This window comes from Serratia liquefaciens (assembly GCF_027594825.1).
In the GTDB taxonomy this organism is placed as follows: domain Bacteria; phylum Pseudomonadota; class Gammaproteobacteria; order Enterobacterales; family Enterobacteriaceae; genus Serratia; species Serratia liquefaciens_A.
Genome location: NZ_CP088930.1, coordinates 1,037,593 through 1,268,278 on the forward strand (window position 1 = coordinate 1,037,593; position 230,686 = coordinate 1,268,278).

The following is a 230,686-nucleotide window of genomic DNA, read 5'->3' on the forward strand; positions in this document are numbered from 1 at the left end:
GAACGTCACCAAACAGTTTGCCGATTTCACCGCCTTGCCCGGGCTTTCACTCACCGTCGAGCCCGGCACACTGGTGACGCTGCTCGGGCCTTCCGGCTGCGGCAAGACCACCACCCTGCGTCTGCTGGCCGGCCTGGAACACCCGACCTCAGGCCGTATTCTGATTGGCGGCAAGGAAGTCACACACCTGCCCGCCAACGAACGCGACGTCGCGATGGTGTTTCAATCCTACGCGCTGTTCCCGCACATGAACTCTCTGGATAACGTGATGTACGGCCTGCTGGCCAGCGGCCTGTCGCGTAAGGAGGCGCAGGATCGGGCCCGTGAAGGGCTGAAACTGGTCGGTCTGGAAAGCATGGGCCAGCGCCTGCCCTCTGAGCTGTCCGGTGGCCAGCAACAGCGCATCGCCGTGGCGCGTGCCCTGGTGTTGGAACCGCAGGTGCTGCTGCTCGACGAACCCTTATCCAACCTCGACGAACGGCTGCGTCGCCGTGTCCGCACCGAGATCCGCGATTTGCAGCAGCGCCTCGGCTTTACCGCGGTGTACGTCACCCACGATCAGGAAGAAGCCCTGGCGGTCTCCGATAAGATTATCGTCATGAAAGAAGGGCATATTGCCCAGCAGGGTGCGCCGCAGGAGCTTTACCACTCGCCGGCGTCGGTGTTTATCGCCGACTTTATGGGCGAAGCCAATATCCTGCCCTGTGACATAGAACAAGTGGAAGGCGGGGAAGCGCTGATCACCCTCGGCAGCCGCCAGTACCGGGTACCGGGTGCCAAGGCGCGTCCCGGTGCAGCGCAACTGTCGGTGCGCCCACAGTTCATTACCCTGCTGCCGGAGCAAAGCGGCGCCTTAAACGGTGAAGTCACCCACAGCACCTGGCTTGGGGACCATATCGAATATGAAGTAAAAACCGATCTCGGCGCGCTGTTTATTGTCGATGTGCAGATGGAACGCCAACTGGCACCGACCACCCGCGTGGCCATTGACTTCAAAACTCAGGGTCTGGCACTGATTGCCCAGTGATCCTAACAACGTTAAGGAATGAAGATGAACGAACAGATTGCCCAGCGCCTGACGCTGGCGGAACAGGCGGCCCGCGAAGCCGGGGCCAAGGCGCTGGATTATTTTAATCGCCGCGAAAGCCTGGTGATTGAAACCAAACGCGATGCGCAAGACGTGGTTTCGATTGCCGATCGCGAGGTTGAACTGCTGATCCGCGAACACATCGCCCGCCAATTCCCGCAAGACGGTTTCCTGGGCGAGGAGTTTGGCCTGCAACCCGGCGATTCCGGTTACACCTGGGTAGTGGACCCGATCGACGGCACCAGCCCATTCGTTAACGGCATGCCGAACTGGTGCGTGTCGGTGGCCGTTATCCATCAGGGCGAGCCGGTGATCGGCGTGATCGTCGCCCCCTGTCAGCAAGAGTGTTTTAAGGCCGCTCGCGGCGCGGGTGCGACCCTCAATGGCAAAACGCTGCTGGTGGATCCAAAGCGCACCTTGCAAAACCACGTCACCGGTTTTGGCGCCAACAGCTATGTTAAACCGGAACGCGTCGGTGAAATTGCCGCCGCAATCACCGCCGTGGGCGGCAGTTTCTTCCGCAACGGCTCCGGCGCCATGATGTTGGCCTGGGTGGCGGCAGGACGGCTGGTGGGCTATTACGAACCCTACATGCACGCCTGGGACTGTCTGGCGGGTTACTGTCTGGTGAACGAAGCCGGTGGCTGGACCCACCCGTTCAATACCGAAGGGGAACATTTGCTGCGCGGCGGGCCGGTGCTGGCGGTGGCCCCTGGGGCCAAAGAAGAGTTAATGCGTATTGCACAGCTGTGAATTTACGCTGAATAGCCCCCTGGCGGGGGCTATTGACTGAGTGAATGGACGGACATATTCGACCGCAAGGCCTCTACAACCCGCGTTTTTCCATCAGCACCGCCAGGTCGACCAGGCGGTTAGAGAACCCCCACTCGTTGTCATACCAGGCAAGAACCTTGACCAACTTGCCGCCGATCACCAGCGTTGAAAGCCCATCGATAATCGACGAGCGCGGGTCGCCTTTATAATCGCTCGACACCAAAGGTTCATCGCTGTAGCCAAGGATCCCCTTGAGTGGCCCTGACTCCGCAGCCTGACGGAAAGCGGCGTTGATTTCTTCGCTGGTCACTTCGCGTTTCAGCGTGACCGTCAGGTCGACGATAGAGACTACCGGCACCGGTACCCGCAGCGAATAACCGGTCAGGCGGCCATCCAGGCTCGGGATCACCTTGCCGAGCGCTTTGGCCGCGCCGCTGGAGTAAGGCACAATCGACTCCGCGGCGGCACGGGCACCCCGTAAATCTTTTTCCGGCTGATCGTGCAGGGCCTGGCTGTTGGTGTAAGCATGGGTGGTGTTCATCAGGCCGTACTCAATGCCAAAGGCTTGATGCAGCACCTGCGCGGCGGGTGCCAAACCGTTGGTGGTACAACTGCCGTTGCTGACCACCCGATGCTTAGCCGGATCGTACTGATCCTGGTTAACGCCCATCACTATCGTAATGTCGTCGTCTTTAGCCGGCGCAGAGATGATCACTCGTTTGGCGCCGCCCCGGGTGATGTGGACTTCTGCCTTGGCTTTATCGGCAAAAAAACCGGTCGCTTCGATCACCACGTCAACGCCCACGCTTTTCCATGGAATGGCGCCCGGATCTCTTTCAGAGAAGACATGAATTGGCCTGCCGTCCAGCAGCAGCTGGTTTTCACCGGCCTCGACGCTGGCCGCCAGCCGGCCCGAGAGCGAATCGTATTTCAGCAGATGCGCCAGCGTTTTACTGTCGGTCAAATCATTGATCGCCACAACTTCAAAGTCGCTGCGACCTAACGCAGCACGCAAAACATTCCTGCCGATTCTGCCGAATCCATTAATGCCTACTTTGACCATGATCTACTCCTTCGTTATTGGCTCTGGTGTAAATTTAAGCCGCGGGGAGCATGTCGTAAATGACGTTTGTAGATCAATTTACGCCAAAGTGCGTGAATGGAAGCGATCGCGGTATTCGGTGGGGGTCAATTGCAAATGCCGTTCGAAAACGCGGCGCAGATTGAGAGCATTGCCGAAACCGCTGCTGGTGGCGATTTGTTCAATGCCTTGTGAGCTCTGTTCCAGGCGCTGGCGGGCGATGTACAAGCGCCCTTCTTCAACAAATTTGGCGGGTGAAATACCGGTTTCACGTGTGAACACGCGCGTAAAGTTACGCGGACTCATGGCAACCCGCTCGGCCAGTTTCTCAACGGAAAGATCCTCGGCCAGATTCTCCAGGATCCAGCTCTGCAGATCGCGGATAGGCCCCGGTGTTTTGGCCTGATTCAGTGGGTAACGGCTGAACTGCGCCTGCCCGCCGGGCCGGCGCAAAAACATCACCAGATCCTGCGCCACTTCGCGGGCCTGCACGAAACCATAATCGTCCTCCACCAGCGCCAGGGTGAGATCAAACCCGGAGCTGACGCCGCCAGAGGTCCAAACGGCACCATCCTGCACATAGATCGGCCCATTTTCGACCTTCACTTTGGGGAAGCGGGCCTGCAAGGTTTCCAGCAGCCGCCAATGGGTGGTCGCCCGGCGGCCGTCCAGCAAACCGGCCTCGGCCAACAGCATTGCGCCACCGCAAACGGACGCCACGCGCCGCGCCTTGGGGGCCGCACGGCGGAGCCAATCCACCACAAAGGCGCTTTCTTCCTCGGTCGCCCCTTTGCCGGTAACGATAATGGTATCGCGTTCCACCTCAGGGTCGAGATCCGCCAGGCGATGATCGGCCAACAGATTCAAACCAGACGAGCCATGCACCACCCGGTGGGTTTGCGTGGTGACTATCGCCATCTGGTAGAGCGGCGCGTCATCGGGCCGCAAGCGGTTGGCCTGCATCAGGATGTCGGCGATCCCCGCCGATTCGAACAGCATGCCCCCTTCGGGGACGATAATCAGAAATGTATGCATGTCCTTAAAATACAAAACCGACAAGATAAGTCAATAACGCTTCCCGGTTTGAGAAGCGTTTCCCTCATCAGCGCCAGCCCAGCGCCGGCGCGACATGAGTCAGGATCGACTCAATCACGTGGGCGTTGTAGTCGACGCCCAGCTGGTTGGGCACGGTCAGCAGCAAGGTATCGGCTTCGGCGATCGCTTCGTCCTGCGCCAGCTGCTTGATCAACAACTCCGGCTCGGCAGCATAGCTACGGCCGAATACCGCACGAGTCTGCTGATCGATATACCCCACCTGATCGCTGTCCTGACCGCTGTTGCCGAAATAGCTGCGATCCTGCTGGTTCATCAGCGCAAAGATGCTGCGGCTGACCGACACCCGTGGTTCACGCACATGGCCCGCGTCCTTCCAGGCGGCGCGATAGGCGCGGATCTGCTTGGCCTGCTGCACGTGGAAAGGTTCGCCGGTTTCATCGTTTTTCAGCGTCGAACTTTGCAGATTCATGCCCAGCTTCGCCGCCCAAACCGCCGTGGCGTCCGAGCTGGCGCCCCACCAGATGCGATCGCGCAGCCCGGCGGAGAAAGGCTCGACCCGCAGCAGGCCCGGTGGATTCGGGAACATCGGTTGCGGGTTAGGTTCGGCGAAGCCTTCACCACGCAGCGCTTCCAACAAAACGTCGGTATGACGGCGCGCCATATCGGCTTCGGTCTCGCCTTCGGCAGGCGTATAGCCAAAATAACGCCAGCCATCAATCACCTGTTCGGGAGAACCGCGACTGATGCCCAGTTGCAAGCGCCCGCCGGAAATCAGGTCGGCGGCGCAGGCATCTTCGACCATATAAAGCGGATTTTCATAACGCATGTCGATCACGCCGGTGCCGATCTCGATACGTCGGGTTTTGGCGCCGATGGCCGCCAACAGCGGGAATGGCGAGGCAAGCTGGCGGGCAAAGTGGTGCACGCGAAAATAAGCCCCATCCGCCCCCAGTTCTTCTGCCGCCACGGCAAGATCAATGGATTGCAGCAGCGCATCGGCCGCCGAACGGGTGCCCGACTGCGACGAAGGCGTCCAGTGGCCGAAAGAAAGGAATCCGATTTTCTTCATGGGGGTGATCCTTAGATTCATTAATGACCGGATTACAGTGACAAAAATGCCCCCCTCCAGGCCAGAAATATCGTGGCCGATCGCACTAAACGGATCCTTTTTCCCTGCGGCCAAGCATCGCCTGAGCATTGTAATCAAAAAGTAAATATCGTATAACAGGCTCCTCCGAGGGGTGTCCTGTTACGGGCTGAGATGGCGCAAGCCGAACCCTTTGAACCTGATCTGGGTCATGCCAGCGAAGGGACGGTCGGCAATCCCCTCACGGCGGTTGCCTGTTCATACCTCACCTCAGCGCGCCCGGATCTCCACTCACTTTTGGAGGTCCCATGTTTACTCCCTTATTCGAAAACGGTCTTTACGGAAAGCTGCGCCAACAGGCCGGCGGCCACTGGCAGGACTATGTGGCACATCCCTTTATCCAGCAACTGGCCGCCGGTACGCTGCCGGAACCCGCGTTTCGCCGCTACCTGACGCAGGATTATCTGTTCCTGATCCACTTTGCCCGAGCCTATGCCCTGCTGGTCAGCAAACTGCGCACCCTGCCGGAAATGCGCGCAGCCACCGCTTCGCTCAATGCCATTGTCGCCGAACTGCCCCTGCACCTGGCCTATTGTGCCGACTGGGGGCTGAGCGAACCGCAGATAGCCGCCGAACCCGAAGCGCCGGAAACCCTGAACTACACCCGCTACGTACTCGATATCGGCCACGCCGGGGACGCTCTGGATCTGCTGGTAGCCTTAATGCCCTGCGTCGCTGGCTATGCCGAAATCGGCCTGCGTCTGCTCAACGATCCCAACACGGTGATGGAAGGCAATCCCTATTCCTCGTGGATCCGCAACTATGGTGATCCCGCGTATCTGAGCGGCGTACAAGCCTCCCTCGACCTGCTGGAAAACGTTGGCCTCCAGCGGGGTGCCCCAAGCCGTCTGAACGAACTGTCGGCGATTTTCACCACCGCCACCCGCCTGGAATCCGCCTTCTGGCAGATGGGGTTGAATGCCCAATGAGCCTCGGCGACACGCAGCACGGCAACGCCCGGCCCGGTATTCAGGTACGGGATCTGACCCTGCGCTTTGGTCAGCAGGTGATTTTCGATGGTCTGAATTTCGATATCGCCGGCGGCAGCTTCGTTGCCCTGCTCGGCGCCAGCGGCGCGGGGAAAACCAGCCTGCTGAAGATCATCGCCGGACTGGCGAAACCCACTTCCGGTACGGTTATCGGCAGCGATGGCCTGCCGATCGCCGGGCGTATCGCCTATATGGGGCAAAAGGATCTGCTCTATCCCTGGCTGACAATTGACGAGAATATTAGCCTCGGCGCGCGGCTGCGCGGCGAAAAGGTCGACCGCACCTGGGCGGAGCATTTGCTGGAACGCGTGGGGCTGAGCGGCTATGGCCGCAGCTTGCCCGCCGCGCTGTCCGGCGGCATGCGTCAACGTGCCGCTATTGCCCGCACCCTGTATGAACGTCAGCCGATTGTGTTGATGGACGAACCCTTCTCGGCGCTGGATACCATTACCCGCGCCATGATCCAGCAGTTGGCCGCCGAACTGCTGGCGCAGCATACCGTGCTGCTGATCACTCACGACCCCATGGAGGCCTGCCGCCTCAGCCACCGCCTGCTGGTGCTGTCCCGTTATCCGGCGGGGCTGGACGACAGCCATGTTATCGAGGGCTTACCGCCACGAGCGCCGGACAATCCTCAGTTGTTGAAAAGCCAGAGCGAGTTGCTGCTGCAACTCGTGAGGGCCGCCGGATGAAAACCCTGCCTGAAAGCCGTCTGTCGCGGATGCGTCGCAGCCTGACGGTGTTCGTCGGCCTGTTGCTGCTCTGGGGGCTGGTCACGCTGGGCGATATCCCTGCCTTCCTGTTGCCCTCCCCCTCGGCGGTGGCACAGGCGCTGTGGGACAACCGTGCTTACCTCGCTTATCACACGCTGATCACCGCCTCGGAGATCGCCTGCGGTTTGCTGGCCGGGGTTTTGCTCGGTGCCTCGCTGGCGCTGTGCATGATCTTTTCGCCGCGCTTGCAGCGCTGGTTAATGCCCTTGGTGCTGACCAGCCAGGCGATACCGGTGTTTGCTCTGGCGCCGCTGTTGGTGCTGTGGTTCGGCTTCGGCATGAGCGCCAAAGTGGTGATGGCGGTGCTGGTGATTTTCTTCCCGGTCACGTCCGCCTTCTTCGATGGGCTGCGCCGGGTCAATAACGATTATCTCGATCTGGCCCGCACCCTGCGAGCTTCTCCCTGGGCCCAACTGCGCCACGTGCGGCTGATGGCTGCGCTACCGGCCTTCGGTTCCGGGCTGCGGATGGCCGCCGCCGTCGCCCCTATCGGCGCCATCATCGGCGAATGGGTTGGCTCGGCGGAAGGGCTGGGTTACGTAATGCTTAACGCCAACGCGCGCATGCAGACCGACATCTGCTTTGCCGCGCTGTTTATATTGGTGCTGATGACCGTCTTGCTGTGGGTGACGGTGGACGCGCTGCTGCTGCGCCTGATCGACTGGGCGCCGGAAAATGACTGATCGCCTTTCAACGACAAAGGGAATATCCATGCTTAAGAAAACCGTCGGCGGGCTGCTGCTTTGCGCCGCTTTGACCGGCCAGGCCGCCGCCGCTGAAAAACTGACGCTGGTGCTCGACTGGTACATCAACCCCGACCACGCGCCCATCATGGTGGCCGAGCAGATCGGGGCCTTCAAGGCCGAAGGGCTGGACGTCAAGATTGTGCCTCCTTCCGATCCGGCTCTGCCGCCGCGTCTGGTAGCAGCAAAACAGGCCGATTTGGCCATCACCTACCAGCCGCAGCTGCACTTTTTTGCCGATCAGGGCCTGCCGCTGGTACGCGTAGGCACCCTGATCAACTCGCCGCTCAATACCGTGATTACGCTGGATAAAAGCATCACCACGCCGGCAGGTCTGAAGGGCAAAAAAATCGGTTATTCCGTCAGCGGGATCGAACAGGCTACGCTGGCAACCATGCTTGAACATGAAAAGCTCACCCCCAGGGACACCCAACTGATCAACGTTAACTTTCAGCTGACCAGCGCCCTGCTGGCTGGCCAGGTCGATGCGGTGATCGGCGGATATCGCAATATTGAAGCGCTGGAGCTGAAACTGCAGGGCAAAGATCCGGTGGTGTTTAACGTGGAAGACTACGGCGTGCCAACCTACGACGAGCTGATTATCGTCGCCAACCGCGACGCGCTGGCCGAGCCGAAAATCAAAAAATTCCTCGTGGCGCTGAAAAAAGGCAGCGACTACCTGCACGCCCACCCACAGGAAAGCTGGCTGGCGTTCGCCAAAGCCCATCCGGAACTCAATACCGAGCTGAACAAACAAGCCTGGCAAGCCAGCCTGCCGCTGTTCGCAACCGATCCGGCCAGGCTGGACAAGGCCCGCTACCAGGCTTACGAACAGTTCCTGTTCGACAACAAGCTGATCAAGAAAATCACCCCGGTGGAACAGTACGCGGTGGAGCTGCATTAAACGTTGTTCGCTTTATCGGGGGCGCAGTATGCAGCGCCCCTGCCATTCCCCCCTCAGGCAGAAGGCGCGACGGTAACATCCCCCTGACCGCTGCGTTGCAAAGCCTGCAGCACCAGGCCACTTGCCTTGCACCGCTCCACAAAATCACGCACATAGGCCGCCCCCGACGCTTTCTGTCGCGGAACCGCCATCGCCTGCTGGATAGCGGTGAAATGCCCAGCCAGCACCCGATACCCCGGATTTTCCGCCGCGGCGGCCAGCAACGGCTGACGCACGCCCGCGGCCGCATCCAACCCCTGCTCGAGAAACAAAGCTATCGCGTCGGCGGAGGTATCGGCACGCACCAGTTGCGCATGCTTTAAGGTTCGCGACAGGTACAGATCGTAAGCCGCTCCCTGGCCTACGGCAATGCGCACCTCGGGCCGGTCGAGTTCGGCAACCTGCTGCCAGGGAGACGCCTCGGCCACCAGATAGGTCCCCTCAATGATCGCATAAGGCGCACTGAACGCAATTTGTGCCGCCCTCACCGGTTCGATGGCCATAAAGGCGATATTCCAGTCTCCGGTTTCCAACGCGGCAAAAACCTTGCCTGCGGCATCATAGGTCACCAACTCCAGCACCACGCCCAACTCGCGGGCCAATGCGCGGGCCAGCGTCACGGAAACCCCCTGAGGTTCGCCGTCTGGCCCCTTCTGCGCCAACACCGGGTTGCCCAGATTGATGGCCGCCCGCAGCATCCCCTGCGGGGCCAAATCATCGAGTACGGCGGCGGAAATGCTCTGCATGGTTTTCTCCTGAACAAAGGGTGAAGGTGTTTCGTTGACGCTCTCCATTAAGGCTAGAGCCAAACGTCGGATGAGCAACATTCAGCCGCTTTTCACCTCATCGGCGTGATTCATGTCACACTATTGTCACAAAAACGACCGATCGCACTCTGCCGCGCCTGGGCAACGCAAACACGCATTGACCCTGGCGCTTTCAATGCGCTATACCCTTCCTCTTTCGCGTCGTGCTGGGGTCGGCGGCGTTTGCCAGGGCAGTTAAGATTTCCTTTTTAAACAGACAGGGTACGGTGGATGGTTTCAGCATTAATCTCGTTTGCACTTTTTTTAGCCTCAATTTTAATCTACCGGACCCGGGCCGCCGCCAACCGCTGGTGGCTGGCCACCCTGCTGACGCTGCTGGGCAGCTATCTCATCCTCAACGTGGTGCTGATCGCCAGTAACTACTTTACCGGTGACGGCATTACCGATGCGGTGATCTACACCCTCACCAGCAGCCTGAAGGGCGCCGGCGTCGGCAAATACCTGCTGCCGTTTGTCGGCCTGCTGGCGGTGCTGGCGTTGATCTTCACCGTATTGACCTGGAGTCTGGTGCGGCGCAAAGCCAAAAGCAGCAGCGTGGTTTACAGCCTGGTCGCCGTGCTGCTGGCGCTGTTTTCCGTCGGCACCACCCCGGCCTTTCAGGACATTTCGCTGCTGGTTAAAAGCCAAATCAGCGGCGATACCGCCGACTTTGACACCTATTACAAAGCGCCGAAGAAAACCGTACAGGGCAAAGCGCCGAACCTGGTGTATATCTATGCCGAAAGCCTGGAGAGAACCTATTTCGATCAGCAGACCTTCCCCGGCCTGGCCGACGAACTGAACCAGCACCGCGAGAACAGCATCGACTTCAGCAATACCCAACAGCTGCCCGGCACCGGTTACACCATTGCCGGAATGGTGTCTTCGCAGTGCGGTATCCCGCTGTTTGCGCCCTTTGACGGCAACGCCTCCAGCGCCGTATCCACCTTTTACCCGGAAAACGTCTGCCTGGGTGACGTACTGAAATCCGCCGGTTACGACAACTACTTCTATCAGGGCGCCGAGCTGGCCTTCGCCGGCAAAGACACCTTCCTGAAATCGCACGGCTTTGACCATGCCTACGGTTTTAAGGAACTGCGCGACCAGGTCAGCGACCCCGGCTACAAAAATGACTGGGGCTGGTACGACGATACCGTGCTGGACGTGGTGTTCGACAAGTTTGTCGAGTTGTCGAAGCAGAACAAAAAGTTCTCGCTGTTTGCCTTGACCGTGGACACCCATCATCCGGACGGTTTTATCTCCGCCAGCTGCAGCAAAAAGTCGTTCCGTTGGCAGAATAAAGAAAACCGTTCGCTGAGCGCAGTGGCCTGCAGCCAACAGCATATCGCCGCGCTGATCGACAAAATCAAGGCGTCCGAGTACTTCAAAAATACCGTTATCGTGGTGTCTTCGGACCACCTGGCGATGAACAATACCGCCTATGACATCCTGACCAGGCAGAAACGCCGCAACCTGTTCTTTATTATCGACGGCACCCGCCCGCAGACCGCGCTGCATAATGAGAAGCGCAGCACCCTGGACAACGGTGCCACCGTGTTGGACGTGATGGGTGGCGATAACTACATTGGCCTCGGCCGCAGCAGCCTGTCCAGCCCAACGCTGGCGACTTTGTTTTTGAACATCGACGAAAAAATCAACGCCTGGAAGCCAGCGGTGGTGAAACAGTGGGGCTTCCCGAACAGCATCACAAACTACAGTCTCGACGATCGGGGCAACCGCTTTACCTTCTCCGGCATCACCTTTAAGGTGCCGTTTATTCTGAAGGTGACGGACAACAAAATTGAGCCGATGTTTAACGTCTACCTGTCCACGCCGCTTAAAAAACAGCTTGCCGGGCTGGGCGCAGGCGAGAAATTCGTCTGGGTCGACAAGTGTTATGAAATCGGTCGGGTGTGGTCGCCAGAACTGGCGTTAAGCACCGACACCTGCGTCGCGTCGGGCAGCCTGGCCGCCCCTCCGCACATCGTGCAGGCCAAAGGGGGCAGCTATCGCGGCAAAATAGACTTTGAGCGTCCGCCAAACGATAGCATTGCCGCTTACCAAAGCGCCGTCGACAAACTGAAAGTGGATGACGCCGCCGTTAAATATCGCGCGGACGCCATCGCCTTTATGCTGCCGGGCATGCCGGAACAGGTGAAGGCGATCACCGGCGTTTCCAGCGTCGAGGACTGGGGCCGTTGGTCTGACGCCAACCTGGCGCCGACGGTGAATATTGATTACGTCGATCCGCTGCCATCTGCATTCGATCTGGTTCTGCGCGCCCGTGCCTACGGTAAAAACGTCGGCGAACCTATCTCGGTGCGCGTAGGCAGTCAGGAACAGTTTGTGACGCTCAGCGAACAGGACACCACCGTGACGCTGCGCTTCGACAACCCTGCCGGCGCCAGAAACATCAGCATCACGCCTCCGGCCCCCACGGAGCCACAAGAAGCCGCCAGCGGCGGTTTTGTGCCGAAGAAACTGGGTATTGGCCTGGTCTCGCTGAAAGTGGAGCAGGCTGCCCCGGCCTCCTGATCATGGCGCTGCATGCGGCGTCCGCGTTATTCGGGGCGAATTTATTCGCCCCCTGCCGTTTCTCCAAAGCTTTTGCGCCCATCTTCGGCTAACCTGTTGCTGTGAATTGACATCGGCATCCGTATGCCTCCCCGCCGCATAGCCGGGAGAACCAAGGAGAGAGTATGAGCAGTCAGCAATCCGGCACCGGCCTCACCCCCGCTCAGGCAGTCGAACAACTGGAAGCGCTGTATGTCGCCTCGGTTGAGGCGCTACGCCAGGCGGTCGGTGACTTTATCAGCCACGGTGGTCTGCCCGACGCGCAGACCCGCGCGGCAGGGCTATTTGTTTACCCTGAGCTGCGCGTCAGTTGGGATGGAAAATCGCCCGGTCAAACAAAAACCCGCGCCTATGGCCGCTTCACCCACACCGGTTGCTACACCACCACCATCACCCGCCCGCACCTGTTCCGCCATTATCTGACCGAGCAGTTGACCATGCTGGCCGGGGAGTACGATGCGCATATTGAAGTGCGGCCGTCACAGCAGGAAATTCCTTTCCCTTACGTGATCGACGGTTCAAACCTGATGCTGGATCGGTCGATGAGCGCCAGCCTGGCGCAGCATTTCCCCACCACCGAGCTGGCGCAAATTGGCGACGAGACCGCCGATGGCCTGTTTCACGCCACCAGCACCTTCCCGCTTTCGCACTTCGACGCCCTGCGCGCCGACTTTTCGCTGGCGCGGTTGCGGCACTACACCGGCACCCCGGTGGAGCATTTTCAGCCCTTCGTGCTGTTCACCAATTACACCCGCTATGTGGATGAGTTTGTCCGCTGGGCCTGCGCCGAAATAGCCGACCCGGCCAGCCCTTATATTGCGCTGTCGAGCGCCGGCGGCATCTATATCACGCCGGAAACCACCGCACCGGATCAGGCGGTCTCCGACCTGGCCTGGAAAAATCACCAGATGCCGGCCTACCACCTGATCTCGCGCACCGGCCAGGGCATCACGCTGATCAATATCGGCGTCGGCCCCTCCAACGCCAAAACCATCTGCGACCATCTGGCGGTGCTGCGCCCCAACGCCTGGCTGATGATCGGCCACTGCGGCGGCCTGCGCGAAAGCCAGTCGATTGGCGACTACGTGCTGGCGCACGCCTACCTGCGTGACGATCACGTGCTGGACTCGGTACTGCCGCCGGATATCCCGATCCCCAGCATTGCCGAAGTACAGCGTGCGCTGTATGACGCCACCAAAATGGTCAGCGGCATGCCCGGCGAAGAGGTAAAACAACGCCTGCGCACCGGCACCGTGGTCACCACCGACGATCGCAACTGGGAGCTGCGCTATTCCGCTTCGGCGCTGCGATTCAACCTCAGCCGCGCCGTCGCGGTGGATATGGAAAGCGCCACCATCGCCGCTCAGGGGTACCGTTTCCGGGTGCCTTACGGCACGCTGCTGTGCGTGTCCGACAAACCGCTGCACGGTGAAATCAAGCTGCCCGGCCAGGCCAACCGCTTTTATGAAGGGGCGATTTCGGAACACTTGCAGATCGGTATCTGCGCTATCGACCTGCTGCGCGCCGAGGGCGATCGCCTGCATTCGCGCAAGTTGCGCACCTTTAACGAGCCGCCGTTCCGCTGATGGCGAAGGCTTTGGGCCCGCTTCGGCGGGCTTTTTAACTTTTCATACTCAGAACGTTGATGTACCGACCGCAAATCTGTTACAACAGCGGCTCTCATTCCCCAGTCATCAGCACACATATGATTGTCAGACCTCAGCAACACTGGTTCAGGCGGCTCTTCGTCTGGCACGGTTCGGTGCTATCCAAAATTCTGTTTCGCCTCAGCCTTAACGTGGCAATGTCCATCGTCGCCGTGCTGTGCTTCCAGTGGTACGAACATCTGGGTGTCAAACTGACCCTGGCGCCTTTCAGCCTGCTGGGGGTAGCGATCGCTATCTTCCTCGGTTTTCGCAACAGCGTCAGCTATGCGCGCTTCACCGAAGCCCGGTTGCTGTGGGGCAGCCTGCTGATCGTTCAGCGCTCGCTGCTGCGTCAGATAAAAAGCCTGCTGCCGCAGCAGGATCAGGCGGCGCGCGAGTTTGCCGCCCTGCTGATCGCGTTCAGCTACTGCCTGAAACACCAGCTGCGCGGCACCGACAGCCGCGCGGACCTGCAACGGCTGCTGCCCAACGTCGATTTGCGAGCGATAGAAAACAGCATGTCCCCCTGCAACCGGCTGCTGTTGATGATGGGCCAATGGCTGGGCGAAAAACGACAATCGGCACAGCTGTCGGACATGCTGTTTCACAGCATCGACCAAAATCTCAACCGGCTGTCGGAGATCCTCGGTGGCTGCGAACGCATCGCCAATACGCCGATCCCCTTTGCCTACAGCCTGATCGTTCATCGTACGGTCTACCTGTTCTGCACCCTGCTGCCTTTCGCGCTGGTGCCGGATCTGCATTACATGACGCCGCTGGTGTCGGTGTTTATCTCCTACACCTTCATCTCGCTGGACTCGCTGGCGGAAGAACTGGAAGATCCGTTCGGTACCGCCGCCAATGACCTGCCGCTCAATGCCATGTGCAACGCCATTGAGATCAACCTGCGCGAAATGAACGACGAAACGGATTTGCCGGCGGCCGCACAGCCGGACAGCCGTTACCAGCTCAGTTAACCCAGGCCCTTCAGGCGCGGTGAACCCCGCGCCTGTTGCCAAAACCGTTACTCCCGCCATCCTCCGCCCAACGCACGGTAAAGATCGACGAGATTGGTTAATCGTGCCAGGCGCGTATCCACCAACACCTGCTGCGCCGCGTACAGGGAACGCTGGGAATCCAGCACGTTCAGGTAGTTATCCACGCCCTGCTGAAAACGCTGCTGCGACAGGCTGTAAGCGCGTTGATTGGCCGCCACCAACTGCGTTTGCGCCCGGATTTGCTCATCCAGCGTGTCGCGACCGGCCAGCGCATCGGCGGTTTCGCGAAACCCTTGCTGTATCGCCTGCTCATAACGCGCCACCTCGATGCGTTTTTGCACCTCCGCCAAATCCAACCCCGCACGCAAAGAGCCGCCGGAGAAGATAGGCAGCGAGAGCTGCGGAGCAAAACTCCAGGCGCCGGAACCGGCAGAAAATAAACCGTCCAGGCCGGCGCTGGCCGTGCCGCCGAAACCGGTCAGGCTGAGGGTCGGAAAGAACGCCGCCCGCGCCGCGCCGATATTGGCATTGGCGGCGCGCAGCTGATGCTCTGCCGCTCGGATATCCGGCCGCCGGGTCAGCAAATCTGCCGGCAGCCCGGCCGGGATGGTTTCCGGCAACAGGTCGTCCGGCAAGGTGTTGGCCTGCGCCAGACGCGCGCTCGTCTCCGTATCCAACGGCTGCCCAACCAACAGCATCAGAGCATTGTTGTCCTGACGAACCTGACGCCGATACTGGGCCAAATCGCGCTGCGCCGTCCGTACCCCAACTTCCGCCTGACTGCGATCCAGTTCGGTCGCCACACCGAGCCGGAAGCTTTGTTCCACCAGCCCAAAGGCCGCCTGCTGTGAGCTCAGCGTTTCCTGCGCCAGCGCCAGAAGTTCGCTATCGGCACGCAGCGTAAGATAAGCGTTGGCGGTTTCGGCGATCAGCGCCAGTTGCGCGGCGGCCCGGGTTTCATCCTGTGCCAGATACAATTCCAGCGCCTGCTGGTTAAGGCTGCGAAGGCGCCCGAACAGATCCAGCTCCCACGACAGCGCCCCCCCGACCTGATAGCTGCGCCCCACCGCTGACTGCCCGCCGGTGGACAGACTGCCAGGCGTACGCTGTACCGAACCACTGCCCTGTGCCGCCAGGGTGGGCAGCGTATCCGCTCGTTGAATGCGGTAGCTGGCGCGAGCCGCCTCCACGTTCAACGCCGCAATGCGCAAGTCACGGTTATTCGCCAGCGCCTGCGTAATCAGCGTTTGCAGCTGCGGATCGCGGTAAAATTCACGCCAGCCGATAGCCGCTGTCACTCCGTCGACCTGCGCGACGCCATAATCCGGATACGCTGGTGCTACCGGCGCATCGGGGCGCTGATAGTCCGGCGTCAACGAACAGCCCGTCAGGGTGGCGGTGGTCAGCATGATAGCCAAAAGTTTTATCATGGCTCGGCTCCCGGTGCCGGAGCGCTTGGCTCCGCTTCATCCTCCACCCGGCGGCGTTCGCTGAGCCGCTTGACCCGAAACAGCCGCAGCATGATGACGAAGAACGCCGGTACGAAGAAAATGGCCAGGAAGGTGCTGGTCAGCATGCCGCCGATCACCCCGGTGCCGATGGCATTCTGACTGCCGGAGCCCGCCCCACTGGCAATGACCAGCGGCACCACGCCGAGAATAAACGCCAGCGAAGTCATCAGGATCGGCCGCAGCCGCTGTCTGGCGGCCTGCACCGCCGCCTCCACCGGACTGGCTCCGGCTTCGAAGTGCGCCTTGGCGAACTCCACGATCAGAATGGCGTTTTTGGCCGCCAGCCCGACGGTGGTCAGCAACCCCACCTGGAAATAAACGTCGTTGGCCAGCCCACGCAGCAACGTAGCCACCACCGCGCCAATCACCCCGAGCGGCACCACCAGCATCACCGCGCTGGGGACGCTCCAGCTTTCATACAGCGCCGCCAAGCACAGAAACACCACCAGCAGTGAAATTGCATAGAGTGCCGGTGCCTGGGCGCCGGACAACCGTTCTTCAAACGACAGTCCGGTCCAGTCGTAGCCCACGCCAGGCGGCATGGTGGCGGCAATGCGTTCCATTTCCGCCATCGCGTCGCCGGAGCTGAAACCCGCCGCCGGTTCGCCCTGCAGGTTAAACGAGGGTGCGCCGTTGTACCGATTGAGCTTTTGTGCGCCGTAGGTCCATTCAGCGGTGGCAAAGGCGGAGAACGGCACCATATCGCCGTTGTCGTTACGCACAAACCACTGATCAAGATCCTGCGGCAGCATGCGCGACGAGGCATCTCCCTGTACATAAACCCGCTTCACCCGACCGCGATCGATAAAGTCGTTCACATAACCCGAGCCCCATGCCAGCGACAGCGTGCGGTTAATTTCCGTGATCGGCACGCTGAGCGCCCGCGCCTTTTCGCGGTCGATCAACAGTTCATACTGGGGAGCATCCTCCAGACCGTTGGCACGCACGTTGTTCAACACCGGGCTCTGCCGGGCAGCGGCGAGGAACCTGTCGCGCGCCGCCAGCAGTTGCTGATGCCCAATGCCGCCGCGATCCATCAGTTGGAAGTTAAAGCCCGCCACGTTGCCCAACTCGCGCACCGCCGGGGGCGAAACCACAAAGATACGGGTATCGCGAAAGTCACGTGCGAACATGGCGTTGAGGCGAGCGGCGACCGCGTCAGCCTTTTGCGAGGCATCCGGTCTTTGGTCCCAGTCATGCAGGCGAATGAACAGGGTGCCGACGTTCTGCCCGCGTCCGCCGAAGTTAAACCCGGAGATGGCGAACACCGAACGCACGCTGTCCTTCTCCATTTTCAACAGGTACTCCGTGGCACCGCGCAAGGTGGCCTGCGTCCGTTCTGCGGTGGCTCCGGCCGGTGCCTGTACCTGCGCGAACAACATGCCCTGATCTTCCTGCGGCAGGAACGAGGTCGGAATGCGGGTAAACAGCCAGCCGGTAGCAATGGCAATCACCAGATAAATCAGCATCAGCCGACGCGGGCGGCCCAGACCGCGCATTACCGAAGCCGCGTAACTGCGGTTGGCCCACTCGACGCGGCGGTTAAACCAGCCAAAGAAACCTTTGCGTGCGGCATGCTCACCCGGCTTTACCGGCTTGAGCAGCGTAGCGCACAGCGCCGGGGTAAACACCACGGCTACCATCACCGACAGCACCATCGAAGAGACAATGGTGATGGAGAACTGCCGGTAGATCACACCGGTCGACCCGCCAAAAAACGCCATCGGCACAAATACCGCCGACAGCACCATGGCGATGCCTATCAAGGCGCCGGTGATTTGGTCCATCGATTTACGGGTCGCCTGCTTCGGCGACAGGCCCTCTTCGTGCATCAGCCGCTCGACGTTTTCCACCACCACGATGGCGTCATCCACCAGCAGGCCAATCGCCAGCACCATGCCAAACATGGTCAACGTATTGATTGAGTAACCGAAGGCCGCCAGCACGCCAAAGGTCCCCAGCAGCACCACCGGCACCGCCAGCGTCGGGATCAGCGTCGCCCGGAAGTTCTGCAAAAACAGGTACATCACCGCAAACACCAGCACAACCGCCTCCACCAGCGTACGCACCACGTTTTCAATCGACAGACTGATAAACGGAATGGTGTCATAGGCGTCCACGGCTTCCATTCCCGGCGGGAAGAAGGGTTTCAGCTCCGCCAGCGTGGCACGCACCGCCTGCGCGGTTTGCAACGCATTGGCACCGGTTGCCAGACGCACGCCCAGCCCCACCGCCGCATTGCCGTTGTAGTAGCTATCAATCGCGTAGTTCTGCGCGCCCAGCTCAATGCGCGCCACGTCGGCCAGGCGAACCCGCGAACCGTCAGGATCGGTTTTCAGCAGGATTTGGCCGAACTCCTCCGGGGTCTGCAAGCGTGAGGGGCCAATCACCGTGGCATTCAGTTCCTGGCCGGGCAACGCCGGTTGTCCCCCCAGCTGACCGGATGAAACCTCAACGTTCTGTTCCTGAATTGCATTGCTGACGTCAGTGGCAGTCAGGCTGTAGTTCACCAAAGCAGCAGGATCCAGCCAGATACGCATCGCATAAGGCGCACCGAACAATTGGAAGTCCCCAACGCCGTTGGTGCGGCTGATCGGATCCTGGACATAGGAGGCGACGTAATCCGCCAGATCTTGCCGGGTCATGCTGCCATTCGTCGAGACAAATGCCATCACCATCATAAAGTTGGCGGTGGACTTGGTGACGCGGATCCCCTGCTGTTGTACCTCCAGCGGCAACAGCGGCTGTGCCAGCGCCAGCTTGTTTTGTACCTGTACCTGAGCGGTGTCGGCATCGGTGCCCTGCGCAAAGGTCAACGCAATGCTCATGCTGCCGTCGGAATTACTTTCGGAAGAAATGTATTGCAGATTGTCGAGACCGTTCATCTGCTGTTCAATCACCTGCACCACCGTATCCTGCACCGTCTTCGCCGAGGCACCAGGATAGTTGACCTGAATGCTGACGGTGGGCGGTGCGATGCTTGGGTACTGCGCCACCGGCAGATTAGCAATCGACAACAGGCCACACAGCATCATGATGATGGCCAGCACCCAGGCAAACACCGGGCGCTCGATAAAGAATTTAGCCATGCGCCGGCTCCTTGCGAGTGCTGCTTAACAACGTGGTGGTGGCAGGAGCCCACTCCACCGCATTGACCTGTGCGCCGGGGCTGACCTGCTGCACGCCTTCGACAATCACCCGATCGCCCGCCGCCAGCCCGGTCGATACCAGCCAACTGTCCCCCATCGCCCGTTCGGTGGTCAGTTCGCGCAGCTCAACCTTGCCCGCCACGTTCACCACCAGGGCGGTAGCCTCACCGCGCGGATTGCGGGTAATGCCTCGCTGCGGCACCAGCAGCCCCCCTTGCGCCGCCATGCCCTCTAAAAACCGGGCTCGCACAAACATGCCCGGCAGCAGCTTGCGTTCCGGATTGGGGAATACCGCGCGCAACACTACCGAGCCGGTGGAACGATCCACCGTGATTTCTGAAAATTGCAATTTGCCGCCGTGGGTATAGCGTGAGCCGTCTTCCAGCGTCAGGGTAACCGCCGCAGACTGCGGGCCGTCGGCCTGCGCAACCGCGCCGCTTTCCAGCGCATTTCTCAACCGCAAAAGTTGGACGCTGGACTGGGTCACGTCCACATAAATCGGATCTATCTGCTGCACCGCCGCCACCGCCTCGGCCTGCTGCGCCGTCACCAGCGCCCCTTCGGTCACCAGCGAACGTCCGATAATGCCGTCTATGGGTGACAGCACCCGGGTATAAACCAGATTGATACGTGCCGTTTCCAACTGCGCCTCCGCGGACTGCACGTCGGCCACCGCCTGCTGATGGGCGGCTACGGCGTCGTCATACACCTGACGACTGATGGCCCGACTCTCTGCCAGCGGCCGGTAACGTTGAATCAACAACGCGGCGGTACGCAGCTGCGCCCGCGTTCGCGCCAAGGCCGCATTGCTGCGATCGTATTCCGCCTGAAACAGCCCAGAATCGATTTGGTAAAGCGGTTGCTGCGCCTTGACCTCTTCCCCTTCGGTAAACAGGCGTTTTTGCACTATGCCCCCGACCTGTGGCCGCACTTCCGCATTGCGAAAGGCGGCAACCCGTCCCGGCAGCTCACTGGTCAGTGGTATAGGTTCGCTTTTCAGCGTTACCACCCCGACCCGTGGCGGTGGCGGCGGTGCAGCAGGGGGCGTATCGCGAGCGGCCACCACCAGCCACAGGGAAAGCGAAGTAGCGACCACCACCACGCCGACAGCAAGAGAGGCGATTTTGAGGCTCATGAGTCCGTATCCTTTTAGGTGCTGGGTCAAGGGTTGCGCGGCGCGCCACAAAGCGGCCAAAGGTTACTGTACGAGCGGCAAACTGACCTCAACGTGACCCGCAGATAACATTCGTGTCAGTTAACGCGTTTTTTGTCCGGCGGCGGCGTTAGCTGACAAGAATGTCAGCCAGCCGTCAGCTTCACGACCGCATGGCTGTCATAAACTCATCACTGAACATGATGTCTTGTGGCAAGGTGGCGGGTTTCATGATTAATTAATCATCAGGTGATAATGACGGGAGTGGCCATGCGATTACTGTTGGTTGAGGACGAAGAGAAAACCTCGTCCTACGTTAACCGCGCACTGAGCGAACTGGGCTACACCGTAGACGTCGCCGGCGATGGCATTGAGGGCTTGCACCTGGCGGTGCAACAGGACTATGACGCAGTGATCCTGGATGTGATGCTGCCAGGCAAAGACGGCTATGCGGTATTGGAAGGCCTGCGCGCCAGCAAACAAACGCCGGTGTTGATGCTGTCTGCCCGTGGTTCGGTTGATGAACGCGTCAAGGGCCTGCGCCACGGTGCGGATGATTATCTGCCCAAGCCGTTCTCGCTGATTGAACTGGTTGCCCGCATCCAGGCGTTACTGCGCCGCCGTACCAGCGACGGCATTGACGTTACCCAACTGCAAATCGACGATCTGCACGTGGATCTGCTGGCACGGCGAGTGACCCGTGGCGGGGAGCGTATCGATCTGACCGCCAAAGAATTTGCCCTGCTCAGCCTGTTGGCGCGTCATCAGGGGGAAATACTGTCCAAAATGATGATCGCCGAGCAGGTTTGGGACATGAACTTCGACAGCGACGCCAACGTGGTGGAAGTGGCGATTAAGCGACTGCGCGCCAAAATCGACTCCCCCTACCCGCAAAAGCTGCTGCACACGGTGCGTGGCATGGGCTACGTGCTGGAAAATCGTCCGCAGCATCGCGATGCGCCACGGATAACCGCCTGATGAAAATTTCCATTTCCAGCCGTATGGCATTGATGTTCGCGCTGACCATGGCGCTGATCATGCTGGTACTGGCGCTGTTTCTGCGCAGTTCACTGCTGACCTCGTTGCAAAACCAGATGCACAACGAGCTGCACTTTCGCCATTCGCTGATCTCCCCCTATATCGAAGCCAAAGGGACCGCGCGCGACTGGCCAATGGTGCAACAAAAACTCAATACCCTGTCCAACAGCGAAGGCAACCAGGTGAAATATTGGGTGATCAGCGAGGATCCGCGCTACCGCTTCGGCGGTGCTCCCCCGCCGGGTACCCGCTGGTCAAAATTGCCGGACGGTTTCGCCACTGCCGCCAATCCTGACGGCGATTGCCCGTTGTATATGCTGATCGCAACGCTGCCGCCGCTGGGCGCTCGTCCAGAGGTGCGCTATGTGGTGGCAATTGATTCTGCACCCTATATGGGCACGCTGAGAGAGTTCACCCAGGCGCTGGTGGTGATTTCGCTGCTGGGGATTGGGCTGGCGGCCCTGCTGGGCTACGCCATATCGCGCTTCGGTATGCGGCCGGTGCTCAATCTCAGTGAACAGGCGCACCGTCTGGTGCCCGGCACTACCGGCCAGCGGCTGGACAGCGCCACCTTGCCGGCCGAACTGCGCAACCTGGCGGAGTCTTTCAATGGCGTACTGGCGCGCCAGGAAGTGGCCTGGCGGCAGTTGGAGAGCTTTAACGCCGACGTGGCGCATGAGTTGCGCACCCCGCTCACCAATCTGATTGGTCAAACCCAGTTGGCGTTGGCTCGCGAACGCAGCGTTCAGGAACTGGAAGAACTGCTGCAGTCGAACCTGGAAGAGCTGGAACGCATGACCTCCATCGTCAACGACATGCTGTTCCTGTCCCACGCTCAGGCCGGGCAATACGCCACCCAACTGAGCGAAGTGTCGCTGCGGGAAGAATCTCTGAAAACGGCGGAATACGTCGAACCTTCGTTTATGGAAAACGATTTGACCATTGAGATTTCCGGAGAGGTGCGGGCGCAGGTTGACCGGCGGCTGTTCCATCGTGCGTTGGCTAACCTGCTTGAAAACAGTGCGCGCCACGCCGTCGCGGGCAGCGCCGTTTCGGTACTGCTGCAGGAGCAGCGGGGATTTGCCGTCGTCGCCGTCGCCAACCAGGGCGAAACCATCGCCCCCGAGCACCTGAGCCGACTTTTTGAACGCTTCTATCGCGTCGACTCTTCGCGCGTTCGCAGCGACATGCACCACGGGCTGGGGTTGTCTATCGTCCGCGCCATCGCGCTCATGCACCAGGGGGAAGCCTTCGTCCACAGTCTCGATGGCATCAACACCTTCGGTTTCTCACTGGCGCTGTCGCAGCCAGAGGAAAACCCAACGCCACCGGCGTCAAAACCGCTAGCGGCGGCCCCCGCCATCGCCGAGATCAAGCGGGAAAGCCTGTCGTGATTTATTGTACCAACGCCAACACGCGTTTTTCCTGACTGCGGCTGGCGGCGATCGACAGCAGGATATCTTTCACGGCCAACGCCGGCGCCGACAGGGAGTGCTCGGCGGAGATGCACAGCGACAGCGGTACGCTAAGCGACGGAACATTGATTCGAGCCATCCAGGCCTTGGCAGGCCCTATCATCGCCCGCGCCACCGACTCGGGTAAAATGGTGGCCCCCAGGCCGCTGGCGATGGCCGCGCTCAAGGTGCCGGAGGACTCGATTTCGCCAATCACATTGGCGGCCAGCTTGCGCACCGCCATGGCTTCATCCACCTGAGTTCGTACCACATCACCTTCGCGCGGCAGGAACAGATTCAGGCGCGCAACGTCCAGCAGATCAACGCTGTTGCCGGGATTCGGCACCGCACGCGTCGCCACCAGATAGAGATCTTCTCGCATCAGCGAGGTGGCCTGAAGGCCCGCAGGCATTTTGGCACCGTAGATCACCGCCATATCCAGGCTTTGGCCGGCAACCTGTCCTGCGAGCGTAGAGCCGATGTTCTCATTCAGACTGAGTAAGATACCCGGATGCTGATCGCGCACCGCCTGCAGCAGCGGCAGCGCCAACTGCGACGCCAGGCTGCCCGGCGCCAGCCCGACGGACACCTGACCGCTCATCGCCTGCCCGGCGCTGTTGACCGCGCTCTGTGCCTGTTCGCACTGGCGCAAAATGGTCTGGGCATGGGCATACAGGATGTTTCCGGCCTCGGTCGGCATCACGCCGCGCTTGGTGCGGATCAGCAGTTGCTGTTTCAGCTCCCCTTCCAGGGTGGCCAACTGCTGACTGAGTGCCGGCTGGGCGATATGCAGCACCTCTGCCGCCTGGGTCAGGCTGCCGATATCGACGATTTTCACGAAATACTTCAGACGTCTGAAATTCATATTGCCTCCGTCATGCCGCTGAACTGCGTTGACAGAACGGCAGCAAGATCCGGGCCAGGCCGACGAAATAAGAGAAACCGTTAACTAATTGCCGGAAAAATAAGAAAAAATGATGCTAATGATTGCTAAGACCTCAGCGTTGGAAGACCCAGAACGGAGAAGGTTTGCACCAGCGTGAAGCACGCGGAGCTCAGCCCGTGGCCGCCCCTGATCCATTGCGCAGCAGAGCATCAATAAAAGCCATAAAAAGCAGCAGGTTGAATAATCTTGCAGCAAACGAAACGGCAAGGCGTTTTCAGGCTTTACAAGCCCGCACCACCCCGCTATTATTCGCCCCGTTCACACGATTCCTCTGTAGTTCAGTCGGTAGAACGGCGGACTGTTAATCCGTATGTCACTGGTTCGAGTCCAGTCAGAGGAGCCATATTAAAGACGCCCGCTTAAGGAGACTTAAGCGGGCGTTTTGCTTTTCTGAATTAACATCGTTTGAAGCAGACAAGAGCATCATTTTATTTTTTGAATCTAAAGAAAAATATCAACTACGGTATCTGAAATAAATTGCGGCAGATATTTTCTGCAGGGGTTAACTTTGAAACTCAAAAGAGGCAAACTCAAGGTCAAAAATTGACACGCTGAGTTTGCCTTAATAACTAACTCAATCTGTAATCGTTTCTTTATTTTCAATAATCAAAGAGTCTTCTCTGACAACAGTTCTTTTAGTGATGAGTTGCTCGATCACATCCGAGATTGTTTTACGCAAGGCTCCACTTGTCGCCTTGAATCCAAGAGATCTTGAGATCGATATAATTATTTCATCATCTGTTGCGCCAAGGTTATCTTTTACTACCTTAACAATACCGACAGCTATCTCCTGAGGAGGTAACATTTCCGGTTTCCGTAATCCAGAGGACTGAACATTCTGTCGGTTTCGTAAGCTAATTGTTGACTTGTCATGAACTAAGAACTGACCATCTTGAATGACATCCCCCCTATTACAGACCAAGTTAATAGCCCTGCTCACAACAGCCTCTATCCTTGCCCCTGAGCGTTGCAGCCCCCAGGCAGTTCGTAGCCTTGTGATAACTTCGCTTGTATGAATAGGGGATTCAACTTCCACTACTTGTTCAACCATTTCGCTCAAGATACCCAGAGGGGTTTCATGAAGCTCATAACCAAGATTAGCTGTAAGGTTTGCCTCAAGATAAGCGATCTCAGACTCAGCTGAAGTCTCTGAATCAACAAGACCAATCTCAACTATAGGGCCTCTGTCAACAGTAACTATTTCAACAGGTACTGCACGTGTCCTCTGGCGCGATTGCTCACTCCGTTCTGACAGCTCTTTTTTGGCTGACTCTATAGCTTTAAGCGTACGATCTAGCTGCTCTTCAGGACGATGGAACCAATCGGTGCTCCAGATACGATGGATAATCCACCCATGATCTTCAAGTACAGCTTGACGCAAGCGATCTCGTTCACGTGCAGAGCGTGAAGAATGGTAAGCCCGACCATCACATTCAATACCGATCAAGTATCTTCCTGGCATGTCCGGATCCGCGATAGCCAAATCGATAAAGAACCCAGCAATACCCACTTGGGGATGAACTTGATAACCAGCTTTCTGAAGTGCATCAGCAACCTGCTCTTCAAATACACTGTCCATTTCTCGTTCAGAACGCTGAGCCAAGGATATCCGCCCGGTACGGGCGTACTGCAGGAAGAGTTTAAAAGCAAATACACCTTTGCCTTTTGCTCGTTCCAAATCTATATCCTCATCTGTTATTGAGGCGAACACTTCACAACGTCGTTTGGCTCGGCTAATTAACACATTCAATCTTCGCTCCCCGCCTTCAGAACCCAGGGGACCGAAACGCATCGCCATATATCCTTGCGGATTTTTCGCATAGCCGACTGATATCATAATCACATCACGCTCATCACCCTGTACGTTCTCAAGGTTTTTAACGAAGAATGGCTCACTCGGATGCCCATTAAAGAATTCCTCTAAGTCAGGGTTCAAGCGACGTAACAACTCAAGTTCATCCTGAATAGCCTTACGCTGAGAAACAGAAAATGTCGCAACACCGAGCGACTGTTCAGGATATTTACGGGCATGCTCCATGATTGCTTTAGCAACTGCTTTCGCTTCTACCGTATTGGTTCCTTTGCCCCCTGACTCGAAAACACCATCAGGAATGTAGTGAAATTGTAGACCCATACCAGCTTCCTGAGTGTACGGGCTAGGTACAATGTAAAGTTTATTTTCATAGAACTGAGTATTGGAGACAGCAATCAATGATTGATGACGGCTTCGATAGTGCCATCTCAACATACGTTGAGGTAATCCTCTCGCAACAAATAATCCAAGAATACTTTCTATATCGGAAACCTGAGAAACGTCATCATCATCATCATTAGGAGCAGATTCAGTCATTTTAGCGAAGAATCGCGTAGGTGGCAGTTGGCGCTCGTCTCCCACAACAACAACCTGCTTACATCGAGCAATTGCACCAATAGCATCAACCGGTTGTATCTGACTCGCTTCATCCATGACCAAAAGATCGAATTTTTGCTTGCCTGGAATAAGAAATTGGGCCACAGATAATGGACTCATCATCATTACTGGTTTCAAGGCCTGTACAGCAACACCAGCTTTCAACATTAGCTGGCGTATAGGCAAATGCCCTCTTTTCTTCACCATTTCCGAGCGCAGAATACCTACAGGCCCGACCCCACCGCTTTTAGATGGAATCTGTCTGTGGTGGGCGCGCACAACCTCAAAACTGGCAGCTTTAATACGTTTAAGGTCAAGTTCTGCAAACCCTAAAACTTGGCGAGAGTGAAGTTCGCCATCAAAACGCACCAGCTCAGGCTCTTCGAAAGCCATTATTTTAAGCAACGACTCAAAATAGGTCCGTTCTACAGCAGATACCGAAGAGTCAACAGAGAGGTCTCCAAATGCCAATCTTTCTACAACTTCATATAATCCATATTCTCGAGCCTGTGCCACACGATGTTGGTACGCAACCCATTTAGATAATTGCTCCGAGTTCATAACCCATGCATTAAGTTTTTCGCAAGCAACCGATATCTTTAACTGATCAGCTGTCGATCCGAAAAGAGTTGGAATAGACCCTTTTAAATCCTTCGCGATTTCTTCCAGTTTACTGACTATTTTTTGGCTAAATAGGTCAGTTTCTCGTGCATTTTTGGCCGTTTCGACCTTGTTTGTAAGTTTTGCAGCCACGAAACGTAGAGCGCTATTTTCCTCTAACCAATGATGAGCTTGACTCAGGAATTCCCAGTCAGATGATAATTCTTGCCATTGTTTGTCAAAAGCCCTCTCAGCAAGCGGGGCCTTTGCTCGTAGTTCCGCAATAAGTTTCTGCAACTCAGCAAGTCGAGTGACTAAATTGCAACGTTCGTTTATATCCGCAGGAGGTTTTACCATCAAACGAGCACATTGTTTATCGAGTTCTATAAGTTCTTGAACTTTTTGCTCAATGAATATAAATGACACGCGTGTGATAGAGATCTGGTTACTAAAATACTCTTCAGGTGATGTACCGAAAGCATCCCAGAGAATGTCCAACTGAACGCGAACTTGCTGCAGCAACTGGTTAAGTTGTTGTGCTCGGAGTTTCACCCCCTCGCGGTCAACTAGACGGCTGGCTAATATTCGCGCTTCAGACCCTACACCACGGAGTGTTCTCATCCATTCAACCAATGCCATCAAAGAGGAACTATCACTCTTTTCGCCACGCCAATCGCTACCAAAGGCAGAGTGACCAAAGTCATTGCCTTCTTGGATTCTTTTCCTCTCACCTTGCGCTTTAATTAAATCGTCAAGTAACAACACCTGCTGGTCAATAGGTAAAGAACGGTCTCTTAGTAAAGAACCGACCAATGCTTTCGCTTTTCTCCAATTTCCGTTCAGATGACGGAAAATACCAGTATGAGTTGCAAGAAGGTTTCTGGCCTCAAGAACATCCGTAACCCAAGCAGCGTCGTTTATTTTGGGCTCAAGAAATTCGCTAACGGTTCTGAAAGAAGCGATCGACTCAACTAACTCAGCAGCTTTCTCAACACCATGATCCCAGACAGAAGCGATAAAGGCATCTGGGCTGGCATTAGGCGCTGCAGCAATTCTTTCGCCCAGCGCAATTAAACGCTCTACTTCTTGAACTGTATAATATCCGTCCTGAGTTCCTAATTCCTCATGCAAGCGATTAGCATCAAGGCGCAACTTAGCTAGCAGTTTTGACAGAGAGTGAGCCGCTGTAAAACCGTTAACATCAAATTCCCGAGGAAGCGTTGTCAATGCATCTTCCAGTTCAGTAACTGGAGTTTCTATTTCTTCGGCTATTATATCTGACTCAAGATTTAAGCGGGTTTCATGGTATTCTTTGCCCGACATTATGAGTTGTTTAATCGCCGGAATATTATTATTCCACTCTTCGGATGTAAGCGCTTTCGCTGATAAGTCTGGCGCTTTAGATATGCGTTCAGAAACCTCAACTAATATCCCAACAGAAGAGAACATCTCCGGTACAGGAGTCACAGAAAGCTCATCCGACAATTTTTCAACATCGTTTATAACACGTAAAGCTTCTTCTCTAATTTCTTGCAGACGTGGAATTAACTTTTCTACATCCATTGGTAAAATTTGCTCGAGACCCACCCCATTCCACGGATGTTTATCAGGTAACCCAATATCTAGAATACGTTCACCAATCTCTTTTACGAGATTAAGACGTTTCTCAAGATCATTCGCATTCCAATGTTCAAAATTTTCCAGATTAAAATCAGTAGGGGCTTGGCCTAACTGACGTAATCGGACAAGGTGCCCCATGACTTGATAGGGGGAAAAAGCGGAGGGATAATATATTTTGTGTAATCTGGCAGGATGTTCGTTAAGTTTATCCCTAGCATCCGTTAAATTTTCTACCAACGTGTCTGGAAATTCCCCCCTCGGAGATCCTAGCTCCCAAACCCTCTTTAATTCCTCTAGAAAAACTCTTTTGTTCGTCTTATTACTATGCAACTCTAGACACGCATCACCGACACCTGCATGATCGAGACGACGTTTCACCACTTCTAACGCAGCCATTTTTTCTGCGACAAACAAAACCGTTTTTCCATCAGCGACTGCAGCAGCAATTATGTTCGCAATCGTCTGAGATTTACCAGTACCAGGAGGTCCCTGAATAATAAGATTTTTACCTTCGCGTACATTATGTATCGCCAGAGTTTGGGAAGTGTCACTATCCATGATGTGGAGCATGTCCCTAGGAGATATGAAGGGATCTATTGGCACATCATCTGAAAGTTCTTCATCTGTATCGTCAAAACCATCAACCATAATTGAACGAATAAGAGCTTGCTCCGTGATACTTTCGTTCTCAGGCCAGTTTTCTGGATCTAAATCCCTATACATAAGAAATTTTGCAAACGAAAAGAATCCCAGAGTAATATCATCTTCTTGAACACTCCAATCAGGCTTTATCTGCACAGACTGAGCGACCTCATCGATATATTTAGAAAGGTCTAATTCTTCTTCTGATTGTATCTTAGGCAATATAATTTCATGCGTTCGCTGGAGATAAGCCTCTAAAGAGAGATTTTCAATAATCTCATCCTGTCTAGAGCGCAGTTTAAACCTCTCACCGGCAGTTCCGCGCTCTAAAGAGACAGGAATCAAGATCAAAGGAGCATACCTGATATTTTCTTTATTGTTTGGGTCAATCCACTTTAAGGTTCCGAGAGTCAGATAAAGTATATTTACACCTTGCTCCTCTTCTAACGTTTTATAATCATGGTAAAGATCTAATAATCGCTTCTGCAAACCCTGTGGGGACAATCTTGTTTGCAACTTCGTGTCCTGATGCTCAGAACGAATAGCATTTGGATCAATATCGTCATCAAAAACAAGCATTCGGCTATCTACAGTAGCTTCATTCGATTCAATATCATCTTCTTTAACATCGATTAACTCACCTTTCTTTCCAGCTCGCCCTGGCAGAAAAGTAAACACCTTTCCTTCTTTTACTAGCAATCGATGTATCTCAGCAGACTTTTCATCGATTATTTCTAGTAGCTTCGCTGTTTTAGAACGAGGAATGTTAAGAAGCTTATTACGAGCAGACAAGTCAAGAAGCTCAGTACGAGCTCGCTCTAATTTTTGTTCAAGAGAAAGGTTATTACTTTTAAATATTGAATCTTCGTTATCATTCATAGCACGAATTCCGTATTTTCGGTAAAATCATCATTGCACGCCAAGTATGTGCTACTGCATATAACGAAGGCATTCAACGACTGAATACTAACATTTTAGCCATTTTTTTAGGAAAATTCTAATAGAACTCACTGGTCCCCCCGCTTGTTCATGTTCAGTTTTCGCGCACGCATTTTCCAACTTAGCATCTGATCTCTATGATTTTCGCGCCTTTATGTTAATAACCTCTCATTCCAACTAATTTTAAAATCCAATAAAAAACAAAAAATCAAAACTTAAGCAAAGTTAAATTTAATTTAACAAAATAAAACACTAAAAAAATCAAAATCATTGCACCTGCATCCCTGCTAAAAGGGATCTAGTAACTCCTGTGCACAACTACGCTTGCTAGCGGTTGTGACAAAACTAGGGTTTCTTTCGATCGTTTATTCATCAATTGAAAACGAAAAATGCTTTTAGCTTTTCGAAACCTCGGTGAAAAACCTGCCGCTGGCATCACTGGCATCCGTTTGCATGAAAAAACGGCATGTGGGTGAATAGCTGCAATATGAATGAAGCTCAAGTCACGCCCTTGTGGGCAATCAGCACCCCCACCTCTCTTTATCCCCTTCCCCAAGGCCTGTTCAGTGAGCCGTATATGCCCGCAGGATGCCACTGCGGATCTGTGGGCCCGGCGTTTGGCACCCTGTCAGCACCCGCCGCGCTCAGATCATGAAGATGACTCATGTGGTAATGAAATTTAGTCGCTTTCACTCGTCCCATGGCTCTGGCATAAAATATGCAACGTTAACTTATTGACAACATGAAGACTGATGAGCGAACAAACCAGTAACTTCTACGAAATCAAGAAGCCAATTCAGTTTTCATCTCAGAACTTAGGGTGCAACATCGCGATGAGCAGAGACTTTACATTTACGATTAAGCGCAGCCTTTTCGATGAGGATTATAACCCCTCTGAAAATACGCGTATTACCACCAATTTTGCTAATTTGGCCCGAGGAAAAAATCGCCAGGAGAATCTGCGCAACACATTGACAATGATTGATAATCGTTTCAATACTTTAGCTCATTGGGACAACCCAAAAAGCGATCGTTACTCTGTCGAGCTTGAAATCATTTCTGTCGAGATGAGCATTGAAGGCAATGGCAATACCTTCCCAGTGATTGAGATATTAAAAACCAACATTATTGATAAAAAAACTCACCAGCGGATTGAAGGCATTGTCGGGAATAACTTCTCTTCTTATGTGCGAGATTATGACTTCAGCGTATTGCTGCTGGAGCACAACAAAAACAAACCTGGATTTAGCATTCCAGATGATTTTGGCGACCTGCACGGCAACATATTCAAGTATTTCGTCAACTCAGCTGAGTACAAAGAGAATTTTAAAAAGTCACCGGTAATCTGCTTAAGCGTCTCAAGTAAGGACACTTATCAGCGGACGGGTAACCAGCACCCTGTATTGGGCATAGAGTATCAGCAAAACGACTCCTCTTTGACTGAGAAATATTTCGAAAAAATGGGGTTACAGGTTCGCTACTTTATGCCGAAAAATAGCGTTGCGCCTTTGGCCTTTTATTTCTCCGGCGATTTGCTGAGTGATTACACTGATATTGAGCTTATCAGTACCATCAGCACGATGGAGACTTTCCAGAAAATTTATCGGCCTGAGATTTACAATGCGAACTCTGCCGCAGGGCAATATTATCAGCCGAGCCTGAATCAGCAGGATCATTCGTTGACAAAAATTGTTTATGACCGAGAAGAACGCAGCCAGTTGGCTATTGAGCAGGGGAAATTTACTGAAGAGCATTTCATCAAACCCTACAAGAACATTCTTGAGCAATGGTCTGCTCACTACGCTCTTTGATTAACCGAAAATAAAAGGTCATTGATTATGAAAATTTTGCTCCCAACTTCGACTGCCGGCAGTTTGCCGAAACCTTCCTGGCTTGCACAACCTGAGACACTTTGGTCACCGTGGAAACTGCAAAATGAGGAATTAATTGAGGGAAAACAAGATGCCCTTCGCTTGTCCCTGGAAGATCAACTGCGGGCAGGCATCGACATTGTCAGCGATGGTGAGCAAACGCGCCAACACTTTGTCACTACGTTTATCGAGCACCTGAGCGGCGTTGATTTCGAGAAGCGTGAGGTGGTTAAAATCCGTAATCGCTACGATGCGAGCGTACCGACCGTGGTTGGCGCTGTGGCGCGTCAAAAACCCGTTTTTGTGGAAGATGCCAAGTTTTTACGTCAGCTGACCAAGCAACCCATCAAATGGGCCCTGCCAGGTCCGATGACGATGATCGATACGCTTTATGATAACCACTATAAGAGCCGCGAAAAACTGGCCTGGGAATTTGCCAAGATCCTCAATCAGGAAGCCAAAGAATTAGAAGCTGCGGGCGTCGATATTATCCAGTTTGATGAACCCGCCTTTAACGTTTTTTTTGATGAGGTGAATGATTGGGGGATCGCCGCCCTGGAAAGAGCCATTGAAGGGCTTAAATGTGAAACGGCGGTACATATCTGCTATGGCTATGGCATCAAGGCCAATACGGATTGGAAGAAGACGCTGGGGTCAGAGTGGAGACAATATGAAGAAGCGTTCCCCAAACTGCAAACCTCGAATATCGATATCATCTCGCTGGAATGCCATAACTCGCATGTTCCTATGGATCTGCTTGAACTGATCCGCGGTAAAAAAGTGATGGTCGGGGCCATTGACGTGGCGACCAACACCATAGAAACCTCGGAGGAAGTGGCCAATACATTGCGGAAGGCCCTTCAGTTTGTCGATGCCGACAAACTCTACCCTTCGACCAACTGCGGCATGGCACCTTTATCGCGTCGGGTAGCCACAGGCAAACTCAATGCCTTAAGCGCAGGTGCAGAGATCATCCGCAGAGAACTCTCCGCAAAGTAACTTCGCCCCATATCCTGCTTCCGGCGGATAAATGTGCGAAGTGGTAAAACCCTATTTGAGCCCGCTCAGGGAAACCTGAGCAGGCTTCTCGCATTTTTATCCGCCATCGTTGGTACGTGTTGCATCAGTTTGCGCAGCGCTCCGCCTTTTCGTCTTTTCTCCCCGCGACACACGTTCATCACTTAGCTTCCCCCTCGCTATCGCCGGTAGAGTGAGTGCTACGAAATTGTTCAGACACCTTGCATGTACGTAAAATATCGTACAATATACGGAGATAAGATGGGATTCAGGGACGTAAAAAAGCTCGCTATACGCTGTCTTCAGCAAGGCGCGTATGACCATGAGGTACGTGGCAACATCGATGTCAAGAATCTGTTTGCCACTGGTCAGGTTGATAAAAACGGGGTAATCGAACTTATCAGGAAAACTTCCGGAGATGCATATCAGTGCCGTCCACATCATCAGGATGCCGCTACTGACGTTCACATTCTTCAACCCTGGCAGTCCGGTTGCTACTGGTACGTAAAATTTTATTTTATGGAACCCGACGTCATCTTTATCAGCGTGCACCAATAAATCGACAAGGAGTTCAAAGTGAAAATTGTTAAAGAAGGCGATACGCGCGCCGTTCTGTGTCACCACTGCGGGAAATCTATCGCGACTTATCGTTTACGCGACGTGGACTTCAGCGATCGACGTGGCACGGTGAAGAATATTCTGGCCGCGGTTTGTAACCAGTGCGACAGCGTGGTCAGTGTCCCTGCTCAATCCACGCCGCAAATTAAAAACGAGTTTGAACAGAGCAAGTCGGCGCTGGAAGTCCGGGTTCCGGCGCACTATCTCGATATTCTTAGCGTCGCCACGCAGAAAATAGATGCTTCACTGGGCGAAGATTTTCATAAGACGCTGATCCTGTATTACCTTCATGCGCTGACCACCGGTTACTACCATCAGGAAGGGCTGAAAGCGCTGTTAGGCAGCGAGCTGGCAAATGCCAAAGCGTCGAAGCGGCTGTCGATGAAAGTCACTAAAAAGCAGCTGGCGGAAGTAACTAGCCTAATGGAACAACAGAACCTGATGCGAAGCTCCGATGTGGTCAAAGCGGTGATCCTGAAAGTTTGCCAGGATATCGTGCAGGAGAAAAATTTGGGCGTGTTGCCGGAATTGCGCAACCTCGCCGCCGCCATTTCCTGAGCCTTTTTCCGCCGCTGACTGCCTGGCAAGCCTCAGGCGCGCTCCGTCATGCTGCCATCTGGCCCCAGATTGTCAGTCAGGATCTTCAATAATGCGCGAACTTTCGGCAGCGCCTGCCGACTCTTGAGCCAGGCCAGATTAATCGGTAATCCATCGGTTGCCAGATGAGGCAATACCTCTACCAGCGAACCCTCTGCAAGCTGCCGTTTCACCAACCAGGTGGGCAACTGCGCAATGCCGTGCCCGGCCAAAACGGCGGTAAGCTGCCCTTCTGCATCGCCGATAGCCACCCGCGCCGGTAACACCCTTTTCTCGCTGTTATTCGCCTGCGCGCCGGCAAAATACCAGGGGGTAAGCATGCCGTTACCTTCGCCGTAAACCACGCAGCTGTGATTATCCAAATCCTGTTCGTTGTTCGGCACGCCGCGCTTTTTCACATAGGCCGGTGAAGCGCAGAAAATATGCCGCTGCGCCCCCAGATAACAGTGCCCTAAAGCATTCGGCCAAATATCCGCGCCGCCGATACGCACAATAATATCGATACCCTCTATCACAGGATCGACAAAGCGGTCGGAAAACGAAATATGCGGCATTAACAGCGGGTGATCCTCAATCAGCTTGAGGATCACCGGTAAAGCATGCAGACGACCATAAGCTGCGGGAAGTTCGATGCGCACCCTTCCCCGTGGCTCGGCATTTTCGGCCTGCATGGCAAGCTCCGCTTCTTCCAGCTCGCCCAATACGCTGGTGCAGGTGCGGTAAAAGGTTTGCCCCGCGTCGGTCAGCGACAGACGCCGCGTGGTCCGGTTAAACAGGCGAACCTGCAGCCGACCCTCCAGACGGGCAATGCCTTTGCTGATGGCGGAACCGGTTAAATTCAGGCGTTCTGCGGCGGCCGTAAAGCTGCCCAGATCGGCTACGCAGACAAACAGATCGATACCTTTGAGTCGTTCGGAAGAAAACATAGCCCGCCACCATTAATGAATTTAATTCCATAAACTTGGTAATTTATAGCCTAAATAGGAAATTTATTCCCCGTAAACTCGATCTGGTAACACATCCTCAGGGCCAGGCCCGATTCAACCACCGACCATGACAAGGGTTTATTGATGAGCATAAACAAACCAAGGGTGCTGATTACTGGCGCCACCGGCCAGATAGGCGGCGATACTTTGCGTAACCTGCAGGCGGACACCACCATTACCCTGGTGGCGGCGGTACGCTCCCCGAAAAAAGCCGAGCCTTTTATCGCTCAGGGCATCAGCACCGTCATTATGGATTTTGATCAAGAAGAAACGCTGGCGCCGGCGCTGCAGGGCATTGATCGCGTCTTTCTGGCAACCGGCTATACCGTCGACATGCTGCGCCAGAGCAAGGTGTTTCTCGATAAGGCGAAACGGGCCGGGGTGCAGCATATTGTGCACCTCGGTGCCTGTGGGCGCGACGACACCACCATTGCTCACTGGGCCTGGCATCAGTTGATCGAACGTTATATTGAGGCACTGGGTTTCAGTTTTACGCATTTGCGGCCGGAGTGCTTTATGCAAAATCTGATCGGTTACGGTGGCATTCCCGCGGTGGTCAACGGCGTCATTCAGCAATACACCGGTGATGCTCCCTTCAGTTGGGTTGACGGCGAAGACGTCGCGCTGGCGGCTGCCTGTTCACTGCTGCACCCTGAACAACATGCGGGCAAAACCTATCGGCTGGGCTATGACGCCAAATCCTATGGCGAGATTGCGGAAATGTTGACGGAAATACTGGGACAGCCATTTCGCTATGAAGCGCTCGATTACCGGATTTTCCTGGAGAACATGCGGCAATCCGGCGCCGAAATGGCTTATATGAACTGCGTTGGCGACAATCTGCGCCGCATTGCCGAACGCGATATTCCCGGCGTTGAAGAAACTTTTGACAACTTCCCGACAATTGCCGGCAAAGAGCCGGTTAGTTGGCCAGAGTTTATCCGCAAACATCGGGCCGCTTTCGCCTATTAATCCCTTTTTTATCTGGCCCGTTTGGGGAAAACCAGGCGGGCTTTAGCTTTACATCTGCCCTGCGCCACTGAGGCTCACCATCAGAAAATTTCTTTAAAACATAAATTTATCAATCAGATAAAAACACACCCCGCCTGAAACGACATTGTGGAGATATTGTGAATTTGCACTTCCTTTACAATAAATGAGAATAGTTATCGTTATCATAATTATTCAATAATATTTGCACACACTTTCAGGGATAAGATGCATGATTTACACACACGCTTTCAAATTGAAACCAGGCGCGATATTGCTGGCGGGGTTAATTAGCGGGAGCGGCTATGCCGCCGATGACCTCGTGGGTGAAAGTGAGGAGATGGTGGTTTTGGCGCCGGCAGAAGAACAATTAAAACAGCAGCCGGGTGTCTCGATTATTACCGCTGAAGATATCGCCAAGGATCCGCCGGTCAACGATTTATCCGACATCATCCGTAAGATGCCGGGCGTGAACCTGACCGGCAACAGCGCCAGCGGCAGCCGTGGCAATAACCGCCAGATTGATATACGCGGCATGGGGCCGGAAAACACGCTGATTTTAATCGACGGCGTGCCCACCACGTCGCGCAATTCTGTTCGCTACAGCTGGCGCGGCGAAAGAGACACCCGCGGCGATACCAACTGGGTGCCGGCGGAAATGGTTGAGCGCATCGAAGTGCTGCGCGGGCCAGCGGCGGCGCGTTACGGTTCCGGTGCCGCCGGCGGCGTGATTAATATCATCACCAAACGCCCCACCAATGACTGGCATGGCAGCCTGTCGCTGTTTACCAACCAGCCTGAAAACGACAAGGAAGGCGCAACGAAACGCACCAACTTTAGCCTCAGCGGCCCGTTGGCCGGCGACGCGCTCACCATGCGCCTGTACGGTAACTTTAACAAGACCGACGCCGATGCGGCGGATATCAACACCGCACAAAACGGATCCTATGCTGCCGGCAACGAAGGCGTGCGTAACAAAGACGTCAATGCCCTGTTCTCCTGGAAAATGACCCCGACGCAGATCGTTGATTTTGAACTGGGCTACAGCCGTCAGGGCAATATCTACGCCGGCGATACCCAGTACAGCAACGGTAATCTCAGCCCGAACGATCTGGTCTCGTCACTGTACGGACAAGAAACCAACCGCCTATATCGCCAGACTTACGGCATCACCCATAACGGCATCTGGGATTGGGGCCAGTCACGCGTCGGCGTTTACTACGAAAAAACCAACAATACCCGCCTTCAGGAAGGTTCAACCGGGCGCGTAGAGGGGATGATCAACAGCGATCAATTCAACACCAGCCGGCTGAAAAATGTCAGAACCACCGGTGAATTGACGCTGCCGCTCAACCTGTGGCTCGAACAAACCATGACCCTGGGGGCCGAGTGGAACCGTGAGCAGCTCGACGATCCGGCTTCCATGCAGGTCACCGACGCCAGCGGCGTCACCATCGGCGATATTTCCGGCGATCCTTCCGGGCGCAGCGCCAAAAACAGCGCCGAACTCAGCGCCCTGTACTTCGAAGATAATATCGAAGTGGTGCCCGGCACCCTGCTGATCCCCGGTATGCGTTTTGATTATCACAGCAAATTCGGCAGCAACTGGAGCCCAAGCCTGAATGCCTCGCAGGAACTTGGCGACCATTTCAAACTGAAAGCCGGGATCGCCCGCGTCTTCAAAGCCCCCAACCTGTACCAGTCCAGTGAAGGCTACCTGCTTGCCACCCGCGGCAACGGCTGCCCGAACAACATTGCGACAGGGAGCTGCTACCTGATGGGCAATGCCGATTTGGATCCGGAAGTCAGCATCAACAAAGAGGTCGGCCTGGAGTTCACCTATGAAGGGTTCAACGCCGGCATCACCTATTTCCGCAACGATTATAAAAACAAAATCGTTTCCGGGACCGATCTGGTGGGCTACGCCTCTAACGGCTACAACATTCTGCGTTGGGAAAACGGCGGCAAGGCGGTGGTGGAAGGGCTTGAAGGCAACCTGGTGATCCCGGTAGTGAAAGACCGGCTGAATTGGCGTACCAACGCGACCTATATGATCACGTCGGAGAACAAGGATACCGGGAATCCGCTTTCCGTGATCCCGAAATACACCGTTAACACCATGCTGGATTATCAGGTGACCGACAAACTCTCGACCAACCTCACCTGGACATTCTATGGGCGTCAAAAGCCACGTGAATATGCCGAAAGCCGTAATGAAGTCGGTTCGCTGGCGACCAATGAGGTGGGAGCTTACACCGTGGCCGCGGTTGGCGTGAATTACGATCTGACCAAGGATCTGCGCCTGAATGCCGGTATCAGCAACCTGTTCGACAAACAGCTATACCGCGAGAACCAAGGGGCATCGACTTACAACGAACCTGGGCGCGCGTATTACGCCGGTATGACCCTGTCATTCTGATCGAATAAAAAACAGGCCCGTTCGGGGGAAAGCCCGACGGGCTCTTTAGGCTTTAAAAACTTCTTCTGGCCACCAGAAAAGCGCCAATCACCAGCAACACGGCCCCCAGCAGCGCGGGCAAATTTTCACGCATTGCCGCCGGCCCGGCCTTATAAATATCGGCCATCAATCCCGCCACCAACTGGCTGGCCACCAGCACGGCAATGGTGGTTGCCGCCCCCAGCTTTTGGAAACCCAAAATGCCGGAAAAGACAAAAAAAGATCCCAATAAGCCAGGCAACAACATCCACAGCCGCAGGGAACCCGTGACTTCGGCCAGGGCAGCTACGCCGTTTTTGGCAAACAGCAGCCCCATCAATAGCACCAGACCGACGCTGGAGTTGATCACCAGCGTAATCAGCACCGTCGACACGCTTTCGGTGATACGCACCATCAACAGGTTCTGAATGACCAGGCTGATCCCGGCGGCCACCAGCAGCAATAGCATGATATTCATAGCGATCTCGGTTTTAGCAGTGCCATTAACGCTTCGGCGGTGCGCTGGCGTCGTCGAGTTTCAGCTGCAGGAAGGTCAAATCCAGCCATTTGCCGAACTTGGCACCCACTTCGCTCATACGGCCGACCATCTCGAAGCCCAGATTAATGTGTAACTGCACAGACGCGTGGTTGCCGGACTCAATGCCCGCCACCATCACGTGTTTGCCGATCGCCCGCGCCTGCTCAATCAGCGCAATCAGCAGCGTTTTACCTACCCCGCCGCCGCGGCTGTCTCGCCGAACATACACCGAATGCTCGACGGTGTGTCGATAGCCGTCCCACGCCCGCCAATCACCAAATGAGGCATAGCCCATCACCTCACCCGCAGCGTCAATCGCCACCAGCACCGGATAGCCCATCCCCTGCCGTTCTGTTATCCACGCGGCGCGGTTTGCCTCGTCGACGCTAAGTTCATTCCAGATTGCCGTGGTGTTCAGCACGGCGTCGTTATAGATAGCGGCGATGCCTGCGCTATCGGTTATAGTCGCGTTACGGATAAGCATGTTGACCTCTTGGTTGACCGTCTACTATCATACTACGATATGGATAATAAATTAGACAACCTAAATCAGCGCATCGGCGCGAGGATCCGCATCGAACGTGAGGCCCGCCATTGGTCGCTGTCCGATCTGGCGGAACGGGCCGGTGTTTCGCGCGCGATGGTGCACAAAATTGAACGTGGCGACAGTAGCCCAACGGCGATGTTGCTGGGGCGGCTTTCCGGCGCGTTCGGCCTTAGCATGTCCAAACTGATCGCCCGGGCAGAAACGCAGGAAGGTCGGCTGATGCGTAAGCAGGACCAGCCGCTGTGGGTCGATCCCGACAGCGGCTATGTCCGTCGCCATGTGTCGCCGCAGTCGGATATGCCGCTCGATCTGGTACGCATTGAACTGCCCGCCGGGGCGGCGATCCCCATGCCGGCTTCGGCCTATGCCTTTATGCGGCAATTGATCTGGGTTTTGTCCGGCTCGCTGGTGTTTCAGGAAGGCGAAACCCGCCACGAAATGGGCCAGGGCGATTGCCTGGAGCTTGGCCCCCCGACCGACTGCGTGTTCAAGAATGAGAGCGCCGAACTCTGCATCTATTTGGTGGTGGTGATGAACAAGGCCTGAACCACGCAGGTCGCTGCATGACGGCGGTTAACTTTGCCATTCCCGGTTGTAGCCTGCGCAGAAAAATTTTTCGGCCAGGCGGTTGCTGCCACCAGAGAAAAACTCGCTCATCATCTCGCCGTTAAGATCGTAGGCCCGGCAGAGCAGCCCGGCCTCGAACGCGGCCTGATTTTCATCACCCAGGCTTTCCGCCAGATGATGGGCATACCCCAATACGAAACCCCGCTTGTAGTCACAGCAGAAACGGGACAGTTGCGCAGCCGGTTTGGCGTCCTGCGCGGCTAACCCCGCCATCAGCCCCTTACCGAAGTGATTATCCATATGCTTTTCCCCATCGTTCAAAAATCGCTATATAAAATATTATATAGCGAACGTCCTGCTGATGGACATACTCACAAAGTTTTATCCCCTCTTCGCGGGCATAAAAAAACCCGCAAAGGAGAAACCTTGCGGGCTGATTGATCTGACGGGGCGATTACAGGGTAAAGTTCAGCCCTTCCACCACCGTTTGCTCCAGCGGCAAGCGCCCTGAAGGGATCTCTTTTTGCTGCAGGAATTCAGGCAGCAGGGATTTGTCGCCCGCCTTGCCGATCGCCACCATGCCGTGCACCTGATAGTTATCCGGAAGGTTCAGCGCAGCCTTGATTCTATCGTGGTGCACGCCGCCCATGCAGTGGGTCAGCCAGCCTTTCAGATGTGCCTGCAGCGCCAGATTGGCCCAGGCGGCACCGGTATCAAAGGAATGGCTTGGGTTGTCCACTTCCTTCTCGCCGTTCAGGCTGGTCGTTTTCGAAATGATCACCACCAGCGCCGAAGCGTTCTGCGCCCAGCCGCGGTTGAATTCAATCAGGAAATCCAGGTAGCTGTCCCAACTGGCCGAGCCGTGCTTGCTGTAAGCAAAACGCCACGGCTGAATGTTGTAAGCCGAAGGCGACCAGCGTGCCGCTTCGAAGAAGCTCAACAGGGTCGTATCGTCGATAGGATCATTCGCCAGCGCACGCGGCGACCAACGTTCAATAAACTGCGCATCAATCGGGTGATCGGAAACTCTTGGCTGGCTCATGGACATCTCTCTCATGGGAATGGAATATCAAATTTATCCAATATTCCCATGCTGCACGCCAGAAAAACTTTTATTTTGTGCTCTTCATCAGCCGCCAAGCTCCTGCTGTAGCCAGTCGAGAAATGCGCGCACCGGCGGGTGCCGTTCACGCCCAGGGACGCACAGTGCGGTGTAAGCCGCCCCCGGCACGCGAATTTCCGGCCGGTAAGGCACCAACAGGCCATTGCGCACCTGATCGGACACCATGACCGAGCTGGCCAGCACCAGCCCTTGCCCGGCCACCGCCGCCTGCAACGCGTAATGCTCTTCGTCATAAGCCCGCAGCGTCGTGTGCCGCTGCCACCAGTCAACTCCGGCGGCCCGACACCAGTCGCGCCAGCCGGTTTCATACAGGGTGGAATCACGCCAGCGAACGGTGATCAGCGCTGGTGTGGGTTGCTCTGCCGCGCAGAGTCCTGGAGCGCCATAAACGCCAAAACTCTCTTCCAGCCGAGCCGCCTGATGCAACTGCGGGTAATTTGCGCGGCTGTAGCGGATGGCGATGTCCACGCTGGCGTCCTGCTGCAGGTCAATCACCTCAGCGCAGGCTTCCAGACGAACCAAATAGTGCGGATAGGCCTGATAAAAACGCCCCAGGCGCGGCACCAACCACAGCGCCGCGAAGGAATGGGTGACGGAAACGCACAGCGACCCCGCGCTCGGTGTCGGTCGCAGGGCATCCAGCACCGTTGCCACATCGAGCAAGGCGCCGTGTACTCCGGCGAACAAACGCTCGCCCTTTGGCGTCAGCTGTACCCCCCGCGGTATTCGGTCAAATAATGCAAAGCCCAGCTGCTGCTCAAGCGCTTTAATCTGATGCGACACCGCCGTCGGCGTCACCGCCAACTCCAAAGCCGCCTGTTTAAAACTACGCAGTCGGGCGGCGGATTCGAAAGTGCGCAATGCGGTAACCGGTAGCGTGGCGAACATGGTGTACGGCCTCGTTAAGATGAATTTAACTCACCCTGACAGAATAGCCGTCATTTGTCTCTCGCGCTGCAAGCACCGTAAATTGACTCTCGTATTCCACGATCAAGTAATGGAGAGTGACATGAATTCATCTCATCAGCCGAAGCGACTTATCGTCCTGGTTGGCAGCCCGCGCCGCGACGGCAACAGTGCCGCCCTGGCCCAGGCCATTATGGCGGGTGCCGCCGAGGCCGGCACCGACGCCAGCCTGTTTTTCTTAGACGATTACATCAGCGGTTTTTTGGTGGACGAGCGCCACGCCGCTCCGCCTGCCGACCGCTATGGCGAACTGTTCCTGGAACATTTTCTGCCGGCGGACGCGGCGGTGTTCTGCACCCCGCTTTACTGGTATGGCATGTCGGCGCAAACCAAGGCCTTTTTCGACCGCTCTTTCAGTTACTACTCCAGCGCCTACCCCGATGCGGAACAGGTGCATCAGCGTATGAGCGGCAAACGCATCGGGCTGGCGGTGGCCTCGGAGGAAACCTATCCCGGTGCCGCGATGGGGATTGTGCATCAAATTCAGGAGTTCAGCCGCTATTCGCATTCCGAATTCGTCGGGCTGGTTCAGGGGGCGGGCAACAGCCGGGGCGAAATCAGCCGCGATCCGCGTAACCCGTTGCAGGCCGCCCGCGAGTTGGGACGCGAGATCTTCACTCGTCCCTATTCAGATTACCGAATGGATACGCCGCGCAGCCCGCAGGTTTGGCAAAACTGACGCCGCCAAGGGGCAGCCTGCTGCCCCTTTATCAAGGTTGCGCAAGCATATGTAGCAAGATATTGCCGCCCATTGGCCCACCCGGACAAACGTCATATGATGCCAAAGTTCAAATCGGCATGCCCATTAACCCAAAGCGGAACAAGATGTCAAAACAGTGGAAAATAGCGGCGGCCAACCTTGGCCTGCGGATGTATACCCGGCTGGGTGGCAACTTTAAGGATAAGGCCCATTTTCAGCCTGAGCAGGTTTTTGAACGCATCGTGATTTTTTCCACCAGCGCCCTCGGCGATCTGATGTTTAACACGCCGGCGATCCGAGCGGTGCGTGAACGCTACCCGGCGGCAAACATCACCCTGATTTCCAGCCACAAGAACAAACAGTTGGTCGCGACCAGCCGTTGCTTTAATCAGGTCATTTATTGGGATCATAAAGCGAAAGACATGCTCGGCATTATTCGCCAACTGCGCCAACACCGGCCTCAGTTGGCGATTATCCTGCACTCCAAATCCCCTTACGATGTGATGGTCGCCATTACTGCCGGTTGCCAATATGTCTTCAAAGACGCTTACGGTAATAAAGCCACCGGCATGGAGCCCTGGCTGTGTGGCGTGAGCCGCAGCACCGGCGGCCATCTGATTCAACGCAAGCTGGATCTGGTGGCTCAGTTAGGCTGCCAAAGCGACAACACCGAGATGTTTATTCCCATCGATTTTCCGCCAGTGGCTAAAACCGCAGGAAAAATTTCGATCGGCTTGCAAATGGGCGCTTCTGAAACGCTGCGTTGCTGGCCGGTCGCGCAGTTTATTCGCCTGGCGAAACTGCTGCTGGCGTCTTCGCCGCACCACCAGATTGAATTAATCGGCAGTCCGAAAGAACTGTCTATTGAACAGGCGTTTATGGCGGGGCTGACGGCGACCGAGCAGTTGCGCGTGGTCAGCCATATTGGCAAAACCACCCTGCCGCAACTGCTGGCGGTGATGTCGAATATGCAGGTGCTGGTCACCGGCGACACCGGCCCACTGCACCTGGCCATCGCCCTGAAAACACCGACCGTCAGCCTGTTTGTTACCGCCAATCCGCAGCACACCGGCCCCTATCAAAACGGCGAATTGCATCAGGTGATGTACGTCCCGGTGGATGAACAAAAGCTCAATGCCGCGCAACGCCAACAGCCGCTCAGTATCATCACTGAAAATGAGGTGTTTGAAAAAGTGACCAACGCGCTGAAACTTAGCGCCCCCGAGGGTTGACCAACGGAGGCTGGGCAAAGACCATCGCCAGCGGGAACCAAAACAGGTACCAAAACTCGGCCGGGTTCGCGATAACAAACATGCCCTGTGAGCAGTAGAAAATCAGCATAAACAGGTATAAAGCCGCTTCCAGACGGCGACCGGCCCGGAGATGGCGCACGGCCAGCTGCGCGCCAAACGCCAATAACGCGGCGAACAGGCAAAACCCAACCAACCCGCCTTTGAGCAACGCCCCCAAATACAGGCTATGGGTGGTATGAATAAACTCACCGGTGTAATTGGTAAAGGTCAGTTGCTTATCAAAGCCATAGCCAAAGAACGGCGCCTGTTCGACCAACAACAGGCTGTGCCGCCAGATGCTCATCCGCACAAAGCTCTGTTGATACAGCGCTGCAAAACGCGTAATCAACATTTCACCGATCGGTGAAAACAGCACTGCGCCCACGGCAAATAACACCGCAGCCGCAATGGCCAGCAGCGATTTTTTGTTCAACGCCAGATAGGAAGTGGTTAACGCCAACGCGGCCAATAAGGCCATCAGGGGCCCGCGACTTTGGGTGAACACCATAAAGACGAACAACAGCGGGATCGCAGACAGCGCCCTTTTCCTCCCGGTATCACGGAACACCATCAGGCTTAGAATGATGCCCAACGCCGCATAGCCGGCCAGGTCGATCACGTTGCGCGGGCCAGGGTTAGCCCCGGAGGTTTCTCTGAGAGTATAAATTTCCCGGAAATCAACGCACGCCAGATACAAGCACAACAGCGTGATGCCGGCAATCACGGCGCAGAGCAGCAGATTGCGATCGGGGCTGTCCAACACGGTGACCAGCAAGGCCAGATAGAGCAGGATATACACGCTGTGCGTCAGGGTAGATGCCGTATCATCCGGCGTACCGCCCCAGAGATTGCTGACGGCATAATAGGCGAGAAAGCAGGCCGCCAGCGCCATTCCCGCGATTGCGGCACGCCGGTTAAGCCAGGCCGAGCGAAACTCGGGGCGTGAGGCCAGCGTCAGCAGGAAAAAGAGCGCCGCGATGTGGAATAAATTATTGACCCGGGTAAAACCGCAAAAAATGGCGCTAAAAAAAGAAAAGGCCAGCATGGCATAAAAAGAGATCCGACCGGTGAGCTCAACCGTTTTTGAAAAAATCATTACTATCAACCTTTTCAAAAATACCGGTATCTATTGCACTGCTTAATGAAAAGTTTCTAATCACCATTTTTCTCATTTTCATTCTTTCTCCGGCATGGCTAAAGGCCGGAATAATCAGGTCGTCGACCTTCTCCGGCAAAAATGTCGGCAGTTTATTTTCGGGAGTTTCATAAAAGCGCGGCAAATGGAAATTATTCATATCCAGACCGGCAATAAAGAGCTGTTTAAATCCCAGAAAGGCAATGATCTGAAAAGCCCAATACACTACCGTGCCGGCATCAAAAACCCCGTGCCGAATATCGTGGCTGAAAGCGATGGTTTTATTGCCAGGCGAGAAAAAAACGCTGCGATCTTTGTGATAATGATCCCACAATGCCGAGAGAGGAATTTGGGGACTGTAAATTTTGCAGGTTGCGTCCTCGACCACTGAAAACCGGCATTTCACGCCCGCCAGAGTGAAGTAATCGATGATTTTCGCCACGCCGTGAACCGTAGTGAAAAGGATTAAATCCGGTGCCTGAATAATGCTTTCTATAATATCCGGCCGCCGATCGATAAACCCCATATCGACAATCACATAAAACCGAAAGTTGACCTTCTGGCTCAGGCTAAAAGCCCCATTGACCCCTATCGCCGGCATCTCAGGCAGTTCACTAAAGCGAACGGAGTTCACCGACGGTCCCGTCGCGGTCAACAATATCGGCCCCTTGCAGCTGTCTTTAAGCGCTGACAACGTCACTATAGGAACAGTCTGCTTTTTATAATGTAATTCGGCAATCTCACCGCTGTCTGCACGTTCGATTTTTACGTAAGGCCAGAGATTTTCATTGTGTCGATAAGGCCGTGAATGAGAATAGCGATACACCTGCTTAAGAAAACTGCCCATCGTATCCCTGCCCTGTAAAAATGTATTTGCGCCGAACAGAACTGTCCTGACCGCATTAGATTTATTGTAGGGCTGAGTATCTGAGCATTAATGAACATGGGCAATTATTGCATTTTGAATTCTTCGTAATGTTAACGAAAAGAGGTGTGTGGATTTGTTAACCGAGTTAAAAACCTGTAGGGAACGGTAATAATTATTTTAAAGTATGATTAAAGTTCGCCTTGCGACTTGCTTCAAGACTTTGTAACGATCGCCATGAGCAGGCCCTGAGATATGAGTTGGTAAAGAGCGTTTATTGAGGAATATAGAGGTCGTCAACGTCGCAATGAACTTTAACATCCCTAAAATATGACTGTAGTTGAGATACCGACATAGCGCTCCTTGACTCAAAAAGCGCCTTTTCTGCGGCATCGTTGCTTATTCTTTTGAGTACACCTCTCATCACGTGTTCTATCCTGCAAGGTGCTGAAGGATGGGTATTCTGTTTGCTCACGCCATTTCTTTGAAGACGCTCCGCCCAGTCGAACCGGAAAAAAACGGTAATAATAGTAATATCAACGTTGTGATTAGATTTCTCAACAAGGTTGATGGCGTACTCATCAGCATCATATTCATCCTTACGGGACTCCTCCGCTGTTTTCTCATTATACCTTCGGTGCCCAAGAACGATATGCCCTATTTCGTGAGCAAGCGGAAACGCCATAGCATCTAGCATGATTTTATCAAGAGTATTTCGGTAGTTCACTTCATCCTCCTTATTTTTACAGCAAGGAGGTGTTAATTTTGCCCAGAACCAAAACTCCTCTATCGGAATTTCCTTTTTCATTTCAAGTGATTTCTTTGTTCTTGATTCTAAATATTGCAAGTAGTTCTGGTACAGAGTCATATCAATCTTTTCATCATAAACCTGCATTAATGCCTTAGCCTGCAGCATTATTTCAAAAATAAATGCCAACGGAAATAATATCTTCTTATTTTTGACATCGGAAAGGACGTTAAAATCAGCATATGCCGCCACTTTAACCGCTCTGTCCTGGTACAATTCAGGTTCTAAGTTAAATACTTCACTATGATAATCATTCATTAATCTCTGTAATGTTCTCTGCCCTGCATCTTGAGTTTCTTGCAAAAGTTCATCCTGTGATTTTTGTTGTTCCATTGCAGCTGACGTGCTTATCACATTCAGGATAAATATAATAAAAAATAAAGAAAAATTTAATGTTTTCATTTATTTTTCAATCCATTCTCATGAGTAAAAATCAACTCGCGTTGAAAATCCACATCAGAAACACCTTGTTGCTCCGCTTTAATAAAATCGTTGAATTGTTTATCCGTTCCGAAAGTTAAAAAATCCTCTATAGCTTTATTATACTGTTTCGGCTCGGGAGGTGCGGGAATAGGGTCAATGCCGACAAAAGCCTGATCGCCAGCGAACCTCACAGCTTTACGATAAGCTATTGCCACAACAGAACAGACCTTATTGTGATTTGTAGATATTATCTTGTTCTGAAGATCAATATCACACTGTTCTCTTCTTATATTTGCAGCATTCATTAACTTTAGGAATTTAACGTTATCACACTCAGACTTCCCATAGAGATCACCGCCCTCTCTACATCGACGATATTCGCAATTACCTTCCAAACTTTTTTCACATTTCCCATAACAACCATCATGCTCGTTGCATGCTTGGGTAAAGTCGCACACAGCAAAAATTTTATCGGGAACAAAAGGAGCATTCCAACCAGAACCGCATCCATTAGGCTCGCTTCCTCCGACAGAAGAGGCTGCTTTCAAATCCGTATTGAATATGCATAAAAAAACAACAATCATAAGCCGAATAAGCATTATCATCGCCTCAGAAATGTTTACGCTCTCTGATAATATAGAACAACAATCAGGCATAACCACAATCATGTAAACGATGGAATAAAAAACTTAAGGTGACAGGAAAACAATTAGCAGGAGAATGAAATAAATATACAATAAAAATCATAGTAGTAATAGTAGCAGGCCTAACCAACAGCCTGCCACTAAAAAATAGTAACGATAAAAAACCGTGTGTATTATTTATAAAAAACGTTTCTTCTAAATAAACTTACATTTTCAACACGAAATATATTCAATCGTCGAAAGGCTCGCCAAGCGTCAGCATCAGCCGATTGGCCCAGGCAAAGAACGCGGTCGATTGCACCAGATCCAGCAGCGCCAGTTCATCCAACCCTTGCTCGCGCAACGCCACCAGATGCCCGGCATTGACCTGCGGCGGCGTGGCGGACAGCGCAGCGGCAAAGTCTATCTGCGTCCGCCACGGCTCCCCTTGCCCCTCGCTCAAAATGCCACCCGGTGCCACATCCAGCAGGCGCTGTACTTCATCCGTGTTCTTGGACAACTGCGCCGCCTTGCGGGCATGTACCGAAGCGCAATAGATGCAGCCATTCACCTTACTGGCCACCGTTGCCGCCAGTTCCCGATCCTTACGCTCCAGCCCGCCGGGCGTATAGAAAATGGCCCGATCCGCCAACGTTCTCTGCTCCAGCAACGGATGGTTACGCGCCAGCAGGCGGAAGTAATCCGAGTCGCTGTGCCCGAAGCGCGTCAAAAGCGCCTGGCCTTGCTCATCAAACTCCGCTAACGGTTTGGCGGCAATCCAGGGCTCCCAACCCAGTTCCTGGCGGGTAAACACCGGCGGTGCGTGACGACCGCCGAGGCTCAAGGATTCGGTACGCCAACGGCCCGCCCTGACCGGTGCCCCACCCGCGCTTTCGAGGGGGATTCCTTCAAGCAAGCGGTATCCCGTCAGCAGACGGCTCTGAAAACTGACGAAGGCGATTAACTGCGACAGGGTGACGATAGCGTCCAGCGACCAGCCGGCCTGTTGCAACGCCTGCAGATGCTGCGCGTCGGCGCTGGCGGGTTTGAACGCCAACCGTTCGGCATGATCGAACGCTGCCTGCAAATGCGGGCCATGCTCAACGTCGCCCTCCTGCTGCAGCAGGGTGCCATAGTGCGCAGAAAGCAGCTTGTCCGCATGCCATTCGCTGATGCGCTGCGCGATCTGCAGCCGTTGCGCCACGGGGAAATCTCCGGTATCAGCGGGGGAAAACAGCGCCAGATAGCTGGCCTGGATCGCGTCTGTTGCCGCTTGCCGCGTGGTTCTGGCCTTAGCCAATGCAGAACCGGGGGCGATCTCTGCCAGCTCAGCCAGCAAATCTTTAGGGTGCAATGTTGCAGTCATACCTTTTCCTCAGCGTGATGTTCGTAGGAGACGGATGCGGGATTGCGGCGTTGCCAGCCCAGCTCCGGGGCAACGTGGCGAGCGATCAGTTCAATAGAACGCAAAATGGTGGCGTGCGGTGGATCGATGGAGTGAACCTGGAACGCCAGATCGGTCACTCGCGCCAGCGCGCTGTCTTTTTGCAGTGAGGCGATCACCTGATCCGGAGTACCCAGATGCACGTCGAAGGCGCGGATCAGCCCATCAAGGGATTCGTCGGACGGCCGGTGACCGCTGGCACGCAGGCGCTCAAGCCCGCGGCTCAAGCCTTTGGCGGCAAAGTCCCGTGCCTGCTGGCCGTGGTCGGTCACCAGCGCGGTGCGCGACCCCATAATGCGTGGCGCAATGCCGGGCGGCAGCGCCGCCAGATAGGCGTCGATAATCGGGTTTTGCAATTCGTCCAGCGGCAAATCCGGCGCATCTGCCGGGCGCGGCTGAGTACGCGACAGCATCAGGCCGTCCCCGGCCCGCCCGGCGCGCTCACCGCCTTCCACCGAGAAGGTCGCCTGCCAGACCCGCTCGGCCAACTGCGGTGCCGCCGGATACAGGCGGTTATCTTCGCCACCCAGGGCCTCACCGCGCCAGGCTCGCAGCAGGGTACTGAAATTGTCGGCAAACACCGCGTGACGCTGTGCGGCGTCGAAACCGAAAGCGCTGAACGAAGAAGGCGTGCCGCCGGCAGCGATGCCGACTTCCAGCCTGCCGTCGGACAGCAGATCCAGCACCGCAGTGTCTTCGGCCACCCGAATCGCGGACTCCATCGGCAGCGTGATCACCCCGGTGCCGAGCCGGATATGGCGGGTTCGCGCCGCCACCTGCGCCAGAAACACCAGCGGCGAAGGCAGGCCGCCCTCATCCTCATGAAAATGGTGCTGCGCCACCCAGGCGCTGTCAAAGCCGGCCCGTTCGGCATGCACGATCTGTTCGGTCGCCAGCCGATAACGCTGCTGCGCGCTGCCCTGATCCAGCAGCCGGGTGAAAAAACCGAGTCTTTTACTGCTCATAGAATGCATCCTCAATCTGGGGCTGTTCGGCATAAAACTGACGGCCAGGAATGGCTTCGATCAACTGGCGTGTGTAATCGCTGCCCGGCATGGCGAACAGCTCAGCGGTCGGCCCGCTGTCCACCTGCACGCCACGGTGCAACACCGATACGCTGTGGGAGATCTGCCTTACCGTGGCCAGGTCGTGTGAAATAAACAAATAGGTCAGCCCCAACTCCTGCTGCAAATCCTGCAGCAACCGCAGGATCTGCGCCTGCACCGTGACATCCAATGCCGAAGTGGCTTCATCCAGCACCAGCACCCGTGGCTGCAACACCAGCGCCCGGGCGATCGCCACCCGCTGTCGCTGGCCGCCGGAAAGCTCGCGCGGTTTACGGCTCAGCAATTCACTCGGCAGCGCCACGCGTTCAAATAAATCTCGCACCCGACGATAGCGCTCAGCCTGGGCCAGCGGCTCGAAATTCAGCAGCGGTTCTTCAATCACCTGGTACAGCGTCTGGGATGGATCGAGCGAGCCGTACGGATTCTGATACACCAACTGAATGCGGCGACGGAATTGGCGCAGCGCCTCGCCCTTCAAGCGGGTGAAGTCGACGCCGTCGATAATGATTTGCCCGGCATTCGGCCTTTGGAAACCGAGCAGGCAGCGTGCCAGCGTGGTCTTGCCGGATCCGGACTCCCCCACCAGCGCATGGGTCGTACCGCCAGGCACGCTGAACGACACCTGATCCAGTGCCCGATAATTTTTCCCGCCACTGCCCGCCAGGGGAAAGTCTTTCACCAGCCCCTTGACCTGGATTGCCAGTTCTTGCGTGCTGTGGCGGGGCTGCGGTACCACCGCCCGGGTCAACGACGGCACGTCGGCAAACAGTCGGCGGGTATAATCGCTGGCTGGCGCGCGCAGCACTTCGGTAGTCACTCCCTGCTCCTGTACCCGGCCATGGCGAAACACCAGCAGCCGATCGGCGCGTTCCGCCGCCACCGCCAGATCGTGGGTCACCAGCAGCACCGCGGTGCCAAACTCCTGCCGCAGCTCGTCGATCAGATCGAGAATACGTTTTTGCACCGTGACATCCAGTGCACTGGTCGGCTCATCGGCGATAATCAACGCCGGTTGCAGCGCCATCGCGATGGCGATCAATACCCGCTGTTTCATGCCGCCGGAAAGTTCGTGCGGATACTGACGCGCCCGCAGCTCCGGATGCGTCAAACCGACGCGGGTAAGCAACGCCACCACCCGCTGCTGCAGCTGCTTGCGCGGTAGCCGACGGTGAATGTTGATGATCTCCGCCACCTGATCGCCAATGGTCTTCACCGGATTGAGTGAGCTGGAGGGATCTTGTGGGATCAAACTGATTTGCGCCCCGCGCACCGCATCCAGACGCTTTGATGACCAGTGGCTGATGTCGGTGCCGTTCAGCCGTATCGCCCCCTGCTCCAGGCGACCGTTTTCCGTCAGCAAACCAATGATTGCCTGCGCAATGGTGGTTTTGCCGGAACCGGACTCGCCGACCAGCGCCACCACTTCCCCCGGCTGAATGGAAAACGACACCTGATGCACCACCCGCTGATTGCCGGCCGCGCCCTGATAAGCGATCGAAACCTGTTCCAGCTCCAGTACCGGTGGCGTGGCGCTCGCCCGTTGTAATGCGCTCTGAATGCTCATGCTGGCGTTCTCCCCAATGCGCGGCTGATACGGTTGGCCGCCAGAACCACCGCCACGACCGCCAGCCCCGGGAAGGTCGTTAGCCACCAGGCGGTGGAAATGTAGTTGCGCCCTTCGGCGATCAAAAGCCCCCACTCGGGCGTCGGCGGTGGTGTGCCGTACCCCAGAAAGCTCAGGGTGGCAATCGCCAGAATTGCGCTGCCGAACTGCAACGCCGAGAAGGCAATCACCGAGGTTAGCGAGTTCGGCAAAATATGCCGCCACAGCACCGCCCAGAAGGTACCGCCACTGCCATAGGCCGCCTCGACGTAATCGCTGTGGCGCACCCGCACCACCTCTGCGCGCGCCAGGCGGGCAAAGTTCGCCACCGAGGTGATCCCCACGGCGATGGCGGCATTTACCGTGCCGAAGCCCAGCAAAATAATGATGCTCAACGACAGCAGCAGACCGGGAATCGACAGCAAAACGTCGACAAGGCGCATCACCGCGTCATCCGCGATGCCGCCCACCGCACCGGCAATCAGCCCCAGCGCGGTGCCCAACAGCAGGCCTAAAGCGACCGCCACCAGCGCGGCGGACAGCGTCTGCGAAGCGCCATAAACAATGCGCGCATACAAATCGCGCCCCAGTTGATCGGTGCCCAGCCAATGTTCGCCCCCCGGTGCCAGACGCTGCGCCCCGGCAATGCCTTCGGTGCCGCTGTAGGCCGTGAACAGCTGCGGCGCCAGCGCCCACAGCACCGCGATGGTAATCACCGTCCAGGCCAGCAACAGCGTCAGCGGCACACGACGGCGGCGCGGACGGTGCGTTGGCAAGGTGCCTTCGCTTTCCACACCGCCCAGATCGCGCTCCGGCGCGCTGGATTTCTCAAAGGAGATACTGCTCATACGGCGGCTCCTGTAGCGGTTTTCAATCGTGGATCCAACAGTGGGAACAGCAGATCCACCAGCAGATTGAGGGTGACGAAAGCGGCGGCGGAGATCACCACGATCGCTTGCAGCACCGCGACGTCCTGATTCAGCACCGCCTGCAAGGTAAGCTGCCCCAGCCCGCTGCGGCCGAACACGGTTTCGGTAATCAACGCACCGGCGATCAGTTCGCCGAGCAAAATACCGGCGATGGTCAGCACCGGCAGCATGGCGTTACGGGCCACGTGCCGCCACAGCACCCGGCTGCGGCTGGCCCCCTTGGCGCGGGCCACGGCAACGAAAGGTTGAGTCTGTACCTGATCGATACTGCGGATCAGGATCTGCGCCAGCGGGGCGGAAATCGGTATTGCCAGCGTCACAATCGGCAATATCAACCCTTCCCACTCCCCCGGATTGATCACCGGGATCAGCTTGAGCTGAAATGAAAACAGCTGGATCAGCACGATGCCCAACCAGAAGGTCGGCACCGAGACAAACAGCGAGGGCAGCGACTGCAGTAACGACCTCAGCCAGCCAAAGCGGGTCAAATTGGAGATAAAGGCCAACGCCAACGCCAGGATCAGCGCCAGCGAAAACCCCAATAGCGCCAGTTGCAACGTGGCGGGCAAGTTGGTGGCCAACAGCTCCGTCACCGGCACGCCGGCCTGAATGGAATAGCCGAGGTCCCCGCGCAGCACGTTGCCCAGCGCATGCAAATACTGCTGCCACAGCGACACATCGGCACCATAGGCCGCGCGCATATCGGCGATCTGCGCCGGGCTGAGGCCCATGTCCGGGTTCTGAAACTTAATCAGAATGGCATCGCCGGGCAGCACCTGCAGCAAGATAAACGACAGGCTAAAGGTCGCCCACAGCACCAGCAGCGCCTGCCCGATACGCCGTGCCAGATATCGGCTCATCATGCTCTCCTCAGCGTTTTTCCAACCAGGCGCCGTAGAAACTCGGGCGGCCGACCGCTTCAAAACTTACGCCCTTGAGATAAGGCGCCCCGGCAAACACCTGCGGCTCTTCGAAGAACGGGATCACGTAGGCCTGATCGAGCAGGTAGTTTTGCGCCTCGCCGGCAATCTGCAGGCGTTTTTGCGCGTCCACCTCTGAGGCGATACCCAGCAGCAGCGCGTTCAGCTTGTCGTCTTTAAATGCGCTGTTTTTGCCCGTCCCGCCCTGTTGCAACAGCGCATCGCGGTTGGTCGGGTAGAACTGGCTTTTAATCACATCCGGATCGGCTCGCCCCACTTCCACCACTGCCGCCGGGGTTTTCTGCGGATCCAGGTTATCCGCCACCTTGCTGCCGGCGTCGCCCGCCAGAATGTTCAAGCGCGCGCCAACTTTGCCCCACTGCTGCGAAACCAGCTGCAGCACCGCCTTGTTCTGGGGCTGCGGCAGCGACTCATAGACGTTCAGCAACAGTTTTTTGCCGTCTTTTTCACGCAGGCCGTCGCCGCCCTTTTTCCAGCCCGCCTCATCCAGCAGACGGTTGGCCAGCTCCGGGTCGAATTTCAGTTTGGCGGAGAGGTCGACAAAACCGGCGGCGGAAGAAGCAATCACCGATTTGGCCTGCGGATAGTTAACGGAGAACAGCGTCTCGACGATCTGCTTGCTGTCGGTGGCGTGCAGCAATGCCTGACGCACGCGCAGGTCGCTCACCAACGGGTTGTCCGGCCGGAAGGCCACGCTATCATTGACGCCGCGCGTTGGGGCGGCGTAGATAGTGAAACCCTGATCCTGGGTTTGTTTCTCGTCGTAGGCCTGGATTTGGCGAATAAAGTCCGCCTGCCCGGCCTGCAATGCGCCAATACGTACGCTGTCTTCGCCGGTCACGATCACCTTGATACCGTCCAGATTGGCGCGCCCCTGCTGCGTCAGTTTGGCCGGGCCCCAGCGGTAATCTTTGCGCACGCTGAGATCCACTTCGCGCCCCAGCGTTTCGGCACTGACCACAAATGGGCCGGAGCCGATGATATGGCGCGCGTCACCCAATTCGTCATAATTACGGTTTAAGGTGCTGAGAGAAACCAGCCCTGACCCTATGGTGGCCGTGCCCTGCAGGAAACCCGGCGAAGAGCGCTTGAAGTAGAACTTCACGGTCAAGGGATCGATCACTTCACTGCGGTCGTAGTTATTGATCACCTCGGAGACCGGCAGACGCTTCTCTTTGTTGCCCAGGCCATAGGTATCGAAGTTCTTCGCCACCGCGTTGGCGTCCAGCGGCGTCCCGTCCGAGAAGGTCACCCCCGGCCGGAGCTTGAAGGTGTATTCGGTTTTGTCGGCGTTACTGCTCCAGGATTCGGCGATCCACGGTTCAATCTCCAGCGTTTTAGGGTTCTGGTAGGTCAGCTTGTCGGTGATCTGGTTGAGAATGCCGCCGTTGGGGTAGAAGCCGCCGGAAGGCGGATAAAGGTTGGTGTGCGCCTGCTGTTCCAGATAGATCAGCGTTCCCCCCTGCACCGACGCCAGCGCCGGGGTAGCCGCCACCGTCAAGCCTAATGCCACTGTTATTCCGCTGGTTAATCTATTGAAAGAGAACTTAAACATAGTGAGCCACGCCTTCTTTATTTCGGAATGTTATGGATTAGATAACAAACCAAATCGGCGGGGAGTTGAACGAACTAATTTCGCTAACCTATGGCGGAAAATGCACAAGGCAGCGACGGTTGGCAGAACGGGGGTTTTGTTATAACGTATCAGAAATCACATCAGGGAGACGAAAATGAAGATTCAGCTTTCGCTGCTGTTCCTTGGCCTGTTGGCCGGGCGGGCCGCTGCGTTTCAATCCAAAGTGCCCGAGCCACAGCCTGAGCAGGCGCGTGCAGCGGAAAACAGCCTGGAGAATATGTTTTACGGTTTTCATGCGATGGACGCGCAGGCGGTCAATATCGGTACCTGCGCCGCGCTGCCGCAGGCGGGATGCCAGTGCGCGTTCTGCACCATGTTGCGGCAGGCCGGGCCGGCGAAATAGCCGCCCGGACGACGTTTTAATCCAGCGCGTACTGAACAATCAGCTGGCCTTTTTTCACTTTGAGCGCCGTGATATTTACCGCCCCCAGCTCCGCCAGCGAGGACACATGGGTCCCGCCGCAGCCATAGGCCGGCAGTTCGCCAAACCCCACCTGCCGCAGGCCGTCGACCGCCACTTGTCTGCGAGGGAAATCGGCTGCAATCAGCCGCGCCAGCTCCGCCTGTAGAAAATCCTGATCCAGCGTTTGTGGCTCCGCGCCCGGTGCGAAAGTGATCCGCCCTTCGCCCGGCCAATGGTGCGCCTTCACCGGTTGCCAGCCGCGGGTTTCCCCCAGCCAGCCGATCAGATGTCCGGCGGAGTGCCAACGGGTATGTAAACGGCGCTGTTCGCCATCAACCTGCACGCTCACCGGCCCGGCGGCCAACGGCTCGGCGGTGAAATGCAGCACCTTGTCGCCCTGCTGCGCCACCCGTAGCACCGCAATGCCACCCAGTTTACCGCCGTCTGCCGGTTGCCCGCCTCCCTGAGGGTGGAACAGCGTGGCGTCCAGCTCTACTGCGTATCCTCCCTCTTCCATCGGGGTGCAGGCCAGCACCTGCGCTTCGCCCTGTAAGTCGTCGCTGTAATAATAAAGGCGTTCGGTCATGGTTATTCTCCTGATTAGAGAGCCCATTATATTCATGCCATAATCAAAGGATAATCCACCAACAAGACAATGGACCTTTGCGCCGTGAGCACAAATCTTTCTCATTCGCTGCTGGCCGAGATGGCGGTGTTTGTTCAGGTGGTGGAGAGCGGCAGCTTTTCCGCCGCCGCCCGTCGACTGGGCACTTCCCCTTCTGCCGCCAGCCGCAGCGTCGCCAGGCTCGAACAGGCTTTGGCGCTGCAACTGCTGCATCGCACCACGCGAAAACTGCGTCTAAGTGAACAAGGTGAAGAGGTGTTTCAGCGCTGCCGCAGCATGTTGGACGCCGCGCACTCGGTGATGGAGTTCAGCGGTCGCGGTGCCGTAGAGCCTGAAGGGTTGGTCAGCGTCAGCGTGCCCAAGGCGGTAGGGCGATATGTGCTGCACCCGCACATACCGGCATTTTTACGCCGCTACCCCAAGGTTGACGTTCGCCTGCGGTTGGAAGACCGCTATATGGATTTGATTGATGATCGGGTCGATCTGGCGCTGCGCATTACCGAACGCCCCTCCCCTGGGCTAATTGGCCGCCAACTGATGACCATCGAGCACCTGCTGTGCGCCACGCCGGCTTATCTGGCGCAGCATGGCGCGCCGCAGCATCCGCAGGATTTGGCGCAGCACAGCTGCATTTATCTGGGTGAAACGCCGAACGACGCCCGCTGGAAATTCCGCCAGGCCGGGAAAACGGTGACGGTCAACGTGCGCGGACGCTACGCCGCCAACCATACCGGCGTGCGGCTGGATGCAGTGAAACAGCACATTGGCATTGGCAGCCTGCCGTACTTTACCGCCCGCCAGGCGCTGGACGACGGCGAAGTGGTGCAGGTGCTGCCGCAGTGGGACTTCCTCAGCAGTTACCACGGCGGGCTGTGGTTGCTGTATGCCCCCAATCAGTACCTGCCGCCCAAGCTGCGGGTGTTTATCGACTATCTGGTGGCCTGCCTGGCGAAAGAGCCGCAGCTAAAGCGCCTTGCGTAAGGTGATATTGATACGGTGCGGCCCGACCAGCGAATGGTAGCCTTCTTTGATCGGCATAATGCCGTGAAAACACAGCCGCGACGGGCCGCCCCACACCACCACGTCGCCGTGCGCCAAGGGAATGCGCTGGGCCCGATCGCTGCGCTGCATGCCGCCGAACTGGAATACCGCCGGCAGACCGAGGGAAACGGAAACGATCGGCGAGCCGAAGTCATGCTCGTCTTTATCCTGATGCAATGACAGCTTGCTGCCCGGATCGTAGCGGTTCATCAGGCAGGAGTCCGGCACGAAAGGGGCAAAACCCGCCTGCTGTGCCGCTTCATCCGCCAGTGCCATCAGGATATCCGGGATCGGCGGCCACCGTTTGCCGCTGCGCGAATCGCGCTCCGAATAGCGGTAACCGCGGCTGTCGCTGCTCCAGCCGTTGCCGCACCAGCTCATCGCCACCGACATTACATGGCCGCCCGGCGTGGTCATGTGCCGCCAGGGCACCTGGGCAATCACCCCATGCACCGCCGCCAGCAGCTCCGGGCCGTGATCGCGCACAAAACCGTGCATCACCACCGCGCCTGGGGCAATCTGTTCCCGCCACGGCGGCGGCACGGAGTCTTCAAAAAGATCGAGGGTCATGACAAAACACCTGTATTAATACACAGTATTTATTTTAACTTGCCGTTGTCGATTGTCCAGCCTGATGCGCCGCATTGTTGTTAGCGCTAAACTTCTCTAGAGTACCGGCAATAAAATCAATAACTTTTCAGGATCGCATGTGATTAAAGGGATCGTTCTTTCCGTCATCGCCTCGGTGTTGTTTGGCGTGATGTATTACTACACCTCTACCCTGTCCCCGCTTGACGGTGAGCAAGTCTTTGGCTGGCGTACCCTGCTGACGGTGCCGTTTTTGAGCTTGTTTATGGTGCTTTCCGCCGACTGGCGCAAGGTCAGCGAGACCTTGAGTTGGATAAAACAGCGACCGCGCCGCCTGCTGTTTTTGCCGCTGAGTTCGGCGCTGTTGGGGGTTCAGCTCTGGCTGTTTCTCTGGGCACCGCTGCACGGCAAGGCGTTGGAGGTGTCGCTCGGCTATTTCCTGCTGCCGCTGACCATGGTGCTGGCAGGACGCCTGATATTCCGCGACCGCCTTTCGCTGCTGCAAAAACTGGCGGTCAGCTGCGCGATTATCGGCGTCGGCAACGAGTTGTATCAGGTCGGCGGCGTGTCCTGGACTACCCTGCTGGTGGCGCTGGGTTACCCGGTGTACTTTATTCTGCGCCGCCGTTTCGGCACTGATAACCTGGGTGGCTTGTGGTGTGAGCTGACGCTGATGCTGCCGGTCGCCGCCTGGTTCGCCTTCGGGGGCAACGGGCCGCTGGCGGCGCTGAACATCAGCCCGGCACTTTATTGGCAAATCCCTCTGTTGGGGGTGATCAGCGCCGCGGCGCTGGTGTGCTATATCCTGGCCAGCCGCCTGCTGCCGTTCAGCCTGTTCGGCCTGCTGAGCTATGTGGAGCCGGTGCTGTTGGTGGTGGTGGCCCTGCTGCTTGGTGAGAGCATCGGTCGGGATGAATGGCTGACTTATATTCCTATCTGGCTGGCGGTGCTGCTGCTGGTGTCGGAAGGGGCCCGCCACCTGCTGCGTCGCAGGCGAATTCACAGGTAAAAGTGACGGTGCAACGCTGGATTTTTTAGGTTATTTATCTGATTTATAAACAAATAAAAGTTGTGACATCGTCACCTTCCTGCCAGTAACGTCCGCTGAAGCGGCGACCGGCATGGCACTGCGGCGTGAGGGTTTTAAGCAGTTCCAGTTCGAACGTCTGTCGTTGCGTATCCAGCGTAACCAGACGTGCGTCGAGAAAGTCAAAATAGCAGCGCACCTGCGGATATAGCGCTTTGAACAGGCTCTCTTTGGCGGAGAACGCCAAGGTCAGCAGGTGGTTAAATGGCTGTGGATGAGTGTGCAGTTGGGCAGACTCCGCCTCGCTGACGATAGCACGCTGCAGCTCCTGCGCACGCGCGGCGGGAATGAGCGTTTCAACGTCCAGCCCCACGCCGCCCAACCCGGTTTCCGGATGCACCGCGCAAAGCGCAGTATCTGCATTGTGGCTGAGCGCACCGGCGATACCCGGCGGCCACTGCGGTGCCCGGTCTTCGCCAGGCAGTAACGTGAAATCCGCAAACCCCAGCGGCGCCAGCAAGGCTCGCGCCAGGTAGCGTCCGGCCAGATACTCCGCCCGCCGCTTTGGCACCGCACGCGCCAGATGATCGGGGAAAGCCATGCCCATGGCAGCGAAACAGTCATCCTGATAGTGCGCCAAAGAAAAGCGGCAACGGGCAACCTGCCCCGGGTAATCGTCCAGGTTCAACCGTTCAAAGGTGGGGATAAAAGAAGAGAACACGGTTTGTCCATATTGGGTGTGCAGAACGCTGATTTTAGACGCCGAGCTCCTGAGCAACAATGATTATTCCTCTCCCCCGTTATCGAGGGAGAGGCTCGTCAGGATTACAGAATACCTTTCATGGTTTTTTCGAAGTCGCTCCAGGCGCAGTAGCCCTGCTTATCGATTGGGCAGCCTTTTAACGCCATCGTCACGCGCTGTGGCGGGGTTTTCAGCGTCAACGGGGTGGCATTGCGCAACTGGTCGGTGGATTGATACACGTACTCGATTTTCAGCAAATCACGATCGTTTTTCTTATCGTGCCAGCGCTGGAACACCAGCTTGCCGCCAATCGGCGTTTTCTCATACTGATGCGGCAGTTGGTACGGCTTGAACTCCATTGCCGACAGCAGCGAGGCAATGTTGGAGTCGTGACCCACCAGCACCGTCACCTTCGGTGAATCCGGCTTGCGTTCGCCAATCAATGCACCGTTGATGTAAGTCAGCAGCGGCTTGGCCACGTTTTGCGCCACCACCGGCGAGGTGAACAACGAATCCTGATAGCCGTCCTTCAGCTGCGCCAACTGTTTCCACTGCTGTGGCGTGGTGATTTTGCCCCAGGCCACGTCCTTCATCGGGAAGCCTTCGTAATATTGCAGCATAAAGGCGTCCACCAGCGAGTTCCCTACCCGCAGCGGCCCAGCGACACCCGGCTCTTTGCCCGGCACTGCGCTCATTTTGCTGGCTTCTTTGGTCAAATCGCAGTGCTTGTCGGTTTTACAGGCGCTGGAATCTTTGTAATCGATGATTTTTTCTAATTGCTTGTAGGAGGCGTCCAGCTTCAACGAGGCCAGTTCGGCGTTCATTGCCCCCAGAGCCTGCTGATTGAAAGCTTCGCTGTTGTCAGTGATGATCGGGTTGAAGGTGGGATCCATTTCCCCCATTTTGTCCTGATGATGCACGCTGACGTCGCAACCGGGGAAAGCGCCGTTGGTGAAGAACTGCGCGGTCGCCACCGTGCGTTGCAAACTGTTGGCATAGACGTAAACGCTGCCGGCGGTCGGGCAGCCTTCCTGCGGCAGTACTCCGGTTTGCTTGAGCCACGCATTGAAGTAGTGGCCCATATACACTTCCAGCACCCCGCCCTTGGTGGTCAGCAGGCCCCCCGGCGTGTCCCAGGCCGGCCAGGCTTTAGGCGTGGACTGCGCCAATACGCTGCCGTTGTTGGCCAGCGGCGCACGCAGGTTATGGCGGCTCATCACCAGCACCTGATCCAATTGATAGTCGTTGGTTTCCGCCAAGGCAGTCCCGGTCATAAATAACGGCAAGCACAGCAATAAAGTTTTTCTTTTCATCCGCAGAGGGCTCCAGGATTGTGATTATTTTTAATGTGTTAGCTATTGCTTGGCTATCATGGAGAGGTTAACGCCGAAAGTGTGTGATGAGCATCACAGGGAAAGGTCTGCTCAGCGGCCCTTCGTCGAGGGCCGCTGATAATTTAGAAACTCACATCCACAAACGCATGATCGGCCAGCCGATCAACAACAGCGCGGCGATGTACACCACGCCCAGAATACCGCCCATCCGCCAATAGTCTTTCGACTTCACGTAGCCGCAGCCGTAGATGATAACCCCAGGACCGGTGGCGTACGGCGTCAGCACGCCCATGATGCCGATCGACAGCACCAGCAGCATCGACAGCTGCTCCATAGGCACGCCCGGCAAGCCTTTACCGACGGCAAGGATCACCGGCAGCAGGGTTGCGGTGTGCGCCGACAGGCTGGCAAACAGGTAGTGAGCGAAGTAGAACACCAGGACCAGCGCCACGACCGTCATATCCGGCGAAAATCCGTCCAGATGGGTGCTCATGGTCAATGCGAACCAGTCGATAAAGCCAGACCGCGTCAGGCCGTTGGCCATCACCACCAGCGTCGCCAGGTTCACCAGCGTGTTCCAGGCGCTGGAATATTTGGTGATGTCCTTCCACGACACCACGTGCAAGGCCAGCATCAGCGACACCGCCAACAAACAGACCGTGGTGGCATCCAATATCTTGCCGCCAAACACCCACAGACACAGGCTGAGCAGCACCAGGCCAATCAGCGTGTACTCCTTGCGCGTCAGCTTGCCCATTTCTCCCAGCGCGCTATTGGCCCAGGAAGCGACTTCGCTGCTGTGCGTGACGCCCGGTTTGTACAGGTAATAGGAAATCAACGGCGCAATCACCAGCAGCAGCAGGCCGACCGGCAGGAAGGCCAGGAACCACTGCATCCAGCTGATATGCACGCCGGCGATTTTGCTGACGAACTCGATGCCCAGCACGTTAGGCGCGGCGCCGGTGACGAACATCGAGGAGCTGATGCTGGTCCCGACCACCATCATCCACATCAGGTAACCGCCGATGCGCCGTGAGGAGGGATCGTTGGGGAAGGAGTCAAACAGCGGCGGCAGGTTTTTCACCACCGGGAACACGGTGCCACCGGTACGGGCGGTGTTGGACGGAGTAAAAGGCGCCAGCAGGATATCGATGATCACCACCGCATAACCGAGCGTCAGGGTACGCTTGCCCATAAACTTCACCAAAAACAGCGCAATGCGTCGCCCCAGCCCGGTGGCTTCGTAGCCGAGCGCAAAGATAAATGCGCCGAACACCAGCCAGACGGTGGTGCTGGAGAATCCGGCCAGCCCCCATTTCAGCGCCTCTTTACCGGCCTTGAAGCCCGGCTCCGCTAATTCCTGCGCCCCGAACAGCACCCAGTTGGCGCTCAGCACGCTGAGGGTCACGGCGATAAAGCTGATCGCCGTCGCCGGGATCGGCTCCAGGATCATGCCGACAATCATCGCCACAAAAATGGCGAAGTAGCGCCAGGCCTGCGGCGGCATGCCGTCGGGCGTGGGTATCCAGAGCAGGATCGCCAGCACCAACAGCGGCGCCAGCGCTTTCCAGATTTTTTCCTTGGTTTCGGACATAAGTTTCTCCTGAAGACGGGTTATTTTTTTGGCTATGCCCTAGGGATTCCAAGTTGCGGCTTGAAAGGCGGCGGGCTTAGTGGAATTCGGTCATTGCGCCAGCAGCCAGGTGACGATCAACAGATCGGCACTGCCGCCTGGGCTGAGATTGCGGTGAATGCACTCGGCGTCGAACTGCCGCAGGCGCGCTATGCCTTGCTCGCCCAGGGCTCCGCCCCGCGCCAGCAGTTCACTTGCGCGATGCTGCAACCAGCGCAGGCCTTCGAGACCGCCGCGTGAGGCCACGTTGGTGTCATCGTTGTTGGCCATTAGCCACAGCAGGCTGTCCATCAGCGCCGTTTGCTCATCGCACCCGGCGTTCAGCCGTTGCAGGTACAGCGGCAGCGCACCGTTAATCACCCGCTCGAAGCCGGACTCTGCCTCGCCGCGCGCGCCGCTCAGGCCGTGTTGGGCAAACAACCTTTGGCCGGCGGTCTGCAACGCATTGCGCTGTTGCAGCTCGCGCGCCACCAGCCCGCGACACATCGACGCCACTTCGGCGCACAGCGTGGCTGCGTCGACAGGCTGCGGCTTCTGGGACAAACGGCCGAAAGCGGTGCACAGCAGGCCGAGGGAAAATACGCTGCCTTTATGGGTGTTGACGCCGCCAGTGGCCTGGAACATGTGGTTTTCGCAGGCCAGCCCCAGTGGGCGCAGCCTGACCAACTGCTCGGCTGCCGGGCAACGGGCGTCTTCCTGCCCCTGGCGGACAAAGCGCGGCAGCCAGATGCCGATGGCGCGGGCGCTGCGGTAAAAATGGCCGATGTTCATGTCCCGGTGGGCGCCGTTGTTGTGGCGATCCACCAGCCCCGGTTTGGGCGTCAGGTTCACTTCGACCAACAGGGCACGGTAGGCGGCATGGGCAAAACCACTGGCCGGCGCCGCTGGGCTACACCGGGCGAGTTCAACGGGGTGAGAGCGCATCATTGAGCATCCTTTCCATTTCCTGCAGCAGCTGTTCGCTGCTGTGTCGCCGCTGACGGGCGCAGATTTTGGCCGGCTGGCTGCACAGCAGGCAGTGGCGTTCCGCCAGCCCCAGATCGCGACGCGATAAAATACGTCCCTCGAGATCCAGCACGTCGATATCCCACAGCCGGCCTATCGGCTGCTGAACTTCCAACTGCATGGCGCAGTCTTTCACCCGTTGGGCATCGGCCTGCAGCGCCATAAACCCTTCGCAACCGGTGGAAAGCGCCAGCGTTTCCGCCTGCAGGCAGTGCCAGTTTTGCTCGCGCCCCATTTGCTGCAGCGCCTGCCAGCCAAGGTTGAAGATATTGCGGGTCAGGGCGCTGTCTTTTACCGCACCCGGCACCACCAGCGTCAGCACCAGCAACGTGGAAGCGTGCTGAGCCTGCCACGCCTGCTGCCGCGCCTGGCGGCATTCGCGGCTGGTCAGCAGTTCCGGCAGGCTGACGGCGCGGTTGGCAGCCAGTTCAGAAGGGACGCAGGTCATCACGTTAGTCCGCCACCTGATGCACCACGTCGATCACCGAACCGTCGCGATAACGCACGACCGCCACCACTTTGTCGGTGAAGGCGATCGGCTGCGGTTCGCCGGTCAGCAACAGCGCACGCTGACGCAGCCAGTCGATGCCAACCACCGGCAGCCCGGCCTCTTGCAGCCGCTGCGCCAACTCCGGCCGCGCCGGGTTAACGGCAATACCGTGATCGGTAACCAGAATGTCGATGCTGGAGCCCGGCGTGACGCAGGTGGTCACCTGCTCGACCAGCGTTGGAATGCGCCCGCGCACCAGCGGTGCGACGATGATCGCCAACCGTGCCGCCGCCGCGGTGTCGCAGTGGCCGCCAGAAGCCCCGCGCAACACACCGTCGGAACCGGTCAGCACGTTGACGTTGAAACCGGTATCAATTTCCAGCGCGCTCAGCACCACCACGTCAAGCCGGTCGACCGACGCGGCCTTCGAACTGAAGTTGGCATACTGATTGGCGCTGATCTCAATGTGGTTGGGATTTCGCGCCAACGACATCGCCGCCGCGCGGTCGAAGCTCTGCACGTCCAGCAGGCGAGCAATCAGCCCTTTTTCATGCAGATCCACCATGGTCGAGGTAATGCCGCCGAGGGCGAACCCGGCGCGAACGCCACGCGCGCGCATTTTGTCTTCCAGAAAACGCGTCACCGCCAACGACGCCCCACCGGTGCCGGTTTGCAGCGAAAAACCTTCGGTAAAGAAACCGGAACCGGCAATCACTTCGGCGGCGCGGCGGGCAATCAGCAATTCACGCGGGTTGGAGGTCATGCGGGTGGCGTCGGCACCGATCTTGTCGGCGTCCCCCACCCGCTCGAGTTGAACGATCAGATCGACCCGATCCTGCGCCAGGCTGGCCGGATGATGCGGATAAGGCAGGATCGCTTCGGTCAGCAACACCACGGTGCCTGCGGTATCGGCATCCACTTTGGCGTAGCCCAGTGAACCGCAGCAGGCTTCGCCGCTGTAGCCGTTGGCATTGCCGAATTCGTCGCAGGCCGGAACCCCGAGGAAGGCGACGTCTATCGCCAGTTCACCGGACTCGATCAGGTTGACGCGGCCACCGTGGGAGTGAATTTGTACCGGTTCGGCCAGCAGGCCGCGTGAGATGGCATCCGCCAGCGGACCGCGCAGGCCGGAGGTGTAAATGCGGCTCACCACCCCGTTGCGGATATGGCCGACCAGCGGCGCATGGCATTCGCTCAGCGAGCTGGAGGCCAGCGTCAGGTTGCGGAACCCCATCGCCGCCAGCGTTTCCATCACCTGATTCAGCGCCAGATCGCCGCCGCGAAACGCATGGTGGAAAGAGATGGTCATTCCGTCCTGCAAACCGCTGCGGCGTACCGCCTGTTCCAGCGTGTCGCAGCGTTTGATATCGCGCGGCTTGCGCGCCTGCAGGTTGGCCTTGGAGGCATCCTGATAGCAGCGCAGGTCCGCCAGGTTGTTCAGGGTCATCAGTCGTTGTTGGCGTTTCATTATGCTTCCTCTCCGTGCTGAACCGACGCTTCGCGGATGCCGGAAAGCGCTGCGCGTTGCAATACCAGCCTTGCGCGTTCAATCACCGGGCTGTCGACCATCTTGCCGTTGAGCGACACTACCCCGCGCCCTTCCTGCTCCGCCGCCGCCGCGGCATCCACCACCCGCTGGGCGTGAGCCACTTCTTTGGCGGTTGGCGCATACAGGTTGTGCAGCAGTTCAATTTGCCGTGGGTTAATCAGGGATTTGCCGTCGAAGCCAAGCTGTTTGATCAGCGCCGCTTCCTGCAGGAAGCCGGTTTCGTTATTGGCATCGGAATACACGGTGTCGAACGCTTGAATGCCCGCGGCCCGCGCCGCCTGCAATATCGAACAACGCGCAAACAGCAGCTCAATGCCCTCCGGCGAACGTTCGGTACGCAGGTTGCGCACGTAGTCTTCCGCGCCGAGCGCGATGCCGATCAAACGCGGTGAGGCATGGGCGATGGCGACCGCCTGGGTGATCCCCGCCGCCGACTCAATCGCCGCCAACAGACCGGTGCTGCCCACCGGGCGCCCGCAGTCGGCTTCAATGGCGGCAATTTCGCGATCCATATCCACAACGTCCTGCGCGCTGTCGGTTTTCGGTAGGCGCACGATGTCCGCCCCGCCGCGCACTACCGCCTGCAGATCCGCCAGCCCGTAGGCGGAATCCAGTGCGTTGACGCGCACAATGGTTTCCACTTCCTGATACAGCGGGTGTTGCAACGCGTGATACACCAGTCGCCGCGCGGCGTCTTTTTCGCGCAGGATCACCGAGTCTTCCAGATCGAACATCAGCGCATCGGCCTGATAGATAAAGGCGTTGCTCACCATGGCCGCATTGGCACCGGGCACGAACAGCATGCTGCGGCGCAGACGGTGTTTATTCAGCGTTTTCATGACGCGTCCCCCATGGTAGTAGGCCATTGTCGCTGGCGCGCATCAGCGCGGTTTCCAGCCGGGCCCGCAGCACGCAGTCGAGCGCGCCTTTGTCGTCCACCATCACCTGCACCGGCTCCACCTGATAACGTTGCAATACCTCCAGCAACGTTTGGCGGATGGCTTCGCCGAACTGTTTCTCTACGCTGCTGGCGATCAGCAGATCGTGTTCCGGCCCCTCGGCGGGGGCGATGCGCACCATGACATCGCTGGATTCCAGCGTGCCGGCCATTGCTTCTCGGATAATTTTCATCTTTCACCTGATTGTGCGGATTCAAAGGGGTGTGCCGCCGGCTTGGCCCGGCGCTGCGTTTGCAAATCTTGCAGGTAATACAGGGTGTCCGGCGGCACCAGCGGCGCGGCGGCGTGAAAGTCACCGGCGGCCAGCAGCTTGCGCACCCAGGAGGCGGAGATCGCCGTGCCCTGATATTGCAAACGCTCGATTTCCACCAGCGCTATCGGCGGGCTGGGCAGTGCCGGGGTTTCCAGCCAATAACGCATGTCACGGTTGTACTTGGCGGTGACCGCGCAGAAAGGCTCGTTGCCGACGAAGCGGTGGGTAATGCCCAACGCGGGCGCCAGATACTGACGGAAGATCTTCAGATCGATCTCGGTGTAGCAGTCGTCGGCAATGCCTTGATCTTTAATGAAGTAACAGGGGAAGGTGGCGCGTGAAATGACGTATTGCGACCCTTCATGCACCGTCAGGTTAGGGATGTCTGCGGTGCCCGCCAGCACCAGCCGCCGCCGGTCTTCGTAGCTGAAGCGCGAGGTATTTTCCTTGACCAAAAACAGGTGCAGCCAGTCGCATTGCGCAGCGGCCTGGCGCACCAGGTATTGGTGGCCGCGGGTAAAGGGGTTGGCGTTCATGACGATGCTGCCTATGGTGTTACCCTGCCGGCGCTGCCCCGCTAACTGTGCGGCATAGCGTTTCAGCCGGCACGGGCTGTTTTCCATCAGCACCACGATGCCCGGCACCCGGGCGATGGGGTAGAAACCGCATTGCTGGAACAGCGGCTCATTTTGGATTTTGGTGTAGATAAACAGCTGGGTGTGGTGACGTTCATAAGCCAGATTCACCAGCTCCGTTGCCAACGTCAGCCCCAAACCTTCGCCGCGCATTTGCGGGCTAATGGCGACGCATTTGATAATATTGTCGGCAATGCCGCCGCAGGCGACCAACTTATCGTTTTGCGTCACGGTAATAAATATTTCAACCGTGGTGTCAATATTCAGATCGTTACTGCGCAGGAAAGCATTAATCTGCGCGATACTTTTATGATCCGACCTTTTGACTCGATTAAATAGGGTGTCGCCCAACATAACACGCTCTCTGGGTTAACTATTGAATAACAAAATAAATACAAAAAAGAGTGTCGATTAACATTTATCACCGGAATTAAAACCTTAAAAACCATGGAGATAAATCCACCAAGGACATCTAATGAAACAATGGTAAACAGAAAAAAATAGCGAATTATTGACCTATTTCACAAACCCCTTTCGGTTAATAAGTTATTTAATGTTCTTTATTTACTTAATTATTTTTATGGTGTTTATTATTGAGATAATCTTTATTTTACGCGGCAATTAACTTACATTTCCGTAGCATATTGATTGCAATCTGCAAGACGACGGGGAGACGGGATTCACTATGGAATGGCTGAATATACTGATCGTCGAAGACGAAACGCCGCTGGCAGAGATGCACGCGGAATTTATCCGGCAAAACGGCGGCTGCCGGCAAATCTGGTTGGCGGGTACCCTGGCGCAGGCCCGTACCATGGTCGAGCGCTTCAAGCCGGATCTGATCCTGCTGGACAACTTCCTGCCCGACGGCCAGGGCATTGAGCTGCTGCGCGAACTGACGCTGAGCGGTTATGCCGGCGGTATCGTCTTTATCACCGCCGCCAGCGACATGGACACCGTGGCCGAAGCCCTGCGTTACGGGGTGTTCGATTACCTGATCAAACCGCTGGCCTATGATCGGCTGGCCCACACGCTATTGCGCTTCAGCCAGCGGCACCAGGCGCTGAAGGATAAGGCACGCCTTAACCAGCGCCGCATTGACCAGATGTTCAATACCTACGCCCGCGGCGAACCTATGGCGACATTGCCGGCAGGCATCGATGAGCTGACGCTGGTTAAAATACGCGGCCTGTTCGAACAGCCCTCGGCCAGCCACACCGCTGAAAGCGTTGCGCAGGAGATGGGGTTAAGCCGCACCACGGCACGCCGTTATCTGGAGTTTTGTACCGCTGCCCAGCAGCTGCGCGCCGAAATCATTTACGGCAAGGTAGGCCGTCCACAGCGGATTTACCGGTCTGCTCAGCCAGAATAAGCGGTTATTTGATCGCCCCTGCAAGCTTGAATGTAACCGCTTTACTTTTTGGGTTCTCGTCAGCATCTTATTCGGCATGATGCCCCTCTACTCTGCCGACAGGACGATCGCCGATGAGTGCACTGCCCTCTCCTTCCCTGAAAGACCTTATTGCCCGCCAGGACTGGCAAAATCCGGCCTGCACCCATTATCAGCGGCTGGCTGCGCATCCGCCTTTTGCGAGCTGGCGCGATCTGAACGCGGCGCGTGACGACAGCCCCAGCAGCAGCCAGAAAACGTTAAACGGCGACTGGCAGTTCAGCTATTACCGCAGCCCGCAGGCGGTGCCCGAAGCCTGGCTGCGGCAAGACCTGCCCGATGCCGACCGGCTGGCGGTGCCGTCCAACTGGCAACTTGCCGGTTATGACGCGCCGATCTACACCAACGTCCGCTACCCGATCCCGGTCAACCCGCCACGGGTGCCGGAAGAAAACCCGACCGGTTGCTATTCCCGCCAGTTCACCGTCGATCCCGCCTGGCTGGCCGAGGGGCAGACGCGCATTATCTTTGACGGCGTCAACTCGGCGTTTTACCTGTGGTGCAACGGCCATTGGGTTGGCTATTCGCAAGACAGCCGTCTGCCCGCCGAATTTGACCTCAGCCCCTGGCTGCAGGCCGGTGAAAACCGACTGGCGGTGATGGTGCTGCGCTGGTGCGATGGCAGCTATCTGGAAGATCAGGATATGTGGCGCATGAGCGGGATTTTCCGTGACGTCAGCCTGCTGCATAAACCCGCCACCCACCTGAGCGATGTCCGCATCACAACCCCGCTTTACGACAGCTTCCGCCGTGGCGAACTGGTGGTGGAAGCGCACGTCAATCGACCGACGCAGCACCGGGTGCAACTGCAGCTGTGGCGCGATGGCCAATTGATTGGCGAAAAAACCCAGGCGCTCGGCAGCGAAATTATCGACGAGCGCGGCGCCTATGATGACCGCACAACGCTGCGCCTGCCGGTGGAACAGCCTGCATTGTGGAGTGCTGAAACCCCAACGCTGTACCGGGCCACGCTGGCACTGTTGGCACCAGACGGACAAATCATCGAGGTGGAAGCCTATGACGTTGGCTTCCGCCAGGTCGACATCAGCAACGGGTTGCTGAAGCTGAACGGCCAGCCGCTGCTGATCCGCGGCACCAACCGGCATGAACATCATCCGCAGCACGGTCAGGTGATGGATGAAGCCACAATGCGCCACGACATTCTGTTGATGAAACAGCACAACTTCAATGCGGTGCGCTGCTCGCACTACCCGAATCACCCGCTGTGGTACCGGCTGTGCGACCGCTACGGGCTGTACGTGGTCGACGAAGCCAATATTGAAACCCACGGCATGCAGCCGATGAACCGGCTTTCCGACGATCCGCTGTGGCTACCGGCGATGAGCGAGCGCGTGACGCGCATGGTGCAGCGGGATCGCAACCATCCCTGCATTATTATCTGGTCGCTGGGCAACGAATCCGGCCACGGCTGCAACCACGACGCGCTTTATCGCTGGGTGAAAAGCCAGGACCCTACCCGCCCGGTGCAGTATGAAGGCGGCGGCGCCAACAGCGCCGCGACCGACATTATCTGCCCAATGTACGCCCGGGTGGATCAGGATCAGCCGTTCCCGGCCGTGCCCAAGTGGTCGATCAAGAAGTGGATCGGCCTGCCGGATGAACAGCGACCGCTGATCCTGTGCGAATATGCTCACGCGATGGGCAACAGCTTCGGCGGTTTTGACCGCTATTGGCAGGCCTTCCGCCAGTATCCGCGCCTGCAAGGTGGCTTCGTCTGGGACTGGGTCGATCAGGCACTCACCCGCCGCGATGATAACGGAGATGAATACTGGGCCTACGGCGGCGACTTCGGCGACACGCCTAACGATCGGCAATTCTGCCTTAACGGTCTGGTATTCCCCGATCGTACGCCACACCCGGCGCTGTTCGAGGCGCAACGCGCCCAGCAATTTTTCCAGTTTGCCTTTGATGCCAAGACGCTGACGTTGACCGTCAGCAGCGAGTACCTGTTCCGTCATAGCGATAACGAACGGCTGGACTGGCGGCTGGAACTGGACGGAGTAGAACGCGCCAGCGGCAGTTTTGACCTCGCGCTACCGCCGCAGGGCAGCGCCAGCTTCCACCTGCTCGACCGCTTGCCGATACTTCATCAGCCCGGCGAGCTGTGGCTGAATGTCGCGGTAGTGCAACCCCAGGCCACCGACTGGTCCGAAGCCAACCATCGCTGCGCCTGGGATCAATGGCCGGTACCGCGTACGCTGCATTTGGCGTCGCCGGCACCGAAAGGCCTTGCCCCACAGCTGAGCCAGAATGACCGGACGATTGAGATCGGCCACGGCGAGCAACGCTGGCAGTTTACCCGCGAAAATGGCCTCCTGAGCCAGTGGTGGCAAGATGGCGAAGCGCTGCTGCTGACGCCGCTGCAAGATAACTTTATCCGTGCGCCGTTGGATAACGACATCGGCATCAGCGAAGTGGAACGCATCGATCCCAATGCCTGGGTCGAACGCTGGAAGCTGGCCGGCATGTACCAGCTGGAAGAGCACTGCACGCTGCTGCAGGCCGATCTGCTGAGCGACGGCGTGCGGGTGGTGAGCGAGCACCGGTTCGGGGTAGATGGAGAAACGCTGTTGTGCAGCCGCAAACAGTGGTTGTTCGACAGCCAGGGCGCGGTCAGCGTCAGCGTTGACGTCGCGATCGCCGCCAGCCTGCCGCCACCGGCACGTATCGGCCTGAGCTGCCAATTGGCGGACACCCATCCGCAGGCACAATGGCTGGGCCTGGGGCCGCATGAGAATTACCCGGACCGTCGCCTTGCCGCGCAATTCGGGCGCTGGCAACGACCGCTGGAAGAGCTGCACACGCCGTATATCTTCCCCGGCGAAAACGGCCTGCGCTGCGACACTCGCCAGCTGCAGTACGGCGACTGGCACATCGACGGGCAGTTCCACTTTTCGCTCAGCCGCTACGGCCTGCGTCAGCTGATGGACTGTAGCCACCAGCATCTGTTGCAACCGGAAGCCGGTACCTGGCTCAATCTGGACGGCTTCCATATGGGGGTCGGCGGCGACGATTCCTGGAGCCCGAGCGTCAATGCGGATTACCTGCTCAGCCGCAGCCATTACCACTATCAGTTGCGGTTAAAACGCGCGGAACTGGGCTAAATCTGCCAAAACCTCAACGGGTTGCGCATTCTGTAAGCAAACAGTCACAGAATGCGTAATCCGCCTTTGACATGCTGCCAACACCCCGTTATGATTCCGGCCGTTCACACGATTCCTCTGTAGTTCAGTCGGTAGAACGGCGGACTGTTAATCCGTATGTCACTGGTTCGAGTCCAGTCAGAGGAGCCATATTAGAGAAGCCCGCTCAGGGAAACCTGAGCGGGCTTTTTGCTTTTACTTTTTCTGATCGGCGGCTATGAGCGAGGATCGGACATTCTGAATACATAGTTTATCTCCTGAAAGTCCAGGAAATCGTCCGCCCCCTTCAGAGTAACATTTTCAATATGGATAGATAATAACGGCAGGCGTTAAGCCCACCGTAACTCACCGGAAAAAGTCATCCACCGAATCGCTCCACTCATGGCCGGACACAGACCATACCTTGTTTATCGGGGGAGGAAATCCACTTCTGCAGTACCCATTTTTCCCCACGAAATCGAACGCTCCATGCGGATATCCGTTGATAAGGAGCACGCACTTCTGACTGTCTTCTGACCAGCCGATTTTAACGTCAGAAGGAATGTGGCCGTCTGAAATATCCTCGACATTGTAGATATACACTGCATCCTGAATCGGGTTTCCTTCAACGGACTCATCGAGCGCGTAGAAATACCCAGTATGGCCATCGTCTTCAAATACGGCAGCCAGCATACCCTCAGGAGCCAGGCTTTTTATCACCTGCGCTTCTCCAACAATGAGCTGAGCCTGTATCGTCACTAAAATCGTCATCCCGATTACTCTCCTTTCCCTGGTTGTTTGGTTAGACTGCACTCAAACCGACAAGCAATTTACCATAACATCCCTGCGATGAAATAAGCCCGTGACCTGCGCCCACTTTGTTGACACACAATTGCTTTCGAAAGGTCTGCTTCTGGCACGCAGCGGACGAGCTAACGGTCCGCTGTGAGCGAACAGCGGAAGTTCGCAGGTGTTTCACATCTGATGAAGGCATTACTTAAAGGATGATGTGGCAGTCAACGGGGAGCAGGTCAACACGGCCTGGAAGGGAGTATGAGCCGTCGCGGTAACTGTCACGATAACGCGGTTGCAGAAAGCTTTTTCCAGTTACTGAAACGCGAGCGGATAAAGAAAACATCTACGGAACGCGGGAAGAAGCCCGCAGCGATATTTTTGATTACATCGAAATGTTTTATAACAGTAAGCGTCGGCATGGTTCTAGCGATCAGATGTCACCGGCTGAATATGAAAACCAGTATTATCATGGACTGCCCCCATGCCGGTAGACAGATTCTGTCCTCACGACGAGGCCTGCGTCTGATCTTATCTTTCCAACTCCATCGCTGCTAGCAGAGGAGGACAATCATAACCACTGCTATAAATGATCTTCGAAAGTAACTTCCCCGACTGCTGAGTAGGGACCATTCGGCTGGATTAGGAGTAGTTTAAGAAGCCAAGATCAGAGAAGCCCCCTTAACTGTGGATAAACGCTGCTTCCATACTCTCTGCAAATTAAGCGTCAGTTGTGGAGCTCGAATCGAATTACAGCGGGTTACCCATGAAGGTGACATTGAGGTTTTGATTTTCATTGTGTGCAGGAGATTATTACGAAGGAGTCGCTTCAGTCGTAACAGCGCTATATCCCGTTTCTCTTTACTTTCAAAGATCCATACAAACTCCTTGAGCGAATTGAAAAAATCATTGGTAAGACCTTTATTACCGGCAAAGCCACGGGAACTGATTTTCATGTTAATGAAGCGAACGACATTGCCGAAGTCCTCCAGAACATCGGACTCGCTCAGGCCACGGGTCGCGAATAACAAGGAGTAGTAACGTTTTTTCATTCTGATTCATCTCCATTAATGTATGACAGTAGAGTTTCGCTGCTCAGCTTGCGGAACTTCGAGGCTGACTCATGACGGATCAGACTGTAGCTGGTGTGACTGATCTGAAACATACACCAGCCGAGGTCATTTAATTCCGATGTAAGCGAGGCCAAATAGTGCTGGTCAACGAAGTCACGTTGAGCGAGCACCCCAAATCCTTTCAATGACAACTGAAAGCGAGTGATCGATTTTTCATCGTTGAGTTTTTCCATTGCGATGCGAATAAGCTCTGCAACCTCAGAAGGTGTTCTCATTCTTAGCTCCTGCTTTATGTTGATGTCATTACCTTAGCAGTTGGCCTACTAACACTCAATACATAAATACACTTATTATACGCACCCAGTACCCAATTAACTGTATATAGTGGATGACATGTCTTGAATTGTGATTGTAATGACCTCATCCCGGGCACATCTTCTTCTCGTGTTGAGCTTTCACCACTTCAAGTAACACTGGGGTTTTGTAACGTATACGATACTGAATTGTCAGTATTATCCTATTTTGTAACGTATACAATGCAAGAGCTCGACATCCACAGACTTAATATCCATACGAAACCTAATCTTCTTTGCTTCAACAAACCTTCATGAGCCTTACGGATCCGATTACTGGGGTGTCTGAACATCTAAAGTCAGCCGTAAAGGCTGGACAAACCCCAGATAACAAGACGTGCAATGTATTCATTACAAAATCGCGTAATTTTGCATATAATGGAACATATAAGTTGCGGAGTGATGCATGTGAAAATATCAATAACTATGTCAGATACGGCCATTGCAAAAGAGCTGTTCGAACGCCTGGAGGCTTACCGCAAGTCTCGAGGTATTTCCCAGGAAACCCTGGTTGAAAATCTCGGCATTAGTCGGCCAACCTACGCACGGTTGCAGAATGGAGCCTGCAGTCTGGCAACATTCATTGCTGTTCTGCGCGAAATGAGGCTGCTTGAAGGGCTTGATATACTGGTACCAACTCTTGAAGTACGCCCTTCTGATGTATTCAGGGCGCAGAAAAGGCACAGCAGGCGTGTTTCAGGCATCTCGGCCTCAAAAGAAAATCCCGTTATGAACAGAGTGGGCGCAATGCTGGCTCTCAGGAGAAAGGAAAAATAATGATCGCTGATTCATGTGAAGTCCTGTTCGATGGGATTACTGCCGGATATTTGGCGTATACAAGTGACAGCAAAATTGCCACCTTTGAGTACACAGAAGACTGGCGGACTGCTGGTTTCAGCCTATCGCCGCTGTATCTGCCTCTTGAGAAGGGTATATTTACTTTCCCTGCACTACCCTGGGAAACATATCGCGGTTTGCCAGCGGTTTTTGCGGACTCTCTCCCTGATGATTTTGGTAACACCCTGATTGATGCCTGGCTGGCACGAGAAGGTCGTGACAAGTCCCAATTTCTTGCAATAGACCGTTTGCTGTATACCGGGAGCCGGGGTATGGGAGCCCTGGAGTACCTGCCCACCAATAACCCTGATACACCCCATAGCGAGCCTCTGTTAATTGCTGAGTTGGTAAGCATGGCTCAAAAGGTTCTGGATACGCGAAACGGTCTTCAACTGAACGATCATGAAGAATCTTCTCTTTCCAAGTTGCTGCAGATTGGTACTTCAGCTGGTGGTGCAAGGGCTAAGGTGGTAATCGCAGTTAATCAGGAGCGAACGGAAATTCGGTCCGGCCAGGTTGAGGCACCAACAGGATTTGAGCATTTTCTCCTTAAGTTTGATGGCGTAGAAGAACACAAAACTGAACGTCAAACCTTTGGTGACCCGAAGGGGTATGGCCTGATGGAATATGTCTATCATCTGATGGCTAAGCAGGTGGGGATCAACATGTCGCACTGTGAATTGCTCCGTGAAGAAGGGTCCCAGCGGGCACACTTTATGACGAAGCGATTCGACCGGGAAAACAACCAGAAATTTCATGTTCTGAGCTTATGCGGGTTGGCTCATGCAAACTTCAGAAAGGCTGGTGAGTACAGCTATGAAGAGATGCTCGGAATTGCTCGCGAGATAGGTCTAACAAATTATGAACAGGAACAGATTTATCGCAGGATGGTTTTCAATGTGATCGCCAGAAACCATGATGACCACACAAAAAACTGGTCATTTATGGTCGATAACGATTTTCGTTGGACGCTTGCACCGGCCTTCGATATTGCCTGGAGTTTTAGAGAAGATTCGGAATGGGTGGCGTCTCATCAGCTTACCCTCGCAGGTAAGCGAGACAAATTCACAATAGATGATTTACTGAGCGTGGCAAATCTCATCACCAGTCTACGTCCAAGTAAGGCCAAGAAAATTATCAAGGAAACTATTAAAACGGTTTCCAGCTGGCGTGAGCTGGCGGAAAGAGAGGGTGTTCCGGCATCACTTAGAGATGAAATCTGGAAGACTCTTCGGCTAAAATGGTAACGTAAACAATACTAAACCCTCATTTAAGATTCCTTTTGCAACGTTTTCGATACCAAAATAATATTCAGCCCGCGATTAATCTGGCCCGGTAATGTAACCTCCGGGCTTTCAATCACCTGCAATAAACAACCATCAGAAAGGGTATGCTTGCTAATTCAGGACGGGATAGCGCCTTGCTGCACTGTACTGTGAGGGTCAACTCCCGACCGGCTGTTTGGGGTCAGTTTGGATATCGAAAATTATTGTACGTTAAGGTGATTTTTTATACCCCTGGTCTGCGGTAAGGGGACTTGACCAGGTTGACAGGCAGCTATGAGCGAGGAGCGGAAGTTGGTACATGTTTCGCAACTCATGGATTTTAACTGATAACGCAGAGTACCAACAAATGGGGAGTTGGTCGCTTAGCAGCGACACTGACATGAACATATTGCATGCGTATACTCAAAAAAACTGCATTTTCGGTAGCCATTTTGTTAAACTGTGATGAAATTAATAAAAATCTTATTATTCCCATGAAAATTAAAAACAAAGCAGCAGCAGGCTATTCTCTGATAATTTTATTATTTGCAGCAGTCTACTATTTTACTTGGTTAGTTAATCCAGATTCATTCATAAAAAATAACGCTCTGAATTCCACCCCTGTCCAGAACGCTATAAAGTTAGCGTTTTCGTATAACGATGTAGCGCATGAAGATTATGATAATATTTCAATCGAAGATTTTTCCGAAGAAACATTAAAAGCCAAAAAGGAATTTGACAGAATAATCAGTCACAACATTAACCTTGAAAGTGTACTATCCCAGCAAGAGTCAAACCTAAAATCAATAAGAGAAAAACTGTCCAAGGCATGGGCTATGAATACACAGGCGTATGTGGATGAAACGTCTCTAAAACATTACAACGAGCTGACTGTTAAAGAAAGTGAGCGTAAGGCTATATTTTCACAGAAGAATAAAATTCATGAAAGCCAGTTTGATATTATGTTGGCTGATAAAAATATCGAAATATCGGAAGTTAAACTCAGGATAGCAACTGCAGAACGCGATGCTTTAGAATATGTATTGTCACACGTTGGCGACTTCAATGTTCCAAAGCTCGTTTCTGAACTAAATATCACCAATAAAATAATAGATGACACAAGATAAAAATTAATAATAAACAACAAGGAAATGGTTAAAATAAGAAATAATGTGCAAGATTTGTTGAGTAAACGTCAAAAGGAAGACCTCAACTTTTGGGATTTCTTTTTTTACAGCATAGGAATATCAACAACGACTACATTTGGTGATTTAGTAGCTAACTCAAGATTAATAAGAATGTTTGTTTGCATACAACTGCTGTCATCCATTTTTGTTTTAGCCTACGTAACTCAAAGTTTCTTGTCAAAAAATAAAAGCTCATGATGTTCCATAGGACCTAACTGTTGTTAGATGTGCGACGTCCGCTCCTGGCACAAAGCAGAACCATCATCTTACCAACCACTACCTCATCGCCATAGTTTGACTAGAAACTCCTCTACCAGCATACCAACAATTAATTAGCTTATTATTAATGTAATATTGGATAAGTTATTTCCTCTCAGAGATACCATTTTATAACCTCCCACCAAAGAAGCATTAATCAAGAAATCCCCTTTATTAACGCAACGCCCCGCGTCCCTCCGCTTAGCACCCCTATCAATAAAACAAAATTCAATAGCCAAAAACTATCACAACAGTCAACTATTCCTATTTTATCTATCTGCATCTACTGACTACGCTTAATGCTGAGTGTCGGTAGGCTCCGCCCTGTGGGCCTGTCGATGAGTGCTCATATTTTATTTTTGTAAATCAGTTGATTAGATAAACCCTTAGCGCAACACCCGATGTGGGCTTTCGCCCGCGATAGCAAGCTAACGGCTCCCTCAGGCATCAGATTTTTCGGGCCTGGCGAGCAACCTACGAAGCAGAGAGCGCAACATGACAACTGAAAGCAAATGCCCTTTTTCGGGCGGCGGTAAACTGAATGCACCGCGCCGCGGCCCTTCGAATCAAGACTGGTGGCCCAACCAACTTAGCCTGAAGCCGCTGCACCAACACTCCCCCCTCTCCAACCCGATGGACCCGGACTTCGACTACGCCAAAGCCTTCAACAGCCTTGATCTGGCGGCGGTGAAACAAGACCTGCACGCCCTGATGACCGACTCGCAGGAGTGGTGGCCGGCGGACTTTGGCCACTATGGCGGCCTGTTCATCCGCATGGCCTGGCACAGCGCCGGGACCTACCGCATCGGCGACGGTCGCGGCGGCGCGGGTGAAGGCCAGCAGCGTTTTGCACCGCTCAACAGTTGGCCCGACAACGTGAGTCTTGATAAGGCCCGTCGCCTGCTGTGGCCGATTAAGCAAAAATACGGCCGTAAAATTTCCTGGGCCGATCTGATTATCCTGACCGGCAACGTGGCGCTCGAATCCATGGGCTTTAAAACCTTTGGCTACGCGGGCGGCCGCGCCGACACCTGGGAACCGGATGATGTTTACTGGGGCTCGGAAAAGATCTGGCTGGAACTGAGCGGCGGTCAGAACAGCCGCTACTCGGGCGATCGCGACCTTGAAGACCCATTGGCCGCAGTGCAAATGGGCCTGATCTACGTGAACCCGGAAGGCCCGGACGGTAACCCTGATCCGGTCGCTGCGGCGCGCGACATCCGCGAAACCTTCGCCCGCATGGCGATGAACGACGAAGAAACCGTGGCGCTGATTGCCGGCGGCCACACCTTCGGCAAGACCCACGGCGCGGGCCCGGCGTCGCACGTCGGTGACGATCCTGAAAGTGCAGGCCTTGAGCTGCAGGGCCTCGGCTGGCATAGCAGCTTCGGTACCGGCAAGGGCAAAGACGCCATCACCAGCGGTTTGGAGGTCACCTGGACCACCACCCCGACCCAGTGGAACCACGACTTCTTCCGGCACCTGTTCGAATACGAGTGGGAGCTGATGCAAAGCCCGGCCGGTGCGCACCAGTGGGTAGCCAAAGACGTCGGCGAAACCATTCCCGACGCCTTCGATCCCAACAAAAAGCAGCGTCCGACCATGCTGACGACTGACCTGTCGCTGCGTTTCGATCCGGCCTATGAAAAGATCTCACGTCGTTTCTATGAACATCCCGATCAGCTTGCCGATGCCTTCGCCCGTGCCTGGTACAAACTGACCCACCGCGATATGGGGCCACGCGCTCGCTATCTCGGCCCGGAAGTGCCGGCCGAAGAACTGATTTGGCAGGATCCGATCCCGGTGGTCGATCATGAGTTGATTAACGAGCAGGATATCGCCGATCTCAAAACCCGTATCCTGGCCTCCGGCCTGCCGGTGTCGGTGCTGGTTTCCACCGCCTGGGCATCCGCCTCCAGCTTCCGCGGCTCCGACAAACGCGGCGGGGCCAACGGGGCGCGCATTCGTCTGGCTCCACAAAAAGATTGGGCGGTGAACGAGCCTGCTCAGCTGGCACAAACCCTGGCCACGCTGGAAGGTATTCAGCAGGCCTTTAACCAGGCGCAGTCAGGTAACAAACACGTCTCACTGGCGGACGTGATCGTGCTGGCCGGTGCGGCAGGCATTGAGAAGGCAGCGATCAGCGCCGGGCACCCGGTGAGCGTTCCCTTCACGCCGGGCCGCATGGACGCAACGCAGGAGCAGACCGACGTCGAATCCTTCGAAGCGATGGAACCGGTGGCCGATGGCTTCCGCAACTACCTGAAGCAGCAATTCAGCGTGCCGGCCGAGACGCTGTTGGTTGATAAAGCCCAGCTGTTGACGCTGACCGCGCCGGAAATGGCGGTATTGGTGGGCGGGTTGCGGGTGCTGAACGCCAACGTCGGTCAAAGCCAGCATGGCGTGTTGACCCAACGCCCGCAGGCGCTGACCAACGACTTCTTCGTCAATTTGCTGGATATGGGCACCACCTGGAAAGCGGCAAGCGAGGACGGCGTGTTTGAAGGGCGCGACAGCCAAACCGGCGCGCTCAAGTGGACGGCAACGCGTGCCGATCTGATTTTCGGTTCGCACTCTCAGCTGCGGGCTTTGTCGGAAGTCTACGGCAGCTCAGACGCCCAGGGCAGCTTCGTGCGCGACTTTGTCGCCGCCTGGACTAAGGTGATGAACCTCGATCGTTTTGATCTTGCTTAAGAGATATAACGGGCGCGGCATGCCGCGCCCGTACGCCAAATACCAGTGAAGGTTTTGTCAGTAGCCTGAAAGCCCGCTTAAGCTAACCTAAGCGGGCTTTTTCTTTCATTGGAGACAGCCTGTTTTATTCGCCCTTCGGCTGCCGTCCCAGGTGCCGTAAATCGAGCGCCAGGAAGTGATGCACCAGCGGTTTTTCCGGGCCAATATGAAACTTAAGCGCTTCTTGCTGTAGATCGGCATCGGCATGCGAAACCCGCTGATGCTGGCGCAAATGCTCGGCCCACGACTCCACCATAAACCACTCCATCACGCATTGCGGATCGGCGGTATGTTCAGTCAGCCCCCAGGCATAGGCACCATCGCGGCGACGTACCCGCGAAAGCTGTTGCAGCATGTGCAAAAACTGCGGACGATCTTCCAACCGCACGCGATACTCCACCTGGATCATAACCGGCCCACGGTCGTTCTCCACCGGGGTATTGAGCAAAGGCTCAGGCCAATGGTTGGAAGGCTGCAGATCGGCCTCGCCTTCCGGCAGGCGAATGCGGTGGAATATCAGCGAGATGATCAACAGCCCGATAGCGCCCGTCAGCAGCGTCGCGGCCACGCCAATTTCCTGCGCAATCAGCCCCCACAGCAGGCTGCCTGCGGCCATCGCGCCATTGAACACCATCAAATAAATCGCCAGGCCGCGTCCGCGCACCCAGTTTGGCAAAACGCCCTGTGCCGCGCCGTTCAGCGAGGTCAGTGCGATAATCCAGCCCGCCCCCAGCGCCAGCAGCAACACCACGGCCAACCACTGCGGCGGGGCCAACGACAGCAGCCCCATCACCAGCGCAGTGATCACCGCCGCCAACAGCACCAGGCCATCAGAGTTCAGGCGTTGACGCAGCCGTGGCAGCAGGATCGCACCGCCTATCGCGCCTGCGCCGACCGCCCCCAGCAAGATGCCATAGAAACCGGCGGTGCCCCCCAGCATCTGCCGTGCCACCAGCGGCAGCAGCGCCCATACCGAGCTGGAAAACACAAAGAATACCGCCGCGCGCAGCAGCACCACGTGCAGCTCATGGCTGGCGCGGGCATAGCGAATGCCGGCGCGAAAAGCGCCAAAGAAATGCTCGGAAAGACCGCTGTCCTCTGTCTTTGGCCTGCGCCACCACAGCAACGCAGCAACCACGAACACGTAGCTCAGGATATCGGCACCGTAGGCTGCACCGGCGCCAAAACTCGCCAACAACAGGCCCCCCGCCGCCGGCCCGATGGCTCGAGCGATGTTGATCCCCAACGAGTTCAACGCCACCGCATTTCTGAGATCGGCACGTGGCACCAGCTCCGGGACGATGGATTGCCAGGTCGGCCCCATCAGCGCCCCGCCAATACCGCCGATAAAGGTCAGCGCCAGTAAGTACTCTACGGTTAATGCCCCGCTTTGCGACAGCAACAGCAAGGTGCCGCTGACGCAGGCAAGCAAAATTTGCACAAAAATAAGGAAGCGGCGACGGTCGAGAATATCCGACAGCACCCCGGCCGGGATCGCCAACAGGAATACCGGCAGCGTGGCAGCGGTCTGCATCAGTGCCACCGCCGAGGGGTTCGAGGAGAGATCCGTCACCAGCCAGGAACTGGCGACGTCACGCATAAAGCTGCCGACGTTGCCCAACACCGTGGCCCCCCACAGCACCGCGAATACCGGGATCTTCAACGGTGCGAAACCGCCGGGTGCTGCCTTGCTCTCAGCCGGTTCGGCCATCTTTGTGCTCCTTTAGATCGTATAGCGCCACCAGCAGCAACGCGCCTGCCAGCCCAATATGTTCAAAAAAACCGTTCATGCCGGTAAAGCGCTCCGGCGGGCTCAATTCCCAGAAGCGGTTGGCCATCAGCGTGGCGGCCAGGGTAAACCAGGCCAGCGCCAACGCCCCCAACCAGCGGTAGAAACCGGTCAGGATCAGCAGCGAGGCCCCCAATTCCAGCAGGATCACCAGGCCGGCGAACAACGCCGCCGGCTGCAGGCCAAAGTGGGTCATTTCCGCCACGGCACCATCAAAGTTCAGCGCCTTGACCAGGCCCCCCTGAATATAGGCGGCACAAATCGCCGGCAGCATCAGCCAGCGGCTAAAGGGCGTATCAACGGCATGTCTTATCTGAGAGAGAAAAGCGCTTGCGCTCATGGTCTTCTCCGGTTCACAGGCTTTATCTCCCCTGCGGGGTGAATTCAAGACTGAATAAACGCCAGCAAATCGGCATTAAACTGTTCGGAATCGTTCTGCGCCAGGCCGTGGGACCCACCCGGATAGACCTTCAATTCAGCCTGCCTGATAAGCTTAGCGGCTTTCATTGCGGATGCAGCGATCGGCACAATCTGGTCGTCATCGCCGTGCACAATCAGCGTCGGCTTGTCGATAGCCAGCAGATCGGCGGTATAGTCGACCTCCGAAAACTCGCGAACGCAGTCATATAACCCTTTGATTCCGCCCTGCATGCCCATCAGCCAAAAGCTGTCCTTTAGCCCGGCGTTGGCCTTGACCCCCTTGCGGTTGAAACCGTAAAAAGGCAGCGCCAAATCCTTGAAGAACTGCGAACGATTTTCCGCCGTTCCGCTGCGAATGCCGTCGAATGCCGACATCGGCAGGCCCTGCGGGTTGGCCGCGCTTTGCAGCATCAGCGGCGGCACCGCCCCCACCAGCACCACTTTCGCCACTCGCGCGCTGCCGTGGCGGCCGATGTAGTGCGCCACTTCCCCGCCGCCGGTGGAATGCCCCACCAGGATCAGATCGCGCAGATCCAGCGCTTCGATCAGTTCCGCCAGATCGTCCGCATAGCGATCCATGGTATTGCCGTTCCAGGTTTGATCCGAACGGCCGTGGCTGCGACGATCGTGCGCGATAACGCGATAACCGCATTGGCCGAAGAACAGCATTGAGTTGTCCCAGGCATCGGCGGTTAACGGCCAGCCGTGAGAAAACAGTATCGGTTGCCCGCGGCCCCAGTCTTTATAAAAGATACCGGTGCCGTCTTGGGTGGTCAGGATGCTCATGAGGTTTCTCCCGGAGGTGATGTGGTACATCTTCCGGCTTAACATTAAGGCAGGAGGGAAAGCGGTGATAACGGAATTATTTTCGGATGATCGCAAGTTTTTTTGCTGAAGATCCCGGCGCTGCGCGGAGAGGCGACGCCGGAATTGGCCTCAGATATTTTCCAGATCGATTCCGCGCGTTTTCGGGCCAAACACGCCAATGACCACCATCACAATCAGCATGCTGGCCACGATAAAGGCGATGACCCCCACCGAGCCGCCGTATTGCAGAATGATGCCGATAATCAGGCTGCTGAATACCGTCGACAGCCGGCTGAACGAATAGCAGAAGCCGACGGCGCGGGCGCGTATGTAGGTCGGGAACACTTCAGATTGATAAGAATGGTAGCTGTAGGTCAGCCAGGCATTGGACCAGGTGATGAAGAACCCACAAAGGATCAGCCAGACGGGGTTGTTTTGCAGGGCAAACAGCGAGCCGAAGATCACCGTCACCAGGCAAGAAAGTACAATCTGCCACTTGTTTTCCATCTTGTCGGCATAGCGACTGCACAGCAGCGATCCCAGCGGGTAAGCCAGGGTAATAAAGAAGGCATACAGCAGGCTGTGGGTGATGGAGGCCCCCTTTCCGGCCAGCAGAGCGGGCAGCCAGTTGCCAAAGCCAAAAAATCCGATGGCCTGGAAGAAATTCATCACCACCAGCATCAGGGTGCAACTGCGATAACGCGGCGACCAGATATCCTTAAAGCTCCCCTGCGCCGGCATTTCGCTCTGCGCTAGCGCGTCATGCGCGGGGAAATCCGCCGTATGGGTGACGCCGCAGCGCCGTTCCATCGCCTGCATCACCTGCCGGACCTCCGGGTAGCGCCGCTGCTGCGCCAGCCAGCGCGGCGATTCCGGCAGGCCTTTACGCACCAGCCAGATCACCAGCGAAGCCACCGCACCGGCGATCACCACGTAACGCCAGCCGCTCAGGCCCAGAATGGTTTGCGGCACCAGCCACCACGACATTAACGCCACCGTCGGCACGGAAAGAAACTGGATGAAGAAAGAGAAGGCAAACGCCCGGGTGCGCAGATGTGCCGGCACCCATTCGGTCAGGTAAGTATCGATCGTCACCAGCTCGATGCCCAAGCCGACGCCGACCAAAAAGCGCAGGAAGATCACCCATTCGGCCTGATGTTGAAAAGCCAGACACAGCGAAAAGATGCCATACCAGGCCAGTGCAAACATAAAGGTGGTGCGGCGGCCAAAGCGGTCGGCATAGGGGCTGAGCAGGCTGGCGCCGATAAACAGGCCGAGGAATGTGGCGGAGGCGAATGCCGCCTGGTCGGAGAGGCCGAACACGCCCTGCGCACCGGTGTGGAAGATGCCTTCGGCGATTAAGCCGGTGCTGATGTACCCGGTCTGGAACAGATCGTAGAGTTCAAAAAAACCGCCCAACGCCAGCAAGGCAATGAACCGCCAAAGACCGGCGGAGGTGGGCAATGCATCAATTCTTGCCGACAGATCCCGTTCATGGATCGGCGACTGGGCCGCCCCCACGCTTCCTGCAACCAAAGACTCACTCACCATTAACCTCGCCATAACATAATCGATAGTTTTCTATGCTATCGGCTCGGCGTCGGAGTTAAATATTTAATTAGCAGACTATGAAAAAAATATAAGCATAAAAATCTGCAGCAATCTGTTTTGCTGAGAGAAAATTTAACCGGGGTGGCAATGCCCGACAGCGAGTCGCTGGCCCGCTGTCGGTGTGCAGGATTTAGCGGATGTGGTGGTGTTGCAGGCGTTCGCTGCGGTAAAAGTTCAGCACACACCAGCCGAGGGCGATCAGCGCCAGCGGCGCAGCGACAAAGCCGATGTTGCCCATGCCCAGATGCCGGCTGACCTGGTTACCCAGCAGCGCGCCGCCGCCGATACCGAAGTTGTACAACCCGGAGTAGATCGACATCGCCACGTCGGTGGCGTCCGGCGCCAGGTTCAACACCTTGGCCTGCATCGACAGGCCAATCGCCATGATGGCCATACCCCACACCGCAAACAGCAGCGTCAGGTGATTTTCATTGCCGGAGGCCGGCAACAGCAGCAGCAGGCTCAGCATCAACAGCGCGATGGCGCCGATGAAAAAGCCCGACGGAAAACGTTCGCTGAAGCGGCTAAACAGCAGGCTGCCAATGATACCGGCGGCACCGAACAGCAACAGCATCAGCGTGGTGAAGTTTTCCGACAGCCCGGCCACGGTCTGAATAAAGGGTTCGATATAGCTGTAGGCGGTGAAATTCGCCGTCACCACGATGATGGTCAGCATATACAGGCTGACCAGCGCCGGACGCTTAAACAGCATCGGCACGCTGGACAGCGAGCCGGAATGCTCGCTTTTCAGCACCGGCAGCAGACGCCACAGCAGCACCAGCGCCAGGGTGGCGCAAACCGCGATGCCGATAAAGGTCATGCGCCAGCCGAGGATCTGACCAATCACGCGGCCCAGCGGCAGGCCGAGCACCATCGCCAGCGCGGTACCGCCTGCCAGCAGGCTTAGCGCCTGCGCCTTTTTGCCCGCCGGGGCGACGCGGATCGCCAGCGAGGCGGTGATCGACCAGAAGACAGCGTGGGCCAGCGCCACGCCGGCACGGGAAATCACCAGCGTGGTGAAGTTCCAGGCCACGGCGGTCAGTACATGGCTGGCGATAAACAGGATGAACACCCCGATCAGCAGCTTGCGCCGTTCAATCTTGCTGGTAAGCAGCATGCACACCAGGGAGGCGGAGGCGACAATCCAGGCGTAAATGGTGATGATCAGACCCACTTGCTCGGTCTGCATTGAGAAACTTTTGGCGATGTCGCTCAGCAACCCCACCGGAATAAACTCGGTGGTATTGAAGATAAAGGCCGAGACGGCAAGGATGACCACGCGCAACCAGGCGGTTGAGCGAGATACCTGGGTTTGTTCCATGTTAAACGGGATCCGGACAGGTGCGGGAAGTAGCGATATTTTAACCAATCGCCGGGGTAAATGCGATATAGGTCACACTTTTATTCGCCTGTTTTTTTCGACAGGCCTTTGCCGCGCAAAGGCCTGCAAAGCAGCAGGCCATTAGCGAAAATAAGCAGGCTTTATTGGCTGATGCAGCGTTGTAACGCCTCAACCGAGGTATTAATACCGGCATCGACCGACATGGTCAGATCTTCCATCTCCAGCGAGACCCAGTCGTTGTAACCCATCATGCGCACCACCGAGAAGAACTCCTTCCACCACTGTAAATCCTGCCCGCACCCGACGGCCACATAGTTCCAGGCCCGCTGCGCCACCTGTTCCACCGGCCGGGTTTCCAGCAGCCCGTTGACCGCCACTATCCCCCTTTCCAGCCGAACATCTTTGCCGTGTACGTGGTGGATCGCGTCCCCCAGGCGCCGTGCGACGGCGATAGGATCGGCCCCCATCCAGATCAGGTGGCTCGGATCGAGGTTCAAACCCACCATAGGCCCCACCGCGTCGCGCAGCCTGAACAGGGTGTCCGGGTTCCACACCAGCATCGAGCTGAAATTTTCCAGCGCGAACTTCTCGATGCCGAACGCCTGGGCTTTATCCACCAACTTCTGCCAATAGGGGATCGCCACCTCGTTCCACTGGTAGTCCAGGCAGTTTTTCAGCGTCGGTGGCCAGCTGACGGTATAGGTGATCCAGTTGGGGATACTGTCGCCGGGAGCCGCAGGTGGCAATCCGCTCATCATGACGATTTTTTTCACCCCAAGGCTGGCGGCCAGCGCCAGCGTGTTGTCGGTCTCATGGCGGTGTTTTTCGCCCAGAACGCCCGGTTCCAGCGGATTGCCGGAAACGTTCAGCGCCGCAATTTTCATACCGCGGCTTTCCAGCGCCGCCATCAGCCGCCGCCGCTTGCCCGCGTCCTGCAACAGCGCCACGGTGTCCAGATGCGGTGCCGAAGACCAGCCGCCGGTAGTCATTTCCACGCCAAACACCCCCAGTTCGCCCAGGCGATCCAGCATGGCTTCAAACGGCAGGTGGCCCAGGCTATCGGTACAGAAAGAAAGTTTCATGCTCTTGCTCCGGGTTGAATAGTTTATTCAAAGGTCACCCAACGGGCGCCCTCGTTGGCGGAACGTACGCAGTTTTCAATCCAGCGCACGCCCTCGATCCCGGCGTTGATATCCGGATACACCAGTTGCGCCAGCGCCTGCCGATCGCCGCGGCGGGTGGCGTCGATGGCCAGGGCAAATTTCAGGTAAATGTTGGCCCAGGATTCGGTCAGGCCTTCGGTATGCAAAGCCCCCAGCCGTTCCCAGGCGTTGCAGGCATCGTCCAGATACGACATGCCGCGATACAGCGTCTGGTTCGGCTGCCCCTGCACCTCGTAGCGCAGCTCACTGGGGTTGATGTCGCTCCACTCCAGGCTGGCCTTCGACCCCACGATGCGAATGCGCTGGCTGCTCATGGCACCGGCATTCACCGAGGAGGCCCACATCCGCCCTACCGCGCCGCTTTCGTAGCGCATCATCACCAGCGCGTTGTCTTCCAGCGGTGCACGCGAGGGAATAAAACTTTGCCGATCGCAAAGCAGTTCGCGGATCTGCATCTGCGGCATCACCAATTGGGAGAGGTAATAGGTGTGGGTGGAAATATCTCCCAGCACAAAGCTCGGGCCGGAGATCTTGGGGTCAATACGCCATTTCTGCGCTTCGCTGAGGCGATCCACTTCGTCCGTGGCATTAAAACCGTGGGTATATTGCAGATCCACCATCCGAACTTCGCCGATCTGGCCGTTGGCGATCATTGCGCGCATCTGCAGCAGCAGCGGGTGGCCGGAGAAACCGTAAGTCACGCCGACGATCAGGTTTTTTTCCGCCGCCAGCGCTTTAATCTCATAGGCTTCCTGGCTGGTGAAAAACAGCGGTTTCTCGCAGATCACGTGCAACCCGGCCTGCAGCGCCGCGCGGGTAATTTCATAATGCGTGCCGTTCGGCGTCGCCACCGACACCACTTCAATACCGTCCTCCCGCCGTGCCTCTTGGGCGAACAACGTGCGGTAATCCTCATAGCAGCGTTCGGCCGCTACCCCCAGATTCACGCCGAACTCACGGCCGCGTTCCGGCACGATATCAAACGCGCCGGCCACCAGCTCAAAAGCGGTATTATCCCGTAACGCCCCGCAGCGATGCTTGTATCCCACCTGCCCTAACCGCCCGCCGCCGACCATTGCCCAGCGCAGAGGGCGCGCCGTTTTTCTTTCGCCATTTAACATAGTTGCTCCCGAAGCTTTAGATTTGACCGTTTTCGTCGCCGTGCACCCGGGTGCAAATTTTAAATGCACCCGGGTGCAAAATAAGGTGGCAACTTGACCGCAAAACAAATGCCCCCTGCGATGGACTATTGGAGAGGGTCAAAAATAAGTCAAATGCGCCACGACAAATCTGCCGATCAGGATCACAAATTACCGCTAAAAAGATCCGCCGCGTTGTGCCGATGGTTTGCAGGATCTTCGCTCCGACGTTGGCAACTCCCGCATTCGATAACGCTGTGCTAATCTGTTGAACCCATACCGTTTTTTCATCACGAGCGAAAGATGATGACGAAGAAACCCGGCTCTACCCCGGCGCCCGCAGCACGCAAGGCGACGGCCAGCGATGTGGCCGCCCGTGCCGGCGTGTCTAAATGGACGGTATCGCGTGCCTTTACCGACGGCGCTTCGATTTCACCGCAGGCGCTGCTGCGCGTACAGACCGCAGCGCGTGAATTGGGTTACCGCCCTAACCTGCTGGCGCGCAGCCTGTCGAAAAAGAGCACCCGCATCATCGGGCTGGTGGCGGACGAGTTGAAAAATCCGCATATCTTTACGCTGCTCGATGAAGTGACCCGGCAGTTGCAAAGCCGTGGTTATATGGCTTTGCTGCTCAATATCACCTCTGAACGTGATTATGAATCGGTGCTGACGCTGGCGGACCAAATGCAGGTGGACGGCCTGCTGTTCCTCGGCACGCTGCTTAATGACCGGCTGATTGCGCTGGCGCAGGACATTCACCGTATTCCGCTGGTGGTGCTGTACCGCTACAGCGAAAGCCCTTACATCCAGGTGCTGGCGACCCACGGTCATCAGGCCGGGCGCGAAATCGGCGAGCTGCTGCTCGCGCAAGACTATCAACGTATGGGATATCTGGCTGGGCCGATAAGCGAGTCCACTCAATTGCGCCGCCTTGACGGTTTCCGCGCCGCGCTGGCAGAACGGCAGCGTGACGTCAGCGTGGTGCTACAAGCCCCGCACTATCAGCGCCTTTGCGGTATGGAAGCTTTTTCGGCCTATCTGGCCGCCACCCCGGCGGCACAGCGGATAGAAGCTATTTTTTGCGAGAACGACATTCTGGCGGTCGGCGTCATCGATGCCATACGCGCCACGCCGGATTGTACGCCGATTGCCGTGGTGGGCTTTGACGACATCGAGCTGGCGGCCTCGCCCAGCTACCAGTTGACCACCTATCGCCAGCCGATGCAGCAGCTGATCGCCGATGGCATTCACTGCCTGACACAGGCCTTCGAACCCGGTGGACAAAAGCTGTATACCGGCGAATTGATCGTCCGGCAATCACACATAAAAAAAGCCTGATACTACCTAAAGACGGCGAGAAATCGGGTCACTGCTATGAGGTCACTATGTCAGCTATCTACGATTGGTCCGTACTGGCACTTCGCCGTATTTACGATCGCCGCATCAGCGGCGCGCCGGTCCTCGACAGCACCCGGCTGTTTCCCGATGCTCAACGTTTTACCGCTCACTGGCGGCAGATACGCGAGGAGGCGCTGACCGTCGGGCAAGATCTGCGTAATATTCCACGATTTCACGAGATCATGAGCGAACAGGCGTCGATCTCCGCCAATGACGCTCGCGACTGGCGCATGTTTATCATGCAGGCCTACGGCCAACCGATAGCGCGTAATCTCGCCCGCTGCCCGCAGCTTGCGGAGCTGATCGCCTCTTCCCCGGATGTGCTTTCAGCCTCATTGTCGTTCCTGGCGCCCGGCAAACAGGTGCCCGCGCACCGTGGTCCGTTCCGTGGCATTCTGCGCGGCTATCTGGTGCTGTCGATGCCCAAACGTGCCGACGGCGCGCCTGCCGCCGTGTTGAAGGTAGACGGGCAGGAATACCGGCTGAACGACGGGGAATTTATGCTGTGGGACGACACCTTCGAACACGAAGTGTGGAACGACAGCGACCAGGTGCGCACCGTGCTGTTGCTGGACATCCGCCGCCGCGATTTACCCCGCGGCCTGCGGATCTTGTCCAGCGGCATTATCGCCCTGGTACGGCTGAACGTGCGCCTGATCCAGCGCCAGTTCTAGGCGCCGCCCAGATAAGCCTTCCTCACCTCCTGATTGCTTAGCAGCTCCGCGCCGCTACCGGTCAGGCGAATTTGGCCGTTGACCATCACATAGCCGCGGTCGGACAGCTTGAGCGCGTGGTTGGCGTTCTGCTCCACCAGGAACAGCGTCATGCCGTCCTGGGTCAATTCGCGCAGAATGCTGAAGATCTGTTTGACGATAATCGGCGCCAGCCCCAGGCTCGGCTCATCCAGCAGCAACAGCTTCGGCCGGCTCATCAAGGCCCGGGCAATCGCCAACATCTGCTGTTCGCCGCCGGACATGGTCATCGCCCGCTGGTTGCGCCGCTCCTTCAGGCGTGGAAACAGTTCGAACATGCGCAGCAAATCCTCATCCACATAGCGATTACCGACGGTGATGGTGCCCATCAGCAGGTTTTCCTCCACGCTCATGTCCGGAAAGATCCGCCGTCCTTCCGGTGCCTGAGCTATGCCGCTGCTGGCAACGTAATGGGTAGAACGCTGGCTGATGTCCTCTCCGCGAAACAAAATCTGCCCGCCGCTGATGCGCGGTTGGCCGAAGATCGACATCAGCAGCGTGGACTTGCCCGCGCCGTTGGCGCCAATCAGCGCCACCGTTTCCCCTTCATTCACCTGCAACGAAACCTGCTGCAACGCCTGGATCGGGCCGTAAAACACGTCCACATTGCGAAATTCCAACATCACATTGCTCATCCCGCCAGCTCCTCTTCATCCGCGCCAAGGTAAGCGGCGATCACCGTGTCGTTATGCTGTATTTCTTTCGGCGTGCCTTCGGCGATCACATCGCCATGGTCGAGCACAATCACCCGATCGGAAATCTCCATCACCATGCCCATATCGTGCTCGATCAGCAGCACCGTGATACCGTGGTGCTGACGCAGGAAGCGGATGATGCGGCTCAATGTCGCCGTCTCTACCGGGTTCAGCCCGGCGGCGGGTTCGTCGAGGCAGATCATCTCCGGCGTGGTGCACATTGCCCGGGCGATCTCCAGCCGCCGCTGCTGGCCATACGACATCTCCCCCGCCAGCCGGTTGGCGCAGTCCACCAGCTCCACCACTTCCAGCCAGTAAAAAGCGCGATCCAGCGCCTGGCTTTCCGCCCGGCGATAGCCCGGCGTGTTGAGCACCCCGGCGACCAGATTACGGTTGCTGAGCATGTGCTGCGCCACCAGCAGATTCTCCACCACCGACATTTCGCGGAACAAACGGATATTCTGGAAGGTGCGTGCCAGCCCGGCGCGATTGACCAGATGGGTCCCGCCGAACATTTTGTAGTACAGGCGCGATCCCAACCGCTTCGGGTTTACCCAGTCGCCGGCGCGAAACTTCTGCCCCAGCACCTGGATCACGTCGGTTGGCCGTTTGTGGGTGTTAAGCAAGATGGCGCCGCCGGTGGCGCGGTAAAAGCCGGTCAGGCAGTTGAACACCGTGGTTTTGCCGGCGCCGTTGGGGCCGATCAACGCGGTGATCGAGCCGCGTTCGACCGCCAGATTCACGTCGTTGAGCGCCTTGATGCCGCCAAAATGCATCATCAGATGCTCAACCTGCAAAATTGCGTCGCTCATGGCGCCACCCCCTTGCGCGGCGCAAAGCTGGTTCGGCTGATCCGCACCAGCCCACGCGGTCGCCAAATCATCATCGCCACCATCAGCACGCCAAACAACAGCACGCGGTACTCGGCGAAGCTGCGCAACAGTTCCGGTGCCACCGTGAGCACGAACGCCGCCAGCACCACGCCAATGGTCGATCCCATCCCGCCCAGCACCACGATCGCCAGGATCAACGCCGATTCGAAGAAGGTAAACGAGGTGGGGTTGACGAACCCCTGATAGGTGGCGAAAAACACCCCGGCCAGCCCGGCGGTGGACGCGCCCATCATAAAGGCCGACAGCTTGACCAACACGTGGTTTAAGCCGAGCGAACGACAGGCGATTTCATCCTCACGCAGGGCCTCCCAGGCGCGGCCGATCGGCATGCGCGTCAACCGGTGCTTGATGTACAGCACCAGCAGCACCACCAGGAACAGCACCGCATAGATAAAGATAAATTTCAGGTTAGGGTTGTAAGTGATGCCGAGGAACTCGTGGATTGGCACGCCGCCGTCCTTCGCTCGTCGGCCAAACTCCAGGCCAAAGATCGTCGGTGCCGGTACCGAGACGCCGTTCGGCCCGCCGGTCAGCGACATCCAGTTGTTGAGCACCAGCCGGATGATCTCGCCAAACCCCAGCGTGACGATCGCCAGATAGTCACCGTGCATACGCAACACCGGGAACCCCAGCAGCGCGCCGGCCAGTGCCGCCATCAGCGCCCCCAAGGGCAGCATCGCCCAGAAGCCGAGGCCGAGATACTGGTAGCCCAGCGCCAATCCATAGGCACCAATGGCGTAGAACGCCACATAGCCCAGATCGAGCAGCCCGGCCAGCCCGACAACGATGTTCAAACCCAGCCCGAGCAGCACGTAAATCAGCCCCAGTATCGCCACCGTCAGCAGGTATTTGGTGGCGACAAACGGAAACAGCAGTGCGATAACCGCCATTAACGGAATAATCCACCGCAGGCTGGTCTTGGCGCCGATCGGCCGGACATACACCCCGTCGTTACCGCCGTCAAAGCGCGTCAGCAATTTACGGCCCGGTGCGGTTTGCAGAAACAGACTCAGTAACAGCCGCCCGGCCATCACCACCGCGATAATCCACACCAGCCGGTGCGGCTCGAAGTTAAAACTGTAGCCGTTCAGAACGATGCCGACGATCGGCCCGAACACGATCAGGGCAATCAGCCCGGCCAATACGGCGTCCAGCAGGCTGCGCTTAATGTTCAGCCCCGGGTGAACCTCAGAGTGCGACATAAGTTTTCCCCTCAAACCTTAGCGACCATTGGCCGTCCGAGCAGGCCCTGAGGGCGGAAAATCAGGATCACCACCAGTAAACCGAAGGAGAATACGTCCTTGTAATCCGAGTTCACCATGCCGGCGAACTGCGCCTCCGCCACGCCCAGCAGCAACCCGCCCAGCATCGCGCCGGGCAACGACCCTATCCCGCCCAATACCGCGGCGGTGAAGGCTTTGATGCCGATAATAAACCCGACGTAGAAATCGAAGGTGCCGTAGTTCATGGTGATCAACACCCCCGCCAGCCCGGCCATGGCAGCACCGATCACGAACACCAGGGAAATGACCCTATCGGTGTTGATGCCAAGAATTGACGCCATTTTGCGGTCTTGCTGAGTGGCGCGACAAATGCGCCCCAGCCGGGTGTGTTGAATGATGTAAGTGAGGATCGCCATGCCCAGCAGCGACGCGAACAGGATAAACACCTTGGTGTAGGTGATTTGAATCACCCCGCCGTCGAAGTTGAGGCGGAACACGCCATCCAGCAGCGTTGGGATCCCTTGCTGACGCGGCCCTTGGCTGATTTGCGCGTAGTTTTGCAAGATCAGTGACATGCCGATTGCGGAGATCAGCGGGGCCAGGCGGGTCGAGTTACGCAAGGGTTTGTAGGCGATACGTTCGATCACCCAGCCATACACGCCGGTGATAACGATGGTAAACACCAGCGTACCGAGGATCAGCAACGGGAACGACTGCAGGCCGAAGAACGACAGCAGCGCCAGCCCGATGGCGCACAGGTAGGCGGAGATCATATACACCTCGCCGTGGGCGAAGTTGATCATGCCGATAATGCCGTAAACCATGGTGTAGCCGATGGCGATCAGACCATAAACCGCGCCGAGCGTCAGGCCGTTGATCAATTGTTGCAGAAAGAAAACGTCCATAATGAGCAGTCTCGCCTGGTGGGACCGCAAGCAAAAGCAGGCGCGGCCCAAGGGAAGAATCGGCGCGGATCCGCAGCACACGCGGATCCGCTTATCAGTCACGCCTATCCACCCCCATACGGGAGGGATAAACCTGAGCCGTGGGGCTGATTAGAGTTGGTGATATTTGCCTTTGTCGTCCCACTGATAAACCACGTAATCCGATACCTTCAGGTCGCCTTTCTTATCCCAGGCCTTTTTGCCCATTACGGTATCCACATCATGAGATTTCAGCCATTCGCTGGCCTTGGCGCTGTCTTTGCCGCCGGTGGCGCTGAAGGCCGCGGCGATCGCCTGAATAGAGGCGTAGGAGTAGAGGGTGTAACCTTCCGGCTCGAAACCGCTGGCGCGGAATTTGGCGATCACCGCCTTGCCTTCCGGGATTTGGCGCGGATCGTTACCGAAGGTCATCAGCACACCGTTGGTGTACTGCGGCCCACCGGCAGCGGTCACCAGCTCTTCGGTCACGATGCAGTCACCGGAGAAGAACTTGGCGGTGACGCCCTGCTCGCGCATCTGACGCACCAATGGCCCGGCCTCCGGATGGCAGCCGCCAAAATAGACCACGTCGGGTTTGACCGAGGCAATTTTGGTCACCAGCGCGTTAAAGTCTTTCTCACCGCGCGACAGCCCTTCATACAGCACCTCTTTCACGCCGCGCTTGTTCATTTCTGCCTTGGCAGCATCCGCCAACCCCTGGCCGTAGGTGTCTTTGTCGTGGATCACCGCGATGCGCTTGGCTTTCAGGGTATCCAGCATGTAGTTGGTGGCGATCACCCCTTGCTGATCGTCACGGCCGCACATGCGGAACATGTTGGTCATGCCGCGCTCGGTGATCTGCGGGTTGGTGGAGCCGGGGGTGATGGCGATTATGCCGGCTTCGTCATACACCTCGGAGGCCGGCATGGTGGAGGACGAGCAGAAGTGCCCCACCACCGCTGAGACCTTGTCCTGATCGACCAGACGGTTGGCGACCGAGACCGCCTGTTTGGGTTCGCAGGCGTCATCCCCCTGCACCAGCTTGATTTTTTCCCCTTTAATCCCGCCGGCGGCGTTAATATCCGCCGCCGCCTGCGAGGCACCACGCCAGTACTGATCGCCATAGGTCGCATTCGGCCCGGAGAACGGCCCGGCGACGCCGATAACGATATCGGCCTGAGCATAAAAAGCACAACCTAAACAACCGATAAGCAGAGCAGCGAGCGGACTTTTATTCAATTTCGATGACATTGTTGTATTCCTCAGCACTGTTTTAGCGAAACGCCCAGAGGCGTGGAGCAGTCACTTTATGTGTAGACGGGGAAAATAATTTGCGCGAGAGCGCAGTCGCATTACCCGAATTTAAGCAAGCAAAAATCCAGCCATTGTGACGGCCAATACATATTTTCTGTTTATTCATCCTACATATCAGAGGGAAAATGCGTGGGGATCACTGCGCTCAGGTGGCTCTGTGGGGGGCTCTGGCGGCAATTGTGTGAAAAAATTTCTCGGCGATGTTGGCCACATGCAAATTACCCGCGAGATCCTTCGCACCGTAAATGTGCAAAGGCCGGTGCAACATCACTACAGGGGTTTTACGCTGATAAACCGAGCTGCCAGGGAGGATAAATGCCGAAAAACAACGCAACATGTTCATTCCGACAGCAAACACGCTTTTTTCGCAGTTTAGTGCTTTGACAAAGCCGCACCACCCCGCTATTATTCGCCCCGTTCACACGATTCCTCTGTAGTTCAGTCGGTAGAACGGCGGACTGTTAATCCGTATGTCACTGGTTCGAGTCCAGTCAGAGGAGCCAAATTCTTGTTTTCATGCCTCTTTGCGAATCTTTATGTGATTTAAATTCAATAAGTTAGCGTGAAAAATCTTCCCGATGTATTTTTAGTTTTCCCTCCGCATCAGGAGAATTTGGTGGTCAGATTTGGGGTCATATTGGTTCGATGACGGAGTGACCCCCAAATGTCTCTTAACGACACAAAAATCCGCAGCTTAAAACCATCCGCTAAACCCTTCAAAGTTTCCGATTCTCATGGCCTGTACCTTTTGATCAATCCCGGCGGTTCACGTCTTTGGTATCTCAAATATCGTATCAACAGAAAAGAATCACGCCTCGGCTTAGGTGCCTACCCTGATGTGTCTTTGGCTGATGCCCGTCTACAACGTGACGGCATCCGTAAATTGCTGGCGCAGAATATTAATCCAGCACTACAGCGTTGTGCTGAAAGAGCCACTTCCTCGCCAGAAAAAACCTTCAAGTATGTGGGACTAGACTGGCATAAAAGCAACAGAACGTGGTCAGAGAACCATGCTGCCCGTCTGCTTGCCAGTATGAACAATCATATATTCCCCGTGATTGGACACCTGCCGATAAGTGAACTTAAACCTCGTCACTTTATCGATCTTCTGAAAGGCATTGAGCAAAAAGGTTTGCTGGAAGTAGCGGCTCGTACTCGACAGCATATGTGCAACATCATGCGTCATGCCATACATCAGGAGTTGATAGAGAACAATCCGGCAGCAAATCTGGACGGTATAATCGCAGCCCCCGTCAAACATCACTACCCAGCCCTTCCGCTGGAGCGATTGCCGGAACTTTGGACTCGAATTGAGAACTACCAACAAGGACGAGAATTAACCCGCCTGGCAGTATCACTTACTTTGCACCTGTTCATCCGTTCCAGCGAGCTGCGTTTCGCCCGTTGGTCTGAGATCGATTTCAGAAACAAAATCTGGACCATCCCAGCCACTCGCTAGGCTATCCCCGGTGTCCGCTATTCCGGACGTGGCTCGAAAATGCGGAAACCACATATCGTTCCTCTTTCCAGTCAGTCCATTATTATTCTGAAACAGATACGGGAAATATCCGAGCATCAGGAGCTGATTTTTCCCGGTGATCATAATCCGTATAAACCGATGTGCGAAAACACCGTCAACAAGGCGTTGCGCCTGATGGGATATGACACAAAAAATGAAATCTGCGGCCACGGATTTCGGGCAATGGCCTGTAGTGCCCTCATGGAGTCGGGCCTGTGGTCACAGGATGCCGTTGAGCGTCAAATGAGCCACCAGGAACGCAATAGCGTTCGAGCTGCCTACATCTATAAGGCGGAATATCTGGAGGCCCGTAAAGCGATGATGCAGTGGTGGTCGGATTATCTGAATACTTGCAGGGAATCGTATATACCCCCGTAATTGGTATAAGCGCTGGTGGCCTGAAACTGATCACTTCCCCAGGCTTTATAACACCAGAGCCGACTGGCGTGCAGAAAGTTATCCTTATCGCCATAATTTACATCCACACCGCGAAACAGAATTGGAGTAATGCGCCAGTCATAATCAGAGACAAACGGCATATCAATCCGTTGATCGCCTGCGGTAATACTTAATGCATTATAACGCCAGCGCAGCCAGGCTTCGCCAATATTGGTTTGATTATCCCCAATAGAAGAAATAGTATGCGCGTTATCCGGATGGTCGATACCGCGGACAAAAATACCGCTAACTCCGGCGCTAACACCATAATAATCGCCGGTTTCATACTTAATTTAGCCACCATAACTTACCGTATCCTGATTACGTGCGGTAACAAAATTCGCATTATGCGTAGAATAGTAGAGCGTGCGAACACTTCCACTAATCTGGCCACAGACTAACGCAGAAAATAATGTATTCCCTTGCTGTTGTTGATAACGACACATGTCGGCAAACGATAATTCAGACGCAAAGGTACCTGCAGTGAATAGCATCGCTATTCCCGATATTATTTTTTCCTGGCATTTCATTTTATCCCCGCCGTAGGGAAATTAATTAAATCGTCAACCCGGTTGACGAAACCATCTTGGACCATTCTTTATTTTTATAATAGTGGCTAACATTACCTGACCTCCCTGAAATAAGGCTTTCAGGGAGACCAACACTCTTTTATTATTTAACGCTGAAGAGAAGCAATTACAGCTGAGCGCGCACGCGCGGTAACACCTCTTCGCCGACTCGTATAGCCTCTTCGAGATGTGGATTGGCGGCAAGAATAAAATTAGAGAAACCAACACGCGCATAATCCGCCAGGCGATCAGCCACCTGCTGATAACTACCGACGATACCGATCGTCGGACCGGGGCGTACGAGTCCAAGGCCGGACCATAAATTCGGCCCGATAACGTAATCAGCGAAGTTTTCTCCTTTATCCTGACGCAGCGCCGCCTGACGCTGCGCGCCCACCGAATCGCCGCCGCCGACGCTGGTCATGGGGTTGGCCTTACGCGGCGCGCTGAAATCGTGGTTATCCCACAGCCGCCGTGCTTCATCCCACGCTTCTTCTTCGGTCTCGCGAGCGAAAATATCTACCCGCAGACCGTATTTCAGCTGGCGCCCCTGCTCATCCGCCATCCGGTTCAGACGTTGTATCATCGCCTGCATTTGCGCCAGTGGTTCCAGCCACATAAGATAGAAATCGGCATGGCGCGCGGCCACTGCTAAAGCCGGCTCGGAGGAACCGGAGAAGTAAACTCCCGGCTTACGGGTATGCAACAGCGGTGCGGCTAACCCTCCCCCCTCCACCTGATAGCGTTCGCCATGATGATCGAACGGTTGCCCTTGCCATAAACCTTCGATGACCTCCAGCCACTCCCCCGTCCGCCCGTAGCGCTCGTCATGCGGTAAAAAATCGCCGTAGGCGCACTGTGCCGGGGCGCTACCGCCGGTTATCACGTTCCATTCCAGCCGGTTGCCGCTGATGCGTTGCAGCGTCGCGCTCATCTTCGCCGCATAGGCTGGAGTGATAAAACCGGGCTGAAACGCGGTCATAAAACGTAAGGTGCGCGTTTCCCTCGCCAGCGCCGCGGCAATCATGAGAGGTTCGTCGCTGGGCAGGGAGGTCGGCACCAGCGCGCCGTCAAAACCGGCGACCTCGCAGGCTTTCGCCACCATTGCCATATAGTCGATATAGCCCCAGGCGCTGGTGGAGGCCCCACCGCCGCCCGGGGCGATGGAGTGGGACGTTGTGGGCTTCCAGTCGCCGCGGTTCCAGGCTTTTGACGACACGGAGCGGCCATCGCCGTGCGTGGGAATACGCCAGAAAAATTCAATCGGCTGCCCCATCAGTTATACCTCCACCGCATCAAGCTGAAAGGGTAAACGCGTCGCGTTGATATCGATTTTGTTGGCGATCAGACCGTGGCGGAACAGTAAATCCCCTTCCGCCTGCTGTTCGGCAAAGAGCTGCTCATCCGGCGCGGTAACCCCCCATTCGCGCCCCTGCAGCCCGCGCGTCCACTCTTCCGGCGTCAGTCCGTTGGCGATCACCCGCGAAAACAGCTCTCCCGCCGAGGTTAAATTTTCGCCAATCCACGTATCGGTCGCCACCAGCGTGTCGAACAGCGCCCGCACTTTGTCCTCGCCGGCGGCCACCACATCTGGCAGGACCCAAAAAACGGAACGATTGGTGATCACATCCCCGCAATCCTGAATTTTTCGCAAGCCGCCGCCCGCCAGCGCCGCGCTGAGGTAAGGATCCATGGCGATCCACGCATCTACCTCATCCGCCTGTAAGGCGGCGAGCGATGCGCCGGGCAATAAATTCACCGATACGATATCGGTGTACTTCAGCCCAACCTGTTCCAGGGTCGCCAGCAGGAAGTAGGTCTGAAAAGAGCCTTCGATAAAGCCGATACGCTTACCGGCTAAATCCTCCGCGCGGACGATCGGCGAGTGTTCCGTCACCAGGATCGATGACCAGCTACGGCGCGGATGCGACGCACCAATATACGCCAGCCGGACATGGTCTGCCTGCGCCACCACCGCACGCGTGGTGCCGGTGCCAATCACATTCACTTTGCCGCCGAGCGCCAGCTCATGCATCATTTTTCCTTCGGGATACCATAAGAATTCAGGCGCAAAACCGACGTCCAACAGCGGCTGCTGCAGGGGCGGATAGTGGGTCAGCGCGGTTAACGTCAGGTTGGAGGGATGGGCGCCGATACGAATCTTCATCACGTTGTTCCTTATTTTTTATGCTTGCGACGTACGGTCATACGCCGTGGGTTTATGCCAGAGCCTCACCGCTCGCCTGCGCGAGGTCAGCCCAGATTGCAGCGCACAGCCGGGAGAACTCCGGGTTGCCGCGCAGCGCACGCGGCTCTCTCGGGCGGGGCAAATCAATACGGTAATCCTGCACGATACGCCCCGGACGCGGGCTCATCACGATCACCCGATCGGCCAGCGCTACCGCCTCTTCGATATCATGGGTAACAAACACGATACTACGCCTGCGGCTTTCCCAAATTCGCAGCAGCTCGCGCCCCATAACGATTTTGGTCTGGTAATCCAGCGCGCCAAACGGCTCATCCATCAGGTAAAGCTGCGGTTCATAGGCCAGCAGCCGCGCAAGGGAGACGCGCTGGCGCATGCCGCCGGAAAGCGCGCTGGGGTAATGCCCCTCAAAGCCATGCAATTTGACCAGTTCGATTAGTTCGGCCACCCGCCGTGGATAATCGGCAGGCGCCATGGCGGAGAGTTCGCAGCCCACTTTGATGTTTTCCGCCACCGTCGCCCAGGGTAACAACGTGTCGCGCTGAAACATAAAGCCAACGCCCGGCGGCGGCTCGCTGACCGGTACGCCATTTATCCGGACCTCGCCGCCGCTGGCGGCTACCAGCCCGGCAATCACGCGCAGTAGCGTCGATTTACCGCAGCCGGATGGCCCCACAATGGCGACAAACTCACCGGGTGCCACGCGCAGAGAAAGGTGCTCAATCGCAGTCATCGTTGCGTTATTACCGGTAAACTGTACCGATAACTGTCTGATATCTATGCTGGCGGTCATTGGCGCCACTCCGTCATACGCCGGAAGATCCGGGCGATTAGTGAATTGGCGATCATGGCCAGCACCAGCAGAATCATGATGCCGGTAAACACACCGGTAGAATCGAGCTGGCCCGCGGCATTTTCGATATACCAGCCAACCCCCTCGCTGGAGCCAATCAGTTCGCCAACCACCGCGCCAATGAGCGCCAGACCCACGGCGATACGCATCGCCGCCGCGATCCACGGCAGGATTGCCGGCAGCATGACCCGGCGCAGGATATAGCGTGGGGTGGCGCGCATGGTACGCATCAGATCGATGTGATCGCGATCCAGCGATCGCACGCCTTCCAGTACGTTTAACATGAAGACGAACAGCACCATCGAGAAGGACATCATCACCTTCGCCGACAGGCCAATGCCAAACCACAGCACGAACAGCGGCGCCAGCGCCACCCGCGGCAGGCTATACAGCCCCATCAATAACGGCTCCACCACACTTGCGACACGCCGGAAACGTGCCAGTGCCAGCCCGAGCGCAATGCCGACCAGCGCGCCCAATATCAGGCCGATGCCCGCTTCGCTCAGGGTAGCGGCAGTGTGGCGCCACAGATCGCCATTTAACGCCAGCTGCCACAGCCGCTGCGCGATATCACCCGGTCGGCTCACCCAGAATGGGTCGATAAACCAGCTTCCCGCTGCCTGCCATATCAACAGTAGCGCGAAGATAAACAGAATCTGCTGGCTTAATATCCGCCGCGACGTCGGGGCGCTTTTTTGCGCCGCGCCATCCGCCTGCCGCTTTGGCTGCAGTGAAGAAGAGGTAAATAAGTTACTCACGCCTTCTCCTTATCCTTTACTCAGCAGATCGAGATCGGGCACGGTAATGGCGCTGTAGTCAGGCTGACTCAGTGTCGGATCGGACGCTTTGAGCATTTTCACCATCAGTTGATAGCCTTCCGGCGCCATTTTTCCGTCAGGCGACAGCAATTTCGGTGCCTCTTCCACCAGCACCTGCCGTAACGCCGGAGACAAACGCGGGTACATTTCATCCACGCCCGCCTGTACCGCAGCCGGGTCAGTCTGGATCACCTGCTCCGCCTTGATCACCGCGCGCGCCAGGCGCTGCGCCTCATCACGGTGTTTTGCCAACCAACGGCCAACCACCACCAGGTCCAGCGCCGGATACTGTAAGGTGCGGAAATCCTGAATCAGTTTAAAACGCTTGTCCGCCAGCGCCGCCTGCACATCCGGGGTTGTAAGCATGCCGGCCTGCACCGCCCCGCTCTCTATGGCCGCGCGCATTGGACCGCCGGTTCCAATCCCCACCAGACGAAAATCACGTTCGGCATTCAGCCCCTGCTGGCCGATGTAGTAGCGCAGGGTATTATCGGTGAGGCTTCCGGGAGAGGTTATCCCGACCGTTTTTCCGCGCAGATCGCTCAGCCGGGCGGCGGGAGTGTCTGCCCGCGCCACCAGCCCATAACCATGATGTTCGGTCAACGCCACCAGCACTCGCCCGCCGAGATGGCGATTTTGTAAACGCACCGCATGATCGGCGGCGCAGATGCAGGCCGCGATGCTCCCTCCCGCCAGCGCCTGTACCGCCGGCGCGCCGCCTTTGAACGACACGGTGTTCACCTGCAGGTCTTCATCGGCAAAGAAACCTTTTTGCTCAGCCACGATCAAAGGTAGCGATCCCAATGAGTTTTGCGCCGCGCCGAGCGTAAGGGTGGTCTTCGCCTGCAGGGAAAATGCGCTTAATCCCAATAGTAATACGGCAATCATGCCGCGTCTGCGCATAGCTACTGTTTGCATATCGTTAATCACCTTTAATATTTTATAAAATATATTTTGTATTAACATAAAGAAAACAAACGTGAAAACAATCGTTACGTAACGAACTTTTCCGCATAACCATAGGTGATAATGTGATAATCCCACCCTTTTCAGTCTTCGATTCCGCGCGCCATCAGGCAGCGCGAATAAAACACGGTGAAATCAGCGCAGTTGGGCTGGTCGAGGCGCATTTAGACCAGATCGCGCGTTTTAATCCGCGTATTAATGCGGTGGTTGTTTTGCTGGCTGAACAGGCGCTGGAACAGGCCCGGGAGGCGGATCACGCGCGGGAAGCAGGCCGGACGATCGGACCTTTGCACGGCGTGCCGATCACGGTCAAAGAGTCCTGGGACGTCGCCGGGTTGCCCTCGACGTTTGGCTTACCCCATCTGCGCAATAATATCGCAGGGGAAGACGCGCTGGCGGTCTCGCGCTTAAAGCAGGCGGGCGCTATCGTGCTGGGAAAAACCAACGTTCCCCCGAACCTCGCCGACTGGCAAACCCGGCACCCGGATTATGGCGCTACGCTTAACCCGTGGGATGCGCAAAGAACCCCCGGCGGATCGTCCGGCGGTTCGGCGGCGGCGCTGGCCTGCGGCTTTTCCGCCCTTGAGCTCGGTAGCGATATCGGCGGCTCGATAAGAATGCCCGCCCATTACTGTGGCGTCTGGGGACACAAACCCAGCCATGGCGCGATCCCCGGACGCGGGCATGCCCAACCGGGAAATATCGCGCCGGCGGATATTGCCGCGTTTGGTCCGCTCAGCCGCAGCGCTGGCGATTTACGGCTGGCGCTGGAGCTGTTAGCCCATCCCGACCCGTACAGCTGGCCGCGGATGCAGCCCGTCCTTGACGACGCGCGGCCGCGCCACGGCGCGCATTTCCGGGTGGCGATATGGCGCGACGATCCTCATTTTGCAGTGAGCGAGGAAGTTAGTCTGGCGCTTGATGGGGCCGCCGAATCGCTGCGCCACGCCGGCGTGAAGGTGGTCGAAACATTGCGGCCGTCCTTCGACAGCCGGGAAAGTTATGAGGTGTACGTTCAGCTGCTACGCGCAGCCACCAGCGGGCGGCAAAGCGACGAAGCCTTTATCGATCATCAGCATCTCTGCCAACAGTTAGCCGACGACGACGGCAGCTACCGCGCTCTGCTGCTGCGAGGCAATGTGCTCAGCCATCGTGAATGGCTGGGGCTCAATCAGCGGCGTTATCGGTTAATGGTGGCCTGGCAACACTTTTTTAGCGAGATGGACTTTTTACTCTGCCCGGTAGCCAGCACCACAGCCTTTCCGCTGTTTACGGATGTGCCGAAAGAGGATCGCTACTTGATGGTAGACGGACGCGCCTTACCCTCGGCTAATGACTATTTTTGGCTGGGGTTGGCTTCCGCGACTGGATTACCCGCGACCACCGTACCGTTGATGCGCACTGCGGCGGGTCTGCCGGTTGGCGCGCAAATCATTGGCCGTTCAGGGGCGGATCGCGCCTGTATTGCTCTGGCGGAAATACTGGAGCAGTATCACTATCGTTTCACGCCGCCGCCCCTCGCCCATTCTCAGTCCGATTTATCTTCCGACTCGGGCGCCTGAAGACTGGCAAGATAAGCACGCCCACGATCGGCGGCGTGCCCGACATGGCCGGACATTAGCGCACGCGCGTCATCGGGTTTACCTTCGCTGATCGCAGTTAAAATATCGGCGTGCGATTTAAGGATCGAAACGGTATCGCCATTCAGGGTCATACCCTGAACCGGCAACGCTTTCCATAGACTGGTGATAAATTCGGCCAATAGCGTAGAACCGCTGGCCTCGGCTATTTTTAGATGAAACAGCTCATTGAGCCGGCTGAGTTCACGCGCGTTTTGGTTCTTGACCGCCTCGAGCGAAGCTTCATAAGCGGCGGCGATCTCATCAATCTGCACTTTATTAGCATGCATGGCAGCAAGGCGCGCGGTTTCAGGTTCAAGAATAGCGCGCAATAAAGACACCTCATCTGTACGGCTGAGTTTTTTCTCGGCAATCACCGCCGCATAATGCGGTTTGCGGATAATAAACCCCTGTTCGGCCAACAGCGTAAAAGCATCACGTACTGGCGTCAGGCTCATTCCCAACCGGTCGGCCAGTTCATTGAGCGTTACCTTTTGCCCCGCTTTCAGTTCTCCGCTCTGGATTGCGCTAAGTAGCGTTTGATAAGCCAGCTCACTTTTCGTCAGAAAAGTACGAACCTGATCAATCATGTTTCATTCCTGCTGCCTGTACCGTCAAAGTCCAATATCAAGAGTCGATATATTACGGTATCGGATTGATCCCCGCCAGCTTTCGCCGGTGCCGAATGGCAGCGACTCACCCTCCCTGGCAAATGTCGATTTATTGCCAGATTAGCGGTTCGCCGTTGACAATAAGCTCAACCACTCCCCCGCGCGATACCGTGCCAAATACCGGGCAATGGCGAGTAAATTTTCGCACCAGCTCAGCCGCCTGCTGCTGTGTAATTCCTGCCGTATCGACCGTCAGAACGATTTTTTCATAACGCGTTTCATCGCTGGCGTGACGTTGTGAAATGCCTTCTGCACTGACATCGGCCAGTTGCCAATTGCTTTCACGCGCGAAAGCGGTCACGCTGCTTACCGCACAGGTTGCCAGCGATGCCAACAATAGTTCGCCAGCCAGCCAGGCTTTTGCCTCGCCGCCGCGCGCGGCGGTCGAGTCGGTGACTAAAAAAATGTTCACGCGCCTGCATAATGAAGCGCCCCTGGGTAGGGGTTAACTTACCGGTAAGTTTAAGTAGCCCGGACATACTATCTCCTGTTGGTGATTATTGTTCCGACACGGCCTGCAAATCGGGTAAGACATGCTCCGCAACGGCATATGCCCCCTCCAGTAGGGGCAATGAATCAAGAATAAAAATATCAATGCCCGCCTTTCGGTATTCACACAACCGGGCGGCGATAGAGCGGTAGCTGCCAACCAGCGCCATCGGCGGCCCTTGTTGTAATAAAGCAATACCTGGCCACAGATGTTCATCCACACTCAATTCGCGCGCATCGGGGATGCGCCCGGCGGCGATAGTTTCAAGCACACGCGCCGGCAAATGGGCAAAAATACGTGACTGAGTTACCGAGGTCCCACCCGCATTGCCGCCGCGCGCGATCAACCCAAGTTTGCGCTCCAGCGTCGCGCGGCTGGTTAATTCCAGCAGGCGCTGCGCTTTCTGCCATGCCAGGGCGTCGGTTTCCGCTAAAATCAGCGAAGCGCGTAACCCCAGACGCGGTCTCCGCCCATATCCCCTCGCCTGTGTCGCTAGCTCATCCAGCTTCTCCCGCAGTTGCGGCAGCGGTTCGGCAAAGGTCAGATATGCATCCGCAAAACGCGCTGCTACCTCCAGCGCCTGCCGGGAAGAGCCGGAAAACCATAACGGCACCGCCGCGCCCGGTGGCAGCCACGGGTTAGCAACCGCCTGTTCGATATGAAGATGCTTACCTTTCCAGGTAACTTTTTCACCAGTTGCTGAAACACATCCCAATATTCGGCATGAAGTTCGAAGCGCTGTTCATTCTCCAGCCAGATACCGTTCTGCCGCCAAATAGGTGTTTCCGAATTGATGACGTTAATCAGCAGCCGATTATCAAACAAGTTGTTAAAGCTCACCACCATATTCGCCAGCTCAGTGACCGAAATAAATTGCGGCCGGATCGCCAGCAACGGTTTAAAGTTACGGGTAATGGCTGCCGCTGCTGCACCGAGAACCCACACGTTATGACCGGTGGTAGCAAGCAATGCGCCTTCATACGGCAAGCGATCGATAGCTGCCGCCAACGCTTTCACATCATCAAAGGCGATTTGTCGTCGGCCTTCCACCTCCCAGGGCGCCGGGCCGTCATGGGTCACGAAATACCAGAATACCTCTGGCGCAGAACGTGGGTTGGGGGGATCCAAAATAGACTCCTGTAGCCGTGTTAAGAAGTTATCTTTAATCCGGTAGCCCTTTGCCACGGGTTTCCGGTAAATAGAACAAGCCGATAAATCCCACCAGATAAAACAGCGCAAACCAGATGGCAACCTTATCAAATCCACCTAATAGCGCCGCCAGTGAACCCGCCATTACCGCACCGACCATCGCCAGGTAGCGTGAGCCAGAAAAAATAATACTAATCGCCGTCGCACGTACGGCGGTGGGGAATAGCTCCGGGGTATGAATGCTGTACCAGCTATACAACCCGCCGGTCAGGTAACCCGCCAGTAGTTGGATCCAGGTCACGGTCGTGACGGAGGAGAGTCCGAGGAAAATAAGCGGAATAATCAGTAACGACCCCAGTAAATAGATCGAGGTTGTCAGGCGACGTCCCCAGTTTTCCGCGAGGACCCCCATCGCGATACACCCAATGATTTCGCCGACGTTGTAAAGCGCACCGGCCCAGCCGGCGTAAAATGCCGCATCACGTGGTTCGCGCACCAGCCCGCTGACAAAGCTTGGTAAAAAGGAAGAAATCGCCCACCAACCGCCGGTAATGGCGACAGACACCGTCAGCGCGCCAAACAGATGGCGGCGCAGTAATGGAGAGTGAAAAAGGGCCTGGCACAATGACGTACTCCGGTTGCGTGCCCAGCGCGTGGATTCGGGGATATAGCGGTAAACAGCTAACATAATCAGCAAGGGTAAGATGCCAAACAGATACATCCAGCGCCAGGAGAGGCCCCACGTCGAACCGACGACAATCCACAGGCCGGAGACCAACAAACCGCCTACCGAAAAGCCCGCTTGTAACAGACCCGCGCCTTTGGTGCGCCATTTCTCTGGCCAAACCTCCTGCAACAGCGACGTGCCGACGCCCCACTCTGCGCCGATACCAATGCCAGTGATAAAGCGCCAGAAGGCAAAAAGCACGATCGATGAAGAGGTCGCGGTCATCGGCGTTGCCAGGCTGTATAGCACCACTCTGAGTAGCATGGTTTTACGCCGACCTATGCGATCACCTAATATGCCGCCAAGGATGCCACCCGTCGCCCAGCCGGCCAAAGTGATAGCCACCATGTAGCCAAGGTAGCGAACAAAAGCGGCTTGTTCGGTCGCGGGTAGCAGTTCTCCGAGCGTAGAACGCGCGGTAACCAGTAGGACAAACGTGTCATAGCCATCGGCTATCCAGAACAGGGTAATAATTGCAAGGATAATCCAGGCACGTCGGTTCAGATGGGAAATAGCCGGAACGCTCATGGTATTTGCTCCTGCGTAGACGTAAGCGGCATATGCAATCCCGCTTGTTCCAGTAGCGGAATAACGCTGTTGCTAAAGAAAGCCAATTCCGGCTCGTAGTCATAGAAGGTGATTTGCACTCCATCAATGCCTGCATGGTGAAGCTGCGCCAGCCGATCCGCGACAATATGTAAATGCCCGCCCACCGCACGGCCACGTGCGCTGTGTTGCGGCCATGACTGGCTATCGCCAGCCGAGTGACGCGCTGCAAAGTTCTCTATTGCCGCCAGATCGGCATGATCGATAATCGCCTGGTAATAGCGCCACGTCTCTTCACTCGTAGGGCGTACAATAATCGTCGGATTGATGATCACCCGTATCCGTCGCCGCTGTCGCTCTGCCGCGTTTTTCACCGCGCGTATATGGTCTGTCAATGCGGCGATCGCGTTGGCGAATTGCTCTCCTGCCGGGCTGGAAATAAAGACAATATCGGAATGGCGAGCCGCATACTCAAAACCCGCTGCTGAGCCGGATGCCGAGGCGAGAATCGGGCGACCAAAGCGCGGACGCGGCGAAACGTAGGCCTGCTCCAGCGAATAGAACTCCCCCTGCCAGTTGAGATTGTCCTCGCCGTGCCATAACGCGTTGCAGATACGAATAAATTCATCAGCTTGCTGGTAACGTCGATTATGATCGGCTCGGGTCATGCCAAATATTTTTGGTTCATTTTCTGCGTAACCAGTGACAATATTCGCGCCAAAGCGCCCGCCGGAAAGATGATCGGCGGTAGCAAGAAAACGCGCCAGGTGAAGCGGATGCCAGGGACCATATAAAATATGGATAGTCCCCAGCAGCAATATCCGCTTCGTTAGCGCCGCCAATCCCACGGCAGAAATAAAGGGATCGAGGAAATTTTCCCGATAGCCCGTTTCTCCGCCGAATCCTCCTTTTGGTAACCATTGCGACAGGCCGAAAACGACATCGAACCCGAGTGCTTCCGCCTGTTGAGTTAAGCGGGCATTGTAGTCAAATGACCAGTCGGTATCGCGAGGGAGAGTGGATTGCGACCATCCTCCGGTTTGTAGAGGTAAAAACAACCCCAACATCAGCGGCTGAGCAAATGCTTGCGACGCAAGAGCAGGCTTTGTTTTTCATAAAGCGTTCTGCTGGCTCAACAGGGGCAAACTGAAGCCGAAGTTTATGAATTAATTCATGGAATTCAGGGATGATTTTAATTTGTCAATAAAAGTGCTGACCCGGAGGGGAAGGTAACGCGTTGTCGGTAGAACAGCCCAGACTGATAAAGCCTGAGGCCTGGCATCAAGTAAATCAATCTCAACAAGCGTACCTTCCCGGGTCTCTTTTAAGACATCCCAGCGAGTAAGTTGTGCAATTCCCAGTCCCTCAGCACACAGGTCTCTTACCCCTTCCACGTTATCTGAGCTAAAACGCCCATCAACGCTGGTCCTGATAACTTCACCATCACGCTCGAAAATCCATTGAGGTACGCTACTGAGTCTCAGGCAATGATGTTGCATTAAATCCTCGACGAACTGAGGTTTACCATTCGCTTTCAGATAATCGGGTGAAGCGCAGATTACACGAGGATTATCAGCAATTTTACGGGCTATAAGTGTTGAGTCCTTTAATGGCGCGATACGTATTGCCACATCAATCCCTCTCCCGACGATATCAACCACATCTTCGCTTAACTGAAGGTCGATACTCAGCTTTGGATTGTCTGCTAACAGTCCAGAAACGAGAGGCAAGATATTACGCCGTCCGAATCCTGATGGTGCAGTGATTCTCAATAATCCTACGGCCCCCTGCGTTGATGAAGAAAATAGCGCCCGAGCCCCCGTCTCCGCTTCAATGAGTGCCCTGGCATAAGGCAGGAATTCCATGCCTTCCTGAGTTAATGAAACAGATCGGGTCGTTCTCTGTAAAAGGCGCGTTCCGAGCTCGTGTTCAAGTGATGCGAGGCGTCTTGAAACAGACATGGCGGAAATACCCAGTCGTTTCGCTGCCTGAGTGAGGCTGTGAGTTTCGGTTATGACGAGGAAGAGTGATACGTCCTGCAGATTCATGTCGACCCCAATATATCAAGCATTGCAAAGTCATTTATTAAGCAAAATGGAAAACACAAATTATAACGATAATCGTTATACAACCTTATCATTTTGGCCTGTTTATCCCTAATTCAGCAATAATTATAGTGCAATCATGATTTAATTTATCTGGAAAAACTCATGACGACATTATCCCTTTTCACCCCCGCCAGTATCGGGAAGCTAGCCTTGAAAAACCGCCTAGTGGTCGCACCAATGACCCGTGTCACCGCCTCCGAGGAGGGTGTAGCCAGCGATCGTATGAAGACATACTACGAAGATTTTGCACGCGGTGGATTTGGTCTGGTTATATCGGAAGGCATTTATATTGATAAAGAATGGTCACAGACTTATGCCTTTCAGGCTGGCTTGACCAGTACGGAACAGGTTGCAGGATGGCACAACATCACTGACGCCGTTCACCAACAACAGGGGCGTATTTTTGCCCAAATCCAGCACTCTGGTGCGTTGTCACAGGGCAACTATTTTCGGGATGGGACTGTTGCACCAAGTGCCGTTCGTCCGGTAGGCAAGCAGATGACGTTTTATCGTGGCGAAGGTAAATACCCTGTTCCTCGTGAACTCAGCGAAGACGAAATACAGGACATTATCAATAGCTTTGCCGATGCCGCGGCGCATGCTGTTTTCGGGGCTGGCTTTGATGGCGTGGAAATCCATGGTGCAAATGGATATCTTCTCGATCAGTTCTTCACGGATCACACTAACCTGCGTACTGACCGCTGGGGCGGTGACATCGCAGGCCGCCTGCAATTTAGCCTTGAAGTGATTCACTCTGTCAGACAACGTGTAGGTCAGGATATTCCAGTGGGTATCCGAATATCTCAGGGGAAAGTAAATGACTTTTTCCATAAATGGGCTAACGGCGAAGATGATGCTCGGGTGGTGTTTAGGTTGCTTGCTGGTTCCGGTATCGATTATCTGCACCTGACTGAATATGAAGCGTGGCAGCCAGCATTCCCTGATAACCCACTATCACTGATTGAGCTGGGACGTAAATATGCTCCACAGCTAACCATTATGGCTAATGGTAGCCTGCATGATAAATCCCGGGCAATACAGGTCATGGAAATGGGCGCCGATCTCATTGCATTAGGCCGAGGCGCCTTGGCAAATCATGACTTGCCTGAACGAATGGCCAGCGGCGTAGCCTTACGCGAATTTGACAGCGCGATTCTTGGACCCATTGCCAATATTAAAGATTCTGAACTTTCTGTCTGACTCCTCTGCCCCGGTAACTTTCCGGGGTTTACTGCCATGTAAATTAAAGACGCCTGCTTAAGGAAACTTAAGCGGGCTTTTTGCTTTCGGATATGGGGTGAACGGCGGCTAAGGTGACAGCAGCCCTTATATTTTGAGCCACATTCGAGCAGGTCTAGCGCAACAGCACTTTGCCAATCAGATAGGTTGTTGCCTGTCCGCCGATGTAAACGCGATCGCCCACCAGCTGGCAGCGTAAATCCCCGCCACGCTCTAATCCCTGGTGCGCCAACATCTGCGTTTTATTCAGTTTTTCAGCCCAGTAAGGAATGAGCATGCTATGCGCCGAACCTGTCACAGGATCTTCCGCTACGGCTTCACCTGGGCAGAAGAAACGGCTAACAAAATCGTACTCACTGTCACCAGGGGCTGTTATACAAACCATTTTTCCCAGGGGAAGCATGTCATTGATGTTCGGGCGTACAGTTTCGACCTGCTGCCGATTCTCCATTACTACCAGGTAATCACGCGCCACGCGCACTTCTTTGCATTCTGTGATGCCCAACGTTTCCAGCAATAATGCCGGTGGCGTGACAGGCTTGGTTTCCCACGCAGGAAAATCGAGCGTCAGCCATTTACCGTTGCGTACCACCGTCAGTGGGCCAACAAAACGGGTATCAAAATGAATAGTCGTGCCTTGGTAATCAAGATGTTCAAAGATAACGTGCGCAGCTGCCATTGTGGCATGTCCACACAGATTTATTTCAGCCAGGGAGGTAAACCATCGCAACTCAAAGCCAGTATCATTTGCGACAAAGAATGCTGTTTCTGACTGGTTATGCTGCTGGGACATTTTCAATAATGTCTCATCAGGCAACCATTCTGTTAACGGACATACTGCTGCGGCATTACCGCCAAAAATCGTGTTGCTAAAGGCATCTATCATGTAAAAATCAATTTGTTGCATAGCGTAAATCTCTAATCGATCTTCGGGCAGCTCACACTCTACCACGCCACGACAACATGCAATTTCGTATTTTTCATGCGTTCACCTTCCCCTGAAAAAATGAATATAGTGACTAACGAAAACTGAATGCGGTATAGCATTTTCTTGCGATATGAAGACGTCTGTTTCTGGCACAAAGCAGGCATTGTGAACGTGGCACGGCCCGCTTTGAGCAAGGAGCGGACCTTCAATAGCGATTCTCATACAATGTGTAAATGGACGGTTGTGAGCTCATTAATTAATATTTAGTTATGGGAAATAGAACCATGCGGTTGAAATGAGGTCGTTTTTAATTTCAAAAACAGCAACACTCTCCAAAGGCTGATCAGACAACCCATGTATCAATTCGTGATCGAAAACTTTATTGCCCATTACTATTCTGGAAATAAGCTCTGCTTTAAGTTTCTGATTATTAAATCTATTATTCACGTAAAATTCACGTAAGGATTCTTTCCCTATTGTAGAAGGACTCTCAGCAGGCATCCGATAACCTTTGAAGTCCTCTGAAAAGCAAGAGATGAACGCTTCAATATCATGGGCATTATACGCTTCGAACTGAGCCTTCACTGGTGAATCTACCGACATAAAAACCCCCATCAATGAATTTATATGCAACTTATTACCATATAAAATCACATTTATTACATAAGAACAAATCAAAACTTAAGCTGAATTCGATGCTCATCTGGTCCGCTTCTGGCACATAGCAAACCCGCAGGTTAGCCGCGAATCCCCCGCAACAACCCCGTACTTCGCCTTATCCACCTAAATCAACAGCCGGACCCGATCATAAATCACTCGGTCCTCCTGTCGTGCGGAACGGGCGTGCTGGCGCAGGGCACGCACCAAATGATCAATCAGCGCATGGGCGGCGGTGCTGAGAATGCTGTTGCGACGAGTCACGATATTCAATCGTGCCAAATCGCAACTTTCCCGCAGCGCCAACGGCTGCAAACGCCCGGCAAACTGCGGCAGGCCGACCAGCGGCGCCGGACACCAGGTACACATGTCCGCCGACTCCACCATCACCTGCAACATGCCCAGGGAATGCGCATGAATAATACGATTCGGATCAAGGTGAGCACCGTGTCGGCTGAACAGTTGATGAATTAAATCGTCATGATTCTCCGGTGTGTAATTCAGCACCCAATCCTGCTCCAGCAACTGGTGAATCGAGGTGCTTTGGCTCAACGGATGCCCCTGCCGCACCATCACCGCCGTTTCATAATCGAGCAAGGGTTCGCAATGAAACTCCTGCGGTGCCATCGAAACCGGAAGCGGCGTGATGGCAAAATCCATCGTGCCCTCACGCAGTTGTGATTGCGCGTTGGCCATCAGGCTTTCAAACAGCTCCAGTTTGACCTTGGGCATCTTTTTGCGAAAGGCCAACACCGCCGTCGGCAACACCGTCAACATCAGCCACGGCGTAATGGCGGCTTTCACCTGCTCTTGCGCTAATCCGCGTAACCCTGCCATTTCATTATCAGCCTGTTCCAGCTGATTCAGCACCAACCGGGCATGTGCCAACAGCGTTTTCCCGTAAGGCGTAAACCCCAGACCGCTCGGAGAGCGGAGCAGCAACGGCAGTTCCTGTTGCTGCTCCAGCTCACGTAAAGCCCGCGTAACCGCTGCCTGTGAAAGCCCCAATTGCCGCGCGGCGGCGCGGATACTCCCGCCGTCGGCGCTGGCGACCAATGCCTGTAACTGATGCAGTTTCATGATGCCCCTATGACAACCTATTGTTGTCAGCATAACCGAACGGCGGCTCCCCGACCAACGGGTTGTTTGCTAGTGTCTGGAGTATCTTGTTTTCCGGTTATTGAGCGTCGGAAATCGACTATTCAATCAGGATACCGCGATGAATAAACCACTTATTTTATCTGAAATAGCGGCATTTAAGCATGAAATGGTCGCTATCCGCCGCCATATTCATGCTCACCCCGAATTGGGATTCAACGAGTTCGCCACCGGTGAGTTGGTAGCAAAACTGCTGTCCGAGTGGGGTTATCAGGTCACGCGGCACCTGGGGCAAACAGGCGTTGTCGCCACCTTGCAACGAGGCACGGGAAAATCACTGGGCTTACGTGCCGATATGGATGCATTACCGATGGAAGAAACCAGCGGGTTAACCTACGCCAGCACCCACCGTGGCGTGATGCATGCCTGCGGTCATGATGGCCACACCACTATGCTGCTGGCCGCTGCGCGTTATCTGGCGCAACACTCTGACTTTACCGGGACTCTGCATCTGATTTTTCAGCCAGCGGAAGAAGGTGGCGGCGGCGCCAGAGTGATGATTGAAGACGGATTGTTCGAGCGGTTCCCCTGTGATGCGGTGTTCGCCATGCACAACGTACCTGGCTTTCCGGTCGGCCAGTTGGGCTTTGCCAGCGGGGCTTTCATGTGCTCGGCCGATACGGTCAATATTACCCTGCACGGCCACGGCGGCCACGGCGCGGTGCCGCAGCACACGGTCGATCCGGTGGTGGTTTGCGCCGCCATTGTGATGAGTCTGCAAACCATCGTCTCCAGAAATATCGATCCGCAGGAAACGGCGATCGTGACGGTTGGCGCGATCCAGGCAGGCCGTGCCGCCAACGTGATCCCTGACACCGCAACCATGACGCTTAGCGTACGCGCATTGGATGCGGGAGTTCGTCAACGTCTGGAAAACCGCATTACGGCGCTGGTAGAAGCACAAGCCGTCAGTTTTGGTGCTCGGGCAGAAATTGATTACCAACAGGGTTATCCGGTTTTGGTCAATCACGTGGCGGAAACTGAACTGGCACGCAAGGTCGCATTGGACTGGGCGGGTGAACAGCAGTTGATCCCGTCTCTACGTCCCTTTACCGCCAGCGAAGACTTCGCATTTATGTTGGAGAAATGCCCCGGTAGCTATATTTCGATCGGCAATGGGGAAAGTACGCCCGGCAATTCACTGCATAACGCCGGTTACGATTTTAACGACGAGTGCCTGCCGATTGGCGCCACTTACTGGGTCAAGCTGGTTGAGCGCTTTTTGGCTTAATCCCTTTTGCACACCACTACGCTGAGGAACATAAAATGAAAACAAAAATTGGCCTGGTTCTCCTGTTGCCACTGGCCTTCAGTTTCGCCGTTTCTGCTGGGGAATTCAGCGGAAAAGTGATTAAACTCGGCGTGGATCCGACCTATCCACCGCTGGAATTTAAAACGCCTCAGGGGGCGTTGACCGGATTTGGTGTCGATATTGCGCAGGCGATGTGCGATCAAATGCAGGCCAAATGCGTTTGGGTTGAGAGCAGTTGGGACGGGATGATCCCGGGGTTGCTGGCGAAAAAATTTGATGCCATCGCCTCGTCGATGACCATTACGCCGCAGCGTCAGGCGCAGATCGCCTTCTCGGACAAAGTATCCAATGCGCCGGCACGATTAGTGGCCCGTAAAGGCAGCAACCTGCAACCCACGGCGGCTTCGCTGCAAGGCAAATCCATTGGCGTGCAGCAGGGATCCAGCCAGGAAACCTATGCCAACGCCCTGTGGCGGCCGGCTGGCGTTAACGTGGTGTCCTACCAAAGCCAGCAGGAAGCCAATGAGGATTTGATCAACGGGCGACTGGACGCTTCGTTGTTGGCCAGCGTCAGCGCCAGTGAGTTTTTCCACACCCCAGCAGGAAAAGACTTTGCCTTTATCGGAGCCGAACTCAGTGACAGCAAATATTTCGGCATCGGTGACGGCATTGGGCTGCGTAAAGAGGATACCGCCCTGCGTAACGCGTTCAATGCTGCGCTTCAGGCGATCATCGCCAACGGCACCTACAAGAAGGTGAACGATAAATATTTCGATTTTGACGTGTATGGCGCAGGCCACTAAAGGGGCCGAAATGGGGATGCAGGGAAAACGGTAAAAGGGCCAGGCGAATGCCTGGCCCGATAAAAACGGTTACTTCACTTCGCCCATAGCCTTCAGCTTTTTGGACAGTTCGCGGCGTTCTTTGGACAAATCGGCATTTTTGATGATGTAATCATCAACGCGATCTTCATAGTCGCTGCGCATATTGGCAATGATGCCCTGAACGTCTTCGATGCTCATGCCCGGCTTGATGTACTCACTCAGGTTATCGAGCAGCAGCACGCGTTTTTGGTTATCGCGAACTTTCTTCTCGTTGTCGACAATTTCACGCTGCAGCTTATTTTTACGTCGGAACATACGCACAAACTCCAGAACGTCCTGGAAACTCGGCTTATTTGCATTATCCATCTTCATACCCTTGCTTTAGTAATACACAGATTCATTTGCTTACGGCCACAATGATACCAAGATACAGGTTTGTGGCGGTCAGGCACAACACTCATCGCCCTATCTTACTCACTTTGGCGTCCTGACAAAAACCTGAAGCACCCGCTTCATGATCTGACCCCCTATTCACGCCCGCTGGCGGTACACACCTTGAGCAGATCGCCCAGTTCTTCCAACTGCTGCGTCAGTTCCATGCTCAACCATACGTAGCCATAAATTGGCGCTTCGCCGTGCTGACTGACGCTGGCCTCCTGCATCAGGGTTTTCAATTCGGCGGCAATTTCGCTCAGTTGCCCTGCTTCTGCCGACGGCTGCGCCTGCGGACCGTCACGCAGGATCTCCGCCAGCGACTGCAGAGAGCTCAGTGTTAGCAGTTGCGCACTGCGCAGCGTTTTGGCATTCAGCATAATGAAATGGGTTTCACGCGAGGCCCAATAAGCGTCGGCCAAGAGTTCCAGCGTACAGACCAGGTTGCGACTCAGCGTCTGCACCGCTTCGAACACCGCTTTGGGGATATGGGTCTCTTTGCTGCTGGGGACAATCAGGCCGCGCAATTTAACGATCTTATTGAGCAGGTCTTTCAGCTGCGGCTCCAGTCTCGGCCGTTCTATCATATTCGGCGACAGGTAAGCGCCGTAGATTTTGCTCGCGCTTTGCAAGCAGTCGGCCATCTCCATACGCCACAGGATATAGGCGCGCTGCGGATAAATGCTGGTGAACAACAGCGCCAGCAGAGAGCCAAAAATTACGTCGCCGCTGCGCCACAGCGCGGTATGCATATCACCGGCTCCCGCACCGCAAACCACCGCCAGCGTGATCCCCACCAGCAGCGCCATATAGGGACGTTTGCCGAGCGTCAGATAGCCACAGAAAAACATCACCACCCCGCACCACACCAGCATCAGCGGCAACGAATAAAGCTCGAGGTACAGGGCAATCAGCCCCGAGGCGGCGCCAAACACCGTACCGGCGATTCGCTGCAGCGCACGTTGCAACACGTTGCCCCAAAAAGAGATCGGCCCCATCACCACCACCAGCGTAATCAGTGGCCAGGTGCCTTCCGGCACTTCGAGCAGGCGGATCAGCATAAAGGTCAGGATAAACGCCAGCCCAATGCGCACGCCGTGCACAATGCGGTAATGGCGATAAGTCAGACGTTCAAACGAGGATATTTTTCTGTCGAGGCGCACGATGCATCCCGTAATCAGTGGCGAGAAAGAGCATCAGTTTAGCGGAGTAAAGGGTTGGGAGAAAAGGCGGATAAGGCGTCCCTCATCCGCACTCAGGCCTTAAGCGGCATATTTATCCACCAGCGCACGCAAAATGGCGGCGGTTTCGGCATCCATCACACCGTCATACTGCCGTTGACGGAAATGCAGCTGGAAGGCACGAACCAGCTGGCGGTAACCTTCTGCATTGGTCGCCGCCGAGGTGTCGTAACCGTATTTGGCGAATAACGCCAGCAAATCCGGCTGTGCGGGCACACCCTGGCATTGGTACTCATGCTGATAACGCTGCTTCACCGCGTCGTCATACCAGGCACCGACACCGGCCAGATACAGCTGATGCCACGGGAATTGCGGGCCGGGATCGCTTTTGCGGCCCGGGGCAATATCGGAATGTGCCACGACGTTAACCGGCGTGATATCCGGATAGCGCTGCAGAATGTTTTGCGTCAATTGAGTCACCGCCGCGATCTGTTGAGGGTTAAACGGTGGGAAGGTGATGTCTTCGCCATCCCCGCTCGCCAGATTGACGATCTCAATGCCAATCGCCGTATCGTTGAGATTCGAACGATTGCCCCACTGGCTGGTGCCGGCGTGCCAGGCCCGCTCGACTTCATCGACCAGATTGAAAATCCTTACGCCGCTAAAGCCCGCCGCCTTATAGGTTGGATCTTCGGGATCCGGCACCAGATAATGAGCGCTGACCGACTTGCCGGTCAGTGACTGCACCGAATCAGCAAAATTCTGTGCGGTATAGTGCAGCACCAAAAAGCGCACGCGCTGACCGAAGCTGGCTACCGAACGGTAGCTGTTGTAATCCATACTGAACATCGTAGATTCCTTGTGGGTTAAACCTGTGTAATCCAACCACTGTAGAGGGCGAGTATATTCGCCCCGGCTCATACTGGCGCGACTTGCAGCACCCTACAATTCCTTCATGGACCTTGTCCACCCGTCAATATTTAGCTAATTGCTAAATTTAAAGCAAGCTAAATTTAGCAAAAACGATATTTACCTTTTTGCTAAAGAATGCGATCATCCGGCAATGGAAACCAAAGAAATAAGACGCAATAATTTGCGCGAGCTGATGGCTAGCTACGCCCGACAGGGTATCAACCAGAACGATTTTGCGGTGCTGGTTGAGTCCTCTTCGCCCACGCTAAGCCAAATCAGCGGTGAAAAGTCCTCCCGTAACCTGGGCGATAATCTCGCCAGGCGCATCGAGGCCAAACTGAACCTGCCTAAGGGCTGGTTCGACGTGTTCCATGAAAAAGAGTTGGTGCGCCCGTTCGATAACGTGGCGGCGGAGTCGGATTTTCAACCCGCCCGCCTGAAGCCGGTGGTCTGGGAGGATACCGAACAGGACAAGGAAGAGTTTGTGGAAATTCCCCTGCTGGATATCAATTTTTCTGCCGGCGATGGCTGTTATGAAATCGTCGATCGTGAAGAGTTTTCGCTGATTTTCCGTCGCTACTACCTGCACAAGATGGGGGTGGCGGTGAATGCCGCGCGGATCATCCGCATTTCAGGATCCAGCATGGAGCCCCGGCTGCAAGACGGTGACGTGGTGGGGATCAATACCGATGACACTCGTATCCGAGAAGGGAAAACCTACGCAATTCGCCACGGTAATTTGCTACGGGTAAAAGTGCTGATCGAACAGCCCGACGGTGGCGTCACCATTCGCTCGTTGAACAGAGAAGAATACCAGGACGAACACCTGAGCTACCCTCAACGCAAAGACCAACTGGTGGTTCTGGGGCGCGTTTTCTGGTCGTCTTCGTCCTGGTAATGCGAGGATGCAGCAGGCGCCGCTGACCGGCGCCGTGCTGTTATTTGAAATCCACCACCATCTGCTGCTGAATGGACAGGCCCCGGGTAGACTGCACGCAACAGGCGATATAGTCAGTAAAACGCGGCGGTTTCGGCATGCCCAGCTTAAGGATTTTGTCATTGCTGAAGCGCACGTTGAGCATGGCGAAAGATCCATACAGGCGCATCGCTTTCAGCATCAGGCGTTCATTGCACGGCCCGAAAATATCTTTGAGCTGCTTGCGCATTTTCAACAGGGCTTCGTAACTGACCTGCGCATAATGATCGCCAAGCGGAGGTTTCTCCAGTGCGGCGGCAATGGCACGATCGATGTCCGCGAAGCTGACGCTGCTCTCTTCACCGGCGGAGATATGGTAAACGTCATTATCCAGCGTCTCGCTGTTCAACAACATCACCATCGCATCGGCACAGTAATCAACCGGGATCACATCGATATTGTCCTGCAGCGAGCACATAAACTTGCGCAGCATCAGCGCCATGCTGAATACCCAGAAAATGCTGCTGGAAGGCTGGCAGCCCAGGCGAGTGTGCCCCACCACAATGGAAGGACGGGCAATCACCAGCGGCAATTGCGGGCACTGCTGACGCATTAACTGCTCGATGGTGGATTTGGAACGGGTATATTCCACCAAATGCTCGGCTGTTTCTTCAAACTCACCGCTCTCCGCGACCAGTGAACCCGGCTCCGGCGTGCAGGACATTGCCGTCCCCACATGCAGGAAGCGTTTTAATCCAGACACCTGCGCCATTCTTTTCGCGAAGGCCAACGTGCCCTCCACGTTTACCTTCCAAATAAGCGGGTTATTGCCAAATGACGCGACGGCGGCACAATTGATAACGTGCGTTACATTGTTAATGCGTGTGTCCGATAAAAAACCAGCCGGCTCACCTAAATCGCCCAACAATATATTTTCCATCGTAATTTTAGAGAATAAACTGGCATCAACATTAAACTTCTCCATATTCATCCGAATACGGTCAAGTCCCTGCTGTGCATTATCAGCCCGCACTAACAGAAGATAGTTAATGACCTGATTTTCTTTCAGTAATTTTTCAAGCACTGCACCACCGAGAAAGCCGGTAGCGCCGGTTAACAGCAGAGTTTTCATAATACGTACCCACATTGGTATTGAATGCTGCTGATTGTATGTGGGGATAATTAAACGGATATTAAATAAAACTCAGTGGCACAAACTTATCTTTTCTTAATACTATCTTAAGGAATGTTTTGAAACATGGCTGCGGCATTTGGTAACACATTAATAAGAAAGCAACCCTAATAAACGCCGCCGTTGACAGAGCATTGATATAAACTCTGATTTAATTCTCTGGTAAATGTTATTCCCTTTTATCATCCGGAGTTTTTTATGAGCTATAACCAAAAAGTCTGGTTGGGCGTCCTGGTCCTGTGCAGCCTCTTCTGGCTGACGGTAATTGGCGGTGTATTATCGGCCCATAAAGTGTTTGAGCGCGCCCAGACACAGAATCAGCAGGAATTCACGGCCAAATACTCTCAGCATTATCAGGGGACTGCGACATCAGGCCACACCTTGCAGGCAAGGTCACCCACTTCTTGAGACTCCCCCCTGAATGGGGTAGGGACAAGTCAGGTTAACGATCCTATGATGCCCTTACAATCACAGGGAGAATCATATGGGGCGAAAGCTGGATAGCTTACCGCAAGCAGAACGTGAAAAAATTGAAACCGACTTACTCGCACTCAGCGTGATTTATAACGAGCGTTATGGTATTTCCGCCGACAGCGGCACCCACGCCGAAGAACAGGTGCCCGATCACTTACGCCCCTACTTTCATCTGCGCCTGAACTACTACCGCAGTGCGTAATCCCACGCATTTCGGCGATTAACGCTAACGACTGCTTGGCATCACACATCTCGCCGTTACAATAGAGGGATATTCCCTACGCCACGTGAGAGATGCGAATTTGAGCAGCAAGGCACCGGCCACATTTTATATTCACGACTACGAGACCTTCGGTAAAAGTCCCTCCCTGGATCGCCCGGCGCAGTTTGCCGGCGTGCGTACCGATATGGATTTCAACATTATCGAAGAGCCGTTGGTCATCTACTGCACCCCGGCCGATGACTACTTGCCCGATCCTGAAGCGGTGATGATTACCGGTATCACACCGCAGCTGGCGTTAGCCAAAGGCGTCAACGAGGCCGAATTTGCGCGCCAGATCCATCAGGCGTTCAGCGTGCCCGGCACCTGCATTCTTGGTTACAACAACATCCGCTTCGATGACGAAGTCAGCCGTAATATTTTCTACCGCAGCTTCTACGATCCCTACGCCTACAGTTGGCAAAACGGTAACTCGCGTTGGGATCTGCTTGATGTGATGCGCGCCTGTTATGCGCTGCGCCCGGACGGCATCGTCTGGCCAGAAAACGAAGAGGGTTTCCCCAGCTTCCGTCTGGAACACCTGACTCGCGCCAACGGCGTCGAGCATGAACACGCCCATGACGCCATGTCGGACGTTTACGCCACTATCGCCATGGCCAAACTGGTCAAGCAGGCACAACCGCGACTGTTCGATTTCCTGCTGCAACACCGCAACAAACATAAGCTGAACGCCCTGATCGACATCGCAGAGATGACGCCATTGGTGCACGTTTCCGGCATGTTCGGTGCCGCGCGCGGCAACACCAGTTGGGTATCGCCACTGGCCTGGCATCCGGACAACAAGAACGCCGTCATCATGTGCGATTTGGCCGGTGATATGACTCCCCTGCTGACGCTGAGCGCCGACGAGTTGCGTGAGCGGCTGTATACCCGCCGGGACGATCTGGCGCCCGAACAATCGCCGGTACCGATCAAACTGGTGCATATCAACAAGTGTCCGGTACTGGCGCCGGCCAAGACCCTGTTGCCGGAAAACGCCGAGCGACTGGGGATCGACCGCCAGGCCTGCCTGCAAAACTTGCAGTTGCTGCGCCAGCATCCGGAGGTACGTGAAAAAGTGGTGGCGTTGTTCGCCGAAGCCGAACCTTTCAAAGGCTCTGACGACGTCGACGCCCGGCTGTATGACGGTTTCTTCAGCGATGCCGACAAGGCTGCGATGAAAATCATCCAGCAAACCAAGCCGCAGAATCTGCCGGCGCTGGATCTGACTTTCAGCGACGGGCGCATGAAAGAACTGTTGTTCCGTTTTCGTGCCCGCAACTACCCCAATACGCTGGACGATGCCGAACAACGCCGCTGGTTACAGCACCGCCAGGAAGCCTTAAGCGCCGAGCGGGTACAAAGCTACGTGCTGCAACTGGAATCGTTGTACAACCTGCATGAAGGCGACAAAGAAAAGACTGCGCTGCTGAAGGCGCTGTTTGAATACGGCAAACAATTGGTGGGTTAACAAAAACGACAAAGGGCGCCAAGGCGCCCTTTTTAATGCTTAGCGATAAAGGCTTACGCCACGTCTTCGCTAGCCTGCGGAACCGGCAGACGGAAGCTGCGCGTCACGAAGGCCAGATAAATCAGACCAATCGCCGCCCATACCAGACCCAGCGTCATTGAGCTGGCTTCCAGATTGATCCACAGTGCGCCAACGGTTAGCGCCCCTAATATCGGCAGGATCAGGTAGTTGAAGGTATCTTTAACGGTACGGTTCAGCTTGTCGCGGATATAGAACTGCGAGATCACCGACAGGTTCACGAAGGTGAACGCCACCAGCGCACCGAAGTTAATCAACGCCGTCGCCGTCACCAGATCAAACGACACCGCAGACAGCGCAATCACGCCGACCAACAGCACGTTCAGCGCTGGAGTGCGCCATTTCGGATGCACATACCCGAAGAAGCGCTCCGGGAATACGCCGTCACGGCCCATCACGTACATCAGGCGTGAAACACCGGCGTGCGACGCCATGCCTGAAGCCAGGACTGTTACGCAGGAGAACACCAGGATCACCGACTGGAAGAACTTGCCGGCCACGTACAGCATGATTTCCGGCTGGGACGCATCAGGATCTTTGAAGCGTGAGATGTCCGGGAAGTACAACTGCACGAAGTAAGACACCACGATAAAGATGATGCCGCCGATCAATGCCGTCAGGAAGATGGCTTTCGGGATCACATTCTCTGCATCTTTGGTTTCTTCGGACAGCGAACTGATGCCGTCAAAACCAAGGAACGAGAAGCACAAAATGGTCGCACCGGTAATCATCGGCACCACGTGCGCGTTCTCAGACCAGAACGGGCGGCTGCTGACCAGCGTACCGGCACCTTCGCCATGGGAAAGACCGTTCACCACCAGGAACAGGAACACGATCATGATCGCCACCTGCACTACCACGATAATGGAGTTCAGGTTCGCCACCAGTTTGATGCCACGCAGGTTGAAAATCGTCATCAGCGCGACCAGCGCCGCCACGAAGATCCACGAAGGCACGCCCGGGAAAATGGCTTCCAGGTAAATTTTTGCCAACAGAATGTTGATCATCGGCATGAACAGGTAGTCCAGCAGTGACGACCAACCCACCATAAAGCCGACGTGCGGGCTGATGGCCTTCTGGGCATAAGTGTAGGCGGAACCGGCGGACGGGAATTTCCGTACCAGTTTGCCGTAGCTCAATGCGGTAAACAGAACCGCCAGCAGAGCAAAGGCGTACGCCGTCGCGACGTGACCATCGGTCAGGCCGGAAACGATGCCAAAGGTATCGAAGATGGTCATTGGCTGCAGGTAAGCCAGGCCCATCATCACTACCGGAACTAAAGTCAGGGTTTTACGCAGCTGTGCGCGTTGAGCCGGTGCGGCGCTGATGATGTTATCGGACATTGCGCAGCCCCCCCTTACCTTCTGCCTTGCGGAATATAGACACGCCAAGACTTAAGGTTGCGGGGAAACTTCGCAACTTGCGACTGAATTCAAAAAGAAGGGGATTGGAAGCTGGATAACGAGTCAAGGCGGCCTTGGCTGCTCCATAATCGCTGCGACCGCAGCGGAAACCGGCGGGCACCGGTGCTAAAGTGAAAAATTGCCCCATCTTTCTTATCCTCATGAGTCACGACCATAAAGTTTTGTTTGATCGCGCACGAAACTATTTATCTATCCGGATCGGTGTCCGGCCTCGCTTGGTGTATGAAACGCACAGTTTGTAGAACATAAAATGCAAAAAAAATAACCGACGCGTTAAAACGTCGGCTATCTGCATTAGGGATATTTTGCACCAAAAACCCTCCTGATGACAAGATCAGGAAGGCCTCTGAAACAAATTCTTTTCGCGATCGTTCGGAAAACAACCCTTACAGGTGAATTAATCCGCTATCTTTCTATCGCATATCAAGTTATTGACGCACATTTTACGCCCCTTCAGGCATTTTTCAACATCCAATCAATCTCGGTTTCGGTCACCAGCCGCTCAAATTGCATCAGTTCATCCATCTTGCAGGCATGGTAAACGTGGGCAAAACGTTCGCCCAGATACTGCGTCAAAGCTTGCTGATGCTCAAACTCGTACAGCGCGTCGCTTTGGCGGATCGGGAACGGCAGCCCTTCTTGTTCAAGCCCGTTACCGGTCACCGGCTCAGGCAACGGTAATTCGTTGTCCAGCCCATAAATAATGCCTGACAGGATCGCCGCCACCACCAGATAAGGATTGGCATCGGCTCCCGCCACGCGGTATTCCACCCGATGATTCTCCGGCTCACCGCAGGGAATGCGCAGCGCCACGGTGCGATTGTTATGCCCCCAGGACGCCTGAGTGGGCACATACATGCCCGGCTGGAAGCGGCGAAAGGCATTCACATTGGGAGCCAGTAGCGCCATCGAGGCCGGCATCAAGGTGATCATCCCTGCCAGCGCACGGTGCAACAGCGCTGAGTCTTCGCCGTCGGGCTGTGCGAACAAATTATTGCCGTTGCCGTCCAGCATGCTGATATGCACATGCATGCCGCTGCCGGCGTATTCCTCATAGGGCTTTGCCATAAAGGTGGCGTGCAGGTGATGATTTTCCGCCACCAGCCGTACCAGGCGTTTCAACGACAGCGCGTGATCGCAGGCCAGCAGTACGTTATCGGTATGCTGCAGATTTACCTCGAACTGGCCGGGTGACGCTTCCGCCACCGCACCGTCCGCCGGTAAGCCCTGCATCTGCGCCAGGGTGTCGATGTCGTTGAGTACCTCGGCAAAATGATTCAGATTGTCCAGCGAATAAACCTGGCTCTGCATGTTGCGCTCCTGGGTGCCGGGCGCACAGGGCGGTTGCAAGTACCCCTCAGAGTCTCGCTGTCGATCAATGAGATAGAACTCCAACTCTACCGCTACCACCGGGAACATGCCGCGCTGGCGCAATGCCTGCCAAACTCGATTCAGGACATTACGGGGTTCAACGTCAAAGGGAGTACCATCTTCATCCAGCATGGTCAGCAACACCTGACCGATATTGTCCGGATCCGCCGCGGACGGCGTCAACGTGCCGGCCACCGGCATGCACACGCGGTCCGGTTCGCCCAGTTCCTGGCCCAGGCCCGCCTCTTCCACCACGTTGCCCAAGATATCCATAGCGAATACCGAGGCGGGGAAGTAACAGCCTTTTTCCAATTTTTTCAGTCCGGAGACGGGAATACGTTTACCGCGGAAGGAACCATTCAGGTCAGTGAGAAGGATATCGATATACTGCGTGGAGGGATGGCGTTCCAAATAGTGAGCTACTTCACGTTGGAACGCGCTACTTCGCCTCTCTTCATTATGCTGTGCAAAATTTTCAACTGCTGCGATATTGGTTTGCATACATCACCCGCCATTATGCTCTGAGAGCGCCACTGCGCCCGCCTGCCGATAGGTTCAACACATGGTCTGATTTCTCTGTAGACTGCGCCACCAGGGGCGCTCAAAATAACATCCATAATATGAAACATAGCCTTAACACAAATGGTTTGCAAATGTTACAATCCTGTTTGATTATTCGCCACCGACTGCTAAATTGATAAAATATTGACCGAAAAGGCGTTAACACTCTTTTTACGTGCAGAATTTCGTCCGCCAGAACGGGGGGAGTTATGGGCAATATATTTTCCAATTCCGTTACAACTACCGATATCATGCTGTGCCGATATCACTCAGGCAGGCACCTGATACCGATCTTCACTTTTGCCTGTCGTCCCTACCAGAAGGAAGTACCGCTATGAGCGAAGTCAGCTTGGCGCCGGGTAAGCGCCTGTCACAGATCCGTCTGCAATTGGGTTTGTCGCAGCGCCGGGTCGCCGAACTGTCCGGGTTAACCCACAGCGCAATCAGCACCATTGAACAGGACAAAGTCAGTCCGGCTATCAGTACGCTGCAAAAGCTGCTGAAAGTTTATGGGCTATCGCTGTCTGCCTTCTTTGCCGAACCTGAAGCCGCCAATGAGCCCAAAGTGGTCATAGAAGCCGAGGATCTGATCGAGATTGGCAGCCAGGGGGTGTCGATGAAGCTGGTGCATAACGGCAGCCCAACGCGCAATCTGGCGATGATGCTGGAAACCTATCAGCCCGGCACCACCACCGGCGAAAAAATCAAGCACCAGGGCGAAGAAATCGGCACCCTGCTCGAAGGCGAGATCATGCTGACGATCAACGGCCAGACCCATTGCCTGACCGCCGGCCAAAGCTATGCCATCAACACCGGCATTCCGCACAGCTTCAGTAATACCTCGGCGCGCGTCTGCCGTATCGTCAGCGCACATACCCCGACTACCTTCTGACCTTTTCAGGCGGAGGCCCCATGACGGAACACGTTGCCAGTTATTATGCCGCTACCGCCAACCGGTTCGCGCCCTACCCAAGGCTGAACGAGAATATCCGCTGTGACGTCTGCATTATTGGTGGGGGGTTCACCGGCCTGTCGTCGGCGTTGCATCTGGTCGAAGCCGGTTTTGACGTGGTGCTGCTGGAGGCCGCGCGTATCGGCTGGGGTGCCAGCGGCCGTAACGGCGGGCAGGTAGTCAACTCTTACAGCCGCGATATCGATGTGATTGAAGCGCGTTATGGCGCTGACACCGCCGCCATGCTCGGCAGCATGATGTTCGAAGGCGCAGAGATTATTCGCAAGCGCATCGATCAATACGCCATCGCCTGTGACTACCGCCACGGCGGTATCTTCGCCGCCTTGAACCCTAAACAAAGCCATGCGCTGCAGCGGCAACAGGCCCGCTGGCGGCGCTATGGCAATGACCAATTGGAATGGCTGGATCAGCAGGCTATCCGCCGCGAGATCGCCAGTGACCGTTACGTCGGTGGGCTGTTGGACCGCAACGGCGGCCACCTGCACCCGCTCAATCTGGCGCTGGGCGAAGCCGACGCGGTGCGCCGTCACGGTGGGCGGCTGTTCGAACAGTCAGCCGCCACGCGCATCGATTACGCGCAACCGGCAAAGGTGCACACCGCCCAAGGTTCGGTCAGCGCCAACTTTGTGATCGTTGCCGGCAACGCCTACCTTGGCGATCGGCTTGAACCTCGGCTCAGCCGGTTGAGCATGCCCTGCGGCTCGCAAATTCTCGCCACTGAACCGTTATCCAAAGATATGGCATTGTCGCTACTGCCCAATAATTTCTGCGTCGAAGACTGCAATTACCTGCTGGACTACTTTCGCCTGACCGCCGACAACCGGTTGCTGTATGGCGGCGGCGTAGTATACGGCGCCCGCGATCCCGCCGATATCGATCCGTTGATCCTGCCTAAAATGCTGAAAACCTTCCCACAGCTGAAACAGCTACGGATTGATTACCGCTGGAGCGGCAACTTCCTGCTGACGTTATCGCGCATGCCGCAGTTCGGTCGCCTGGAAAACAATGTCTATTATATGCAGGGTGACAGCGGCCACGGCGTCACCTGCACCCATCTGGCCGGCAAGCTGATCGCCGAAGTGCTGCGCGGTGATGCCGAACGCTTTGACGCCTTCGCCCGATTACCGCACCTGCCCTTTTTCGGCGGCCGCCAGTTCCGCGTGCCTTTCACCGCCCTGGGAGCGGCCTATTATGCGTTGCGCGACCGCCTGGGGTTCTAGCGTCACCCGCCAGGAATTTTTTCATCTCAGTTATACCATTTCGGCTGTTGCGAAAATCGCAATCTGTGTTACAAAAGATCTACTTTAGCCATCTAAACACCCAAACGGCTTTAAACTACACTATGCCAACCCTTACGCCCTCACGCCTCGAGATGCGCAATATCTCGATCGCCTTTGCCGGATTCAACGCGCTGCAAAACGTCGACTTCACCTTGCTGGGCGGCTCAACACACGCGCTAGTCGGCGCTAACGGCGCAGGAAAATCTACGTTGATGGCGATCCTTTCCGGCGCGCACGACCATTATCGCGGCGAGATCTTTATCGACGGCCAGCAAGTGGATATTCACTCTCCGCTGCAAGCCCGGCAACACGGCATCCACGTGGTGCAGCAGGAAGTGGATGTAGCGTTGATCCCCACGCTGTCCGTGGCGGAAAACATCATGCTCGATTGGCTGAATGAGCCGGGCCATCTGCTTAACTGGGGGCAGTTGTACCGCCAGGCGGCACAGCTACTGAAACAGCTGGATTTGACCATTAACCTGCGCCAGCGTTTGGCGGAGTGCACCCTGGCGGAAAAACAGCAGGTGCTGTTGGCGCGCGCGCTCTCCCACCGCTGCCGTTTTCTGGTGCTTGATGAGCCCACCGCCCCCCTCGACCGTGCCGAAAGCGAACGCCTGTTTCGCGTGGTGCGCCGCCTGCGGTCCGAAGGGATCGGCGTGGTGTTTATTTCCCACCGAATCCATGAATTGAGTGAAATTTGCGACCGCCTGACGGTGCTGCGCGATGGTCGCCACGTCAGCGAGGATGCCATGCAGGGTCTGAACGGCGAGCAGATCGTCGAGAAAATGCTCGGCCATCGGCTGGACGATATTTTCCCGCCCCCGCGCCCGCCGCACGGCTCTCGTCCCCTGTTGCGGGTCGAAGGCCTGCACGATCGCCATAAGCTGCGCAACGTCAGCCTGCAACTGCATCAGGGGGAAATCCTCGGCATCGCCGGGCTGGCCGGCGCGGGAAAAACCGAGCTGTGCAAGGCGCTGTTTGGCGCTTCGCCGGCGCGAATTGAACGGGGTCAACTGCTGGGGAAACCCTGGGCTCCTCGTGCTCCGCACCTTAGCGTCGAACAAGGGCTGGCGCTGGTGCCGGAAGAGCGGCGCAAAGAAGGCATTTTTATCGACGAAGCTATTCCAATGAACCTGAGCGTCAGCGCCGACGACAGCTTTTCCCGCTGGAGCCTGTTCAGCCGCCGCCAGGAACTGCGCTGGGCGCGAGACATCATGCAGCGCCTCAATATTCGCGCCTCCGGCCCGCAGCAGAAGCTGGCGCGGCTTTCCGGTGGCAACCAGCAAAAGGTGGCGATTGGCAAGTGGCTGCGCGGCGACGCTAACGTACTGATTTTCGATGAACCAACCAAAGGGGTAGACATCAAGGCCAAACAAGAGCTGTTCACCCTGATCGACGGCCTGGCCCGCGACGGCAAAGGCATTATCTATGCTTCCGGCGAGTTTTCGGAGCTGGTCGGCCTGTGCGATCGCATCTGCGTGCTGTGGGATGGCCGGGTCGTCGCGGAACTGAATGCCGCCGACATTGATGAAGAAACCCTATTACTGTATTCCACCGGAGGAACCCCAGCGTGAGTAAAGAATTATCCCTGCAGACTGCGCAACCCTGGCGCCATCAGCTGTTTGAGTTTCTCTACAAGTGGGGGATGTTACTCACCGTTGTCGCGCTGATTACCCTGTTCGGAATAGCGTCGGACAACTTCCTCGATCCGAACAATATCATCAACATTCTGCGCTCGATTGCCATCGTCACGGTGATCGCCATCGGGGTCTCGATATCGCTGTCGGTGGGCGGTTTCGATCTCTCCGTCGGTTCCACTGCTTCACTGGCCAACGCTCTGGTGGTTTCACTGTTCGTCTGGTACGGCTTCGGCACCACCGGTGCGATTGTGCTGACGTTGCTGATTTGTACGCTGGTCGGCCTGTTCAATGCATTTCTGATCGTGGTGTTGAAAATCCCCGATATGCTGGCGACGCTGGCCAGCCTGTTTGTGATCCAGGGCGTGGCGATGACCTACAGCTACGGCGGATCAATCACCCAGAATATGCTGCTGCCAAACGGCGATATGGCGGAAGGCCTGATCCCGGAGGTCTTTTCCTCACTCGGGCAGGTGCCGGTGATCGTGTTGATCATGCTCGCGGTCACCGTAGTGGTACAGCTTTTCCTGTCGCTGACCAAGCACGGTCGCCGCATGTACGCCATTGGCGGTAATCCGCAAGCCGCGCGCCTGTCGGGCATTCGCACGGTACGTTACAGGGTTGCCGCCTATGTCATTTCTGCCCTGCTGGCCTCGCTTGGCGGCATATTGCTGGCGTCACGTATCGGCTCTTCGCAGGTGAACGCCGGCGGCGGTTATCTGATGGATGCGGTCGCTGCCGCTTACATTGGCTTCTCGCTGGCCGGCTCCGGCAAACCCAACGCACTCGGCACGCTGGTGGGCGCAGTGATCCTTGGCGTGTTGCAAAACGGCCTGGTGATGCTCTCCGTCCCTTACTATGCCATGGACATTATCAAAGGCCTGGTGCTGGCATTGGCGCTGGCTATCACCTACATCCAGAAACGCTAACCCCCTTCCCTCGGCGCAGATTTCGCTGCGCCCTTTTTCCCTTATATTCATGCGGTTAATGATTCCCTTCGCCCAAACACATACAAATGATACGAATTATCATTTGCGTTTACATTTTGTCGAAAATCCTTACAATGGCCTGACGAAATACTGACGGAACGACGATCTCCGCAACGACGGGGCCCGTTTCTACTTATTATTCAAACCGTTAAAACGACACTTTGTCGATTTACATCAGACCAGGAAAGGTTTGCCTCATGGAAAAGCCACGTTATAACAAATTAACCGCATTGATCATTGCTACATTGACCAGCGCCGGCGCCGTCGCTGCGCAACCAGACGCTCAGGACACCATGGTGGTAACCGCTTCCGGTTTCCAGCAGAAAATCCAGGACTCCCCGGCGTCCATTTCGGTCATCCCACGTCAGCAAATTGAAGACAAAGCCTACCGCGACATTACCGATGCGTTGAAAGACGTGCCGGGCGTCGTCGTGACCGGCGGTGGCAGCAGCAGCGATATCAGCATCCGCGGCATGTCCTCCAAATACACCTTGATCCTGGTCGACGGCAAACGCGTAGACACCCGCGGCACGCGCCCGAACAGTGACAACTCCGGTATTGAACAAGGCTGGTTGCCGCCGTTGGAAGCGATTGAACGCATCGAAGTGGTACGTGGCCCGATGTCTTCTCTGTACGGTTCCGACGCCATGGGCGGCGTGATCAACGTCATCACCCGCAAAACCTCCACCACTCAGGCATGGAAAGGCTCACTGCACGGCGACGCCACCTTCCAGGAAAACAGCAATTCCGGCGATATTTTCCAGACCAACGCCTACGCTTCCGGTCCGCTGATTGAAGGCCTGCTGGGCCTGCGGGTCAACGGCCTGCTGTCGCGCCGCGCCGAAGACCAAATCCTCAACGGCTTCAACGAACAGCGCATGCGCAGCGGCACCGCGGTATTCAGCCTGACGCCAAACGAACAAAACGACTTCGATTTCGAAATTGGCCGCTCTTTGCAGGATCGTAACAGTACGCCGGGCAAATCCATGGCGACCGAAAACTGCCGCAATAAAAAGTGTACGCCGAACAGTGCCAGCGACAGCCTCTACACCCGTACCAACTACGCGGTAACCCACAACGGTTATTACGATTTCGGTAATACCACCAGTTATATTCAGCGCGAAGAGACCAATAACCCGGGCCGCAACATGAAGATGTATAACACCATCTTCAACACCCAGAATCAGTTCGAATTAGGCGCTCACATGCTGAACCTGGGCGGCCAGTACCGTTACGAAAAATTGAGTGACGGGGGCAATCAGTTAGCCGCAGCCGATAAGCTGAACCAGCTGACACGCTGGAGCTGGGCGCTGTTTGCCGAAGACGAATGGGCGATGACCAACGACTTCAGCCTGACCAGCGGCATTCGTATGGATCAGGATCAGAACTACGGCAACCACTGGACGCCGCGCATGTACGGCGTCTGGCACCTGACTGAACAATTTACGCTGAAAGGCGGTGTCTCCGCCGGCTACCGTTCACCGGATCTGCGTCAATCCTCCGCCGGTTGGGGGCAAATCACCGGCGGTGGTCGTACTTCAATCATTATCGGTAACCCGGATCTGAAGCCAGAGAAGAGCCTGAGCGAAGAGATCGGCGTGATGTGGGACAACCAAAAAGGGCTGAACGCCGGTGTCACTCTGTTTAACACCGACTTCAAAGATAAAATCACCGAAGTGCGCCGCTGTGACAGCGGTGACGGCGACGCGCAATGCATGCTCGGCAACACACCTTATTACTTTATCAGCGACCGCACCAACGTCGATAAAGCCAATATGCGCGGCGTAGAAGCGACTTTCGGTTGGGAAATCACCAAAGACTGGCAGTTGACCACCAACTATACCTACACCTCTTCCGAACAGAAAAGCGGGAATTTCCAGGGCAAGCCGCTGAACCAAATGCCGAAGCATATGGTTAACAGCGTATTGGACTGGCAGGCTACGCACGATGTCAGCCTGTGGTCGCGCGTTAACTTCCGCAGCAAGACTTCAGACTACATGGGCCGTGCAGCCATGGCCAAGAGCACGCCGTCTTACACCTTTGTCGATGCCGGACTGAGCTACCAGGCGAATAAAAACCTGATGGTAACCGGCGGAGTCTACAACATCCTCGACAAGACCGTCGATTACGATAACTACAATACCGTGCTCGATGGCCGCCGTTACACCGTCGGCATGACCTACAACTTCTGATGCCATTCTGGGCGCGCGCTGCGCGCCCTTAGTATGATGACAAACACCCGAAAAATGGGATTTTCGGGTGTTTGGGGTAATTCAGAAGACATAATCCTTTGTTTTCATTACCCGCCAGTTCAAGACTTTGAACTACAAAGGACTTTGTCAGCCATCTGTGGGCGCGCGCTGCGCGCCCTTTTTATCTCCCCCACCCGAGGAAGCCTCAATGACATTACGCCGCTCCCCTATGGTTCTCGCCCTGCTGGCCTGTATGGCACTGGCCGGCTGTAACGGCAAGGTTCGCACACCGGCCGCGGATGCTCCTGCGACCGTAAGTTTTCAACATCTTAACGGTACCACCGAAGTGAAAAAGCACCCACAGCGCGTGGTGGTGCTGGACTATGCTTCGCTGGAAACATTGCAGTTGCTGGGCGTAGAGCCGTTGGCACTGCCGGGCAATCGCACCCTGCTGCCGGACAGCCTGAAGCAGCACCAGAATGGCAAATACCTTAATGCCGGTACCCTGTTTGAACCGGATATGGCCACGCTACGCGCCGCCAAACCGGATCTGATCCTGATCGCCGGTCGTTCCTCCAAGGCCTATACCGAACTCAGCGGCATTGCGCCGACGTTGAATATGGCAATCGATCCGCAGGATCAACTGGGCAGCCTGAAACAACGCACTCTGCAACTGGGTGAATTGTTCGACAAACAGCAGCAGGCTCAGGCGGCCGTAGACAAGCTGGATGCCGAAATTGCGGCGATCAAACCGCAGGTGGCCAAAGCCGGGCGCGGCCTGGTGGTGCTGTTCTCCGGGGGTAAAATCAGCGCTTACGCGCCCAAGAGCCGCTTCAGCTTTACCTATGACGCTCTCGGCTTCTCGTCGGCACTGCAAAGCGAGAACCCTGATGTGCGCGGCAATAAGCTGTCGCCAGAGCAGGTGGCTCAGTTGAACCCGGATTGGCTGTTTATCATCGATCGCGATGCGGCTACCGGTCGTCCGAACGCGGTAGCTCCGCAGAAGATCCTCACCACCACGGCGTTGAAAAACACCGTAGCGGTCAAGAAAGGTCAGGTGGTTTATCTGCCGGCGGCTGAGGTCTATCTTTCTGGCGGCATCATCACCAGCCAGCATATCGTCGAACGCGTCGCCGAGGCGCTGAACAAGAAGTAATAAAAAAACCCGGCGCTGTGAAGTGCCGGGCCTTTAGGTATCCACCGGGATCAAATCGACGGTTGGTTCACCAATCCATCAATCAACACCTGCGGTGTGCCCTGCGAGCAGCGCTCAATACGCCCACGAACGCCATACACCCGCGCCAGACTCTGCGGCGTGATCACCTCTTCCGGAGCACCGTCGGCAATCAATTCGCCATCCTGCAGCATCAGCACGTGATCGCCATGACGCAAAGCTATATTAATGTCATGCACCACCACCACCGTGATGATATTGCGTTTGCGCGTCTCTTTGCGTACCAAATCCATCACGTGGAACTGATAGTTAAGATCGAGCGCGCTCAGGGGTTCGTCCAGCAGCAGCAACGAAGGCTGGCGGATCAGCGATTGCGCCAACCCCACCAACTGTTTCTGCCCGCCGGAAAGCTGATCGAGATAGCTCAGCGCCAGGTGGGCAATGCCAAGCTGTTCCAGCAGCGCCATCACCTCCGCTTCGCTGCCGGCGTTGCTGCGGCCACCCGAAGCGCGTTGCGCCACGATGATCGACTCCAGCACGTGCAAATGTACCCCGGCAGGCAACGACTGCGGCAGATACACCACCTTTTCCGCGCGACGGGCAAATGGCATCTGCATCAAATCAATGTCGTCCAGCCACAGTTGCCCCTGCGCCGGGTTTAAGCCCGCCAAAGAGCGCAGCAGCGTCGACTTGCCGCTGCCGTTCGGCCCCAGCAGCACGGTGATTTGTCCGCGCGGCAGCATCGGGACCGCCAGATTACTGATCACCTGGCGCTTGGGATAACCGGCGGAGAAACCTTCAATACGCAATCCCTGATTCATACATTCCCCCGATGACGCAGAATAATGCTCAGGAAGAACGGCACGCCCACCAGCGAGGTGACGATGCCCACCGGAATGATAATGCCCGGGATCAGGTTTTTCGACGCCACGGAGGCCATCGACAGTACCAACGCACCAATCAAGGCGCTGGCCGGCAGATAAAATCGGTGATCTTCACCGAAGATCATTCGGGCGATGTGCGGCGCTACCAGGCCGATAAAACCGATAGGCCCGACAAAGGCCACCGCCAGCGCGGAAAGAATGCTGATGCGCAACAGGGTCGTCAGGCGCAAACGGCGCACGTCGATACCGAAGCTGACAGCGCGATCCTCCCCCAGACGCAGCGCGGTCAACTTCCACGAGCTCATCATCGACAGCGGCAGCAGCACGGCGAATACGCCGAGCAAGATACCCAGTTTGTCCCACGAGGCGCGCGCCAGGCTGCCCATGGTCCAGAACACCAGCCCCTGCAGCGTGTCTTCGCTGGCAATAAACTGCATCATGGAAACCAGTGCGTTAAAGGTGAACACCAGCGCGATGCCAAACAGCACCACGCCAGAGGTGGCAACCCGAGTCCAACGCGTAATGCCGTCCAGCATCAATGCGGCAAAAAGGGCGAATATGAAGGCGTTAGCGGAAATAAACCATTGATCGGGAATGCCCGGAACGCCAATCCCCAACACGATAGCCAGCGCCGCACCAAAAGCCGCGGCAGAAGAGACGCCGAGGGTAAAGGGGCTGGCCAGCGGGTTGTTCAGGATGGTCTGCATTTCTGCGCCGGCCAGGCCAAGCGCAAAGCCCACCACCACCGCCATCAAGGCGTAAGGCAGGCGGATATCCCAGACGATAACCCGCGTGCCGGCGTCGGCCGCCGCAGGATCAATCAGGGTTTGCCACAGGGAAGACAAAGAAAGCCCGGATGGGCCCATGGTAAAATCCAGCAGCAGCGAACCCATAATCGCCAGTGCCAACACCCCCATCATCAATAAACGGTGGCGGAGAATATGGTGATAACGCCCCATGACGTTGACGTCGGGTTTCCCCTTGGCGTCAGGCATAGGATCGGTGGATACGCTCATTATTTCGGATACCTGTTACGACAATGACCACAGCGGCGCGGAAACGGCCGCCTGAACGGAATAAGCAGCCGCTAACAATAAAGCAAACGATAATACTTATCAATCATATCAATAGCTATTACCTGCCATATAAAGATGTAACACTTTATTTTATAACGTTATTAACCAAACTCTTGCCATACCCTCACCGCAGTGCCCAGGGTTAACAATTCCGAAAATATCGCCCCTTCCCGCTCTGCTGTGACAAATTGCAATAAAACCACATAGAATCCAAATCCTGACTGGTCACTGCGCCCTGCGCCGGACCGGATATTTGGAGCCTGCAAGCGGGGCCCTTATCAAAGAGGCTGCAATGAGAAGTCGAATACCTGCGTTAACGCCTAAAAAACCCGCCCTGCTGCACTGGCTGGTACAAAGCCCACGGCTGGCGGATGACGCCCAATTACAACGCCAGATGCGGCTTACGTTGGTGCCTTCTCCCACCACCCCTTGGTGGAATGCCGCCGGCGTGGCACTGCTGCTGCTGGCCTATATCTGGCTGAGCCATCAGGCGATCGGCGTGGGTCTGTTGCTGCTGCTGCTGTTGCTGACCGGCGGGCGTTGGTGGCTGGCGAGACCCAATCCCCCCCGCTGGCCCAACGCAATGCTGGTGACGGTACTGCTGTGGTGCGCACTGGTGGGCGCGGTCGCCCTGATGGCCATGCTTTCTGGCCGCATGGTGCTCATCGTGTTCGCCGGCTTGTTGATTACCGGGTTGGCGTTCTGGCTGATGCAACGGCACGCCGCAGCACCGCGTTTTGCCCTGCTGGAAATCATGGTGCTGACGCTGCCCTATTTGCTGGCCGCGCCGCTGTCACGCGTGCAAAACCTGTTTTTACTGGCGGATATCATCCCGCTGTGGCTGGTGTTGGCCCATGGATTGACCACGTCTTATCATCGCCAACTGGCTGAGCGCGTTACCCTGAGCGCAGAAAAACAGAAAGCCGCCCATCAGGATCATTTGACCGGTTTCCTCAACCGCGCAGGGGGTGAGGCCGTGATGCAGGATATTTGTCGTCCTTCGGCGACGGCACATCCGCTTTCCCATCTGTTTATTTTCGAATTTACCCCACTGGCGGCGTTGTATCAGAGCCACGGTGTACAGATCGGTGATGACGTGCTGCGCACCATTGGCGAACGCCTGAAAATGCTGGTCCGGCCCAGTGATTTTGTCTGCCGCTATACCGGCGGTCAGTTTCTGATCCTGGTTCACGATCTGCCTTACGGCTCCGAAGGTGAATTTTTGGCACGCTTCATTCCGGCGCTGGAAGCCCCCTACAGTTTTGGCGCATTCGGTGAGGTGTCGCTGCAGCTCAATACCGGTGTATTAGCTTTAACGCAGGATTATCAATCGGTTGACAGTTTGATGAGCGCGGCGCAGCAGGCGCTGACGGCAAAAGGGAAGGAACAGGAAGTCAGGGGATAAGAATAACGCGGCGGGCTCCCGCCGCGTTTCATAATAGGACGTTAATTCACGTCCATTTTCGGGAATTCCATTTCGCTGTACTTCACGACACGGGTGCCGCGCGTCAGCTTGTAACCGAACCAAATGATCAGGAACAGCGGAATGCCGATATAGGTCGCGGTCACGCCGTACCAGTCGATCCGGTCTTGCAGGAACGCCTGATAGTTCTGACCCAGGGTGATGATCAGGCACAGCACAAAGGCAAAGATCGGGCCCAGCGGGAAGAAGCCGGAACGATAAGGTAAATCGTTCAGATCACGACCCTGGATCATATAACCGCGACGGAAGCGGTAATGGCTGATGGCTATCCCCAACCAGGCGATGAAGCCGGTCATGCCCGAGGTGTTCAGCAGCCACAGGTAAACCGACTGATTGCCGAACATCGAGCTCAGGAAGCACAGGCCCGCAACCACGGTCGTCGCATACAACGCGTTACGTGGCACCCCGCCCTTCGACAGCTTGGCGAAGATACGCGGCGCTTTGCCTTCCGACGCCAGAGTAAACAGCATACGGGTTGAGGCGTACATCCCGGAGTTACCGGCAGACAATACCGCCGTCAGGATCACCGCGTTCATCACCGCCGCCGCCGACAGCAAACCGGCATGCTGGAACACCAAGGTGAACGGGCTGACGCTGATGTCTTTCACGTCATTGCGCAGCAGGCTCGGATCGGTATAGGGAATGATCAGGCTGATAATCAGGATCGCGAAGATATAGAACAACAGGATACGCCAGAACACCTGACGCACCGCGCGCGGGATATTTTTGCCCGGATTTTCAGATTCGCCGGCCGCGATACCGATAAGCTCGGTCCCCTGGAACGAGAAGCCGACGATCATCGCCACGCCTATCATGGCCGAGAATCCTCCGGCAAACGGCGCGTCGCCGATGGTCCAGTTCTGCCACCCCGCGTGCTCGCCCCCTTTGAGGATGCCGAAAATCATCAGCACGCCGATAGCGATAAAGATGATGACGGTGGTCACCTTGATCAGTGAGAACCAGTATTCCGCTTCACCGAAGCCTTTAACCGAAATGTAGTTCAACAGGAACATCAGGCACAGGAACAGCGCACTCCAGATCCAACCGGGAGTATCCGGGAACCAGTACGTCATCACCAGCTGCGAGGCCACCAGGTCAACGGCGATGGTCACCGCCCAGTTGTACCAGTAGTTCCAGCCCAGCGCGAAGCCAAAACCTTCTTCTACATATTTGGCGCCGTAGGTGGAGAAAGAACCGGACACCGGCATAAAGGCCGCCAGTTCACCCAGGCTGGTCATCAAGAAGTACACCATCAGCCCAATCAACGCATAAGACAGCAACGCCCCGCCTGGGCCTGCCTGCGAAACGGTCGCGCCAGAGGCGACAAACAGACCGGTGCCGATAGAACCACCAATAGCAATCATGGTTAAGTGCCGCGCCTTCAGCTCGCGCCGCAATCCGGGTGCTGGTTGCCCCGATGTTTTTATATCCTGCTGAGCCATTCTTACCCTATCTGCTGGTCAAAAAAATAAGGGGCGGATTGTAACAAATACCCGCCGACGAACTAGTAACATTGCACTGATATAAGATAGCTTCATAATTCAGGGCTAATTATTAGCAACGGTCCTCGAGGCCTTACTTACTGTCATTAATGTGACAGGGAGCAGATTTTTATGCTTCATTTCTGCTTACGGAGGCATTTTTAGGACGCAAGCGTGCAGTAGCCAAGAAAACGCTGCAGCGCGTTGGAGATATGCTTTTGCCGGTGATGGATCAGGTAAAGCGTTCGCATCAAGGGCGGCAACGGCAACTGCAGCTCCACCAGCACGCCGCTGGCCAACTGTTCGCCGATCACCCGCCGCGACAGGCAACTGATGCCAATGCCGTGGCGCACCGCATGCTTGATCGCTTCCGAGTTCCCCAGTTCCATCACCAGCTGAAAGTGCGGCAGATGCGCCAGCAGCAGATGATCCAGCACTTCACGCGTGCCCGAGCCGCGTTCCCGCAGGATCCACGGCGCATTGGCCAACATCGCCAACGTCAAAGGCTGACCCGCCAGCGGATTGTCCGGCGCAGCGAACACCACCAGCTCATCCTCCAGCCAGGGCTGGGTGACCAGCTCCGGCATATGGCAAGGGCCCTCGATCAGGCCTAAATCGACCCGAAAATCCGCAACCGCCCCGATCACGTCCTGACTGTTTCCCACATTGAGCTCCAGCGGCGTGGCGGGAAAATCTTGCCGATAACGGGCGATCATCTCCGGCAACATATAGTTGCCGATGGTGCTGCTGGCCGCGATGCGCAGCGCGCCGCCGTCATGGCGGAACAGTTGCTCAATCTCCCCCGCCTGCTCGAGCAACGCCAGCGCCTTCGGATACAACAACCTCCCATGCTCATTGATAACCAAACGCTTGCCGACACGATCGAACAACTGCACGCCCAATTGCCCTTCCAGATCGGCCAGCGCCGCGCTGACCGCCGATTGCGATAACGCCAGAACGACCGAGGCCTGCGTGGTCGAACCGCTTTTCAGCACTTCGGTAAAAACTTCCAATTGACGTAAGGTGATATGCATAAACTTCTCGGTATATAAAAGTGGCCTGTCAGTAAAGCCACTGAAACTAATGCTAAATCTGCGCCACTGGCCGGCAGCAACGCACAGGGTGAATAACACTAAGGTTATCACGTTTGCAGAAATCGACATGGGGGCCACTCATGCTTCAGGCCGCAGACTAACCACTTATTCAGATAGGTTATAAATATATAATCAATTTCTCTTTTATGCCGCCAGCACGTAGTCTTTGGCTCAAGGATTTGATGACAAGGGCTGACTTATGGCGACCAATACCACACACGATTTTCCAACGCGGCAATTTCCTCTATTCGGCCTACCTCGGCTGGTGCCGGGGCTGCTGCTGACCGGCGCCATCACTGCGCTGGCGGTCTGGGTTGGTGATATTCCCTGGGTAGCCGGGCTGGGACTGGGCGCGCTGACGCTGGCCATTTTGCTGGGTATTTTGGTGGGCAATACGGTTTACCCCTGGCTGCAACCGAGCTGCCATGGCGGTGTTCAACTCGCCAAACAGCGTTTACTGCGCCTCGGGATTATCCTTTACGGTTTTCGCCTGACGTTTCAGCAAATTGCTGATGTGGGCACCACCGGCATCATCATTGATGCATTAACCCTGAGCACCACATTCCTGCTCGCCTGCTGGCTGGGTAAAAAAGTGTTCGGTATCGACAGCCAGACCGCGATGCTGATTGGCGCCGGCAGCAGCATTTGCGGCGCGGCGGCCGTGATGGCGACCGAGCCGGTGCTGAAAGCCGACTCCAACAAGGTAGCGGTGGCGGTAAGCACCGTGGTAGTGTTCGGTACGCTGGCGATCTTCGCTTATCCGTGGCTGTACCAGTTGAACGAACATTTCCAGTGGCTACCGTTTAATCAGGAAAGTTTCGGCATCTTTACCGGTTCAACCATTCATGAAGTGGCGCAAGTGGTCGCGGCCGGGCACGCTATCGGGCCGGATGCTGAAAACGCCGCGGTCATCGCCAAAATGATCCGCGTCATGATGCTGGCCCCTTTCCTGCTGCTGCTCTCAGGCTACATCAGCCGCAGCCGTAGCGCAGGAAGCACCGGCAGCCAGGCGGAAAAATCCGCCATCACCATTCCGTGGTTTGCGGTGTTGTTTATTGCCGTTGCCGGACTGAACTCGTTCAACCTGCTGCCGGCGACGCTGGTGAAACACCTGATTACCGCCGATACCTGGATGTTGGCGATGGCCATGGCGGCGCTGGGGTTGACCACCCACATCAGCGCGGTGCGCCAGGCCGGGGTTAAACCGATTCTGCTCGCCACGCTGCTGTTCGTTTGGCTGATTGTTGGCGGCGGCGCCATTAACCTGCTGGTACAACATTTTATCTGATTTGCTTCCCCACAGGCTCGCAATCGCGGGCCTGCGCTTTTCCCGCCATTCAATCCTTCCGCTATCAATGCCATAATGACGCCGATTACACAGGAGAATGAAAATGAAGTTTGTCGGTGCACATGTCAGCGCGTCAGGCGGCGTGGATCAGGCGGTTATCCGCGCGCACGAATTAGAGGCGACCGCATTCGCCCTGTTCACCAAAAATCAGCGTCAATGGAAGGCTGCCCCGCTGCCTGCCGACGTGATCGATAAGTTTAAAAGCGCCTGTGCGCAGTACGGCTACGGCCCAGGGCAGATCCTGCCGCACGACAGCTATCTGATTAACCTTGGCCACCCGGTGACCGAAGCGTTGGAAAAATCCCGCGAAGCCTTCCTTGATGAAATGCAGCGCTGCGAACAGCTGGGGCTGACTCTGCTGAACTTCCACCCCGGCAGCCACCTGCTGCAGATTGAGGAAGACAAATGCCTGGCACGCATCGCCGAATCCATCAACATGGTGCTGGACAAGACTGAAGGCGTGACGGCCGTGATCGAAAACACCGCCGGTCAGGGCAGCAATCTGGGCTTCAAATTTGAACATTTGGCGGCGATTATCGATGGCGTGGAAGACAAAAGCCGCGTCGGCGTTTGCATCGATACCTGTCACGCCTTTGCCGCCGGTTACGATCTGCGTACCGAAGAAACCTGCGAGCAGACGTTTAAAGCGCTCGGCGACATCGTGGGCTTCAAGTACCTGCGTGGCATGCACCTGAACGATGCCAAGAGTGAGTTTGGCAGCCGCGTCGACCGCCACCATAGCCTGGGTGAAGGCAATATCGGTAAAACGGTGTTCAGCTATATCATGCGCGACGATCGTTTCGACAATATTCCGCTGATCCTGGAAACCGTGAACCCGGATATCTGGGCGGAAGAGATTGCCTGGCTGAAGGCACAGCAGTAATAACCAGATAAAAAAACCGGAGCCTGAGCTCCGGTTTTTTTATTGCCTGCGCCGGCGTTAGGCTACCGTAGCCGCAGGGACTTCAGCACGTTTCAGCAGCGCGTAAGACACCCCCGCCAGCAGCGTACCGGCGATAATCGCCACCAGATACAACAGCACCGGGGTGATAGCGCCAGGGATCAGCAGGACGAACAGCCCACCGTGCGGTGCCATCAGCTTGGCGCCAAACGCCATCGACAGTGCACCGGTCAACGCGCCACCGGCGATGCAGCATGGCAACACGCGCATCGGGTCACGGGCGGCGAACGGAATGGCGCCTTCAGAGATAAAGCACAGACCCAACACCAGCGCCGCTTTACCGCCTTCCTGTTCGGATTTCTCGAACTTGCGACGCGCCAGCAAAGTCGCCAACCCCATCGCCAGCGGAGGTACCATACCGGCCGCCATAATGGCCGCCATTGGGGCATACACCGAGGAGCTCAGCAGCGCCACACCGAAGGCGTAGGCCGCCTTGTTAACCGGCCCGCCCATATCGGTACACATCATGGCACCGAGGATCGCACCCAGCAGCACCGCATTGGCGGTACCCAGTGATTGCAGCCAATGAGTCAGGCCTTCCATGATTTTCGCGACCGGCGTACCGACGACGAAAATCATGATCAGACCGACGAACAGGCTGGCGACCAACGGAATGATCAGGATCGGCTTCAGCGCTTCCATACTCTGCGGCAGTCGCAGTTTGGTGCTGATAAATTTGGCCGTATAGCCCGCCAGGAAACCGGCAATGATACCGCCGAGGAAACCGGCGCCGGTGCTCACGGCCAGCATGCCGCCAATCAACCCCGGCGTCAGGCCCGGACGGTCAGCAATTGAGAAGGCAATAAAACCGGCCAATACCGGGACCATCAGCGCAAAGGCCGAGCCCCCGCCGATCTGCATCAGCGCTGCTGCCAGCGTGCCCTTGACTTCAAATGCCTTGATCCCGAACACGAACGACAGTGCGATACACAAACCGCCCGCCACCACCATCGGCAGCATGTAAGACACGCCGGTCAACAGGTGACGATAAGGACCGGCGCTCTCTTTCTTCTTACCGGCGGTGGCCAGCGCACCGCTTTTTTGCGGTTGGAAAATCTCGGCTTCAGCCTGCGCCTTGTCCAGCTCCTGCGCCGTTTTTTTCAGCGCCAGGCCGGTAGAGGTACGGTACATCGGCTTGCCGGCGAACTTGTCCAGATCCACTTCAATGTCCGCCGCCACGATCACCAGATCGGCCGCCGCCACTTCTTCTGGCGTGATGGCATTGCCGGCACCGACGGAGCCGCGGGTTTCTACTTTCACCCACCAGCCACGCTTTTTGGCTTCGCTCTCAATGGCTTCGGCCGCCATAAAGGTATGGGCCACGCCGGTCGGGCAAGCGGTGATCGCCACAATGCGTTTTTGCCCGGCGGCTTTTGCCGGTTCGACGGCGGCAACGGTCGGGGCCTGGTAGGCTTTCGCTTCGGCCATCGCCTGCGCCAGGAAGGCTTCCGGCTCACGCACCGCATGCGCCACGTCACCCACATAGACCCGTTTGCCGTTCAGCGCGGCGTCAGCAGGCACAGTTTGGCCAGCCACCACCACCAGTTCGGCCTCGGCCGCCGACTCAACCAACGTCAGGCCGGTTTTCACCGCAGCAGCGCCAAGCATGCGTTTCGCCAGGTGACTACGAGCCTGCCCCAGCGAACTGTCTATCATCAGCAGTGTTTTCATTCTGCCTCCTGCTATTGATTAAAAGGTTTCAGATCGACACGCGCCATCATCGCGGCCAACTGTGGACGATCGGTCACGCCAACGTTGCTCTGGCTTACCGCCAGCGCAGCCACGGCGGTGGCCAAACGCAAAGTGTGTTCACTGGATTCACGCATCAGCAGGCCGTAAATCAGGCCGCCGACCATCGAGTCGCCGGCACCCACGGTGCTGACCACTTCGCAGGCCGGCGGCTTGGCAATCCAGGCGCCGGACGCGTTGACCCACAGCGCGCCTTCGGCACCGAGGGAGATCACCACGTGGGCAATGCCCTGATCGCGCAGCGCATGCGCCGCCTCGACCACGTCAGCCAGCTGCGGCAGCGGACGCCCGGCCCAAATTTCCAGCTCGCGGCGATTCGGTTTCACCAACCACGGCGCCGCTTTCAAACCGGCAACCAAAGCTTCACGGCTGCTGTCGAAAATGATGCACGGGCACTGCGCGCGTAAACGGATCATCCAGTCGGTGAAGGCGTCGGGATCGACACCCGCCGGCAGGCTGCCGCTGACGGCGACCATGTCGAACTGACCCAGCCAGCTCAGGGAATCGGTCACGAAACGTTCCCAGTCCTGCCCGTTCACTTCAAATCCGGAGAAATTGAAATCGGTGACTTCGCCGTCTTTCTCCGTCAGTTTGACGTTAATACGGGTACGGCCCGGCACCACCTGAAAGCGGTTGGCAATGCCCAGATCGCTGAACAGCAGTTGGAAACCGTCCTGGTTGTCTTTTCCCAGGAAGCCGCCCACCGTCACATCAATACCCAGATCCTTCAGCACCTTGGCGACGTTTATGCCTTTCCCGGCGGCGTGCAGACCGGCAGTTTTGACCAGGTTCACTTCACCGCGCTCGATCTCAGGGCAAAAGCCCACCAGATCGTAAGCCGGATTCAAGGTAATTGTTGCTACTCTTCTGCTCATGCTGCGCCCTCGCCCAGTCCTTCGTTAATCGCTTCACCGATCGCCTTCAGCGCCGTTTCAGCATCTTCACCTTTGGCGGTAAAACGCAGGTGATGTCCTTTCTTCACGCCCAATGCCACAACCTTCATCAGGCTGCGTCCGTTGGCCGGTTTGCCACTGCCATCCAGGTTAGTGACGGTAATTTCACTGCTGAATTGCTTGATCACATTGACCAACGCCGTGCCCGGACGGGCATGCAGGCCGTGTTCATTGCGGATCACGTACTCGGCGCTCAGCGTGGTGTCTTCTTCCTCCACCTCACTGGTCAGCAATGCCAACAGGGTGACGGCATCCGCGTTCAGCAAGCGTTCAGCTTTATTCGCCAACAGCAGGTCGCCAAGGTAGTTCAGCACTGCCAGCGGCTGCGAGTCAGCCACCGACAGCGTCAGCAACAGCGCAACCTGCTCGCCCTCTTCGTCAAACGGCTGCGCCGGACGGCTCACGGTAGCCGCGCTGGCCAAATTGCCTTCGGTGCTGTCGCTCAGCCAAATGCCCTGCCCCAGATTCAGCGGTTTGCGGGTGATGACATCGCTGACGAACTGGGCGTTGACCGCACCGATTTTCTGCAGGCGGCCCGCATTCAGCGCCTGCAGCGTCATCAGGCTATCGGCGGCCACGTCGAGCGCAATCAGGGAAGCGTCAAACTTGAATTCCGCCGTCAGCTTTTCGCCCATCAGCAGGCTGCGCAGCTCTTCTGCAGAGGTGGTTTTCGCCAGCTGTTCGGCTACGCTGTCGTCGCTCAGAACGTGGGTCAACTGACGCAGCAGCGCCAGGTGTTCATCGGAACGTGCGGCAATGCCGATCACCACATAAGCGGTTTGGCCTTCGCCCCACTCGATCCCCTGAGGGAACTGAAACACCTGTACGCCGGTGTTCAGCACCAGATCGCGGGTATCGGTGGTGCCATGCGGGATGGCGATACCGTTCCCCAGGTAAGTGGAAGTTTGCAGCTCACGCTGCAACATGCCGTCCACGTAGGCCGCGCTGACGCAACCGGCCTCGGTCAGTGCGGCAGCCACCTGACGGATAGCTTCCTGTTTGTTACTCGCGGTAGCACCCAGGTGAATATCTTGCTGTGACAACTGGAACATGATTCTCCTCTCCTGCTGAATTGAATCGTTTCAGCTTCGTTGGGAAAAAGGAGCGTTACCGGTACGAACATCATCGCGCCCATAACGCTGAAACGTTTCAAGGAGTGTGTAAGGCCCCATGGGCGAAAGCAAGTTTTCTCAATTTTGACGTGATAGATTTTTGACCTTACGCACACTTTTCCCTTAGGGTTACCCGTCGCAGCGCGAAAATGACATACTGTGCTGAAATTTTGCTGACGGAGGGAAACATGACTGTAGTCGCGGGCGTAGGGGTTATTATCGTCAATGAGCGAGGGGAAATATTGCTGGGCAAACGCTGCGGCAAGCACGCCCCCTTCTGGTCCATTCCCGGCGGGCATCTGGATGCCGGCGAAACCTTTGAACAGTGCGCCCAGCGCGAGATCGCCGAAGAAACCGGGTTAAACATCGCCACGCCGAGTTTTATCGGCATCAGCAACAACCTGCAAACCTGGCGCGCGGAGGGAAAACATACGGTTTCCATCTGTTTGCTGGCGCCCCATCCTGGCGGCGAAGCCGAGCTGAAAGAGCCGGAAAAATGTGCCGAATGGCGCTGGTGCCTGCCGGAGGCATTACCTGAACCGCATTTTGAAGCCAGCCGCAATGCCATCCATCTCTGGCTCACAGGCCAAACTTACCTGCCGGCAAAATAGCTGTTTTCAATCATGAAATACCCACTCTGTCCGTGATCTCGCTCATGGTCTGATAAACCCATATGAAAAATGCGTTATATACACTAGAATATAACGCTGCAAAAACCCCCGAACGGCCATTTTTCCTCTAAAAATACCCCTATAGTATTAGATGACTTTGCTAATAGTACCTATACTTCCTCAGGTATGTCGGCGCTCGGCCGGCACTTTTTTTGGCAAGGTTTTCCTTGGTATTTCATAATTATAAGCGGATTCAATATGACCAATAAACTCACTGGCTTGATAAAAAAGCACCGCTGGGGATGGCTGTGGATTTTGCTGCTCGGGATTATCCTCGGGGCAGCATTATTGGCGGGTACCGCCACCGTATTCCATAAAACCAGCGACACCGCCTTCTGCGTTTCCTGTCACACCATGCAACAGCCCCTGGCCGAATATCAGGGCAGCGTCCACTTCCAAAACACCAAAGGGATCCGCGCTGAATGTGCCGACTGTCACGTCCCGCATGAGCCACTCGACTACCTGTGGACTAAAATCCGCGCGGTAAAAGACATTTATGGCGAGATGGTGGGCACTATCGATACGCCTGAGAAATACGAGGCGCACAAGCTGGCCATGGCGCAGTCGGTCTGGAAAACGCTCAAAGAAAGCGACTCCGCCACCTGCCGTTCATGCCACAGCTTCGACGCCATGGACATTACCGCCCAGCGGCCTGAAGCTCGTATTCAGCATCCGGTGGCCATCAAACAGGGCGAAACCTGTATCGACTGCCATAAAGGGGTCGCGCATATCCTGCCGGACATGAGCGGTGCGGCCCAGGCCGGAGCCGCCGAACTGGCGAAAGCCGCGGCGGAAACTTCGCCGACTGCCACCACGCTGTATACCATTGCCACGGAACCTTTCTTCCTCAAACCGGACGACAGCCACAATGCCGGCAACCTGATGCCCTCCACCGAAGTGCAGGTGGTGAAGCAGGAAGGCGACAAGGTGTTGGCCAGCGTCACCGGTTGGCAGCAGGACGGCGTCAGTGAAGTGTTCTACGCCGCCCAGGGCAAACGCATCCTCAGCGTGCTGCTGGGTGAAGACGCCCGCAAACTGCTGAAAACCGGCACCACCATGACCGATGCTGAAACCGGGCTGGTATGGCACCAGGTTTCTCTGCAGGTCTGGCTGCCGCGCAAACAACTGATCGACGATCAGCAAAAAATCTGGCGCTACACGGCGGATATGATGTCGGCCAACTGCACCGGTTGCCACGGCCTGACCGCCCTCGATCGCTTCAACGCCAACCAGTGGATCGGCGTAATTAAAGGTATGGCTCCTCGCACCTCGCTGACGCAGGAACAGCTGCGCGTTCTGACACAGTACGTGCAGAAACACGCCAGTGACATGCAGCCAGCCGCACCAGCCAAGCTTTAAGGGAGAAGCGAAATGAGCAAATATCAACAACAAGCGTTAAAAATGAGTCGCCGCCGCTTCCTGACCGGCGCTACCGCGCTGGCAGCCGCCCCTCTGCTGGCTGGCCTGTGGCCCAAGTCGGCGCTGGCGCAGGCCATCAGTCAGGCGCTGCCGCAGTTTGTGGTGTTGCGCCAGGCGCAAAAAGGCATTTTGACCGGCGCACACTGGGGCGCCTTCGAGGTCATCGTTCAGGACGGTAAAATGGTCGGCGTGCAGCCGGTCAAAGACGATCCTTACCCGAACGAACTGATCACCATGGCGCCCTACCAGGTGCACGCCGAAAACCGCATCAAATACCCGATGGTGCGCAAAAGCTGGCTGGAAGGCGGCCCCGGCAGCCGTACCGAACTGCGCGGACGCGACGAGTGGGTACGCGTAAGCTGGGACAAGGCGATTGAGCTGGTGTGCGGCGAAATTACCCGTTTGCAAAAAGATCACGGCCCGCAGTCGATCTATGCCGGCTCCTATGGCTGGAAAAGCGTCGGCATGCTGCACAACAGCCGTACGCTGCTGCAACGCCTGATGAACCTGACCGGCGGCTTCCTCGGTTACGCCGGGGACTACTCGACCGGCGCCGCGCAGGTGATCATGTCACACGTGGTGGGCTCCATGGAGGTTTACGAACAGCAGACCGCCTGGCCGAACGTGATTGAAAACAGCCAGCTGGTGGTGCTGTGGGGCTGTAACCCGATGATCACGCTGAAAAACAGCTGGAACGTCCCGGACCACTACGGCCAGAAGGGCTTTGAGGCGCTGAAGAAGAAAGGCACCCGGGTGATCAGCATCGATCCGGTGCACAACGACAGCGCCAAATTCGTCGACGCTCAGTGGATCGCCCCGCGTCCTTATACCGACGGCGCCATGCTGATCGGCATCGCACATACACTTCTGACCGAGAAACTGCATAATCCGGACTTCCTGAAAACCTACACCGCCGGTTTCGACAAGTTCCAGGCCTATCTGTTGGGTGAAACCGACGGCACGCCGAAAACGGCCGAATGGGCGGCCGATGTGTGCGGCGTCGATGCTGACGTGCTGCGTCAGTTGGCGCGCGACATGGCGAAAAATCGCACCATGATCATGGGCGGTTGGGGCATCCAACGCCAGCATCATGGCGAACAGCAGCACTGGCTGTTGGTGACCGTGGCGGCGATGCTCGGCCAGATTGGCCTGCCGGGCGGCGGCTTCGGTTTCAGCTATCACTACTCTTCCGGCGGCAGCCCGACGGCAAAAGGCGGTATCATTTCTGGCATTTCCGCCGGCAACGCACCGAAGAACTCACCGGCGCCGATCCCGGTGGCACGCATCGCCGAATGTCTGTCCAACCCGGGCAAGACGATTAACTTCAACGGTGCGCAGGTCACCTACCCAGAGGTGAAAATGGTCTATGTGGCGGGTGGCAACACCTTCCACCAGCATCAGGACACCAACAATCTGGTCAAGGCCTGGCAGAAACCGGACACCATCGTGGTGAACGAACCTTACTGGACGGCCACCGCCAAGCATGCCGATATCGTTCTGCCGGCCACCACCAGCTACGAACGCAACGATCTCGAAATGGGCGGCGACTACTCGCAACTGTATGTGTTCCCGATGCACCAGTGCGTAGCGCCGCAGCATGAGTCACGCAGCGATTTCGATATCTTCGCAGCCATGGCGGCCAAGCTGGGGGTGCAGGATGCCTTTACCGAAGGCAAGGACGAAACCCAATGGCTGAAAGGCATGTACGACGACATGAAAACTCAGGCGCGTGCCGCCCGGGTGGCCCTGCCGCCGTTCGACATGTTCTGGGAATCCAACAACTATGTGCGCTTCCCGGTGCCGGAGGCCAATACCCAATGGGTGCGTTTTGCCGACTATCGCGAAAACCCGCTGCTCAACCCGCTGGGGACGCCATCCGGTAAAATCGAGATCTACTCCGACGCCATTGCCAAAATGAAGTATCAGGATTGTCCGGGCATTCCGACCTGGATGCCGCCGCATGAATGGTATCGTGGACCGGAAGCGGTGAAATATCCGCTGTCGCTGAACACCGCGCACCCGATCAACCGCCTGCATTCGCAGCTCGACAACACGCCACTGCGCAAAAAATACGCGGTAGCCGATCGAGAAGCGATTGTTATCCACCCACAGGATGCCCAGTCACGCGGTATTGCCAATGGCGATCTGGTGCGAGCCTTTAACGATCGCGGCCAGATCCTGGTGGGTGCGGTAGTGAGCGAAGACGTGCGTCCAGGCGTAGTGCGTATCAGCGAAGGTGCCTGGTTCGATCCGGCCGATCCGTCTCAGCCGGGTTCACTGTGCAAGAACGGCAACGTCAACTGTCTGACCTTCGACGTCGGCTCCTCCAGCCTGGCTCAGGGGAACTGCGGGCAAATGGCACAGCTGCAGATCGAGAAGTATCAGGGCGAGGTGCTGAAAAACACCGCGCACGACGTGCCGGCCGGCGCGTAACGGCGCCTGCCGCAACAACAGGGGCGATAATGCTATCGCCCCTTCTTTTCCTTTATGCCGGAAAAGACTTTTTACTATTCAGCCCAATAAAACCGGTTTTTGTTTATGGTTTTTTGGGCGTATCATGCGCGCGACTCCCCCATTTACGGCTATTTGCTGACCTCTATGCCTACTTCAACTGCGGTAACGCGACGCTCCCCCGACCTGACTTCGCTGGCCTTTTTAGTGGTGGCCTTCCTTACCGGAATTGCCGGTGCGTTACAAACCCCCACGCTGAGCCTGTTCCTGGCAACCGAGGTGAAGGTTCGTCCCTCCATGGTTGGGCTATTCTTCACCGGCAGCGCGGTGATCGGCATCCTGGTCAGCCAGTTTCTCGCGCGCCGCTCAGATCAAAAAGGGGATCGCAAGACGCTGATCTTCCTCTGCTGCATGCTGGGTGCACTGGGCTGCGTGCTGTTCGCCTGGAACCGTAATTATTATCTGTTGCTGGCGGTCGGCGTAATGCTGACCAGCTTCGGCTCCACCGCCAACCCGCAAATGTTTGCCCTGGCACGCGAACACGCCGATCGCACCGGTCGCGAGGCGGTAATGTTCAGTTCTATCCTGCGGGCGCAGGTTTCTCTCGCCTGGGTGATAGGCCCGCCGATTGCCTTTGCGCTGGCGTTGGGATTCGGTTTTAAGGTGATGTACCTGGCCGCCGCAGCAGCGTTTATTCTGTGCGGCGCGCTGGTGTGGAAAATGCTGCCGTCGATGCGCAAAACGCCGCTGGTGGCCAGCACCACGCTGGAGGCTCCGCGACAGAACCGGCGTGATACGCTGCTGCTGTTTTTGGCCTGTACCTTTATGTGGACCGCCAACAGCATGTACCTGATCAATATGCCGCTGTATATGGTGCATGAGCTGCAACTGCCGGAAAAACTGGCCGGGATATTGATGGGGACGGCGGCGGGGTTGGAAATACCGACCATGCTGTTGGCCGGCATGGTGGCGAAGCGCTTCGGCAAACGTTTTTTGATGCGTTGCGCGGTGGCGGCAGGCCTGCTGTTTTACTTCGGGTTATTGTTTATCACCGGTACCTGGCAACTGATTGCCCTGCAATTACTCAACGCGGCGTTTATTGGCGTGCTGGCAGGCATTGGTATGCTCTATTTTCAAGATTTGATGCCCGGTCAGGCCGGGGCCGCAACCACTTTGTTTACCAACACCACGCGCGTGGGCTGGATTTTCGCCGGTTCAATTGCCGGCGTGGTGGCGGAGGTCTGGAACTATCACGCGGTGTTTTATTCCGCGTTGGCGATGGTGGTCGGCGCGGTGCTGTGCCTGTGGAAGCTGAAAGACGCTTAAAACCGATTAAGGCGCCGTATCCGCTTCCAGCTTGATCAGATAGACCAACGCCTGGTCGCGGTGGTCATGGCACATTTCGCGGCTGGCCTGCAGGCTGCCGCAGACTTTTGGCCGCAGCGGCGAATGAAACAGGCCGCAACGCAGCTGCTCACTCAGATGAATACAGCGGGTGTTGGCGGGCTTGCCGTTAGGCATGCCGGGGATCGGGCTGGATATTGAAGGCGCAATACAACAGGCGCCACAGTCGGTACGACAGTCCATCAGCGAGTCTCCCGGTGGGCTGGCGGAATTGAAGCGCGACAATATCAGTCGCGCTCATCCGCCGCCAGCATAATCCGTGTTGGTGCGTGAATCTTTACATCGCGCGGTTTGAGTCATGAATCGCCCGCTTTCATACCTGCGCGCAAATTGCCATAAACGCCCCTTCGGTCGCCAATTAATGCATGAAACAAGCGTATTCGCGGCTTTACATGCGCCAATCACACATGTACCATTGAGCTAGTACAAAAGAACTCAAGGCCGATGAGGCCAATCAGGAGCAAAAATGTCCGCGGACACCATCCAGAAGCTTTCCCGCCCTTCCGTCCTTGGCGGCGCGATGATCATTGCAGGCACCGCCGTCGGCGCCGGCATGTTCTCCATTCCCATAGTCACTTCTGGCGTGTGGTTCAGCGGCTCCGTCGCGCTGCTGGTTTATACCTGGGCCTGCATGCTGATTTCCGGCCTGATGATCCTGGAAGCCGCCCTGCACTACCCAAGCGGCGCCAGCTTCCACACCATCGTCAAAGATCTGCTCGGTAAAGGCTGGAATGCCGTTAACGGCATTTCCATCGCCTTTGTGCTGTATATCCTCACCTACGCCTATATTTCCGCCGGGGGGTCGATCATCGCCCACACGCTGGAAGGCATCGTCGGCGTCGGGCAGTCCACCGCCGGTTTGGTGTTTGCCGTGGTGGTGGCGTTTATCGTTTGGCTCTCCACCCGCGCCGTTGACCGCCTGAGTACTATCCTGATCGGCGGTATGGTGATCACCTTTGTGATGTCGGTGGGCGACATGTTCACGCATGTGCAACCGGCAGTGCTGTTCAACCGCGGCGACGACCAGGCCAGCTACCTGCCTTACGCCCTGGCGGCGCTGCCCTATCTGCTGACGTCCTTCGGTTACCACGGCAACGTGCCGGGGCTGGTGAAGTACTACCACAAAGACAGCGGCGCAGTCGTGCGCAGCCTGGTGTACGGCACCCTGCTGGCGTTGGCGATTTATATCCTGTGGCAGTATGTGATCCAGGGCAACATCGCGCGCGATGCCTTCAAGCAGGTGATTGCCGAAGGTGGCAACATCGGCAGCCTGCTCAAGCAGATGGGCAACGTTTCCAGCAGCCAGACCGTCGGCCAACTCCTGAACGCCTTCTCTTATATGGCGTTGGCGAGTTCGTTCCTTGGGGTGTCGCTGGGGCTGTTCGATTACCTGGCAGATTTCTTCAAATTCAGCGATGACACCGTCGGACGCAGCAAAACCGCGCTGGTGACCTTCGCACCGCCAACCATTGCCGCCCTGCTGTTCCCGAACGGCTTCCTTTACGCCATCGGTTTCGCCGGCCTGGCCGCCACCGTTTGGGCGGTGATCGTGCCCGCCATGATGGCGCGCGCCAGCCGCCGCCGCTTTTCCGAGGCGCAATACCGCGCTCCCGGTGGCTACGGCATGATCCTGTTCATCATTCTGTTCGGGGTGATCAACGCCGTGGCACACGTATTGGCTTTGCTGGGTCTGTTGCCGGTGTTCCAGTAATCCCGCAGGGGATGGCGCTCGCCATCCCTTCTTTCTGTCACTGTTTTTGCTCGATCTGCTTGCCTGAAATCAGCGGCGCGAGTAACTTGTCGCAACTTCCCAAAAACTCTTCATTGCAGGTTATTTTAGATGGCAAAAGCTAACGAAATTAAGCGCGGCATGGCGATCAACTACAACGGCAAACTGCTGCTGGTGAAAGATATTGATGTACAAAGCCCAAGCGCACGCGGCGCCAGTACCTTATACAAAATGCGTTTCTCCGACGTCCGGACCGGGCTGAAGGTGGAAGAGCGTTTCAAGGGCGACGATATTCTGGACACCATTAGCCTGTCCCGCCGCAAGGTGAACTTCTCTTATATCGACGGCGAAGAATACGTGTTTATGGATGACGAGGATTACACCCCGTATATCTTTAAGAAAGACCAGATCGAAGATGAATTACTGTTTATTCCTGAAGCCGGTCTGCCGGGCATGCAGGTACTGACCCTGGATGGCCAGGTGCTGGCGCTGGAACTGCCGCAGACCGTGGACATGGAAATTGTCGACACCGCGCCGGGCATCAAAGGTGCCTCTGCCAGTGCCCGCAACAAGCCGGCTACCATGGCGACCGGCCTGACCATTCAGGTACCGGAATACCTCAGCGCCGGTGACAAAATCCGCATTCATATTGCCGAGCGCCGCTACATGAGCCGCGCCGACTAGTCGATATTCTGGGGCCTGCGTGGCCCCTTTTTAATGGCTTAGGGTAAATCAGGGAAGAAGCGGCGTTTAAGCGCCAGCTCCACCCCGCGCAGTTCCGCCAACCCCTTCAAACGACCAATCGCCGAGTAGCCTGGGTTGGTTTTTTTCTTCAAATCGTCCAGCATTTGGTGCCCATGGTCGGGACGCATCGGGATCGGCCGGCGATCGCCTGCCTGATGGCGCCGTTGCTCCTCAGTGAGGATCGCCTCGATCACCGCTACCATGTCCACGTCGCCCTGCAGATGCGCGCCCTCGTGGAAACTTTTCGGGTTTTCTTCGCGACAGGTGGCACGTAAATGGGTGAAATGGATGCGGTCGCCGAAGGTTTCGATCATCCGCACCAGATCGTTATCCGCCCGTACGCCGTAAGAGCCGGTGCACATGGTGAAGCCGTTATACCGGCTGTCGACCGTTTGCTTGAACCACTGCATATCCTCAATGGTAGAGACGATGCGCGGTAACCCCAAAATCGGCCGTGGCGGATCGTCCGGATGCACCGCCAAACGTACGCCAACCTCCTCGGCCACCGGCACAATTGCACGCAGGAACACCGCCATATTCTCTCGCAGCTGTGCCTTGTCGATCCCATCGTACTCCGCCAGGCGCGCGCGGAATTGATCGAGGGTATAGCCCTCTTCGGCACCCGGTAATCCGGCGATAATATTGCCGGTCAGCTTGGCAACCTCCGCCTCGTTCATCGCGGAAAAATAGGCTGCAGCCTGCTCTTGTTCTAGCGGCGTGTAATCCTGCTCTGCGCCAGCGCGCTGCAGGATATGCAGATCAAAAGCCGCGAAGGCGGTCTGATCGAAACGCAACGCTTTCGACCCGTCCGGCAGTAAATACTCCAGATCGGTGCGCGTCCAGTCCAGGATCGGCATAAAGTTGTAGCACACGGTGTCAATGCCACAGGCCGCGAGGTTCCGCAGCGATTGCTGATAGTTAGCGATATGCTGCCGGTAATCGCCGCTGTGGGTTTTGATCTCTTCATGTACCGGGATACTTTCCACTACCGACCACACCAAGCCTTTCTCCGCCAACAGGGCCTGACGGGCCTTGATCTCTTCGACCGGCCACACCTCGCCATTCGGGATATGGTGCAAGGCGGTGACGACGCCAGTGGCGCCGGCCTGGCGCACATCGTCAAGAGAGACAGGATCGTTCGGCCCATACCAACGCCATGTTTGTTCCATTGTTTATCCTTGTAAAAAATCGCCCAGTATTACGGAAGTGAGAAAGACCGCACGGCCTCGCCAATCTTGTTATACCAAATTAAAATAGATATCGGTTATCTTTCACCTTACTCTTTCACCTATCCCTGTCAAAAGTGAAACTGCGATTGGTTGATCCACTTCACGAATCTGGCTTATTTTGCACGAGGCAATGTTATTGATGCGCTTACAGCCTTACACTGGCGACAGAAAATTCGTGCAGGCCCAGGCAAAAACAGCGCCGCATTCTGCACAAAAAACTGGTCTGATAACTTTTTAAGTTAACCGCCAACACCTCTACTCAGCCTTGGAGCTTTGCATGAAGACTATCGCCAACACGCCGCTTCCGGATGCCGTCCAGCAGCCAGGTTACGATCGCAGCGCATTACAGAGTCGCATGGTGCATATTGGATTTGGTGCCTTTCACCGTGCCCATCAGGCGCTGCTGACCGATCGGGTGTTGAATCGTCAGGGCGGTGACTGGGGAATTTGCGAAATCAGCCTGTTCGGCGGTGATAATTTGTTCCGGACGCTACGCCAGCAGGATCATCTTTACAGCGTGCTGGAAAAAGGCGCGGCGGGTAATCAGGCTATCGTGATCGGTGCGGTACATGAGAGCGTACACCGCAAGCTGGAAGGGATTGGCGCCGTATTGGAAAAGCTGGCGGAGCCGCAGGTGGCAATTGTCTCCATGACCATTACCGAAAAAGGCTACTGCATTGAACCCGGCAGCGGAAACCTGGATCTTCAACATCAGGGGATACGCGCCGATCTGGCGGATCCCGGCGAGCCTTCCACCGTACCGGGGATCCTGGTGGAAGCGCTGCGCCTGCGCCTGGAACGCGGCCTGCCCGCCTTTACCCTGCTCTCTTGCGATAACATCCCGGAAAACGGCCACGTGCTGCGTAACGCGATCGTCGGTTTAGCGCAAGCGCGCGACGGCGCGCTGGCCGACTGGATTGCCCGCGAGGTAAGCTTCCCCAGCACCATGGTAGACCGTATCGTTCCCGCCGCAACGCCAGAGACGCTGGATGAAGTGGCCGAGGCGCTCGGCGGCGTTCGTGATGAATGCGCCATCGCCTGCGAACCCTTTATCCAATGGGTCGTTGAAGACAACTTTGTCGCCGGCCGCCCGGCCTGGGAACGGGCCGGCGCGCAGTTGGTCAATGACGTGCTGCCTTTTGAGCAGATGAAACTGCGCATGCTGAACGGCAGCCACTCTTTCCTGGCCTATCTCGGGTATCTTGGAGGCTATCAGTACATCAACGATTGCATGGGCGATGAATCTTATCGCCGCGCCGCACTCCACCTGATGCTGGCCGAACAGGCGCCGACGCTGAACGTTAGCGGTATCGATTTGCCCGCCTATGCAGCACAGCTGATTGAGCGCTACAGCAACCCGGCGTTGCAACACCGTACCTGGCAAATCGCCATGGACGGCACGCAAAAATTACCGCAGCGTATGCTGGACTCGGTGCGTTGGCATCTGCAGCATGGCGGCAGCTTTGCCGGTCTGGCTCTGGGCGTGGCGGCCTGGGTGCGCTATGTCGGCGGCGTGGATGACGCCGGACAGCCAATCGACATTCGCGATCCCTTGTTGGCTACGCTGCAACAGACAGTGGCGGCAACGCCGGATGATGAACAACGGGTGAAAGGCCTGTTGGCTCTTACGGCTATTTTTGGTGAGCAGTTGGCGGCTAACGAGGAATTTGTCACGGCGGTCACCCGCGCCTACTTGTCATTGCGCGATCGCGGTGCGCGTCAAACGGTGAAAAACTGGGTTTCGACTCAGCTGGCTTAGCCATTGAAACAGGCGTAAAGAGGGGAAAATGACGATGCCGGATATCATCCGGCATCGCCGAACGACTTAACGATAAACTACCGTCATCACTGCAAGTTTTTTCTGTTGATCCACCCACTTCATTTCGGTCGAACCTAAATTCAGTGGCAGTTCTTTGCGTGTAGCATCAAATTTCGACAGGGCCTGTTGATCTTGATAGTGCTGCCCATTTCGGTAACATTGCGTATTGGCCGTTGAAGCGGTAACTTTCACCGTACAGGGGCTTTCCACAATAGATCCGACAAAACGAATAACTCCGCCAGTGGTTCCTGCATGACTTGCTGCCGTCCATGAAAACAACATTCCTGCGATCAAAAATAACCGAAAGACATTCATGGCAACCTCATTTTTTGTTAAGCCAATTTAAACATAGAGGATCTTCTTAGGAATAATCGCAAGGTAAGGGCATTTATTTGGCGGGTAATCGGGCAATTAACAAAGTTAAAACAAGCTACTAACAATCATTTCCCTTAGGTAATATCAGGTTTTTGCTAGGATTTTTCCTAACAATGACCGCGATTTTGTTGCTTTAAAATGACGCATCTCAATCTGTCGGATTTGTGACTTAACGCAGGGAAAGCAGCGTCATCCGGCCAGGTGAAGTAGAATGGCCGAAGTATTGCCCCTTAAATTCATTAACATCAGGAATAATTAATGACGAAAACTAACCTGATCACCGGTTTTCTCGGCAGCGGCAAAACCACCACCATCCGTCATTTGCTGGCTAACAAGCCGGAACATGAACGCTGGGCGGTGCTGGTGAATGAGTTCGGTGAAATTGGCATCGACGGCGCGTTGCTGGCTGACAGCGGCGCAGTGTTGAAGGAGATCCCTGGCGGCTGCATGTGTTGCGTGAACGGGCTGCCGATGCAGGTCGGGCTGAACATGCTGCTGCAACAAAACAAACCCGATCGCTTGCTGATTGAACCCACCGGGCTAGGGCATCCGAAACAGATCCTGTCATTGCTGACGCAAGACAGCTACGCCGGTTGGATCGATCTGCAGGCCACGCTGTGCCTGTTGGATGCGCGCCAACTCAGCGAACCGCGCTACCGCGAGAACGAAAACTTCCGCGATCAACTGGCGGCCGCCGACATTATTCTGGCCAGCAAAAGCGACACCTATAAGCCGCAAGATCTGCTGGCCCTGCAGCAATGGATAGAACAGGATGGTCACCAGCGTCCGCTTTATCACATTGAACGCGGTCAGGCCGATGTCGCCTGGCTCGACCAGCCTCGCACTAATCGTACAGAATTACCCGATGCACAACATCATCATAGTCATGCCAAAACGCAGGGCCTGGCCGCATTGCGGCTGCCGGAAACCTCCCGCTGGCGTCGAGCGCTCAACCAGGGCCAGGGTTTTAACAGCTGTGGTTGGATTTTTGACGCCGACACGGTGTTCGACACCGTTGGCATTATGGAGTGGATACGTCTGGCACCGGTCGAACGCGCCAAAGGCGTGGTGCGTATTGCTGAAGGTACACTTTTAATCAACCGTCAGGGGCAAGATCTCAATATTGAAACGCGCCCTGTTGCGCCGCTGGACAGCCGAATTGAACTGATTCACAGCGAGAATGCGGACTGGAATGCGTTGCAATCCAAGCTGTTTAATATTCGTTTAAGTTGAGATCTTTACCGTTAGTGCCCTTTTACTCTTTAGACAGACTACAGGTTATGCCATGACTCGCCGCAATTTACCCCTCATCATTTTCTTCAATATATTGGGCATTGTGCTGTTCTTGTCCTGGTTCCTGCCGGCGAATCACGGTTATTGGTTTTCCCTGGACTCATCGATTTTCTTCTTTTTCAACCGCCATCTGGCAACCGATCCCGGTTTTCTGCATCTGGTGGCCATTACCAATAACCGCGCCTTTGACGTCATTTCTCTGCTGGCCATGGGGTTGCTGTACCTGTGCTTTTACCTGCAGCAGGATGCCGCCGGCCGCCGCCGCTTGCTGGTCACCGGTGTCGTCATGCTGCTGACCGCCGTGGTGCTGAATCAGCTTGGGCACTTGTTGCCGGTCAAGCACCCCAGCCCTTCGCTGAGTTTTGAGAACATCAACCGCGTCAGCGAACTGACCGGTATTCCTACCAAAGACGCTTCTGGCGACAGCTTCCCCGGCGATCACGGCATGATGCTGATGATCTTTTCCTGCTTTATGCTGCGCTACTTTAACCGCCGCGCGTTCGCCGTCGCGCTGCTGATTACGGTGGTATTTTCATTACCACGCGTGATGATTGGCGCACACTGGTTTACCGATATCGCCGTCGGCTCGCTGTCGGTGGTGCTGGTTGGCGCCAGTTGGTGCCTGATGACGCCGTTTAGCGATGTGCTGATCCGGGGTCTCAACCGTATGCTGCCCGGTAAGCACCGTCCAGCCTAGTTATAACCAAGTCATAACTATTGGTTATGATCCCCAGGAGGCCCGCCGGCCTCCTGAACATTTTCCCACCGCATTATGTTTATTTCCCCATCAGCGCGTTAACGCTTTCGCCACCTGATTTCACGCAAAACCAGCACAACCGACATTCAGCGTTTTTTATATGAAGTTTTACATTATGTTACATCACAAATTCATATAAAAAAGGGTGGAAAAAGGCTCGCAATCCCCAATTCGTTACGGTAATCTCGGATGCGTTTGTGCCTGGTTTAACCTGACTCAGCTTCAAATCCACTAAAAATGTGCGTTCCAGCACGTTTTCAGAGGTAACTGATTGTCGTTAAAACAGCTGCAGATTAGTCTCGTTCCGTTTGGCATTTTTCAGGTAGCGACTGACGTCGTTAAGGACTTCAAGGGAAAACAATAACAATGGTCAAATCTCAACCGTTTCTGAGATATTTTTTGCGGGTAGTACCTGCAATTGCCGCAGCGGTAATGCTCTCCGCGTGCAGCACGACTCACACTTCGAACTTGAATAACGCACAAACTGAGATGCGTGCAGTTAATGACAAAGACGGTCTTTTACTGCAAGCCTCTCAGGATGAATTCGAAGCAATGGTCCGTAACGTTGACGTCAAGTCAAAGATTATGGATCAGTATGCAGACTGGAAAGGCGTTCGCTACCGTTTAGGCGGTGAAACCAAGCGCGGCATCGATTGCTCGGCGTTTGTACAGCGTACTTTCCGCGAACAGTTTGGCATGGACTTACCGCGTTCGACCTATGAACAGGAAGACATGGGCAAGAAAATCTTGCGTACCAAACTGCGTCCTGGCGATCTGGTGCTGTTCCGCGCCGGCTCAACCGGGCGCCATGTCGGCATCTATTTAGGTAACGATCAATTCGTTCATGCCTCTACCAGCAACGGCGTGATGATTTCGAAACTGAGCGATAACTACTGGAATAAACGTTATCGCGAAGCCCGCCGGGTGCTTACCAGCAGCTGACGGCGCATGACCTGATTGTCCTGAATACCAAACGAGCGATAGAACGCTGCCTTCGGGCAGCGTTTTTTTTGCGCCGCTGTCTGCCCCCGGATTGAGATCTTATTATCCGTTTGCAGCGCTTTGCCTCTACCCCAGTATTTCGCGATATTATTTGTAGGAAACTACGCACCGATGAAAAACTCACCTATTATCGTCAAATGGGATAATGGTGGTTATGCCTGATTTAAACGATTAACAACCGTTAAATAAACAGTAATGACTGCAATAGCGCCGTTGGGATATATTAGGCAGTCACTCTATAACAAAAACAAATTGATACGCCGTGCTCAGGGGGCAGGTTTATGGGCTTGAAAAGGGCATTTGCACGCCACGTCTCTCACAGACGACGCAGCTTGGCTAAAAGCGCCATCGTAGCCCTGGTATTTTTTATCCTGTTCGTGGCGATTACACTCTCTTTGATTGACCACCAGCGCACCCAATATCAACACCGTGTTGAACAACGCACGCAGAAATTCACCGTCGACACGCTCAATAACCTGACGGAAATCATGCAGCAGTTAATGCCGTTGATTGACCGCCCCTGTACCGCCAGCCAACCGGATATTACTTACCAGGCCGCTTTCCATTCCGGCGTGCGTACCTTTATGCTGGTAAAAAATGGCTTTGCCTACTGCTCTTCCGCCACCGGCGACATGATGCTGGCGCTGAAAAACATCTACCCGGAGATTGACCCCCATCAGTCGCTGGATCTCAAACTGCAGCAAGGCACCCCGCTGGTACCGGGTAAACCGGCAGTAGCGGTGTGGTTGCGTCAGCCCGGAAAGGAAGATTCCGGCATACTGGCGACGCTGGATATCGCACTGATGCCCTATCAGCTGTTCAGCTCCAACGCCGAACGAGCGCCGGGCATCGCCATTATTCTGGGCGATCGCGCACTGACCAGTTTTAGCCCGAACCTGATGCCGGTAAATCAGTTGCCGGACGAGAAAGCCGATCGTATCTCCATCGCCAATACGCCGATGACCATTCTGTTTTATAACCAAAAACTCACGCCCAACGATATACGCTTGACGCTAATGGGCAGCCTGGTGCTGTCATTGATGATCGGCGTGTTGTGCTATTACATGCTGTTGCTGCGCCAAAGTCCGGAACGCGCACTGATGCGCGGCATCAAGCGCAATGAATTCTTTATCGAATACCAGCCGGTGTTCCATACCCAAAGTGGCACCATCGGCGGGCTGGAGGCCCTTATCCGTTGGCAGCATCCGATCGAGGGCCGCATCCCACCCGATCTGTTTATTCCCTATGCCGAAAGCGAAGGTCTGATTGTTCCGTTAACCCGCCATCTGTTCCGCCTGATTGCCGAAGATGCGCCAAAGCTGGCGACGGCGCTACCGCAGGGGGCAAAGCTCGGTCTGAACATCTCCCCTTCCCACCTTGGCACCCCCTCCTTCCACCACGACGTGTATGAATTGCTGGCGCAACTGCCGGGCGATTACTTTACGCTGGTGTTTGAAATTACCGAGCGCGGCATGGTGGAAGAAGGCAACGCGCTGGCGGAGTTCGACTGGCTGCACCAACAGGGCATTGAAATCGCCATTGATGATTTCGGTACCGGCCACAGCGCACTGATCTATCTGGAACGCTTTAGCATGGACTACCTGAAAATCGACCGAGGCTTCGTTAACTCCATTGGCCGCGATACGGTCACCGCCCCGGTATTGGACGCGGTAATTTCGCTGGCGAAAAAGCTGAAAATGCAAACCGTGGCGGAAGGCGTAGAAACCGCAGAACAGGTGAGTTTCCTGCAGGAACAGGACGTTAATTTTATGCAGGGTTACTATTACAGCAAACCACTGAGCATCGACAACTTCGTGGCCTTCTGCAATGCCCATACGGTCATGGATCATCAGGCGCTAAAGGGCTGATCTTTTAACTTCTTTACCCTGCGGCGCGGCGGCAAATGTTATGCTGGCCGCAGGCTTAATTGACTCTACAGCAGGAGCTTACCGTCAAGATGTCCGTGCGCGTTTTTGCTGCCCTGGTGCTCTCAGCACTGAGTTTCGGTCTGCAGGCTGAAACCCTCAATGAAAGCTATGCTTTCGCCCAGCTCGGTGAGCCTAAGTACTCCACCGACTTTAGCCATTACGACTACGTTAACCCTGCGGCGCCCAAAGGTGGCGATGTGCGACTGGCGGCGATCGGCACCTACGATAACTTTAACCGCTATGCGTCGCGCGGCGTACCCGGCGAACGTACCGACGCATTGTATGACTCTCTGTTTACCACCTCGGACGATGAAATAGGCAGCTACTACCCGCTGATTGCCGAATCCGCCCGCTTCCCGGCCGACATGCGCTGGGTAGAGATCGATATCAACGCCCGCGCCCGCTTCCACGATGGCTCGCCCATCACCGCCGCCGATGTGGCTTTCACCTATAACAAGTTTATGACCGAAGGCGTACCCCAGTTCCGTGTGCTGTACAAAGGCATTACGGTCAAGGCTATCTCACGTCTGACGGTGCGCGTCGAATTCCCGCAGCCGGACAAAGACAAATTGCTGGGGCTGTTCGGGTTGCCAGTGTTACCGCAGAGTTTCTGGAAAGATCACAAGTTGAATGAGCCCCTGAGCACACCGCCGCTCAGCAGCGGGCCATACAAGATTTCCAGCTACCGGCTAGGCCAATATATTACCTATCAGCGAGTGCGTGATTATTGGGCGGCTAACCTGCCGGTTAACCGTGGCCGTTTTAACTTCGACAGCATTCGCTACGACTACTACCTGGACGACAAAGTGGCGCTGGAGGCCTTTAAGGCCGGTGCCTATGACTTCCGCATCGAAGGTTCGCCGAAAAGCTGGGCAACCCAGTATCAGGGGGGCAACTTTGCCCGCAACTATATAATCAAACAGGACGAAACCAACCAGTCGGCGCAAAATACCCGCTGGATGGCCTTCAACCTTCATCGCCCGATATTTGCCGATCGCCGGGTGCGCGAAGCTATTACCCTGGCGTTCGACTTCGACTGGATGAACAAGGCGCTGTATTACGATGCCTATCAGCGCACCAACAGCTATTTCCAAAATACGCCTTACGCCGCCAGCGGTTACCCAGACGCGGCCGAATTGGCGCTGTTGGCGCCGCTGAAGGGCAAGGTACCGACGGAGGTGTTCACCAGTATCTACCAGCCACCGTCCTCCGACGGCAGCGGCAACGATCGCCAGAACCTGCTGAAAGCCACGCAGTTGTTGAAACAGGCCGGCTGGGAAGTGAAAAATCAGCGGTTGGTGAACAGCAAAACCGGCCAACCCTTCAGCTTCGAACTGATGCTGCTGAGCGGCAGCAACTTCCAGTACGTATTGCCGTTCCAGCACAACCTGAAACGGCTGGGCATCGATATGCAGATCCGTGAAATCGATGCCACTCAGTACACCCGTCGCATGCGCGAACGTGATTTCGATATGATGGCCACGGTATATATGGCCATGCCGTTCCCCAGCGCCGATTTGAAAATACTCTGGGATTCTGAATACATTAACTCCAGCTATAACCGGCCTGGTGTGAGCGATCCGGCCGTCGACAGTCTGGTCAGACAGATTGCCGCGCACCAGGGTGACGAGAAAGCCCTGCTGCCGCTGGGCAGAGCGTTGGATCGGGTACTGACCTGGAACATGTACATGCTGCCGATGTGGTATTCCAATCACGATCGCTACGCCTACTGGGACAAGTTCTCCACGCCGCCTATTCGCCCGGCCTATGTGATCGGCTTCGATAACTGGTGGTTTGACGTCAACAAGGCGGCGCGTTTGCCGACTCAACAACAATAAGGAATCTGCGATGGCGGCTTATTTGATTCGCAGACTGCTGCTGATTATCCCCACCCTGTGGGCGATCATCACCATTAACTTTTTTATCGTGCAAATCGCGCCCGGCGGCCCGGTCGATCAGGCCATCGCCACTATCGAAATGGGCCAGAGCAGCGGCTTCGGTGGCGGCGGAATGGGTGAAGGCCTGGGGCATGCGCGTACCGGCGTTGCCAGTGCCACAGACAGTCAGTACCGTGGTTCCCGAGGGCTGGATCCTGAAGTGATCGCCGAAATCACCAAGCGCTATGGCTTCGACAAGCCGCTGCACGAGCGCTATTTCACCATGCTGTGGAACTATATGCGCCTCGACTTTGGCGACAGCCTGTTTCGCGGCGCGTCGGTGATGCAGCTGGTTGGCCACAGCCTGCCGGTCTCCATCACACTGGGGCTGTGGAGTACCCTGATCATTTACCTGGTGTCGATCCCGCTGGGGATCCGCAAAGCCGTACATAACGGCAGCGCCTTCGATACCTGGAGCAGCACCCTGATTATCATCGGCTACGCCATTCCGGCCTTTCTGTTCGCCATTCTGATGATTGTGCTGTTCGCCGGCGGCAGCTACCTCGATTGGTTCCCGCTGCGCGGTCTGGTTTCCAGCAATTTCGACACCCTGCCGTGGTACGGCAAAATCACCGATTACCTGTGGCATATCACCCTGCCGGTGCTGGCGACGGTGATTGGCGGTTTCGCCACCCTGACCATGCTGACCAAGAATTCGTTCCTCGACGAGATCCGCAAACAGTACGTGGTCACCGCTCGAGCCAAAGGATTGGACGAAAACAAAATCCTTTACCGCCACGTGTTTCGCAATGCCATGCTGCTGGTGATCGCCGGCTTCCCGGCGACCTTTGTCAGCATGTTTTTCACCGGTTCTTTACTGATCGAGGTGATGTTCTCGCTTAACGGACTGGGCCTGTTGGGCTATGACGCCACGCTTCAGCGCGATTATCCGGTGATGTTCGGCACGCTGTATATCTTCACCCTGATTGGCCTGCTGTTGAATATTCTCAGCGATATCACCTATACCCTGGTCGATCCGCGCATTGATTTCGAGGCCCGCCAATGAGCCGCTTAAGCCCGATTAACCAGGCGCGCTGGGCACGTTTTCGCAGCAACCGCCGCGGCTACTGGTCGCTGTGGATTTTTCTGGTGCTGTTTGTGCTCAGTCTGGGGGCCAACCTGATCGCCAACGACAGGCCGCTGCTGGTGCGCTACGAAGGGCGCCTGTTCCTGCCGTTTATCATCGACTACAGCGAGACCACCTTCGGCGGCGAGCTGAACACCGCCACCGACTATCAGGATCCCTTCGTAAAAAAACAGATCGACAGCCACGGCTGGGCGGTTTGGCCGCCGATACGTTTCAGTTACGACACCATCAATTTTGCTACCGAAGTGCCCTTCCCCTCCGCGCCTTCACGCCACAATCTGTTGGGCACCGACGGTAACGGCAGCGACGTGCTGGCCCGGGTGCTGTATGGCTTTCGTATTTCGATGCTGTTCGGGCTGGCGTTGACGCTGTTTTCCAGCGTGATTGGCGTTTGCGTCGGCGCCGTACAGGGCTACTACGGCGGGCGCATAGATCTGTGGGGCCAGCGCTTTATCGAGGTGTGGTCGGGCATGCCGACGCTGTTTTTGATCATTTTGTTATCGAGCATCGTACAACCCAATTTCTGGTGGCTGCTCGGCATCACCATTTTATTCGGCTGGATGAGCCTGGTGGGCGTGGTGCGCGCCGAGTTTCTACGTACCCGCAACTACGACTATATCCGCGCCGCACGCGCCATGGGGGTACAGGACCGGGTCATTATGTATCGCCATATGCTGCCCAATGCGATGGTGGCGATGCTGACTTTCTTGCCGTTTATTTTGTGCGGCTCCATCACTACCCTGACCTCGCTCGACTTCCTGGGCTTCGGCCTGCCGATAGGCTCGCCGTCGCTCGGCGAACTGCTGCTGCAGGGCAAGAACAACCTTCAGGCGCCGTGGCTCGGCATCACCGCTTTCCTGGTGCTGGCGGTGCTGCTGTCTTTACTCATCTTTATCGGCGAAGCGGTACGCGACGCCTTTGACCCCAGCAAGGCGCATTAATATGGCTAGCACTCCTCTGCTTTCAATTCAGGATCTCGGCGTGGCTTTTCGTCAGGGAGAGGTATTGAACCCGGTGGTCAACGGCCTTTCGTTGCAGATCGAAAAGGCAGAGACGCTGGCGTTGGTGGGTGAATCCGGTTCAGGCAAAAGCGTCACTGCGCTGTCGGTATTGCGCCTGCTGCCCTTGCCTCCGGTGGTCTATACCGCCGGCGATATCCGGTTCAACGGCAATTCGCTGCTGCATGCACCAGAGGCCGAGCTGCGCAAGGTACGCGGCAACCAGATTTCGATGATATTCCAGGAGCCGATGGTGTCGCTCAATCCGCTGCACACCATTGAAAAACAGCTGGCAGAAGTGCTGGCGTTGCATCGCGGCATGCGGCGCGACGTCGCACGCGGCGAGATCATTCAATGCCTGGATCGCGTCGGTATCCGCGATGCCAAGGGACGGTTGAAAGACTATCCGCATCAGCTTTCCGGCGGTGAGCGGCAGCGGGTGATGATCGCCATGGCGGTGCTGACCCAGCCCAAATTACTGATCGCGGATGAACCTACCACCGCGCTTGATGTGACTATCCAGGCGCAAATTCTGCTGCTGCTGAAGGAGCTGAAACAGGAAATGGGCATGGGGCTGCTGTTTATCACCCACAACCTGAATATTGTGCGTCGCCTGGCGGACAACGTGGCGGTGATGCGCCACGGCCAATGCGTTGAGCAGAACGACCGCACCCGCCTGTTTAGCCAGCCGCAGCACCCTTACACCCAGCAATTGCTGGCGGCGGAGAACGTGGGCGATCCGCTGCCGTTGCCGGCGGATGCCGCTCCGCTGCTGAAGGTGGAAAACCTGCAGGTCAGCTTCCCGATCAAACGCGGTTTGCTGCGCCGCACGGTCGGCCATCATTATGCACTGAAGGATTTGAGTTTTGAGCTGAAGGCCGGGGAGAGCGTAGGGCTGGTGGGAGAATCCGGTTCGGGAAAAAGCACCACCGGGCTGGCGCTATTGCGTCTGCTGAGTGCCAAAGGCGCGATGTGGTTTAACGGCCAGCCGCTGCACCAGTTCAGCATGAAACAAATGCTGCCGTATCGCAGCCAGATGCAGATTGTGTTCCAGGATCCTTTCTCGGCGCTGAACCCCCGGCTGAACGTGCTGCAAATCATCTCCGAAGGTCTGGAAGTACACCAGAAACTGAGCGCCGAACAGCGAGAACAGCGGGTGATCGAGGTGTTGCAAGAAGTGGGATTGGACCCAGCGCTGCGCCACCGTTACCCCACCGAGTTTTCCGGTGGCCAACGCCAACGCATCGCCATCGCGCGTGCGCTGATTTTACAACCGCAGTTGCTGATCCTGGATGAACCCACCTCGTCGCTGGACAAATCGGTGCAGGCGCAAATCCTGACGTTGCTGAAATCACTGCAACAGCGCCACCGGCTGGCCTATCTGTTTATCAGCCACGATTTACAGGTGGTGCGTTCGCTGTGCCATCAGGTCATTGTATTGCGGCAGGGAGAGGTGGTTGAGCAAGGCGATTGTCAGACGATCTTTAACTCGCCCGCCGCCGCTTATACGCAGCAGCTGTTACAGTTGGCGGACTAGCGGCGGGAGTCAGAAAGGGTATTGCGCACTCATCGGTTCGGCAATAGCGGCACCGACGTTTTTTAGCCGGCACAGGGTGGTGCTTTCGTCACAGCGTTGCACAAACAGGCAAGGCTCGCCTTCCCACTCCACGATGGCGCAGTCGACCTGAATCTCCTGCAAAGACAGATTAAGCTGCTGCATGACCTGCCAGGCGTCAGCCCCTTCATGGCTGAGCAGTTTCAGGCCAATCAGGTTGTTATCTTCGTCTATTCCACTGAGCGGGATCGGTTCAACCTTGACGCCGGTAAAACCTGATAGCCAACGATAACTTTGCGGCAAGCGATGCACTACCGAAAGTTGGATACTTTCCACATGAAATCCCTAGTTTGAAAAATGAAACGCTTTTTACCTGACAGGGTAACTAAGTTATAGCCGCTGCGTCCCGACTCTGCTGCTCATGAATGTTATTTAAATGTAAATAATGCCACAGACAGTTAACCTACCCCTGCGCTTACTGATGTCCTGCCGTTTTTAAGACACTCTGCGTTGTCGTTTCACCGCATTTTGCGACTCAGCTCGCATTTTTGCGTTATATGTAACCCTTTCCCGCCGCAATCTCAACTCTTTTTTCTCTCAACGCGGTTACTTTTCGCTCTTTATAATTTTACATTGTGGAAACATTTAACTTCTTGACGCCGACGTCAACCTTAGGTTAACGCCTTGATTATCAATGGCCCTAACCTAAACATCTGCCGATTCCCCATCAAAACCCGGGGTGTAAATACCCGCTGCCGCTTCCCGCAGAAAGAGCAATTTATTTAACAAAAAGCACACAGCCTACGCGGCGACCGGCCCTTTGGCGCACGGATGCTTAGCAGTAAACAGACTGACGTCATTGAATTTCAAGGAGGCAAAACGGAAGGTGCAACCCACTCAGGCCCAAACGCAACGTTGAGCCTGAGTCAGGGAGGAGAACTACGGCGTGTCCGGCGAGGTTTTATGGCGTGGCCGGCTGGCGTACAAATAAAACAGCACCGCAACGATGCTGCACAACGCCATCGAAGAGACCATCGGCCAGGCGCTCTTGCCGGGCGCCATCGCCAGTATCGCGCCCACCAGCGCACCAATGCTGAAACGTAGCGTACCGGCCAGAGAGGAAGCGGTGCCCGCCATATGCGGGAAATCGTCGAGGATCACCGCCATGGCGTTTGACGAAATCATGGCGATACAGCCCAAATACACCGCCACGCCCATCACCAGCGCCCAGAAGCCAAGGCCGATGGCGCTAACCGCCAGCAACCATAACCCCATAGCCAATTGAACAAACAGGCCCAAACGGAACATTTTGATCGCCCCCAGCCGCCGCACATTGCGGCTATTGACCAGCGTCGTCAGGAACAAAAACACAATGTTCAGCGCAAAATAGTAACCAAAATGCTGCGGCGATACGTGATTAAGCTCGATATACACAAATGGCCCGGCGCTGAGGAACGAGAACATGCCGGCAAACGAGAAGGCGCTGGCCAGCATGTAGCTCAGCACCCGCTTGTGCCGGAACAATGAAGCGAAGTTGCCCAGCGTGGTTCGCAGATGAAATTTCTGCCGTCGCTCTTTCGGCAGCGTCTCCTTGATAAAGAACGCCACCAGCAACGAACCGATCAGCGCCGCCGCGCCCATGGTCCAGAAAATCGCATGCCAACTGAACCACAGCAGCAGCGCACCGCCGATCATCGGCGCCAGCAAAGGTGCGATGGTCATCACCAGGATGACGAACGACATCATGCGTGAGAATTCGTCCTTGGTGAACATATCGCGCATCAGGGCGTTAATCACCACGCTCGCCGCCGCCGCCGACAACCCGTGCAGGAAACGCAGGTTGATCAATTGGTCGATCGACTGCGCCATCGCACAGGCGCCGCCGGCAATCGCGAAGATCAGCGTCCCCCACAGGATCACCGGCTTGCGGCCGATACTGTCTGACATTGGCCCGTAGAACAGCTGCCCCAAAGCAAAGCCGAGCATATAGGCGCTGAGCGTCATCTGCACGCTGCCCGCCTCGACGCCGAACTGTTTGGCAATCACCGGCATACTGGGCAGGTACATGTCGATAGCCAACGGCATCAGCATGGAAAGCAGGCCCAGAATAAAAATCAAACCGAGGTGAGATGACCGGTTCTGTTGCACGTTCAACGACTCCTTCATCAGCCGTAATGTAGTAATGAATTAATCCTGCAGGTGCGGAGCGCCCACGCTGGCAATCTCTTCTTCGGTCAGCGGACGGTATTCGCCCTCGGCCAAATCCTCATCCATCACGATGGCGCCGATACGTTCGCGGTGCAGCTCGATAACCCGGTTTCCGACTGCCGCAAACATACGTTTCACCTGGTGATAACGTCCTTCACTGATGGTCAAACGCACCAGGTTGTCTTCTATCTTTTCCAGTTGCGCGGGACGGGTCAGGTCTTTTTCGTTATGCAACTGTACGCCTTCGGCAAAGCGCTGCGCGGTGTCTTCCGCCAGCGGCTGCTCCAGCGTCACCAGATAGGTTTTCTCACAGTGGTGTTTCGGCGAGGTGATACGGTGCGACCATTGACCGTCGTCGGTCATCAACACCAGGCCGGTGGTATCGATGTCCAGGCGACCGGCGGCGTGCAGCTTGTAGGCAACCGGCTCATCGAGGAAATACAGCACCGTCGGATGATCGGGATCGTCCGTGGAACACACGTAACCCTGCGGTTTGTTGAGCATAAAGTAGCGCGGGCCCGTGAGCTGCTGCAGCGGGTTGCCGTCAAACGCCACCACCTGCTCCGGAGCCAGTTTCAGCGCTCCGCTCTTAACCACTTCACCGTCGACGGTGACGCGTTTGGCCCGAAGTTCACGCGCTACCAGCGCACGGCTAACACCTAACTGCTGAGATAAAAACTTGTCCAGTCGCATTGAATCTGCTTTGCCTGTCGTTGTTATGATCGCATTGATCGTGTTGCTAAAATATGACACCCACCGTTGCACTGAGTGCAACAGGGCAGGTTCGAAGAGGGGGGAACAGCGATTACTGTCACACGAGTATAGCGGCGGAAACGGCCCCCTGACAGAGGTAATTTCCACGCTTCTCGCACCGCGCGCGCTCAGAAGGCATAATAATAGAAATTTTTTAGCCGTCAGGGGAGTAGAATGTCACAGTTTTTGTGGGTTCAGATGTTACAAAACCTGTTCCCGATGGCCCTTCTCAACCCACGGCGTTAATTTATGGCCTTTACTCTGCGCCCCTACCAACTGGAAGCGGTCGAAGCCACCATTAAACATTTTCGTCAGCACCCGCAGCCTGCGCTGATTGTGCTGCCGACCGGCGCCGGGAAAAGCCTGGTGATCGCCGAGTTGGCAAAACGCGCGCGCGGCAGGGTGCTGGTGTTGGCCCACGTGAAAGAACTGGTGGCGCAAAACCACGCCAAATATCGCGCTTACGGGCTGGAGGCGGACATCTTTGCCGCCGGTCTTCAGCAAAAAGACAGCGCCGGCAAGGTGGTATTTGGCAGCGTTCAATCGGTGGCGCGCAATCTGCCGCTGTTCGACGGCGCGTTTTCCCTGCTGATCATCGACGAATGCCACCGCATCAGTGACGACGACGAAAGCCAGTACCAACAGATCATTCAGCATCTGCAGAAAACCAATCCGCAGTTGCGGCTGCTGGGCCTGACCGCCACGCCCTACCGGCTGGGAAAAGGCTGGATTTATCAGTATCACTATCATGGTTTTACCCGCGGCGATGCCCGCAGCCTGTTCCGCGACTGCATTTATGAGCTGCCGCTGCGTTACATGATCAAGAACGGCTATTTGGTGCCGCCGGAACGGCTGGACATGCCGATTGTGCAGTATGACTTCAGCCGTCTGGAAGCCAGAAGCAACGGCCTGTTCAGCGAGGTTGACCTGAACCGCGAACTGAAGCAGCAAAATCGCATCACTCCGCATATCATCAGCCAGATCGTGGAATACGCCGAAACGCGTAAGGGAGTGATGATTTTCGCCTCCACCGTGGAGCATGCCCGTGAAATTCACGGGCTGTTGCCGTCAGGCGAAGCCGCGTTGGTCAGTGCAGAAACCCCTGCCGCCGAGCGCGATGCCCTGATTGAAGCGTTCAAACAGCAACAGTTGCGCTATCTGGTCAATGTCGCGGTACTGACCACCGGTTTTGATGCACCGCATGTCGATCTGATCGCCATCCTGCGCCCCACCGAATCCGTTAGCCTGTACCAGCAAATCGTCGGACGCGGATTGCGGCTGGCCCCCGGCAAAGAGGATTGCCTGATCCTCGACTACGCCGGGAATCCGCACGATCTGTTCACGCCGGAAGTGGGGGTCAGCAAGCCACACAGCGACAGCCAGCCGGTGCAGGTATTTTGTCCCGGCTGCGGCTTCGCCAACCTGTTCTGGGGCAAGTGCACCGAGAATGGCGACATCATCGAACATTACGGCCGCCGCTGTCAGGGTTGGCTGGAGGACGATGAAGGCCATCGCGAGCAGTGCGATTACCGTTTTCGTTTCAAAAGCTGCCCGCACTGCGGGGCGGAGAACGACATTGCCGCCCGCCGCTGCCATCAGTGTCAGGAGGTGCTGGTCGATCCCGACGATATGCTGAAGGCGGCGCTGAAGCTGAAAGACGCTCTGGTATTACGCTGTGGCGGCATGGAGCTGCAAAGCGGCCGCGATGAAAAAGGCGAGTGGCTAAAGGCGACCTATTACGACGAAGACGGCACCAGCACCAGCGAACGTTTTCGATTGCAAACGCCGGCGCAACGCAAAGCCTTCGACATGCTGTTCCTGCGCCCACATCAGCGTGCGCCTGGGGTGCCGTTCGCTTGGCAAAATGCCGCCGACGTGCTGGCCAAGCAAGCGCTGCTGCGTCATCCGGATTTTGTTGTGGCACGCAAACGCGGGCAATTCTGGCAGGTACGAGAAAAAGTGTTCGATTATCAAGGACGCTTCCGCCGCGCCAATGAGCTGTACTGATCTTTGCCCCTTGCAAATCAGGCAGGTTTCCATTGCCCTGTGGGCGGCTTTCCGTTAAAATGCCGCCCGCTTTGCCTGGGTTCGCCCGGTGCTAAAGCAGGTTATCGAACTTGCTACTGGGTCGCCTGTAGCAGGGTAAATTTTCTTTTAAGAGAAAAAACAATGTTCACTATCAATGTAGAAGTACGTAAAGACCAGGGTAAGGGTGCGAGCCGCCGCCTGCGTGTTGCTAACAAATTCCCAGCTATCGTTTACGGTGGCGAAGAAGCTCCAGTTTCCATCGAACTGGACCATGATTCTGTTAAGAACATGGAATCCAAACCAGAATTCTACAGCGAAGCAGTAACTCTGGTTATCGACGGTAAAGAAACCAAAGTTAAAGTTCAGGCTGTACAGCGTCACCCGTTCAAGCCGAAACTGGCTCACATCGACTTCCGTCGCGTTTAATCGCAACGAAATCGAACCTTTCGGGACGCCGAAGTAGAAAACGCCGCAATTGCGGCGTTTTTTATTGTCTGCGATCCGGCGAAATTATTTGTTGCCGCCGCCCAAACGACGTAGCAACTGATCGCGCAGGTTCGGCGGCGTGCCTTTAATGGTTAGCGTGTCGGTCGCCGCATCCCAGAACACGCGCTCTCCCAGCAGCATGGCGTCAAAGTTCATGCTGATGCCGCCGCCGCTACCGGCAAACTTGGTCAACTGACGCAGCGTACCGCGATCGGCCGGGAAGCTGTCTTCCAGTTGATAGCCCTGCTCGCTGGAAAACTGCAGAAAATCTTTCTCGCCCACCGGCGCGATCTCTTTCGACAGCTCCTGCAGCTCGATCTCTTCACCGGCCTGCAACTGTTCGTTGCAATAGCTGTAAACCTGCTGACGCACCGACTGGCGCTCATTTTTGTCCAGTTGCGCATCGGCGCAATAATCGTCAACCGCCTGCAACAAGCCGCGGTTCTGCGCCTTGGTGTCCAGCCCTTCCGCCGCCGCCAGGAAGTCCATAAAGAAATCGGAAACCTTGCGGCCCACACGCCCTCGCAGGAAGGTCAGGTAACGGGTCGATTCCGGATTGGTTTCCCACTCGGTCAGATCGATACGCGCGACGATATCGGCGTGGTTGATGTCCAGATAATGGGTGGTGTTGATATCCAACTCTTCGTTGACGCGCGAACTGTTGCGGCTGTTGAGTACCGCAATCAATAAATACTCCGCCGCCAGATAACGGTACTGCCCAAACAGCACCACGCCCCCTTCGGCAAACGGGTATTTGGCCAATTCATCGCGCAGACGACCGGTCGCCGCACGGCTGAAAGCCAGAAAGTCTTTGTCTTCCTTGCGGCAGGTGCGCAGCGCTTCCGCCAGCTCACTGCCCTCGTTGAACAGGCCGTAAGCCTTGCTCTTGGCGCTGTAGACACGATGCAGCTCTTCCATCATCTCTTCCACCGCCGCATTGGTGGGCAGCAAAGTATCGCGCAGCACCACGTCCAGCGTTTGTTCGTCGCGTTTAATCAACTGGTGCAGAGCAATCTGGTCGATATCCAGACTCATGGTAAATCCTCCTGTTCTTTTAGCGCGTATTCAAACACTGAAGGCCCCCGCGCTGCAACTTTAAAGCAGTGCACATCCCGCCAGAGATCTATAAATTCCTACCAACCATAAAGCAGACAAATACCCGAAATCAGCGGTGGATTTCAGGCTGCGCCCCGCAAGTCGTGCAGAATCATTGATATGGCCCGCAGGCCCCTCTCGCCACGCTAGGGTTTGAAAGACAAAGGGAATCGATAAAAGAGCAGAAAATCACTGTCCTATACGGTAAGATATGGGACTTTGTCAGGCTTTGAGCGCAATTTTTATGCCACAATCATCCCGTTACAGTGACGAACACGTCGAACAACTGCTCTCCGAGCTGGTTAATGTTCTGGAAAAACACCATACTCCCACCGATCTGTCTTTGATGGTGCTGGGCAACATGGTGACTAATTTGATCAATACCAGCGTTGCTCCGGTTCAGCGGAAGACGCTGGCAAGATCGTTTGCAGAGGCTCTGCAAGCTTCTATTCGTGAAGATAAAGCGCATTAATAAATACTTATGGTGACAAACCGTCAGCGTTATCGTGAAAAAGTCTCCCAGATGATCAGCTGGGGGCACTGGTTCGCCTTATTCAATATCCTGCTCGCCCTCGGGCTGGGTAGCCGCTACCTGTTTGTCACTGACTGGCCCTCTTCCCTGTTGGGCCGGGTTTATGCCCTGGTCAGCTTACTGGGGCATTTCAGCTTTATCGTTTTCGCCGGCTACCTGCTGGTTATTTTCCCGCTCACCTTTGTGGTGATGTCGCAGCGGCTGCTGCGATTTATTTCCGCCGCGCTGGCCACTGCCGGCCTGACGCTGTTGCTGGTCGACAGCGAGGTCTTTACGCATTTCCACCTTCACCTTAACCCGGTGGTGTGGGAACTGGTGGTCAACCCGGATCAAAGTGAGCTGGCGCGCGACTGGCAGCTGATGTTTATCTGCGTGCCGGTGATCTTCCTGGTCGAGATGCTGTTCGGCACCTGGAGCTGGCAAAAGCTGCGCAGCCTGAACCGCCAACGTTTCGGCAAGCCTCTGGCGGTGCTGTTTATCAGCGCCTTCTTTGCCTCGCACCTGATTTATATTTGGGCCGATGCCAATTTCTATCGCCCGATCACCATGCAGCGGGCGAACCTGCCGCTGTCGTATCCAATGACAGCGCGTAAATTCCTTGAGAAGCACGGCCTGCTCGATTCGCAAGAATATGAACGTCGGCTGGTGCAGCAAGGGAATCCGGAAGCCGTTGCGGTGGAGTATCCCCTTAACGACCTGAGCTACGACGACAAAGGCAGCGGTTATAACCTGCTGATGATCGTGGTAGACGGCGTACGCGAACAGGATATGAAGCAGGATATGCCTGCCCTCACCCGCTTCGCCCAGGAAAACATTCGCTTTAGCGATCACTACAGTTCTGGCAATCATGCAGATACCGGCCTGTTTGGCCTGTTCTACGGCATTTCGCCGAGCTATCTGGACAGCATTCTTGCCGCGCGCAAACCTTCCGCTCTGATCAGTGCGCTAAGCGCCCAGGGTTATCAATTTGGTTTGTTCTCGTCCGACGGCTTTAACGCCAGCCTGTATCGCCAGGCGCTGTTGACCGATTTCACGCTGCCAGCGCCTGCCCAGCAAAATGATTCGGTGACCACACAGCAGTGGCAACGCTGGTTGGCCGATCAAAACAGCAACGCTCCGTGGTTCTCTTACATCAACTTCCGCGGTGCAGAACCGGCAGTCAATGAGAAAACCCCGGCCCCGGCTGACTTTATTCAGCGCTACCGGGCCGGCGCGCAGGATGTGGATGCGCAGATTGCCCAGGTGCTCAGCACGCTCAAAGAGCGTGGCGTACTGGATAAAACCGTGGTGGTGATCACCGCAGAACACGGTGTTGAATTTAACGACACCGGTAAAGGTTACTGGGGGGCAGGCCGCAGCTTCAGCCAACAGCAGCTGCAGGTGCCGTTGATTATCCACTGGCCGGGTACGCCAGCGCAGACCATCAATAAACTGACCGGTCACAATGACGTAATGCGCACGCTAATGCAGCGTTTACTGCACGTGAAAACGCCTGCGAAGGACTACTCGCAAGGTGAAGACCTGTTTACGGCCCAGCGCAGAAACAACTGGGTGGCTACCGGCGATAACAGCCTGTTGGTGATCACCACGCCAACGCAAACCCTGGTGTTGGACAGCAGTGGCAATTACCGCGCGTACGATAAAAACGACAAAGAGATCAAGGACGAAAAACCGCAGCTCGCTCTGTTGCTGCAGGTATTGACCGACGTGAAGCGTTTTATCGCCAACTAATCGCTTAAAATACAAGCAGTCAGGCGAATTCGCTCTTGCTTTGAAATTGGGAACGGGTAGTATTATTTCCCACAGCGTCGGCATGTAGCGCAGCTTGGTAGCGCACCGTCATGGGGTGTCGGGGGTCGGAGGTTCGAATCCTCTCATGCCGACCAAATTATCCCCAACGTTTTGTCTACTGAAGTCCAGACAAGACTATAAAAAACAGAATTAACAGTGGGTTGCGTAGACCTGCTGTTTTTCTGTTGTCTAGTAAAGTCCACGCTGATACAGTGAAATCCAACATTTTTAGGCATATCTTTAGGCATACAATCCATCGTGTCGTCTGAGCCATATGCCTAACCAGTGATTGGAGAATAATATGGCGCGTCAGACAAAGCCCCTTAACAACACCGAAGTCAAAAATGCCAAAGCGACTGAACGTGCCACTATTCTGTATGACGGGGATGGCTTAGAGCTACTGGTTAAGCCCGGAGGCTCAAAACTCTGGCGATTCCGCTATTACAAACCTTTCACTCGCAAACGCGCAATGATTAGCTTTGGTGCTTACCCTGCTGTATCCCTCTCTGAGGCTCGTCAACTTCGTGAAGATGCCCGTCTTCTATTGAGCAAAGATATTGATCCGCAGGAGCATAAAAAAACCGAGCAGTTGCGGCAAAAAAGTGCCACAGAAAGTACCTTTGAAAAGGTTGCAGGAGACTGGTTTAAAACCAAAGAATCAGCGGGGCTGGCAACTCATACGTTAAACGATATCTGGCGTTCTATGAGTAAATATGTATTCCCACATATTGGCTCTATGCCCATTGCTAACATCACGGCTCAGCAGTTCATCGGAGCATTAGAGCCAACACACGCTGCCGGAAGACTCGAAACGGTTAAACGTCTAAGCCAGCGTATCAATGAAGTTATGGATTACGCTCTTAATTCTGGGCTGGTATCTGTAAACCCCGCAGCACGAATCGGGCGAACATTCCATAAACCAAAGGTAAAGCACCGCCCTGCCCTACCTCCAGAGCAACTCCCCCTTTTGATGAAAACTCTGGCATTTGCCAGTATCGGACGACAAACTCGCTGTCTTATCGAATGGCAATTACTAACGATGATACGACCTGCCGAAGCGTCAACGATTCGCTGGGATGAGATCGACTTTGCCGCAAAACAATGGCGTACCCCTGCTGGTCGCATGAAGATGAAACGTGAGCATATCGTTCCACTTTCTGAGCAAGCTTTGGCTATTCTGGAAGTGATGAAGCCCATCAGTAAGCACAGAGATTATGTTTTCCCCGGCTACCGGAATCCACTTGAACCTATGAATAGTCAGACAGCAAACATGGCGCTTAAACGGATGGGCTTCAAAGATCTGTTGGTGGCTCATGGAATGAGAGCTATTGCCTCAACAGTACTTAACGAGAAAGGTTTTCCACCAGACGTGATTGAAGCTGCTTTAGCTCATATCGATACTAACGAAGTCAGGAGAGCCTATAACAGATCACAGTATCTGGAACAGCGTAGAGAGATGATGATCTGGTGGGGTGAGTATGTAGAAGCAGCATCCTTTGGAAACTCATCAATCAGTGTTATTGGCAAGTTAACCTCAACAGAAGGATATACCGATTAAAATCTTTAGCTGCTCTCATAATTGAGCTTTCTCACAGTTATGAGCAAGATAGTGAACATTTTGCATTTCATTCGCACTAAAAATGATTAGTATGTCTATGTAAGAATTCTGATTTATAGCTATGTTCAGTAAAATTTTCATAGGATAAAAAATGTCTAACATAGAGGAAACACTGCCAGGAAGTGCGATCAGTTCTTGGGGGGGCTTTGTTTACCAAGGGAAAGTAGCTCTTTATCACTGCCTGAAACTATTAACTGCAAAATCATTTCAACAGAGAATAATTGATAATTTTGAGTTGCAATTAGATAGCACAGATGACTTTGCTATTTATTGTGATGGCAAGGTGATCTCAACTCATCAAGTGAAAGCAAAGCTATCGCAATATCGTTCTGAATATGTCAAAGCTATTTATAAAGCAGCATGTATAGCTACTGACTGTGATGAAAATACAATCAGATATTTTCATGTAGCTAAAGAACTTGATAATTTTGAAAATTATACAAGTAATGATGGAAAAATAGTTGAGTTTTACAGTTATGGCGATAGTAAATACTGTTTACTATCAAAAATAAATGAATTGATTGATGAGCAAATTGAATTATTTTTAGATACCAATAATTTGATTAAAACAAAAAATTTAATTATTGAAAAATCCACTTTACTCTCAGAGCTTATAACTAATAAAGTAATTGTAATTCATAACTTAGTTCACAATGGACAAAAACAAGACTACGCAGCATATCATAATAGAATAGCAAGTAGCATTTTTTGGGAATTACTAACGTCTCCCCCACTTAATCGGACAGACGAAATATATCAAGCATTATTAACCAAAGAAAAAATAACAAATATTATTGAAACTGAGTTCTATAATGATTTGGACGCTTTTAGCGAGAAGCAAATTGAATCGATATCAAACGTTTTCAGATTTATTTATAGCTTGAATTATAACTCTGCCATACAATTACATACCTCTTTACAGCCTCACAGACAAAACAATGTTATAGATGAAGATGATGTCCGGGATTATCTTGATGTAGTATCAGCAATATCCCACATACCAAAACTAATGGGCTTGCCTCATTATTCTAAAAAAATAAATAAATATCTCCCAACAGCTTTGACAATTAGAGATGGAAGAAGACGAAATACTTCATTCCAAGAAGAGTTGAAAAATCATATAAGGGATAATGCTACACTTGCATCATTGCTTTATGAATATAATAACATAATAGCCTATAAAGTATCAGATGATACGATAATTTCAGCAACCTCAGAAAAAATCACAAAAATTAACGACTCTAAAGTGAACAATAACCATATTGTTAGGGAATTTAATTTAAGGGTTATATCTACTGATAAAGCAGAGGCGGAACTAAATGCTAAATAATTTTATAAAACAGGCTATTGAAGATCACCAATTTATAGAAGTTGAAAGTACGCTAGAAAATATTTCTTTTTTTAAAAAGGAGAAAGATGCATTACGTCGATATATAATAACCTACAGAACTGATAAACTTGAAGATGCGAGTTTCATTAATGAGTTAATTATTAACAACACCCCAACTGAACTTTTAGAAGCTCCAGCTTTTGCAAAAAACACTGATCTTATAATAGTTTTTCAACTCGACAAACTTTCAAATTACAAGCAATATGAAAAAAGTATATTTGATATAGAAGAAAATGCTTATCATTTCAAAAAGTATGTATTGTATTATTCAAATGAAGAGAATCAATTAATTTCCGGGAAGAACTTCAATAATCTTAGAGCAGTTCTCTCAGATCATGAAGAATTCTCCACATATAAAGAAAATCCATCCCGCCCCAGCTTGTATAACATGGCAGCTAGAATTTTCATTAAACTACCTTTTTTAGAAATGCCTGATATAGAAAAGGATATTGTTCCAATTGATCTCCAAATCAACACGCTGGTAGACTCATTACATTTATCTGAGATATATACTAAGATCAGCACAGCAAATAAACAAAGTGATGTAAATTTAGACATGCTAATTGAGGAATTAATAAATGAAGAACTGGAAGCTATCAAAGCTGAGAATAAATAACTTCAAGGCTTTTGATAAAGTCGAATTCGATTTTGAGAGTTCTTCTTTGTTGACACTTGAAGGCCCTAATGGATATGGCAAAACAAGCGTATATGATGCTTTAGAATTATTGTTTACAGGAAAAATAAAAAGAATTGTACAATTATGTGAAACAATAATGCCAGGAGGCATTAAAAATTATAGTGATAATCTTTTCTGGAACAAAACAAATGGAGAGGATGATATCGAAATCAGTGTCGAGATGTCGAATGATAATAATGAGAAACTTTACTTTTCACGCAGAGCACATGCAAAAGATTTAAAAATAATACAGAATAATAAAGCAGATAATTTTAGCATATTTAAACTCTATAAATTAGGTTTATTAGACTCTTACGAAAACAGCACCTTAATTACACAAAATGAACTTGATGAAATATTAGGCGAAAAATTCACTGATAACTACAACTTTCTTAACTATCTTGAACAAGGACAGAGTTCATTTATTTTTGCTAACAGTATTAGGCAGCGAAAAAATGCTATCAGTGGTTTGATGAACGTTAGTGAACTAACTGAAAACATAAATTTATGTGGACGAGTTCAAAGTGCATTGACGAGGAAATCAACCGGTCTGAATTTCATTCAAAAGAGGGATTCAATCACATCTCAAATTCAAGCGATAGGTGTACCAGGAACAAATGATAATAATCCTGTGCAGTATGAAAAAATATCAACTCATCTGACTACGCCATCATGGGATGTTGAGAACCCTTCAATTTTTTCTGATATTGAAACAACAGAAAAAAATGAGAATAAAATTTCATTACTTAAAAATCTAATTACTAATAAAGAACAGCTTCGCGTAATTATTGATAATGCCAGAATAGAAAATTTCATAAGCAAAAATGAAAAGCTATTAACCGAGGTAATTAAAGTAGGACATCATATTGAAGCCTACCCGGAACTGGCTCAAAAGAATAAGATTAACAATGGGATCAATTTATCTTTAAGCATTTTGCGCAAGAAAGAAGATTCCATAAGTCAGGATGATACTGATAAAATTAAAGATAATAAAAATATAGATATTATCGATTTCAAAAGACGCTTACAACTTAGAGATAATTACAAAAAAGAAATAGGTGAGAAAAATGCTATTCTTGTAGAGATTAGCCAAGCAAGAAAGAAATTAATAGAAGAACATCAAAAGAAAACTTCTCTATCAGAAAAACATTGTCTACTTTGTGGGCATGACTGGATAACAAAAGATCTGCTATTAGACGCAATCGATATTAAAAGTAAATCTTTAGAAAGTTTATTAGATAATGTAGGGAAACAGCTACAAGCCGAACTCGATGAAATAAAGCAATCTAAGGATGCTGAGATTCAGCGTTTGGTAGAAGCACAAACTCAGCTTAAATTTGACAAAAAAATATTTGACAGTTTACAAAAGTCAGAAAGCATATTCGAAAAAATAAAAAAAATAAATGAAAGACTTTCACAAATCGGAATATCTTACCCGCAGACCTTTACAGATTTACCAGAAGAAATAGAATCAAGGAAACAATCATTAGTATTGTTGATACGTCAAAAAAAGAAAAATGAGCTAATTTCACTTCCTGAAGGATGGGAATTAGTCTTGAATGAATCATTCGCTACACCAGATGATGTTTTCAACATAGACTTAGAACAGATCAATCGAAAAGATAAATATTTCTTATACAAAAAGAATGAAGCGAATAATCTTAGACTTAAAGCTTTAAAAAAAGAGCTTAACGATTTGTTAGATATGGATAAATCCTTAACAAATGCTAAACAGAAAATTACCACATTAAAGGAACAACTCACTATACTAAACAAAGATTATTCTAAAAAAACCATCGCTGATATAGAGTTAACGTTCCATATTTACAGCGGTAGACTTATCCAAAACTACCAACGTGGCTTAGGACTATTTATAGATGAAGGGAATGGAGATAGGCTGAGGTTCTGCACAGCAGAAAAATCAGAACATGACGCAACCATGTCAATGAGTTCTGGACAGCTATCAGCATTAAGCTTGGCCTTTTTCCTATCACTTAATAAAGTGTATGCGAAGTCCCCTCTGGTCCTGATAGATGATCCAGCTCAATCTCTTGACGAGATAAACATTGCTTCTTTAAGCGATTTACTACGCTGTGAGTTAAGCAATAGGCAGTTGATACTCTCATCACATGAAGATAATATTTCTTCATATCTCAGATTTAGATTTATGCGTGCAGGCTTGACGCAAAAACCTTTCAATATGCAATCCCATACTGGTAGATGAATTTCTTAGGCTCAGATGTATTGAGTATCTGAGCCGCCTATTTGAAAAAATTAATTTAAAAATAATCAACGTATTTCACTGAAAAATAATAAGGGTGTCTATAAATATGATAAAGATTAATTCCATCGGATACGATGTTGTATCGTTTCTATACATACAGGAAAAAGATCACAAATATAATGATTTTTTAGAATTTATTTTTTTGAACTTACATTTAAGACCTGAAGGTATTTTTTATGATGATGGCAATTTTGAAGCAAGAAATTGCCAGATTCAGGAAAGTGATGTAAATGTTTTAATTGAAATTTTAGCAGAAAGTAAAAGCGAAATTTTTAAAGCACTTTCTTATGACATTCTTCACACTCAAACCAGAAAAAATGAACATGCTCATTTTGCCGCTGAAAATTACTTGTCTTTTTTATCCAATAATGATAGTTATGATTTGTCGATAATAAGTTTATTCTGTAAAAGGATAATTATTATATGCAGTAAGGACAAAGATGTATTTAATGATATCCTAAGGAGTTTGAATAAATACGTCTATACGCTAATTAAAAAAAACAAAATCGATGATTTAATTGCATATAATATACTAAGCAAAAATAAATATTTGACTAAAGGAGAGCATTCATTATTTGCAAGAAAATTTTATAAAAACGCGCTGCTTTTATGCTCTGGCATAACTTTAGCTTTAGATAATGAAATTGATGATTTTAGACTAAATGGAGTTATACAAAATATAAAATTATCATTCGATCTTTCAATTAAACTATATAAAAAAATTAACGATGCAAAACTAACAAATAAATTACACTTTAAATCACTTATTTTATTTTGGGATTTACTAAATTTATTAGATTCTAAAAAATACAGTAATAGCTATGTTTCCTGTATATTTTTTGCAGAGCAATCTATTAAACTAACCCCAAAAAACTTATTGCGTACTAATAATTTTAACATAGCACATTTTGAATTCGATATACAAAAAATGAAATCTATACTGATAGATGTTCAGGAACCAATTGAATTAGATATGTCAAACATTAAAAATAATATTGAATGTGCAGTCAGCAATACTAAAAGCTATCATCAAGCATTACTACTAATGAGCCAATACACGAGTAATGTTTCCCATCATCACATTAATAAAGATGATGATTCCCTTAATAAGTTGTTTCAACAGGTTATAATAACTTCTGACGGCCGGACTTCAGCTATTGGTGGTGAAAGTAATATGAATGCAATACTCTATTATTCCTTTCATGGATTTGTAATTAAAATATATAAAATGGAAATATACAATAAATATGGGGTTAATAAAGAACACTTAAAAGAAATGATTCAAAAGAGCATTAACATACCTGAAGAAATTAAGAGCTTTGTGTTTACTGGAATAGAACGGTGGCTTTTAGATGATATGATTTCATCATCCTTTATTCTTATTCCACTTTATGAAGCATTATTGCGTGATATATTAAAAAAAGAAAATATTAGTACTCAAACAAATAATAACGGTAGCCAAGATGAAAAATCACTGAGCGGTTTAATTAATAGTGAGCTAGAGATGAAAAACATTATAAATCAAAATCTTATCATTGAAATGAAAGAACTAATGATTGTAAAAACAGGATCAAATATAAGGAATAAAATATCCCATGCATTAATAAGGGATGACGAAATACATTCCTCACTATATGATTTTTTGTGTTGGCGATGGCTAACAATATTAACAGAAAGTTTTAATATTAAACAAAAGTAATGCCCCCCCCCACATATTAGCTGTGGGGTTTTTTATGATTCACGCTTAACTTTTTTCATATAAGCCACAAGGTATTGTAAGTATCCCAGCAAAACGAACCATTCACTTTTAGAGATCTTCCGACATACTGATTATGTCCTCTGAGGAGATCGCCATGCGTAAAGCCCGATTCACCGAACACCAGATCATTACCGTTCTGAAGTCCGTCGAAACCGGACGTACCGTCAAGGATGTTTGCCGTGAAGCCGGTATATCTGAAGCCTCGTACTACAACTGGAAAGCAAAGTATGGCGGTATGGAAGCCTCTGATATCAAAAAGATGAAAGACCTAGAGGATGAAAACCGACGCCTCAAACAGATGTTTGCTGATCTCAGCCTTGAGAGCCGGGCACTTAAAGACGTCATCGAAAAAAAGCTTTAAAACCAGCGATAAAGCGTGAACTTGTCAGCTATCTGACGGCGCAATTTGCCATGAGTTTACGCCAGGCCTGTAGGACGTTATCGCTGAGCAGGACGGTATATTTTTATCAGCCCGATGCCCGGCGTGATGAACCGGTGATCCATGCGCTGACTGAACTGGCAGAACGCTACCCCCGCTACGGATTTAAGAAGCTTTTTCATGTGCTTCGCAGGCAGGGCCACGTCTGGAACCACAAGCGTGTACACCGGATTTACTGTCTGCTAAAACTGAATTTTCGTCGCAAGGGTAAACAACGCCTTCCGGTGCGCAATCCAGCCCCGCTGGCAACGCCGGAAGCGCTCAACCAAAGCTGGTCGATTGATTTTATGCACGATGCGCTGACATGTGGCCGACGTTTTCGGACTTTCAACGTCGTTGATGATTTTAACCGTGAAGCACTGGCTATCGAAATTGACCTGAATATCCCGGCGCAGCGCGTCGTCCGGGTGCTGGACAGGATAGTGGCAAACCGTGGATATCCGCTGAAGATGCGGATGGATAACGGACCGGAACTGATATCACTGGCTCTGGCGCAATGGGCTGAAGAACATGGCGTGATGCTGGAATTTATAAAGCCGGGTAAGCCAACACAGAACGCCTTTATAGAGCGGTTTAACCGAACGTACCGGACCGAAATACTGGATTTTTATCTGTTCAGAACGCTGAATGAAGCACGGGAGATCACAGATCGCTGGCTGACTGAATATAACAGCGAGCGACCTCATGAGTCCCTGAATAACCTGACGCCGGAAGAATACCGGCTGATGGCTGAGAAACCGGAAATCTCAAAAAGTGCCTGGAACTAAAAGCGGTGTACTTACAGTTTTAGCTTACTGCAACCCTTCAGTCAGGTGAAATTTTAGAGCTGTTGTGGTTTTCCTCTAACTAAGATGGCTTTACCTTTTAGACATACGCTTAGGCATACACGGATAAAACACAATTAAATAAACTAATATAAATCAACGTATTAAATTGTTTTATTTAATCCTCTCATGCCGACCAAATTAATGAGAAAAGCCTGCTTTTAAGCAGGCTTTTTTTCGTCTGTCGTTCAACAAATTTGCTCATCAATCGGCTACTTCTCACGCCTGCCGCCAGGGGGTTATATTTCTCCCTTATCGGGCAATGTGCACTGAGATACTGACTCAGGAACAGAAAACGAAAAAACCCAGCAATCGCGAAGATTACTGGGGTTGGTAGACGCTAAGCGTCGGTGCTGCTTATATGGTGCCGGCTACCGGAATCGAACTGGTGACCTACTGATTACAAGTCAGTTGCTCTACCTACTGAGCTAAGCCGGCTAAATTTGGCGGAAGGACAGAGATTCGAACTCTGGGAGCTGTTACACTCGACGGTTTTCAAGACCGTTGCCTTAAACCACTCGGCCATCCTTCCAATGGGCGCAGATATTAGCGCTACCGTTATGAAATGTCTATCGTTTCATGAAAAAAAATGCGGGAAAAAGTGCGTTTGCTTAAACTTCAAGCCGCTAACGGTTAAAAAATGAAAAACCCCGCAAAAGCGGGGCCGGATGGCTCACTTCAGCGGGGATTATTTAGGCTGTGAGTCGTAATCAGAACAGGTCTGATAGCCTTTGTTCATCACATGTCCGGTATCGCTGTAGCTGACAAAATAGGTTTGCACCTTCCCGTCACGCGGTGCTACCGCGTAGGTGTCGCAAGTCCCCTGAGCGTGAACCAAAGTCGCCGTGGTTGACGGTGGGCCGGCAATGGCGCGAACCTGCTGTTTGGTCATTCCCACTTTGACATCACTGACCACAGGCTCCTGAACGTAACTGGCGGCCCTGTCATAAGCCGTACAGCCGGCAAGAATAGAAAATGTCGCTGCTGTGCAAACGGCTAAAATCAGCTTGTTCGTCATGACTTGTCCTCTTGGAGTACGTTTGTTGTACTCTAAGTCTAGAAGAGGAAAGGCTTTTCTACAAATTTCACTTTGTCGATAGGTGCGGTTGACGCCGCCGCGAAGCCAGACACCACAACAAATCACACAGCAGAAACAGCAGTAAACTGACGCCCATTACCGGTAAACAAAAGCCCAGTAGCAGCGTCAGGCAGACAATCAGCAACAGCGGCCCTTTCGGCGTTTTGCGCAGCAACATAAAAGGGGAACGGGCAGGTTTACGTACCATTCGCGTTGGCCGACCTCGCCACCACATCAGGTACCCCATCACCACCATCGCCACCAGCCCGGCGGCAAAGACCACCAGCACCAGCTCATTGACCAGGCCAAACAGGACGCCCATATGCAGATCGATTCCCCAGCGCGTTAATTTTGCCGCAAGCGGGTATTGTTCAAAACTGACGCGGTCGGTAATGGCCAGGGTTACGGGATCGATAGCCACTGCATCAACCTGTGTAGGCCAACGGCGATCGATCTCCATCACCGTCCAGGCCTGCCCCGCCATCGCCGGCTGCTTGATTTCAACCCTGGCGGCGTCGATACCGGCCTGCCGCGCACCGGCCAGAACCCTGTCATACATGACGCCATCCTGAGGCGGTTTCGCCCTGACTATCATATGACCACGGTGTTCGGCATGATCGCCGGCAGGCGCAGCGTCCTGCCCGTTGATCGCCGTCGACAGTGAAGGCGTCGCCCAGCCGAACTGGTTGCGCAGTACGCTGATGTTCTCCCCGGCCCACTGTGACCAGGTCAGCCCGGTGGCAGAAAAGAACAGCAGGCCGACCAGAAGCAATACGCCACTTTTTTCATGTAACCTGCGTAAACCACCACGCTGACGCGTTAGCTTCTTACGCCTGCGCGCGCCCCATAGGATCAGGCCACCCAGCGCGGCAATCCATAGCCAGGAGGCCGCCAGTTCGCTGTAATTGCGCCCCACATCCCCCAGCAACAGGCTGCGGTGAAATTGGTCCAACCAGGTGCGCAACGGCAATACGCCGCTGGTACCATAAACCGTCATGACACCGTGCGTCTGTGCCGTAACCGGATCGACAAACACCGCCAAACGTTCCGAAGCCTGAAGCCCTGCAACGTTAAACAGTACCCGGGTATTCTCACCCTCTGCCGGAGAGGGGCGCACCGCAGAGAGTGAAGCCTTTGATGGCGCTATCGCCTGAGCGGCCATAATCTGCTGTTTTAACGGCAATACCGGCCCGGTGCTGTCGTTATACAACTGCGGGGCATAAAGCCGTGATTCAATTTGCGGCGTCAAGGCATAGAATATGCCACTCAATGCCGCAATAAGTAAAAACGGCCCAACAAACAGCCCAATATAAAAATGAATCCGCATAGCCAACGGAATAAACCAACTGCGAGTGGTCACCTGCTGGTTAATATTTTGTGCAGCCGCAGGCAACGCAATATTACGTTCAGACATGATAAGTCATCCGTGGTCAAATGGAATTACCCGGAATCTACCCGAATTAAATTCATTTAACAAACAGATTTCTTCTCTGTTTAGCTTAATTCTCATCAATGTTACAATAGTGGAACAACTGCTGATGTTATCATTCCTTTACGCTTCAACTCTGGAAGGACGCTCCTGGTGAAATTGTCAATTCAACATATGCGCACGCTGGCCTGGCTGGGCCTGTTCGCTATGTTGATGATATTCATCGCGCCATTAATCTCCGCCCATCTTGCAGAAAATAGCATGGATAACAGCGAGATGGCTGGAATGTCCATGAGTGAGGAGCATGCCGGGCACAGCGCGATGATGAGCCAGAGCCTCGTCGATAGCCCGCCGGCAGGGCACAACATGGCGGACATGGGCACCGGCGACTGTTTTGACTTCTGTGGCTACTGCAGCCTGTTTCATCACAGCCCGCCACTGGTTATTTTGCCGTCAACACTCCCGGCACGCAATATTCAACGCGCGCCATCCCTTATTCCAACCCTTTTTCATATTATTATTCCTTCTGTCTTCCCGCCTTATCAAACCCGGGCACCACCTTTCACTTCCATTAATACTGTTAAATATTTCTAATTTTCATGCCTTATTTTATTGGGTAGGGTTAATTGCGCCAAAATAAAATAGAAACATAACTTAATTTTTACTTTGCTGTTGTTTTAGCTGCGTCTCAAAATCCCGTTGGGACTGCTGCACATATTGCTGTAGCCCCAGCCGATCGACAAAAGCATCCCGGTCACCAGCCTGCAGTCGCGCCATTTTATTTTCCAAATTGAAGCGCGTTCCCTTATTAGCGATAAAAATATCCGCGTGCTGCTGGGCCAAAAGCCTAAAGCTGCTGCGGATGTCCGGCACCAGATTCGGGTAGTTTTTGTTGCCGACCAGATAATAGTCCGGGGTTGCCAAGCTGTCGGCATAGACCAGTCGATAGGTTTTCCCGCCCTGCCGCAGCGTAGTCGACCATGAGGTGGCACCGGGCAAATGCCCTGGCGTCATTAATGCCGTTAACTTCACGCCTCCCAGCGTGATGCTATCACCCTGCCCGACGATAATGTCGGCCTTCACCGCTGGGAAACTCAGCGCATCTCCCAAGGCAAAGTCCTGTTTTCCTCCCCGCGCCAACTGTTGGGCATTGGCGGCGCTGGCAACAACTTTTGCTCCGCTCCAACCTTTCAGCCGAGCAATGCCTCCGGCCTGATCGAGGCGAGCATGGCTGTTAAGAATGAAGCGCAAATCCTTGATGTCAAAACCCAAGGCCTCAATATGGGATTTTATCGCCGGCGCACTGGCATCCAACGCCGCATCAATAAGAATCAACCCTTCCGGCGTGCTGAACAGCACGGAAGAAAGGTTGCGCGTGCCGACATAATACACTTGAGGGAACATCTGGAATGGCGCTACCGGCTGCGCCCATTGCTCAAAAAGTGAATAGGGCGGAACGCTGGACAACGGTTGCGCAGGATCGAGCCGTGCCTGAGCGTTAAAGCACAGTGAGAATGTCATAGCCATCAGATAACCCATGTTTTTTTTCATGTTCAGCTCTACGGGGAAAAACAGGGCTGAAGTATACTCAGCCTAATATTGAAGCGTATTCAATTTAAAAGGTTATTAATGAACATCCTGCAAATGGACATGAACCTGCTGAAAGTGCTCTACCTGTTGACCAGCACCGGATCCAGTCAGAAAACGGCGGATAAGCTTGGCATTAGCACTTCTGCCGTCAGCCACGCCCTGGCCCGCCTGCGTGAGGTGCTGGATGAACCTCTGTTCCGGCGGGAAGGGCATCGTCAGGTGCCGACGCTGTTTGCCCTGTCGCTTAAAGAAACGCTGACGCCCTTGTTCTCTTCGCTGGACAGTGAATTGTTCGGCCATGTGCCGGACGCGCCACGGCATTTCACCCTGGTCGTGCCGCCGGCACTGCATCCGATCTTATTGCCGCTGCTGGCGCAGAAAAGCACGCTCGCCAACGCCGATATCCGTTGCCAAAACTTTGAACGACGTTCATGGCGCACTGAGCTGCTGGAGGGAGTGGTAGATATGGTGATTGCCGTTGGCGATCACCAACAGCGCACCAGCGCACTGCGTTATGAGCTTATTGGCAGCACTCGCCTGGTGGCGGTATTCGGTTCGCCGTTACGCAAGGCATTGGGGCACAAAAGCGGGCTGACATTTAGTGAGCTGGCAGACTACCCGCACTATTACTGCCATCCCTGGCCACAGGCAGAGAACGAACTGGACCGTCAGTTGGCACGCCAGGGTTTGCAACGCAGGATCCAGCTCAGCTGTGCCGATTACGCGCAGTTACCACCGGTACTGCGCGCAGCCCCCATGATGGCAGTAGTTCCGCAACCCTGGTTCAATGCTCAGCAGGACAAGCAAGGCCTGTACGCCCTGCCGATCCTGGACGATCTGGCGATTGGTTATCTGTTTTCGCACTACCGTCAGGGGGAAATCGAATGGAAAAAACGGCTGATCTCCACTCTCCATGCGGAACTCAAACCCTATTATCACTAGCGGCAATCAGAAGCCAAACTCGCTCAGGGACGCAATATCATCCGGGCGGCGACCGAGCGGCCAGTGGAATTGCCGATCCTGCTCGCGGATCGGCATATCGTTGATGCAGGCGTGTCTGTTGATCATCTGGCCATCCGCATTGAACTCCCAGTTCTCGTTGCCAAAACTGCGGTACCAATTCCCGGAGTCATCACGCCATTCGTAAGCAAAACGCACTGCGATGCGCGCTTCGTCAAATGCCCATAATTCCTTGATCAGCCGATATTCCAGCTCCTTGGCCCACTTGCGTTGCAGGAATGCACAGACGGCCTCGCGGCCATCGACAAACTCTGCCCGATTACGCCAATGGGTATCGAGCGAATAGACCTGCGATACCCGCTCTGGATCGCGGCTGTTCCAAGCATCCTCAGCCAAACGCACTTTTTCAATCGCCGATTCACGGGTAAAGGGCGGCAAGGGGGGTTTAATGCTCATAGCTTACCTCGGGGGTTAAAGTGATGCAGACAGGTTTGTCTACATCATTAAGCTAGCGTAAGTAGACAGAGTTGTCTACAATCATTGAAATCAATGCTCAGGAGATATTTCAATGTCCGCTCCCGCTCAGGTTCTCCCCCCGCGCCAGCGTATCCTGCTGACAGCCCATGATTTGTTTTACCGCGATGGGGTACGTGCGACCGGTATCGATCGCATCATTAGCGAATCTGGCGTAGCGAAAGTGACCTTTTACCGCCATTTCCCCAGCAAAAATGAATTGATTGAGGCATTTCTCGCTTACCGCCATGAGCAATGGCTAAGCTGGTTCAGCCAGTCACTGGCACAGCATGTCGTACAGTTCGGGGATGTCTTGCCGGCGTTAGTGCCTTGTCTTGAGGAATGGTTCAGCGATCCGCACTACCGCGGCTGCGCTTTTATCAATACGGCGCTGGAACTGGCGGATTTGCTGCCGGAGAGCCTGAACATCGCCCGCCGACACAAGCAGCAGATGGCCGAGGAGATTGCTCGCTACCTGCCCCTTGGCCCAGAGCGGGAACAACGGGCAGAAATGCTGGCGATGCTGATTGACGGGGCGATCGTCAAAGTGCAAATAGAGCAGCAACCGCAGCGGGCGTTACTGTTGTTGAGCGAAACGCTGAAGGCTTTAGCCAAAGTTTGGCATCATCAATAATTGGCCCAAATCCCCGGCGTCACCAGCTCCAGCAGATGACCGTCGGGGTCGCGGAAGTAGATGCTCTCCCCGCCGTGATCCCAGCTCATGCGCCCTTCTATCTCGATCCCCTCGGTCGTAAGATGTTGCTCCCAATGCAGCAGCTGCTCTTTCGCCACCGCCAGCCCGATATGCAGCGGTCCATTACCGTCATGCGGGGGAATATACCCCTCTGGGTAATGCGCGCCTTTCAGCGAATCCCCTTCGATAAACAACAGCAACACGCTTTGCTCACCGACGTTGTAAGCGCGGAAACGCTCGTTCGCCACCATCACCGGCAGTTTTAAAACCTGCTGATAGAAAGCTGCGGCGCGTTCGATATCCTTGACGTAGAGTACGGTTTCAACCACCCGATTTATGCTGAGTTCCATGCTAACCTCCTGATTTATCAACTCAGCGAAAGTTTAGGCAAGCCGCAGGATCTCAGAATGGCAATCCGTGCCCCGTACGTGCCAATTCGTGCCAAACCGCAGGCAAAAAAAACGCGGCCCGAAGGCCGCGTGGTCACATTCACACTTTGTTGCTTAGAACTGGTAAACCAGGCCCACGGCAACCACGTTGTCGGTGTTGACACCGGCAGCCTTGGTGAAGTCGTTGTCGTCCAACAGGTTGATTTTGTAGTCAACGTAGGTGGACATGTTTTTGTTGAAGAAGTAGGTCGCACCCAGATCCACAAATTTAACCAGATCTTCGTCGCCATAGTCCTTGCCGTTAGCGGCCAGACCCAGGTTTTTACCTTTGGTTTGGTTATAACCGACGAATGGACGCAGACCGAAGTCGAACTGATAGTGTGCGTAAGCTTCGATGCTTTGCGCCTTGTTGGCATAACCATAAGCATCGCTGCTGGTAGAACCAAAGCGTGCGGCGTTGTAAGACTGGGTGAACATCACGGCCAGGTAAGCGTCGTTGGCGTCATATTTCAGACCACCAGAATAACCTTCTGCACGATCGCCACGACCCATGATGCCGCTGTATGCGCCACCGCCGTTTTGCTCGCTGGTACGTTTAGAGCTAAAGAAGGCACCTGCAGCGCTGATGCCATAGCCGATGTCGTAGTTCACCGACATACCGTAGCCGTCGCCGTTCTGATTGAGAACTTCACGGCCGTTGTTAGACTCTTCGCCGTTGCCGTTTTTACCCTGGTACTGCAGAGCAAAGTTCAGGCCGTCAACCAGACCGAAGAAGTCGGTGTTACGGTAAGTTGCCAAACCGCTGGAGCGTTGGAACATGAATTGGTCGGCACCGTAAGTGGAGCCATCGAACTCTGGCTGCAAGTCGGTATAAGCGGCAACGTCATACAGCACGCCGGTGTTACGGCCGTAGTCAAATGAACCGTAATCGCCAAATTTCAGGCCGGCAAAGCCGTAACGGGTAAAGTTCTTGTTGTCTTGGCTTTCAGCGTGGTTGAGGTTTGCCTGATATTCCCACTGGCCATAACCGGTCAACTGGTCGCTGATTTGTGTTTCGCCACGCAGGCCGAAACGCATATAAGACATGTCGCCATCGGAGCCATTGTTGTCAGAGAAATAGTGAAGACCATTGATCTTGCCGTACAGATCCAGTTTATTGCCGTCTTTGTTGTAGATTTCCGCCGCGCCTGCGGTGCCTGCAACCAGCAGTGCGGGGACGATCAGAGAAAGAACTCGAAGTTTCATTGTTATTATCCTCGTTTATTATGTCGAGCTATGGCCACTGCCCTTTTGAGCATTATTAGCACGACTGTGCATTACCATTCTGGTAACAAGGATAATATTAATCCAGAAAGAAAATGATACCAAGTATCCGATAGTGTTTCAGTGTGATTATTAAAGGTTTCCAAATGTAAACTTGCGCGAACTTCCACAAAACATTACAGACACACAAAATAAGGCACACAATGCCAAAAAACACACTTATAGATATAAAATCATACAGTTATACAAAAGCTTAAGAAAAAAAAGATTGCCATACAAAAGTCACTGACAATAAGCACATTGTGCCAAAAGCATCCCATAACGCTGACGTTATAATAATCCCGCTATCATCATTATTTTCATTATTACCTTCATTATCTGTAAGATAATTTTTTGTACACTCTGTACACTTCGACCGGCTTATGGCCGGTTTTTTATTGCCTCACGCTTAGCTCAAATTTCATCTTAATTCGCACTTTATGCCAAAAAATAATCACTTAAAGATATTATCCCACCAATTAACTTCCGCACTAATAGCTAATCTTTTCTTCTATTTTAGACTACATATTAAGCGCATTAATTTGGAAAGCATTTCATTGCTTAAATAACTTCCGCTTCGTGCTGCACGGGTGTTGATGCGACAACATTGGTCGCGCGGTTGCTATTTTGATAACCTGCACAAAATGCCCCGAAGAAGATGATCCATTCTATTTCAACCCGAAGCGCTATGGCGTCGGCTACAAAGCTCCCCTTTCCGCGCCAAATTTCGTCTGAATCCCAAAGACCAACTTTATTTTGAAACCAAAGGCTTGCCGCTGATCCTCAGCCATGCACGGGATTTTATCGAGCAACGGTTGGCGACGCCTTTTCCGAACAATGACGGCAAGCAGACCCCCATGCGCGGCCATCCGGTGTTTGTCGCTCAGCACGCCACCGCCACCTGTTGCCGTGGTTGCCTGGCCAAGTGGCATAATATTCCGCAAGGGCAAGCGCTGAGCGAACAGCAAAAGCAGTATATTGTGCAAGTCATTAGCCTGTGGCTGGAACGTCGTGCAGCACCGAAGGCCAATGATGGCGCAATTCCTTTCGACCCGGATCGCGGATTGTGATAAAAACAATCCATAACTTTCAGCCCCACTTCCACAATAGATCCCAAAGCCCACATGACATCCACCTTATGCAATGAACAGCAAAAACCCGGGGTACCGGCTCAGATCGCGACGCGGCTGGCTTTTTTTGTCGCCGGTTTCGGCATGGCAGCCTGGGCGCCCCTGGTCCCCTTTGCCAAAGCGCGCATCGGCATTGATGATGGCTCTCTGGGTCTGTTGCTGCTGTGCATTGGTGCGGGTTCGATGCTGGCGATGCCGCTCACCGGTTTTCTGACCGGCAGATTGGGCTGTCGGCCGGTGATCTTGCTTGCTGGTCTGGCGCTGTGCATCGATTTACCGCTGCTGGTGCTGATGAATACCACCCTGGGCATGGCGCTGGCACTGCTGCTGTTTGGCGCGGCAATTGGCATGATCGATGTGGCGATGAATATACAGGCCGTGGTGGTCGAGCGTGCCAGCGGCAAGGCAATGATGTCGGGCTTTCATGGTTTCTTCAGCGTTGGCGGCATTGCCGGCGCCGGGGGCGTTAGCATCATGCTGTGGCTGGGACTCTCCCCGCTATTAGCGACCTGTGTCACCGTATTGACTATCGCGGCGTTGCTAACCGTTGCCAGCCGCAATTTGCTGCGCGAAAGCGGCGGTGAAGAAGGTGGACCGATGTTCGTCGTGCCACGCGGCTGGGTAATGTTTATCGGCATTCTGTGCTTTATCATGTTCCTGGCGGAAGGATCGATGCTCGACTGGAGCGCCCTGTTCCTCACCACCCTGCGCGGGGTTGATCACAGCCAGGCCGGATTAGGCTATGCGTTGTTCTCCATCACCATGACCCTCGGCAGGTTGAACGGTGACCGCATCGTCAACGCCTTGGGCAGATATAAAGTATTGTTGCTTGGCAGCCTGTGTGCCGCCATGGGTCTGAGCATGGCGATTGTGTTCGATAACGCCATGCTCTCGCTGATCGGGTTTATGCTGGTAGGGTTGGGCGCCTCCAACGTGGTGCCGATTCTGTTCAGCGCCGCAGGCAATCAACATGATATGCCGGCCAATCTGGCTATCGCCTCAGTGACTACCGTAGGCTATGCCGGCATTCTCGCCGGGCCGGCGCTAATCGGCTTTATCGCCCAGTTCTCCAGCCTGACGGTAGCCTTTGCCTGCGTTGCCGTCTTACTCCTGGCTGTTACCGCCAGCGCCCGGGCGATAACCCGTTGATTCAGGAATGCGCAGCCAACTATGCAAAACAAACAACTGACCATTAGCTCAAGCAATATTACCCGCTGCTTCCTGCTATTTGCCGTGCTGCTGACGATTGCCATTGGCCTGTACGGCTACAACTATACCAACGCCTGGCTGGCGGAGAAAAAATATGCGCTGAACAGCATCGCCAATGGGCTGCAAAAGCGCATCGACAACTATCGCTACATCACCTATCAGATCTACGATAAATTCGGCAATGCGGCCTCCCTGAACGTCGATCCCAGCCTGCAGGAAACCCGACTGCGGCCGGACGTTTATTACCTGGAAAAACCGCATAAAAAAACCGACGCGGTCATTTTTGGCAGCCATGAAGAAGGGACATTGGCGATGATCGCCAATATTTCAGACTATCTGGACACCCGCTGGGGCGCCAAAACCGAAAATTACGCCATGTATTACCTGAATGGTCAGGACAACAGCCTGAGCCTGATCACCACTCAGCCGTTAAAAGAGCTGGCCTCACGTTTCAAAGAGAGCTATCTGACGACGTCGGCGGAAGATCGTCGCGCCGAAATGCTGCAACAGGCGAACATGCTCGATGAGCGCGAAAGCTTCTCCGCCTTGCGCAAGCAGCGCTTCCAGAATGCCTATTCATTTTCAATTCGCACCACTTTTAACCAGCCGGGGCATTTGGCCACGGTGATCGCCTTCGATCTGCCAATTAACGACATCATTCCCATTAACATGGCGCGCGCCAGCTTTATGCTGCTGCCCGATGATAACAACATGGACGACGGCACTCTGCCGATGGAAGCCTCCAGCAACACCGGTATATCGATGAACGGTAGCTGGGTGGAATTCAGCGCTTCCCTGCCTAACGCCCCGCTGAAAGTGGTTTACCGCGTCTCCGCCATCAGCCTGGCCATAGACCTGCTGCGTAACAATATTTGGCTGATTGCCATCAATTTGCTGCTGTTGGCGCTGTCGTTGGCAGGCATTTACTTTATCCGTCGCCAATACATCCGGCCGAGTGAAAGCATGGCGGTCGAGCTGGAAGCCGAGCGCGCACTGAATCAAGAGATCATCGCCAGCCTGCCTTCCGGCCTGCTGGTGTATAACTTCGCCAGCAATACGGTAATCGCCAGCAATAAGATTGCCCAACATCTGCTGCCTCACCTCAGCCTGCAAAAAATCGCTCACATGGCCGAACAGCACCATGGCGTGATTCAGGCCACGGTCAACAATGAAGTGTATGAAATTCGCATCTTCCGCAGCCAGCTGTCACCGGAGACCTACCTGTTCCTGTTAAACGATCAGGACAAGGAAGTGATGGTGAACAAACGATTGCAGCAGGCACAGCGCGAGTACGACAAGAATGTGCAGGCACGCAAGCTGATGCTGCATAATCTGGGGATCGAGCTGAACCAACCGGTGCGCCAAATGCACGATCTGGCCGATCGTCTGCGTACGCAACCGGATGAAGAACAACAGCAAGCACTGCTAAAAGAGTTGACCACACAGTCAGCGTCGGTGCTGGGCTTGATTGAGAACATCACCCTGCTCACCCGGCTGGAAACCCAGGACTGGCAACCTTCGCGTCACCCTTTCAGCCCCTCGGCCCTGGTAGATGAATTGCTGCGCGAGGCGCTGCCTTCCATCAATCAGAAAGGGCTGTCGCTGTTCAATCATTTCCAGCTTGATGTCGAGCAGCAATACATCGGTGACGCTAACGCGCTACGCAAGGTGATCTCGCTGCTGGTGCATTACGCCATTATCACTACCGCCTGCGGCAAGATTTCGCTGGTGGTTGATCATGAACCCGAGCACCCCGATCGCCTGGTGTTTCACATCAATGATACCGGCTCGGGTATTTCCAACGAGGAAATCAGCAACCTGAACTATCCGTTCCTCAGCCAGACGCTGGTGGATCGCTTTAATCATGGCTCCGGCCTGACCTTCTTCCTGTGCAACCAGCTGTGCAAAAAGCTCAACGGCCAGTTGGATATCCGCAGCAAGGTCGATATCGGCACCCGCTACACCATCCGCGTGCCGATGGAAATGGAGAAAAAGGAGACGGAAGCGCAGGAAAAACTGCTCGACGGCGTGACCGCGCTGTTGGACATCACTTCTGAAGAGGTGCGCGGCATTGTGACCCATCTGCTGCACGCCTACGGTGCAAGTTGCCTCGTTGCCGATGAACGCCAGGTTAACCGCGACTACGACGTTTTACTGACCGACAACCCGCAAAGGGCTGACGATTATACCCTGCTGCTGACCAGCGATGAGGCCGGATGGCAACAGCTTGAAAAACGGTATATTCGGGTAAACTATAACCTGAGTGGTGCAATGATAGACGCCGTGCTGATGCTGATTGAGCAGCAAATGGCCGCGCTGGAACAGCAGGAAAGCCCGCTTTCGCTGACCGCCGATGACATCCAACTCTATGAAAAACAATTGAAATCAAGTGATTACTATGGCCTGTTTGTTGATACAGTACCCGACGATATCAAAAAACTGTATACTGAGGCGGGCAGCAGTGATTTCAATGCTCTGTCACAGACAGCACACCGCCTGAAAGGCGTGTTTGCCATGTTAAATCTGCTTCCCGGCAAGCAACTGTGTGAATCGTTAGAACAGCACATCGCAGACGGTGATGCGCTCAAGATCGAGAATAACATCAGTCAGATTGATTTTTTCGTCAGCAGACTGCTGGAGCAAGGTAGCCAACAACATGAATAACCTGAACGTAATTATTGCTGATGACCATCCTATCGTACTGTTTGGCATCCGGAAGTCACTTGAGCAAATTGAATGGGTGAATGTCGTTGGGGAGTTTGAAGACTCAACAGCACTGATCAACAATCTGTCCAAGCTGGACGCCAACGTACTGATCACCGACCTTTCCATGCCGGGCGATAAATATGGCGACGGCATTACGCTGATCAAATACATCAAACGCCATTATCCGCAGTTGTCGATCATCGTTCTGACCATGAACAACAACCCGGCCATTCTGAGCGCCGTGTTGGATCTGGATATCGAAGGTATCGTACTGAAACAGGGTGCGCCTACCGACCTGCCGAAAGCGCTGGCCGCACTGCAAAAAGGCAAGAAGTTCACGCCGGAAAGCGTCTCCAAACTGTTGGAGAGGATCAGCGCCAGCGGCTACGGTGACAAACGCCTGTCGCCAAAAGAGAGCGAAGTACTGCGTCTGTTCGCCGAAGGTTTCCTGGTGACCGAAATCGCCAAGAAACTCAACCGCAGCATCAAAACCATCAGCAGCCAGAAGAAATCGGCGATGATGAAGCTGGGTGTCGAGAACGATATTGCGCTGCTCAACTACCTCTCTTCCGTCAGCATGGCACCGCTGGACAAAGAATAAAGAACACGGTAGTTAACAAGGGCGTGGCATTTTGCTGCGCCCTTTTGCTTTTAGGCCTCTTCAGACTCGGCGCGCACGTGGCGCACCTGCTGGCTATAATACGCCAATGTTTGCTCCAGCGTTTCCAGCGTCACCGGTTTCGACAAGCAATTATCCATGCCGGCCTCAATACAGCGCTGCTTCTCTTCCGCCAGGGCATTCGCCGTGACGCCGATCACCGGGGAAGTAAACTGCAACTCACGCAGTCGCTGGGTCAGGTGATAGCCATCCATGTTCGGCATATTGACGTCGGTCAGCACGATATCAACGGTATTGCGACTCAGCACGTCCAACGCGTCGACCCCATCATTGGCCGTCACCACCAGGTAGCCCAGCGAGCTAAGCTGATCGGACAGCAACCGGCGGTTGATAGGATGGTCGTCCACCACCAATAAATGAATATCACCGTTGTCGACCTGGCTGGCCTTGGTCGGCACCGGCAATTGCATCAGGGCACTGCCACTCTCATCCCGGGTGCCAAACAGTCGGTTGAGCAGTATGAGGGTTTCGCGCGGCGTCGAGGTGCTGTGCATCCAGTAACCCGGGCGCGTTTCCTGCGATGGGCCGATGTGCTCGATAGAAAATTGGATCTGCGCCAGCAGCGGCGTGCTGACCCTCAACGGGTGATCGCTGAGCATCACCTCGCCTTCAGCGGTGTCCTGCCCCTGATGGCGTAATACCGTCGCACCATAGCCGCCCAGGATCTCCATCAGATAACTTTCCAGCCGCTGGTTGCGGATATCCAGCCACAGCGTTTTGCCCAGCCAGGTATCGCTGGGCTGCGGGATAGGGAACTGGGCGCTAAACAGAGGAATACGGATGGTGAACAGGCTGCCTAATCCCGGCTCGGATTCAACGGCAATGTCGCCGTCCATCATGTTGATCAGCTTTTCGCAAATCGCCAGCCCCAGCCCGGTCCCCTGGAAATGGCGCTGTACACCGCTGCCCACCTGGAAGAATGGGTCGAACAGGCGGGTAATTTCTTTCTCCGGGATACCGACTCCGGTGTCGCGAACGCTGAATTCCAGATAATTGCCACGGGTGCAGACCTGCAGGATGATGCAGCCGGTATCGGTGAACTTAATGGCGTTGTTCAACAAGTTGGACAACACCTGCTGCAACCGCACAGGATCGCCGGAAATGCGCTCAGGCACGTTTTGCTCGATAAAGCAGTACAGCCCCAACCGCTTCTTCACCACCAGCGGTAAATAGTTGCCGGCAATGTGGGTAATCACCTCCAGACAGGAGAACTCTCGTGGCTCTATCTTCAACTGCTCGGATTCAATTTTCGAGAAGTCCAGAATATCGCTGATGATCTTCAGCAGCAGCCCGGAAGAGTTGTTCATCGCATTGACCAGTCGATCAACGCCCTGCGGCAATGCCTTGGTCTGCAGCAAATCGAGGTTGCCGATAATGCCGTACAGCGGCGTGCGCAGCTCATGGCTAACGGTCGCCAGGAACATCGATTTCGATTGGCTGGCCTGCTCCGCGGCGGCGGCCATCTCTTGCAGCGACTCCTCCATTTTCACGCGGGCGCTGACGTCCACCAGCACACAGATCGCCACGTCCTCATTACGGTAACGGGAATGAACGAAGCTGATTTGCAGATTATTGTTATTGCTGGTCATCACATCGACAAAATTCACCTGCTGTTCGCAGATGATGCGTGTAATGCGATCGCGATCCTCGTGAGTCAGCAAATTAATGTAGTTGTGCGCCAACTCGTTACTCAGAATGTTGGTTCCGTCGCTGATGCGCAAAATACAGATGCCCACCGGGGCCGAGGCGACAATTTTACGGTTGAACTGCTCATGTTCCTCCAGCCGAAAAGCGTTGTCCTCTGCCGGCAGGAACATTTTGCGTTCAAACAACCAGGCCAGGCTGAACAACACGATGGCGGACAGCAGATTCAGCAGCACCGCATTGAGGATCAGCATTTTGAAGCGCTCAACCACCGTCTTCACCGGCACCGCATAAACGATGCTGAGCGATGACGGCGGCAACGCCTTTTTCATGATCAGGTCGCGGTAATTATCGACGTAACCAAAGTAGGCTTGTTCCGTCGGATAACTGTCGGGCGCTTGCGCATTGCGCTCACCATCCGCCAGCTGCAGTATCGGTTCGTTGTTCTCATCCAGCAGGGTGACGGCGATCGGCAGATTGCCGGTAGTCACGAAGTCTTCCAGACGTATCGTCTGCTCAATGCCCAGCAACGCCTCCAGCTTGGAGCCAATATAGATTGGCGTCAGCACATACAGATAGCCGACATCCGGCCGCTGCTGGCTTGGGCTGATCCAGTACAAATTGTTGTCTTTATCCTGGTTCTTGGCGTTGCGATATTTAAGGATGCGCTCATGCAGCGTTTTCAGCGCCTCTGGGCGGTTGGCTACGCCGCTACTGCCGCCGAACTCCGCCATGCACAGGCTATCACCGCCGATAAAAAACACCCGGTTGAGATCGTAGGCCGCGACAAAGTTCTCTTTCCAATACTGGATCAACCCGCTCAGAGAATTGAGCGAGCTACGGTAGGTGTTATTAAGCGAACAGTTGGACTCCGGATAGAGCGGGAAAAACTCTGGCGGGCTGCTCTTGCCGGGAAAGATGCCGCTGAACATATCCATGCTGCTGACCGAGCCATTGAGGCGATTTTCCGCCATATATTTGATATCGCGGATGATATCGGCCGAATGACGGATGTAGCCCTGCGCCTGATCAAAATTCAGATTGTAGTCCTGCCGAATGTCAGACTCTTTCTGATGCAGGATATTCAGGATATAGAAAGTGGTGAGCAACGCCCCCAGCGACCACAGCATTATCGCCAGCACCCGGAACAGATAGCGGGAAATCTTTAACGTGGTGCGAAAAGAGGCTAAATATTTCAATCGGATACCGTACGAATGTGAGTGGTGGCCAGCGCGTTCATATCAGAGCCGGGAGCTGTTGGCTTGAGTCCGCTAATTAAACCATATAACTGAAAAAGGGCCTAGCATCGCTGCCAGGCCCTGTATTTTTCTGTGCAATAGTGGCGAAATGCCGCCAACTATGGCTTAGGCGTTGTCATCTTCTGCATCGTCTACCGCTTCAGAATCGTCGTCGCCTTCGTCCAGCGGCGTAGCGTCTTCTTCTACGGCTTCCGCGCCGGCTTCGAGGCTGTCGAGCTCTTCATCTTCTACCGGTTCAGCAACGCGCTGCAGGCCAACGACATTCTCGTCTTCCGCAGTGCGGATCAGCGTAACACCCTGGGTATTACGGCCAACCACGCTGACTTCCGAAACGCGAGTACGCACCAGCGTACCGGCATCGGTGATCATCATGATCTGATCGGTGGTATCCACCTGCACCGCACCCACTACCTGACCATTACGCTCGCTCACCTTGATGGAGATAACCCCTTGGGTGGCTCGTGACTTGGTCGGGTATTCGGTAACCGCAGTACGTTTACCGTAGCCGTTCTGGGTAACGGTCAGAATATCGCCTTCACCGCGAGGCACAATCAGGGAGATAACGCTGTCGCCTTCGCCCAGGTTGATACCGCGCACGCCGGTAGCAGTACGGCCCATGGAACGCACCTGCGTTTCCGGGAAGCGAACCACTTTACCGTTGGCGGAGAACAGCATGACTTCGTTGCTGCCGTCGGTCAGGTCAACACCAATCAGCTCGTCACCCTCATTGAGGTTGACGGCGATGATGCCTGCGCTGCGTGGGCGGCTAAAGTCGGTCAACGCCGTTTTCTTCACGGTGCCGCTGGCGGTTGCCATGAATACATGACGCCCTTCTTCATACTCGCGCACCGGCAGAATGGCGGTGATACGCTCATTGGCTTCCAGCGGCAACAAGTTGACGATTGGACGGCCACGTGCGCCACGGCTGGCTTCAGGCAGTTGGTACACCTTCATCCAGTACAGGCGACCACGGCTGGAGAAGCACAGGATCGTGTCGTGGGTGTTAGCCACCAACAGACGATCGATAAAGTCTTCTTCTTTGATACGTGCAGCGGACTTGCCCTTACCGCCGCGGCGTTGCGCTTCATAGTCGCTCAATGGCTGATACTTCACATAGCCCTGGTGCGACAGCGTAACAACCACGTCTTCCTGATTGATCAGGTCTTCGATATTGATATCGGAAGTGTTGGCGGTGATCTCGGTACGGCGGCCGTCGTTGTACTGCTCTTTAATTGCGACCAGCTCTTCGCGGATCACTTCCATCAGGCGGTCTGGGTTTTCCAGAATAAAGATCAGCTCGGCAATGGCGGTCAGCAGCTCTTTATACTCGTCCAGCAGCTTTTCATGCTCAAGGCCGGTCAGTTTCTGCAGGCGCAGATCCAAAATCGCCTGAGCTTGCTGCTCGGTCAGGTGATATTTGCCATCACGGATGCCAAACTCCGGCTCCAGCCACTCAGGGCGTGCCGCGTCATCACCGGCGCGTTCCAGCATGGAAGCGACATTACCCAAATCCCATGCCTGCGCAACCAAGCCGGCTTTCGCTTCCGCTGGGGTTGGCGCACGACGGATCAGTTCAATGATCGGATCGATGTTGGCCAGAGCAATAGCTAACGCTTCCAGGATATGGGCACGATCGCGAGCTTTACGCAGTTCAAAGATGGTACGGCGGGTGACCACTTCGCGGCGGTGACGAACAAACGCCTGCAAAATATCTTTCAGGTTCAGCAGCTTCGGCTGGCCCTGGTGCAATGCCACCATGTTGATGCCGAAGGTGACCTGCAATTGCGTCAGTGAGTACAGGTTGTTCAGTACCACTTCGCCAACCGCATCGCGCTTGACTTCAATGACAATACGCATGCCGTCTTTGTCGGACTCGTCACGCAGCGCGCTGATGCCTTCCACGCGTTTTTCTTTAACCAGTTCGGCAATCTTCTCGATCAGACGCGCCTTGTTCACCTGATACGGGATCTCGTGAACAATAATGGTTTCGCGACCGGTTTTAGCATCGGCTTCTACTTCAGCGCGCGCACGGACATAAACTTTACCACGCCCGGTACGGTAGGCCTCTTCGATACCGCGACGACCGTTGATGATCGCCGCCGTCGGGAAGTCCGGCCCCGGGATGTGTTCCATCAGGCCTTCGATGCTGATGTTTTCATCGTCGATGTAGGCCAGACAGCCGTTGATAACCTCTGACAGGTTATGTGGCGGAATGTTGGTGGCCATGCCCACGGCAATACCCGACGAGCCGTTAACCAGCAGGTTCGGGATCTTGGTTGGCATGACGGCTGGGATCTGCTCGGTGCCATCGTAGTTAGGCACGAAGTCGACGGTTTCTTTTTCCAGATCCGCCAGCAGTTCGTGAGCAATTTTTGACATGCGCACTTCGGTATAACGCATCGCCGCGGCGGAGTCGCCGTCGACGGAACCGAAGTTGCCCTGACCGTCCACCAGCATATAGCGCAGTGAGAAAGGTTGAGCCAAACGCACGATGGTGTCGTAAACCGCGCTGTCACCGTGTGGGTGATATTTACCGATGACGTCCCCGACGACACGGGCCGATTTCTTGTATGGTTTATTCCAATCGTTACCCAGTACGTTCATCGCGTACAAAACGCGGCGGTGTACCGGCTTCAGTCCATCACGAACATCTGGCAGCGCACGTCCGACAATTACGGACATCGCGTAGTCCAGATACGAGTTTTTCAACTCGTCTTCGATGTTTACCGGTGTGATTTCTCTGGCAAGGTCGCTCATGGAGCTGCTATCCCTCTACTAATGATTCATCTGCCCGCTGCCATAGTGGCAAAGGTGTAAAACTATATCACAAAGCACGCTTTACGGGAAAATAACCGCCGCCGATTCACTGAAATTGTGCATATATGTGCGCTAAAAATGCATCGGCGCAGACGGCGCTGCGCCGGAACATGTATAATCCGCGCAACGAGAACCAGGAGCCAAATACGCCCATGAATGCAGAATCATCCAGCCAAGCGCAAAACGTAGACCATCAGGAAATCGCCAAGTTCGAGGCCGTGGCCTCTCGCTGGTGGGATTTGGAAGGTGAGTTCAAGCCGCTGCACCGTATCAACCCGCTGCGCCTGAATTATATCCTGCAACGCTCAGGCGGCATTTTTGATAAAACCGTCCTCGACGTGGGCTGCGGCGGCGGCATTTTGGCGGAAAGCATGGCGCGTGAAGGCGCAAAAGTGACCGGTTTGGACATGGGTGCCGAGCCATTGCAAGTGGCCCGGCTACACGCGCTGGAAACTGGCATGAACGTGAATTACGTGCAGGAAACGGTAGAGAGCCATGCCCAGGCCAACCCGCAAAAATACGACGTCGTAACCTGTATGGAAATGCTGGAGCACGTGCCCGATCCGGCTTCGGTAGTGCGCGCCTGCGCTCACCTGGTCAAACCGGGTGGCCATGTGTTCTTCTCCACCATCAACCGCAACACCAAGGCCTGGCTGATGGCGGTCATAGGTGCGGAATATATTCTGAAGATGGTCCCTCAGGGTACCCACGACCATAAGAAGTTCATCCGCCCTTCCGAGCTCATCGGCTGGGTTGACGGCACGCCGCTGCGCGAAAAACACATGATTGGCCTGCATTACAACCCGATCACCGACCACTTCAAGCTGGGTGGCAACGTTGATGTGAACTACATGGTACATACTCAGCACGAAGGCTGATGCCGCACTCAAACGCGGTGGGTTTTTAAACGCTCACCGCAGAAAAATAAACGCCCTTCTTCAGGCTCCATCATTGGCCTTCTCGCCCTTTTCAATCAAAGAGTTGACTGCCGTATTAAAATGGTTCGTCATCGCTTTCATCGCCCCTTCCGAGTCCTGGGCGCAAACGCAATCGCAAATGTCCTGATGCAAAGAAACAATCTGTTTTCTTTCGGTATCGGTGCCACTTTGCGCTTCGAGACCGGCATGGATAGAACGCCTGAGTTGTTCATGCAGGGACTGCAATAAAATACCGGACAGAGGGTTGCGAGATGCCCGGGCAATAATGAGATGGAAGTTAATGTCATGCTGAATGAATTTTTCAGTGTCAAAGATGCACGCTTCAATCTGCTTCATCTCATCTTGCAGCTGGCGAAAATCCTCTTCATTGCCGTGGATTGCCGCCATCCCGGCACTGCCGATTTCAAGCCACTGGCGCACGCTCAAGATCTGCGAGACGGACACCTGATTTGACGCGATGGCAAAGCCAAAAATAAGCTCAAGCACGCTGCTGTCGAACGCTTTCACCCGCGGGACTTTACCGCTTTTTATCTCCAGGATCCCCAGTGCGGACAGTGAACGGTATGCCTCACGGATCACCCCACGACTGACGCCCAGCTCCTCAATTAATTTTACTTCACTTGGAACCGCCATCCCCGGAGTCAGCTGCTGCTGGCTTATCATATCCAGCACGTAATGCTTGATTTGCGAGGACAATGTGTGGCTCTGAATCGGCATCTTTGTATCCATTTTAAACGACTCCAAAATTTACAACTTCAAATGTACTGGATGAAGAGCAAAGCAGAAAACATCACGGCAGACTACTGACAAAGCCGGTTATCAGGCAGAGCATGCCCATCATGGCCCTGGGTGCGCCTGGCCCTGGTATCTCGGGCTTAAAGCCCCCCTTGTCATCAAACTCGCGGTATTTTCTTCTCTCAGACCACCACCACAATTCAACACCATCAACGGCCCCTTCCGGGCGGTTCTTTCCGCCATTTTACTAAAAATGTGAGCTTAATATCATATATAAAATCATCCCTATCAACCTGTTTGACAGGTTGATAGGTTGCGCGTAATTTTTCCTGTGCAAACACCCGAGCCTGCTCTTGGGGCCAAATAGAAATTGTCTTCTCAGGAGAAAAAAATGTGGTCGAATGATTAAGAGCTCTTCCAACTGATGCGCACCAAGCTGTTCCCCGCCGTTGTCGGGGATATTCTTGATACTATGGGATTTTTACATCAGTTTTTTGCCCCCTCCATCAAACCGCTGCAGATGAATATGGTGGTTGCCGGCAGAGCGATGCCGGTGCTCGAAGCCGATGTTTACGAACTTCAATCAAGCTCCGGGCATAGCGAAATCACCCAGAAACCTTTTGGGTTAATGTTTGAAGCACTGGATTCGTTGAAAGAAGACGAGGTGTACATCGCCACAGGAAGTTCTCTGCGTTACGCGCTTTGGGGCGGTCTGATGTCAACCCGGGCTCGTCATCTGAAAGCGGCTGGCGCCGTGCTTGATGGATATGTGCGCGATAGCAATGAAATCCTGGAATTAAATTTCCCCACTTTCTCACACGGCACTTATGCACAAGATCAAGGCCCCAGAGGAAAGGTGATCGACTATCGCGTTCCTATTGAATTTAACGGAATAAGGGTAAGCCCAGGCGATATTGTCTATAGCGACCGCGATGGCATATTAATCATTCCGCAAGAAGTTGAACGTGACGCCATTAGTTTGGCATTAGAAAAAGTCTCCACAGAGAATAGCGTCAGGACAGCCATCAGCAATGGCATGAGCACGGTAGAGGCATTCGAAACCTTTGGCGTAATGTGACCTCACCCGGCCCATGATAACCGGTTCGCATGGTGGGCTTATATTTAGCCATTCAATATGAGTATGCAATCATGAAACAGAGAAATAAAATAATAACACTCTTGTTTATCGCGAGCATTATTAACTATCTCGATCGGGCGGCCTTTTCTGTTGCCATGCCCTATATAAAAGATTATCTACAACTTTCTCCTGCTGAAATTGGGGTAATGCTGAGCAGCTTCTTTTTCGGCTATGCCTTATTTAACTTCGTCGGAGGGTATCTGTCTGATATTTACGGCCCGCGCAAAGTGATGGCCATTGCCATGCTTACCTGGTCGTTATTCTGTGGCCTGACCGGGGTCGCTTTCAGCTACATTATCCTCTTTATAATTCGGGTTATTTTTGGGATGAGCGAGGGCCCGGTCAGCACCAATATCAATAAGGTCATCACCCACTGGATCCCGATTCACCAGCGTGCACGCGCCATCGGCATTGCCAATGCGGGCAATCCACTCGGAGGGGCTATCGCGGGCCCCATCGTTGGATTCCTGATCATTATGTGGAACTGGCGAGTAGCCTTTATCATTCTCATGTCACTTGGCTTTGTGTGGACCTTCTTCTGGCTGAAAAACTTTACTGACAACCCTAAAGATCACCCGAAGACCCAGCCAGTTGAAATTGAAGAGTTTGAAACGGCTCTGCACAATGCGCCGGTAAACTATGATACCCAGACCAGGCTGCCGTTTCGCTTTTATCTGACACAGCCTCTGGTTCTGGCGACCGGCATGGCGTTCTTTGCCATCAACTATATTCTTTATTTCTTCCTGACCTGGTTTCCCAGCTACCTCTCGATGGCAAAAGGGCTGAACATTGCTGAAATGAGTATTGCCTCCTCGATTCCCTGGCTGCTTGGCAGCGTGGGTATGGTCATGGGGGGCGCAGTCTCCGATTATATTTACAAGAAAAGCGGAAGATTACTTTTTTCCAGAAAGCTGCTTATTGTTGTCGGTTTAATTGCTTCCTCTATATGTATCTGCATTGCCGGGATCGTAGACTCCGTGACCTTTGCCGTCATTATGATGTCCTTCGGCATATTCTTTATGTATCTGGCAGCATCATCGCCCTGGTCTATTATTTCCGACAGTATTTCCGCAGACAAGGTGGGTGGCGTGGGCGGTTTTGTTCACCTGCTGGCGAATACTTCAGGCATGATCGCCCCTATTCTGACCGGTTTTATTGTTCAATACAGCGGTGGCAGTTTTATTTCAGCCTTCATATTGGCGGGTATCGTAGGTATTTTCGGCGCATTAAGCGTGGCCTTATTTGTCAAACCCATTAATTCAAATAAAAAAGTACAACCTCTCACTGACACCTTAACGAACCTGAGGAAACAATAATAATGAAAGCATTAACCATTGATAAAAATTCCCATACCGAGTTCGTCGACATCCCTGAGGCCGTATGCGGTGATAATGATAATGATGTTCTTATCGATGTCCAACGCGTCGGCCTCTGCGGCTCCGATTTAAATACCTACCGTGGGTTTAACCCGCTGGTTGTATACCCTTGCATCCCCGGCCATGAAATTAGCGGCGAAGTTATCCGCACAGGGTGCAACGTCACGACGGCCAAACCGGGCGATCGCGTGGTGGTCCTGCCTTGCACAGAATGCGGGGTTTGCAGCAGTTGCCTCGCTGGCAGGCCGAATGCTTGTAAGCACAATCAAACGCTCGGCGTTCAGCGTCAGGGGGGTATGGCGCAAAGGCTGGCTATTGCGGCCAATAAAATTCTTGTTTGCAATGCCCTGAGCTTTGATGAACTGGCTCTGGTTGAACCTCTGGCCGTTGGGCTGCACGCCGCCCGTCGCGGCGCCATTCAGGTTGGAGAATGGGTGGCCGTGATAGGTTGCGGTGTCATTGGCCTTGGAGCCATAGCCGCCGCAGCAGCCATGGGTGCACGGGTGATCGCCATAGACATAGACGATCGCAAACAGGCCGTGGCTCTGGCCTGCGGCGCTTGCTCATTCATCAATGGGGAAAAGGTCGACCTCGCCAACGAGCTGGGCAAGATCGACGAAGGCCGTGGCCCGGCATTGGTCATTGAGGCCGCCGGGCAAACATCTTCCATCGAGCAATCTCTCGAACTGGTCGCCTTTTCTGGCCGCATTGTTTACGTCGGCTACGCAAAAAAACCGGTTAACTACAACAGCGCGCTTTTTTTGCTGAAAGAGGTGGATATCCGCGGCTCACGAAACGCCACGGTGGCAGATTTTCGCGCCGTACTGGCCTTGATGGAACAGCAGCGCTACCCCCTGCATTCAATTATCACCACTCATTACCCGCTCGAACAGGCAGGTGAAGCCTTTATGACGTGGGCAGCCGATCCTGGTGCCGTGACCAAAATACTTATCGCCTTTTAAACCGCAATCAATCAGAGATTATGACTATGTTAAAAAATGCATTTTCACTCGAAGGTAAAACGGCATTAATTACTGGCGCGGCCAGCGGCCTGGGTTACGCAATGGCCGAATGCATGGTGGCCAGCGGCGCAAAAGTCATCATTGCCGACCTCAATGGCCCACTCGCTCAGCAGGCCGCAGAAAACCTCGGTCCTCAGGCAACCTACAGTCAATTTAACGTCAGTGAAACCGCCAAAACCCAGGCATGGGTCAATGGATTGCTCGAGCAGGTTGGGCAAATCGACATCCTGGTCAACAACGCGGGCAACCATTGCAAAAAGCCCATCGAGGAGATGAGCGTTGAGGATTTTGAATCCGTTCTTGATATTCACGTTGTCGCAGCGTTTGCCTTGACCAAAGCGTTAGTCCCACACATGAAGCGGCATGGCAATGCCAGCGTTTTGTTTACCGCCTCCATGACGTCATTTCTTGGGCAGCCCTATGTCGCCGGCTATGCGGCGGCGAAATCGGCCTACCTGGGGCTTATCCGGGCGCTGACCACCGAACTGGCTGGGGCAGGAATACGAGTCAACGGCATCGCCCCGGGCTGGATCGACACGCCCATGCTGCGCAAAGCCATCGAAGGAGATGATGAACGCCGAAATAAAATTCTCGGACGAACCCCGATGAAGAAATTCGGCAAGCCAGAAGACATTGGCTGGGCCGCCACTTATTTGGCTTCAGAAGCAGCCGCCTTTATCAGCGGTCAGGTTCTGGTAGTTGATGGTGGCGCGCTGATTGGTTTCTGATTGATTCGCCAGTGCTATTACTGGGTGATAGCACTGAAAATCCAGTCTAAATAATAAGATCGGGAAGGCTATTATGGAGCAAGTCGCATACAAGATTAATGACGTTGATAATGTCGCAACGGCGCTAACCCCCATTCAAACGGGCGAAGTCTCGGTTCGCGGCTGTGGAAATGACAGCATCATTGCCAATGAGAATATTAATATCGGCCATAAAATCGCGTTATGCCCCATTTCCATGGGCGATCCCATCATTAAATACGGCATCAACATAGGCCGTGCGACCCAAGCGATCAAAACGGGCGATTGGGTTCACCTGCACGTTATGCATAGCAATTATGACGAACGCTCATCCCATCTGGATCTCGTGACTGGCGCCCCTAAGGATGTCAAATATGAATAAGTTAGAAAGCCTGAAATCGGTGACGTGGTCAGGTTACCTGCGCCAGAACGGCACCAAGGGGATCCGCAATAAAATATTGGTTATTTACACCGTGGAATGCGCCCATTTTGTGGCCGATAAAATAGCCGAAAAAGTGAATGACGCCGAAGTTGAAGCCGTTGGGTTTTCCGGTTGTACTGACAATGAGTACGCCGTAAGAATGCTGATCTCATTAATTCGCCATCCTAATGTAGGCGGTGTCCTTGCCGTAGGATTAGGGTGTGAGTACATCCAGCCAGAGTGGCTCAGCAATATCGCAAAAGAAGAAGGCAAGCCGACGGCCTGGTTCTATATTCAGCAAACCGGCGGCACAAAAGGCAGTGTGGAGTTAGGCGTTGAGCATGTCAGGAGAATGCAGGAAGAATTAACACGCACCAGCCGAGTGCCCATGGGCTTTGCTGACTTAATTATCGGCAGCGAGTGTGGGGGCAGCGACTATACCAGCGGGCTGGCGGGCAATGTGGCGGTGGGCAACTTTTTTGACTGGTTGGTCGATGCGGGCGGCACGGCAATTTTTGAAGAGATCGTGGAAGCCATAGGCTTGATTGATATTTTGTCCCAGCGAGCCGCAACCGAAAGCGCTAAGGATGAAATCGTTGCCACCTACAATAAGGCGCTCGATTACTGTAAATCGGTTAGGCAATACTCGGTCAGTCCGGGAAACTTTGCCGGAGGATTATCCACAATCGAAGAAAAAAGCATGGGTGCCGTAATAAAGAGCGGCTCTCGCTCCATTCAAGGGGTGCTTAAAGTCAGCGGTAGTCCCCAGCGAAAAGGCCTGTGGTTACTTGATAGCACGCCAGATCCCCACTGGATGCAATTTGGCATCACTAACCCTAATGATAATGAAGGGCTGATGGATCTTATCTCCTGCGGTAGCCATATTATATTTTTTGTCACCGGTCGCGGCAGCGTAGTGGGATCCGTGGTTGCCCCAGTAATAAAAATCACCGGCAACAGCCAAACGTTTGAAAACATGATTGATGATATGGATGTGGATGCCGGCCGGCTGTTAAGCGGGGCAATATCGCAACAAGAGCTTTCCCTGGAAATCGCGCAATTGATGGTGGCGATTGCTGCCGGGCAACAAAGCAAAAGTGAGGAACAAGGTCATAAAGAATATTTTATTCCTTATAAATATCAAAGCAAAGAGGTGCTGATCCCCACCCGCTGCGAAAGCTAGCCGTATCAACCGCCGTCAGTCGATGCCTAAAAATGATCAATTTGCGGGAGTGAAGTCGGCACGAAAGCTCCCGTAAACCTCTTGCGGCGCAAATGCTCTCTTGCGAAGGCAAGGGCTGGAATCCTCAATCTCTTGCCTGGTATCTATTCTCCCCACATCTCACGGACGAGAAACCGTGGTTAACCGCAGCCCTCGTTGTCGCTAGAATAGCTACGGGAAACACGCTGATGGGCATTGGGCAAAAGATTGCGCCAGCCCAGTGTTCTTCTTGTTTATGTATTTTTAGAACTTTGATGGCTAACAATATGCCGTTTTTTTCTAACGTTTAATAAAGCGGCAAACGATCACGTTTTTCTGATTATAGGGAAAATCTTATCCCGCTTATTGACAAGCTTGTCGCGCCAGTCACAGCGCGCACTGCGAAAGACAAGTCACATTTCACCCCCAAGTTATCCACAAATTAGGCCACTTTTGTTCACTTGCAAACGCCCTGTTTTCTCACTATCTTGTTACCTCACCGACATACACCCCCTATATATAGTGTTTACATACTGAGCAGAGCTACTACACTTCTGCTTAGGGGCACCATACGGACAGGTAAAACACCACATGAACCAAAGTCTGCTTGTTACTAAACGCGATGGGCGTAAAGAGCGCATCAACCTCGACAAAATCCACCGTGTCATCGATTGGGCTGCGGAAGGGTTAAACAACGTCTCCGTTTCTCAAGTAGAGTTGCGTTCCCATATTCAGTTTTATGACGGCATCAAAACCGCTGATATCCATGAAACCATTATCAAAGCAGCAGCCGATCTGATCTCGCGCGACGCGCCGGACTACCAGTATCTGGCCGCGCGCCTGGCCATCTTCCATCTGCGCAAAAAAGCTTACGGTCAGTTCGAGCCGCCAAAGCTGCTCGCTCACGTGACGCGCATGGTAGAAATGGGCAAGTACGATAAGCATCTGCTGGAAGACTACAGCACTGAAGAGTTCGAGCAGATGGACTCCTTTATCGATCACTGGCGTGATATGAACTTCTCCTACGCGGCCGTTAAGCAGCTGGAAGGGAAGTATCTGGTGCAGAACCGCGTCAGCGGCGAGATCTACGAGAGCGCGCAGTTCTTGTATATCCTGGTGGCCGCGTGCCTGTTCTCCAACTACCCGCGCGAGACCCGTCTGGACTACATTAAACGTTTCTACGACGCGATCTCCACCTTCAAAATCTCACTGCCTACGCCAATCATGTCCGGCGTGCGCACTCCTACCCGCCAGTTCAGCTCTTGCGTGCTGATCGAGTGCGGCGACAGCCTGGATTCCATCAACGCCACTTCCAGCGCCATTGTGAAATACGTTTCGCAACGCGCCGGCATCGGTATCAACGCCGGTCGCATCCGTGCGCTGGGCAGCCCGATCCGCGGCGGTGAAGCCTTCCATACTGGCTGTATCCCGTTCTACAAACACTTCCAGACCGCGGTGAAGTCCTGTTCTCAGGGCGGCGTGCGTGGAGGTGCAGCGACGCTGTTCTACCCGATGTGGCATCTGGAAGTTGAAAGCCTGCTGGTACTGAAAAACAACCGTGGCGTTGAAGGCAACCGCGTGCGCCACATGGACTACGGCGTGCAGCTGAACCGCCTGATGTACCAGCGCCTGATCAAAGGCCAGGACATCACCCTGTTCAGCCCATCGGACGTTCCCGGCCTGTATGACGCGTTCTTCGCCAACCAGGACGAATTCGAACGTCTGTATACCCAGTACGAGCAAGACGACAGCATCCGTCAGAAGCGCGTAAAAGCGGTCGAACTGTTCTCGCTGATGATGCAGGAACGCGCCTCTACCGGCCGTATCTACATCCAGAACGTTGACCACTGCAACACCCACAGCCCGTTTGATCCGCAGATCGCGCCAGTGCGCCAGTCCAACCTGTGTCTGGAAATCGCCCTGCCGACCAAACCGCTGGATGACGTCAACGACGAAAACGGCGAAATTGCCCTGTGTACGCTGTCCGCCTTTAACCTGGGCGCCATCGAAAGCCTGGACGATTTGGAAGAGCTGGCCACCCTGGCAGTGCGCGCATTGGACGCCCTGCTGGACTACCAGGACTACCCAATCAAAGCCGCACACCGTGGCGCCATGGGCCGTCGCACCCTGGGTATCGGCGTGATTAACTACGCTTACTATCTGGCGAAGAACGGCGTGCGTTATTCCGATGGCAGCGCCAACAACCTGACCCACAAGACATTCGAAGCTATCCAGTATTACCTGCTGAAGGCCTCGAACCGTCTGGCTCAGGAACAAGGGGCTTGCCCGTGGTTCAATGAAACCACCTATTCGCAGGGGATCCTGCCGATCGACACCTACAAGAAAGATCTGGATGTCATCTGCCAAGAGCCGCTGCACTACGACTGGGAAACTCTGCGTAAAGAGATCAAGGAAACCGGTCTGCGCAACTCGACCCTGTCGGCGCTGATGCCTTCGGAAACCTCTTCGCAGATTTCCAACGCCACCAACGGCATTGAGCCACCACGTGGTCACATCAGCATCAAAGCGTCGAAAGACGGCATTCTGCGCCAGGTGGTGCCGGAGTACGAACGTCTGAAAAACGACTACGAGCTGCTGTGGGAAATGCCGAACAACGACGGCTACCTGCAACTGGTCGGCCTGATGCAGAAGTTTATCGACCAGTCGATCTCTGCCAACACCAACTATGACCCAACCCGTTTCCCGGGCGGCAAGGTGCCAATGAAGCAGCTGTTGAAAGACCTGCTCACCACCTACAAGTTTGGTGTCAAGACGCTGTACTATCAGAACACCCGCGACGGCGCGGAAGACGTCCAGGAAGATTTGTTGCCGGCCAAGGGCGGCGATGATGACTGCGAAAGCGGCGCCTGCAAGATCTAAAGTTTGAAACAGCGGGCCGGAACTCTTCCGGCCCCTTCATTTAGCCACGATACGATGGACTCAGGCTTATGGCTTACACCACATTTTCTCAGAATAAAAACAACCAGTTGCTGGAACCAATGTTCTTCGGCCAGTCGGTTAACGTTGCGCGCTTCGATCAGCAAAAACATGAAATTTTCGAAAAACTGATTGAGAAACAACTGTCCTTCTTCTGGCGCCCGGAAGAGGTTGACGTTTCCCGCGATCGTATCGACTATCAGGCGTTGCCGGAGCATGAAAAACACATTTTCATCAGCAACCTGAAATACCAGACGCTGCTGGATTCGATCCAGGGGCGCAGCCCGAACGTGGCGCTGCTGCCGCTGATCTCGATCCCGGAACTGGAAACCTGGGTGGAAACCTGGTCATTCTCCGAGACCATTCACTCACGTTCTTACACCCACATCATCCGGAATATCGTTAACGATCCGGCAGTGGTGTTTGACGATATCGTTACCAACGAAGAGATCCTCAAGCGCGCGAAAGACATTTCCGGCTACTACGACGATCTGATCGAAATGACCGGCTACTATCATCTGCTGGGTGAAGGCACGCATCAGGTCAACGGCAACACCGTGACCGTGAGCCTGCGCGCGCTGAAAAAGCAGCTGTATCTGTGCCTGATGAGCGTTAACGCGCTGGAAGCCATTCGTTTCTACGTCAGCTTCGCCTGTTCGTTTGCCTTCGCGGAACGCGAGCTGATGGAAGGCAACGCCAAAATCATCAAGCTGATTGCCCGTGACGAAGCGCTGCACCTGACCGGGACCCAGCACATGCTGAACCTGATGCGCTCCGGCGCCGATGACCCGGAAATGGCGGAAATCGCCGTTGAGTGTCAGCAGCAGTGCTACGATCTGTTTGTGCTGGCAGCCGAGCAGGAAAAAGAATGGGCGGAATACCTGTTCCGTGACGGCTCGATGATCGGCCTGAACAAAGACATTCTGTGCCAGTATGTGGAATACATCACCAATATCCGCATGCAGGCAGTGGGCCTTGGCCTGCCGTTCGCCACCCGCTCTAACCCGATCCCATGGATTAACGCCTGGTTAGTCTCCGACAACGTGCAGGTTGCACCGCAGGAAGTGGAAGTCAGCTCCTACCTGGTAGGGCAGATCGACTCTGAAGTGCATGCCGACGACCTGAGCGACTTCGAACTCTAAACGATGGCATCATCAATCGTGACGCTGCGTACCACAGGTGCGCAGCTTGCCTGCCCCAAAAGTGAAAATTGCCTGCTCGACGTGCTCGAATTGCACGACGTCGAGGTAGAGTATCAGTGCCGTTCCGGCTACTGCGGCGCCTGCCGCCTGAAGCTGGTGAAAGGTGAAGTGACCTACCGCCAACAGCCATTGGCGTTTATCAACGAGGGCGAGATCCTGCCTTGCTGCTGTGTGCCGCTGACGGATATCGAGCTGGAAATCTAAAAGGTTGGGTGCCTGAAACCCTGCCTGGAGACCAGAAGGCGGGGTTACCCCCGCCCTATGATTTACCGCTTCACATCACAAGCCAGCCTGATCAGTATCGTGATACTTTCCTGATAGATTTTCAGCTCACACAGTGAGTCTCTTATCATCCAGATAAATACCAAAATAGTAATACATACAACGGCTAACGAGTGAAACACATGCTTTAACTGCATGCTTGCCTCCTTGCTGTGAAGGGGCTACCATAACGGTGTCTAGGCGTTAGGGCAGCCCCATTCTGATTGATAGTCAGTTTGGGGCTTTCATCTATCCGCCTTGCCACACAATGCTCAAGACGAACAGTCTCAAGCACCCGCAGCGATTGTAACAGCCTGAACCCAGCGCGATAACCCCTTATAATATTATGATTAATAAGGGATATATCACTGCCATCAAGCCTTCTCTATTCAATAATCTCCAGCGTTTCCAGCCAGGCATTCCTGCCGCATACCGGCCCGCCGTTCAGCCATCGCCGCAGCATGTCTAGCGCCAGCATCGCCACTGAATCTTGCCGTAACCGCAGGCTGTGCCGCGCCGCCCGATAGCGTACCGTCTGTCCGATGCTGCCTTTCGGCGTATGCAACCCAATGCTCACCCGATCGCCGCTCATGGCGCTGACCGCCAATGCCAACTGCGCCCCGGTCAATTCCGCCAACGAACGAGCGCGAGCCAACGTGGTTTCCAGCGTTTCCACGCAGTGCGACGGTAACAATTCGCCACCGGCCAACGGCGCCCCTTCGCTTTGCAGTTGCAGATTGATCAGCCCGGCGCTGAACTGTTCGCTCAGCGCCAGCTTCAGCCCTTGCTGATTTAACCGCTGTGTCAGCACTGCCGGCAGCCCAAGAGTCCCTTCAAACAGGGTGTTATCACCCGCAACCTGACGAACCCGCTCCCACGCTTGCTCCATCGCCGCACGCTGGGCAACCGGGCCGGTCAGCTTCAGTTCAATGATCGGGCTGGAGGAACGATAGCCCAACACCACATCCGGCGGCAGCGGCATGCTGTCCAGCTCAGCGGCCAGATCGCTTTCCGAGGTGCCAAAAGTGGTCAACCGCAGACACAGCGGTGGCGCCGGCAAGGTAAAGCGCTGACGCAGGCGCGGCACAATTTGCTGTTCGACCATCACTTTGAATTCGGAAGGCACGCCAGGTGTGAAAAACATCATGCAGCGGTTCAGCTGCAAGGCAAAACCACAGGCGGTGCCAACCGGGTTATCGAGCATCTCGGCGGTAGCGGGGATCTGCGCCTGCTTGCGGTTTGAGGCCGCCATCGGCCTGCCACGTTCGGCAAAATAAGCTTCTATATGCGCCATCCATTCAGCATGCTCAACCAGCTCGACGCCGCAGGCGGTCGCTGCCGCCTGAGCACTGAGATCGTCACTGGTCGGCCCCAGGCCGCCGTTAACGATCAGCACATCGGCGATATGACTGCGTTCCTGTAATGTTTCGATCAGAGAGGAGAGACTGTCCCCCACCGTTTCACGGCCGCTCATCGGCATGCCCTGCTGGAACAGATAGTCTGCCAGCCAGGCGGCGTTGGTATCTATAATTTGCCCGTGTAGCACCTCATCACCGGTGCTGAGCATCTCCACCCTTAACATTGATCTCTCCCACATTTTCCGATCTTTCCACTATAGAAGCCTGTAAATAAGTTTTCACTAGGCACCACCGGTTAATTTCAGTCAAAGGCACTTTTTTGCGGCATAGCGCAGCCTGCAATATCGTAAAGATAAGTTAACACACCCCGTAACGCCCGTTTGACACGAAATATTCCATCAACTATCCTGCCGCACTTAGAATCAGTTACCTATAATTTTCCAAAATCTTTGGTTGATAGAGAAAAACGTGAAAAATCGCACGCTTGGCAGTGTATTTATCGTAGCAGGAACCACCATCGGCGCCGGAATGCTGGCGATGCCGTTGGCAGCCGCCGGTGTAGGCTTCGGCGTCACCCTGGCTCTGTTAGTCGGACTGTGGCTGTTGATGTGTTATACCGCGCTGCTGCTGGTCGAAGTCTATCAACATGAACAGGCGGATACCGGCCTCGGTACCCTGGCAAAACGCTACCTTGGCGGCGGCGGCCAGTGGCTGACCAGCTTCAGCATGATGTTTTTGATGTATGCCCTGACTGCCGCCTATATCAGCGGCGCCGGTGAATTGCTGGCGGCCAGCATCAGCCAGTGGACGTCGCAGGACTTCCCCACCACGCTCGGCGTATTGCTGTTTACTCTGGTGGCAGGCGGCGTAGTCTGCATCGGCACGCATTCGGTCGATCTGTTTAACCGTATTCTGTTCAGCGCCAAAGTGGTGTTTCTGATTGTCATGCTGGGCCTGATGCTGCCCAATATCCACCAGACCAACCTGATGACGCTTCCACTGGAGCAAGGGCTGGCGCTGTCGGCTATCCCGGTGATCTTCACATCGTTCGGCTTTCACGGCAGCGTGCCAAGCATCGTGAACTACATGGGCGGCAACATCCGCAAACTGCGTTGGGTGTTCATTATCGGCAGCGCCATTCCGCTGATAGCCTATATTTTCTGGCAGTTGGCCACGCTCGGCAGCATCAGCTCCACCACTTTCGTCGGTATCCTGGCACAGCAAGCCGGTCTGAACGGCCTGTTGCAGGCGGTACGCGACGTCGTGGCTTCCCCACATGTCGAACTGGCGGTGCATTTGTTTGCCGATCTGGCGCTGGCAACCTCATTCCTCGGGGTGGCGCTCGGGCTGTTTGATTTCCTGGCCGACTTGTTCAAGCGCCAGGATAACGTACGCGGTCGTCTGCAGACCGGTGCCATCACCTTCTTGCCGCCGCTGGCTTTCGCGTTGTTCTACCCGCGCGGTTTTGTACTGGCACTGGGCTTTGCCGCCATCGCGCTGGCAGTGCTGGCGTTGTTGTTGCCGTCAATGCTGGTGTGGAAAACGCGTCAACAGCACCAGGCGAAATACCGTGTCTGGGGTGGCACTCCAGCACTGGCGGTGGTGTTTGTCTGCGGGGTGACGGTGATTGCCATTCAGGTGGGCATCGCCAGCGGGATCCTGCCGGCCGTCGGCTAGTAGATTTTTCGATAAAACAAAGGGGCCAATTGGCCCCTTTGTTGTTTGTATCAGAAGCTCAGACCCACGCCAACATAAGGGCCATCGGCCAACGTATTGTCGCGACGCCCGTCCTTCCCCTGCATCTGAATATAGCGGTAACCCACATCTACGCTAAGCGGGCGGAAAACATTCCAGCGCAGGCCGCCGCTGGCCTCGCTGTATGCTTTCACGCCACTGGTCAGCGACTCAGGTGCGAAATAGCCTTCGCCATGCAGGCTGAAGGAACGGCTGATAGCCCAGTCCAGACCGCCGCCCAGCGCCAAAGCGCCACCGCTCTTACCGTCCTTCGGACTCAGATACAGCGCCTTGCCGCCTACCGTTGCGGTCAACGGACCCAGCGGCAGGCCGAAGTTCAGCCCCAGGCTGCCAACGTTGCCGTTATGATCGCTGCGGGCCCAGTTACCCGTCAACCCCAGGCCGGAGGTGCCGGTATCCTGGCCGAAGCCGAGGTTGGTGTAATGCTTGCCGGCTTCACCCGACAGGCTGAGAGCGTTCGCCGCACCGGTCATAAACAGCATGCTTGCCGCGCAGGCGACCAAAGTCTTTTTCATCGTCTATCCCTCTTGCTACTTCATCCATTAAGAATGATATGAGTTAACCCGTAATAATACCGTCACGAGTCTATACCAAACCACAACCAGTCCTTAAGGGATAAAAGCGAAAAAATTCTTCTGTAATCAAACGAATGTAAAGTTTTGCAAGTAAAAGCGTCCTCCCGGGCGGCAATAGCAACGATAACCCAGACCTATTTGCCGAGTCCGTTCAATAGGTCTACAACTAGTAGTGGCATTGATTAGGGTCAGGGTGAGAACGCCCTGGCGGATTATGATGAAAGCTTGAGTCGCCCGAGTCTTCACTCAATTGCAATACGATAAGGAGCAAGTGATGAGCAAGAAAGGACTGACCACCGCAGCCGGGGCCCCGGTTGTCGATAATAATAACGTGATCACCGCAGGTAAACGCGGCCCGATGCTGCTGCAGGACGTGTGGTTCCTGGAAAAGCTGGCTCACTTCGACCGTGAAGTGATCCCCGAGCGCCGCATGCACGCCAAAGGATCCGGCGCCTACGGCACTTTTACCGTCACCCACGATATTACCCAGTACACCCGCGCAAAAATCTTCTCTGAAATCGGCAAGCAAACTGACATGTTTATCCGCTTCTCCACCGTAGCCGGTGAGCGCGGGGCCGCCGACGCCGAACGCGACATTCGCGGTTTTGCGATGAAGTTCTATACCGAGGAAGGCAATTGGGACCTGGTGGGTAACGACACCCCGGTGTTCTACCTGCGCGACCCGCTGAAATTCCCCGATCTTAACCACGTGGTCAAACGCGATCCGCGTACCAATCTGCGCAACCCGACTTATAAATGGGATTTCTTCTCGCTGTCGCCGGAAAGCCTGCACCAGTTGACCATAGACTTCAGCGACCGCGGCATTCCGAGATCCTACCGCCATATGCATGGCTTCGGCAGCCACACCTTCAGCTTTATCAATGCCAACAACGAGCGCTTCTGGGTTAAATTCCACTTCCGCTGCGAACAAGGCATTGAAAACCTGATGGATGACGAAGCGGAAGCGATCATCGCCAAAGACCGTGAAAGCTCACAGCGCGATTTGTATGAAGCTATCGAACGCGGTGATTACCCGCGCTGGAAACTGCAGATTCAGATCATGCCGGAGCACGAAGCCTCGCAGACGCCATACAACCCTTTCGATCTGACCAAGGTATGGCCGCACGGCGACTACCCGCTGATCGACGTTGGCTTCTTCGAGCTGCACCGCAACCCGGAAAACTACTTCGCGGAAGTGGAACAAGTGGCGTTGAACCCAGCCAACGTAGTGCCTGGGGTCAGCTTCTCACCGGATAAAATGCTGCAAGGCCGTCTGTTCTCTTACGGGGACGCACACCGCTACCGTCTGGGCGTTAACCATCATCAAATCCCGGTTAACGGTGCAAAATGCCCGTTCCACAACTACCACCGCGACGGTGCGATGCGCGTGGACGGCAACAGCGGTAACGGTGCCACCTACGAGCCAAACAGCTTTGGCCTGTTCCAGGAGCAACCGGACTTCAGAGAGCCACCGTTGAGCATTGAAGGTGCCGCCGACCACTGGAATCACCGTGAAGACGGGGATTACTTCAGCCAGCCGCGTGCGCTGTTCAACCTGTTGAGCGCCGAAGAACACCAGCGCATGTTCACCCGCATCGCCGGTGAACTGTCGCAGGTGCCGGAACAGATCCAGCGCCGTCAGGTCGATTTGTTCACCCAGGTACATCCGGACTATGGCGCCGGCGTAGCCAAAGCGCTGGGCCTGAAATAACCTCGCTTTATCAGCTTAGGCCGCCTGCGTGAAGTGGGCGGCCTTTTTTATCGACGCAATACCTGTTCAGCCACCCATTGCTGCAGCTGACGGCGGGATATTTTGATCCCCCCGTTATTCAACTCGGCAGGCATCGCCAACAATGCAACCGGCCGTTGGTAATTCACCAGACGATCCTGTGACCAGGCCAGTAGCTCTTCCAGCGAAAGCGGCGCCCCACTGTCGATAATCGCCACCGGTCGCTGGCCAAACTCGGCATCATCCACCGGCACCACCACCACCTGCAAGATCTGCGGATGAGTAGCCAGCACGCGTTCGATATCCTCCGGCTGAATGCCTTCCCCACCGCTGAAGAACAGGTTATCCAATCGACCTATGATCCGCAGTTCACCCTGTTCCATAGCGCCGCGATCGCGGGTATGAAACCAGCCTTGATCATCGGCAAGTGGCTGTAGCGCACCGTGCTGCCAGTATCCCTGCGCCAGACTCTGCGCACGGATCCACACCTCTTCATTCACCAGCTTAATTTCCCGACCGACCAGCGGCAGCCCAACGCCCGGCAACCCGTCGGCACGCTTGGCACATACCGTAGAAGCCAGTTCGGTCAGGCCGTAGCCGCACCAACAGCGAATGCCTGCCGCCTCCGCCTGCGCGGTCAGCTCTGGCGGGATCATCGCCCCCCCGAGCAGCACTTTTTTCAGCGTCAGCGCCGCCAACGGCTGCGCCAGCAAACGCCAAAGCTGTGTCGGCACCAGCGAGGCATGGGTACACCCAGCCAATGCGTCAGCCAGAGGATGCATATCACGCACCGTCAGCCCGGCTCCCGCCGCCAGCCAGCGCCAGACAATGCCCTGGCCGGAAACGTGAAACAGCGGCAACGACAGCAGCCAGCGGTCTTGAGGTTGGAAGTCCATCAGCCGCAGTACGCCTTCAGCGCTGGCCAGATGCGCGGCATAGCTGTGCGCAGCGGCCTTTGGTCTGCCGCTGGAGCCGGAGGTCAAGGTCAGCGTCGCCAACCGTTGCGCATCCCAGCGTGGCGGATTCAGCCAGCGAGATTCAGTAGAAGGAGGGGTTAAAGGGATGATCGTTGCCGGTAAGATCGGCAACCGATCCGGGCTGAAAGCAAAATCGATATCCAGGTCAGGCAACAGCGTCGCCAACTGGGTCGCGGGCAGCGCCGGATTCAACGGCAGCAAGCGCGCGCCGCACTGCAACAGCGCCAAATAAGCCAGCAGCAACGGGTAGCTGTTCTTGCCGCATAACGCCACGCCACTGCCAGGCTCGACGCCCTGATGCTGAAAATCTGCCGCCAGCTTATCCACCTGACGGCGCAACACCAGCCAGCTCACCGGCTGGTGCCCCACCATCACCGCCGTCGCCTGCGGCCGTCGCTGCGCCCAGTGCCGCCACGGCCAGTCGTTTAACGGCGCCATAAACACTCCAGCGCTTGCGGATCCAACAGCGGCAATGTGCTCTCCGGCCAGGGGCGCAGCAACTGCGCCTGCATCAGATCCAGCGTATCGAGCCCAGGAACGGTGTTCGGCGTCAGCCAGTGCGCGATGCGTGCCAGTTGCGTCAACCCCAGGCTCGATTCGATGCTGGAGCTGATCACCGCTGTTAACCCCGCTGCATGGGCCTGTTCCACCAGCGTACGGCAACGAGCCAGACTGCCGGTCAAGGTTGGCTTAATGACAATCGCCGCCACGCCCGGTTCGGCCTGTACCACAAAATCCGCCTCGCGCACGCTTTCGTCCCAGGCGATAGCAATGCCGGTCGCCAGCGCGAAATCCCGCGATTCATCACGGGTTTTGCAAGGCTCTTCAAGGAAAGCAATGCGTTCACGCAGCGCCGGTGCCACGTATTTAGCAAACCCGTCCGCCTTGGCGCGTGTCCAACTGCGGTTAGCATCCAGCCGCAGACGCAAATCGGGCAGGGCTTCCAGCAAGACGTTGACTATCATGCCGTCGCGCACCGCCTCATACAGCCCAACCTTCACCTTGGCAACTTTTTCTCCCGGCAGCGCGGTCAATACCGCGAACAGCTCGTCAGGATCGCCGGTACACAGCGGCGCTTTGCGGTAATCGGCCTGCAGCGGCAACCGCTGTTCCAATTCTGCCAACGCGCAGCTGGTGCCAAACGCCACCGAAGGCAACGGACTGTCTGGCGGCAACGACCCGCCTTGCCAGTCCTGTACCCAGCTCAGCGCAGCCTGCTCGGCCTGCGCCAGCGTTTCCTGGCTGAACTCCGGCAGCGGCGCTATCTCACCCCAGCCCTCCTGCCCGCCCTGCTGCAGATGGATCAGCAAACCATCGCGGGTTTTCAGCCGCTGGTTGCGCAGCACCACGCCAGCCTCCATCGGCAGGCTGTAACGGTAAACGGCGGCGTTACGGATCGGAGCATTCATTACGGATTACGCTTGAATTTGCTGAAGTCCGGCTGGCGTTTTTCGTTGAACGCGTTGCGCCCTTCCTGACCTTCGTCAGTCATGTAGAACAGCATGGTGGCGTTACCCGCCAGCTCCTGCAGACCGGCCTGACCGTCGCAGTCGGCATTCAGGGCCGCTTTCAGGCAGCGCAGCGCCATCGGGCTGTTTTGCAGCATTTCACGACACCAGCGTACGGTTTCTTTTTCCAGGCTCGCCAAGGGTACCACGGTGTTGACCAGGCCCATGTCCAGCGCGGCGGCAGCGTCATACTGACGGCACAGGAACCAGATCTCGCGCGCTTTCTTCTGGCCGACGATGCGCGCCATGTAAGAAGCGCCCCAACCGCCGTCGAACGACCCCACTTTAGGCCCGGTCTGGCCGAAGATGGCGTTATCCGCCGCGATGGTCAGGTCGCACATCATATGCAATACGTGACCGCCACCGATCGAATAGCCGGCAACCATCGCCACCACGGGTTTCGGGCAGGTGCGGATCTGGCGCTGGAAGTCGAGCACGTTCAGATGGTGCACGCCGCTTTCATCCTGATAACCGCCGTAGTCGCCGCGCACTTTCTGATCGCCGCCGGAGCAGAAGGCTTTGTCGCCGGCGCCGGTGAGGATAATAGTGCCGATGCCATCGTCGTAGCGGGCATTGGACAGCGCTTCGATCATCTCTTTCACCGTGTGCGGCCGGAAGGCATTACGCACCTGCGGACGGTTAATGGTGATTTTAGCGATGCCGTCGCTGGACTTGTGGTACAGGATATCTTCGAAATCACCGGAGCAATCCTGCCAGTCGATGGCGGCGTACAGCTGTTCTTCATTCGGATAGAGCATGTTCTGTTCCTTTAACCAGGGTTAACGAGAAAAGTGCGCAGTTCGGCGACGAAATCCTGCGGATTGGCCAGGTGCGAGTTATGCCCGGCCTGCGGCACGATGCGTAACGGCAACCCGGCGTCACGCGCCAACTGCTGAAATTTGTGATCGTCGGCGCCGCACAACACCACCAGCGGTATCGCCAGCCGTTGCAATTGCGGCACCAGACAGGGCTGTTTGCCCAGCGATGTGGCTTCCAGCATGTCCGCCACTGCCGCACCGGAATTGTCCTTGCGGGCACCGATCAGCGCATCGCGGTGCACCGCGCTGAGATTGGCGAAGACCGGCTGCTGGTACCAGTCCGCCAGCACCTGTTCAATAGGTTCGTGGCGGAAACGTTCGGCCCAGGCCGCATCGTGCGTCAGACGTTGAGCACGCAGGGCCGGATCGGCCAGTCCGGGATTTCCGCCTTCAATAATTACCCCTTGCAGGCCGGTAGTGTCGCCGCAGCAGGCGTGGTACATGGCTATGCGCCCACCCAATGAATAGCCCACCAGCCAATAGCGTTCGATGCCGTGCATCTGCAAGGTGCTGCTGATTTGCGTGCTGATATCGTCAAAGCTGCTGCAGGTCACCGCAACGGAATCGCCGTGGCCCGGCAGGTCGATCGCCAGCGACGGCCACTCCGGGCAGCGGGAAGCGATCACCCGCCATTCATTGTTGTTGCCCAACAGGCCATGCAGCCAGACTAACCAGGGGCGATCGGCTTCACCCTGTTGCAAGACTTTTGTCGCCAGCATTATTGCTCCGCCATCTGTTGCACCAGATGCTGCAACGTTTGTGCACCCTCGCTCGGCGGCACCTGCAGCTCAATCAGCGTGGCACCGCCGTGGCGCCACCCCTGTTCCACCGCCTGCAGCAACTGTCCCCAGTTTTCCGGGCAGGCGTAAGCGAGTTGGAACATCGCTGCGGCATGACTGAACTCCACGTCCTGCGGCATGCAGTAGAAGCGCTGCCGGTCTTCTTCCGGCGTTGGCAGTAATGAAAAAATCTGGCCGCCATTATTATTGACCACGATCAGCACCGTTGGCGCAGAGCATTGACGCAGCAGCGCCAGCGCGTTCAGGTCGTACAGGGCGGAAAGATCCCCCACTACCGCCAGCGTTGGTTTGGCGGTGGCCCGCTGCACGCCTGCAGCTGTAGAGATCAGGCCGTCGATGCCACTGGCACCGCGGTTGCTGAACACCGGGTAACCCGCCGGCAATCGAGTCAAGGCATCAATCAGGCGCACGATCAGGCTGTTGCCGAGGAACAGCTGACCGTTTTCCGGTAGCAGCTCCGGCAGGCGGTGCGCCAACTGCGCCTCGCCAAAGCGGTTGACCAGATGACCTGAGACCGCGTCCAGCGCGTTGTCCGCCAGCTGCGCCAGCTCATCTGCCCAAGGGGTGCGAGGCTGGGCTGGATGCAGATCAAGCCACTGCGCCACGCTGGAACGAATACGTCGCCCGCGATGGTGCGCCGGATCTAGCCGCCCCGGTAAATCGTCGATCAACCAATATTCCTGCGGCTGGCACTGTTCCTGCCACTGCAGCAGGCGTTTACCGGTCAGGCTGCTGCCGAACTGCACCACCAGTTGCGCCTCCGCCAGCCGCTTTTGCGCCTGCGGTTGCGCCAGCCATAAATCGGCGCAGGGCAGCGGTTGCCCGGTCTGAGACAAAACATCGCCAATCAGCGGCCAGCCGAGCATGTCGGCCCACTGCGCCAACTGCTCGCCCTCCTCCGCACTCATGCGGCCCGCCACCACCACGCCCCGCTTTTGCCGCCAGAAGAACCAGTCCGGCTGTTTGAGCACCTGGTGAGGATCCATTTCCCGCAGCCAGGGCTGGCTGCCTTGCCACCAGTCGCCAAGCGTCGCGGACCAATCCTCGTACTGCTGCTCATCACCGCCGTAGAGCGGTTCGGCAAAGGGGCAATTAATATGCAGGGCACCGTGGTGCAAGCGCGCTATGGCGCTGTCGACGGTGGAAACCAGCCAACTGGCGGGAATGTCGGTCGTCGGACGCGGCAAGTCGAGGCTCAAGGTTGGGTGGCTGGCATACAGGCTGTTTTGACGGATCGCCTGATTGGCACCACAATTGATCAGTTCAGGCGGACGATCGGCAGTGAGGAACACCAGCCGTTCGCCGGTCAGACCGGCTTCGATCAGGGAAGGATAAAGGTTGGCGGCCGCGGTGCCGGAAGTGACGATCACCGCCACCGGCTCTCGCGATGCCTTCGCCAGGCCAAGCGCCAAATGGCCCAGCCCACGTTCATCAAAATGGGTATGGCAGATAAAAGACTTGTTGGCCGA

Annotated in this window: 193 protein-coding genes, 6 tRNA genes, 3 pseudogenes and 1 riboswitch (2 of these 203 running past the window's edge); of the genes and pseudogenes, 98 read left to right on the top strand and 104 right to left on the bottom strand. The window is 54.9% G+C overall.

Going from position 1 to position 230,686, the window contains the following annotated elements; genetic code table 11:
* A protein-coding gene (locus tag LQ945_RS04760) for an ABC transporter ATP-binding protein (RefSeq protein WP_044552333.1) crosses the window boundary here: on the top strand, nt 1-1,027 show its 3' portion. It extends 35 nt beyond the left edge of the window; the window shows 1,027 of its 1,062 coding nt (coding positions 36-1,062); its start codon lies beyond the left edge, outside the window; its stop codon occupies nt 1,025-1,027.
* A 24-nt stretch (nt 1,028-1,051) separates the two neighbouring features.
* Complete coding sequence (locus LQ945_RS04765) at nt 1,052-1,840, top strand: inositol monophosphatase family protein (protein ID WP_270102382.1); 789 nt, start codon at nt 1,052-1,054, stop codon at nt 1,838-1,840.
* A gap of 73 nt (nt 1,841-1,913) precedes the next feature.
* On the opposite strand, the gene gap is transcribed toward LQ945_RS04765, so the two are convergent.
* From gap to LQ945_RS04780, 3 genes are all read right to left on the bottom strand, one after another.
* Nucleotides 1,914-2,924 (bottom strand): type I glyceraldehyde-3-phosphate dehydrogenase, encoded by a 1,011-nt coding sequence (gap, locus tag LQ945_RS04770; protein ID WP_044552338.1) that lies wholly within the window; start codon nt 2,922-2,924, stop codon nt 1,914-1,916.
* 78 nt (nt 2,925-3,002) lie between these two features.
* Nucleotides 3,003-3,977, bottom strand: a complete 975-nt coding sequence (locus LQ945_RS04775; protein WP_041415496.1) for a GlxA family transcriptional regulator — start codon at nt 3,975-3,977, stop codon at nt 3,003-3,005.
* Nucleotides 3,978-4,044: 67 nt separating this feature from the next.
* A complete protein-coding gene (locus LQ945_RS04780) occupies nt 4,045-5,067 on the bottom strand; it encodes an LLM class flavin-dependent oxidoreductase (RefSeq protein WP_044552343.1) in 1,023 nt (340 codons plus the stop codon).
* A 158-nt stretch (nt 5,068-5,225) separates the two neighbouring features.
* Nucleotides 5,226-5,328: riboswitch (TPP riboswitch) on the top strand.
* A 65-nt stretch (nt 5,329-5,393) separates the two neighbouring features.
* On the opposite strand from LQ945_RS04780, the gene LQ945_RS04785 reads away from it, so the two are divergent.
* The 4 genes from LQ945_RS04785 to LQ945_RS04800 are packed head-to-tail and all read left to right on the top strand — an operon-like array spanning nt 5,394 to nt 8,554.
* Nucleotides 5,394-6,074, top strand: a complete 681-nt coding sequence (locus LQ945_RS04785; RefSeq protein ID WP_044552345.1) for a TenA family protein — start codon at nt 5,394-5,396, stop codon at nt 6,072-6,074.
* Nucleotides 6,071-6,826, top strand: a complete 756-nt coding sequence (locus LQ945_RS04790) for an ABC transporter ATP-binding protein (protein ID WP_270102383.1) — start codon at nt 6,071-6,073, stop codon at nt 6,824-6,826. The genes LQ945_RS04785 and LQ945_RS04790 overlap by 4 nt, the downstream gene beginning before the upstream one ends.
* Nucleotides 6,823-7,590: an ABC transporter permease gene (locus LQ945_RS04795; protein ID WP_182822853.1), complete on the top strand. Its 768-nt coding sequence runs from the start codon at nt 6,823-6,825 to the stop codon at nt 7,588-7,590. The genes LQ945_RS04790 and LQ945_RS04795 overlap by 4 nt, the downstream gene beginning before the upstream one ends.
* 28 nt (nt 7,591-7,618) lie before the next feature.
* Nucleotides 7,619-8,554: an ABC transporter substrate-binding protein gene (locus tag LQ945_RS04800; protein ID WP_262240624.1), complete on the top strand. Its 936-nt coding sequence runs from the start codon at nt 7,619-7,621 to the stop codon at nt 8,552-8,554.
* A 53-nt stretch (nt 8,555-8,607) separates the two neighbouring features.
* Here the strand turns inward: LQ945_RS04800 and LQ945_RS04805 are convergent, their stop codons facing one another.
* Nucleotides 8,608-9,339: an ABC transporter substrate-binding protein gene (locus LQ945_RS04805; RefSeq protein WP_270102384.1), complete on the bottom strand. Its 732-nt coding sequence runs from the start codon at nt 9,337-9,339 to the stop codon at nt 8,608-8,610.
* 291 nt (nt 9,340-9,630) lie between these two features.
* On the opposite strand from LQ945_RS04805, the gene opgB reads away from it, so the two are divergent.
* The 3 genes from opgB to LQ945_RS04820 all read left to right on the top strand — a co-directional run bounded on the left by opgB (nt 9,631) and on the right by LQ945_RS04820 (nt 14,596).
* The gene (gene opgB, locus LQ945_RS04810) at nt 9,631-11,934 is read left to right on the top strand and encodes a phosphatidylglycerol--membrane-oligosaccharide glycerophosphotransferase (RefSeq protein WP_270102385.1); all 2,304 of its coding nucleotides are present in this window, start codon (nt 9,631-9,633) and stop codon (nt 11,932-11,934) included.
* Between the two features lie 164 nt (nt 11,935-12,098).
* Nucleotides 12,099-13,559 carry an AMP nucleosidase gene (locus LQ945_RS04815; protein WP_270102386.1) on the top strand — a complete coding sequence of 487 codons (1,461 nt, stop codon included), beginning with the start codon at nt 12,099-12,101 and terminating at the stop codon, nt 13,557-13,559.
* 119 nt (nt 13,560-13,678) lie between these two features.
* Nucleotides 13,679-14,596, top strand: a complete 918-nt coding sequence (locus tag LQ945_RS04820; protein WP_270102387.1) for a bestrophin family protein — start codon at nt 13,679-13,681, stop codon at nt 14,594-14,596.
* Nucleotides 14,597-14,643: 47 nt separating this feature from the next.
* On the opposite strand, the gene LQ945_RS04825 is transcribed toward LQ945_RS04820, so the two are convergent.
* The 3 genes from LQ945_RS04825 to LQ945_RS04835 are packed head-to-tail and all read right to left on the bottom strand — an operon-like array spanning nt 14,644 to nt 20,412.
* Nucleotides 14,644-16,047, bottom strand: coding sequence for an efflux transporter outer membrane subunit (locus LQ945_RS04825; protein ID WP_270102388.1), 1,404 nt, complete (start codon nt 16,045-16,047; stop codon nt 14,644-14,646).
* Nucleotides 16,044-19,217, bottom strand: a complete 3,174-nt coding sequence (locus LQ945_RS04830; RefSeq protein WP_270102389.1) for an efflux RND transporter permease subunit — start codon at nt 19,215-19,217, stop codon at nt 16,044-16,046. Before LQ945_RS04830 ends, LQ945_RS04825 begins: the two co-directional genes overlap by 4 nt.
* Nucleotides 19,210-20,412 carry an efflux RND transporter periplasmic adaptor subunit gene (locus LQ945_RS04835; RefSeq protein WP_270102390.1) on the bottom strand — a complete coding sequence of 401 codons (1,203 nt, stop codon included), beginning with the start codon at nt 20,410-20,412 and terminating at the stop codon, nt 19,210-19,212. Before LQ945_RS04835 ends, LQ945_RS04830 begins: the two co-directional genes overlap by 8 nt.
* 288 nt (nt 20,413-20,700) lie before the next feature.
* On the opposite strand from LQ945_RS04835, the gene LQ945_RS04840 reads away from it, so the two are divergent.
* Both LQ945_RS04840 and LQ945_RS04845 read left to right on the top strand, forming a co-directional pair.
* A complete protein-coding gene (locus LQ945_RS04840) occupies nt 20,701-21,408 on the top strand; it encodes a heavy metal response regulator transcription factor (protein ID WP_044552367.1) in 708 nt (235 codons plus the stop codon).
* The gene (locus LQ945_RS04845; RefSeq protein WP_270102957.1) at nt 21,405-22,862 is read left to right on the top strand and encodes a heavy metal sensor histidine kinase; all 1,458 of its coding nucleotides are present in this window, start codon (nt 21,405-21,407) and stop codon (nt 22,860-22,862) included. The genes LQ945_RS04840 and LQ945_RS04845 overlap by 4 nt, the downstream gene beginning before the upstream one ends.
* A gap of 1 nt (nt 22,863) precedes the next feature.
* On the opposite strand, the gene nac is transcribed toward LQ945_RS04845, so the two are convergent.
* Nucleotides 22,864-23,787 carry a nitrogen assimilation transcriptional regulator NAC gene (gene nac, locus LQ945_RS04850; RefSeq protein WP_044552371.1) on the bottom strand — a complete coding sequence of 308 codons (924 nt, stop codon included), beginning with the start codon at nt 23,785-23,787 and terminating at the stop codon, nt 22,864-22,866.
* A gap of 348 nt (nt 23,788-24,135) precedes the next feature.
* Between nac and LQ945_RS04855 the strand changes: the two genes are divergently transcribed.
* Nucleotides 24,136-24,211: transfer RNA gene (locus LQ945_RS04855), tRNA-Asn, on the top strand.
* A 231-nt stretch (nt 24,212-24,442) separates the two neighbouring features.
* On the opposite strand, the gene LQ945_RS04860 is transcribed toward LQ945_RS04855, so the two are convergent.
* Entirely contained in the window at nt 24,443-30,019 is a 5,577-nt protein-coding gene (locus tag LQ945_RS04860) for a DUF3320 domain-containing protein (RefSeq protein WP_270102391.1), read from the bottom strand.
* An 893-nt stretch (nt 30,020-30,912) separates the two neighbouring features.
* On the opposite strand from LQ945_RS04860, the gene LQ945_RS04865 reads away from it, so the two are divergent.
* From LQ945_RS04865 to LQ945_RS04875, 3 genes are all read left to right on the top strand, one after another.
* A complete protein-coding gene (locus LQ945_RS04865) occupies nt 30,913-31,890 on the top strand; it encodes a DUF1852 domain-containing protein (protein ID WP_270102958.1) in 978 nt (325 codons plus the stop codon).
* A gap of 27 nt (nt 31,891-31,917) precedes the next feature.
* On the top strand, nt 31,918-32,949 hold the full coding sequence (locus LQ945_RS04870) for a methionine synthase (RefSeq protein WP_270102392.1): 1,032 nt from the start codon (nt 31,918-31,920) through the stop codon (nt 32,947-32,949).
* A gap of 594 nt (nt 32,950-33,543) precedes the next feature.
* Nucleotides 33,544-34,143 (top strand): hypothetical protein, encoded by a 600-nt coding sequence (locus tag LQ945_RS04875; RefSeq protein WP_269933713.1) that lies wholly within the window; start codon nt 33,544-33,546, stop codon nt 34,141-34,143.
* Between the two features lie 32 nt (nt 34,144-34,175).
* Here the strand turns inward: LQ945_RS04875 and LQ945_RS04880 are convergent, their stop codons facing one another.
* Nucleotides 34,176-35,108 carry a LysR family transcriptional regulator gene (locus tag LQ945_RS04880; RefSeq protein ID WP_270102393.1) on the bottom strand — a complete coding sequence of 311 codons (933 nt, stop codon included), beginning with the start codon at nt 35,106-35,108 and terminating at the stop codon, nt 34,176-34,178.
* Between the two features lie 144 nt (nt 35,109-35,252).
* Between LQ945_RS04880 and LQ945_RS04885 the strand changes: the two genes are divergently transcribed.
* Both LQ945_RS04885 and LQ945_RS04890 read left to right on the top strand, forming a co-directional pair.
* Nucleotides 35,253-36,140, top strand: a complete 888-nt coding sequence (locus LQ945_RS04885) for an SDR family oxidoreductase (RefSeq protein ID WP_270102394.1) — start codon at nt 35,253-35,255, stop codon at nt 36,138-36,140.
* A gap of 250 nt (nt 36,141-36,390) precedes the next feature.
* The gene (locus tag LQ945_RS04890) at nt 36,391-38,577 is read left to right on the top strand and encodes a TonB-dependent siderophore receptor (protein ID WP_270102395.1); all 2,187 of its coding nucleotides are present in this window, start codon (nt 36,391-36,393) and stop codon (nt 38,575-38,577) included.
* Between the two features lie 52 nt (nt 38,578-38,629).
* On the opposite strand, the gene LQ945_RS04895 is transcribed toward LQ945_RS04890, so the two are convergent.
* Both LQ945_RS04895 and LQ945_RS04900 read right to left on the bottom strand, forming a co-directional pair.
* On the bottom strand, nt 38,630-39,073 hold the full coding sequence (locus LQ945_RS04895; protein ID WP_270102396.1) for a DMT family transporter: 444 nt from the start codon (nt 39,071-39,073) through the stop codon (nt 38,630-38,632).
* Between the two features lie 25 nt (nt 39,074-39,098).
* Nucleotides 39,099-39,617, bottom strand: coding sequence for a GNAT family N-acetyltransferase (locus LQ945_RS04900; RefSeq protein ID WP_048762556.1), 519 nt, complete (start codon nt 39,615-39,617; stop codon nt 39,099-39,101).
* A 39-nt stretch (nt 39,618-39,656) separates the two neighbouring features.
* Between LQ945_RS04900 and LQ945_RS04905 the strand changes: the two genes are divergently transcribed.
* Complete coding sequence (locus tag LQ945_RS04905; RefSeq protein WP_020827687.1) at nt 39,657-40,226, top strand: helix-turn-helix domain-containing protein; 570 nt, start codon at nt 39,657-39,659, stop codon at nt 40,224-40,226.
* A gap of 27 nt (nt 40,227-40,253) precedes the next feature.
* Here the strand turns inward: LQ945_RS04905 and LQ945_RS04910 are convergent, their stop codons facing one another.
* The 3 genes from LQ945_RS04910 to LQ945_RS04920 form a co-directional block, all read right to left on the bottom strand.
* Nucleotides 40,254-40,547, bottom strand: coding sequence for a DUF2623 family protein (locus LQ945_RS04910; protein WP_270102397.1), 294 nt, complete (start codon nt 40,545-40,547; stop codon nt 40,254-40,256).
* A gap of 154 nt (nt 40,548-40,701) precedes the next feature.
* Entirely contained in the window at nt 40,702-41,289 is a 588-nt protein-coding gene (locus LQ945_RS04915; protein WP_270102398.1) for a nitroreductase family protein, read from the bottom strand.
* Between the two features lie 87 nt (nt 41,290-41,376).
* Nucleotides 41,377-42,258, bottom strand: a complete 882-nt coding sequence (locus LQ945_RS04920; protein ID WP_262242096.1) for a LysR substrate-binding domain-containing protein — start codon at nt 42,256-42,258, stop codon at nt 41,377-41,379.
* A 121-nt stretch (nt 42,259-42,379) separates the two neighbouring features.
* On the opposite strand from LQ945_RS04920, the gene LQ945_RS04925 reads away from it, so the two are divergent.
* Both LQ945_RS04925 and LQ945_RS04930 read left to right on the top strand, forming a co-directional pair.
* The gene (locus LQ945_RS04925; RefSeq protein WP_270102399.1) at nt 42,380-43,015 is read left to right on the top strand and encodes a flavodoxin family protein; all 636 of its coding nucleotides are present in this window, start codon (nt 42,380-42,382) and stop codon (nt 43,013-43,015) included.
* Between the two features lie 146 nt (nt 43,016-43,161).
* Complete coding sequence (locus tag LQ945_RS04930; RefSeq protein ID WP_270102400.1) at nt 43,162-44,268, top strand: glycosyltransferase family 9 protein; 1,107 nt, start codon at nt 43,162-43,164, stop codon at nt 44,266-44,268.
* On the opposite strand, the gene LQ945_RS04935 is transcribed toward LQ945_RS04930, so the two are convergent.
* The 10 genes from LQ945_RS04935 to LQ945_RS04980 form a co-directional block, all read right to left on the bottom strand.
* Nucleotides 44,249-45,424: an O-antigen ligase family protein gene (locus LQ945_RS04935; protein WP_270102401.1), complete on the bottom strand. Its 1,176-nt coding sequence runs from the start codon at nt 45,422-45,424 to the stop codon at nt 44,249-44,251. The genes LQ945_RS04930 and LQ945_RS04935 overlap by 20 nt on opposite strands.
* On the bottom strand, nt 45,402-46,310 hold the full coding sequence (locus LQ945_RS04940; RefSeq protein ID WP_270102402.1) for a sugar glycosyltransferase: 909 nt from the start codon (nt 46,308-46,310) through the stop codon (nt 45,402-45,404). Before LQ945_RS04940 ends, LQ945_RS04935 begins: the two co-directional genes overlap by 23 nt.
* Before the next feature lie 292 nt (nt 46,311-46,602).
* Entirely contained in the window at nt 46,603-47,538 is a 936-nt protein-coding gene (locus tag LQ945_RS04945; RefSeq protein ID WP_269933721.1) for a phage exclusion protein Lit family protein, read from the bottom strand.
* The gene (locus LQ945_RS04950; protein WP_269933722.1) at nt 47,535-48,158 is read right to left on the bottom strand and encodes a hypothetical protein; all 624 of its coding nucleotides are present in this window, start codon (nt 48,156-48,158) and stop codon (nt 47,535-47,537) included. The genes LQ945_RS04945 and LQ945_RS04950 overlap by 4 nt, the downstream gene beginning before the upstream one ends.
* A gap of 274 nt (nt 48,159-48,432) precedes the next feature.
* Nucleotides 48,433-49,548, bottom strand: coding sequence for an alkylhydroperoxidase domain protein (locus LQ945_RS04955; protein WP_270102403.1), 1,116 nt, complete (start codon nt 49,546-49,548; stop codon nt 48,433-48,435).
* Nucleotides 49,545-50,591: a putative FMN-dependent luciferase-like monooxygenase gene (locus tag LQ945_RS04960; RefSeq protein WP_044552415.1), complete on the bottom strand. Its 1,047-nt coding sequence runs from the start codon at nt 50,589-50,591 to the stop codon at nt 49,545-49,547. The genes LQ945_RS04955 and LQ945_RS04960 overlap by 4 nt, the downstream gene beginning before the upstream one ends.
* Entirely contained in the window at nt 50,581-52,257 is a 1,677-nt protein-coding gene (locus LQ945_RS04965; protein ID WP_270102404.1) for a dipeptide ABC transporter ATP-binding protein, read from the bottom strand. The genes LQ945_RS04960 and LQ945_RS04965 overlap by 11 nt, the downstream gene beginning before the upstream one ends.
* The gene (locus LQ945_RS04970) at nt 52,254-53,144 is read right to left on the bottom strand and encodes an ABC transporter permease (protein ID WP_270102405.1); all 891 of its coding nucleotides are present in this window, start codon (nt 53,142-53,144) and stop codon (nt 52,254-52,256) included. Before LQ945_RS04970 ends, LQ945_RS04965 begins: the two co-directional genes overlap by 4 nt.
* Entirely contained in the window at nt 53,141-54,085 is a 945-nt protein-coding gene (locus tag LQ945_RS04975; protein WP_044552420.1) for an ABC transporter permease, read from the bottom strand. The genes LQ945_RS04970 and LQ945_RS04975 overlap by 4 nt, the downstream gene beginning before the upstream one ends.
* Before the next feature lie 10 nt (nt 54,086-54,095).
* Nucleotides 54,096-55,721 carry a TIGR04028 family ABC transporter substrate-binding protein gene (locus tag LQ945_RS04980; protein ID WP_044552422.1) on the bottom strand — a complete coding sequence of 542 codons (1,626 nt, stop codon included), beginning with the start codon at nt 55,719-55,721 and terminating at the stop codon, nt 54,096-54,098.
* A gap of 175 nt (nt 55,722-55,896) precedes the next feature.
* Between LQ945_RS04980 and LQ945_RS04985 the strand changes: the two genes are divergently transcribed.
* Nucleotides 55,897-56,145 (top strand): hypothetical protein, encoded by a 249-nt coding sequence (locus tag LQ945_RS04985; RefSeq protein ID WP_044552423.1) that lies wholly within the window; start codon nt 55,897-55,899, stop codon nt 56,143-56,145.
* A gap of 16 nt (nt 56,146-56,161) precedes the next feature.
* Here the strand turns inward: LQ945_RS04985 and LQ945_RS04990 are convergent, their stop codons facing one another.
* Nucleotides 56,162-56,791, bottom strand: coding sequence for an alanyl-tRNA editing protein (locus LQ945_RS04990; protein ID WP_270102406.1), 630 nt, complete (start codon nt 56,789-56,791; stop codon nt 56,162-56,164).
* 84 nt (nt 56,792-56,875) lie between these two features.
* Between LQ945_RS04990 and LQ945_RS04995 the strand changes: the two genes are divergently transcribed.
* Nucleotides 56,876-57,811: a LysR family transcriptional regulator gene (locus LQ945_RS04995; RefSeq protein ID WP_197022777.1), complete on the top strand. Its 936-nt coding sequence runs from the start codon at nt 56,876-56,878 to the stop codon at nt 57,809-57,811.
* Here the strand turns inward: LQ945_RS04995 and alkB are convergent.
* On the bottom strand, nt 57,794-58,441 hold the full coding sequence (alkB, locus tag LQ945_RS05000) for a DNA oxidative demethylase AlkB (protein ID WP_020827704.1): 648 nt from the start codon (nt 58,439-58,441) through the stop codon (nt 57,794-57,796). The genes LQ945_RS04995 and alkB overlap by 18 nt on opposite strands.
* 139 nt (nt 58,442-58,580) lie before the next feature.
* On the opposite strand from alkB, the gene rarD reads away from it, so the two are divergent.
* A complete protein-coding gene (rarD, locus tag LQ945_RS05005) occupies nt 58,581-59,468 on the top strand; it encodes an EamA family transporter RarD (RefSeq protein WP_270102407.1) in 888 nt (295 codons plus the stop codon).
* 43 nt (nt 59,469-59,511) lie between these two features.
* Here the strand turns inward: rarD and LQ945_RS05010 are convergent, their stop codons facing one another.
* The 9 genes from LQ945_RS05010 to citC all read right to left on the bottom strand — a co-directional run bounded on the left by LQ945_RS05010 (nt 59,512) and on the right by citC (nt 68,440).
* Nucleotides 59,512-60,207: a 4'-phosphopantetheinyl transferase family protein gene (locus tag LQ945_RS05010; protein ID WP_270102408.1), complete on the bottom strand. Its 696-nt coding sequence runs from the start codon at nt 60,205-60,207 to the stop codon at nt 59,512-59,514.
* A 104-nt stretch (nt 60,208-60,311) separates the two neighbouring features.
* Nucleotides 60,312-61,541 (bottom strand): bifunctional glucose-1-phosphatase/inositol phosphatase, encoded by a 1,230-nt coding sequence (gene agp / locus LQ945_RS05015; protein ID WP_048762545.1) that lies wholly within the window; start codon nt 61,539-61,541, stop codon nt 60,312-60,314.
* Nucleotides 61,542-61,692: 151 nt separating this feature from the next.
* Nucleotides 61,693-63,156: an anion permease gene (locus LQ945_RS05020; protein ID WP_020827708.1), complete on the bottom strand. Its 1,464-nt coding sequence runs from the start codon at nt 63,154-63,156 to the stop codon at nt 61,693-61,695.
* Between the two features lie 90 nt (nt 63,157-63,246).
* A complete protein-coding gene (gene citG, locus LQ945_RS05025) occupies nt 63,247-64,119 on the bottom strand; it encodes a triphosphoribosyl-dephospho-CoA synthase CitG (protein WP_420136184.1) in 873 nt (290 codons plus the stop codon).
* On the bottom strand, nt 64,100-64,648 hold the full coding sequence (citX, locus tag LQ945_RS05030; protein WP_270102410.1) for a citrate lyase holo-[acyl-carrier protein] synthase: 549 nt from the start codon (nt 64,646-64,648) through the stop codon (nt 64,100-64,102). The genes citG and citX overlap by 20 nt, the downstream gene beginning before the upstream one ends.
* A 4-nt stretch (nt 64,649-64,652) precedes the next feature.
* On the bottom strand, nt 64,653-66,158 hold the full coding sequence (gene citF / locus LQ945_RS05035) for a citrate lyase subunit alpha (RefSeq protein ID WP_270102411.1): 1,506 nt from the start codon (nt 66,156-66,158) through the stop codon (nt 64,653-64,655).
* Complete coding sequence (gene citE / locus LQ945_RS05040) at nt 66,158-67,078, bottom strand: citrate (pro-3S)-lyase subunit beta (protein WP_020827712.1); 921 nt, start codon at nt 67,076-67,078, stop codon at nt 66,158-66,160. The genes citF and citE overlap by 1 nt, the downstream gene beginning before the upstream one ends.
* Complete coding sequence (citD, locus tag LQ945_RS05045) at nt 67,062-67,370, bottom strand: citrate lyase acyl carrier protein (RefSeq protein WP_044552444.1); 309 nt, start codon at nt 67,368-67,370, stop codon at nt 67,062-67,064. Before citD ends, citE begins: the two co-directional genes overlap by 17 nt.
* Nucleotides 67,367-68,440, bottom strand: coding sequence for a [citrate (pro-3S)-lyase] ligase (citC, locus tag LQ945_RS05050; protein WP_270102412.1), 1,074 nt, complete (start codon nt 68,438-68,440; stop codon nt 67,367-67,369). The genes citD and citC overlap by 4 nt, the downstream gene beginning before the upstream one ends.
* A gap of 331 nt (nt 68,441-68,771) precedes the next feature.
* Between citC and dpiA the strand changes: the two genes are divergently transcribed.
* The 3 genes from dpiA to LQ945_RS05065 all read left to right on the top strand — a co-directional run bounded on the left by dpiA (nt 68,772) and on the right by LQ945_RS05065 (nt 72,850).
* The gene (gene dpiA / locus LQ945_RS05055) at nt 68,772-69,458 is read left to right on the top strand and encodes a two-component response regulator DpiA (RefSeq protein WP_270102413.1); all 687 of its coding nucleotides are present in this window, start codon (nt 68,772-68,774) and stop codon (nt 69,456-69,458) included.
* 113 nt (nt 69,459-69,571) lie between these two features.
* Entirely contained in the window at nt 69,572-72,661 is a 3,090-nt protein-coding gene (locus LQ945_RS05060; protein WP_270102414.1) for a beta-galactosidase, read from the top strand.
* A gap of 113 nt (nt 72,662-72,774) precedes the next feature.
* Nucleotides 72,775-72,850: transfer RNA gene (locus LQ945_RS05065), tRNA-Asn, on the top strand.
* A gap of 195 nt (nt 72,851-73,045) precedes the next feature.
* Here LQ945_RS05065 and LQ945_RS05070 read toward each other — a convergent pair.
* Complete coding sequence (locus tag LQ945_RS05070; protein ID WP_270102415.1) at nt 73,046-73,450, bottom strand: DUF2251 domain-containing protein; 405 nt, start codon at nt 73,448-73,450, stop codon at nt 73,046-73,048.
* A gap of 264 nt (nt 73,451-73,714) precedes the next feature.
* Between LQ945_RS05070 and LQ945_RS05075 the strand changes: the two are divergent.
* Nucleotides 73,715-73,965, top strand: a pseudogene (locus LQ945_RS05075) (IS3 family transposase); the annotation flags it as partial.
* A gap of 159 nt (nt 73,966-74,124) precedes the next feature.
* Here the strand turns inward: LQ945_RS05075 and LQ945_RS05080 are convergent.
* Both LQ945_RS05080 and LQ945_RS05085 read right to left on the bottom strand, forming a co-directional pair.
* Entirely contained in the window at nt 74,125-74,523 is a 399-nt protein-coding gene (locus LQ945_RS05080; RefSeq protein ID WP_270102416.1) for a hypothetical protein, read from the bottom strand.
* Nucleotides 74,520-74,819, bottom strand: coding sequence for a hypothetical protein (locus LQ945_RS05085; RefSeq protein ID WP_035888149.1), 300 nt, complete (start codon nt 74,817-74,819; stop codon nt 74,520-74,522). The genes LQ945_RS05080 and LQ945_RS05085 overlap by 4 nt, the downstream gene beginning before the upstream one ends.
* A gap of 420 nt (nt 74,820-75,239) precedes the next feature.
* On the opposite strand from LQ945_RS05085, the gene LQ945_RS05090 reads away from it, so the two are divergent.
* The 5 genes from LQ945_RS05090 (at nt 75,240) to katG (ending at nt 81,138) form a co-directional block, all read left to right on the top strand.
* Nucleotides 75,240-75,674: a helix-turn-helix domain-containing protein gene (locus LQ945_RS05090; protein WP_270102417.1), complete on the top strand. Its 435-nt coding sequence runs from the start codon at nt 75,240-75,242 to the stop codon at nt 75,672-75,674.
* Nucleotides 75,674-76,981, top strand: coding sequence for a type II toxin-antitoxin system HipA family toxin (locus LQ945_RS05095; protein WP_270102418.1), 1,308 nt, complete (start codon nt 75,674-75,676; stop codon nt 76,979-76,981). Before LQ945_RS05090 ends, LQ945_RS05095 begins: the two co-directional genes overlap by 1 nt.
* A 431-nt stretch (nt 76,982-77,412) precedes the next feature.
* Nucleotides 77,413-78,126 (top strand): hypothetical protein, encoded by a 714-nt coding sequence (locus LQ945_RS05100; RefSeq protein WP_270102419.1) that lies wholly within the window; start codon nt 77,413-77,415, stop codon nt 78,124-78,126.
* Between the two features lie 24 nt (nt 78,127-78,150).
* Nucleotides 78,151-78,384 carry an ion channel gene (locus LQ945_RS24880; protein WP_420136175.1) on the top strand — a complete coding sequence of 78 codons (234 nt, stop codon included), beginning with the start codon at nt 78,151-78,153 and terminating at the stop codon, nt 78,382-78,384.
* 555 nt (nt 78,385-78,939) lie between these two features.
* Nucleotides 78,940-81,138: a catalase/peroxidase HPI gene (gene katG, locus LQ945_RS05105; RefSeq protein WP_270102420.1), complete on the top strand. Its 2,199-nt coding sequence runs from the start codon at nt 78,940-78,942 to the stop codon at nt 81,136-81,138.
* Between the two features lie 124 nt (nt 81,139-81,262).
* Here the strand turns inward: katG and LQ945_RS05110 are convergent, their stop codons facing one another.
* The 7 genes from LQ945_RS05110 to LQ945_RS05140 form a co-directional block, all read right to left on the bottom strand.
* Complete coding sequence (locus tag LQ945_RS05110; protein ID WP_270102421.1) at nt 81,263-82,888, bottom strand: MFS transporter; 1,626 nt, start codon at nt 82,886-82,888, stop codon at nt 81,263-81,265.
* A complete protein-coding gene (locus LQ945_RS05115; RefSeq protein ID WP_270102422.1) occupies nt 82,872-83,306 on the bottom strand; it encodes a DoxX family protein in 435 nt (144 codons plus the stop codon). The genes LQ945_RS05110 and LQ945_RS05115 overlap by 17 nt, the downstream gene beginning before the upstream one ends.
* A gap of 44 nt (nt 83,307-83,350) precedes the next feature.
* On the bottom strand, nt 83,351-84,172 hold the full coding sequence (locus LQ945_RS05120; protein WP_270102423.1) for an alpha/beta fold hydrolase: 822 nt from the start codon (nt 84,170-84,172) through the stop codon (nt 83,351-83,353).
* A 150-nt stretch (nt 84,173-84,322) separates the two neighbouring features.
* A complete protein-coding gene (locus tag LQ945_RS05125) occupies nt 84,323-85,744 on the bottom strand; it encodes an MFS transporter (RefSeq protein WP_269933762.1) in 1,422 nt (473 codons plus the stop codon).
* Nucleotides 85,745-85,934: 190 nt separating this feature from the next.
* Nucleotides 85,935-87,125 carry a sugar transporter gene (locus LQ945_RS05130; protein ID WP_044552462.1) on the bottom strand — a complete coding sequence of 397 codons (1,191 nt, stop codon included), beginning with the start codon at nt 87,123-87,125 and terminating at the stop codon, nt 85,935-85,937.
* Nucleotides 87,126-87,286: 161 nt separating this feature from the next.
* Nucleotides 87,287-88,228, bottom strand: coding sequence for a sugar phosphate isomerase/epimerase family protein (locus tag LQ945_RS05135; RefSeq protein ID WP_262242069.1), 942 nt, complete (start codon nt 88,226-88,228; stop codon nt 87,287-87,289).
* Nucleotides 88,229-88,251: 23 nt separating this feature from the next.
* Nucleotides 88,252-89,430, bottom strand: a complete 1,179-nt coding sequence (locus LQ945_RS05140) for a Gfo/Idh/MocA family protein (RefSeq protein WP_270102424.1) — start codon at nt 89,428-89,430, stop codon at nt 88,252-88,254.
* Nucleotides 89,431-89,751: 321 nt separating this feature from the next.
* Here LQ945_RS05140 and LQ945_RS05145 point away from each other — a divergent pair, with 321 nt between their 5' ends.
* Nucleotides 89,752-90,786 carry a LacI family DNA-binding transcriptional regulator gene (locus LQ945_RS05145; protein ID WP_270102425.1) on the top strand — a complete coding sequence of 345 codons (1,035 nt, stop codon included), beginning with the start codon at nt 89,752-89,754 and terminating at the stop codon, nt 90,784-90,786.
* A 47-nt stretch (nt 90,787-90,833) separates the two neighbouring features.
* On the top strand, nt 90,834-91,520 hold the full coding sequence (locus LQ945_RS05150; RefSeq protein ID WP_044552468.1) for an aspartyl/asparaginyl beta-hydroxylase domain-containing protein: 687 nt from the start codon (nt 90,834-90,836) through the stop codon (nt 91,518-91,520).
* On the opposite strand, the gene LQ945_RS05155 is transcribed toward LQ945_RS05150, so the two are convergent.
* The 5 genes from LQ945_RS05155 to LQ945_RS05175 form a co-directional block, all read right to left on the bottom strand.
* Nucleotides 91,517-92,233, bottom strand: a complete 717-nt coding sequence (locus LQ945_RS05155) for an ABC transporter ATP-binding protein (protein ID WP_044552469.1) — start codon at nt 92,231-92,233, stop codon at nt 91,517-91,519. The two genes, LQ945_RS05150 and LQ945_RS05155, sit on opposite strands and share 4 nt — an antisense overlap.
* Nucleotides 92,230-93,105, bottom strand: coding sequence for an ABC transporter ATP-binding protein (locus LQ945_RS05160; protein ID WP_044552471.1), 876 nt, complete (start codon nt 93,103-93,105; stop codon nt 92,230-92,232). Before LQ945_RS05160 ends, LQ945_RS05155 begins: the two co-directional genes overlap by 4 nt.
* A complete protein-coding gene (gene livM / locus LQ945_RS05165) occupies nt 93,102-94,388 on the bottom strand; it encodes a high-affinity branched-chain amino acid ABC transporter permease LivM (protein ID WP_044552472.1) in 1,287 nt (428 codons plus the stop codon). The genes LQ945_RS05160 and livM overlap by 4 nt, the downstream gene beginning before the upstream one ends.
* 11 nt (nt 94,389-94,399) lie before the next feature.
* The gene (locus LQ945_RS05170) at nt 94,400-95,314 is read right to left on the bottom strand and encodes an ABC transporter permease subunit (RefSeq protein WP_020827728.1); all 915 of its coding nucleotides are present in this window, start codon (nt 95,312-95,314) and stop codon (nt 94,400-94,402) included.
* A 150-nt stretch (nt 95,315-95,464) separates the two neighbouring features.
* The gene (locus tag LQ945_RS05175) at nt 95,465-96,583 is read right to left on the bottom strand and encodes a branched-chain amino acid ABC transporter substrate-binding protein (protein WP_270102426.1); all 1,119 of its coding nucleotides are present in this window, start codon (nt 96,581-96,583) and stop codon (nt 95,465-95,467) included.
* A gap of 490 nt (nt 96,584-97,073) precedes the next feature.
* On the opposite strand from LQ945_RS05175, the gene LQ945_RS05180 reads away from it, so the two are divergent.
* Both LQ945_RS05180 and LQ945_RS05185 read left to right on the top strand, forming a co-directional pair.
* Nucleotides 97,074-97,149: transfer RNA gene (locus LQ945_RS05180), tRNA-Asn, on the top strand.
* Between the two features lie 161 nt (nt 97,150-97,310).
* Nucleotides 97,311-98,543 (top strand): annotated as a pseudogene (locus LQ945_RS05185) (tyrosine-type recombinase/integrase).
* Nucleotides 98,544-99,299: 756 nt separating this feature from the next.
* On the opposite strand, the gene LQ945_RS05195 reads toward LQ945_RS05185, so the two are convergent.
* Genes LQ945_RS05195 through LQ945_RS05215 form a run of 5 tightly spaced genes read right to left on the bottom strand, consistent with a single transcriptional unit; the run spans nt 99,300 to nt 103,967 of the window.
* Nucleotides 99,300-100,448 carry an LLM class flavin-dependent oxidoreductase gene (locus tag LQ945_RS05195; protein WP_270102427.1) on the bottom strand — a complete coding sequence of 383 codons (1,149 nt, stop codon included), beginning with the start codon at nt 100,446-100,448 and terminating at the stop codon, nt 99,300-99,302.
* A gap of 3 nt (nt 100,449-100,451) precedes the next feature.
* Nucleotides 100,452-101,339 carry an ABC transporter substrate-binding protein gene (locus LQ945_RS05200; protein ID WP_270102428.1) on the bottom strand — a complete coding sequence of 296 codons (888 nt, stop codon included), beginning with the start codon at nt 101,337-101,339 and terminating at the stop codon, nt 100,452-100,454.
* A 52-nt stretch (nt 101,340-101,391) separates the two neighbouring features.
* Entirely contained in the window at nt 101,392-102,171 is a 780-nt protein-coding gene (locus LQ945_RS05205) for an ABC transporter ATP-binding protein (protein WP_270102429.1), read from the bottom strand.
* Nucleotides 102,168-102,989: an ABC transporter permease gene (locus tag LQ945_RS05210; protein WP_270102430.1), complete on the bottom strand. Its 822-nt coding sequence runs from the start codon at nt 102,987-102,989 to the stop codon at nt 102,168-102,170. Before LQ945_RS05210 ends, LQ945_RS05205 begins: the two co-directional genes overlap by 4 nt.
* Before the next feature lie 9 nt (nt 102,990-102,998).
* Nucleotides 102,999-103,967 carry an ABC transporter substrate-binding protein gene (locus LQ945_RS05215; RefSeq protein WP_270102431.1) on the bottom strand — a complete coding sequence of 323 codons (969 nt, stop codon included), beginning with the start codon at nt 103,965-103,967 and terminating at the stop codon, nt 102,999-103,001.
* Nucleotides 103,968-104,080: 113 nt separating this feature from the next.
* On the opposite strand from LQ945_RS05215, the gene LQ945_RS05220 reads away from it, so the two are divergent.
* A complete protein-coding gene (locus LQ945_RS05220) occupies nt 104,081-105,577 on the top strand; it encodes an amidase (RefSeq protein ID WP_270102432.1) in 1,497 nt (498 codons plus the stop codon).
* Here the strand turns inward: LQ945_RS05220 and LQ945_RS05225 are convergent.
* From LQ945_RS05225 to LQ945_RS05255, 6 genes and pseudogenes are all read right to left on the bottom strand, one after another.
* Nucleotides 105,544-106,224, bottom strand: coding sequence for a GntR family transcriptional regulator (locus tag LQ945_RS05225; protein ID WP_270102433.1), 681 nt, complete (start codon nt 106,222-106,224; stop codon nt 105,544-105,546). The genes LQ945_RS05220 and LQ945_RS05225 overlap by 34 nt on opposite strands.
* A 130-nt stretch (nt 106,225-106,354) precedes the next feature.
* The gene (locus LQ945_RS05230) at nt 106,355-106,717 is read right to left on the bottom strand and encodes an OsmC family protein (protein ID WP_270102434.1); all 363 of its coding nucleotides are present in this window, start codon (nt 106,715-106,717) and stop codon (nt 106,355-106,357) included.
* An 85-nt stretch (nt 106,718-106,802) separates the two neighbouring features.
* Nucleotides 106,803-108,061, bottom strand: a pseudogene (locus tag LQ945_RS24885) (LLM class flavin-dependent oxidoreductase).
* Complete coding sequence (locus tag LQ945_RS05245) at nt 107,958-109,199, bottom strand: MFS transporter (RefSeq protein WP_270102435.1); 1,242 nt, start codon at nt 109,197-109,199, stop codon at nt 107,958-107,960. The pseudogene LQ945_RS24885 and the gene LQ945_RS05245 overlap by 104 nt, the downstream one beginning before the upstream one ends.
* Entirely contained in the window at nt 109,196-110,284 is a 1,089-nt protein-coding gene (locus LQ945_RS05250; protein WP_270102436.1) for an LLM class flavin-dependent oxidoreductase, read from the bottom strand. Before LQ945_RS05250 ends, LQ945_RS05245 begins: the two co-directional genes overlap by 4 nt.
* A gap of 99 nt (nt 110,285-110,383) precedes the next feature.
* Complete coding sequence (locus LQ945_RS05255; RefSeq protein WP_270102437.1) at nt 110,384-111,265, bottom strand: LysR family transcriptional regulator; 882 nt, start codon at nt 111,263-111,265, stop codon at nt 110,384-110,386.
* A gap of 162 nt (nt 111,266-111,427) precedes the next feature.
* Between LQ945_RS05255 and LQ945_RS05260 the strand changes: the two genes are divergently transcribed.
* Complete coding sequence (locus LQ945_RS05260; protein ID WP_262242061.1) at nt 111,428-112,525, top strand: NADH:flavin oxidoreductase; 1,098 nt, start codon at nt 111,428-111,430, stop codon at nt 112,523-112,525.
* 154 nt (nt 112,526-112,679) lie between these two features.
* Here LQ945_RS05260 and LQ945_RS05265 read toward each other — a convergent pair whose 3' ends face one another.
* From LQ945_RS05265 to LQ945_RS05275, 3 genes are all read right to left on the bottom strand, one after another.
* Nucleotides 112,680-113,471 carry a PhzF family phenazine biosynthesis protein gene (locus LQ945_RS05265; RefSeq protein ID WP_270102438.1) on the bottom strand — a complete coding sequence of 264 codons (792 nt, stop codon included), beginning with the start codon at nt 113,469-113,471 and terminating at the stop codon, nt 112,680-112,682.
* Between the two features lie 288 nt (nt 113,472-113,759).
* Entirely contained in the window at nt 113,760-114,095 is a 336-nt protein-coding gene (locus tag LQ945_RS05270; RefSeq protein ID WP_270102439.1) for a nuclear transport factor 2 family protein, read from the bottom strand.
* Between the two features lie 180 nt (nt 114,096-114,275).
* Nucleotides 114,276-115,229 carry a LysR family transcriptional regulator gene (locus LQ945_RS05275; RefSeq protein ID WP_270102440.1) on the bottom strand — a complete coding sequence of 318 codons (954 nt, stop codon included), beginning with the start codon at nt 115,227-115,229 and terminating at the stop codon, nt 114,276-114,278.
* Between the two features lie 139 nt (nt 115,230-115,368).
* On the opposite strand from LQ945_RS05275, the gene LQ945_RS05280 reads away from it, so the two are divergent.
* Both LQ945_RS05280 and LQ945_RS05285 read left to right on the top strand, forming a co-directional pair.
* The gene (locus LQ945_RS05280) at nt 115,369-116,538 is read left to right on the top strand and encodes a M20 aminoacylase family protein (RefSeq protein ID WP_270102441.1); all 1,170 of its coding nucleotides are present in this window, start codon (nt 115,369-115,371) and stop codon (nt 116,536-116,538) included.
* Between the two features lie 35 nt (nt 116,539-116,573).
* Nucleotides 116,574-117,362: an ABC transporter substrate-binding protein gene (locus LQ945_RS05285; protein ID WP_270102442.1), complete on the top strand. Its 789-nt coding sequence runs from the start codon at nt 116,574-116,576 to the stop codon at nt 117,360-117,362.
* A 69-nt stretch (nt 117,363-117,431) separates the two neighbouring features.
* On the opposite strand, the gene tmaR is transcribed toward LQ945_RS05285, so the two are convergent.
* The 3 genes from tmaR to LQ945_RS05300 all read right to left on the bottom strand — a co-directional run bounded on the left by tmaR (nt 117,432) and on the right by LQ945_RS05300 (nt 119,845).
* A complete protein-coding gene (gene tmaR / locus LQ945_RS05290; RefSeq protein WP_020827737.1) occupies nt 117,432-117,749 on the bottom strand; it encodes a PTS system regulator TmaR in 318 nt (105 codons plus the stop codon).
* Between the two features lie 161 nt (nt 117,750-117,910).
* Nucleotides 117,911-118,978, bottom strand: a complete 1,068-nt coding sequence (locus LQ945_RS05295) for an FUSC family protein (RefSeq protein WP_262240892.1) — start codon at nt 118,976-118,978, stop codon at nt 117,911-117,913.
* A 99-nt stretch (nt 118,979-119,077) separates the two neighbouring features.
* Nucleotides 119,078-119,845, bottom strand: a complete 768-nt coding sequence (locus LQ945_RS05300; protein ID WP_270102443.1) for an N-acetylmuramoyl-L-alanine amidase — start codon at nt 119,843-119,845, stop codon at nt 119,078-119,080.
* A gap of 214 nt (nt 119,846-120,059) precedes the next feature.
* Between LQ945_RS05300 and LQ945_RS05305 the strand changes: the two genes are divergently transcribed.
* Entirely contained in the window at nt 120,060-120,806 is a 747-nt protein-coding gene (locus LQ945_RS05305; RefSeq protein ID WP_020827740.1) for a LexA family transcriptional regulator, read from the top strand.
* Nucleotides 120,807-120,846: 40 nt separating this feature from the next.
* Here LQ945_RS05305 and LQ945_RS05310 read toward each other — a convergent pair whose 3' ends face one another.
* Nucleotides 120,847-121,956 carry an SDR family oxidoreductase gene (locus LQ945_RS05310; protein WP_270102444.1) on the bottom strand — a complete coding sequence of 370 codons (1,110 nt, stop codon included), beginning with the start codon at nt 121,954-121,956 and terminating at the stop codon, nt 120,847-120,849.
* A gap of 258 nt (nt 121,957-122,214) precedes the next feature.
* Here LQ945_RS05310 and LQ945_RS05315 point away from each other — a divergent pair, with 258 nt between their 5' ends.
* From LQ945_RS05315 to sbcB, 3 genes are all read left to right on the top strand, one after another.
* Nucleotides 122,215-122,424 (top strand): hypothetical protein, encoded by a 210-nt coding sequence (locus LQ945_RS05315; protein ID WP_262240894.1) that lies wholly within the window; start codon nt 122,215-122,217, stop codon nt 122,422-122,424.
* Nucleotides 122,425-122,500: 76 nt separating this feature from the next.
* Complete coding sequence (locus tag LQ945_RS05320) at nt 122,501-122,692, top strand: DNA polymerase III subunit theta (RefSeq protein ID WP_044552486.1); 192 nt, start codon at nt 122,501-122,503, stop codon at nt 122,690-122,692.
* A 100-nt stretch (nt 122,693-122,792) separates the two neighbouring features.
* On the top strand, nt 122,793-124,220 hold the full coding sequence (sbcB, locus tag LQ945_RS05325) for an exodeoxyribonuclease I (RefSeq protein WP_182824778.1): 1,428 nt from the start codon (nt 122,793-122,795) through the stop codon (nt 124,218-124,220).
* Between the two features lie 53 nt (nt 124,221-124,273).
* Here the strand turns inward: sbcB and LQ945_RS05330 are convergent, their stop codons facing one another.
* Nucleotides 124,274-125,641, bottom strand: a complete 1,368-nt coding sequence (locus LQ945_RS05330) for an APC family permease (RefSeq protein WP_269933775.1) — start codon at nt 125,639-125,641, stop codon at nt 124,274-124,276.
* A 534-nt stretch (nt 125,642-126,175) separates the two neighbouring features.
* Nucleotides 126,176-127,594, bottom strand: a complete 1,419-nt coding sequence (locus LQ945_RS05335; protein ID WP_270102445.1) for a glutamine synthetase family protein — start codon at nt 127,592-127,594, stop codon at nt 126,176-126,178.
* A 394-nt stretch (nt 127,595-127,988) separates the two neighbouring features.
* Between LQ945_RS05335 and puuR the strand changes: the two genes are divergently transcribed.
* The 6 genes from puuR to LQ945_RS05365 all read left to right on the top strand — a co-directional run bounded on the left by puuR (nt 127,989) and on the right by LQ945_RS05365 (nt 135,881).
* Complete coding sequence (gene puuR / locus LQ945_RS05340; RefSeq protein ID WP_020827747.1) at nt 127,989-128,546, top strand: HTH-type transcriptional regulator PuuR; 558 nt, start codon at nt 127,989-127,991, stop codon at nt 128,544-128,546.
* Nucleotides 128,547-128,566: 20 nt separating this feature from the next.
* Nucleotides 128,567-129,847: an NAD(P)/FAD-dependent oxidoreductase gene (locus LQ945_RS05345; RefSeq protein WP_270102446.1), complete on the top strand. Its 1,281-nt coding sequence runs from the start codon at nt 128,567-128,569 to the stop codon at nt 129,845-129,847.
* A gap of 122 nt (nt 129,848-129,969) precedes the next feature.
* Nucleotides 129,970-131,481 carry a sugar ABC transporter ATP-binding protein gene (locus tag LQ945_RS05350; RefSeq protein ID WP_270102447.1) on the top strand — a complete coding sequence of 504 codons (1,512 nt, stop codon included), beginning with the start codon at nt 129,970-129,972 and terminating at the stop codon, nt 131,479-131,481.
* Complete coding sequence (locus tag LQ945_RS05355) at nt 131,478-132,473, top strand: ABC transporter permease (protein WP_270102448.1); 996 nt, start codon at nt 131,478-131,480, stop codon at nt 132,471-132,473. Before LQ945_RS05350 ends, LQ945_RS05355 begins: the two co-directional genes overlap by 4 nt.
* A 257-nt stretch (nt 132,474-132,730) precedes the next feature.
* Complete coding sequence (locus LQ945_RS05360; protein WP_270102449.1) at nt 132,731-134,725, top strand: ligand-gated channel protein; 1,995 nt, start codon at nt 132,731-132,733, stop codon at nt 134,723-134,725.
* Between the two features lie 208 nt (nt 134,726-134,933).
* A complete protein-coding gene (locus tag LQ945_RS05365) occupies nt 134,934-135,881 on the top strand; it encodes a siderophore ABC transporter substrate-binding protein (RefSeq protein ID WP_270102450.1) in 948 nt (315 codons plus the stop codon).
* Nucleotides 135,882-135,931: 50 nt separating this feature from the next.
* Here LQ945_RS05365 and LQ945_RS05370 read toward each other — a convergent pair whose 3' ends face one another.
* Nucleotides 135,932-136,720: an ABC transporter ATP-binding protein gene (locus LQ945_RS05370; protein WP_044552501.1), complete on the bottom strand. Its 789-nt coding sequence runs from the start codon at nt 136,718-136,720 to the stop codon at nt 135,932-135,934.
* The gene (locus LQ945_RS05375; RefSeq protein WP_270102451.1) at nt 136,717-137,799 is read right to left on the bottom strand and encodes a FecCD family ABC transporter permease; all 1,083 of its coding nucleotides are present in this window, start codon (nt 137,797-137,799) and stop codon (nt 136,717-136,719) included. The genes LQ945_RS05370 and LQ945_RS05375 overlap by 4 nt, the downstream gene beginning before the upstream one ends.
* Nucleotides 137,800-138,151: 352 nt before the next feature.
* On the opposite strand from LQ945_RS05375, the gene LQ945_RS05380 reads away from it, so the two are divergent.
* Nucleotides 138,152-139,264, top strand: coding sequence for a GGDEF domain-containing protein (locus LQ945_RS05380; RefSeq protein WP_270102452.1), 1,113 nt, complete (start codon nt 138,152-138,154; stop codon nt 139,262-139,264).
* Between the two features lie 41 nt (nt 139,265-139,305).
* On the opposite strand, the gene LQ945_RS05385 is transcribed toward LQ945_RS05380, so the two are convergent.
* Nucleotides 139,306-140,784, bottom strand: a complete 1,479-nt coding sequence (locus tag LQ945_RS05385; RefSeq protein ID WP_044552505.1) for an amino acid permease — start codon at nt 140,782-140,784, stop codon at nt 139,306-139,308.
* Nucleotides 140,785-140,984: 200 nt separating this feature from the next.
* Complete coding sequence (gene yieE / locus LQ945_RS05390; protein WP_044552512.1) at nt 140,985-141,857, bottom strand: DNA-binding transcriptional regulator YeiE; 873 nt, start codon at nt 141,855-141,857, stop codon at nt 140,985-140,987.
* Between the two features lie 259 nt (nt 141,858-142,116).
* Here yieE and LQ945_RS05395 point away from each other — a divergent pair, with 259 nt between their 5' ends.
* Together LQ945_RS05395 and nfo are read left to right on the top strand one after the other, a co-directional pair.
* Entirely contained in the window at nt 142,117-143,205 is a 1,089-nt protein-coding gene (locus tag LQ945_RS05395; protein WP_182824793.1) for a YeiH family protein, read from the top strand.
* Between the two features lie 103 nt (nt 143,206-143,308).
* On the top strand, nt 143,309-144,148 hold the full coding sequence (nfo, locus tag LQ945_RS05400; RefSeq protein WP_044552515.1) for a deoxyribonuclease IV: 840 nt from the start codon (nt 143,309-143,311) through the stop codon (nt 144,146-144,148).
* 57 nt (nt 144,149-144,205) lie between these two features.
* Here the strand turns inward: nfo and fruA are convergent, their stop codons facing one another.
* The 3 genes from fruA to fruB are packed head-to-tail and all read right to left on the bottom strand — an operon-like array spanning nt 144,206 to nt 147,980.
* Nucleotides 144,206-145,897 (bottom strand): PTS fructose transporter subunit IIBC, encoded by a 1,692-nt coding sequence (fruA, locus tag LQ945_RS05405; RefSeq protein WP_270102453.1) that lies wholly within the window; start codon nt 145,895-145,897, stop codon nt 144,206-144,208.
* 11 nt (nt 145,898-145,908) lie between these two features.
* Nucleotides 145,909-146,850 carry a 1-phosphofructokinase gene (fruK, locus tag LQ945_RS05410; RefSeq protein WP_044552518.1) on the bottom strand — a complete coding sequence of 314 codons (942 nt, stop codon included), beginning with the start codon at nt 146,848-146,850 and terminating at the stop codon, nt 145,909-145,911.
* A complete protein-coding gene (gene fruB / locus LQ945_RS05415) occupies nt 146,847-147,980 on the bottom strand; it encodes a fused PTS fructose transporter subunit IIA/HPr protein (RefSeq protein ID WP_044552520.1) in 1,134 nt (377 codons plus the stop codon). Before fruB ends, fruK begins: the two co-directional genes overlap by 4 nt.
* Before the next feature lie 248 nt (nt 147,981-148,228).
* On the opposite strand from fruB, the gene LQ945_RS05420 reads away from it, so the two are divergent.
* The 4 genes from LQ945_RS05420 to LQ945_RS05435 all read left to right on the top strand — a co-directional run bounded on the left by LQ945_RS05420 (nt 148,229) and on the right by LQ945_RS05435 (nt 153,907).
* Nucleotides 148,229-148,651: a nucleotide triphosphate diphosphatase NUDT15 gene (locus LQ945_RS05420; protein ID WP_270102454.1), complete on the top strand. Its 423-nt coding sequence runs from the start codon at nt 148,229-148,231 to the stop codon at nt 148,649-148,651.
* Between the two features lie 258 nt (nt 148,652-148,909).
* Complete coding sequence (locus LQ945_RS05425; RefSeq protein WP_044552523.1) at nt 148,910-150,070, top strand: NapC/NirT family cytochrome c; 1,161 nt, start codon at nt 148,910-148,912, stop codon at nt 150,068-150,070.
* A 12-nt stretch (nt 150,071-150,082) separates the two neighbouring features.
* Entirely contained in the window at nt 150,083-152,563 is a 2,481-nt protein-coding gene (gene torA, locus LQ945_RS05430) for a trimethylamine-N-oxide reductase TorA (protein WP_270102455.1), read from the top strand.
* Nucleotides 152,564-152,728: 165 nt separating this feature from the next.
* Entirely contained in the window at nt 152,729-153,907 is a 1,179-nt protein-coding gene (locus LQ945_RS05435) for a sugar efflux transporter (protein WP_262240908.1), read from the top strand.
* A gap of 6 nt (nt 153,908-153,913) precedes the next feature.
* On the opposite strand, the gene LQ945_RS05440 is transcribed toward LQ945_RS05435, so the two are convergent.
* Nucleotides 153,914-154,168, bottom strand: a complete 255-nt coding sequence (locus LQ945_RS05440; protein ID WP_044552526.1) for a YkgJ family cysteine cluster protein — start codon at nt 154,166-154,168, stop codon at nt 153,914-153,916.
* A 283-nt stretch (nt 154,169-154,451) separates the two neighbouring features.
* Between LQ945_RS05440 and mtr the strand changes: the two genes are divergently transcribed.
* Nucleotides 154,452-155,696 carry a tryptophan permease gene (gene mtr / locus LQ945_RS05445; RefSeq protein WP_270102456.1) on the top strand — a complete coding sequence of 415 codons (1,245 nt, stop codon included), beginning with the start codon at nt 154,452-154,454 and terminating at the stop codon, nt 155,694-155,696.
* Nucleotides 155,697-155,825: 129 nt separating this feature from the next.
* Nucleotides 155,826-156,398, top strand: coding sequence for an elongation factor P-like protein YeiP (yeiP, locus tag LQ945_RS05450; protein ID WP_037426760.1), 573 nt, complete (start codon nt 155,826-155,828; stop codon nt 156,396-156,398).
* 38 nt (nt 156,399-156,436) lie between these two features.
* On the opposite strand, the gene uxuA is transcribed toward yeiP, so the two are convergent.
* Nucleotides 156,437-157,627, bottom strand: coding sequence for a mannonate dehydratase (gene uxuA / locus LQ945_RS05455; protein ID WP_270102457.1), 1,191 nt, complete (start codon nt 157,625-157,627; stop codon nt 156,437-156,439).
* Nucleotides 157,628-157,964: 337 nt separating this feature from the next.
* On the opposite strand from uxuA, the gene LQ945_RS05460 reads away from it, so the two are divergent.
* The gene (locus LQ945_RS05460) at nt 157,965-159,446 is read left to right on the top strand and encodes a mannitol dehydrogenase family protein (RefSeq protein ID WP_270102458.1); all 1,482 of its coding nucleotides are present in this window, start codon (nt 157,965-157,967) and stop codon (nt 159,444-159,446) included.
* Between the two features lie 66 nt (nt 159,447-159,512).
* Here the strand turns inward: LQ945_RS05460 and LQ945_RS05465 are convergent, their stop codons facing one another.
* Complete coding sequence (locus tag LQ945_RS05465) at nt 159,513-159,821, bottom strand: type 1 fimbrial protein (RefSeq protein WP_044552535.1); 309 nt, start codon at nt 159,819-159,821, stop codon at nt 159,513-159,515.
* A gap of 318 nt (nt 159,822-160,139) precedes the next feature.
* Between LQ945_RS05465 and LQ945_RS05470 the strand changes: the two genes are divergently transcribed.
* The 8 genes from LQ945_RS05470 to yejF all read left to right on the top strand — a co-directional run bounded on the left by LQ945_RS05470 (nt 160,140) and on the right by yejF (nt 170,420).
* Nucleotides 160,140-161,114: a CobW family GTP-binding protein gene (locus LQ945_RS05470; RefSeq protein WP_270102459.1), complete on the top strand. Its 975-nt coding sequence runs from the start codon at nt 160,140-160,142 to the stop codon at nt 161,112-161,114.
* 52 nt (nt 161,115-161,166) lie between these two features.
* Entirely contained in the window at nt 161,167-161,871 is a 705-nt protein-coding gene (locus LQ945_RS05475; RefSeq protein WP_270102460.1) for a phosphatase PAP2 family protein, read from the top strand.
* Nucleotides 161,872-162,297: 426 nt separating this feature from the next.
* Nucleotides 162,298-162,873 carry a bifunctional murein DD-endopeptidase/murein LD-carboxypeptidase gene (gene mepS / locus LQ945_RS05480; protein WP_041414762.1) on the top strand — a complete coding sequence of 192 codons (576 nt, stop codon included), beginning with the start codon at nt 162,298-162,300 and terminating at the stop codon, nt 162,871-162,873.
* A 341-nt stretch (nt 162,874-163,214) separates the two neighbouring features.
* Nucleotides 163,215-164,801 (top strand): cyclic di-GMP phosphodiesterase, encoded by a 1,587-nt coding sequence (locus tag LQ945_RS05485; protein WP_270102461.1) that lies wholly within the window; start codon nt 163,215-163,217, stop codon nt 164,799-164,801.
* A gap of 89 nt (nt 164,802-164,890) precedes the next feature.
* The gene (locus LQ945_RS05490) at nt 164,891-166,699 is read left to right on the top strand and encodes an extracellular solute-binding protein (protein WP_270102462.1); all 1,809 of its coding nucleotides are present in this window, start codon (nt 164,891-164,893) and stop codon (nt 166,697-166,699) included.
* Nucleotides 166,700-166,709: 10 nt separating this feature from the next.
* On the top strand, nt 166,710-167,804 hold the full coding sequence (locus LQ945_RS05495; protein WP_182823951.1) for a microcin C ABC transporter permease YejB: 1,095 nt from the start codon (nt 166,710-166,712) through the stop codon (nt 167,802-167,804).
* On the top strand, nt 167,801-168,826 hold the full coding sequence (locus LQ945_RS05500; RefSeq protein ID WP_044552545.1) for an ABC transporter permease: 1,026 nt from the start codon (nt 167,801-167,803) through the stop codon (nt 168,824-168,826). The genes LQ945_RS05495 and LQ945_RS05500 overlap by 4 nt, the downstream gene beginning before the upstream one ends.
* 1 nt (nt 168,827) lies before the next feature.
* Nucleotides 168,828-170,420 carry a microcin C ABC transporter ATP-binding protein YejF gene (gene yejF, locus LQ945_RS05505; RefSeq protein ID WP_270102463.1) on the top strand — a complete coding sequence of 531 codons (1,593 nt, stop codon included), beginning with the start codon at nt 168,828-168,830 and terminating at the stop codon, nt 170,418-170,420.
* A 9-nt stretch (nt 170,421-170,429) separates the two neighbouring features.
* Here yejF and LQ945_RS05510 read toward each other — a convergent pair whose 3' ends face one another.
* The 3 genes from LQ945_RS05510 to rsuA form a co-directional block, all read right to left on the bottom strand.
* Entirely contained in the window at nt 170,430-170,774 is a 345-nt protein-coding gene (locus LQ945_RS05510; protein WP_044552548.1) for a YejG family protein, read from the bottom strand.
* A 603-nt stretch (nt 170,775-171,377) separates the two neighbouring features.
* Nucleotides 171,378-172,586, bottom strand: a complete 1,209-nt coding sequence (locus LQ945_RS05515; RefSeq protein ID WP_269933797.1) for a Bcr/CflA family multidrug efflux MFS transporter — start codon at nt 172,584-172,586, stop codon at nt 171,378-171,380.
* A gap of 39 nt (nt 172,587-172,625) precedes the next feature.
* Nucleotides 172,626-173,339 carry a 16S rRNA pseudouridine(516) synthase RsuA gene (gene rsuA, locus LQ945_RS05520; protein ID WP_182823944.1) on the bottom strand — a complete coding sequence of 238 codons (714 nt, stop codon included), beginning with the start codon at nt 173,337-173,339 and terminating at the stop codon, nt 172,626-172,628.
* Between the two features lie 309 nt (nt 173,340-173,648).
* Between rsuA and LQ945_RS05525 the strand changes: the two genes are divergently transcribed.
* Together LQ945_RS05525 and rplY are read left to right on the top strand one after the other, a co-directional pair.
* Nucleotides 173,649-175,406, top strand: a complete 1,758-nt coding sequence (locus LQ945_RS05525; protein WP_270102464.1) for a DEAD/DEAH box helicase — start codon at nt 173,649-173,651, stop codon at nt 175,404-175,406.
* Between the two features lie 162 nt (nt 175,407-175,568).
* Entirely contained in the window at nt 175,569-175,853 is a 285-nt protein-coding gene (gene rplY / locus LQ945_RS05530; protein ID WP_261108634.1) for a 50S ribosomal protein L25, read from the top strand.
* An 84-nt stretch (nt 175,854-175,937) separates the two neighbouring features.
* Here rplY and yejK read toward each other — a convergent pair whose 3' ends face one another.
* A complete protein-coding gene (gene yejK / locus LQ945_RS05535) occupies nt 175,938-176,948 on the bottom strand; it encodes a nucleoid-associated protein YejK (protein WP_270102465.1) in 1,011 nt (336 codons plus the stop codon).
* 304 nt (nt 176,949-177,252) lie between these two features.
* Here yejK and LQ945_RS05540 point away from each other — a divergent pair, with 304 nt between their 5' ends.
* From LQ945_RS05540 to LQ945_RS05580, 9 genes are all read left to right on the top strand, one after another.
* Nucleotides 177,253-177,480: a YejL family protein gene (locus LQ945_RS05540; RefSeq protein ID WP_020827787.1), complete on the top strand. Its 228-nt coding sequence runs from the start codon at nt 177,253-177,255 to the stop codon at nt 177,478-177,480.
* Between the two features lie 9 nt (nt 177,481-177,489).
* On the top strand, nt 177,490-179,271 hold the full coding sequence (yejM, locus tag LQ945_RS05545; protein WP_270102466.1) for an LPS biosynthesis-modulating metalloenzyme YejM: 1,782 nt from the start codon (nt 177,490-177,492) through the stop codon (nt 179,269-179,271).
* A gap of 78 nt (nt 179,272-179,349) precedes the next feature.
* Nucleotides 179,350-179,426: transfer RNA gene (locus LQ945_RS05550), tRNA-Pro, on the top strand.
* A gap of 206 nt (nt 179,427-179,632) precedes the next feature.
* Nucleotides 179,633-180,889: an integrase domain-containing protein gene (locus LQ945_RS05555; RefSeq protein WP_270102467.1), complete on the top strand. Its 1,257-nt coding sequence runs from the start codon at nt 179,633-179,635 to the stop codon at nt 180,887-180,889.
* Between the two features lie 151 nt (nt 180,890-181,040).
* Nucleotides 181,041-182,279, top strand: coding sequence for an ABC-three component system protein (locus LQ945_RS05560; RefSeq protein WP_270102468.1), 1,239 nt, complete (start codon nt 181,041-181,043; stop codon nt 182,277-182,279).
* Nucleotides 182,269-182,955 (top strand): ABC-three component system middle component 1, encoded by a 687-nt coding sequence (locus tag LQ945_RS05565; RefSeq protein ID WP_270102469.1) that lies wholly within the window; start codon nt 182,269-182,271, stop codon nt 182,953-182,955. Before LQ945_RS05560 ends, LQ945_RS05565 begins: the two co-directional genes overlap by 11 nt.
* A complete protein-coding gene (locus LQ945_RS05570; RefSeq protein ID WP_270102470.1) occupies nt 182,918-185,239 on the top strand; it encodes an AAA family ATPase in 2,322 nt (773 codons plus the stop codon). Before LQ945_RS05565 ends, LQ945_RS05570 begins: the two co-directional genes overlap by 38 nt.
* Nucleotides 185,240-185,345: 106 nt before the next feature.
* Nucleotides 185,346-186,998 (top strand): DUF4209 domain-containing protein, encoded by a 1,653-nt coding sequence (locus LQ945_RS05575; RefSeq protein WP_270102471.1) that lies wholly within the window; start codon nt 185,346-185,348, stop codon nt 186,996-186,998.
* 154 nt (nt 186,999-187,152) lie between these two features.
* A protein-coding gene (locus LQ945_RS05580) for an IS3 family transposase (protein ID WP_420136176.1) occupies nt 187,153-188,264 on the top strand; the annotation gives its coding sequence in 2 pieces (ribosomal slippage) (nt 187,153-187,414 and nt 187,414-188,264; 1,113 coding nt in all).
* A gap of 419 nt (nt 188,265-188,683) precedes the next feature.
* Here the strand turns inward: LQ945_RS05580 and LQ945_RS05585 are convergent.
* The 4 genes from LQ945_RS05585 to LQ945_RS05600 form a co-directional block, all read right to left on the bottom strand.
* A tRNA-Thr gene (locus tag LQ945_RS05585) sits at nt 188,684-188,759 on the bottom strand.
* A 6-nt stretch (nt 188,760-188,765) separates the two neighbouring features.
* Nucleotides 188,766-188,853, bottom strand: a tRNA-Ser gene (locus LQ945_RS05590).
* 156 nt (nt 188,854-189,009) lie between these two features.
* A complete protein-coding gene (gene osmE / locus LQ945_RS05595) occupies nt 189,010-189,339 on the bottom strand; it encodes an osmotically-inducible lipoprotein OsmE (protein WP_041414766.1) in 330 nt (109 codons plus the stop codon).
* Nucleotides 189,340-189,406: 67 nt separating this feature from the next.
* Nucleotides 189,407-190,813, bottom strand: a complete 1,407-nt coding sequence (locus tag LQ945_RS05600) for a PepSY-associated TM helix domain-containing protein (RefSeq protein ID WP_270102473.1) — start codon at nt 190,811-190,813, stop codon at nt 189,407-189,409.
* A gap of 168 nt (nt 190,814-190,981) precedes the next feature.
* Between LQ945_RS05600 and LQ945_RS05605 the strand changes: the two genes are divergently transcribed.
* The gene (locus LQ945_RS05605) at nt 190,982-191,422 is read left to right on the top strand and encodes a DUF2946 domain-containing protein (protein ID WP_270102474.1); all 441 of its coding nucleotides are present in this window, start codon (nt 190,982-190,984) and stop codon (nt 191,420-191,422) included.
* A 60-nt stretch (nt 191,423-191,482) separates the two neighbouring features.
* Here the strand turns inward: LQ945_RS05605 and blaSPR are convergent, their stop codons facing one another.
* Nucleotides 191,483-192,379: an SPR family subclass B3 metallo-beta-lactamase gene (gene blaSPR, locus LQ945_RS05610; RefSeq protein WP_269935850.1), complete on the bottom strand. Its 897-nt coding sequence runs from the start codon at nt 192,377-192,379 to the stop codon at nt 191,483-191,485.
* 78 nt (nt 192,380-192,457) lie between these two features.
* Between blaSPR and LQ945_RS05615 the strand changes: the two genes are divergently transcribed.
* Nucleotides 192,458-193,360 (top strand): LysR family transcriptional regulator, encoded by a 903-nt coding sequence (locus tag LQ945_RS05615; RefSeq protein WP_269935851.1) that lies wholly within the window; start codon nt 192,458-192,460, stop codon nt 193,358-193,360.
* Between the two features lie 6 nt (nt 193,361-193,366).
* Here the strand turns inward: LQ945_RS05615 and LQ945_RS05620 are convergent, their stop codons facing one another.
* Complete coding sequence (locus tag LQ945_RS05620) at nt 193,367-193,834, bottom strand: nuclear transport factor 2 family protein (RefSeq protein ID WP_269935852.1); 468 nt, start codon at nt 193,832-193,834, stop codon at nt 193,367-193,369.
* Between the two features lie 112 nt (nt 193,835-193,946).
* On the opposite strand from LQ945_RS05620, the gene LQ945_RS05625 reads away from it, so the two are divergent.
* Nucleotides 193,947-194,525, top strand: coding sequence for a TetR/AcrR family transcriptional regulator (locus LQ945_RS05625; RefSeq protein ID WP_270102475.1), 579 nt, complete (start codon nt 193,947-193,949; stop codon nt 194,523-194,525).
* On the opposite strand, the gene LQ945_RS05630 is transcribed toward LQ945_RS05625, so the two are convergent.
* A complete protein-coding gene (locus LQ945_RS05630; protein ID WP_270102476.1) occupies nt 194,519-194,935 on the bottom strand; it encodes a VOC family protein in 417 nt (138 codons plus the stop codon). The two genes, LQ945_RS05625 and LQ945_RS05630, sit on opposite strands and share 7 nt — an antisense overlap.
* Before the next feature lie 153 nt (nt 194,936-195,088).
* Nucleotides 195,089-196,219, bottom strand: coding sequence for a porin OmpC (ompC, locus tag LQ945_RS05635; protein ID WP_044552570.1), 1,131 nt, complete (start codon nt 196,217-196,219; stop codon nt 195,089-195,091).
* A 722-nt stretch (nt 196,220-196,941) separates the two neighbouring features.
* Between ompC and LQ945_RS05640 the strand changes: the two genes are divergently transcribed.
* Genes LQ945_RS05640 through rcsB form a run of 4 tightly spaced genes read left to right on the top strand, consistent with a single transcriptional unit; the run spans nt 196,942 to nt 201,922 of the window.
* The gene (locus LQ945_RS05640; protein WP_270102961.1) at nt 196,942-197,346 is read left to right on the top strand and encodes a DUF4186 domain-containing protein; all 405 of its coding nucleotides are present in this window, start codon (nt 196,942-196,944) and stop codon (nt 197,344-197,346) included.
* Between the two features lie 54 nt (nt 197,347-197,400).
* Nucleotides 197,401-198,555: an MFS transporter gene (locus tag LQ945_RS05645; RefSeq protein WP_270102477.1), complete on the top strand. Its 1,155-nt coding sequence runs from the start codon at nt 197,401-197,403 to the stop codon at nt 198,553-198,555.
* Nucleotides 198,556-198,576: 21 nt separating this feature from the next.
* On the top strand, nt 198,577-201,279 hold the full coding sequence (rcsD, locus tag LQ945_RS05650) for a phosphotransferase RcsD (protein ID WP_262240977.1): 2,703 nt from the start codon (nt 198,577-198,579) through the stop codon (nt 201,277-201,279).
* Nucleotides 201,272-201,922 carry a response regulator transcription factor RcsB gene (rcsB, locus tag LQ945_RS05655; protein WP_004947156.1) on the top strand — a complete coding sequence of 217 codons (651 nt, stop codon included), beginning with the start codon at nt 201,272-201,274 and terminating at the stop codon, nt 201,920-201,922. Before rcsD ends, rcsB begins: the two co-directional genes overlap by 8 nt.
* A 50-nt stretch (nt 201,923-201,972) precedes the next feature.
* Here rcsB and rcsC read toward each other — a convergent pair whose 3' ends face one another.
* Nucleotides 201,973-204,843, bottom strand: a complete 2,871-nt coding sequence (rcsC, locus tag LQ945_RS05660; RefSeq protein ID WP_270102478.1) for a two-component system sensor histidine kinase RcsC — start codon at nt 204,841-204,843, stop codon at nt 201,973-201,975.
* Between the two features lie 165 nt (nt 204,844-205,008).
* Nucleotides 205,009-207,660, bottom strand: a complete 2,652-nt coding sequence (gyrA, locus tag LQ945_RS05665; protein WP_270102479.1) for a DNA topoisomerase (ATP-hydrolyzing) subunit A — start codon at nt 207,658-207,660, stop codon at nt 205,009-205,011.
* A 212-nt stretch (nt 207,661-207,872) separates the two neighbouring features.
* Here gyrA and ubiG point away from each other — a divergent pair, with 212 nt between their 5' ends.
* Entirely contained in the window at nt 207,873-208,598 is a 726-nt protein-coding gene (gene ubiG, locus LQ945_RS05670) for a bifunctional 2-polyprenyl-6-hydroxyphenol methylase/3-demethylubiquinol 3-O-methyltransferase UbiG (protein ID WP_182823925.1), read from the top strand.
* A gap of 60 nt (nt 208,599-208,658) precedes the next feature.
* Here ubiG and LQ945_RS05675 read toward each other — a convergent pair whose 3' ends face one another.
* Nucleotides 208,659-209,387: a FadR/GntR family transcriptional regulator gene (locus LQ945_RS05675; protein ID WP_262240980.1), complete on the bottom strand. Its 729-nt coding sequence runs from the start codon at nt 209,385-209,387 to the stop codon at nt 208,659-208,661.
* Nucleotides 209,388-209,817: 430 nt separating this feature from the next.
* On the opposite strand from LQ945_RS05675, the gene LQ945_RS05680 reads away from it, so the two are divergent.
* The 9 genes from LQ945_RS05680 to yfaE all read left to right on the top strand — a co-directional run bounded on the left by LQ945_RS05680 (nt 209,818) and on the right by yfaE (nt 219,640).
* Nucleotides 209,818-210,471 (top strand): RraA family protein, encoded by a 654-nt coding sequence (locus LQ945_RS05680; protein WP_270102480.1) that lies wholly within the window; start codon nt 209,818-209,820, stop codon nt 210,469-210,471.
* 71 nt (nt 210,472-210,542) lie between these two features.
* A complete protein-coding gene (locus LQ945_RS05685) occupies nt 210,543-211,847 on the top strand; it encodes an MFS transporter (RefSeq protein WP_270102481.1) in 1,305 nt (434 codons plus the stop codon).
* Nucleotides 211,848-211,849: 2 nt separating this feature from the next.
* Complete coding sequence (locus LQ945_RS05690; RefSeq protein ID WP_270102482.1) at nt 211,850-212,869, top strand: zinc-binding alcohol dehydrogenase family protein; 1,020 nt, start codon at nt 211,850-211,852, stop codon at nt 212,867-212,869.
* Nucleotides 212,870-212,895: 26 nt separating this feature from the next.
* Entirely contained in the window at nt 212,896-213,657 is a 762-nt protein-coding gene (locus tag LQ945_RS05695) for an SDR family NAD(P)-dependent oxidoreductase (protein ID WP_270102483.1), read from the top strand.
* 73 nt (nt 213,658-213,730) lie between these two features.
* Entirely contained in the window at nt 213,731-214,057 is a 327-nt protein-coding gene (locus LQ945_RS05700) for a UxaA family hydrolase (protein ID WP_270102484.1), read from the top strand.
* Complete coding sequence (locus tag LQ945_RS05705; RefSeq protein ID WP_270102485.1) at nt 214,050-215,279, top strand: UxaA family hydrolase; 1,230 nt, start codon at nt 214,050-214,052, stop codon at nt 215,277-215,279. The genes LQ945_RS05700 and LQ945_RS05705 overlap by 8 nt, the downstream gene beginning before the upstream one ends.
* 609 nt (nt 215,280-215,888) lie before the next feature.
* Nucleotides 215,889-218,177 carry a class 1a ribonucleoside-diphosphate reductase subunit alpha gene (gene nrdA / locus LQ945_RS05710; RefSeq protein ID WP_262240985.1) on the top strand — a complete coding sequence of 763 codons (2,289 nt, stop codon included), beginning with the start codon at nt 215,889-215,891 and terminating at the stop codon, nt 218,175-218,177.
* Nucleotides 218,178-218,245: 68 nt separating this feature from the next.
* Entirely contained in the window at nt 218,246-219,376 is a 1,131-nt protein-coding gene (nrdB, locus tag LQ945_RS05715; RefSeq protein WP_044552596.1) for a class Ia ribonucleoside-diphosphate reductase subunit beta, read from the top strand.
* A 3-nt stretch (nt 219,377-219,379) separates the two neighbouring features.
* On the top strand, nt 219,380-219,640 hold the full coding sequence (yfaE, locus tag LQ945_RS05720) for a class I ribonucleotide reductase maintenance protein YfaE (protein WP_044552597.1): 261 nt from the start codon (nt 219,380-219,382) through the stop codon (nt 219,638-219,640).
* Between the two features lie 62 nt (nt 219,641-219,702).
* On the opposite strand, the gene LQ945_RS24845 is transcribed toward yfaE, so the two are convergent.
* Together LQ945_RS24845 and LQ945_RS05730 are read right to left on the bottom strand one after the other, a co-directional pair.
* Nucleotides 219,703-219,855 (bottom strand): Hok/Gef family protein, encoded by a 153-nt coding sequence (locus LQ945_RS24845; RefSeq protein ID WP_122079895.1) that lies wholly within the window; start codon nt 219,853-219,855, stop codon nt 219,703-219,705.
* A 227-nt stretch (nt 219,856-220,082) separates the two neighbouring features.
* Nucleotides 220,083-221,279 (bottom strand): nicotinamide mononucleotide deamidase-related protein YfaY, encoded by a 1,197-nt coding sequence (locus LQ945_RS05730; RefSeq protein ID WP_270102486.1) that lies wholly within the window; start codon nt 221,277-221,279, stop codon nt 220,083-220,085.
* Nucleotides 221,280-221,523: 244 nt separating this feature from the next.
* Between LQ945_RS05730 and tyrP the strand changes: the two genes are divergently transcribed.
* On the top strand, nt 221,524-222,732 hold the full coding sequence (tyrP, locus tag LQ945_RS05735) for a tyrosine transporter TyrP (protein WP_041414776.1): 1,209 nt from the start codon (nt 221,524-221,526) through the stop codon (nt 222,730-222,732).
* Between the two features lie 50 nt (nt 222,733-222,782).
* On the opposite strand, the gene LQ945_RS05740 is transcribed toward tyrP, so the two are convergent.
* Nucleotides 222,783-223,325, bottom strand: coding sequence for a YfaZ family outer membrane protein (locus LQ945_RS05740; RefSeq protein ID WP_044552602.1), 543 nt, complete (start codon nt 223,323-223,325; stop codon nt 222,783-222,785).
* 334 nt (nt 223,326-223,659) lie between these two features.
* On the opposite strand from LQ945_RS05740, the gene katA reads away from it, so the two are divergent.
* Nucleotides 223,660-225,096, top strand: a complete 1,437-nt coding sequence (gene katA, locus LQ945_RS05745; protein ID WP_122079897.1) for a catalase KatA — start codon at nt 223,660-223,662, stop codon at nt 225,094-225,096.
* Nucleotides 225,097-225,143: 47 nt separating this feature from the next.
* Here the strand turns inward: katA and menE are convergent, their stop codons facing one another.
* The 5 genes in view from menE to menD are tightly spaced (at most 11 nt apart) and all read right to left on the bottom strand, a layout consistent with a single transcriptional unit that may run on beyond the window.
* On the bottom strand, nt 225,144-226,529 hold the full coding sequence (menE, locus tag LQ945_RS05750) for an o-succinylbenzoate--CoA ligase (RefSeq protein ID WP_270102487.1): 1,386 nt from the start codon (nt 226,527-226,529) through the stop codon (nt 225,144-225,146).
* The gene (menC, locus tag LQ945_RS05755; protein ID WP_269935921.1) at nt 226,517-227,488 is read right to left on the bottom strand and encodes an o-succinylbenzoate synthase; all 972 of its coding nucleotides are present in this window, start codon (nt 227,486-227,488) and stop codon (nt 226,517-226,519) included. Before menC ends, menE begins: the two co-directional genes overlap by 13 nt.
* Before the next feature lie 11 nt (nt 227,489-227,499).
* Complete coding sequence (gene menB, locus LQ945_RS05760) at nt 227,500-228,357, bottom strand: 1,4-dihydroxy-2-naphthoyl-CoA synthase (protein WP_262242312.1); 858 nt, start codon at nt 228,355-228,357, stop codon at nt 227,500-227,502.
* 11 nt (nt 228,358-228,368) lie between these two features.
* Entirely contained in the window at nt 228,369-229,136 is a 768-nt protein-coding gene (gene menH, locus LQ945_RS05765) for a 2-succinyl-6-hydroxy-2,4-cyclohexadiene-1-carboxylate synthase (protein WP_270102488.1), read from the bottom strand.
* Nucleotides 229,136-230,686, bottom strand: partial view of a 2-succinyl-5-enolpyruvyl-6-hydroxy-3-cyclohexene-1-carboxylic-acid synthase gene (gene menD / locus LQ945_RS05770; protein ID WP_270102489.1) — the 3' portion only. 123 nt of this gene lie beyond the right edge of the window; 1,551 of the gene's 1,674 nt are visible here — the last part of the coding sequence; its start codon lies beyond the right edge, outside the window — the gene reads right to left on this strand; it ends in the stop codon at nt 229,136-229,138. The genes menH and menD overlap by 1 nt, the downstream gene beginning before the upstream one ends.

Bases quoted from the DNA above. Each gene is read 5' to 3' on its own strand.
- LQ945_RS04765 (WP_270102382.1), top strand. From the start codon at position 1,052: ATGAACGAACAGATTGCCCAGCGCCTGACGCTGGCGGAACAGGCGGCC.
- gap (WP_044552338.1), bottom strand. From the start codon at position 2,924: ATGGTCAAAGTAGGCATTAATGGATTCGGCAGAATCGGCAGGAATGTT.
- LQ945_RS04775 (WP_041415496.1), bottom strand. From the start codon at position 3,977: ATGCATACATTTCTGATTATCGTCCCCGAAGGGGGCATGCTGTTCGAA.
- LQ945_RS04780 (WP_044552343.1), bottom strand. From the start codon at position 5,067: ATGAAGAAAATCGGATTCCTTTCTTTCGGCCACTGGACGCCTTCGTCG.
- LQ945_RS04785 (WP_044552345.1), top strand. From the start codon at position 5,394: ATGTTTACTCCCTTATTCGAAAACGGTCTTTACGGAAAGCTGCGCCAA.
- LQ945_RS04790 (WP_270102383.1), top strand. From the start codon at position 6,071: ATGAGCCTCGGCGACACGCAGCACGGCAACGCCCGGCCCGGTATTCAG.
- LQ945_RS04795 (WP_182822853.1), top strand. From the start codon at position 6,823: ATGAAAACCCTGCCTGAAAGCCGTCTGTCGCGGATGCGTCGCAGCCTG.
- LQ945_RS04800 (WP_262240624.1), top strand. From the start codon at position 7,619: ATGCTTAAGAAAACCGTCGGCGGGCTGCTGCTTTGCGCCGCTTTGACC.
- LQ945_RS04805 (WP_270102384.1), bottom strand. From the start codon at position 9,339: ATGCAGAGCATTTCCGCCGCCGTACTCGATGATTTGGCCCCGCAGGGG.
- opgB (WP_270102385.1), top strand. From the start codon at position 9,631: ATGGTTTCAGCATTAATCTCGTTTGCACTTTTTTTAGCCTCAATTTTA.
- LQ945_RS04815 (WP_270102386.1), top strand. From the start codon at position 12,099: ATGAGCAGTCAGCAATCCGGCACCGGCCTCACCCCCGCTCAGGCAGTC.
- LQ945_RS04820 (WP_270102387.1), top strand. From the start codon at position 13,679: ATGATTGTCAGACCTCAGCAACACTGGTTCAGGCGGCTCTTCGTCTGG.
- LQ945_RS04825 (WP_270102388.1), bottom strand. From the start codon at position 16,047: ATGATAAAACTTTTGGCTATCATGCTGACCACCGCCACCCTGACGGGC.
- LQ945_RS04830 (WP_270102389.1), bottom strand. From the start codon at position 19,217: ATGGCTAAATTCTTTATCGAGCGCCCGGTGTTTGCCTGGGTGCTGGCC.
- LQ945_RS04835 (WP_270102390.1), bottom strand. From the start codon at position 20,412: ATGAGCCTCAAAATCGCCTCTCTTGCTGTCGGCGTGGTGGTGGTCGCT.
- LQ945_RS04840 (WP_044552367.1), top strand. From the start codon at position 20,701: ATGCGATTACTGTTGGTTGAGGACGAAGAGAAAACCTCGTCCTACGTT.
- nac (WP_044552371.1), bottom strand. From the start codon at position 23,787: ATGAATTTCAGACGTCTGAAGTATTTCGTGAAAATCGTCGATATCGGC.
- LQ945_RS04860 (WP_270102391.1), bottom strand. From the start codon at position 30,019: ATGAATGATAACGAAGATTCAATATTTAAAAGTAATAACCTTTCTCTT.
- LQ945_RS04865 (WP_270102958.1), top strand. From the start codon at position 30,913: ATGAGCAGAGACTTTACATTTACGATTAAGCGCAGCCTTTTCGATGAG.
- LQ945_RS04870 (WP_270102392.1), top strand. From the start codon at position 31,918: ATGAAAATTTTGCTCCCAACTTCGACTGCCGGCAGTTTGCCGAAACCT.
- LQ945_RS04880 (WP_270102393.1), bottom strand. From the start codon at position 35,108: ATGTTTTCTTCCGAACGACTCAAAGGTATCGATCTGTTTGTCTGCGTA.
- LQ945_RS04885 (WP_270102394.1), top strand. From the start codon at position 35,253: ATGAGCATAAACAAACCAAGGGTGCTGATTACTGGCGCCACCGGCCAG.
- LQ945_RS04890 (WP_270102395.1), top strand. From the start codon at position 36,391: ATGATTTACACACACGCTTTCAAATTGAAACCAGGCGCGATATTGCTG.
- LQ945_RS04895 (WP_270102396.1), bottom strand. From the start codon at position 39,073: ATGAATATCATGCTATTGCTGCTGGTGGCCGCCGGGATCAGCCTGGTC.
- LQ945_RS04900 (WP_048762556.1), bottom strand. From the start codon at position 39,617: ATGCTTATCCGTAACGCGACTATAACCGATAGCGCAGGCATCGCCGCT.
- LQ945_RS04905 (WP_020827687.1), top strand. From the start codon at position 39,657: ATGGATAATAAATTAGACAACCTAAATCAGCGCATCGGCGCGAGGATC.
- LQ945_RS04910 (WP_270102397.1), bottom strand. From the start codon at position 40,547: ATGGATAATCACTTCGGTAAGGGGCTGATGGCGGGGTTAGCCGCGCAG.
- LQ945_RS04915 (WP_270102398.1), bottom strand. From the start codon at position 41,289: ATGAGCCAGCCAAGAGTTTCCGATCACCCGATTGATGCGCAGTTTATT.
- LQ945_RS04920 (WP_262242096.1), bottom strand. From the start codon at position 42,258: ATGTTCGCCACGCTACCGGTTACCGCATTGCGCACTTTCGAATCCGCC.
- LQ945_RS04925 (WP_270102399.1), top strand. From the start codon at position 42,380: ATGAATTCATCTCATCAGCCGAAGCGACTTATCGTCCTGGTTGGCAGC.
- LQ945_RS04930 (WP_270102400.1), top strand. From the start codon at position 43,162: ATGTCAAAACAGTGGAAAATAGCGGCGGCCAACCTTGGCCTGCGGATG.
- LQ945_RS04935 (WP_270102401.1), bottom strand. From the start codon at position 45,424: ATGATTTTTTCAAAAACGGTTGAGCTCACCGGTCGGATCTCTTTTTAT.
- LQ945_RS04940 (WP_270102402.1), bottom strand. From the start codon at position 46,310: ATGGGCAGTTTTCTTAAGCAGGTGTATCGCTATTCTCATTCACGGCCT.
- LQ945_RS04945 (WP_269933721.1), bottom strand. From the start codon at position 47,538: ATGAAAACATTAAATTTTTCTTTATTTTTTATTATATTTATCCTGAAT.
- LQ945_RS04950 (WP_269933722.1), bottom strand. From the start codon at position 48,158: ATGCTTATTCGGCTTATGATTGTTGTTTTTTTATGCATATTCAATACG.
- LQ945_RS04955 (WP_270102403.1), bottom strand. From the start codon at position 49,548: ATGACTGCAACATTGCACCCTAAAGATTTGCTGGCTGAGCTGGCAGAG.
- LQ945_RS04960 (WP_044552415.1), bottom strand. From the start codon at position 50,591: ATGAGCAGTAAAAGACTCGGTTTTTTCACCCGGCTGCTGGATCAGGGC.
- LQ945_RS04965 (WP_270102404.1), bottom strand. From the start codon at position 52,257: ATGAGCATTCAGAGCGCATTACAACGGGCGAGCGCCACGCCACCGGTA.
- LQ945_RS04970 (WP_270102405.1), bottom strand. From the start codon at position 53,144: ATGAGCAGTATCTCCTTTGAGAAATCCAGCGCGCCGGAGCGCGATCTG.
- LQ945_RS04975 (WP_044552420.1), bottom strand. From the start codon at position 54,085: ATGAGCCGATATCTGGCACGGCGTATCGGGCAGGCGCTGCTGGTGCTG.
- LQ945_RS04980 (WP_044552422.1), bottom strand. From the start codon at position 55,721: ATGTTTAAGTTCTCTTTCAATAGATTAACCAGCGGAATAACAGTGGCA.
- LQ945_RS04985 (WP_044552423.1), top strand. From the start codon at position 55,897: ATGAAGATTCAGCTTTCGCTGCTGTTCCTTGGCCTGTTGGCCGGGCGG.
- LQ945_RS04990 (WP_270102406.1), bottom strand. From the start codon at position 56,791: ATGACCGAACGCCTTTATTATTACAGCGACGACTTACAGGGCGAAGCG.
- alkB (WP_020827704.1), bottom strand. From the start codon at position 58,441: ATGACCCTCGATCTTTTTGAAGACTCCGTGCCGCCGCCGTGGCGGGAA.
- agp (WP_048762545.1), bottom strand. From the start codon at position 61,541: ATGAAAAGAAAAACTTTATTGCTGTGCTTGCCGTTATTTATGACCGGG.
- LQ945_RS05020 (WP_020827708.1), bottom strand. From the start codon at position 63,156: ATGTCCGAAACCAAGGAAAAAATCTGGAAAGCGCTGGCGCCGCTGTTG.
- citG (WP_420136184.1), bottom strand. From the start codon at position 64,119: ATGCGCTCTCACCCCGTTGAACTCGCCCGGTGTAGCCCAGCGGCGCCG.
- citX (WP_270102410.1), bottom strand. From the start codon at position 64,648: ATGACCTGCGTCCCTTCTGAACTGGCTGCCAACCGCGCCGTCAGCCTG.
- citF (WP_270102411.1), bottom strand. From the start codon at position 66,158: ATGAAACGCCAACAACGACTGATGACCCTGAACAACCTGGCGGACCTG.
- citE (WP_020827712.1), bottom strand. From the start codon at position 67,078: ATGAAAACGCTGAATAAACACCGTCTGCGCCGCAGCATGCTGTTCGTG.
- citD (WP_044552444.1), bottom strand. From the start codon at position 67,370: ATGAAAATTATCCGAGAAGCAATGGCCGGCACGCTGGAATCCAGCGAT.
- citC (WP_270102412.1), bottom strand. From the start codon at position 68,440: ATGTTGGGCGACACCCTATTTAATCGAGTCAAAAGGTCGGATCATAAA.
- dpiA (WP_270102413.1), top strand. From the start codon at position 68,772: ATGGAATGGCTGAATATACTGATCGTCGAAGACGAAACGCCGCTGGCA.
- LQ945_RS05060 (WP_270102414.1), top strand. From the start codon at position 69,572: ATGAGTGCACTGCCCTCTCCTTCCCTGAAAGACCTTATTGCCCGCCAG.
- LQ945_RS05070 (WP_270102415.1), bottom strand. From the start codon at position 73,450: ATGACGATTTTAGTGACGATACAGGCTCAGCTCATTGTTGGAGAAGCG.
- LQ945_RS05080 (WP_270102416.1), bottom strand. From the start codon at position 74,523: ATGAAAAAACGTTACTACTCCTTGTTATTCGCGACCCGTGGCCTGAGC.
- LQ945_RS05085 (WP_035888149.1), bottom strand. From the start codon at position 74,819: ATGAGAACACCTTCTGAGGTTGCAGAGCTTATTCGCATCGCAATGGAA.
- LQ945_RS05090 (WP_270102417.1), top strand. From the start codon at position 75,240: ATGTATTCATTACAAAATCGCGTAATTTTGCATATAATGGAACATATA.
- LQ945_RS05095 (WP_270102418.1), top strand. From the start codon at position 75,674: ATGATCGCTGATTCATGTGAAGTCCTGTTCGATGGGATTACTGCCGGA.
- LQ945_RS05100 (WP_270102419.1), top strand. From the start codon at position 77,413: ATGCGTATACTCAAAAAAACTGCATTTTCGGTAGCCATTTTGTTAAAC.
- LQ945_RS24880 (WP_420136175.1), top strand. From the start codon at position 78,151: ATGGTTAAAATAAGAAATAATGTGCAAGATTTGTTGAGTAAACGTCAA.
- katG (WP_270102420.1), top strand. From the start codon at position 78,940: ATGACAACTGAAAGCAAATGCCCTTTTTCGGGCGGCGGTAAACTGAAT.
- LQ945_RS05110 (WP_270102421.1), bottom strand. From the start codon at position 82,888: ATGGCCGAACCGGCTGAGAGCAAGGCAGCACCCGGCGGTTTCGCACCG.
- LQ945_RS05115 (WP_270102422.1), bottom strand. From the start codon at position 83,306: ATGAGCGCAAGCGCTTTTCTCTCTCAGATAAGACATGCCGTTGATACG.
- LQ945_RS05120 (WP_270102423.1), bottom strand. From the start codon at position 84,172: ATGAGCATCCTGACCACCCAAGACGGCACCGGTATCTTTTATAAAGAC.
- LQ945_RS05125 (WP_269933762.1), bottom strand. From the start codon at position 85,744: ATGGTGAGTGAGTCTTTGGTTGCAGGAAGCGTGGGGGCGGCCCAGTCG.
- LQ945_RS05130 (WP_044552462.1), bottom strand. From the start codon at position 87,125: ATGGAACAAACCCAGGTATCTCGCTCAACCGCCTGGTTGCGCGTGGTC.
- LQ945_RS05135 (WP_262242069.1), bottom strand. From the start codon at position 88,228: ATGAAACTTTCTTTCTGTACCGATAGCCTGGGCCACCTGCCGTTTGAA.
- LQ945_RS05140 (WP_270102424.1), bottom strand. From the start codon at position 89,430: ATGTTAAATGGCGAAAGAAAAACGGCGCGCCCTCTGCGCTGGGCAATG.
- LQ945_RS05145 (WP_270102425.1), top strand. From the start codon at position 89,752: ATGATGACGAAGAAACCCGGCTCTACCCCGGCGCCCGCAGCACGCAAG.
- LQ945_RS05150 (WP_044552468.1), top strand. From the start codon at position 90,834: ATGTCAGCTATCTACGATTGGTCCGTACTGGCACTTCGCCGTATTTAC.
- LQ945_RS05155 (WP_044552469.1), bottom strand. From the start codon at position 92,233: ATGAGCAATGTGATGTTGGAATTTCGCAATGTGGACGTGTTTTACGGC.
- LQ945_RS05160 (WP_044552471.1), bottom strand. From the start codon at position 93,105: ATGAGCGACGCAATTTTGCAGGTTGAGCATCTGATGATGCATTTTGGC.
- livM (WP_044552472.1), bottom strand. From the start codon at position 94,388: ATGTCGCACTCTGAGGTTCACCCGGGGCTGAACATTAAGCGCAGCCTG.
- LQ945_RS05170 (WP_020827728.1), bottom strand. From the start codon at position 95,314: ATGGACGTTTTCTTTCTGCAACAATTGATCAACGGCCTGACGCTCGGC.
- LQ945_RS05175 (WP_270102426.1), bottom strand. From the start codon at position 96,583: ATGTCATCGAAATTGAATAAAAGTCCGCTCGCTGCTCTGCTTATCGGT.
- LQ945_RS05195 (WP_270102427.1), bottom strand. From the start codon at position 100,448: ATGGGGCAGCCGATTGAATTTTTCTGGCGTATTCCCACGCACGGCGAT.
- LQ945_RS05200 (WP_270102428.1), bottom strand. From the start codon at position 101,339: ATGAAGATTCGTATCGGCGCCCATCCCTCCAACCTGACGTTAACCGCG.
- LQ945_RS05205 (WP_270102429.1), bottom strand. From the start codon at position 102,171: ATGACCGCCAGCATAGATATCAGACAGTTATCGGTACAGTTTACCGGT.
- LQ945_RS05215 (WP_270102431.1), bottom strand. From the start codon at position 103,967: ATGCAAACAGTAGCTATGCGCAGACGCGGCATGATTGCCGTATTACTA.
- LQ945_RS05225 (WP_270102433.1), bottom strand. From the start codon at position 106,224: ATGATTGATCAGGTTCGTACTTTTCTGACGAAAAGTGAGCTGGCTTAT.
- LQ945_RS05245 (WP_270102435.1), bottom strand. From the start codon at position 109,199: ATGAGCGTTCCGGCTATTTCCCATCTGAACCGACGTGCCTGGATTATC.
- LQ945_RS05250 (WP_270102436.1), bottom strand. From the start codon at position 110,284: ATGTTGGGGTTGTTTTTACCTCTACAAACCGGAGGATGGTCGCAATCC.
- LQ945_RS05255 (WP_270102437.1), bottom strand. From the start codon at position 111,265: ATGAATCTGCAGGACGTATCACTCTTCCTCGTCATAACCGAAACTCAC.
- LQ945_RS05260 (WP_262242061.1), top strand. From the start codon at position 111,428: ATGACGACATTATCCCTTTTCACCCCCGCCAGTATCGGGAAGCTAGCC.
- LQ945_RS05265 (WP_270102438.1), bottom strand. From the start codon at position 113,471: ATGCAACAAATTGATTTTTACATGATAGATGCCTTTAGCAACACGATT.
- LQ945_RS05270 (WP_270102439.1), bottom strand. From the start codon at position 114,095: ATGTCGGTAGATTCACCAGTGAAGGCTCAGTTCGAAGCGTATAATGCC.
- LQ945_RS05275 (WP_270102440.1), bottom strand. From the start codon at position 115,229: ATGAAACTGCATCAGTTACAGGCATTGGTCGCCAGCGCCGACGGCGGG.
- LQ945_RS05280 (WP_270102441.1), top strand. From the start codon at position 115,369: ATGAATAAACCACTTATTTTATCTGAAATAGCGGCATTTAAGCATGAA.
- LQ945_RS05285 (WP_270102442.1), top strand. From the start codon at position 116,574: ATGAAAACAAAAATTGGCCTGGTTCTCCTGTTGCCACTGGCCTTCAGT.
- tmaR (WP_020827737.1), bottom strand. From the start codon at position 117,749: ATGGATAATGCAAATAAGCCGAGTTTCCAGGACGTTCTGGAGTTTGTG.
- LQ945_RS05300 (WP_270102443.1), bottom strand. From the start codon at position 119,845: ATGTTCAGTATGGATTACAACAGCTACCGTTCGGTAGCCAGCTTCGGT.
- LQ945_RS05305 (WP_020827740.1), top strand. From the start codon at position 120,060: ATGGAAACCAAAGAAATAAGACGCAATAATTTGCGCGAGCTGATGGCT.
- LQ945_RS05310 (WP_270102444.1), bottom strand. From the start codon at position 121,956: ATGAAAACTCTGCTGTTAACCGGCGCTACCGGCTTTCTCGGTGGTGCA.
- LQ945_RS05315 (WP_262240894.1), top strand. From the start codon at position 122,215: ATGAGCTATAACCAAAAAGTCTGGTTGGGCGTCCTGGTCCTGTGCAGC.
- LQ945_RS05320 (WP_044552486.1), top strand. From the start codon at position 122,501: ATGGGGCGAAAGCTGGATAGCTTACCGCAAGCAGAACGTGAAAAAATT.
- LQ945_RS05330 (WP_269933775.1), bottom strand. From the start codon at position 125,641: ATGTCCGATAACATCATCAGCGCCGCACCGGCTCAACGCGCACAGCTG.
- LQ945_RS05335 (WP_270102445.1), bottom strand. From the start codon at position 127,594: ATGCAAACCAATATCGCAGCAGTTGAAAATTTTGCACAGCATAATGAA.
- puuR (WP_020827747.1), top strand. From the start codon at position 127,989: ATGAGCGAAGTCAGCTTGGCGCCGGGTAAGCGCCTGTCACAGATCCGT.
- LQ945_RS05345 (WP_270102446.1), top strand. From the start codon at position 128,567: ATGACGGAACACGTTGCCAGTTATTATGCCGCTACCGCCAACCGGTTC.
- LQ945_RS05350 (WP_270102447.1), top strand. From the start codon at position 129,970: ATGCCAACCCTTACGCCCTCACGCCTCGAGATGCGCAATATCTCGATC.
- LQ945_RS05360 (WP_270102449.1), top strand. From the start codon at position 132,731: ATGGAAAAGCCACGTTATAACAAATTAACCGCATTGATCATTGCTACA.
- LQ945_RS05365 (WP_270102450.1), top strand. From the start codon at position 134,934: ATGACATTACGCCGCTCCCCTATGGTTCTCGCCCTGCTGGCCTGTATG.
- LQ945_RS05370 (WP_044552501.1), bottom strand. From the start codon at position 136,720: ATGAATCAGGGATTGCGTATTGAAGGTTTCTCCGCCGGTTATCCCAAG.
- LQ945_RS05375 (WP_270102451.1), bottom strand. From the start codon at position 137,799: ATGAGCGTATCCACCGATCCTATGCCTGACGCCAAGGGGAAACCCGAC.
- LQ945_RS05380 (WP_270102452.1), top strand. From the start codon at position 138,152: ATGAGAAGTCGAATACCTGCGTTAACGCCTAAAAAACCCGCCCTGCTG.
- LQ945_RS05385 (WP_044552505.1), bottom strand. From the start codon at position 140,784: ATGGCTCAGCAGGATATAAAAACATCGGGGCAACCAGCACCCGGATTG.
- yieE (WP_044552512.1), bottom strand. From the start codon at position 141,857: ATGCATATCACCTTACGTCAATTGGAAGTTTTTACCGAAGTGCTGAAA.
- LQ945_RS05395 (WP_182824793.1), top strand. From the start codon at position 142,117: ATGGCGACCAATACCACACACGATTTTCCAACGCGGCAATTTCCTCTA.
- nfo (WP_044552515.1), top strand. From the start codon at position 143,309: ATGAAGTTTGTCGGTGCACATGTCAGCGCGTCAGGCGGCGTGGATCAG.
- fruA (WP_270102453.1), bottom strand. From the start codon at position 145,897: ATGAAAACACTGCTGATGATAGACAGTTCGCTGGGGCAGGCTCGTAGT.
- fruK (WP_044552518.1), bottom strand. From the start codon at position 146,850: ATGAGCAGAAGAGTAGCAACAATTACCTTGAATCCGGCTTACGATCTG.
- fruB (WP_044552520.1), bottom strand. From the start codon at position 147,980: ATGTTCCAGTTGTCACAGCAAGATATTCACCTGGGTGCTACCGCGAGT.
- LQ945_RS05420 (WP_270102454.1), top strand. From the start codon at position 148,229: ATGACTGTAGTCGCGGGCGTAGGGGTTATTATCGTCAATGAGCGAGGG.
- LQ945_RS05425 (WP_044552523.1), top strand. From the start codon at position 148,910: ATGACCAATAAACTCACTGGCTTGATAAAAAAGCACCGCTGGGGATGG.
- torA (WP_270102455.1), top strand. From the start codon at position 150,083: ATGAGCAAATATCAACAACAAGCGTTAAAAATGAGTCGCCGCCGCTTC.
- LQ945_RS05435 (WP_262240908.1), top strand. From the start codon at position 152,729: ATGCCTACTTCAACTGCGGTAACGCGACGCTCCCCCGACCTGACTTCG.
- LQ945_RS05440 (WP_044552526.1), bottom strand. From the start codon at position 154,168: ATGGACTGTCGTACCGACTGTGGCGCCTGTTGTATTGCGCCTTCAATA.
- mtr (WP_270102456.1), top strand. From the start codon at position 154,452: ATGTCCGCGGACACCATCCAGAAGCTTTCCCGCCCTTCCGTCCTTGGC.
- yeiP (WP_037426760.1), top strand. From the start codon at position 155,826: ATGGCAAAAGCTAACGAAATTAAGCGCGGCATGGCGATCAACTACAAC.
- uxuA (WP_270102457.1), bottom strand. From the start codon at position 157,627: ATGGAACAAACATGGCGTTGGTATGGGCCGAACGATCCTGTCTCTCTT.
- LQ945_RS05460 (WP_270102458.1), top strand. From the start codon at position 157,965: ATGAAGACTATCGCCAACACGCCGCTTCCGGATGCCGTCCAGCAGCCA.
- LQ945_RS05465 (WP_044552535.1), bottom strand. From the start codon at position 159,821: ATGAATGTCTTTCGGTTATTTTTGATCGCAGGAATGTTGTTTTCATGG.
- LQ945_RS05470 (WP_270102459.1), top strand. From the start codon at position 160,140: ATGACGAAAACTAACCTGATCACCGGTTTTCTCGGCAGCGGCAAAACC.
- LQ945_RS05475 (WP_270102460.1), top strand. From the start codon at position 161,167: ATGACTCGCCGCAATTTACCCCTCATCATTTTCTTCAATATATTGGGC.
- mepS (WP_041414762.1), top strand. From the start codon at position 162,298: ATGGTCAAATCTCAACCGTTTCTGAGATATTTTTTGCGGGTAGTACCT.
- LQ945_RS05485 (WP_270102461.1), top strand. From the start codon at position 163,215: ATGGGCTTGAAAAGGGCATTTGCACGCCACGTCTCTCACAGACGACGC.
- LQ945_RS05490 (WP_270102462.1), top strand. From the start codon at position 164,891: ATGTCCGTGCGCGTTTTTGCTGCCCTGGTGCTCTCAGCACTGAGTTTC.
- LQ945_RS05495 (WP_182823951.1), top strand. From the start codon at position 166,710: ATGGCGGCTTATTTGATTCGCAGACTGCTGCTGATTATCCCCACCCTG.
- LQ945_RS05500 (WP_044552545.1), top strand. From the start codon at position 167,801: ATGAGCCGCTTAAGCCCGATTAACCAGGCGCGCTGGGCACGTTTTCGC.
- yejF (WP_270102463.1), top strand. From the start codon at position 168,828: ATGGCTAGCACTCCTCTGCTTTCAATTCAGGATCTCGGCGTGGCTTTT.
- rsuA (WP_182823944.1), bottom strand. From the start codon at position 173,339: ATGCGACTGGACAAGTTTTTATCTCAGCAGTTAGGTGTTAGCCGTGCG.
- LQ945_RS05525 (WP_270102464.1), top strand. From the start codon at position 173,649: ATGGCCTTTACTCTGCGCCCCTACCAACTGGAAGCGGTCGAAGCCACC.
- rplY (WP_261108634.1), top strand. From the start codon at position 175,569: ATGTTCACTATCAATGTAGAAGTACGTAAAGACCAGGGTAAGGGTGCG.
- yejK (WP_270102465.1), bottom strand. From the start codon at position 176,948: ATGAGTCTGGATATCGACCAGATTGCTCTGCACCAGTTGATTAAACGC.
- LQ945_RS05540 (WP_020827787.1), top strand. From the start codon at position 177,253: ATGCCACAATCATCCCGTTACAGTGACGAACACGTCGAACAACTGCTC.
- yejM (WP_270102466.1), top strand. From the start codon at position 177,490: ATGGTGACAAACCGTCAGCGTTATCGTGAAAAAGTCTCCCAGATGATC.
- LQ945_RS05555 (WP_270102467.1), top strand. From the start codon at position 179,633: ATGGCGCGTCAGACAAAGCCCCTTAACAACACCGAAGTCAAAAATGCC.
- LQ945_RS05560 (WP_270102468.1), top strand. From the start codon at position 181,041: ATGTCTAACATAGAGGAAACACTGCCAGGAAGTGCGATCAGTTCTTGG.
- LQ945_RS05565 (WP_270102469.1), top strand. From the start codon at position 182,269: ATGCTAAATAATTTTATAAAACAGGCTATTGAAGATCACCAATTTATA.
- LQ945_RS05570 (WP_270102470.1), top strand. From the start codon at position 182,918: ATGAAGAACTGGAAGCTATCAAAGCTGAGAATAAATAACTTCAAGGCT.
- LQ945_RS05575 (WP_270102471.1), top strand. From the start codon at position 185,346: ATGATAAAGATTAATTCCATCGGATACGATGTTGTATCGTTTCTATAC.
- osmE (WP_041414766.1), bottom strand. From the start codon at position 189,339: ATGACGAACAAGCTGATTTTAGCCGTTTGCACAGCAGCGACATTTTCT.
- LQ945_RS05600 (WP_270102473.1), bottom strand. From the start codon at position 190,813: ATGTCTGAACGTAATATTGCGTTGCCTGCGGCTGCACAAAATATTAAC.
- blaSPR (WP_269935850.1), bottom strand. From the start codon at position 192,379: ATGAAAAAAAACATGGGTTATCTGATGGCTATGACATTCTCACTGTGC.
- LQ945_RS05615 (WP_269935851.1), top strand. From the start codon at position 192,458: ATGAACATCCTGCAAATGGACATGAACCTGCTGAAAGTGCTCTACCTG.
- LQ945_RS05620 (WP_269935852.1), bottom strand. From the start codon at position 193,834: ATGAGCATTAAACCCCCCTTGCCGCCCTTTACCCGTGAATCGGCGATT.
- LQ945_RS05625 (WP_270102475.1), top strand. From the start codon at position 193,947: ATGTCCGCTCCCGCTCAGGTTCTCCCCCCGCGCCAGCGTATCCTGCTG.
- LQ945_RS05630 (WP_270102476.1), bottom strand. From the start codon at position 194,935: ATGGAACTCAGCATAAATCGGGTGGTTGAAACCGTACTCTACGTCAAG.
- ompC (WP_044552570.1), bottom strand. From the start codon at position 196,219: ATGAAACTTCGAGTTCTTTCTCTGATCGTCCCCGCACTGCTGGTTGCA.
- LQ945_RS05645 (WP_270102477.1), top strand. From the start codon at position 197,401: ATGACATCCACCTTATGCAATGAACAGCAAAAACCCGGGGTACCGGCT.
- rcsD (WP_262240977.1), top strand. From the start codon at position 198,577: ATGCAAAACAAACAACTGACCATTAGCTCAAGCAATATTACCCGCTGC.
- rcsB (WP_004947156.1), top strand. From the start codon at position 201,272: ATGAATAACCTGAACGTAATTATTGCTGATGACCATCCTATCGTACTG.
- gyrA (WP_270102479.1), bottom strand. From the start codon at position 207,660: ATGAGCGACCTTGCCAGAGAAATCACACCGGTAAACATCGAAGACGAG.
- ubiG (WP_182823925.1), top strand. From the start codon at position 207,873: ATGAATGCAGAATCATCCAGCCAAGCGCAAAACGTAGACCATCAGGAA.
- LQ945_RS05675 (WP_262240980.1), bottom strand. From the start codon at position 209,387: ATGGATACAAAGATGCCGATTCAGAGCCACACATTGTCCTCGCAAATC.
- LQ945_RS05680 (WP_270102480.1), top strand. From the start codon at position 209,818: ATGCGCACCAAGCTGTTCCCCGCCGTTGTCGGGGATATTCTTGATACT.
- LQ945_RS05685 (WP_270102481.1), top strand. From the start codon at position 210,543: ATGAAACAGAGAAATAAAATAATAACACTCTTGTTTATCGCGAGCATT.
- LQ945_RS05690 (WP_270102482.1), top strand. From the start codon at position 211,850: ATGAAAGCATTAACCATTGATAAAAATTCCCATACCGAGTTCGTCGAC.
- LQ945_RS05695 (WP_270102483.1), top strand. From the start codon at position 212,896: ATGTTAAAAAATGCATTTTCACTCGAAGGTAAAACGGCATTAATTACT.
- LQ945_RS05700 (WP_270102484.1), top strand. From the start codon at position 213,731: ATGGAGCAAGTCGCATACAAGATTAATGACGTTGATAATGTCGCAACG.
- LQ945_RS05705 (WP_270102485.1), top strand. From the start codon at position 214,050: ATGAATAAGTTAGAAAGCCTGAAATCGGTGACGTGGTCAGGTTACCTG.
- nrdA (WP_262240985.1), top strand. From the start codon at position 215,889: ATGAACCAAAGTCTGCTTGTTACTAAACGCGATGGGCGTAAAGAGCGC.
- nrdB (WP_044552596.1), top strand. From the start codon at position 218,246: ATGGCTTACACCACATTTTCTCAGAATAAAAACAACCAGTTGCTGGAA.
- yfaE (WP_044552597.1), top strand. From the start codon at position 219,380: ATGGCATCATCAATCGTGACGCTGCGTACCACAGGTGCGCAGCTTGCC.
- LQ945_RS24845 (WP_122079895.1), bottom strand. From the start codon at position 219,855: ATGCAGTTAAAGCATGTGTTTCACTCGTTAGCCGTTGTATGTATTACT.
- LQ945_RS05730 (WP_270102486.1), bottom strand. From the start codon at position 221,279: ATGTTAAGGGTGGAGATGCTCAGCACCGGTGATGAGGTGCTACACGGG.
- LQ945_RS05740 (WP_044552602.1), bottom strand. From the start codon at position 223,325: ATGAAAAAGACTTTGGTCGCCTGCGCGGCAAGCATGCTGTTTATGACC.
- katA (WP_122079897.1), top strand. From the start codon at position 223,660: ATGAGCAAGAAAGGACTGACCACCGCAGCCGGGGCCCCGGTTGTCGAT.
- menE (WP_270102487.1), bottom strand. From the start codon at position 226,529: ATGGCGCCGTTAAACGACTGGCCGTGGCGGCACTGGGCGCAGCGACGG.
- menB (WP_262242312.1), bottom strand. From the start codon at position 228,357: ATGCTCTATCCGAATGAAGAACAGCTGTACGCCGCCATCGACTGGCAG.
- menH (WP_270102488.1), bottom strand. From the start codon at position 229,136: ATGCTGGCGACAAAAGTCTTGCAACAGGGTGAAGCCGATCGCCCCTGG.